Source organism: Massilia sp. S19_KUP03_FR1, from assembly GCF_036688685.1.
In the GTDB taxonomy this organism is placed as follows: domain Bacteria; phylum Pseudomonadota; class Gammaproteobacteria; order Burkholderiales; family Burkholderiaceae_D; genus JALYUM01.
Window position 1 is genome coordinate 56,723 of record NZ_JAQQPS010000007.1, and the last position, 177,078, is coordinate 233,800.

At 65.1% G+C, this 177,078-nt stretch carries 157 protein-coding genes, 3 tRNA genes and 2 pseudogenes (1 of these 162 running past the window's edge); 68 read left to right on the forward strand and 94 right to left on the reverse strand.

Annotated elements, in window-relative coordinates; translation table 11 throughout:
* Both V6M87_RS09480 and V6M87_RS09485 read left to right on the forward strand, forming a co-directional pair.
* A protein-coding gene (locus V6M87_RS09480; RefSeq protein WP_332876368.1) for a TonB-dependent siderophore receptor crosses the window boundary here: on the forward strand, positions 1-395 show its final stretch. The gene continues 1,678 nt to the left of window position 1, outside the view; only the last 395 of its 2,073 coding nucleotides appear in the window; its start codon lies beyond the left edge, outside the window; the stop codon is at positions 393-395.
* A gap of 10 nt (positions 396-405) precedes the next feature.
* Entirely contained in the window at positions 406-1,530 is a 1,125-nt protein-coding gene (locus tag V6M87_RS09485; protein ID WP_332876369.1) for a DUF1624 domain-containing protein, read from the forward strand.
* Between the two features lie 32 nt (positions 1,531-1,562).
* On the opposite strand, the gene V6M87_RS09490 is transcribed toward V6M87_RS09485, so the two are convergent.
* Entirely contained in the window at positions 1,563-2,336 is a 774-nt protein-coding gene (locus V6M87_RS09490) for a hypothetical protein (RefSeq protein WP_332876370.1), read from the reverse strand.
* 48 nt (positions 2,337-2,384) lie between these two features.
* Positions 2,385-2,705: a quaternary ammonium compound efflux SMR transporter SugE gene (gene sugE, locus V6M87_RS09495; protein ID WP_332876371.1), complete on the reverse strand. Its 321-nt coding sequence runs from the start codon at positions 2,703-2,705 to the stop codon at positions 2,385-2,387.
* Positions 2,706-2,859: 154 nt separating this feature from the next.
* Here sugE and V6M87_RS09500 point away from each other — a divergent pair, with 154 nt between their 5' ends.
* A complete protein-coding gene (locus tag V6M87_RS09500) occupies positions 2,860-3,918 on the forward strand; it encodes an alkene reductase (protein ID WP_332876372.1) in 1,059 nt (352 codons plus the stop codon).
* Positions 3,919-4,012: 94 nt separating this feature from the next.
* Positions 4,013-6,664, forward strand: coding sequence for an aminopeptidase N (gene pepN / locus V6M87_RS09505; RefSeq protein ID WP_332876373.1), 2,652 nt, complete (start codon positions 4,013-4,015; stop codon positions 6,662-6,664).
* A gap of 54 nt (positions 6,665-6,718) precedes the next feature.
* On the opposite strand, the gene V6M87_RS09510 is transcribed toward pepN, so the two are convergent.
* Positions 6,719-7,033, reverse strand: a complete 315-nt coding sequence (locus tag V6M87_RS09510; protein WP_332876374.1) for a hypothetical protein — start codon at positions 7,031-7,033, stop codon at positions 6,719-6,721.
* Between the two features lie 48 nt (positions 7,034-7,081).
* Here V6M87_RS09510 and V6M87_RS09515 point away from each other — a divergent pair, with 48 nt between their 5' ends.
* On the forward strand, positions 7,082-7,549 hold the full coding sequence (locus V6M87_RS09515) for an acyl-CoA thioesterase (RefSeq protein ID WP_332876375.1): 468 nt from the start codon (positions 7,082-7,084) through the stop codon (positions 7,547-7,549).
* On the opposite strand, the gene V6M87_RS09520 is transcribed toward V6M87_RS09515, so the two are convergent.
* Positions 7,491-7,910 carry a c-type cytochrome gene (locus V6M87_RS09520; RefSeq protein ID WP_332876376.1) on the reverse strand — a complete coding sequence of 140 codons (420 nt, stop codon included), beginning with the start codon at positions 7,908-7,910 and terminating at the stop codon, positions 7,491-7,493. The two genes, V6M87_RS09515 and V6M87_RS09520, sit on opposite strands and share 59 nt — an antisense overlap.
* A complete protein-coding gene (locus V6M87_RS09525; RefSeq protein WP_332876377.1) occupies positions 7,907-8,755 on the reverse strand; it encodes an aldo/keto reductase in 849 nt (282 codons plus the stop codon). The genes V6M87_RS09520 and V6M87_RS09525 overlap by 4 nt, the downstream gene beginning before the upstream one ends.
* A gap of 172 nt (positions 8,756-8,927) precedes the next feature.
* Between V6M87_RS09525 and V6M87_RS09530 the strand changes: the two genes are divergently transcribed.
* Positions 8,928-10,106: a DUF1565 domain-containing protein gene (locus V6M87_RS09530; protein WP_332876378.1), complete on the forward strand. Its 1,179-nt coding sequence runs from the start codon at positions 8,928-8,930 to the stop codon at positions 10,104-10,106.
* Positions 10,107-10,216: 110 nt separating this feature from the next.
* Entirely contained in the window at positions 10,217-10,855 is a 639-nt protein-coding gene (locus tag V6M87_RS09535) for a 1-acyl-sn-glycerol-3-phosphate acyltransferase (RefSeq protein WP_332876379.1), read from the forward strand.
* Here V6M87_RS09535 and V6M87_RS09540 read toward each other — a convergent pair whose 3' ends face one another.
* The 12 genes from V6M87_RS09540 to V6M87_RS09595 all read right to left on the reverse strand — a co-directional run bounded on the left by V6M87_RS09540 (position 10,856) and on the right by V6M87_RS09595 (position 21,803).
* Positions 10,856-11,044: a hypothetical protein gene (locus V6M87_RS09540; RefSeq protein ID WP_332876380.1), complete on the reverse strand. Its 189-nt coding sequence runs from the start codon at positions 11,042-11,044 to the stop codon at positions 10,856-10,858.
* A complete protein-coding gene (gene ureG / locus V6M87_RS09545; protein ID WP_332876381.1) occupies positions 11,041-11,658 on the reverse strand; it encodes an urease accessory protein UreG in 618 nt (205 codons plus the stop codon). Before ureG ends, V6M87_RS09540 begins: the two co-directional genes overlap by 4 nt.
* A gap of 16 nt (positions 11,659-11,674) precedes the next feature.
* Complete coding sequence (locus V6M87_RS09550) at positions 11,675-12,340, reverse strand: urease accessory protein UreF (protein WP_332876382.1); 666 nt, start codon at positions 12,338-12,340, stop codon at positions 11,675-11,677.
* Positions 12,337-12,840: an urease accessory protein UreE gene (gene ureE / locus V6M87_RS09555; RefSeq protein WP_332876383.1), complete on the reverse strand. Its 504-nt coding sequence runs from the start codon at positions 12,838-12,840 to the stop codon at positions 12,337-12,339. The genes V6M87_RS09550 and ureE overlap by 4 nt, the downstream gene beginning before the upstream one ends.
* Complete coding sequence (ureC, locus tag V6M87_RS09560; protein WP_332876384.1) at positions 12,841-14,541, reverse strand: urease subunit alpha; 1,701 nt, start codon at positions 14,539-14,541, stop codon at positions 12,841-12,843.
* A 1-nt stretch (position 14,542) separates the two neighbouring features.
* The gene (locus V6M87_RS09565; protein ID WP_332876385.1) at positions 14,543-14,869 is read right to left on the reverse strand and encodes an urease subunit beta; all 327 of its coding nucleotides are present in this window, start codon (positions 14,867-14,869) and stop codon (positions 14,543-14,545) included.
* 8 nt (positions 14,870-14,877) lie between these two features.
* On the reverse strand, positions 14,878-15,180 hold the full coding sequence (gene ureA, locus V6M87_RS09570; protein WP_332876386.1) for an urease subunit gamma: 303 nt from the start codon (positions 15,178-15,180) through the stop codon (positions 14,878-14,880).
* Between the two features lie 9 nt (positions 15,181-15,189).
* Complete coding sequence (locus V6M87_RS09575; RefSeq protein WP_332876387.1) at positions 15,190-16,026, reverse strand: urease accessory protein UreD; 837 nt, start codon at positions 16,024-16,026, stop codon at positions 15,190-15,192.
* A gap of 63 nt (positions 16,027-16,089) precedes the next feature.
* Complete coding sequence (locus V6M87_RS09580; RefSeq protein WP_332876388.1) at positions 16,090-16,785, reverse strand: NnrU family protein; 696 nt, start codon at positions 16,783-16,785, stop codon at positions 16,090-16,092.
* Positions 16,786-16,806: 21 nt separating this feature from the next.
* Positions 16,807-18,570 (reverse strand): DUF1302 domain-containing protein, encoded by a 1,764-nt coding sequence (locus V6M87_RS09585; protein WP_332876389.1) that lies wholly within the window; start codon positions 18,568-18,570, stop codon positions 16,807-16,809.
* A gap of 58 nt (positions 18,571-18,628) precedes the next feature.
* Positions 18,629-20,266: a SulP family inorganic anion transporter gene (locus V6M87_RS09590; protein WP_332876390.1), complete on the reverse strand. Its 1,638-nt coding sequence runs from the start codon at positions 20,264-20,266 to the stop codon at positions 18,629-18,631.
* Between the two features lie 34 nt (positions 20,267-20,300).
* Positions 20,301-21,803, reverse strand: coding sequence for a GGDEF domain-containing protein (locus tag V6M87_RS09595; RefSeq protein WP_332876391.1), 1,503 nt, complete (start codon positions 21,801-21,803; stop codon positions 20,301-20,303).
* A gap of 159 nt (positions 21,804-21,962) precedes the next feature.
* Here V6M87_RS09595 and V6M87_RS09600 point away from each other — a divergent pair, with 159 nt between their 5' ends.
* The 3 genes from V6M87_RS09600 to V6M87_RS09610 are packed head-to-tail and all read left to right on the forward strand — an operon-like array spanning position 21,963 to position 24,046.
* A complete protein-coding gene (locus tag V6M87_RS09600) occupies positions 21,963-22,898 on the forward strand; it encodes an SDR family oxidoreductase (RefSeq protein WP_332876392.1) in 936 nt (311 codons plus the stop codon).
* Positions 22,899-22,905: 7 nt separating this feature from the next.
* Entirely contained in the window at positions 22,906-23,811 is a 906-nt protein-coding gene (gene ku / locus V6M87_RS09605) for a non-homologous end joining protein Ku (RefSeq protein WP_332876393.1), read from the forward strand.
* A 1-nt stretch (position 23,812) separates the two neighbouring features.
* The gene (locus tag V6M87_RS09610; RefSeq protein ID WP_332876394.1) at positions 23,813-24,046 is read left to right on the forward strand and encodes a hypothetical protein; all 234 of its coding nucleotides are present in this window, start codon (positions 23,813-23,815) and stop codon (positions 24,044-24,046) included.
* On the opposite strand, the gene ligD is transcribed toward V6M87_RS09610, so the two are convergent.
* The gene (ligD, locus tag V6M87_RS09615; protein WP_332876395.1) at positions 24,043-26,532 is read right to left on the reverse strand and encodes a DNA ligase D; all 2,490 of its coding nucleotides are present in this window, start codon (positions 26,530-26,532) and stop codon (positions 24,043-24,045) included. The two genes, V6M87_RS09610 and ligD, sit on opposite strands and share 4 nt — an antisense overlap.
* 207 nt (positions 26,533-26,739) lie before the next feature.
* Between ligD and V6M87_RS09620 the strand changes: the two genes are divergently transcribed.
* On the forward strand, positions 26,740-27,042 hold the full coding sequence (locus V6M87_RS09620; RefSeq protein WP_332876396.1) for a hypothetical protein: 303 nt from the start codon (positions 26,740-26,742) through the stop codon (positions 27,040-27,042).
* A 56-nt stretch (positions 27,043-27,098) separates the two neighbouring features.
* Here V6M87_RS09620 and V6M87_RS09625 read toward each other — a convergent pair whose 3' ends face one another.
* Genes V6M87_RS09625 through V6M87_RS09635 form a run of 3 tightly spaced genes read right to left on the reverse strand, consistent with a single transcriptional unit; the run spans position 27,099 to position 33,131 of the window.
* Positions 27,099-28,043 carry a D-2-hydroxyacid dehydrogenase gene (locus V6M87_RS09625; RefSeq protein WP_332876397.1) on the reverse strand — a complete coding sequence of 315 codons (945 nt, stop codon included), beginning with the start codon at positions 28,041-28,043 and terminating at the stop codon, positions 27,099-27,101.
* A 10-nt stretch (positions 28,044-28,053) separates the two neighbouring features.
* A complete protein-coding gene (locus V6M87_RS09630) occupies positions 28,054-29,199 on the reverse strand; it encodes an alpha-hydroxy acid oxidase (RefSeq protein WP_332876398.1) in 1,146 nt (381 codons plus the stop codon).
* Between the two features lie 14 nt (positions 29,200-29,213).
* The gene (locus V6M87_RS09635) at positions 29,214-33,131 is read right to left on the reverse strand and encodes a sensor histidine kinase (protein ID WP_332876399.1); all 3,918 of its coding nucleotides are present in this window, start codon (positions 33,129-33,131) and stop codon (positions 29,214-29,216) included.
* Positions 33,132-33,469: 338 nt separating this feature from the next.
* Between V6M87_RS09635 and V6M87_RS09640 the strand changes: the two genes are divergently transcribed.
* The 5 genes from V6M87_RS09640 to V6M87_RS09660 all read left to right on the forward strand — a co-directional run bounded on the left by V6M87_RS09640 (position 33,470) and on the right by V6M87_RS09660 (position 36,350).
* Positions 33,470-33,546 (forward strand) — tRNA-Arg (locus V6M87_RS09640).
* A 156-nt stretch (positions 33,547-33,702) separates the two neighbouring features.
* Positions 33,703-33,779, forward strand: a tRNA-Arg gene (locus V6M87_RS09645).
* 570 nt (positions 33,780-34,349) lie between these two features.
* The gene (locus V6M87_RS09650; protein WP_332876400.1) at positions 34,350-34,985 is read left to right on the forward strand and encodes a PEP-CTERM sorting domain-containing protein; all 636 of its coding nucleotides are present in this window, start codon (positions 34,350-34,352) and stop codon (positions 34,983-34,985) included.
* A 407-nt stretch (positions 34,986-35,392) separates the two neighbouring features.
* Positions 35,393-35,469, forward strand: a tRNA-Arg gene (locus V6M87_RS09655).
* A 338-nt stretch (positions 35,470-35,807) separates the two neighbouring features.
* The gene (locus tag V6M87_RS09660) at positions 35,808-36,350 is read left to right on the forward strand and encodes an FxDxF family PEP-CTERM protein (RefSeq protein WP_332876401.1); all 543 of its coding nucleotides are present in this window, start codon (positions 35,808-35,810) and stop codon (positions 36,348-36,350) included.
* A gap of 80 nt (positions 36,351-36,430) precedes the next feature.
* Here the strand turns inward: V6M87_RS09660 and V6M87_RS09665 are convergent, their stop codons facing one another.
* Complete coding sequence (locus V6M87_RS09665; protein WP_332876402.1) at positions 36,431-38,329, reverse strand: hybrid sensor histidine kinase/response regulator; 1,899 nt, start codon at positions 38,327-38,329, stop codon at positions 36,431-36,433.
* Positions 38,326-39,015 (reverse strand): YfiR family protein, encoded by a 690-nt coding sequence (locus V6M87_RS09670; RefSeq protein ID WP_332876403.1) that lies wholly within the window; start codon positions 39,013-39,015, stop codon positions 38,326-38,328. The genes V6M87_RS09665 and V6M87_RS09670 overlap by 4 nt, the downstream gene beginning before the upstream one ends.
* Positions 39,016-39,533: 518 nt before the next feature.
* On the opposite strand from V6M87_RS09670, the gene V6M87_RS09675 reads away from it, so the two are divergent.
* From V6M87_RS09675 to V6M87_RS09685, 3 genes are all read left to right on the forward strand, one after another.
* Positions 39,534-40,358: a response regulator gene (locus V6M87_RS09675; protein ID WP_332876404.1), complete on the forward strand. Its 825-nt coding sequence runs from the start codon at positions 39,534-39,536 to the stop codon at positions 40,356-40,358.
* A 189-nt stretch (positions 40,359-40,547) separates the two neighbouring features.
* Positions 40,548-42,809 (forward strand): hybrid sensor histidine kinase/response regulator, encoded by a 2,262-nt coding sequence (locus V6M87_RS09680; protein ID WP_332876405.1) that lies wholly within the window; start codon positions 40,548-40,550, stop codon positions 42,807-42,809.
* Positions 42,810-43,005: 196 nt separating this feature from the next.
* Complete coding sequence (locus tag V6M87_RS09685; RefSeq protein WP_332876406.1) at positions 43,006-44,001, forward strand: GGDEF domain-containing response regulator; 996 nt, start codon at positions 43,006-43,008, stop codon at positions 43,999-44,001.
* Positions 44,002-44,085: 84 nt separating this feature from the next.
* On the opposite strand, the gene V6M87_RS09690 is transcribed toward V6M87_RS09685, so the two are convergent.
* Positions 44,086-44,538: a hypothetical protein gene (locus V6M87_RS09690; RefSeq protein ID WP_332876407.1), complete on the reverse strand. Its 453-nt coding sequence runs from the start codon at positions 44,536-44,538 to the stop codon at positions 44,086-44,088.
* A 235-nt stretch (positions 44,539-44,773) separates the two neighbouring features.
* Between V6M87_RS09690 and V6M87_RS09695 the strand changes: the two genes are divergently transcribed.
* Positions 44,774-46,396, forward strand: coding sequence for a response regulator (locus V6M87_RS09695; protein WP_332876408.1), 1,623 nt, complete (start codon positions 44,774-44,776; stop codon positions 46,394-46,396).
* Between the two features lie 37 nt (positions 46,397-46,433).
* Here the strand turns inward: V6M87_RS09695 and V6M87_RS09700 are convergent, their stop codons facing one another.
* Positions 46,434-46,898, reverse strand: coding sequence for a hemerythrin domain-containing protein (locus tag V6M87_RS09700; protein ID WP_332876409.1), 465 nt, complete (start codon positions 46,896-46,898; stop codon positions 46,434-46,436).
* A gap of 203 nt (positions 46,899-47,101) precedes the next feature.
* On the opposite strand from V6M87_RS09700, the gene V6M87_RS09705 reads away from it, so the two are divergent.
* Positions 47,102-47,809 (forward strand): sensor histidine kinase, encoded by a 708-nt coding sequence (locus V6M87_RS09705; protein ID WP_332876410.1) that lies wholly within the window; start codon positions 47,102-47,104, stop codon positions 47,807-47,809.
* Here the strand turns inward: V6M87_RS09705 and V6M87_RS09710 are convergent.
* Positions 47,806-49,125: an NAD(P)/FAD-dependent oxidoreductase gene (locus V6M87_RS09710; protein ID WP_332876411.1), complete on the reverse strand. Its 1,320-nt coding sequence runs from the start codon at positions 49,123-49,125 to the stop codon at positions 47,806-47,808. The two genes, V6M87_RS09705 and V6M87_RS09710, sit on opposite strands and share 4 nt — an antisense overlap.
* Positions 49,126-49,204: 79 nt before the next feature.
* Entirely contained in the window at positions 49,205-49,795 is a 591-nt protein-coding gene (locus V6M87_RS09715; protein ID WP_332876412.1) for a hypothetical protein, read from the reverse strand.
* A 266-nt stretch (positions 49,796-50,061) separates the two neighbouring features.
* On the opposite strand from V6M87_RS09715, the gene V6M87_RS09720 reads away from it, so the two are divergent.
* The 3 genes from V6M87_RS09720 to V6M87_RS09730 all read left to right on the forward strand — a co-directional run bounded on the left by V6M87_RS09720 (position 50,062) and on the right by V6M87_RS09730 (position 52,623).
* Positions 50,062-50,220 carry a hypothetical protein gene (locus V6M87_RS09720; protein WP_332876413.1) on the forward strand — a complete coding sequence of 53 codons (159 nt, stop codon included), beginning with the start codon at positions 50,062-50,064 and terminating at the stop codon, positions 50,218-50,220.
* 79 nt (positions 50,221-50,299) lie between these two features.
* Positions 50,300-51,544 carry a DEAD/DEAH box helicase gene (locus V6M87_RS09725; protein ID WP_332876414.1) on the forward strand — a complete coding sequence of 415 codons (1,245 nt, stop codon included), beginning with the start codon at positions 50,300-50,302 and terminating at the stop codon, positions 51,542-51,544.
* 80 nt (positions 51,545-51,624) lie between these two features.
* A complete protein-coding gene (locus V6M87_RS09730) occupies positions 51,625-52,623 on the forward strand; it encodes a cation diffusion facilitator family transporter (protein ID WP_332876415.1) in 999 nt (332 codons plus the stop codon).
* A 431-nt stretch (positions 52,624-53,054) separates the two neighbouring features.
* On the opposite strand, the gene V6M87_RS09735 is transcribed toward V6M87_RS09730, so the two are convergent.
* A complete protein-coding gene (locus V6M87_RS09735) occupies positions 53,055-55,469 on the reverse strand; it encodes a heavy metal translocating P-type ATPase (RefSeq protein ID WP_332876416.1) in 2,415 nt (804 codons plus the stop codon).
* A gap of 75 nt (positions 55,470-55,544) precedes the next feature.
* Complete coding sequence (locus tag V6M87_RS09740) at positions 55,545-56,516, reverse strand: DUF535 family protein (protein ID WP_332876417.1); 972 nt, start codon at positions 56,514-56,516, stop codon at positions 55,545-55,547.
* A 270-nt stretch (positions 56,517-56,786) separates the two neighbouring features.
* On the opposite strand from V6M87_RS09740, the gene V6M87_RS09745 reads away from it, so the two are divergent.
* The 4 genes from V6M87_RS09745 (at position 56,787) to V6M87_RS09760 (ending at position 60,855) form a co-directional block, all read left to right on the forward strand.
* Complete coding sequence (locus tag V6M87_RS09745) at positions 56,787-58,388, forward strand: ATP-binding protein (protein WP_332876418.1); 1,602 nt, start codon at positions 56,787-56,789, stop codon at positions 58,386-58,388.
* Positions 58,385-59,011, forward strand: coding sequence for a response regulator transcription factor (locus V6M87_RS09750; protein ID WP_332876419.1), 627 nt, complete (start codon positions 58,385-58,387; stop codon positions 59,009-59,011). Before V6M87_RS09745 ends, V6M87_RS09750 begins: the two co-directional genes overlap by 4 nt.
* A 65-nt stretch (positions 59,012-59,076) precedes the next feature.
* Positions 59,077-59,979 (forward strand): LysR family transcriptional regulator, encoded by a 903-nt coding sequence (locus V6M87_RS09755; protein ID WP_332876420.1) that lies wholly within the window; start codon positions 59,077-59,079, stop codon positions 59,977-59,979.
* A 3-nt stretch (positions 59,980-59,982) separates the two neighbouring features.
* Complete coding sequence (locus V6M87_RS09760; RefSeq protein WP_332876421.1) at positions 59,983-60,855, forward strand: LysR family transcriptional regulator; 873 nt, start codon at positions 59,983-59,985, stop codon at positions 60,853-60,855.
* Here the strand turns inward: V6M87_RS09760 and V6M87_RS09765 are convergent.
* Genes V6M87_RS09765 through V6M87_RS09795 form a run of 7 tightly spaced genes read right to left on the reverse strand, consistent with a single transcriptional unit; the run spans position 60,827 to position 68,017 of the window.
* Positions 60,827-61,546 (reverse strand): class I SAM-dependent methyltransferase, encoded by a 720-nt coding sequence (locus V6M87_RS09765; protein ID WP_332876422.1) that lies wholly within the window; start codon positions 61,544-61,546, stop codon positions 60,827-60,829. The two genes, V6M87_RS09760 and V6M87_RS09765, sit on opposite strands and share 29 nt — an antisense overlap.
* The gene (locus V6M87_RS09770; RefSeq protein ID WP_332876423.1) at positions 61,546-62,547 is read right to left on the reverse strand and encodes a TRAP transporter substrate-binding protein; all 1,002 of its coding nucleotides are present in this window, start codon (positions 62,545-62,547) and stop codon (positions 61,546-61,548) included. The genes V6M87_RS09765 and V6M87_RS09770 overlap by 1 nt, the downstream gene beginning before the upstream one ends.
* Before the next feature lie 40 nt (positions 62,548-62,587).
* On the reverse strand, positions 62,588-63,409 hold the full coding sequence (locus tag V6M87_RS09775; protein WP_332876424.1) for an HpcH/HpaI aldolase/citrate lyase family protein: 822 nt from the start codon (positions 63,407-63,409) through the stop codon (positions 62,588-62,590).
* An 8-nt stretch (positions 63,410-63,417) separates the two neighbouring features.
* A complete protein-coding gene (locus V6M87_RS09780; RefSeq protein ID WP_332876425.1) occupies positions 63,418-64,776 on the reverse strand; it encodes an MmgE/PrpD family protein in 1,359 nt (452 codons plus the stop codon).
* 10 nt (positions 64,777-64,786) lie between these two features.
* Entirely contained in the window at positions 64,787-65,965 is a 1,179-nt protein-coding gene (locus V6M87_RS09785) for a CaiB/BaiF CoA transferase family protein (RefSeq protein WP_332876525.1), read from the reverse strand.
* Positions 65,966-65,986: 21 nt separating this feature from the next.
* A complete protein-coding gene (locus V6M87_RS09790; protein WP_332876426.1) occupies positions 65,987-67,147 on the reverse strand; it encodes an acyl-CoA dehydrogenase family protein in 1,161 nt (386 codons plus the stop codon).
* Between the two features lie 21 nt (positions 67,148-67,168).
* The gene (locus V6M87_RS09795) at positions 67,169-68,017 is read right to left on the reverse strand and encodes an FAS1-like dehydratase domain-containing protein (RefSeq protein ID WP_332876427.1); all 849 of its coding nucleotides are present in this window, start codon (positions 68,015-68,017) and stop codon (positions 67,169-67,171) included.
* Between the two features lie 111 nt (positions 68,018-68,128).
* On the opposite strand from V6M87_RS09795, the gene V6M87_RS09800 reads away from it, so the two are divergent.
* On the forward strand, positions 68,129-69,070 hold the full coding sequence (locus V6M87_RS09800) for a LysR substrate-binding domain-containing protein (protein WP_332876428.1): 942 nt from the start codon (positions 68,129-68,131) through the stop codon (positions 69,068-69,070).
* Here the strand turns inward: V6M87_RS09800 and V6M87_RS09805 are convergent.
* From V6M87_RS09805 to V6M87_RS09820, 4 genes are all read right to left on the reverse strand, one after another.
* On the reverse strand, positions 69,042-69,731 hold the full coding sequence (locus V6M87_RS09805; RefSeq protein ID WP_332876429.1) for an alpha/beta fold hydrolase: 690 nt from the start codon (positions 69,729-69,731) through the stop codon (positions 69,042-69,044). The two genes, V6M87_RS09800 and V6M87_RS09805, sit on opposite strands and share 29 nt — an antisense overlap.
* The gene (locus V6M87_RS09810) at positions 69,728-70,822 is read right to left on the reverse strand and encodes a sensor histidine kinase (RefSeq protein WP_332876430.1); all 1,095 of its coding nucleotides are present in this window, start codon (positions 70,820-70,822) and stop codon (positions 69,728-69,730) included. The genes V6M87_RS09805 and V6M87_RS09810 overlap by 4 nt, the downstream gene beginning before the upstream one ends.
* A 126-nt stretch (positions 70,823-70,948) precedes the next feature.
* Complete coding sequence (locus V6M87_RS09815; RefSeq protein ID WP_332876431.1) at positions 70,949-72,733, reverse strand: putative bifunctional diguanylate cyclase/phosphodiesterase; 1,785 nt, start codon at positions 72,731-72,733, stop codon at positions 70,949-70,951.
* A gap of 195 nt (positions 72,734-72,928) precedes the next feature.
* Complete coding sequence (locus V6M87_RS09820) at positions 72,929-73,312, reverse strand: VOC family protein (RefSeq protein ID WP_332876432.1); 384 nt, start codon at positions 73,310-73,312, stop codon at positions 72,929-72,931.
* An 81-nt stretch (positions 73,313-73,393) separates the two neighbouring features.
* Here V6M87_RS09820 and V6M87_RS09825 point away from each other — a divergent pair, with 81 nt between their 5' ends.
* Both V6M87_RS09825 and V6M87_RS09830 read left to right on the forward strand, forming a co-directional pair.
* Entirely contained in the window at positions 73,394-75,112 is a 1,719-nt protein-coding gene (locus V6M87_RS09825; protein WP_332876433.1) for a feruloyl-CoA synthase, read from the forward strand.
* A gap of 241 nt (positions 75,113-75,353) precedes the next feature.
* Positions 75,354-75,806, forward strand: a complete 453-nt coding sequence (locus tag V6M87_RS09830; RefSeq protein ID WP_332876434.1) for a DUF6326 family protein — start codon at positions 75,354-75,356, stop codon at positions 75,804-75,806.
* A gap of 109 nt (positions 75,807-75,915) precedes the next feature.
* Here the strand turns inward: V6M87_RS09830 and V6M87_RS09835 are convergent, their stop codons facing one another.
* Positions 75,916-79,689, reverse strand: coding sequence for an ATP-binding protein (locus V6M87_RS09835; RefSeq protein ID WP_332876435.1), 3,774 nt, complete (start codon positions 79,687-79,689; stop codon positions 75,916-75,918).
* A 261-nt stretch (positions 79,690-79,950) separates the two neighbouring features.
* On the opposite strand from V6M87_RS09835, the gene V6M87_RS09840 reads away from it, so the two are divergent.
* Positions 79,951-81,801 (forward strand): sensor histidine kinase, encoded by a 1,851-nt coding sequence (locus V6M87_RS09840; protein WP_332876436.1) that lies wholly within the window; start codon positions 79,951-79,953, stop codon positions 81,799-81,801.
* 11 nt (positions 81,802-81,812) lie between these two features.
* Here V6M87_RS09840 and V6M87_RS09845 read toward each other — a convergent pair whose 3' ends face one another.
* Positions 81,813-82,607 (reverse strand): 3-hydroxybutyrate dehydrogenase, encoded by a 795-nt coding sequence (locus V6M87_RS09845; protein WP_332876437.1) that lies wholly within the window; start codon positions 82,605-82,607, stop codon positions 81,813-81,815.
* The gene (locus V6M87_RS09850; RefSeq protein WP_332876438.1) at positions 82,604-83,800 is read right to left on the reverse strand and encodes a patatin-like phospholipase family protein; all 1,197 of its coding nucleotides are present in this window, start codon (positions 83,798-83,800) and stop codon (positions 82,604-82,606) included. Before V6M87_RS09850 ends, V6M87_RS09845 begins: the two co-directional genes overlap by 4 nt.
* A 173-nt stretch (positions 83,801-83,973) precedes the next feature.
* Between V6M87_RS09850 and V6M87_RS09855 the strand changes: the two genes are divergently transcribed.
* From V6M87_RS09855 to V6M87_RS09865, 3 genes are all read left to right on the forward strand, one after another.
* The gene (locus V6M87_RS09855; protein WP_332876439.1) at positions 83,974-84,603 is read left to right on the forward strand and encodes a response regulator; all 630 of its coding nucleotides are present in this window, start codon (positions 83,974-83,976) and stop codon (positions 84,601-84,603) included.
* Between the two features lie 83 nt (positions 84,604-84,686).
* Positions 84,687-86,264 (forward strand): ATP-binding protein, encoded by a 1,578-nt coding sequence (locus V6M87_RS09860; protein ID WP_332876440.1) that lies wholly within the window; start codon positions 84,687-84,689, stop codon positions 86,262-86,264.
* Positions 86,257-86,622: a response regulator gene (locus V6M87_RS09865; protein WP_332876441.1), complete on the forward strand. Its 366-nt coding sequence runs from the start codon at positions 86,257-86,259 to the stop codon at positions 86,620-86,622. Before V6M87_RS09860 ends, V6M87_RS09865 begins: the two co-directional genes overlap by 8 nt.
* Positions 86,623-86,646: 24 nt before the next feature.
* Here V6M87_RS09865 and V6M87_RS09870 read toward each other — a convergent pair whose 3' ends face one another.
* On the reverse strand, positions 86,647-88,908 hold the full coding sequence (locus V6M87_RS09870) for an ATP-binding protein (protein ID WP_332876442.1): 2,262 nt from the start codon (positions 88,906-88,908) through the stop codon (positions 86,647-86,649).
* A gap of 174 nt (positions 88,909-89,082) precedes the next feature.
* Positions 89,083-89,835 (reverse strand): DeoR/GlpR family DNA-binding transcription regulator, encoded by a 753-nt coding sequence (locus V6M87_RS09875; protein ID WP_332876443.1) that lies wholly within the window; start codon positions 89,833-89,835, stop codon positions 89,083-89,085.
* 83 nt (positions 89,836-89,918) lie between these two features.
* On the opposite strand from V6M87_RS09875, the gene V6M87_RS09880 reads away from it, so the two are divergent.
* The 3 genes from V6M87_RS09880 to V6M87_RS09890 all read left to right on the forward strand — a co-directional run bounded on the left by V6M87_RS09880 (position 89,919) and on the right by V6M87_RS09890 (position 92,747).
* Positions 89,919-90,512 carry an NUDIX domain-containing protein gene (locus V6M87_RS09880; RefSeq protein WP_332876444.1) on the forward strand — a complete coding sequence of 198 codons (594 nt, stop codon included), beginning with the start codon at positions 89,919-89,921 and terminating at the stop codon, positions 90,510-90,512.
* Between the two features lie 99 nt (positions 90,513-90,611).
* On the forward strand, positions 90,612-92,393 hold the full coding sequence (locus V6M87_RS09885; protein ID WP_332876445.1) for a YbhB/YbcL family Raf kinase inhibitor-like protein: 1,782 nt from the start codon (positions 90,612-90,614) through the stop codon (positions 92,391-92,393).
* 54 nt (positions 92,394-92,447) lie between these two features.
* On the forward strand, positions 92,448-92,747 hold the full coding sequence (locus V6M87_RS09890) for an antibiotic biosynthesis monooxygenase family protein (protein WP_332876446.1): 300 nt from the start codon (positions 92,448-92,450) through the stop codon (positions 92,745-92,747).
* Between the two features lie 3 nt (positions 92,748-92,750).
* Here the strand turns inward: V6M87_RS09890 and V6M87_RS09895 are convergent, their stop codons facing one another.
* The 10 genes from V6M87_RS09895 to V6M87_RS09940 form a co-directional block, all read right to left on the reverse strand.
* The gene (locus V6M87_RS09895; RefSeq protein WP_332876447.1) at positions 92,751-93,533 is read right to left on the reverse strand and encodes an L-iditol 2-dehydrogenase; all 783 of its coding nucleotides are present in this window, start codon (positions 93,531-93,533) and stop codon (positions 92,751-92,753) included.
* The gene (locus V6M87_RS09900) at positions 93,530-94,486 is read right to left on the reverse strand and encodes a PfkB family carbohydrate kinase (protein WP_332876448.1); all 957 of its coding nucleotides are present in this window, start codon (positions 94,484-94,486) and stop codon (positions 93,530-93,532) included. Before V6M87_RS09900 ends, V6M87_RS09895 begins: the two co-directional genes overlap by 4 nt.
* Positions 94,487-94,507: 21 nt before the next feature.
* Positions 94,508-95,425, reverse strand: a complete 918-nt coding sequence (locus V6M87_RS09905; protein ID WP_332876449.1) for an AraC family transcriptional regulator — start codon at positions 95,423-95,425, stop codon at positions 94,508-94,510.
* A complete protein-coding gene (xylB, locus tag V6M87_RS09910; RefSeq protein WP_332876450.1) occupies positions 95,412-96,917 on the reverse strand; it encodes a xylulokinase in 1,506 nt (501 codons plus the stop codon). The genes V6M87_RS09905 and xylB overlap by 14 nt, the downstream gene beginning before the upstream one ends.
* 4 nt (positions 96,918-96,921) lie before the next feature.
* A complete protein-coding gene (locus V6M87_RS09915; RefSeq protein WP_332876451.1) occupies positions 96,922-98,400 on the reverse strand; it encodes a mannitol dehydrogenase family protein in 1,479 nt (492 codons plus the stop codon).
* Entirely contained in the window at positions 98,397-99,431 is a 1,035-nt protein-coding gene (locus V6M87_RS09920; RefSeq protein WP_332876452.1) for an ABC transporter ATP-binding protein, read from the reverse strand. Before V6M87_RS09920 ends, V6M87_RS09915 begins: the two co-directional genes overlap by 4 nt.
* Before the next feature lie 28 nt (positions 99,432-99,459).
* Complete coding sequence (locus tag V6M87_RS09925; RefSeq protein WP_332876453.1) at positions 99,460-100,278, reverse strand: carbohydrate ABC transporter permease; 819 nt, start codon at positions 100,276-100,278, stop codon at positions 99,460-99,462.
* 9 nt (positions 100,279-100,287) lie between these two features.
* Positions 100,288-101,160: a carbohydrate ABC transporter permease gene (locus V6M87_RS09930; protein WP_332876454.1), complete on the reverse strand. Its 873-nt coding sequence runs from the start codon at positions 101,158-101,160 to the stop codon at positions 100,288-100,290.
* A gap of 13 nt (positions 101,161-101,173) precedes the next feature.
* A complete protein-coding gene (locus V6M87_RS09935) occupies positions 101,174-102,484 on the reverse strand; it encodes an ABC transporter substrate-binding protein (RefSeq protein ID WP_442920567.1) in 1,311 nt (436 codons plus the stop codon).
* Between the two features lie 207 nt (positions 102,485-102,691).
* Positions 102,692-103,249, reverse strand: a complete 558-nt coding sequence (locus V6M87_RS09940; RefSeq protein ID WP_332876455.1) for a flavin reductase family protein — start codon at positions 103,247-103,249, stop codon at positions 102,692-102,694.
* Positions 103,250-103,459: 210 nt separating this feature from the next.
* Between V6M87_RS09940 and V6M87_RS09945 the strand changes: the two genes are divergently transcribed.
* From V6M87_RS09945 to V6M87_RS09980, 8 genes and pseudogenes are all read left to right on the forward strand, one after another.
* Positions 103,460-104,140, forward strand: a complete 681-nt coding sequence (locus tag V6M87_RS09945) for a thiol:disulfide interchange protein DsbA/DsbL (protein ID WP_332876456.1) — start codon at positions 103,460-103,462, stop codon at positions 104,138-104,140.
* A gap of 39 nt (positions 104,141-104,179) precedes the next feature.
* Entirely contained in the window at positions 104,180-104,908 is a 729-nt protein-coding gene (locus V6M87_RS09950; protein WP_332876457.1) for an alpha/beta hydrolase, read from the forward strand.
* 399 nt (positions 104,909-105,307) lie between these two features.
* Complete coding sequence (locus V6M87_RS09955) at positions 105,308-106,363, forward strand: sensor histidine kinase (RefSeq protein ID WP_332876458.1); 1,056 nt, start codon at positions 105,308-105,310, stop codon at positions 106,361-106,363.
* A complete protein-coding gene (locus tag V6M87_RS09960; protein ID WP_332876459.1) occupies positions 106,351-107,046 on the forward strand; it encodes a LytR/AlgR family response regulator transcription factor in 696 nt (231 codons plus the stop codon). Before V6M87_RS09955 ends, V6M87_RS09960 begins: the two co-directional genes overlap by 13 nt.
* Positions 107,047-107,159: 113 nt before the next feature.
* Complete coding sequence (locus V6M87_RS09965; RefSeq protein WP_332876460.1) at positions 107,160-108,377, forward strand: acyltransferase family protein; 1,218 nt, start codon at positions 107,160-107,162, stop codon at positions 108,375-108,377.
* Positions 108,378-108,426: 49 nt separating this feature from the next.
* Positions 108,427-108,732, forward strand: a pseudogene (locus V6M87_RS09970) (IS5/IS1182 family transposase); the annotation flags it as partial.
* A gap of 283 nt (positions 108,733-109,015) precedes the next feature.
* Positions 109,016-109,411 (forward strand): hypothetical protein, encoded by a 396-nt coding sequence (locus tag V6M87_RS09975; RefSeq protein ID WP_332876461.1) that lies wholly within the window; start codon positions 109,016-109,018, stop codon positions 109,409-109,411.
* Between the two features lie 651 nt (positions 109,412-110,062).
* Positions 110,063-110,791 (forward strand): hypothetical protein, encoded by a 729-nt coding sequence (locus tag V6M87_RS09980; protein WP_332876462.1) that lies wholly within the window; start codon positions 110,063-110,065, stop codon positions 110,789-110,791.
* A 41-nt stretch (positions 110,792-110,832) separates the two neighbouring features.
* Here the strand turns inward: V6M87_RS09980 and V6M87_RS09985 are convergent, their stop codons facing one another.
* Positions 110,833-112,425: a M56 family metallopeptidase gene (locus tag V6M87_RS09985; protein WP_332876463.1), complete on the reverse strand. Its 1,593-nt coding sequence runs from the start codon at positions 112,423-112,425 to the stop codon at positions 110,833-110,835.
* Positions 112,422-112,796 (reverse strand): BlaI/MecI/CopY family transcriptional regulator, encoded by a 375-nt coding sequence (locus tag V6M87_RS09990; RefSeq protein ID WP_332876464.1) that lies wholly within the window; start codon positions 112,794-112,796, stop codon positions 112,422-112,424. The genes V6M87_RS09985 and V6M87_RS09990 overlap by 4 nt, the downstream gene beginning before the upstream one ends.
* A gap of 144 nt (positions 112,797-112,940) precedes the next feature.
* Here V6M87_RS09990 and V6M87_RS09995 point away from each other — a divergent pair, with 144 nt between their 5' ends.
* Complete coding sequence (locus V6M87_RS09995; protein ID WP_332876465.1) at positions 112,941-113,282, forward strand: antibiotic biosynthesis monooxygenase family protein; 342 nt, start codon at positions 112,941-112,943, stop codon at positions 113,280-113,282.
* 61 nt (positions 113,283-113,343) lie between these two features.
* On the opposite strand, the gene V6M87_RS10000 is transcribed toward V6M87_RS09995, so the two are convergent.
* Positions 113,344-114,939 (reverse strand): sensor domain-containing diguanylate cyclase, encoded by a 1,596-nt coding sequence (locus V6M87_RS10000; RefSeq protein WP_332876466.1) that lies wholly within the window; start codon positions 114,937-114,939, stop codon positions 113,344-113,346.
* A 269-nt stretch (positions 114,940-115,208) separates the two neighbouring features.
* On the opposite strand from V6M87_RS10000, the gene V6M87_RS10005 reads away from it, so the two are divergent.
* The 5 genes from V6M87_RS10005 to V6M87_RS10025 are packed head-to-tail and all read left to right on the forward strand — an operon-like array spanning position 115,209 to position 120,296.
* Complete coding sequence (locus V6M87_RS10005) at positions 115,209-115,679, forward strand: MarR family winged helix-turn-helix transcriptional regulator (RefSeq protein WP_332876467.1); 471 nt, start codon at positions 115,209-115,211, stop codon at positions 115,677-115,679.
* Positions 115,676-117,706 (forward strand): FUSC family protein, encoded by a 2,031-nt coding sequence (locus V6M87_RS10010; protein ID WP_332876468.1) that lies wholly within the window; start codon positions 115,676-115,678, stop codon positions 117,704-117,706. Before V6M87_RS10005 ends, V6M87_RS10010 begins: the two co-directional genes overlap by 4 nt.
* The gene (locus tag V6M87_RS10015) at positions 117,703-117,909 is read left to right on the forward strand and encodes a DUF1656 domain-containing protein (protein ID WP_332876469.1); all 207 of its coding nucleotides are present in this window, start codon (positions 117,703-117,705) and stop codon (positions 117,907-117,909) included. The genes V6M87_RS10010 and V6M87_RS10015 overlap by 4 nt, the downstream gene beginning before the upstream one ends.
* 1 nt (position 117,910) lies before the next feature.
* Positions 117,911-118,828: an HlyD family secretion protein gene (locus V6M87_RS10020; protein ID WP_332876470.1), complete on the forward strand. Its 918-nt coding sequence runs from the start codon at positions 117,911-117,913 to the stop codon at positions 118,826-118,828.
* Between the two features lie 7 nt (positions 118,829-118,835).
* Entirely contained in the window at positions 118,836-120,296 is a 1,461-nt protein-coding gene (locus tag V6M87_RS10025; protein ID WP_332876471.1) for a TolC family protein, read from the forward strand.
* Positions 120,297-120,307: 11 nt separating this feature from the next.
* On the opposite strand, the gene V6M87_RS10030 is transcribed toward V6M87_RS10025, so the two are convergent.
* On the reverse strand, positions 120,308-121,300 hold the full coding sequence (locus V6M87_RS10030; protein WP_332876472.1) for a hypothetical protein: 993 nt from the start codon (positions 121,298-121,300) through the stop codon (positions 120,308-120,310).
* Between the two features lie 278 nt (positions 121,301-121,578).
* Between V6M87_RS10030 and V6M87_RS10035 the strand changes: the two genes are divergently transcribed.
* On the forward strand, positions 121,579-121,746 hold the full coding sequence (locus tag V6M87_RS10035; protein WP_332876473.1) for a glycoside hydrolase family 97 C-terminal domain-containing protein: 168 nt from the start codon (positions 121,579-121,581) through the stop codon (positions 121,744-121,746).
* A gap of 257 nt (positions 121,747-122,003) precedes the next feature.
* Here V6M87_RS10035 and V6M87_RS10040 read toward each other — a convergent pair whose 3' ends face one another.
* The 7 genes from V6M87_RS10040 to msrA all read right to left on the reverse strand — a co-directional run bounded on the left by V6M87_RS10040 (position 122,004) and on the right by msrA (position 128,750).
* Positions 122,004-122,354 (reverse strand): copper-binding protein, encoded by a 351-nt coding sequence (locus tag V6M87_RS10040; protein WP_332876474.1) that lies wholly within the window; start codon positions 122,352-122,354, stop codon positions 122,004-122,006.
* A gap of 28 nt (positions 122,355-122,382) precedes the next feature.
* Positions 122,383-123,750: a multicopper oxidase family protein gene (locus tag V6M87_RS10045; protein ID WP_332876475.1), complete on the reverse strand. Its 1,368-nt coding sequence runs from the start codon at positions 123,748-123,750 to the stop codon at positions 122,383-122,385.
* On the reverse strand, positions 123,747-125,126 hold the full coding sequence (locus tag V6M87_RS10050) for a TolC family protein (protein WP_332876476.1): 1,380 nt from the start codon (positions 125,124-125,126) through the stop codon (positions 123,747-123,749). The genes V6M87_RS10045 and V6M87_RS10050 overlap by 4 nt, the downstream gene beginning before the upstream one ends.
* A 106-nt stretch (positions 125,127-125,232) precedes the next feature.
* Positions 125,233-125,631: a hypothetical protein gene (locus tag V6M87_RS10055; RefSeq protein ID WP_332876477.1), complete on the reverse strand. Its 399-nt coding sequence runs from the start codon at positions 125,629-125,631 to the stop codon at positions 125,233-125,235.
* A 92-nt stretch (positions 125,632-125,723) separates the two neighbouring features.
* On the reverse strand, positions 125,724-127,169 hold the full coding sequence (locus V6M87_RS10060; protein WP_332876478.1) for an NAD-dependent succinate-semialdehyde dehydrogenase: 1,446 nt from the start codon (positions 127,167-127,169) through the stop codon (positions 125,724-125,726).
* A gap of 79 nt (positions 127,170-127,248) precedes the next feature.
* Entirely contained in the window at positions 127,249-128,103 is an 855-nt protein-coding gene (locus V6M87_RS10065; protein ID WP_332876479.1) for a YdcF family protein, read from the reverse strand.
* A gap of 134 nt (positions 128,104-128,237) precedes the next feature.
* A complete protein-coding gene (msrA, locus tag V6M87_RS10070) occupies positions 128,238-128,750 on the reverse strand; it encodes a peptide-methionine (S)-S-oxide reductase MsrA (RefSeq protein ID WP_332876480.1) in 513 nt (170 codons plus the stop codon).
* Positions 128,751-128,918: 168 nt separating this feature from the next.
* Here msrA and V6M87_RS10075 point away from each other — a divergent pair, with 168 nt between their 5' ends.
* The gene (locus V6M87_RS10075; protein WP_332876481.1) at positions 128,919-129,446 is read left to right on the forward strand and encodes a hypothetical protein; all 528 of its coding nucleotides are present in this window, start codon (positions 128,919-128,921) and stop codon (positions 129,444-129,446) included.
* Here the strand turns inward: V6M87_RS10075 and V6M87_RS10080 are convergent.
* From V6M87_RS10080 to V6M87_RS10110, 7 genes are all read right to left on the reverse strand, one after another.
* A complete protein-coding gene (locus V6M87_RS10080; protein WP_332876482.1) occupies positions 129,383-130,102 on the reverse strand; it encodes a TetR/AcrR family transcriptional regulator in 720 nt (239 codons plus the stop codon). The genes V6M87_RS10075 and V6M87_RS10080 overlap by 64 nt on opposite strands.
* 47 nt (positions 130,103-130,149) lie before the next feature.
* Positions 130,150-131,052 carry an alpha/beta fold hydrolase gene (locus tag V6M87_RS10085; protein WP_442920568.1) on the reverse strand — a complete coding sequence of 301 codons (903 nt, stop codon included), beginning with the start codon at positions 131,050-131,052 and terminating at the stop codon, positions 130,150-130,152.
* A 135-nt stretch (positions 131,053-131,187) separates the two neighbouring features.
* Positions 131,188-131,373 carry a hypothetical protein gene (locus tag V6M87_RS10090; protein WP_332876483.1) on the reverse strand — a complete coding sequence of 62 codons (186 nt, stop codon included), beginning with the start codon at positions 131,371-131,373 and terminating at the stop codon, positions 131,188-131,190.
* A gap of 109 nt (positions 131,374-131,482) precedes the next feature.
* A complete protein-coding gene (locus tag V6M87_RS10095) occupies positions 131,483-132,025 on the reverse strand; it encodes a cytochrome b (protein ID WP_332876484.1) in 543 nt (180 codons plus the stop codon).
* Positions 132,022-133,101 (reverse strand): catalase family peroxidase, encoded by a 1,080-nt coding sequence (locus V6M87_RS10100; RefSeq protein WP_332876485.1) that lies wholly within the window; start codon positions 133,099-133,101, stop codon positions 132,022-132,024. The genes V6M87_RS10095 and V6M87_RS10100 overlap by 4 nt, the downstream gene beginning before the upstream one ends.
* An 89-nt stretch (positions 133,102-133,190) precedes the next feature.
* On the reverse strand, positions 133,191-133,580 hold the full coding sequence (locus V6M87_RS10105; protein WP_332876486.1) for a GFA family protein: 390 nt from the start codon (positions 133,578-133,580) through the stop codon (positions 133,191-133,193).
* A 4-nt stretch (positions 133,581-133,584) separates the two neighbouring features.
* Positions 133,585-133,971, reverse strand: coding sequence for a GFA family protein (locus V6M87_RS10110; RefSeq protein ID WP_332876487.1), 387 nt, complete (start codon positions 133,969-133,971; stop codon positions 133,585-133,587).
* 129 nt (positions 133,972-134,100) lie between these two features.
* On the opposite strand from V6M87_RS10110, the pseudogene V6M87_RS10115 reads away from it, so the two are divergent.
* From V6M87_RS10115 to V6M87_RS10130, 4 genes and pseudogenes are all read left to right on the forward strand, one after another.
* Positions 134,101-134,229 (forward strand): annotated as a pseudogene (locus tag V6M87_RS10115) (GntR family transcriptional regulator); the annotation flags it as partial.
* Positions 134,230-134,460: 231 nt separating this feature from the next.
* Positions 134,461-135,375 carry a 5-dehydro-4-deoxyglucarate dehydratase gene (gene kdgD, locus V6M87_RS10120; RefSeq protein WP_332876488.1) on the forward strand — a complete coding sequence of 305 codons (915 nt, stop codon included), beginning with the start codon at positions 134,461-134,463 and terminating at the stop codon, positions 135,373-135,375.
* Positions 135,376-135,386: 11 nt separating this feature from the next.
* The gene (locus tag V6M87_RS10125) at positions 135,387-136,970 is read left to right on the forward strand and encodes an aldehyde dehydrogenase (NADP(+)) (protein WP_332876489.1); all 1,584 of its coding nucleotides are present in this window, start codon (positions 135,387-135,389) and stop codon (positions 136,968-136,970) included.
* Between the two features lie 53 nt (positions 136,971-137,023).
* Positions 137,024-138,100: a porin gene (locus tag V6M87_RS10130; protein ID WP_332876490.1), complete on the forward strand. Its 1,077-nt coding sequence runs from the start codon at positions 137,024-137,026 to the stop codon at positions 138,098-138,100.
* Between the two features lie 135 nt (positions 138,101-138,235).
* On the opposite strand, the gene V6M87_RS10135 is transcribed toward V6M87_RS10130, so the two are convergent.
* The 3 genes from V6M87_RS10135 to gudD all read right to left on the reverse strand — a co-directional run bounded on the left by V6M87_RS10135 (position 138,236) and on the right by gudD (position 142,327).
* Positions 138,236-139,498 carry an SAM-dependent methyltransferase gene (locus V6M87_RS10135; RefSeq protein WP_332876491.1) on the reverse strand — a complete coding sequence of 421 codons (1,263 nt, stop codon included), beginning with the start codon at positions 139,496-139,498 and terminating at the stop codon, positions 138,236-138,238.
* Between the two features lie 76 nt (positions 139,499-139,574).
* Positions 139,575-140,870 carry a glycerate kinase type-2 family protein gene (locus tag V6M87_RS10140; protein WP_332876492.1) on the reverse strand — a complete coding sequence of 432 codons (1,296 nt, stop codon included), beginning with the start codon at positions 140,868-140,870 and terminating at the stop codon, positions 139,575-139,577.
* 98 nt (positions 140,871-140,968) lie between these two features.
* Entirely contained in the window at positions 140,969-142,327 is a 1,359-nt protein-coding gene (gene gudD / locus V6M87_RS10145; protein ID WP_332876493.1) for a glucarate dehydratase, read from the reverse strand.
* 208 nt (positions 142,328-142,535) lie between these two features.
* Between gudD and V6M87_RS10150 the strand changes: the two genes are divergently transcribed.
* From V6M87_RS10150 to V6M87_RS10190, 9 genes are all read left to right on the forward strand, one after another.
* Entirely contained in the window at positions 142,536-143,456 is a 921-nt protein-coding gene (locus V6M87_RS10150; protein WP_332876494.1) for a cupin-like domain-containing protein, read from the forward strand.
* Positions 143,457-143,548: 92 nt separating this feature from the next.
* A complete protein-coding gene (locus V6M87_RS10155) occupies positions 143,549-144,319 on the forward strand; it encodes a hypothetical protein (protein ID WP_332876495.1) in 771 nt (256 codons plus the stop codon).
* Positions 144,320-144,327: 8 nt separating this feature from the next.
* A complete protein-coding gene (locus V6M87_RS10160; protein ID WP_332876496.1) occupies positions 144,328-145,206 on the forward strand; it encodes a Tll0287-like domain-containing protein in 879 nt (292 codons plus the stop codon).
* 10 nt (positions 145,207-145,216) lie between these two features.
* Positions 145,217-146,644 (forward strand): serine/threonine-protein kinase, encoded by a 1,428-nt coding sequence (locus tag V6M87_RS10165; RefSeq protein WP_332876497.1) that lies wholly within the window; start codon positions 145,217-145,219, stop codon positions 146,642-146,644.
* Complete coding sequence (locus tag V6M87_RS10170; protein ID WP_332876528.1) at positions 146,644-147,477, forward strand: PP2C family protein-serine/threonine phosphatase; 834 nt, start codon at positions 146,644-146,646, stop codon at positions 147,475-147,477. The genes V6M87_RS10165 and V6M87_RS10170 overlap by 1 nt, the downstream gene beginning before the upstream one ends.
* Positions 147,478-147,573: 96 nt before the next feature.
* Positions 147,574-148,371: a substrate-binding domain-containing protein gene (locus V6M87_RS10175; protein ID WP_332876498.1), complete on the forward strand. Its 798-nt coding sequence runs from the start codon at positions 147,574-147,576 to the stop codon at positions 148,369-148,371.
* A gap of 348 nt (positions 148,372-148,719) precedes the next feature.
* Entirely contained in the window at positions 148,720-150,360 is a 1,641-nt protein-coding gene (locus V6M87_RS10180; protein ID WP_332876499.1) for a methyl-accepting chemotaxis protein, read from the forward strand.
* Positions 150,361-150,398: 38 nt separating this feature from the next.
* Positions 150,399-151,424, forward strand: a complete 1,026-nt coding sequence (locus V6M87_RS10185) for an alpha/beta hydrolase (protein ID WP_332876500.1) — start codon at positions 150,399-150,401, stop codon at positions 151,422-151,424.
* A 46-nt stretch (positions 151,425-151,470) separates the two neighbouring features.
* Positions 151,471-152,685 carry a porin gene (locus tag V6M87_RS10190; RefSeq protein WP_332876501.1) on the forward strand — a complete coding sequence of 405 codons (1,215 nt, stop codon included), beginning with the start codon at positions 151,471-151,473 and terminating at the stop codon, positions 152,683-152,685.
* 2 nt (positions 152,686-152,687) lie between these two features.
* On the opposite strand, the gene tagF is transcribed toward V6M87_RS10190, so the two are convergent.
* The 18 genes from tagF to tssA form a co-directional block, all read right to left on the reverse strand.
* Positions 152,688-153,335, reverse strand: coding sequence for a type VI secretion system-associated protein TagF (tagF, locus tag V6M87_RS10195; protein WP_332876502.1), 648 nt, complete (start codon positions 153,333-153,335; stop codon positions 152,688-152,690).
* Position 153,336: 1 nt separating this feature from the next.
* Complete coding sequence (gene tssM / locus V6M87_RS10200) at positions 153,337-156,867, reverse strand: type VI secretion system membrane subunit TssM (RefSeq protein ID WP_332876503.1); 3,531 nt, start codon at positions 156,865-156,867, stop codon at positions 153,337-153,339.
* Positions 156,864-158,153 carry a type IVB secretion system protein IcmH/DotU gene (gene icmH / locus V6M87_RS10205; RefSeq protein ID WP_332876504.1) on the reverse strand — a complete coding sequence of 430 codons (1,290 nt, stop codon included), beginning with the start codon at positions 158,151-158,153 and terminating at the stop codon, positions 156,864-156,866. Before icmH ends, tssM begins: the two co-directional genes overlap by 4 nt.
* A gap of 6 nt (positions 158,154-158,159) precedes the next feature.
* Positions 158,160-159,500: a type VI secretion system baseplate subunit TssK gene (gene tssK, locus V6M87_RS10210; protein ID WP_332876505.1), complete on the reverse strand. Its 1,341-nt coding sequence runs from the start codon at positions 159,498-159,500 to the stop codon at positions 158,160-158,162.
* A gap of 11 nt (positions 159,501-159,511) precedes the next feature.
* On the reverse strand, positions 159,512-160,837 hold the full coding sequence (gene tagH / locus V6M87_RS10215; RefSeq protein WP_332876506.1) for a type VI secretion system-associated FHA domain protein TagH: 1,326 nt from the start codon (positions 160,835-160,837) through the stop codon (positions 159,512-159,514).
* 2 nt (positions 160,838-160,839) lie between these two features.
* The gene (locus V6M87_RS10220) at positions 160,840-162,741 is read right to left on the reverse strand and encodes a type VI secretion system Vgr family protein (protein WP_332876507.1); all 1,902 of its coding nucleotides are present in this window, start codon (positions 162,739-162,741) and stop codon (positions 160,840-160,842) included.
* 23 nt (positions 162,742-162,764) lie between these two features.
* On the reverse strand, positions 162,765-163,154 hold the full coding sequence (locus V6M87_RS10225; RefSeq protein WP_332876508.1) for a DUF4280 domain-containing protein: 390 nt from the start codon (positions 163,152-163,154) through the stop codon (positions 162,765-162,767).
* 79 nt (positions 163,155-163,233) lie between these two features.
* A complete protein-coding gene (locus tag V6M87_RS10230; protein WP_332876509.1) occupies positions 163,234-163,896 on the reverse strand; it encodes a hypothetical protein in 663 nt (220 codons plus the stop codon).
* A 123-nt stretch (positions 163,897-164,019) separates the two neighbouring features.
* Positions 164,020-164,925 (reverse strand): hypothetical protein, encoded by a 906-nt coding sequence (locus V6M87_RS10235; RefSeq protein ID WP_332876510.1) that lies wholly within the window; start codon positions 164,923-164,925, stop codon positions 164,020-164,022.
* A gap of 11 nt (positions 164,926-164,936) precedes the next feature.
* A complete protein-coding gene (gene tssH, locus V6M87_RS10240; protein ID WP_332876511.1) occupies positions 164,937-167,585 on the reverse strand; it encodes a type VI secretion system ATPase TssH in 2,649 nt (882 codons plus the stop codon).
* Between the two features lie 2 nt (positions 167,586-167,587).
* Positions 167,588-168,607, reverse strand: a complete 1,020-nt coding sequence (tssG, locus tag V6M87_RS10245; protein ID WP_332876512.1) for a type VI secretion system baseplate subunit TssG — start codon at positions 168,605-168,607, stop codon at positions 167,588-167,590.
* The gene (gene tssF, locus V6M87_RS10250; RefSeq protein WP_332876513.1) at positions 168,592-170,469 is read right to left on the reverse strand and encodes a type VI secretion system baseplate subunit TssF; all 1,878 of its coding nucleotides are present in this window, start codon (positions 170,467-170,469) and stop codon (positions 168,592-168,594) included. Before tssF ends, tssG begins: the two co-directional genes overlap by 16 nt.
* Positions 170,469-170,969 (reverse strand): type VI secretion system baseplate subunit TssE, encoded by a 501-nt coding sequence (gene tssE / locus V6M87_RS10255; RefSeq protein WP_332876514.1) that lies wholly within the window; start codon positions 170,967-170,969, stop codon positions 170,469-170,471. The genes tssF and tssE overlap by 1 nt, the downstream gene beginning before the upstream one ends.
* Positions 170,962-171,798: a type VI secretion system accessory protein TagJ gene (locus tag V6M87_RS10260; RefSeq protein WP_332876515.1), complete on the reverse strand. Its 837-nt coding sequence runs from the start codon at positions 171,796-171,798 to the stop codon at positions 170,962-170,964. Before V6M87_RS10260 ends, tssE begins: the two co-directional genes overlap by 8 nt.
* Before the next feature lie 66 nt (positions 171,799-171,864).
* Positions 171,865-172,344, reverse strand: coding sequence for an Hcp family type VI secretion system effector (locus V6M87_RS10265; protein WP_332876516.1), 480 nt, complete (start codon positions 172,342-172,344; stop codon positions 171,865-171,867).
* Between the two features lie 84 nt (positions 172,345-172,428).
* Positions 172,429-173,916, reverse strand: a complete 1,488-nt coding sequence (tssC, locus tag V6M87_RS10270; RefSeq protein ID WP_332876517.1) for a type VI secretion system contractile sheath large subunit — start codon at positions 173,914-173,916, stop codon at positions 172,429-172,431.
* A 30-nt stretch (positions 173,917-173,946) separates the two neighbouring features.
* Complete coding sequence (tssB, locus tag V6M87_RS10275) at positions 173,947-174,450, reverse strand: type VI secretion system contractile sheath small subunit (protein WP_332876518.1); 504 nt, start codon at positions 174,448-174,450, stop codon at positions 173,947-173,949.
* A 51-nt stretch (positions 174,451-174,501) separates the two neighbouring features.
* Positions 174,502-175,545 (reverse strand): type VI secretion system protein TssA, encoded by a 1,044-nt coding sequence (gene tssA / locus V6M87_RS10280; protein WP_332876519.1) that lies wholly within the window; start codon positions 175,543-175,545, stop codon positions 174,502-174,504.
* Positions 175,546-175,995: 450 nt separating this feature from the next.
* On the opposite strand from tssA, the gene V6M87_RS10285 reads away from it, so the two are divergent.
* Positions 175,996-177,078, forward strand: a 1,083-nt coding sequence (locus V6M87_RS10285; protein ID WP_332876520.1) for a serine/threonine protein kinase, incomplete at its 3' end; no start/stop codon positions are given.

A 177,078-nucleotide genomic window follows, 5' to 3' on the forward strand; every position in this document is an offset into this window, starting at 1 on the left:
GCAAAGGACTCAAGCTGTCGGCCGCGTACGCCTATACAGACGCGCGCGTGACGCATGGCGACAATACCATCCGCACCGGCAGCCGGTTTCCGAACGTGCCGCGCCACAGTGCCAACTTGCTGCTGGTGGCCAGCAGCGCCAATGCGTCCTTCGGCGGCGGTCTGGCGTACCTGGGCGCGCGTTTCGGCAATGTGGCCGCGTCAAGCGACTTCCGCCTGCCCGGCTACACCACGGCGCGCCTGCTGGCCAGCTATGCAGCAGGCCCGCACTGGCGGGTGTCCGCCCACATCGAGAACCTGTTCGACCGGCGCTACTATGCCAGCGCCTACAGCCCGCTGTGGGTGGCGCCCGGGACCACCCGCAGCATGAACGCAACCTTGTCCTACCGTTTTTAAGGCGCCATCGATGACAAACCAACGTATCGCCTCAATCGACGTCGCACGCGGCCTGGTCATGCTCCTGATGACGGTCGACCATGTACGCGAGACTTTTTTCATGCAGCACCAGGTGAGCGACCCGATGGACCTCGCCGCCACCAGCCCGGCGCTGTTTTTTACGCGCCTGAGCGCGCACTTCTGCGCACCGATGTTCGTGTTCCTGACCGGGCTGTCGGCCTGGCTGTACGCCAATCCGGCCAGCGGCCCGCGCGACCCGACCAGCTTCCTGGTCAAACGCGGCCTGCTGCTGGTCACCATGGAGATCGTGGTGGTCAACTTCGCCTGGAGCGGCAGCTTCACGCCCGCAATACTGTATCTGCAGGTGATCTGGGCGATCGGGCTGGCGATGCTGACGCTGGCACTGCTGCAGCGCCTGCGTCTGGCCGTGCTGGCGGCACTCGGCGTGCTCATCGTGGGCGGGCACAATGCGCTCGCCGGTGTCGCGTTTGAGCCGGGCAGCGTGGCGGCAAGCGTGTGGACCATCCTGGAACAGCGCGGCTACCTGCTGGAAACGCCGCTACGGGTGAAAGTCAGCTATCCGGTGCTGGCATGGATCGGTGTGATCCTGCTCGGCTATGCGTGCGGGCCGCTGTTCGCGCGCGCTGCGGCACCACTGCGGCGCCGGCGTTGTCTGATGCTGGGCGGGAGCTTGTGCCTGGCGCTGCTGGTGCTGCTGCGCACCGTCAACGCGTATGGCGAGCCGGTGCCGTGGACGGTGCAGGCCGATGCGCTGCATAAGGTGATGGCCTTCGTGAACTTCACCAAATATCCGCCGTCGCTGGACTTTTTGCTGCTGACCCTGGGCTGCGGGGTGCTGGTGCTGGCCTGGCTCGACGCGCGCGATACAGCCTTCACGCGCATCGCCGCCGTGTTTGGCGGGGCGCCGCTGTTTTACTACCTGCTGCATTTATACGTGCTGCTGGGGCTGGGACGGATGGCGGCGGCGGCAAGCGGGGTGAGCCGGGCCGACGTGACCGCGGTGTGGCAGATCTGGGCGATTGCGGCAGCGCTGGTGGCGGCGCTGTACTGGCCCACGCGCCGGTTTGGCCAGTACAAGCGCACCAGCCACAGGGCGTGGGTGAAGTACCTGTAGCGCCGGGCAGCCAGGCGCGCGAGGATCGGTGATCAGGAATCGCGCGCCATCTGGTGCTCAACCAGAGTACGCGTGATGGTGCCGCTGGCAGCAAGTTCACGCGCCGCCAGGTCGCGCAAGGCGTCATGTTGCAGCCCGTCGAGCAGCGCCGCACGCAATTGCCTGGCCTCGGCGGCTCGCCCAAGCCCCTCGAGTACCGCCATGCCAATCGCAACCTCGCCGACCAGTCCGCTCAGGCTGGCAGCCAGGCGCGGCGCTTCGTGCGCGCCGGGATACAGCGGCATCGTACGCGCATCGAAATTGATCGCGTCAAGGTAACGCAGCGGCGCGCCGCGATAACGGTCAGCCAGCGCAAACCTGCCGGTCGCCACCAGCGCCGGCAGGGCCGCACCGGCATAGGTTTCAGCCAGCGCGGGTTGGTCCGCGTCCAGGCGTTGAAACAAGGTGGCGGTTGAGGCAGGCTCGTCGATCATCCGGTTGATGTCGACGACAATCGCAAAACGCGTCGTTTGCCTCGTGCGGCCCTCGTCGAAAATGGGTTCGCCAGGCGGGCCGAAAAAAAGGTCGCCGGCAAGCAGTTGCCGGATCTGCGCCTCGCGCAAGGTCTGCAAGGCGGCGCGCGCAGGCGGGTAGGCCGCCACCAGCATTTGCCAGCCGAACATCGTGATGAACAGGCGCGAGCGACCAGAAACCGTGGCGCACGCCTCTTCCGCGAACAATTGCTTCAGCAGGGACAGCGCTTCGGCGAAACGGCCGTCCGCGTGGGCGGCCAGCGCGGCGGTGACGAGTGGATCGCGATCGGGCATGGGCATCCTCCGGTAAAGCGCAAGTGTAGATCGGGCCGCGCCGCGCGCTCAGTGCGGCGTCAGGATCTTCAGGCCGATAATGCCGACCACGATGAGTCCGATGGCGCCCAGTCGCAGGGCCCCGGCCGGTTCGCCCAGCATCAGCATGCCGGCGATCGCCACGCCGACCGTGCCGATGCCGGTCCAGACGGCATATGCCGTCCCCAGCGGCAGGTCGCGCAGGGCCAGCCCCAGCATCCCGACGCTGCCTAACATGGCCAGCAAGGTAAACAGCGACGGAATCAGGCGCGTAAAACCCGCGGTGTATTTCAGGCCCACGGCCCAGCCGACTTCCAGCAACCCCGCCAGAACCAGGTAAATCCAGCTCATGCAAACTCCGACAGAAAATGAATGATGCCCCAGTATAACATTAGTGTTTTTCAGCCTTTCAGCAGAGTTGGCGCAGATACCGTAGCATCGTGTGCAGCGGGCCAATGCCAGCGCCCGCATCCATCCAACCGCACCAGCCAAAGAACCAAACCACATGACGACATTATTTGACCCGATCCAGGTCGGCGACCTGACCCTGCCAAACCGCATCATCATGGCACCGCTCACGCGCGCCCACGCACCCGGCGCCGGCCGCGTGCCGAATGCCCTCATGGCCGAATACTACACGCAGCGCGCCAGTGCCGGCCTGATTCTGTCGGAAGCGACCTCCGTCACGCCGATGGGCGTGGGCTACGCCGACACGCCAGGCATCTGGTCCGACGAGCAGGTGGCCGGCTGGAAGCTGATCACCGACGCGGTGCACGCAGCCGGCGGTCGCATCATGCTGCAACTGTGGCACGTGGGCCGCATCTCGGACCCGGTATTCCTCGACGGCTCGGCGCCGGTGGCGCCGAGCGCAATCGCCGCCGTCGGCCACGTCAGCCTGCTGCGCCCGATGCGCGATTTCCCGGTCCCGCGCGCGCTCGACCTGGAAGAACTGCCGGGCATCGTCGCCGCCTTCCGCAAGGGCGCCGAGAACGCCAAACTGGCCGGTTTCGACGGCGTGGAAGTGCACGGCGCGAATGGTTACCTGCTCGACCAGTTCCTGCAGGACAGCACCAACCACCGCACCGACAACTACGGCGGCACCATCGAAAACCGCGCCCGCCTGTTGCTGGAAGTGACCGACGCCTGCATCGCTGTCTGGGGCGCCGGGCGCGTCGGCATGCACCTCTCGCCGCGCGGCGACATGCACACCATGGGCGACGCGGATCCGGCCGCCACCTTCGGTTACGTCGCACGCGCACTCAAGCAGCGCGCCATCGCGTTCATATTCGCGCGCGAATCAGTGGGCGCCGACAGCCTGGGCCCAATGCTCAAGGATGCCTTCGGCGGCGTGTATATCGCCAACGAAAAATTTACCAAAGAAAGCGCGACTGCCCTGATCAACGAAGGCAAGGCCGATGCCGTCGCCTTCGGACAGTGGTTCCTGGCCAACCCTGACTTGCCGCGCAGACTGGAACTGAATGCGCCGATCAACCAGCCGAACTACGAAACTATTTATCAGCCAGGCCCGGTCGGCTATACCGATTACCCCGCCCTGCCTGCGTAAACACGCCGGTCCGCAGTCACGGCGGCACTGTCATTCGGTAGTGCCGCCGTGTTATTCTTGGTGACGATTTTGTTCGCCTGACCAGGACCCTCACTTGAAATCATTTGCCGCATCCGCGCTGGCGCTCGCCATCGCAAGCTCAATTCCCGCGCTCGCCGCGCCAGCCGCCACCGCAGCGACCTCCCGCCCCGAGAATGCCTTTCTGGCGCAGGCTGACGCCGCCGCCCGCGCCGCGCGTGTGGCGAATGTCGATTACGTGCTCGATTTCAGCTTGACTGGCAAGGAAAGTTTTAACGCTACCACCACCGTGCAGTTCGACTTGCTGGACGCCAGCACGCCACTGACCCTCGACCTCGACAAGGCGAGCATCGCCATGCTGACCGTCAACGGCAAGCAGGTCACGCCGGTCTATAACAACTGGTTCATCACGCTCGCCCCCGCCGACCTGGTCAAGGGCCGCAACCTCGTCAGCGTGGTTTACCAGCGCCTGCACAGCACCAACGGCGAAGGCTTGCACCGTATGAAAGACCCGGTCGATGGCCTGGTCTACACCTACTCGCACTTCGAGCCGGCCGCGGCGCACCAGATGTTCGCCGTGTTCGACCAGCCCGACCTGAAAGCGACATACCAGCTGAGCGTGACGGCGCCGCGCGACTGGACTGTCATCTCGACCATGCGCGAAAGTGGCGTCGAGCCGGCCGCGGCCGAGAGCCGCCGCTGGACCTTCCCGCGCACCAAAAAACTCAGTCCCTACAATTTTTCCATGCATGCCGGCCCCTACAAGATGTGGGAAGACAACAGCGGCCCCTACCCGATGCGCCTGTTCGCCCGCCAGTCGGTGGCCAGCCAGATCAAGCCGGACGAGTGGTTCAAGTACACCAAACAGGGCTTGGCCTTCTTCGACAATTATTTCGGCGTCCCCTACCAGTTCGCCAAGTACGACCAGATCCTGGTGCCCGACTTTCTGTACGGCGCCATGGAAAACGCCGCCGCCATCACCTTCGGCGAAGCGGGCTTCCTGTACAAGGCGGACATGACCGCGGCAGAGCGCCAGAGCCTGGCCAGCGTGATCATGCACGAGATGGCGCACCAGTGGTTCGGCGACCTGGTCACCATGAAATGGTGGAACGGCTTGTGGCTGAACGAAAGTTTTGCGTCCTTCATGGGTACGCTCGCCACCGCCGAGGCGACCGAATTCAAGGATGCCTGGCGCGATTTTTATTCGGGCGGCAAACAGGGAGCCTATGCGCAGGACCAGACCGCCAGTACGCACCCGATCGAAGTGCCGGTGCCGTCCACGGCAAATGCCTTCGACAATATCGATGCGATCACCTATTCGAAAGGTGCCTCGACACTGATGCAGCTGCGCCACTTGCTGGGCGAAGAGGTGTTCCGCAAGGGCGTGCACAACTATCTCACCAAATTCGCCTACCAGAACGCGACGCTGGACGATTTTATCGGCACGCTGGGCGAGACGGCCGGACGCGACCTGAAGCCCTGGACCGCCGAATGGCTGTACCAGGCTGGCGTGAACACGCTCGTCGCCAACTACCAGTGCAAGGCCGGCCGCATCAGCAGTTTTAGCTTGCAACAAAGCGCCCCGAGCGCCGCCCTGCCAGCCCTGCGCGAGCAGCGCGTGCAAGTGGCCACATTCACACGCGCCGGCGACAAGCTGGCGCTCGGCAAGAACGTGGCCGTGACCTACCGCGGCGCGTCGACCAGCGTCCCTGGCCTGGTCGGCAGCGCCTGCCCCGACCTGGTGTACCCGAACTACCAGGATTGGGGCTTTGTGAAAATCGCCCTCGACGCGCGTTCGCAGGCCACAACGCGCGCCCATCTGGCCAAGGTCGACGACCCGCTGCTGCGCGCGATGCTGTGGCAAAGCCTGTGGGACGGCGTACGCGACGGCAAAACGTCGCTGCTCGACTTCATCGACACCGCCCTGCACAACGTCCCGACCGAGAAAGATTACACCTTGCTGGGCGACGTGCTGGGCAAGCTTGGGTCGGCCCGCCGCCTGCTCGATCGCATGCACGTCGATAGCCCGGCGACCCGCCGCGCCGGCGTCGCCCTCGAAGCGATGGCCTGGAACGGCGTGCTGGCCAATGCCGCCAACGGCGACTTCCAGCGCCGCTGGTTGCGCAGCTACCTCGACCAGGCCGGCAGCGTCGACGCGCAGCAGCGCCTCGCCGGCCTGCTCGACGGCACCGTGAAGGTCGACGGCCTGGTGGTCAACCAGGACGTGCGCTGGGACATCCTGCAACAGCTGAGCCGGCGCGACTACCCGGGCAGCGCCGCGCTGGTGAGCGCCGAAGCGGTGCGCGACAAGTCCGCAGCCGGCCAGGCCGCGGCCATTGCCGCCGAGGTGGTGCGCCCCGCGGCCGCCAACAAGGCACGCTGGCTGGCCACCATCCAGGACACCAAAACGGCGCTGCCATTTTCCCAAATCCGCGTCGCCATGTTCAGCCTCTATCCCGGCGAACAAGGTGCGTTCAGCGAAGCGACAGCGGACCAGCGCCTGGCACAACTGGCCGTGCTGGACCAGAGCGCCGGCCCGGTCTACATGCGCGCCTACGCCGGCGCCATGATCCCGTCCAACTGCACGCCAGCGAGCGTGGCGCGGCTGGCACAGGCGTCGCGCAGCATGACGACGCTGTCGGCGCTGACCCGGCGCGCGCTGCAGAACAGGCTGGAAGAAGACCAGCGTTGCGTGGCCATCAAGCGCACGATGACGGGCGCAAAGTAAACGCACCTCGAACCAGCGCAGGGCCGGGACCCTGCCGGGATCCGGAAACAAACCTCAGCGCCGCGTGCACAGCTGCGCCAGCCGGCGCCAGGTGCCCTCGCCCTGGCAGACCCCGGGTGGCCGCGTGTTCAGCAGCTGCCCGAGGTCGAGCGGCGCCGCCTCGCGCACGCGCACGTCGCGGGCGACCCTCATGCACACCACGTCCTGCCACGCCGCGCCGTAGCTGCCCGGCACCGGCACGGCCCCGCGTAGCGACAAGGCCGCCCGTTCGCATGCGCTGCGGTCGCGATAAGCGCCACGCAGACGCGCGCCGTCGAGTGTGACGTCGACGCCCTGTTGCAGGTACAGCAGCAAAACCATGGTGTACATGACAGTAGAATAGGCACACCCGCACAACCATGCTTGACAAGGATGCAGATGAACGACGGAACCAGCTGGGACTTTCCCGGTCCGCACACAATCGCGTGCACGCCAGCGGACACCGACATCGATGGCCTGAACCACACGAATAACGGCGTGTACGTGCGCTGGTGCCAGGATGCCGGCTGGTCGCATTCGGCAGCACTGGGCCTGACGCTGCGCGACTACCAGCAGCTCGATCGTGCCATGGCAATCCGGCGCGGCGAATACGATTATTTGCTGGCAACCTCGGTGGGCGAAGCGCTGACGCTGGCCACCTGGCTGGTCGCCACCGACGGCCTGATGACGATGGCGCGACGCTTCCAGCTGGTGCGCGACCGCGATGGCGCCACCGTGCTGCGCGGGCGCTGGGACCTGGTGTGCATCGAAATTTCCAGCGGCCGCCCAAGGCGCATGCCGCCGGCGTTCACTTCGGCTTATTTGCCGGCGCTGGTGGCGCTAAAGGCGCCACCAGCGCCGCCGTAAAAGTCTTCATGTAGCCGATCAGGTTGACGATCTGCTGCTGGTCGCTGATGCCCCAGAAGCGCATCTTGTTACCTGGAATGAATTCACTGGGCGCGCGCAGGAAGCCGGCCAGGTTCTGCTCGCTCCAGCTGAAGTTGGCATTTTTGAGGACCGCCGAATACGCGAAATCGGTCGTGCTGCCGGCGCGGCGCCCGACGATGCCGTTCAGCTGCGGCGCATAGCCACCGCGCGCATACGGTCCCACCGCATGACACGACGCGCACTTCTGAAACGCCGCCTTGCCCGCGACCAGGTCGGCCGGCGCGGCGTGCGCGCCCGCGCCGAGCACCAGCAGGAACAGGACCGAAACACGCGCCATCATCGCATCGCCAGTGGCGTGGCCCGGCGCGGCGGCGGAAACGCCGCGTCCAGCTCGGACAGGTCAGCACCAGAGAGCAACACGTTCAGTGCCGCCCGGTTCTGCTCGACATGCTCCAGCTGGACCGCTTTCGGAATCACCGCCACGTTCGGCCGGTGCAGCAGCCACGCTACGGCCAACTGGCCCGGCGTGATGCCGTGGCGCGCGGCCACAGAGACCAGCGTGGCGTTGCGCAGCAGGCTGGACGTTTCCGCCGGAGACGAATCCAGCGGCGAGTACGCCATCAGCGGCATGTGCTGCTGGTGCATCCATGGCAGCAAATCCCATTCAACGCCGCGCTTGGGCAGGTTGTACAGCACCTGGTTCGTCGCAATGGCTGCGCCACCCGGCAAGCCGGCCGCTTCCAGCATGTCGTCGCGGTCGAAATTGCTGACGCCAAACTCGAGGATCTTGCCCTCAAGCTGCAGCGCCAGCAAGCCGGCCAGCGTCTCTGCCAGCGGCATATCGCCACGCCAGTGCAGCAGGTACAGGTCGAGGCGGTCGGTGCCGAGTCGGCGCAGGCTGCGCTCGCACGCTGCGCGCACGCCTGCCCGGCTGGCATTGTGCGGATACACCTTGCTGACCAAAAACACCGCATCGCGCCGACCGGCAATGGCTGCGCCCACCACTTCCTCAGCCCCGCCCTCGCCATACATTTCGGCCGTGTCGATCAGGTTCATCCCCAGGTCCAGGCCCAGTTGCAAGGCCGCCACTTCGGCGCCGCGCGCCTGCCGGTCCTCCCCCATATTCCAGGTACCCTGCCCCAGCGCCGGCATGGTGCGGCCGGACGGCAATCTGACTGTGCGCATCTGTTCTCCTCGTGTAGGCGTCCACCATAGCGCAGCAAGCATTTTGCCGCCAGCACGCACGGATGGCTGCGCCTTGTTTTAAGGAAAATCAAAGACAACCTTGCGCAAACCGTCCGCATCGACGCTTGTGTCAGGTCAAACTTCCCCAATCATTTCACGCGAGGAATTGACCATGAAACGCAGCCCGACACTGTCCTTTGCCCTCCCCCTGGTAACGCTGTGCCTTCTGGCCGCCGCCTGCGGGGCGCGCGACAGCGCGCCCGGCGCGCCCGTCTACAACGTGCCCGTGATGATGGTGACGCATCTGTATGTGGCGCCGAACGGGCGCGACACCAATACCGGCAGCGAGACTTCGCCGTTCCTGACCATCGGCCGCGCCGCGCAGGCGGCCATGCCCGGCACCATCGTGCACGTGGCGCCCGGCGTCTACGAAGGCGGCTTCAAGACACAAACCTCCGGCAGCATCACGCCGGGCGGACGCATCACCTACCAGTCGACAGTGCGCTGGGGCGCCAGAATCGTACCGCCCAACGAGCCGGCCGAGGCCACCAGCGCCATCGCCTGGGATAACCGCGGCAACTACGTCGACATCGTCGGTTTCGAGATCGATGGCAGCCGCTACCAGGGTGGCATCAAGTGGACAACCGGGATCTACAGCGGCGGCTCCTACAACACGATTGCCCACAACCACGTGCACCACATCGCCACCAACGTGCCGTGCACCAGCGCCGGTGGCTCCGGCATCGGCGTCGACAGCTACTACCGCGGCATCAAGTCCGACGTCATCGGCAACAGCGTGCACGACATTGGCCCGGCCGGCTGTCGCTTCATCCAGGGCATTTATATCAACACCCCCGGCACGGTGCGCAACAACATCGTCTACCGCGTGGCGGAAGCCGGCATCCACCTGTGGCACGACGCCAACAATGTCATCATCGTCAACAACACGGTGGCGGCGTCGAACACGGGCATTGTCGTCGGCGGCGGCGACTATTACTACACCAAGGGCCCGAACGACCATACCTATGTCTTCAACAACATCGTGTTCGACAACAAGATGGGCATTTTCGAGCAGGGCGCGACCGGCAAAAACAATCGCTACCGCAACAACCTGGTGTTCCAGAACAAGAACGCCGACTGGAACCTGCTCAACGGCCTCGAACACGAGGGCACGGTGGCCGAAGCGCCCGGTTTCCTCGCCTACAGCCGCAGCGGCACGCCGGATTTTCGCCTGAGCGCTAATTCCCCGGCCATCGGCAAAGGGCTGGCCAGCCAGGCCGACCCGGTGGATTTTCTCGGCAAGCCGCGCAGCACGCAGACCGGCATCGACCTGGGCGCGTTGCAACATTGAGTATGCCAGTTGCATGGATGGCACTTGTCGCTACCCGCCCTTCGCTATAAAATCCTCCGTTTATTTCTATGACGCATCTATTGTGCGCACAGAAACGTTACGGAGATGTCATGAACGACGATCACTTGCTGCACCCGGCCAGCCTGCCAACCTGGGGCCAGCGCACTGCGCTGCGCGTGCTGCAGCTGCTCGGCTGGCGTATGCGCTTCCGCCCGCTGCCGGGGCCGCACGGCATCGCCGTGGTGTATCCGCACACCTCGAACCTGGATTTTTTCATCGGCCTGCTGTGCAAGTGGTCGATGGGCCTGCCGTTTCGCTGGCTGGCCAAGGCATCGCTGTTTCGCGGCCCGACCGGCGCCCTGATGCGCTACTGGGGCGGGCTGCCGGTGGAGCGGCGCGGCGCCCCGACCGGCGCCACCGAGCGCCTGGCGGCACGCATCCACAGCGCCGACTGGATGTGGATCGTCATCACGCCGGAAGGCTCGCGCGCGCGCCAGCCACACTGGAAGAGCGGCTTCTATCACCTGGCGCTGGCGGCCAAGGTGCCGCTGCTGCTGATCGCGCTCGATTTCAGCAAAAAAGAAATCCGCTTCGTCGACCATCTGCAGCTGACCGGCGACCAGGCCGTGGACATGGCGGCCATCGCCGCAGTCTATCAGGGCGCGACCGGGCTGTACCCGGACCAGGCCGGCCCAATTACGCTGGCGCCGCCGCGCGCCGCCGATGCACCGGAGCGGCGCCGGGCGTGATCAGCGCTTGCGGCCTTTTCTCTTGCTGTGCCAGCTCGCCAGCACCAGCACCAGGCCGCTGAAGATCACAAACAGCACCAGCGCCACCGGATGGTCGAGCGCCACGATGCCGTGCAAACCGTCGTGGCCGGGATGCGCCATGGCGGGCGCGCCAGTCAAGCCGGCGCCAATCGCGACAATTTTCTTCATGCTTCCTGCTCCATCAAGCCCTGCGTCCGGATAAAGGCGACCACGGCGGCGACACCCTCGCCGCTGCGCAGGTTGGTGAAAATGAACGGCCGCTCGCCGCGCTGGCGCTTGGCATCGGCCGCCATCACGGCCAGGTCGGCACCCACGTGCGGCGCCAGGTCGGTCTTGTTGATGATCAGGAGGTCCGAGCGCGTGATGCCGGGGCCGCCCTTCCTCGGGATTTTTTCGCCGCCGGCCACGTCGATCACGTACAGCGTCAGGTCGGACAGCTCAGGGCTGAAGGTGGCCGCCAGGTTGTCGCCGCCAGACTCCACCAGCACCATTTCCAGGTCCGGAAAATCGGCCTGCAGGCGCGCGATGGCTTCCAGGTTGATCGACGCATCTTCGCGAATGGCCGTGTGCGGGCAGCCGCCCGTTTCCACGCCCATCAGGCGCTCGGGCGCCAGCGCTTCGGCGCGCAGCAAAATTTCCATGTCTTCGCGCGTGTAGATGTCGTTGGTGATGACGGCCATGTCGACCGAGTCGCGCATGGCGCGGCACAGGTGTTCGCACAGGGCCGTTTTGCCGGAGCCGACCGGGCCGCCGATACCGACGCGCAGGGGATTACTGGTCATAAGGTTGCTCTCATTTCTAGGAACGATACAGGCGGCCGTGCTGCACTTCGTGCTGCATCGACAGCATCGACAGGCCGGGCGCCCAGTTGGACAAATCCTCGTCAGCGAGGCTGCGGGCAAGCGCTGCGGCCTGCTCCAGATCGGGGCACAGCGACAGCAGCAGGCGCTGGCCCGCCACCTGCCCCAGCGGGATCGATTTGACGCACACCAGCACCTGGTTTTCGGCCCAGCCGAACAGCCAGGCCAGCAAGGCGTCGGCCGGCGCGATGCCAAGGCCGGCGACGGCGCAGGCAAACGCGGTCGGCAGGGCCACTTCATCGCCCAGCATCGCGACGTCGGCGACGCCGAGTTCGGCAATCAGGCGCACCAGCGAATAACCCATCTGGATGCTTTCGGCGCGCAATTCGAAGGTGTCGCGCGAGGCGATGAAACGCTCGCTCCAGAGTGCCACCGCATCCTGGTCGGCGCATGAAAACGCTTCCATCAGGCGCCACAGCAGGGGTGCGTCCCAGGTCGCCATCACGTGCTGCAGGTAGTCGGCGATCCATGCGCGCGCGCTGGACGCGTCCGTGACCAGGCCTTGCTCGATGGCCGCTTCCAGCCCCTGCGAATAGCTGTAGCCGCCGATCGGCAGCGCCGGGCTGGCAAACTGCAACAGGTGCAGCAGCGCGGCCGCGTTCACGCCGGGTCGCCCGGACGGTGGATTTTCTGGCGCAGCGGCACCGGCGCCAGCAGCGAGCGTTCACCGTGATGGTGGCCGCCACCCGCATACGCGCCCTGCTCCGGCTCGAACGGGGCGTCTTCCTCGGTCACGCTGGCGCCCAGGCCTTCCACCATGTCGCGCAGGACCTTGTCGACCCGGATGCGCAGCAGGTCGACGCCAATGGCGACCGGGGTGTGCCGGTTGCCCAGGTGGTAGGCGCAGCGCACCAGCGTGAGCGCGTCCCGGCAGCGGATCGCGTAGGTCGGCTCGAGCGCGGCCACGACGCGCACCACCTTTTGTTCCGGGCCAGTCAACAGGTCGCCGTCGCGCAGCACGGTGCCGCGCACCATGAACAGCGCGGCTTCTGCGCCGGACGCGAGGCGCACGCGCAGGCGGCATTTTTCACGGCGATCGTAGTCGAGTACGAGGGTGTCGTCGACGGCCACTGCCTGTTCCAGCTTGGTATGAAGGGTCAGCATCTAGAATAAAAAGTAGCGTTGGGCGAGGGGCAGCACAGACGCCGCTTCGCAGACCAGCAACTGGCCGTCGGCGCGCACCTCATAGGTTTCAGGATCGACTTCCATGTGCGGCGTGGCGCCGTTGTGGACCATGTCGTGCTTGCGCAGCGTGCGCATATTGCGCACCGGGATCAGCGTTTTCGTCAGGCCGAGCTTGCGGCCAATATCCGCATCAAATGCAGCCTGCGAGACGAAGGTGAACGATTTTTTCAGGCCGCCGCCGAAGGCGCCGAACATCATCCGGTAGTGCACCGGCTGCGGCGTCGGGATCGATGCATTCGGGTCGCCCATCTGGGCCGCGGCGATCATGCCGCCCTTGACGATCATGGACGGTTTCACGCCGAAGAAGGCCGGCTTCCACAGCACGATGTCGGCGATTTTACCCACCTCGAGCGAGCCGACCACGTGCGCAATGCCGTGCGTGATGGCCGGGTTGATGGTGTACTTGGCAATGTAGCGCTTGACCCGAAAATTGTCGCTGCGTTCCGAGTCGGGCGCCAGCGGCCCGCGTTGCGCCTTCATCTTGTGCGCGGTCTGCCAGGTGCGCATGATGGTCTCGCCCACACGGCCCATGGCCTGCGAATCGGACGACATCATCGAGATCGCGCCCAGGTCATGCAGGATATCTTCGGCGGCGATGGTTTCGCGCCGGATGCGCGACTCGGCAAACGCCACGTCTTCGGCAATCGCCGCGTCGAGGTGGTGGCAGACCATCAGCATGTCGAGATGTTCGTCGAGCGTGTTGACGGTGAACGGGCGGGTCGGATTGGTCGACGACGGCAGTACGTTGCTTTGCCCGACTGCGGCGATGATGTCCGGCGCGTGGCCGCCGCCGGCGCCCTCGGTGTGAAACGTGTGAATGGTGCGGTCCTTGAAGGCGGCCAGCGTGCTCTCCAAAAAGCCGGCTTCGTTGAGCGTGTCCGAGTGCAGCGCGACCTGCACGTCCATCGCATCGGCGACCGCCAGGCAGTTGTCGATGGCGGCCGGCGTGCTGCCCCAGTCTTCATGCAGTTTCAGGCCGATGGCGCCGGCCAGCACCTGCTCTTCGAGCGGATGCGGCAGGCTGACGTTGCCCTTGCCGAAAAACCCCAGGTTCATCGGGAAGGCGTCGGCCGCGCCCAGCATCGAATGGATATGCCACGGGCCGGGGGTGCAGGTGGTGGCGGCGGTGCCGACTGCCGGTCCGGTGCCGCCGCCCAGCATGGTCGTCACGCCGCTCATCAAGGCTTCCTCAATTTGCTGCGGACAAATGAAATGGATGTGGGTATCGATGCCGCCGGCGGTCACGATCATGCCTTCGCCGGCGATGATCTCGGTGGCGCCGCCAATCGCCATCGTCACGCCCGGCTGGATGTCCGGGTTGCCGGCCTTGCCGATGCCGGCAATCAGGCCATTCTTGATGCCGATGTCGGCCTTGACGATGCCCCAGTGGTCGACGATGACGGCATTCGTGATGACCGTGTCCATCACGTCGGCGTGGGAACGCTGCGACTGGCCCATGCCGTCGCGGATGACTTTGCCGCCGCCGAATTTGACTTCCTCGCCGTAGATGGCGTAGTCCTTTTCGATCTCGATGACGAGGCCGGTGTCGGCCAGGCGGATGCGGTCGCCCGTGGTCGGGCCGTACATGTCCGCGTAGGCGCGGCGCGTGATGATGGCCATCTCAGGATTCCTTCACGGGAGGCAAGGCCCCCATTACCAGACTGTTAAAACCGAACACCTTGCGCTCGCCGCCGAGGGCGACCAGGGTCACCGTGCGCTGCTGGCCGGGTTCGAAGCGCACAGCAGTGCCGGCGGCGATATCGAGGCGCATGCCCAGCGCCAGTGCACGATCAAATATCAGCGCGGTGTTGACTTCGTAAAAATGGTAATGCGAGCCGACCTGCACCGGCCGGTCGCCGCTGTTGGCCACCACCACGGTGACGCTGGTGCGGCCGACGTTGATCTCGATATCGCCATCTTCCAACAGGTATTCGCCGGGAATGTGCATGGCAGCCTTTACGGAATCGGGTGGTGGACGGTGACCAGCTTGGTCCCGTCCGGGAAGGTCGCTTCGACCTGAATATCCGGAATCATCTCGGGCACGCCGTCCATGACGTCGGCGCGCGTCAGGATGGCCGCACCCTCGCTCATGAGTTCAGCGACGCTGCGGCCATCGCGCGCGCCTTCCATGATGGCGCAGGTGATCAGCGCCACGGCTTCGGGGTAATTCAGTTTCAGGCCGCGCGCGCGGCGCCGCTCGGCCAGCAGGCCGGCGGTAAAAATGAGCAGCTTGTCTTTTTCGCGCGGGGTCAGGTCCATCGTCCTCTTTCAGGTTTGCCAGATGCGCGGCATTGGCGCCGCACAGCCCAGCAGGTGGGGCCGCAGCTGCTGCCACACGCGCACCAGGGCGTGGCGCGCGGTTTCGCTGTCGTCGCCCAGGTAGCGTGCCACCAGCACCGATTTCATGTACGTGATGCCGAGCGCCGGGTCGAGCGCACGCAGGCTGGCCAGCAAGGCGGCCGGCAGCGGCGGGCCGACCGCGATCAAGGTCGCGCAGACGCTCCTGCCGTTCAGGCCGAAGCGGCTGGCAATGGCAGCAGGGGTGATCACGCCCTGCTCCCACCACACCAGCTTTGCTCCCCGCCGGATGCGGATGTGCTGGCGCACCGCGCCGCTGATAAAGCGCTCGTGCGCGGCGCGCCGCCCGAAGCACAGGATCTCGCTGCCGATGTAGCGCGCGCCTTCGGCCAGCGCCACCTCGTGGTGCAGGTCGACCCGGGCGGCATCGTAAAAAATACTTTCTTGCGGCATCCATTCGCAGGCGCCGCCCGCGCCCACGGCGATGGTCACGCGCTGGCTCGACACCTTGCCGTTGGCGCGGTACCACTTGGCGGCGCCGGGCGTGGTCAGGAAAGCGTGAGCGCCGTCGGCGGCATCGACGGCGATGGCCAGCTGGTCGCCACCGACCACGCCCCCAGGCGGGTGCAGCATGATCGCGTGGCAAATGCCCGGGCCTTCCGGATACAGCGGCTTCTGCACGCGCAGCGGTCCACGGTGGGTCCGTTCGACCAGGCGGGTGGTGTCGCCATCGCGCGCAAAACCCAGCCGCAGCGACGCTTGCCAGGGCGCGGCGGCGGTTGGATGGGCATGTGAGCAATCAGGCATGCTTTCTGTAGAGCAGGATGCGTGCCAGCCCAATCTGGCCAGGTATGCACCGCATTGGTGCGCTTAAATGTGCAGCCAGCGCCAGATGCCGGCTGGCCAGCCCGCCAGCGGAAGATGCGCCCAGGTCGCCAGCAACCACACCACCACCCCGCCGCCAAGCGCATGGGCGCCAAACTTGCCGACCTTGGCGCGGCCCTGCGCGATTGCCGCGAACGGCCAGTAACTGGTGCGCGCTTCCCATGCCGGCCAGCCTTGCGGATCGAGGCCTTCCTTCTTGCGGTCCTGCATGGCCGCGCCCACCAGCGCCAGCACGATGATCGCCACCGCCACCACGATATTTTTCGGCACCGGATAGACCAGGATGTGGCACACGCCCCAGATCGCAAACGCCCACATCATGGGATGGCGCGTGATCGCGAAGACGCCCTGCGCCTGGGCGGTGGCAGCGCTGGCGGCCGCGCCGGGCAGCGCCGGGTTGCGCACCAGCGAGCCAATCAGCAGGATCGACGCCACCAGCATGGCCACCGTCGCGATGCCCCAGATCACGTCACCCACCGGCCACAGGGCGGTGCTGGCCGGGGCCCGGGTATAGCTCCAGCTGATCGACCAGAGCGTGACAGCCGCCACCAGCGAGTACAGGCCCAGGAAGCCGGTTTCGCCGAGGACGCCCACCAGCGGTTTTCGCAAAGGATGCGACAGCAGGAAATGGGTGCCGACAAATGCGCCGGCGGCAGCTGCCACTGTGAGTGTATCGATCATCCGGGTGTCTCCAGGTTCGTTTCAAAATTTGATGCCGGCGGCCAGCGCCAGCGTATCGCGGTCGCTCAGGGGATTGTAGTCGCCACCCCACACCGGCAGCCAGGCAATCTCGAACAGATAGCGCTGGCGGTACTCCAGCCGCACGCCCAGGTTGAGTGTCTTGCGTCCCTGGTTGAGCAGGAAATCGTTCGACCAGCCTCTGACGTCGTGCACGAAGGCGGCGCTGGCGGAAGCGGCCAGGCCGGGCATCAAGTCGGGTGCAACTGCGGGCCAGCGCGCCTCCACGCGCAGGCGGTAGCCCCAGGCATCGCTGCTGACATACCCGGCCTGGGTGCACTGCCGGGCCGGGTTGGCGGTGGTGACGGTGCACACGCCGAACACCGGCCCCACGCCGAACAGGTCGGCGCGGCCATAGCGGCGCAGCGCGGGGTCGGGCAAGCCGATCGCATGCTTGGCCACCACCTCGAGCGTCGCGGACAGCGGCGTGGCGCCGACTTTTCCGTCCTGCTGCACGCCAATTTGCAGCTGCGCGCTCGGGTGCAGGTCGTAGCCATGAAAGATGCCACCGGGCGCCACGGCATCGGCCGCCACCCGCAGCAGCGCGGGCGCGCTGGGGCTGAGGAACGGCGGCAGCGCATCGCCGGGCGCCAGCATGAACGGCGCGCGCGGGCGGTACGACAGCTCACCGAACACCGTGGTGTCGCCCTGCTTGCGGGCTACGGTGAGCGCCGAGAGCGCGATGTTGTCGGGGTATTCGGTGAGGAAGGCCATGTTCTTGCCGTCCGGGTCGCCCGGCACGATGGGCGGACCAATGCGGCTGCTGCGGCGCAGGCCCGGCATTGGCGTGCGCCAGGTGTAACGCGCCTGGTACAGGCCAACATCCAGGCCGAAGGCCTTGAACAGCAGCGCGAGGCCGGCGTCATGCGCGCCGCTGTCCGGCGTCGGCAGGCGTTTCAGCAAGGCGCCGGTGGCCACGCGCGCGCGGTCGTTCAACACGGGCAGTCCGGACATGACGACATTGCAGCCCGGCGCCAGGTAATCGCTGACGGCCCAGAACGTGCCGCACAGGTCGAGCGTGGTGGGCTGGAAGCGCCCGCCGACAAACCCTTCCAGCGCCAGCGCCGGCGTCAACTCGAGGCGGGCAAACGCCATCGGTGACGCCACGCGCGTTTCCTGCGCCACTGCGCTGGCGCGGCGCTGCGCCGGCAAGTCGCGCGCACTGAGGGCATCGAGCCCGCCACCGACTGCGGAGCGCTCGCCCCACGCGAGGCTTTGGCGGCCGATCCGTCCCAACAGGCGCGCGCTCCCCAGGGCCACGCTCTGCTGCACCCAGGCGTCGAGCAAGGCCACGCCGCTGAACCTGGCCAGGCGCGCGGCCCCGGCGTCACCCAGGGGGACATCCGCCGTATAGCCATTCAGGCTGTTGCCCCACGGCCGGGTGCCGCGCGCGAGCGCGCCATCGTGCCAGGCCTTGACACGCACCAGCGCGCTGAAGTCGCCCTCGCGCGCGGACAGGTCGAGGTAGCCCTTGATTGCGGTCGATACCGCATCGTGGCGGCGAAAATTCAGGTTGGCGTCGTCGGCATTGCTGCCGCTGGCGCGGCCCGCCAGGCCCACCAGCGGCGCGTTCAGCGCCGTCAGCAAGTCCGGGTCGGGCGATTCGAGCCGGACCACGCTGCCGAAGGTGATGCGGCCGCTGACGCCGGTCTCGAGCGCATGCGCCTCGAGACCGGCGCCCAGTGCGCCACCCGCCAGCCAGGCGATCACCCGCCGTGTCCGCTGCATCGCCACCCCCACATGCATCAAGGACTTTGATTTATCGTAATCTTATAAGAAAAGCAGGTCAATGCGCAGCGGATAATGCTTGCGCCGCCATGGCGGTGCTGAGAAATACCTGGCCATTGAGCGTGTCGAGCAAGCTGCTGTGTTTCAGGCGATCCATCACCGGCCCCTTCACTTCGGCCAGGTGCAGCCCGATCTTGCGTGCCTTGAGACTGGTGTTCAATTCGACCAGCCCGAACAGCGCCGAGGTGTCGATCGCATTCACCGCCGACAACACCAGCACCAGATTGCGCGTGGCCGGGTGCGCGGCCAGTTCTTCGTCGATGCGTTCGCGCACCGGCTCGACGTTGGCGAAAAACAGGCCGGCGTCGATCCGCAGCAGCAGCAGTTCCGGCGTGGTGTCGGCCGCGTAGCGGGTGATATTGCGGAAGTGTTCGGTGCCCGCGATACGCCCCAGCACGGCGATGTGCGGCCGGCTGGCGCGCCAGATGATCGCGCCCATCGACAGCATCAGGCCGATGATCACCCCCGCCTCCACGCCCAGCCCCAGCACGCCGGCGGCCGTGGCCAGCAACGCCAGCGCGTCGGCGCGGTCGTAGCGCCAAGCGGTGCGCAAGGTGTCCAGGTCGAGCATGCCCAGCACGGCGACGATGATGGTGGCGGCCAGCACCGGCAGCGGCAGCAGCGCCAGCCAGCCGGTCGGCGCCACCAGCGCCAGCGCCAGCAGCGCGGCGGTGATCAGGCTGGCCAGCTGGGTGTTGGCGCCGGCAGCGAAATTCACGGCCGAGCGCGACAGGCTGCCGGTGACAGGAAAGCCGCCGGTCAGGGCCGCACCGATATTGGCCGCGCCCAGGCCGATCAGTTCCTGGTTGCTGTGCAGCTTTTCCGAGCGCTTCAAGGCCAGCGTTTGCGCACCCGACATGCTGATCAGGAACACCATGAAGCCGATCAGCAGGGCCGGCTGCACCAGCGCGCGCCAGTGGCTGGCCGAGGTGGCCAGGTTCAGGCCCGGCAGGCCGGACGGCACCGCGCCAGTGGTGTGCACGCCGAGTGCGCCGAAATCGAACAGCCAGGACAGGATGGTCGCGCCGATCACCAGCACCATCGGCGCCAGGCGCGCGCCCACGTCGGCGGCCGCAGCCGGCAAACCAGCCAGGCGCAGGCCGCGCGCGAGGAACTGGCGCGCCAGCAGCAGCAAGACCACAGCCCCCACCCCGAGGATGGCGCTGAGGGGATGCACCTGCGGGAACACGGCGCCCAGCAGCGCATCGCCCTGGCCAAGCGCGATCACGATCGACGAGCCGAGCGTAAAACCGTTCATCACGGGCCGTGAAAAGAAGTTGGCCAGAAAACCGATACGCAGCAAGCCGCAGACCAGCAGTACGACGCCGGACAGCAGCGCCAGTTGCGCCGCCAGCACCATATATAAGCCGCTGCCGGGTGCGGCCAGCGGTGCGAGCAGCGACGCCGTCATCAGCGACGTGATCGCCATCGGCCCGATCGACTGCGTCATGCTTGAACCGAACAGCGCGTACAACAGCGGCGGCACAATGCTGGCGTACAGGCCGGCCACCGGGGGCAGGCCCGCCACCATCGCGTAGGCCATGCCTTGTGGGATCATCATCATGGCGACCACGATGCCGGCGCTGATATCGCCCGGCAGCTGGGCGCGTCGGTACTGCCTCAACCATGCGAGCATGCGGTGTTCTCTTGTGCGTGAGGCCGCAACTGTATCAGGTCATCGCCAGCTCGACGCAATTTCTGCCGGCCCGCTTGGCGCGCCCTACTGCCGCGTTCACGCGCACGGTGAGCGCATCGGCACTTTCCTGCTCGCCCAGCTGGGCCACGCCGAGGCTGACGGTAAGCCGGTCGCAGCCCGGAATGGGCGTGGCGGCAATCGCCAGGCGGATCTTCTCGGCCATTTTGAGGCCATCGATGGCGCAGGTGTGGGTGGCGATAATCTGAAATTCCTCGCCGCCCGAGCGCACCAGCGTATCGGTGCCGCGCAATACCGCGTGGGTGGCGGCGGCGACGGTGCGCAGGGCCATGTCGCCGCACGGGTGGCCGTAGCGGTCGTTGATGTCCTTGAAACGGTCGATGTCAAAGCTGATCAGCGCCAGCGGCAGCGCATAACGGCGCGCGCGCCGGATTTCCTTTTCCAGCAGCGCTTCGCCATGACGCCGGTTGGCCACGCCGGTGAGCGCGTCGATGGTGCTGGCAAGCGTCACCTGCCCCATCAACTGTTCGGTTTCGCGGTTCGCCTCCGCCAGGCGCAGGCCCAGCCAGGCGCCTTGCGCGATGTCGTGGATGGCCAGCAGCGCGTCGCCCGCCAAGGGGGCGCTGCTGGCGAACATCAGCGACAAGGCGCCCAGCGGCTGGCCCGGACCGATGGCCGGAATCGGCGCCCCGACGATGGTGCCGACGCTGTGGCCGGCATTGTCGAGGTGGCCGGCTTGCAGGACCGCGTCGGCCAGCACCAGCTCGCCGCTGCGGGCGGCGGCCAGCGCCGGAAACCGCGAACGGCGCCCGAGCAGGTTGCCTTCGCTCTGCGCCAGCGCAGGGGCCAGCGTAACGGCCAAGTCAATGGCGCCAGGGCCAGCCTGCGCCGCGAGGCGCAACTGGCCCTGCGTGTCGACGGTGAACACGGCTGCGTGCACCAGGCCGGGCCAGGTCGCCAGCACGGCGCACAGGCCGGCCGCCATCTGCCCGGTTTCGTCGCTGCCGGCCAGCACGCTGAGCGCGCGGCTGCGCAGGCCCGGCAAGCCGCGCAGACTGACGTCGCATTCAGCGTGGCCGGCCGCTTCCAGCATGGCCGCAATCTGGCCATACAAGGCTTCCAGGGTGATCGGCGCCAGCGCATAGTCGCACGGACCGTGCGCCATCAGGGTGGTCAGCCAGCTGGCCCGCTCGCTCGGGCACACCAGCAAGGTGGGGCCGCCGGCGCGCAGCGCCACCAGCTGCACCATGGCGGCGCCGTCGCTGTCGCGTACGAAATCTTCCAGGTCGATGACCAGCACATGCGGCTGGCGCGCGGCGACCACGTCGATGGCTTGCAGCGGACCGTCGGCCAGCTGCACAGTATCGATCAGGTCGGCGCAGGCGGCCGCCATGGCGGCGCGGCGGCCGCTGTCGCGGCTGACAAACAAGCCGATGCGGCCCGGACGCAACGCCGGCCGGAGTTCCGAGGGAAGTTCTGTGCGGAAGTCTCCGTCCATTGCACTGGCCAGTTGGGGCATCGTTTTCTCCTGAATCTTCGTCATATACCGAGGGCAAGTTTGCCATAAATGCCCGGGGCAGGTCGAGTCGATTAACCGGATGTGTGTGGAAGCGCACCGTCGCTCCCGGCGCGCGGTGTAACCATTTGCCTATTCATTAACTCTTCAATAAGGCCCAATATGTCGATCCAGGACGATGCAGCAGACAAAGCGCGGGCCATCCAGCGCCAGCAGGACAGCAAGGACGCGGCAGTACAAACCGGCGTCGACCAGCCGGCGCCGCCGATGTCCGACCAGCACCTGGCCAAGCCCGGTATCGAAGCGGACATGCAACAACGTCCCCGCTTCATGGCCGACGCGTATCAGGGTAGCGGCAAGCTGCAGGACCAGGTGGCGATCGTGACCGGCGGTGACTCCGGCATCGGGCGCGCCGTGGCAGTGCTGTTCGCGCGCGAGGGGGCCGACGTGGCCATCATCTACCTGAACGAACACGTCGACGCCGCAGAGACAAAACGCTGCATCGAAGCCGAAGGCCGGCGCTGCATCACCATCCCGGGCGACGTCAAGGATGCCGACTTCTGCAAGCAGGCGGTGGATGGCGTGGTCGAGCGCTGGGGCAAGCTCGACGTGCTGGTCAACAATGCGGCATTCCAGGAGCATGCCTTGTCCTTGCTGGACCTCAGCGAAGAACGCTTCGATGAAACCATGCGCACGAATATCTATGGCTACTTCCACATGGCCAAGGCAGCCTTGCCGCACCTGAAACGGGGTGCGGCCATCGTCAATACCGGTTCCGTGACGGGGCTGAAAGGTTCCAAACACCTGCTCGATTATTCGTCAACCAAGGGCGCCATCCACGCCTTCACGATGTCGCTCGCCTCGAACCTGATCGACCAGGGCATCCGCGTCAACGCCGTGGCGCCGGGTCCGGTGTGGACGCCGCTTAATCCAGCCGACCAGACGCCGGAGAAGATCGCGCAATTTGGCGCCGACACCGACATGAAGCGCCCGGCCCAGCCGGAAGAATTGTCGCCGGCGTACGTGTTTCTGGCTTCGTCGGTGTGCTCGGGCTACATCACCGGCATCGTGTTGCCGGTGACCGGCTCGGTCGGTTGATCGATGAATGAAAGGGACCACGATGGTACGCAGCATGTGGAAAGGCGCCATCAGCTTCGGGCTGGTGCATATTCCGGTGGAGATGTACACCGCCGTGAGTGACAAGGCGCTCGACTTGACGATGCTGGACCGGCGCGATTTTTCGCCGGTTGGCTTCAAGCGCTACAACAAGGGCAACGACAAGGAAGTGTCGTGGGAAGACATCGTCAAAGGTTACGAATACGCCGATGGTGAATACGTCGTGCTGTCGGAAGAAGATCTGCGCCGCGCCAATCCGGAGGCCACCGGCACCATCGACATTCTCGCCTTTGTCGATGCCGGGGATGTTCCATTGATCTACTACGAGCAGCCCTACTACCTGGCGCCCGGCAAGGGCGGCGACAAGGTGTATGCGCTATTGCGCGAAACGCTCAAGAAGGCCGGCAAGATCGGCATCGCGAATGTCGTCATCCGGGTCAAGCAGCACCTGGCCGCGCTGGTGTGCGTCGACGACGCCATCACGCTGCACACGCTGCGTTATGCCGATGAAATCCGTCCCACCGACGAGCTGAAAATTCCCGGAAAAAGCAGCAAGGCCGCGACCATCACCGCCAAGGAGCTGGCGATGGCCATGGCGCTGGTCGAGGGCATGGCCGACGCATGGAAACCTGATCAGTATCGCGACACCTACCGCGAAGATATCCTGGCCCTGGTCGACAAAAAGGTCAAGGCGAAGCAGACCAGGACCATCACCATGCCGGACAAGGACAGTCCCAAGCCGGCGGCGTCGAATGTGGTCGACCTGGTGGCGCTGCTGCAGGCCAGTATCGGCAAGAAGCCGGGCACGAAGGCAGAAGTGGCACCAGCGCCGAAGCCAAAACGGGCCAGGAAGCCGGCCGCCAAGGCGGCCACAGCGCGCAAGAAAGCGGCCTGACATGGGAGACTGGATCGATTTGCTGCAATGGCCGGCCATGGCGATCACCCTGCTGGCCGGTTTTATGGTGGGCTCCAAAAAAAGCCCGAAACGCATCCTCGGGTTCTGGCTGTTCATCCTCAGTAATGCACTGTGGATTGCCTGGGGCCTGCACGATGAAGCGTGGGCGTTGATTACCCTCCAGGCAGGCTTGTTTGCAATGAATGTGCGCGGGATCGTCAAGAATGACGCTTAGGGCTTGAACCCGAGCTGCTTCATCGCCGCCGTCAGGGTTTTGGCGGCGCTGGTATAACCCGCCCACGGCGCATTGCCCTGGTCGAGGCGGGTCTGCACGTTCCTGATCGTCCACTGGTCGCCCGCCTTCAAGCCCGCCAGTTCGTCCCACGCCACCGGTACCGAAATGCCCAGGCCAGGCCGGCTACGGGCCGACCATGCACATGCGGTGGTCGACCCGCGGCCATTGCGCAGATAATCGATGTAAATTTTACCGATCCGGTTCTTCGGCCCGCTCTTGACCGAGAAGCGGTCGGGCAAGGTGATGGCCATGTGCTGCACCAGCGCCTGCGAAAAATCTTTCACGGCATCCCAGCCGAGCGTGCCCTTGATCGGCACCACGACGTGCAGCCCTTTGCCGCCACTGGTTTTCAGGAAGGCCGCGAGCCCGAGTTCATCGAGGAACGCATGCATCAGCTCGGCCGCCTGCTGGATCGTTTTCCAGTCCACGCCTTCACCCGGATCGAGGTCGAACACCATGCGGTTCGGCTTTTCGTAAGCGCGACCGGTCGCATTCTGGGTATGGAATTCGATCACATTCCACTGCGCCGCCGACAAGATCCCCTGCACGCTGGCCACTTCCAGCATGGGCGGATGGTCGGGATCGAGTGCCGCCTTCATTTGCTTGATGCCGGGCAGCTTTCCGATCTCGGCGTGCTTTTGAAAGAACAGTTCGCCGCCCACGCCCGCGGGCGCGCGTACCAGCGACACTGGCCTCCCCTTTAGATGCTCCATCGTCAGCTCGCCCACCAGCGCGTAGTAGCGAATCAGGTCGAGCTTGGTGGCGCCGCTGTCGGCATCGATGACGCGCTCGCCGTGCGTCACCTTGACATTGGACGGCAGTTTACCCGCTGGTGCGCCTGGTTCCACGGCATCCTCCACATGTTGCGGCACGTCGCGCGTGATGCCCTTGGCCAATTTGTCGAGGCGCAGGCCCTGGAACACCGGATGCCGCACTGACCCGGCGCTGGTCCATTCGGCAAAACTGACCTCGGCCACCAGCACCGGTTTCACCCAATGGTGCTTCCGGCCCGCCACTGCGCGCGGCGGAAACGGGCTGACGTCGGTTTCGAGCGGGGTCAGCTGTTCTTTCAGGTCATGCAGGGTGGCATGATTGAAACCGCTGCCCACGTTGCCGGCATATTGCAGCACGCCGTCCTTGTCATACGTGCCCAGCAGCAGCGCGCCAATGCCGCTGCGGGCGCCTTGCGGATCGGTGTAGCCCGCAATGACGAATTCCTGGCGCTGCCCGCATTTGAGTTTGATCCATTCGCGCGAGCGGCGCGACACGTAACGCGCAGCGCGCTTTTTGCCGATCACGCCTTCCAGGCCGAGCTTGCATGCCGCCACCATCAGCTCGGCCGGGTCGTGGCCGAATTCGGCGGAAAAGCGCACCTGGTCGTTGCCGGCTTTCTTGAGCACCTGCTCCAGCATCGCGCGCCGCGTTTCGAGCGGCACGTCGCGCAAATCCATGCCGTCCAAATACGGCGCATCAAACAGGAAATACACGATGTCGGCCGTATTCGCACCATCGAATGCCTGCTGCAATAAGCCGAAATCGGGCTTGCCGTGTTTGTCGTGCACGACGATTTCGCCGTCATACCAGCCGTCCGGCAATGTCATGTTCACCAGCGCAGCGTGCAATGGCGCCAGTTTATGCGTCCAGTCGTTGTCGTTGCGGGTGATTAATTTGACGGCGCCGGCTTCGACCCGCGCCAGCATCCGGTAACCGTCGAATTTCAGTTCAAAAATCCAGTCGGCCGGATTGGCGGGGGGCGCATCGACCAGCGTGGCCAACTCGGGAGAAAACGTCGCGGGCAGTGTCGCTTTCACGGCGCCGGCCGGCAGCGCGCCTTTTTTTTTCGGTTTGGCCGGCGCTGGCGCTTGATTCGCTTTGGGCAGCTGCAAATCCTTGACGCTGTCCGGCATCTCGTCGACCACCGAGAATTCGGTGGCGGGCCGCACATAATTGTCCTTCTCCTTGATCAGCAGCCACGGCGCCTGCTTCTCTCCTTTGCCCTTCATCCGCACCAGCACCCAGTTGCCGCGCATTTTATGGCCGTACAGCGTGAATTTCAGGTTGCCCGCTGCGTACGCCTTGGCGGGATCGTCCAGCGGCTCCCACGTGCCCTTATCCCAGATGATGACCTTGCCCGCGCCGTACTGTTTTTCGGGAATCGTGCCTTCAAAACTGTTATAGGCAAGCGGATGGTCTTCGACCTGGACCGCCATGCGCTTGTCGTGCGGGTCGTAACTGGGGCCTTTCGGCACCGCCCAGCTTTTCATGGTGCCGTCGAGTTCGAGCCGGAAATCGTAATGCAGGCGGCTGGCCCAGTGTTTCTGGATGACGAAGGCGCGCGCCTCGGGTGACGGCGTGCCGCCCTCGGCCGGTTCGGCGGTGATGGCGAAATTGCGTTTGGAACGGTAGGCCTTGAGCGCATCGGACATGGCGGCACCAGTTAATTATCGATCAATTAACTTTATGCGCCGAATAAGTATTCCACCGTTCGCCAATTAACCTTCGTGCCGGGGCGCGGGATGTAAGCGGATGTAATAGCCGAAAAATCGCGTCAACCGGTGCAACATGGGCCGCGTTAATGGCTCAGTACCAAGGGGATAACCCCACTTTTATCAACCACTGAAGGAATCAATACCATGAGCAAAATCATCGCTACCCTGATCGCCGGCCTGTTCGCTACTTCGGTGTTTGCTGCGCAGACCCCGGCCACCACGAGCGCTGACGCAAAAGCCAGCAAAGAAATGAGCAAGGCCGACGCGAAAGAAACCAAAGCCGTCGTCAAGGCCGACGCCAAAGCGGAAAAGAAAACCGCTGAAGCCAAAGCTGATGTCGCCGTCGCCAAAGCAGACGCTGACAAAACCAAAGCCAAAGCCCACAAAAAATCCACCAAAGAAAAAGTGGACGCCAAAGCCGACGCCGCCACTGCCGCCGCCAAGTAATTGCGCACTGTTGCGATTTGAAACGCCGTCCGGTTTGCACCGGGCGGCGTTTTTGCTTATGTCAGCTGATTGATTGGCGTCCCCGCGACAAACGCCTCGATATTATCGATGAGCATGTCCGCCAGAATTTGCTGCGCACCCGAACTGGCCCAGGCCGTATGCGGCGTGAGAATAAAATTCGGCAAGCGCAGGCGCAACAGCGGATTGTCCGGCAGCGGCGGTTCCTGGCTGAGCACATCGAAGCCGGCGCTGATTGCCCCCGTTGCCAGCACCGCGGCCAGCGCCGCCTCATCGACCAGCCCGCCGCGCGCGGTATTGATCAGTACCGCTCCCGGTTTCATCGCCGCCAGTTGCGCGGCGCCGATCATGTGGCGCGTACTGCCCGACAGCGGCAGGTGCAAGGAGATCACATCGCAACTGCGCAGCAGTGCGTCCAAGGGCAGTTGTGTCACATCGGCATCGTCGAGCTGCGAACGCGCCGTGACGCAAATATCCATGCCGAACGCGCGCCCCAGCGCTGCCACCTTGCGCCCCAGCGCACCGTAACCGACGATGCCCAGTTTGCTGCCGGCGAGGTCCATGATCGGGTGATCCAGCAGGCAAAAACGGCTCGACGCCTGCCACAGCCCGGCTTCGACATCGGCCCGGTACGCCACCAGGTTGCGCCGCAACGCCAGCATCAGGGTAAAGCAATGTTCCGGCACCGACACCAGCGAGTAGTCGCGGATGTTCGACACAACAATGCCGCGCGCGCGGCAGGCGGCCAGGTCGATATTGTCGCTGCCGGTGGCGGCCACCGCGATCATTTTCAGGTCGGGCAAGCGGGCGACGGCGTCGGCGCGCAGCGGCACTTTATTGGTGATGGCAATGCTGGCGCCCTGCAGGCGTGCCACCACGTCGGCGCCATCGGTGGCGCCATGGGTCTGCCAGTCGTGTGCAAAGGCGGGCGCGCGCACCTTGGCCAGCAGGCTGTCGCGGTCGAGAAAGACGATTTTTTCCATGGCTGCCTCGTTAGTAAGTTCCGGGCAGCAGGATATTGCTATCCACGTGGTTCACATCGCGCAGGCCGCAGAATGCCATCGTCAGGTCGAGCTCGTTACGGATGATCTCGAGACATTTGGTGACGCCCTGCTCGCCCATAGCGCCCAGGCCATATAAAAACGGCCGGCCGATGTAGACGCCTTTTGCGCCCAGCGCCAGCGCGCGGATCACGTCCTGGCCGGAGCGCACGCCGCCATCCATGTGCACTTCGATCTGCTTGCCGACCGCGTCCACGATGGCCGGCAGCGCACCGATCGACGATTGCGCGCCGTCGAGCTGGCGCCCGCCGTGGTTCGAGACGATCAGCGCGTCGGCGCCGGAATCGGCCGCCAGGTGCGCATCGAGCGGGTCCATGATGCCCTTGATGATCAGCTTGCCGCCCCATCTGCGCTTGATCCATTCCACGTCGGCCCAGGACAGGGCAGGGTCGAATTGCTGCGAGGTCCACGCTGACAGCGAACTCATGTCGGACACATCGGTCGCATGGCCAACGATGTTGCCGAACCCGCGCCGCGGCGTGCGCAAAATGTTGTAAACCCAGCGCGGTTTGGTGGCCAGGTTGAGGATGTTGGCAAGCGTGAGCTTGGGCGGCGCCGACATGCCATTACGCAGGTCCTTGTGGCGCTGACCCAGTACCTGCAAGTCGAGCGTGAGCACCAGCGCGGAACAATTCGCCGCCTTGGCGCGGTCGATCAGGCGCTCGATGAAATCGCGGTCCTTCATGACGTATAGCTGGAACCAGAATGGTTTCGTGGTATGCGCCGCCACGTCCTCGATCGAGCAGATGCTCATCGTCGACAGGGTGAACGGCACGCCGAATCGTTCGGCGGCGCGCGCGGCCAGGATTTCGCCGTCCGCGTGCTGCATGCCGGTCAGCCCGGTCGGCGCCAGCGCCACCGGCATCGCTACCTGCTGGCCGACCATCGTGCTGTGCAAGCTGCGGTCGAGCAGATTGACCGCCACACGCTGGCGAAATTTGATTTTGCCGAAGTCGGCTTCGTTGGCGCGGTAGGTCGACTCGGTCCAGGAACCGGCGTCGGCGTAATCGTAAAACATGCGCGGCACGCGTTTTTTGGCCAGCGCGCGCAGATCTTCGACGGTGGTGATGATGGTCATGCGTCTCCTTTATTTTAATTTGTTCGCTTGTGCGTCACTTCAGTGCTCAGGCGCAGCGGGACATCGAGCGTGAAGCGGGTGCCCGCGCCGGGCGTGCTGTCGACCCGGATCGCGCCGTTCAGCAAAGACGTCACAATGTTATACGCAATGTGCAAACCGAGGCCGGAGCCGCCCTGCCCCATCCGCGTGGTGAAGAACGGGTCGAAGATGCGCGCCTGGTGCTCGGGCGCGATGCCGACGCCGTTATCGCTGAACACGATCAGCACGCGGCCCGGCTCGGGCGTGCTGGCCGACAGGCGCATCGCGCCGCCCGGTGCGCTGAAACCATGCAGCAGCGCATTGCTGATGAAATTGATCAGCACTTGTCCCAGCGGCCCCGGGTAGCTGTCCATGCTGATGCCAGCCGGTATCGTCAGCACCAGGCTGTGCCCGGCCAGGCGAACCTGGTTCATCATCGTGGCGGCAATTTCGAGGCTGGCCTGGGCCAGGTCGAACGGGCGCCGCTGGGCGCTGGCCTGATCGACCGCCACCTGCTTGAAACTGTTCACCAGGTCGGCCGCCTGGTGCAGGCTGCGCATGATCAGTTGCGCGCCGTCGCGGGCAGCATCGATAAACGTCACCAGTTCCGAGCGGCGCAAGGTGCCGGCGCCAAAGCCGGCGGCGACCCGGTCGGTCTGGTGCTGCATGGTGGACGCGAGCAGCAGGCTGTTGCCGATCGGCGTGTTCAGTTCGTGCGCGACCCCGGCCACCAGCGAGCCGAGCGACGCCAGCTTTTCGTGCGCGGCCAGCTGGGTCTGGGTCTCGGTCAGGCGGCGGTAGGCGTCGGCATTGTCGAAGGCGACGCCGACGTACGCGGCCAGCGTACGCAACATGTCCAGATGGATACGCTGATAGGCGTTGGTGACGTAACTGTGCACGGTGATCACGCCCAGCACCCGCTCGCCGGCCATGATCGGCACGTACATCAGCGAGTGCGCGGTGGCGGGCAGCGTGCCGTCTTCCAGGCGCCCGATCCGGCCGCGCCCGTCGGTCAGGTCGAGGTTGTCGATGAAGTCGCCGTATTGCTGCTGCAGGTCGTTGATGAAGACCTCGCGCCGGTGTTCGATGCACCAGACCCCGAGCTGGTTCGGCTCGGACATTTTGCGTACATAAGGCCGGTAGCGCACGCCGCGCTCCATCGCGAACGGCATGTCGATCTCGCCCTTTTCCGGGCGGTACACGCCGATCCCGAAGACACTCGCATCCATCAGCTCGTTGACATGGTTGTACAGCGTGGCCATGATGGTTTCGCTGTGCAGATTGGTGGTCAGGTCGCGCCCGATTTCGGACAACAGCGAAATGTTCCGGTGCGCCACCTCGACCACTTCCTTTTGCTGTTCGACTTCGCGCTTTCTCGCCTCGGCCGATTCCTTCTGCTTGACCAGCTCGCCCGTGCGGGCGTTTACCTCGCGCTCGAGGTGGGTCTTTTGCTGCACCAGGGCGCGGATGCGCAGGTGGTAGGCCAGCAGCCCCAGCGTGATCAGCAACAACGCGGCCAGCGTACGCAGCCACCAGGTTTTCCAGATTGGCGGGGTGACCGTGACGGCCAGCGTGGCCGGCTGCGCGCTCCAGACCCCATCCTTGTTGGCGGCCTTCACCTCGAACACGTAACTGCCCGGATCGAGGTTGGTATAGCTGGCGAAACGACGCGAGGCGTCGGTCCGGACCCAGTCCGGGTCGAAGCCGCGCAGGCGGTAGGCGTAGCTGTTGCTGCTGGGGTCGGCGTAATGAAGGGCGGCAAACTCGATCGAGAACACGCTGTCGCGCGGCGCCAGCGTGACCTGCGGCGGCCCGTTGCCGGGGTCGAGCGCGCGCGGCCGGTTGGCCACCGAAAAGTCGGTGAGCACCACTTTGGGGGGGAAAGGATTGTCGCGAATGTCGAGGGGCGTGAACGACGTCATGCCGTTCACGCCGCCGAAGTACAAGGTGCCATCGTCAGCGCGCCAGGCCGATCCGACGAAGTAGGAACCGTCGATCAAACCGTCGCGCGCACTGTAATTCTTGAAGCTGCCGGTGGCCGGGTCGAGCCGGGTCAGGCCGACGGTGGTAGCGAGCCAGAGTATGCCGCGCGCGTCTTCCAGGATGGCCCCCACAGGTCCCGGCGCGTTGCCGGCCGTGATAGGAAAGGTACGAAAACGCACCGCCCCGTCCGGCGCGACATCGATCCGGCTCAGGCCGCCTGCGGTGCCGGCCCAGACCGCGCCATCGGCCGTCTGGTACAGGTCGTACACGCGGCTGTGCGCCAGGCTGCCCGGATCGCGCGGATCGTGGCGAAAATGGGTGAACGCACCACTGGCGCGGTCGAAGCGGTCCAGTCCGTTGTCGGTGCCGACCCACAGCATGCCGGCGCGGTCTTCCAGCAAGGTGAAGCCGTAGTTTTCGGCCAGGCTGTCGGGATCGTGCGGATCGTGGCGCCAGGTGCGCCGCGCCTTGCGATCCGGCGCCAGTGCGTGCAAGCCGCCGCGCGTGACGATCCACAGCGTTTTGTCGCGCCCGAGAATCATCTCCTGCACGTGGTTGCTGTTCGCATCGGGGCCCAGTGACATCGGGTGGAACACGCCGCTGTCGCCATCGCTCCAGGACACGCCGGTGGGACTGCCGACCCACAGGCGCGCGCCATCGCGCACCAGGCCCGCGACACTGTCTTCGGGCAAGGAGCCTGGCCGCTTGTCGTCGCGCCGGAACGACGCGCCGCGCCCGCTGCGCGGATCGATGTGCGACAGGCCGCCCCCCGTGGTGCCGATCCACAGCTTGCCGGCGCCGTCGCCGGTGATCACGCGTATCTTGTCCGACTGCAGGCCATCCTTCACGTCAGGATTCTGATTCAGACGATTGAAGCCGCCACTGGCAAGGTCGCTGCGGTTGACGCCGCCCCACACGGTGCCGACCCATAAGGTGCCGGTGCGGTCAACCAGGACGGAGGTGACCTGGGAGTCGGACAGGCTGTGGCGATCGAGCGCCTGGCGCGCGTAGGTGACGAACTGCCCGCTGGACGGGTCGCGCCATTTCAGGCCCTCGGTGTCGGTGCCGACCCACAGGTTGTCCCCGCTGTCGTGGTACAGCGCGCGGATACGCCCCGCGCCGATGCCCTCGGCGGCAGTCAGGCGATGCCGCTCCGGCGCCCCGCCGCCGAGGCGCCAGTGTTCCAGCCCGGCGTCCGTGCCGATCCAGAGGGTGGCGCGCGGCCCCATCGACAAGGCGACGACATGATTGCGCTTGCGCTCGGCCGCCAGCACGCCGATACGGTAATGGGTGAAATTGCGCGCGCCGGGCGCCAATTGGTCGAGCCCGTCCGCGGTGCCGACCCACAAGTTGCCTTGCGGGTCGAGCGCCAGGGCATTCACCCGGTCGTCGGCGAGGCTGAAGGGGTCGTCGGGGTCGTGCCGCCAGTTGCGGTAGCGGCCGGTGAGCGGGTCGAAGTGTTTCAGGCCATCGGCCGTGCCCAGCCAGAGGCCGCCACTGCGGTCACCCACGATCGCCAGCACCAGCTGGTTGGTTTGCAGCGCCGTGGTGGGTGCCGGGTAGCGCAGGAAGGTTTGGGTCGCGCTGTCGAAGCGGGTCAGGCCGCCCTTGGTGCCGAACCACATGCGCCCCTGGTCATCCTCGTACGAGGCCATCACGAAGTTGTCGACCAGGCTGGACGGATCGGCCGGATCGTTGCGGAAGACCTTGACCTTGTAGCCGTCGTATCGGTTCAGGCCGGCCTGGCTGCCGATCCAGATATACCCGTCCCGGTCCTGCCGGACCGTATGGACCGACTCTTGCGACAAACCCTGCTCGACGCCCAGGCGTTCAAAGCGCAGGCTGCGCGGCGCGGCGGCCGCATGCAGGCTCCAGGCTGCTATTCCCAGCAACAGCACCGCATGGGCTACACCAAGCAGCCACGACTTCATGAAACCCTGCATACACAACCGTTTCTCCGACCCAGATTGCTTAATTTACCAGATGGCGCAGAGCCGGTGGCAGCTGATCGGCCGCGCGGTTTGAAAGCGCGGCCACGGAATCCAAAAAGCGACTAATCGGCAAACCATTTTGCGGCGCGCGCAGATCAGACTGGACAAAGTGCCATGCCCCCTCTACAATGCTGCTTCTTCGGGGGGCAAGCCCTCGAGTCAGGGGAAACACAGGCAGTATCGTGCAGAATCTGACGAAGAACAAAAGCGTAGTGAATCGACAAGGCAAGTAACATGGCCTTCCAGAAACATGACGATGATGTTACAATCTTTGCTTCGCGGCTGTAGCTCAGTTGGATAGAGTACTTGGCTACGAACCAAGGGGTCGTGGGTTCAATTCCTGCCAGCCGCACCAGAATATGAGGGGTCAGATAAAAATATCTGATCCCTTTTTGGTTTTCGCACGCGCTTTTTCGGCGCGCGCCGGCGCCCTTGCAATGCCAGCGCCACAGAACAGAATCAACGTCATTTTTATCCAGAAGCAAGCCAATGATGCTATAATCGTTGCTTCGCGGCTGTAGCTCAGTTGGATAGAGTACTTGGCTACGAACCAAGGGGTCGTGGGTTCAATTCCTGCCAGCCGCACCAAAATTCGTGTTTGAAATTGAGGACTTAAGTAGCTTATGCTGCTTAAGTCCTTTTTCGTTGTTGTTGCCTTCGCTATCGGGGCACCCGCGCGACCATGCCCTGTGCGCATTGCAGACAATCTCATCCCGGCCCCTGTATCGATAATCAACAAGACCCTCTTTGCAAGGTGATCATTGACGCAGCCTGAAGGAGTGCTCGGCCGCCTTGTACCCATCGAGATCGCCCTGCTCGCCCGGCGGCGAGCCTTGGCGCACAAATAACCGAAAATCGACTGTTGATGGCGCCTTGCTAACGCGCCGCGAAAAAACCGGACATGACGTCGGCGATGTGTTGCGGCGCGCCGGCCAGAACCGTGCGTCACTGGCGCATCAGCGCGTCGCCCATCCGGGAGGAGTGCGATCGATGGCTGCATTTACAACAGCGCAATTTTTGTTTCTTGTCGAAAAATCTTACATTGCCGCAACGGGAAACGACACAGCAAGATATAAGTCTATGGTTTAAAACGAAATCATATTTCAGGCATGAACATTGCTTTGTGATATCCGTAAGAACATCAACTTTGGAGTCCTCATGAATCGCTTTCGTCAAATCGCCGCTTGCCTGACCCTTGCCCTGTTGTCGTTCGCGTCCTACGCCGACCCCATCCATACCCTCGATGACCAAGCGCCAGTGGGCTTCAATACGAATAACAACTTCTATCAAAACGCACGGGGCTGGGAATTCACTGCCGGTACGAACAATCTGTACGTATCGCAACTGGGTATTGCGGCCTTCACCAGCGGCAGCTTTACGCTCAGCCTGTGGGATGTCGCCACCGCGTCTGTGCTGGCGCAAACGACCATCAAAGGCGCTACCGGCGGCCAATGGAATTGGGCCAGCCTGGGTTCGTCGGTGGCGCTCACGTCCGGCGCCCATTATTTGGTAATGGGAATCGGCAACGACGCGGACGCCGCTTACTACTTTGGTTACGACCTCGCATCATCATGGTATCCAGCGGGCGACATCAACTATCTCACCACGAAGTTTTGCAACAACTGCACCGCCAACACCTTCCCTACCAACTCCCTGGATCGTTTCCAGTATGGCCTGGTCGATATTGGCTACACGGTCGGTCGCGACAGCGAAGTGCCCGAACCGGCGCCGCTGGCCCTGCTGGCCATCGGCCTGCTAGCCAGCAGCGCCGTGTCGCGCAAGAAGTCGCTGTAAGCGCAAGGTCGCCCGTCCCGAACCCGCTGGCGCTGCGGGTTTTTTTTCGCCTGGAAGGCGCCGATTGCAGCGCAACGCAACCCTAACGGATTCCTGAGCGGCATAACCTCCGCCACGCGCAACAATGCCGTCCGGGCATGACATCCCGGCATCCCAGCGGCCTGCCGGTACGCATTCGCCCTCGCATGTCGCGCAGCAGGATCTGCTAACGACAAGCGATCGCGGTGCTGCGATCGGATCGGGGCGCACCGGACCAGCCGGGCTCAGGTAGTAGTGGCTGAATGCGCTTCTCATGCCAGCCCTATCCGTCCCAGGTGGGCCAACTGCACGAATCTGCCATGGTTTCCGGCTTGCGTTCAGATTGCCGCTTTGCCATTTCCGCCAAAGCTGATATAATTTTCTTCGTCGCGGCTGTAGCTCAGTTGGATAGAGTACTTGGCTACGAACCAAGGGGTCGTGGGTTCAATTCCTGCCAGCCGCACCAGTATGTTGAAGAATGGTCCAGAAAGAAATTTCTGGGCCATTTTTCTTTTCTGCGCCGTTTTATGAAAGCGGCCACGTCGAAATCGAATATCGCCACATCCTGTCAGCGCCCTCCTACATCGCGTGAAATGTTCAACAAGACTTTTCCGCTCATCAAATAAAACCCTGACTTCTCCTATGAAGCGCCCTCTCTGGCGCTCAAAGTTTCTCGCTGACACGAACGTTGTCGGGAGCGTACTCGTCTGGGCTCATGGATGCGCGATCGCAGCCATTCAGCTAGCATAATCTCTCGAAAGCCAGAACTGAAAACGAAGCCTGTCTTTTTTTTGGAGGTACACCATGAAACGTTCCACCTCGCTGCTGGCCGCCTGTGTACTGGCCGTGGCAGCCATCAGTCCAGCCAGTGCTGCCGATATTTCGGCGCCCCCGCAAGCCCTGTCGCTGACGTCCGGTAGCGCCGGCTTCTTCGGCGACAGCTTCGGCATCGACAATAACGGCAACACGTTTGCCGACCGCTTCACGTTCACGGTAGGCGACTATTCCTTCGACGTTGACGCAATCGTCGCATCGATTAGCCGCACCACCACCACGGGCCTGGATATCTCGGCATTCAATTTGTACAGCGCCGCCAACGACCTGGTCGCCAGCGGTTTCCCGCTGGCCAGCGGCGCGCTCGACGTGTGGCAACTGTCCGGCGACGCGATCGCCCCCGGCAGCTACTACCTGCAAGTCGATGGCACCGTGGTATCGGATGGCGCCGCCAGCTACGGCGGCGCGGTGCTGCTCACCCCGGTGCCTGAGCCGGCCATGCTGGGCATGCTGGCCGGCGGGCTGGGGTTGCTTGGGGTGGCGGCGCGGCGGCGGGCACGCAAGCTGGCCTGAAGGCGCCGCGAACAAGCATTGCCGACGGTCGCCATACTGGCTGCGCGGCGCGGCAGCTTGTTCGAGGTGCTCATTGCTAGCTAGGTGCGCATCTTCTTGATGATGCTGCGGTTGCTGAGAATCTCTTCGATCTGCTCGAAGCGCACCGGCTTGACCATGTGGTGGTCGAACCCGGCCTCGAAGGCAAGCTGGCGGTCTTTTTCCTGGCCCCAGCCCGTCACGGCAATCATCACCGTCAGCTTGCCGCAGGCAATCTGACGGATGCCGCGCGCCAGGTCGTAGCCGGACATGAGGGGCAAACCGATGTCGAGGAAGGCGTAGTCGGGGCAAAAGCGCGCTGCGGCGGTGAGCGCGTCGGGTCCGTTGTGGGTGATCACAACGCTGTGCCCCATGGCCGACAGCAGCGCACCGATGCTGTTGACAAAGTCGACGTTGTCGTCGGCCAGCAGGATCCGGAAGGTTTCCGACGACATGAAGGCGGCCGGCGTGGTCTTGGTGGGCAGCTCTGGCTCGACCACAATCGGCAGGCGCACCGAGAATTCACTGCCACGCGTGAGGCCGGCGCTGCGCGCTTCGATGGTGCCGCCGTGGAGTTCGACCAGGCGGCGCGCCAGCGACAGGCCGACTCCGAGTCCCGCGTTGGTCCGCTCCAGCGTGGAATCGACCTGCACGAACATGTCGAAGACCGAGTTCAGCATGTCCGGGGCAATGCCGATGCCATTGTCGGAGACGACCAGCACCAGGGTCTTGTCCTCGACCCGGGCCGCGAGGTTGACCCGGCCGCCGCGGTTGGTGTATTTCGCGGCATTGTTGAGCAGGTTCGACAGGATTTGCGCCAGGCGCGTGGCGTCGCCGTGCAAGAATACCGGACGGTCCGGCAAATCGATGTGCAGCTCGTGGCCATGCAGTTCGATGTATGAGCGCACCACTTCGAGGGCATCGTTGACGACCGCTTTCAGCTCGACCCGTCCCATCTTGATGGCGAATTTCCCGGTGTTAATGCGTGACACATCCAGCAAATCGTCGACCAGGCGCACCATCTGGCGCAACTGGCGCTCCATGATGTCGGTCGCACGCTGGGTCGCCTGGGCGTCGCCGCTGCGCAGGCGCAGGATATCGAGTCCGGTGCGGATCGGCGCCAGCGGGTTGCGCAGCTCGTGCGCCAGTGTGGCCAGGAACTCGTCCTTGCGGCGGTCAGCCACAAGCAAGGCTTCTTCCGCGCGGTGGCGCACCTGCATTTCGTGTTCGAGCGTCAGGTTGGCTTCCTGCAGCGCGTGCGAGCGGCGGCCAATTTCGGCCAGCATGTCGTTGAATGAATCGACCAGAACGCCGATCTCGCCGCTGTTATTACCAGGCACGCGCAAGGTGAAATCGCGCCGCTGCATGACCTGGCGCGCCACATTCGTGACCGCCTGCAGGGGCCGCGTGATGGCGGCCTGCAGGCGCGAGGCGACCAGCGCGGCGATCAACAGGGCGCCCAGCATCACGCCGCCAAGGATGGCACCGTAGCTGAGCAGGCGATCGACCATGCCGTAGCGGCTGCGGATGTAGATCGTGCCGATCAGTTCGCCGTTTTCGACGATGTCGTGATACACCACCAGTGCGCCCTGCTCGATACGGTGGCCGGGCCGCTCGGGCTTGTCCGGAAATACCGCTTCGCCGGCGTCGCGGTTCGCATAGGTCGCGAAGCGGGTGCCGCTGGCGTTATAGATAGCGGCACCCAGGATTTGCGGGCGCACGCGCAATACGGACAAGCTCTGCTGCGCGGCGCGGGCGTCGTTGAAGGCCAGTGCCGGCGCGGTGACGGTGGCCATAATGTCGGCCTGGGTGCTCAAATCGTCGATCCAGTAACGCTGAAACATGCGCATGTCTACCAACAGCATGGCGACCGATGCTGCCAGCAAGGCCGCCAGCGTGGTGGCGACCGCCATCAAGATCATTTTGCTGCGGACCGAGCCGGTGTCTTGGGCGCGCATCATATGTTGCCTTTCTGCACGTGGCTGGCCACGCTGAGGAGTCGCGAACTGAGCCGGACGTTATTCTTTTCCGCTGCGTCGAGCGACACATCGAACCGTACATGTTCATCGACCATCTTGAAATTGATCACGCTACCCTGCTGCAAACCACCCTCGCATTCAGTCACCATCAACAGCGCTCCCGGCGCGCCGCGCAATACGCGTGCGACCCGCAGCGGATCACTGCCGGCGACGAACAGCAGGTGGAGCGGACCGGGATTGTCACCTTCACGGACCGCTTTCAGCGTGATCGGCCTGCCATTGAGTGTACGACCGGCCACCGTGCGTGCCAATTCAGTCAGCATGTCGTCCGATCCGGACACGCCAATCAGCACGGGGCTGGCCGGGTCACCAAAGGCGGTTGACGGAAACTCAGTATAGCCGAGGAATTTGTACAGGAAGGCTGCCTTGACCCGCCGTTCGTCGCCGGGCTGCGCTTCGGGGGCCGGCTGGGGCGCCACCAGCGCTGGCCCCGGTGCCGGCACTGGTAGCGGCGCTTGCGCGGGCGCGGGCGCCGCAGCGGGTGCCTGCGCAAGGCCCTCGGCGCTCCCCGCCACACCCGCCGCGCCGGCCAATGCAACGGCCGCCAGCGCGCGCAGCATGCGGCACAGAGATGCAAGGGCGGCGCGCGTAAAAAATGGATCAGGCATGGGCACGCGCCCGGCTACCGGAGCGCCGGGCGCCTTGCAGGGCGCGTCTGAGCAATCCAGGACGCAACTTGTGCAAGCAGCGCGCTGGGGCGCCAACGTAAACGATCAGTCTTGGCATAGATTGCTATCGTAGAACACTTTCCGTGATGCACCAAGGGGCCATGGGCTGGCGCGCACGCATCTTGTATGAAGAGAACAACATCGGCGCCAGCAACAGGCGCCCCATGCACAGTATAAATGGCGTTATGCATCAAACCAATGACTGTCATTATGAAATTTAATTGGCATCTTCTGCTGCGGTGCAGCATCATGCAGTTGTCTCCTCTATATCCCTCCAAGGAAATAGACTTCAGCCCGCTCTCTGAGCGGGCTTTTTTTTGCTTTTTTTTGCCTGCTACGCCCCCGTGAACCCACACGGGACGCCCGCCCAGGGTACGCATTGCACACCCGGCCGGCGCCATTTGGTGTACGATTCAGCCACGTTTTCGTTTCTACAACAGTTTTTTGCACAGGTGCGTATGTCTTTCCCCGGTCTGTCCCCACGATCCACCACCAGCTACGACTGGTCCGCCAGCGACCTGGGCAGTCCTTCCACCTGGCCGTTGGCACTGCGCCTGAGTGCCGACGTACTGTTCAACGCGCCATCGCCAAGCCTGCTGGTATGGGGCCCCGCATCGCGCGTGTTCTATAACGAAGCCTATGCGGCACTGGCGGGCGCGGGTCAGGCCCAGGTGCCGGGTGGCGACGTGCCGTCCCTGTGGCCGGCGCCGCTGGCCGCCGCGCGCGATGCGCTGGCACAGGCCCGCGCCGGCGAACCGGCCGTGGCGCTGGCGCAGATGCTCGGCGTTGGCGAAGCGCAGCCGTATGATCTCGCCTTCACGCCCCTGCGCCAGGAAGATGGCAGCGTCGGCGGTGTGCTGTGCACGCTGGTGCCGGTGGCTGCGGCGCCCCTGTTCGACCTGCCCCAGGATGCGGCCGGCCTGCGCATCCTGGTGGTGGAAGACAACCTCGATTCGCAGTACCTGGTGTGCGAAATGTTGCGCGCCTTCGGCCACGAAGCCGACGGTGTGGCGCATCCCGACGACGCCCTGGCCCACCTGGCGCGCCAGCACTACGACCTGCTGTTTTCCGATGTCAGCCTGCCCGGCATGTCCGGCGTCGATCTGGCCCGCCAGGCGCTGCAGGATGCGCCCGCGCTGCGCGTCATCTTTGCGTCCGGCTATGGTGACACCATGTTGCGCCATTTGGATTTCCCGTATTTATCCCTGCAAAAGCCATATGAATTAGACCAGCTGCAAGATGCGCTGGCAACAGTGGAACAGCAGCTACGTCCGCGCGCCTGAAGGTGGGCAACCGTGTGGGGCAAAGCGCGTGTGCTGGGCTAAAATTCGCCAACAGCTTGTCAAGCCAGCAAGGCGTGCGCCTGCGCGCCACGCGCGCGTCGACCAGCCGGCCAGCCGATGTCCAACCATGCCCACGATGATTCCCGATTTCCTTCTCCCCTGCCTCGCGCGCGCGCGCCGGAGGCCCGCATGAGCGGCCAGGACGATACCGCCCTGCGGGCCGAGCTCGAGGTGGCACGCGCCGCGCTCAAGCAGGCCCATGCACGCATCGCCTTGCTCGAGAATAGCCAGGCGAGCAACGGCGTCGCCGGCATGCCCCAAAGCGAAGATGTCTTGCGCGCCCTCGCCAATTCCTTTCCGCAGCCCGCGTGGATGGCCAGCGCCGATGGCAAAACCGTCTGGTACAACCAGCGCTGGTACGAATACACCGGCCTCACCGAGCAGGACATGCCCAATGACGGCTGGCACAAGATCGTCGATCCAGCCGTGCTGCCAGCGGTGCTGCTGCACTGGGAAACGGCGCTCAGCAGTGGCACGCCGTTTGAAATGGAGTTTCCCGTGCGCGGCGCGGACGGCCGCTACCGCTGGTTCCTCACGCGCGCCAGCGCGGTGCGCGATGCCGCCGGCGCCGTGGTGCGCTGGTTTGGCACAAATACCGATGTCGACCAGGTCAAGCGCGTCGAACAGGCGCTGCGCGACGAATCGCACGTGCTCGAGTTACTCAACAACACGGGCAGCGCCCTGGCATCGCAACGCGACCTGCGCTCGCTGTTGCAAACGGCGACCGACGCCGCCACCGGCATCGCCGGCGCGCGCTTCGGCGCCTTTTTCTATCACAGCAAGGATCCGAGCAGGAGCCTGTACACGCTGTTCACCTTGTCCGGCGCGGTCTCGCCGGATGCCGAAAGTTTTGCCGACGCCAGCCCCACCGCCCTGTTCGGCCCCAGCCTGCGCGGCAGCGGTGTGATCCGCTCGAATGACGTCGGTACCGACCCCCGCTTTGGCGCCGAACCGGGCCAGTGGCATGTGCCAGCCGGCCACCCTGCCGTGCGCAGTTACCTGTCGATGCCGGTGGTGGCGCGCTCCGGCGAAGCGCTCGGCACCATGTTCTTCGGCCACCCGGAAGCGGGCGTGTTCACCGAGCGCACGGAACGCATCGTCGGCGGCATCGCGGCCCAGGCCGCCGTGGCCATCGACAATGCCCGCCTGTACGAAGCGGCCCAGCATTCGGCCGAAGAACGCAAGGTGTTGCTCGAGAGCGAGCGACTGGCGCGCGCCGAAGCGGAGCGCACCAGCCAGATGAAGGATGAATTCCTGGCCACCCTGTCGCACGAACTGCGCACGCCGCTGTCGGCCATCCTGGGCTGGGCCCAGGTGCTACGGCGCGGCAGCCGCGATCCGGCCGACCTGCAGCGCGGTTTGCAGACCATCGAACGCAATGCGCGCGCGCAGGCGCAACTCATCGAAGACTTGCTCGACATGAGCCGCATCACCTCCGGCAAGGTGCTGCTCGACATGCAGACGGTTGCCCCCGCGCCCTTCATCGACGCCGCCATCGACACGGTGCGCCCGGCCGCCGACGCCAAGAATATCCGCATCGAAAAATCGTATGCCGCAGATGTCGGCACCATCGCCGGCGACCCGGCCCGCTTGCAGCAAGTCATCTGGAACCTGCTGTCAAACGCCATCAAATTCACACCCGGCGGGGGTACGGTCAACATCGAACTGGCGCAACAGGCCGGCCAGGTGCAGATTACCGTGCGCGACACCGGCGTTGGCATCCGCCCCGAATTCATCACCCACGTCTTCGAGCGCTTCCGCCAGGCCGACGCGTCCACCACCCGCCGCCATGGCGGCCTGGGGCTGGGCCTGTCGATCGTCAAGCACCTGATTGAGCAACACGGCGGCACGGTGCGCGCGGAAAGCGAAGGCGAAGGCCTGGGTGCCAGCTTCACCATCGAACTGCCGGCGGCCACCCCGTCGTCCAGCCCGGCCCGCAGCGCGCGCGCGATGATGATTCGCACGCCGGCGCCGAGCAGCGGCGAATTCACGTTGCGCGACCTGCACGGCGTGAACGTGCTGGTGGTCGACGACGACCGCGACGCGCGCGAACTGATTTTCCGCATCCTGTCCGATTGTCAGGCCAACGTGCGCATTGCCGGCAGCGCGCGCGAAGCAGTCGACGCGATGCGCGCCTCGCCCCCCGACTTGTTGATCAGCGACCTGGGCATGCCTGAAGTCGACGGTTTCGAATTGCTGGCCTGGGTGCGCCAACTCGGGCGCGACCATGGCGGCGAAGTGCCGGCGGTCGCGTTGACCGCGTTCGCGCGTTCCGAAGACCGCCTGCGGGCACTCGAGGCCGGGTTTTCCGCGCACATTTCGAAGCCGGTTGAACCAAGCGAATTGATCGCAGTGGTCGCATCACTGGTAGGATCGAACAAGCTCAATTAAACCCTGAAAAGAGCGCTCGCCACGGGCGTCAGCAGCACCCGCGCCGTGCCGGAGAAGCCTCATTAAGCTCCTACCGGACGACGCGGCGATGTCCTACAAGAAATTTATTAGCATTTGATATGCTTGCAAACTACGGTGTCATGCCGGAACGGGGTGAAACTGCCCGTTCTGCCCACCAGCCAAGACGAGAAACAGTATGCCGAGCCGACTAGACATTTTGAATGCAAAGATTTTGGTGGTTGACGATTCGCCAGACAATATCGATCTCATGGAAGAGATATTGCGCGAAGAAGGCTATACCGACGTCAGCTCGACCATGCTGCCCGAACAAGTCTGCCCGCTGCACCGTCAACATAATTACGACCTGATCCTGCTCGACCTGCAAATGCCCGGTCTGAACGGCTTCCAGGTCATGAAGGGGCTGAAGGAGATCGAGCAAGGCGGCTATCTGCCCGTCCTCGCCCTCACCGCCCAGCCAAGTTTCAAGATTGCCGCCCTCGAGGCAGGTGCTCGCGATTTCATCAGCAAGCCCTTCGATTTGCTGGAGGTGCACAAGCGCATCCATAACATGCTGGAAGTGCGCCTGCTGTACCGCGAGCTGGCACAGTACAGCCGCGCCCAGCAGGAACTGGCTTTGCACGACGCCCTCACCGGCCTGCCCAATCGTCGCCTGCTGGAAGACCGCATCGAAACGGCGCTGCAGCACGCCAACCGCCACCATCACAAGGCCGCGGTTATGTATCTCGACCTGGACGGCTTTAAGGCCATCAACGACACCTACGGACACGGCTACGGCGACGAAGTCCTGAAAATCGTCGCGCAGCGCCTGATCGACTGCTCGCGCAAGGAAGACACGGTCGCGCGTCTGGGCGGCGACGAATTCATGGTCGTGCTGGGCGACGTGATGACGCTGGCCGATGCGCAAGGGCCGGCCGCGAAGCTGGTCGAAGCCATTTGCGAGCCGATGTTCATTAACGACCTCAGCTTGCACCTGTCGACCAGTATCGGCATCAGCATTTACCCGGACGACGCCGAGACGGTCGACACCCTGATCAGCATTGCCGACTACGCGCTGTATGAAGCCAAGCGCGCGGGCAAGAACCGGTTTGCATCGGGCAGCGCCAAGGCGGCGACCATGAAGCAGGCCGGCCAGACCACGCCGGCCACGCCGGAGCTGGCACCGCACCGCTAACGATCCTGCAATACGATGCAAAACGGCGCCAGCACCGCACGGTACTGGCGCCGTTTTCACGTGCCTGGTGCAACTAGTGACGCATCAAACCTTGCGCGCTTCTTCACGCCGTCCGGCACTGGTGCCGATGGCGTCGTGGCCGACCGCTTCCTTGTTCGCCTCGGTAATTTTCGCGTGGTGCTGATGATCGGCCGCGGCCGCCACCATTTCGGGCGCGACTTCAATGCGGGTGATGCCGGCATCGACCGAAATCGGGTCGCTGGCCGGGAACGTCATCTCAACGGCATCGTCAAGCAAGGTTTCCTTAGCAACTTGTTGTTTCGAATCACACTCGGCGGTCGCGAGCGTTTTGATGGCAACGGCCCACTTGACGGCTGCAAGCTCGGCAAACTGACCAATGGTGCTGACGCCGAAAGCCTGCTTGAGCGCGGCCCCATCGGCGGCACTCACACCGCAGAGTGCAGAAATGGGTGCATCAATCAATTCGCGGAAATCCTTGCCGTGGTAAGCGCTATCTACAATATTATCAATATTCATGTCGTGTCCTCTGAATTGTTCTATGGCGCCGGTCTTCCACCGAAATGGATACACTGGACTCGTAGCAACTATGTCACAACCGCCTGGCCGGGTATGTGCGTCACCGTACCCATTCCACCGGAGATGACATAACGACTCACTGGTCCGCTCGCGTTGTGCCAAGTAGTCACATTCTGGTATTCTCCCCGGCTGGCTTGAATTAGAACAATTGACCCAAAGCAGGATTGATTCGCCCGTGCATAAAATCGACAAACCGAAAATTCTCGTCGTTAATGACGATGCGGGCAGCCTGCTTGCACTGACCAGTCTGCTGGACCAATGGGCCGAGGCCAGCAACTACACCGTGCTGACGGCGCGCTCCGGCCATGAAGCGCTGCGCCAGGTGTTGCTGCACGATTTTGCCGTGATCCTGCTGGACGTGAACATGCCCGGCATGGACGGCTTCGAAACCGCCGAAGCCATCCATCAGCGCGCTCGTTCGGCCGACATTCCGATCATCTTCGTGACGGCCTTCCTGGCCGATGAACTCGACCGGCTCAAGGCTTACCAGCGCGGCGCCGCCGATTTCCTGTTCACGCCGGTGATTCCGCAAATCCTGCTGGCCAAGGTGTCGGTGTTCGTCACCCTGGCCACCAAGAACGAGCAACTCAGGCGCCAGGCCGCCAAGCTCTCCGAGCGCACGCTGGAGCTGACCGCCACCAACCGGCGCCTCACGCGCGAGATGGAAGAGCGCCGCGATGCCGAACGCAAGAGCCACGCCAAGGATGAATTCCTGGCCATGCTCGGGCATGAATTGCGCAATCCGCTGTCGGCCATCTCCAGCGCCAGTTCGCTGATCGGCCTGGCGAAGGCGCCGCCAGATACGGTCGCGCGCGCCAAGCAGATCATCCAGCGCCAGACCCAGCACCTGACGCGCATCGTCGACGACCTGCTCGACCTGTCGCGCGCGATGTCCGGGAAAATTTTACTGGCGCGCACGCCGCTCGACCTGTCCAGCCTGGTGGGCGCCTGTCTCGAGACCTTCCGCGCCACCGGCCGCACCAATGGCTATACCGTCACCTGCGACCTGCAGCCCGGCTGGGTCCATGGCGACCCGACCCGCCTCGAGCAGATCGCGACCAATCTGATCGACAACGCGGTGAAGTACACGCCCCTGGGCGGCGCCATCCACATCGCCATCGCACGCGCCGGTGACCAGGTGGAAATGCAGGTCACCGATTCTGGCGTCGGCATTCCCGCCGACCTGTTGCCGCACGTTTTCGAGGTGTTCGTCCAGGGCACGATTTCGCTGGACCGTTCGCAAGGTGGCCTGGGCATCGGACTGTCGCTGGTGCGCCGCCTGGTCGAGCTGCACGGCGGCAGCGTGGAAGCGCGCAGCGACGGCACCAGCAGCGGCAGTACCTTCACGCTGCGCCTGCCCGCGGCGCCGCACCAGGTCGTCCGCGAGTCCGTGCCGACGCCGCTGGCCACCGCCACGGCGCGGCCGCTGGTCCTGCTGATCGAAGACAACGACGATGGCCGCGAGATGATGGCCACCATGCTCGAAGCCTGGGACTACACGGTGCTCCAGGCCGCCGACGGCCTGGCCGGCGTCGACCTGGCGCAGGCGCATGCGCCGCAGGTGGCCCTGATCGATATCGGCCTGCCCGGCATCGACGGCTACGAAGTCGCGCGCCGGCTGCGCCAGATCGACGCCACCAGTACCATCAAGATGATTGCACTGACCGGGTACGGGCTGGCCGAAGACCAGAAACGGGTCCTCGAGGCAGGCTTCGATCTGCACCTGGTGAAACCGGTGGATATGGGGGCCTTGCTCGATGTGCTGGGCGCGTGCCCGGGGCAGTTGACGCTCAAATGATGCCAGGCCGGCGGGCGCGGGCCTGGCTGTCTGCGGCTTATGCGGCTGCGGCCAGTTCTTCGCGCCGCATCGCCATTTCCTCGCCCAAGGCGACCAGGTCGAGCTTGAGCTTGCGTGCCTTCGGGAACATCTCGTCCTCTTCTTCTTCGACGTGGTGGTCGATCAGTTCGCCCAGCACTTTCACCTTGGCGTCGTACAGGTCGTCTTCCGGATCCATCTCTTCGAGCTGTGCAATCAGGTCCTTGGCCGACGCGTGTTCCACCACCGCCTCGTCGACCATGTCGTCCTCGGCGTCCTTGCCCGCCGCACGCACGGCCGGATAGAAAATCTCTTCTTCGAGCTGGGTGTGGATGGTCAGTGCCTGGCAAATTTGCGCAACCAGTTTGAACTTGCTCTTGTTGGCGCGGTCACCCAATCCTTCGTATTCTTCGAACCATGCGTGCACTTCTGCGTGGTCGGCCTTGAGCATGGCGATGGCGTCTTGTGGCTTGGTGGTAGTCATGAACAACTCCTGGAATATTGGTTTAAATGCAATTGTTTGAGCACTCAGATTGCCGCTGATTGCGGCGCAGGTATGTGCGCCACTTCACCGAGCATTGCAACCGACAGTTTGAATAAGCCAAACCGGGCGCGGCCGGCCCGATCGGCGCGCCGCCCCCTTCCCGACTACTGTATTATCTTGGAAACATTTACAAGGCCGTCAACATGACAGAAACGCCAGCAGCACCACTCTCTCCCCCCGGCAACGACGATCTGGCCGAATTGCTCGGCCACATGACGTCGCGCTGGGATGACGAGCGGCGCCAGCTGGCCCGGCAGTTACACGACAGCCTGGGTTCGTCGATGACGGCCCTGTCGATGCACCTTGGTTTACTGGCGAAAAAGCTCCCGGACGACCAGGCCCTGCAGGACCGCAGCGCCCAAATGAAGCAGCTGTTGATGAACATCATCAACACCAATCGCGACATGCAACTGGCGCTGTGGAACGACAAGCTCGAGTTTTTGGGCATCAAAGCGGCACTCGACGAGGCGGTCTCCGAATTCGGCAAGGCCCATCCTGGCCTGGCCGCGCAGGTCAGCCTGCCGGACGACGAAGCGGCCTACTCGCGCGAGCAGAACGTCACCTTGCTGCGCTGCGCCGAAGAAGGGATGCAGAATGTCGCCCGTCACGCGCACGCGAGCCGGGTCGATGTCATCCTCGACGACGATGGCGAGCAGATCATGCTGACGATAATCGACGATGGTGTCGGCCCGGGCGATGCCGATCTGGGCATGCTGGACCACCACGGCCTGCGCATGCTGCAGGCCCGCGCCCGTCACCTGGGTGGGGCGGTGGCGTTCGGCCCCGCACCCGAGGGCGGCGCCATGTTGCGCATGACGCTGCCGCTGGCAGCGCCCAAGCAAGCTGCTTAGTGAAGCTTGACCAGCGGCGTGCTGCGCCGGATCAGGTAGCGCGCCACTGCCAGTACGCCCGTCCTTAACGAACCGAGCACAGCCTGGTGGTGCATCAGGTGCAAGCTCTTGTACATCGTGCGTGCGACAAACCCTTCCACGAACCAGCTCAGGCCCTTCAGGGAACCCATCAGGCTGCCGACGGTCGTGGCGGTGCCGATCGATACCAGCGAACCGTAATCGCGGTAGCGGTACGGCGCCGTGGGTGCGACCTTGCCTGCGGCCTCGGCCACAAAACGCTTTAACAAGTGCTCGGCTTGCTGGTGGGCCGCCTGGGCGCGCGGTGGCACCGGGCGGCCATCGCCGTCGATGCATGCGGCGCAATCGCCCAGCGCGTACACATTCGGCACGCCCTTGACGGCCAGTTGTGCATCGACTTCGATCTGGCCGCTGCGGTTGACCGGCAAGCCCAGTGCGGACAGGAATTCCGGCGCCCGGATGCCGGCCGCCCAGACGCACAGGTTGCTGCGATAGTGATTACCCTGGGCATCCTCGATGTGGTCGGCTTCGATGCGGGTCACGCGGCAACCGGTGACGACGCGGATGGCGCGCTTGCCGAGCAGGCGCAAGGCGGCGCCGGAGACACGCTCCGGCAGCGGCGCCAGGATTCGATCGGCGCCTTCGAGCAGGGTGATGCGCACATCGCGCCGTGCATCGAGCTGGTGGAAGCCGTACGAGGTGTAGATGCCGGATGCTTCACGCAATTCCGCCGCCAGCTCGACCCCGGTAGCGCCGCCGCCGATGATGACGATGTCGATACCGGGATGAGACTCGCTGGACGTCTCCTTGCTGGTTTCGTACATTTCCTGTTCGACGCGCGCCATCAGGCGCAGCAGCGTCAGGCGGAAGCGCTCGGCGTCTTCGGTGGCATTGAGCGAGATGGTGTTTTCACGTGCGCCAGGGACGCCGAAATAGTTCGACGTACTGCCTACCGAGATCACCAGCGAACGGTAGTCGAGCACCCGTTCCGGCAGCACTTCCGCACTGGCCGCGTCCAGCACGGGACCGATGACGATGCGCTGCGCCGCGCTGTCGAGGCCGGTCATGGCGCCGTACACGAAGGTAAAACCGTTGTCGTGCGCCAGCATCTGGTAGGACAAGCCTTCCTGGTGGATATCGAGCGTACCGGCTGCCACTTCGTGCAGCGATGGCTTCCAGATGTGATACAGGCGGCTGTCAACCAGCGTCACCCTGCGCGCGCCCAATTTACGACCCAGTTTGCAGGCTAACTCGAGCCCGCCTGCGCCGCCCCCCACGATGACATAATCGCTTTGCACACTACTCTCCTAATGATGCGTCCGACAGCGGACTGATGGACGCATCTTACTATGTTGCGATGCAACATGTTTATCCAGCTTAACGGCCGGGACCGCGATCGCCGCCGCCATGGCCTCGATCAGGTCCGCCGTGACCGCGATCCTGGCCGCCGTGGCCACGATCCGGGCCGCCGTGGCCACGATCCGGGCCGCCGTGGCCACGATCCGGGCCGCCGTGGCCACGATCCGGGCCACCGTGACCACGATCCGGGCCGCGGCCAGGACCGTCATCGCGGCCGCGGCCGTGGCCACGATTGTCATGAAAATCGGGACGGCCGTGCTCGCGCCAGCCCGGGCCGCCGCGGCCGTGGTATTCACGGTAGCGCGGCGCATAGTTGTTGACGTACCAGTCGTCGCGCACGAACAGCACGCGCTGGCCGCAGGCGCCATAGCGGTTGCAATAGCGCGACCAGTTGCGCCGGTGATTCAAGGGCGCGCGCAGGTACACCGGTGCGCCATTGTAATAACCGCCGGAAGCGAGCACCGGCGGTCCGTAGACCACTGGCGCCGGGGCATAACTACCCAGGTCGACACGGCCATAGAACCCCGGCTGGCCGATGGTGATGCTCACCTGGGCGGTGGCGCCAAGGGACGCGACCGCCAGGGTCGCGCCAATTAATAATTTCTTCATGCTGACTTCTCCTGTACTTGCGGGCATTTCCTGCAAGTTTCGATATTCCGGACCCAGCTTACAGTACCCGGCGTGCATGTCGGTGCGGTGTAGCACCTCAGCAGGCGACAAGCGTTGGCGCCGATGTTGCAAAAATCCAACATTCTCATGGCGATCACGGTCGCCTGCACGATGCTGGCCAACGATATCGCGAAGGCACAGTCACAACGGGCCGACGATCGTGCTGACATGCAGTCGTGCGCCCCGACCCCGGCGCGCGGTTCAAGATGGGCGATACCGACCGGGAGACCATCATGCACCGCCACCTGCTTCGTGTTGCCATCCTTGCCATCGCCACGCCGCTGCTACTCGGTGCGTGCCGTGACAACACCGATCCTGTGAAACCCAGGGTGAGCCTGCCTGCGGCGGCCCAGTCCGCCGCCTGAAGCGCTGGCCCGGAGGTTTTTGTGCCGCCCGGCGCGCGGCAGGATAAACTGTCGCCTGCTCAATCTCTTCAGGCCTTCCATGTCGTTTGCTTCCCTCGGTCTGATCGACCCGCTCGTCCGCACCCTGGCCGAACTGCAGTACACCGAACCAACGCCGATCCAGGCCCAGGCCATTCCCTTGGTGCTGGCCGGACGCGATGTCATGGCAGCGGCCCAGACCGGTACCGGCAAGACCGCCGGCTTCGCCCTGCCCCTGCTGCAACTGTTGACCATGGCCGGCAGCACGGCGCCGAACAGCACGCGCGTGCTGGTGCTGGTGCCGACGCGCGAACTGGCCGAACAGGTGCACCAGAGCGTCTGCAGTTATGGCGCCAGCTTGCCGCTGCGCACCATGGTCGCGTATGGCGGCGTCAGCATCAATCCGCAGATGATGAAACTGCGCAAAGGCGTCGACATCCTGGTCGCCACGCCCGGGCGCCTGCTCGACCTGTACCGCCAGAACGCGGTCAAGTTCGACCTGCTGCAAACCCTGGTGCTCGATGAAGCGGACCGCATGCTCGACCTGGGCTTTGCGCGCGAGCTCGACGCCGTGTTTGCCGCGCTGCCAACACAGCGCCAGACGCTGCTGTTTTCGGCGACGTTTTCCGACCCGATCCGGGCGCTGGCGGCCAAGCTGCTACGCGATCCGGCCAGCCTGGAAGTCAGTCCCCGCAACACGACCGTGAAAGCAATCCGCCAATGGATCGTTCCGGTCGACAAGAAGCGCAAGCCGGAACTATTCCTCTACCTGCTCAAGAAACACCGTTGGACGCAGGTGCTGGCATTCGTCAAAACGCGCAAGGGCGTCGACGCGCTGGTCGAACTGCTGCAGGCTGCGCAGATCCCGTCCGACGCGATCCACGGCGACAAGCCGCAGCCGGCGCGCCAGCGGGCACTCGACCGGTTCAAGGCCGGCGAGGTGCGCATCCTGGTCGCGACCGACGTGGCGGCGCGCGGGCTCGATATCGATGCGCTGCCGGTGGTGGTCAACTTCGACTTGCCGATCGTGGCCGAGGATTACGTGCACCGCACCGGGCGCACCGGGCGCGCCGGCGCATCCGGCGAAGCCGTGTCGCTGGTTTGTGCCGACGAGGTAACGCAACTGGCGGCGCTGGAACTGCTGACCGGCCAGACGCTGGAGCGTATTGAAGAGCCCGGCTTTGCACCCGAGCATCGGGTCCCGGTGACCAACACGGCAGGGGAAGTCGTCAAAAAGCCGAAAAAACCCAAGAAGCCCAAAGGTGATGTCGCGGTGGTGTCGGAAGACGTGCGCTTCCGGCGCTGATTCCTGTCGGGCATTTTTCGTGCCGTGCCGCACGAAATTGCCAAATTGGCTACACTGCGCCGTTGAATTGAGGAAGCACCATGGAACAGCAAACGCCACCGTCAACCGATGCCAGGCCGGCACAACAGGGGTCGACCAAGGTCATCTTCGCAGCCATCGTGGCCAATCTCGGCATCGCCGTGGCCAAATTCGTGGTCGCCGGCATCACCGGCAGTGCTGCGATGATGGCCGAGGGCATCCACTCGGCGGTCGATACCGGCAACGAGTTGCTGCTGCTGGTCGGCGAGCACAATGCGGCGAAAAAACCCGACGCGCGCCACCCCTTCGGTTACGGCAAAGTGGTGTATTTCTGGGCCTTGATCGTGGCGCTGTCGGTGTTCACGCTGGGCGGCGGCTTGTCGATCTACCACGGTGTCCATGCCATCGTACATCCGGAGTCACTGGGCGATCCGCTCTGGAACTATATTGTGCTGGGCGTGGCGGCCTTGTTCGAGGGTTATAGCTGGAATGTATCGCGTCTGGAACTGAACAAAGTCAAGAAACCGGGTTCGAATTTGTGGCAGGCATTCAGGGCAAGCAAGGATGCGTCCGTCTTCACGGTGTTCATCGAAGACAGTGCGGCCTTGCTGGGAATTATCGTCGCAGTCGCCGGCATCGGCCTGGGGCAGTGGACCGGCAACCGCTACTTCGATCCGGCCGCGTCGATCGTCATCGGCCTGATCCTGGTCGGTGCCGCCTACATGCTGGCGCGCGAAACGGGGGCCTTGCTGGTCGGTGAAGCCATGGGTGACGACCAAACCACGCGTCTGCGCGCGATCTTCGATGCCGATCCACAAATCGACAAGGTCGGAAAATTGCTCAGCATGCAAATGGGGCCCGACCAGGTATTGCTGACCGCATCCGTCCAGTTCAAGCGTGGCATGCAAATCGATGCGGTCGAAATTGCGATTGCCCGCCTGGAACAGCGCGTCAACGCCGAATTCCCCGAAATCAAGCAGATCTACTTCGAATCCGGCGCCCTGCGTTCCAGCTGGCGCCGTGCGGACGCCTCCCAGCCAGCCAACCCAAGCGTCGATTGACAAGCCGCAAACGAGGGTCAGAGTCGAATTAATCAGCAACTTCCAACAATTGCCCATTTAATCGACACTGACCCTCATTCATTGAATACGAGCTCAACATAAAAACCAAGTAGGGTCAGTGTCGAATTGTTTTGCAACTTTGAACAATTGCTCATTAAATCGACTCTGACCCTAATTAATTACATGCGAGCTCGGCATTAATACCAATGAGGGTCAGAGTCGAATTGTTTTGCAACTTTGAAAATTGCTCACTTAATTGACTCTGACCCTAATTGTTGAGTAATTGTTTTTGGGTCAGAATTATCGCAGGGCGCGGAAGGCGGGAATTGGGCGTGAAACTTGCAAACGACGCCGCGCAGGAAGGCGTCGCTGCGCGCCTTGCGGTGGCGCGCTTTTGAATCCGGGTGCAGGCGCGGGCCTGCATCAGCGCATTACGAACGCGCCAGCACCGGGTAGCCTGCTGCGTCGATGGCGTCGGCCAGCACGTCCACACTGGCACTGCTGTCGATGGTGACGCGCCTGGTAGCCAGGTCGATATCGACCGTGGCGCCCTGGTCGATCGCCTGCACTGCTTTGGTAACACGGCCCGTACAGTGAGCGCAGCTCATGCCGTCGACGGTAAGTTGGTACATCGATGATTCTCCTTGAGTCATTTCAGATTTGGTGGGCGCTAGCTGCGCCTGCCAGCGCCGTAACAGCAGCGCGTTGCCAACCACGCATACCGAACTGAGCGCCATCGCAGCGCCAGCCAGTACCGGGTTTAGCCAGCCACAGGCGGCCAGCGGAATGCCGACCACATTGTAGGCGAATGCCCAGCCCAGGTTCTGGCGGATCGTGCGATAGGTGCGGCGCGACAGGTCGATGGCGTCGGCAACCAGAACCGGATCGGCGCGCATCAGCACAATGCCGGCACTGTGCATGGCGACATCGGTGCCGCTGGCCAGCGCGATCCCGACATCGGCCGCCGCCAGCGCGGGGGCGTCGTTGATGCCGTCGCCGACCATGGCCACTTTGCCTTGCGCCCGGTACGCTGCCAGCACGCGCGCTTTATCGCCCGGCAGCAAATTTGCATCAAAGCGCGTGATACCGGTGGCCGCAGCCACCGCCTGCGCGCTGCCGGCATTGTCACCTGTGAGCATCACGCTGCGCACGCCCATCGCCGCCAGGCGCGCCACGGCGGCGCGGCTGCCCGGCTTGACGCGGTCGCCAAACACCAGCAGTCCCAGCACGGCATCCTCGCGCACCAGCCACGACACCGTGCGCCCGCGCGCGGCATGTGCGTCGGCCAGCGCGGCAAACGGCCCCGCGTCGACCGTCAATTCGTCGACCAGGCGCCGGTTACCCAGCCAGACCATGGCCCCCTCCACGCGTCCGCTCACGCCGCGGCCCGGCAACGCCTGCGCATCGGTCACGCCAGCTTGCGCCACGCCCTGCGCGCGCGCCGCCTGCGCAACCGCCAGCGCCAGCGGATGGTTGCTGGACTGCTGTAACGCCGTCGCCAGCCCCAGCACCCGGGCCCGCTCTCCTTCCACCGCCAGCAGGACCGGCTTGCCCTCGGTGAGCGTCCCGGTCTTGTCAAAGGCAACCGTGGTGACCTGGTGCGCGCTTTCCAGCGCCAGCGCATCGCGGATCAGTATGCCGTGGCGCGCCGCCGTGCCGGTGCCCACCATGATGGCGGCCGGCGTGGCCAGCCCGAGCGCGCACGGACACGCAATGACCTGCACTGCCACCGCGTTGATCAGCGCCGTCTGCCAATCGCCCGTGAGCCAGCCCCAGGCCAGCAGCGTGCACCCGGAAATGAGCAGCACCACCGGCACGAACACGGCGCTGACCCGGTCAACCAGGCGCTGGATCGGCGCCTTCACCGCCTGCGCGTCTTCGACCAGGCGGATGATATTGGCCAACATCGTGTCAGCGCCAACGGCAGTCACCCGCACCAGCAGCAAGCCGTCGCCATTGACGGCGCCACCGGTAACACGCGCCCCCGGCCCTTTCGGCACCGGCATGCTCTCGCCGGTGAGCAGCGACTCGTCGACGTCGCTGCGGCCCCCGACAACGGCGCCGTCGGCCGGCACGCGCGCGCCCGGGCGCACCACCAGCAAGTCGCCCACCGCCAGCGCCGCCAGCGCCACCCGCAGCTCGGCCCCGCCACGCCGCACCAGCGCCTCAAGCGGCACCAGGCTGCCGAGCGCGCCCAACGCCGCCACGGTCTGGCCCTTGGCGCGCGCCTCCAGCCACTTGCCGAGCAAAACCAGCGTGATGACCACCGCCGACGATTCGAAATACAGATGCGGCATCGGCGCGCCATCCGCGCGCAGCAGCAGCCAGGTCGACAGGCCCCAGGCCGCGCTGGTGCCAAGCGCAACCAGCAGATCCATATTGCCGCTGCCAGCGCGCAGCGCATGCCAGCCGGCGCGGTAAAAGCGCGCACCAAAGATGAATTGCACCGGCGTGGCCAGCGCAAACTGCCACCAGCCGGGCAGCATGGCATGCGATCCGGCCAGGCCAACGAGCATCGGCGCCAGCAGCGGCAGGCTGAGCAGCGCCGCACCCACCAGGGCCCACGGCATCGCGCGCGGGGCAGGCCCGGGCGGCGACGCAGCGCCCGCCAGTTCGCGGCCACTGAAGCCGGCTTGCACAATCGCGCCGATCAGCGCGCGCGCATCGAGCGGCCGGTTGCCGCGCACCGTGACTTTTTCGGTGGCGAGGTTGACGCTGGCATCGAGCACGCCGGGCGCAGCCAGCAGCGCTTTTTCGACGCGCCCGGAACAGGAGGCGCATGTCATCCCCCCTACCTGCAGGGTCAGGGTGAACGGTGTTTCCGTGGTTGTGGCAATCGCTTCCAATGACGCTCCTTGAAGAAGCATCAGGATAGACGTTTCCGCCAGCGCCTGCTGGCGCGCAGCGGGTTTGACGGGTACTTAGGCCGCCAGCAGCGCCAGTGCCGGCCGCCCGCGCCCGGTGAACTGGTCGATGACGTCATCGCTCACGTCCTGCAGCATCTGATGGCGCTTGCGCGCTTCCGAACGCCGTTTTTGCGCCACCAGTTCCAGGGCCAGCGGCGCCAGCGGCGCGCAGGGCAAGCTGAAATCGCCGTCGGCGCGGGGACAGGCGCCCAGCTCCTGCCACAGCTGCTCGTAGTTGGCGCGCACGTGGCCGCGACCGATGGCGCGTCCGGCGGTGCGGTTGCCATTGCCCACCAGGCGCAGTTCGGTGCAGCCGAGCGCATACCCCAACTGCTGGACCAGGCCGACCAGCAGGGCTTTCGCACGTAGGCCATGCAGCTCGCGGGTGGCTTGCTTGATGGCGCCCATGGCGTCGTCACCGCGCGGCCCCTGCAGGCAGCCGATCGTCACGCGGGCCACGCCGTCAGCGGCTTCAAACGTGAACGCGGTCGAATACACCACGGCGCCGGCACAGTGCAACTGCAGCACCAATTCGCCTTCGCGTTCGCAGGTGCCGGCCGCGCGCAGCTGCACCTCGTAGGCAATGCCGGTCTTGCCGGGGATGCGCGCCAGCAGGAAGCCGCTGCGGCTGGCCTGGGCCAGCAGCGCCGCCAGGCCCCGGCTGAACATGAAGCCATAATGCGCGGCCAGCACGGCCAGGCGCTGTTCGACGTTCAAGGTCGCGGTCAGGTAGGGCCGGTAGATCTTGTTGACGATGCTGGGGCGCTGCCGGACCAATTCGGAAAACACCGGATGCGAATTGAGCAGCGTCAGCCAGCGCCGGGTCGCAGCGCGGTGTGGCAACGCGCGCAGATGGAGTTTCAGCAGTTCGCGCGCACGCGCAATGCCCGTCACCTCTGGTGCGACCCCGGAAGCGAGCGTGACCGGCGGCGTGGCGCGACGGCTAACAGTGGCATCGATCCAGTGCAGGTGATCGGACAAATTCATGGCAACTCCGCGTGCAAATTAACAACTAAAATTTGGTAAAAAAATATAGCCTTGAAACCAACAGCTGATGTTACGGAAGCAAGTGTAACAAGCTGTAACCCAGCAGTAAATACGGGCGCCACCCTATGGGAAACGCTTAGTTGTAAATACGTCAAATTGGCGCGCCCAGCGCTGCGACGCCCCTGGCCAGGCGACGGCCCGCTGCTTGTAAGGGAAGCCCTTACGTAATTTATTGATGCACCAGGCCAATCCCGAATGCATAATGGTGCGATGCCACGCAAGTTCACCCCCACCCGCCCTGTCGAATGGCTGCTCGCTGCAGTTTTGATCGCCGTCTACGTGGTGCTGGACTGGGCCAGTTTCATGGATCCGCTGTTCGGCCTGAATATCACGCCATGGAATCCGGACCCCGCGATCGGCCTGGTGCTGTGGGTGCGCTTCGGCCGCCGCGTCGCCCTGCCCTGGTTCATCGCGCTGGTATTGGCCGAAATCATCGTGCGCCATATGCCGGCCGGTCCGGTCCTGACGGCGCTGCTCGCCGCCCAGCTGACCGTGGGATACGGCATCACCGGCGAAGTGCTGCGCCGGGTATTTTCCAAATCCACGCTGGTGAACAGCCACGAACGCCTGTTCAGGTGGCTGACCATCGTGTTTGCCGGCCTGGCACTCAACGGCGCGCTCTACGTCGGCCTGCTGGCGCTGGCGGGCCTGGTGCCGCCGGGCGCTTTCGTCACGGCGTCGGTGCGCTACATCATTGGCGACATCGTCGGCGTGGTGATGTCGATGCCGCTGCTCTGGATGCTGGTGGTGACCAGCTCGCGCGTGCGCCTGGGCGCCACCGTGCGCAGCTGGGAGAGCGCCTCTTACCTGTTGCTGGCGGCCTTCCTGGTCTGGGGCGTATTCCAGGGCAAAATCGGCACCGAGCAGTACAAGCACCTGTATTTCCTGTTCATGCCGATCGTCTGGGCCGCTGCGCGCCACGGCCTGGCCGGCACCGGCCTGGTGGCGTTCACGCTCCAGGCCAGCATCATCATGGTGGTGCGCTTCGGCGGCGCCGACGGCATCCCGTTCGCCGAACTGCAGCTGCTGGGGGCGGCCTTGTCGCTGGTCGGCTTTTTCATCGGCGTCATCGTCGACGAGCAGCGCCAGGCCACCGAAAGCCTGAAACAATCGCTGCGTCTGGCCGCCGCCGGGGAGATGGCCGCGGCCCTGGCGCATGAATTGAACCAGCCGATGGCGGCCCTGTCGGCCTATGGCAAGGCGTGCGAGCACCTCATCGCGCGCGGCGACGACAGTGCCCTGCTGGCCGACAGCATCGGCAAGATGGTGCGCGAAGCGAACCGCGCCTCGCAGGTTGTGCGCCGGGTGCGCGAATTTTTTCGCAGCGGCGCCATGCACCTCGAAGCGGGCAACGCCCACGAGATTATCGCCAGCGTCAGCGCCCAGTTCGGCGACAAATGCCGTGCCATGAACATCGCGCTGACCATCGCGGCGCCGGCGCACCTGGTGCTGCGCGTGGACCGTCTGCAGATCGAACTGGTGTTGCGCAACCTGATCGCCAACGCGGTCGATGCCGTGGCCGAGACCGCGCCGGCCGGGCGCCGCATCCACCTCAGCGCCGTGCAACGCAATGGCCAGCTGGAAGTGGCGGTGCAGGACAGCGGCAAGGGCGTCTCGCGCACCATGGCCGGCCGCCTGTTCCAGCCATTCGCCTCGGGCAAATCGAGCGGGCTGGGACTGGGCCTGGTGCTGTCGCGCCAGATCGTGGAAGCCCATGGGGGCAGCCTGTGGGCCGAAGCGGGAGGTCAGGGACTTTTCAAATTTTTGCTGCCAATGCCGAGTGAAGAACAAGACCAGATGGAACAAACATGAGTAGTCAGCACCACAATCCCGAACTGACCGTCTTCCTGGTCGACGACGACGCCGCGGTACGCGACGCCCTTGGCCTGCTGCTGGGTATCCAGGGTTACCGCATCGCCCTGTTCGCCAACGCCGAAGATTTCATCAAGGCCTGGCGCCCGGCCTGGCTCGGGTGCCTGCTGATCGATATCCGCATGCCCGGCATGGGCGGCCTGGAACTGCAGCAACGACTGAAACAGGACGGCTGCGACCTGCCGGTCATCATCATCACCGGGCATGGCGACGTCGACCTGGCGCGCCAGGCATTTCGCGCCGACGCCCACGATTTCCTCGAAAAGCCGCTCGACGAAGACAAACTGATCGGCGCCATCGACGAAGCCTTCGTCGCCGTGCGCGCACTGGCCACGGCCAGCGCGCGCCGCGCCAGCGCCCAGGCCCTGTTCCCGGCCCTGACGCCACGCGAGCGCGAGGTCATGGAACTGGTTGTGGCCGGGCGCCACAACCGCGATATCGCTGTCGTGCTCGACATCAGCGCGCGCACGGTCGAAGTCCACAAGGCGCGCCTGATGGACAAGCTTGGCGTCGACAATATTGCCGACCTGGTGCGCATGCGCCTGCTGGCCGATCCCGAGTAAGTGATACAGTCGTCCACTTTCTGAATCGCACGGCGTTGATGAACAGCGCTCACCATTCATCGCCCATGCTAAAAAACCTGAACGACCTGCAGGCACTGGTCACGGTTGCCCGAGAAGGCAGCTTTACCAAAGCGGCGGCCCGACTCGGCCTGTCCCAGTCGGCCCTGAGCCACACCGTCAGCGGCCTCGAAGCACGCCTCGGTGTGCGCCTGCTCACGCGCACCACGCGCAAAGTGGCCCTCACCGAGGCCGGCCAGCGGCTGTTCGATACGGTGGCGCCGCGCTTCGAGGAAATCGCCGGCGAAGTGGCGGCCTTGTCCGATTTGCGCGAGCGGCCGGCCGGTCGGGTGCGCATCTCGGCCGCCGAACATGCCAGCAGCACCGTATTGTGGCCTGCGCTGCTGGCGTTCCTGCCCGCCTTTCCCGACGTGCATGTCGAGATCGTCGTCGAATACGGCATGATCGACATCGTCGCCGGCCGCTTCGACGCCGGCGTGCGCCTGGGCGACCAGGTGGCCAAGGATATGGTCGCGGTGCGCATCGCCCCCGACCTGGTGATGGCGGTGGTGGGCGCGCCAGACTACCTGGCCACGCGCGCGGCCCCGCTCACCCCGCACGAACTGACCAGCCACACCTGCATCAACCTGCGCCTGTCCACGCACGGCAGCCTGTACGCGTGGGAGTTCGAGAAGGATGGCCACAAGCTCAATGTCAAAGTCGACGGCCAGCTGACCTTCAACGGCAGCAACGCCACGCTGCGCGCGGCCCTGGCCGGGTTTGGCCTGGCCTGCGTGCCTCTCGACGCCGCCCTGCCGCATATTCGGGCGGGCAAGCTGGTGCAGGTGCTGGCCGACTGGGCGCCCAGCTTCCCCGGTTATCACATTTATTATCCGAGCCGGCATGCGTCACCGGCGCTGGCGGCGCTGGTGGCGGCCCTGCGCTATGCACCTGTCCGCATTCAGGGTTGAGCCATGGCGCGCGAAAATTTCAATGAATTGCTGGCCTTCGTCACGGTGGCACGGGCCGGCAGCTTTACCCGCGCCGCCGCTGAACTGCAGGTGTCGCAGTCAGCGCTGTCACACACCATCCGCGCGCTCGAAACACGCATCGACCTGCGCCTGCTGACCCGCACCACGCGCAGCGTCGCGCCCACCGAAGCAGGCACGCGCCTGCTCGCAACACTGGCGCCGCGCTTCCAGGAAATCGAAGCCGCCCTGCTGGCCGTTACCCACCTGCGCGAGCACCCGGCCGGTTCGCTGCGGATCGGCGCGCCCACTCACGCGGCCGCAACGATCCTGCTGCCGGTGCTGGCGCGCCTGCTGCCGCGCTACCCGGATATCAGGGTGGCGATCGTGGCGCCCGACGCGCCATGCGATGCCACGATCCGCCTTGGCGAACACCTCGCGCGCGACACGGTGGCCCTGCCGATCGGGCGCGATCTGCGCATGGCGGTGGTCGGCGCGCCGGGCTACTTCGCCCGTGTGCCTGCACCCGCGCTGCCGCAACAGCTGACCAGCCATAGCTGCATCGCCCTGCGCACCGGTGCGGCCTGGACCTTCGCGCGCGACGGCTATCCGGTCAACGTGCGCGTCGACGCGCAGCTCGTTTGCGAAAATGCGGCGCAGGCGCGGCTGGCGGCATTGGCCGGCCTGGGGCTGGCGTGGGTGCTGGAGGACGTGGTGCAGGAAGATATGGCACGCGGGACCCTGGTGCGGGTGCTGGAAGACTGGTGCGCGCCGTTTGCGGGCTACCACCTGTATTACCCGCAGCGGCGCCCGCATGACGCGGCGTTCGCGCTGCTGCTCGATGCCCTGGCTAACGACGCTGCAACAGATCGACCCTGAACGGTGCCTCGAAATACACGCCCTGGTCGGTCATGTGCGCCATGAAGCGCGCGCGCACCTCGGCCAGCAATGCGGGCGCCAGCCGGTGCTGGGTGTGCGTCACGCCGATCACCGCGCGCTCGAACGCCGGCCAGTCGCGATAGCGCACGGGCGCGAGAAAAAAAGTTTGCGACAGCAGCGTGAACTGGCCGCTGGCCACGGCGCGCACGGTGGCGTCGAACGCCGCCTGGCGCACCGCCTGCTCGTTGTGAAACAGCGCCAGCAGCGCGTTGTATGCGCCCTGAAAAATCGGCTCGGAGATATACACCAGGCCCGCCGGCGCCAGCACCCGGTGCATCTCGGCGAAGGCCTCATCGAGACGATTGAGGGGCACGTGATGCAGCGACTTGAACAGGAATACGGCGTCGCAACTGGCCGCAGAACAGCCGGTGTCTTCGGCGCCGCCGAGGCCAAACCTCACGCCAGGCAGGTCGCTGATCTCGAGGTTGCGACCATGCTGCAACTGGTCCGCTTCCAGCGCGAGAATCGCACCGAACTTGCCCGTTTCGACCAGCGCGCGGGTCTGGCGCGCGGTTCCGCAGCCCAGTTCCAGAGCACGCGCGCCGGCCAGCGGCAGGGCCGCCAGCAAGCTGCGTTCATCGAGAAGCGGGCCGGGATCGGCCGCCGCGATCTGCATGGCGGCGGCGTGCATTACTTGACGGCCTGGTCGATCGCAGCGAGTGTGTCCTTGCCGACCCGGCTTTCCATTTCTTTGCGCACCGGCAGCATGGCGGTGCGCCACTGCGCTTTTTCGGCCGGGGTCAGCGTGTAGATGGTGGTCTTGCCCCATTTGCGGATACCGGCCACGGCCTGGTCGTTTTCCACCTGCGCGATGGCGTTGGCGTAGGTGGTCGATTCGGCCATGGCCTGATCGAGCTTGCTGCGAATATCGGCCGGCAGGCTGTCCCAGAACTTCTTGTTGACGATGACGGCGTAGCCGATATACCCGTGGTCGGAGATGGTCATGAACTTCTGCACTTCATGCATTTTCTGCGTGTAGATGTTCGACGGGGTATTCTCTGTCCCATCGACCACGCCGGTCTGCAGCGCCTGGTACACCTCGGAGAAGGCCATCACCTGCGGGTTCGCACCGACCGATCGGAACTGGGCGTCGAGCACCTTGGACGACTGGATGCGCATCTTCATGCCCTTGAAGTCGGCCGGCACATGCAACTGCTTGTTGGAGGTCATCTGCTTGAAGCCGTTGTTCCAGAACGCCAGGCCCTTGATACCCTTCGGTTCCAGCTTGGCCAGCATCATCTTGCCAACCGGGCCTTGCGTGGCGCGCGTCAGTGCGGCCTGGTCGACGAACAGGAACGGCAAGTCGAACACTTCGAATTCCTTCACACCCAGCGGGCCGAACTTGGCCAGCGACGGGGCCAGCATCTGCACGGCGCCCAGCTGCAAAGCTTCCATTTCTTCCTTGTCCTTGTACAGCGAGCTGTTCGCGTACAGCTCGACCTTGACGCGGCCACCGGTCAGCTTTTCGGCCAGCTCCTTGAAGCGCACGGCACCCTTGCCCTTCGGCGTATCGGTCGCCACCACGTGGCTGAACTTGATCACGATGGGCGCTGCGGCGGGGGCCTGGGCAAATGCGGTCGTACTGGCAAAGGTGGCGGCGAGGGTCAGTGCAATGAGTGTACGGCGGTTCATCTTGTCTCCAGGTGGTGATGTTGTTGTGTGTCTCTTTGTATCATGTTTCGATCGCGCCGCGACGTGTGGATTCTACTAATAGCCGCTCCGCCAGCAACAGGACAGGACGGTCGACCATCTTGCCGTCGACCGCCACCGCGGCGCCTCCGGCTTGCCGGAATGCGGCCCGCACCCGGCCCGCCCACGCCAGTTCCTCGGGCGTGGGCAAGAAGGCGGCATTCACCGCGCCGACCTGTTTCGGGTGGATGCACAGCTTGGCGCCAAAACCCAGGCCGCGCGCGTGCAGCGTGTCGCTGCGCACCAGGTCGGGGTCGTCGACTGCCACGGTGACGCCGTCGACCGGTGCGGCGATCCCGGCCACGCGCGCGGCCAGCACCAGCTGCGAGCGTGCATGCAGCAGGCTTTCGCGGCTTTCACGCAAGTCCAGGTCGGCCGCAAAATCGATCGTCCCGAACACCAGCCGCTCCACTTGCGGCGCCAGGCACAGGTCGAACGCGTTCCACACGCCGAGCGCGCTTTCTACCAGCGGCAGGATCCTGCGCGCGCCGGCAGCCGCGACCGACTTCAGGTCGGCCACCTGCTCCGCCTTCGGCAGCACGATGCCCGCCACGCCCGGATGTGCGCACAGTGCCAGGTCGGCGTCGAACCACGCGCTGCCGGCGGCGTTGATGCGCACGTAGACCGGCTGTGCGTGGCGCTCTGCATGCAGCCACGCCAGCAGGTGCTGGCGCGCGCTCGCCTTGTCGGCCGCGCCCACAGCGTCTTCCAGGTCGACGATGACGGCGTCGGCGCCGGCGGCAACGGCCTTGTCGAAACGCTCCGGCCGATCGCCGGGCACGAACAGGTAGCTACGCGCTGGCATGGTAACGGTCATGGCAACAGTTTGCCGATGACCGGCGCATCGGCCAGCGCCCAGACGCGCTGGCACAGCGCGTGCATCTCGGCGTCGGAGGCGGCGGCGCCGAAGCGCGCCAGGCGCATGGCCTTGTCCTCCAGTTCCGCGCGCGACAGGGTATTGCCCGGGTCGCCCTTCGGTTCGTCGACGCGGCCCGCGAAGGTGCGCCCGTCGACCGTCTGCACGGTCACCTTGCCGATCCAGCGCGCCGGGTAGGCGCCATCGACCTCGGCGTCGCACAGCATGCTGACCTTGTTGCGGAAGGCCACCACGCGCGCGCTGGCATACGACTGTTCGAACTCGGTCAGGCCGGCGCTGCCGAATTCGGCGATCAAGCCCAGCACGGTCCCCATCGAAAATTTCGCCTGGTGCACCGTCTGCGGATCGAGCACGGGGCCGAGCACGTCGATCGCGCCCTGGTGCACGTGGGTGGTGACGCTGGCAATATCGTCCGCCCTCAAACCGTGTGCGTCCATCACCTGCTTGAGCGCGTCGGCGGCGGGATGGGTGTGGCGGCACGATGCGTGGAATTTGAAGGACGTCTCGGCCAGGGTCCAGCGGCTGTGCAAGCGGTCGGTCAGCCTGGCCGGATCGGCATCGGTCGACATTCCGGCAGCCATGCCCTGCGGGCCTTCGAGGATATGGCGCGCGCCCGTAAAACCGTCGCGCGCCAGCATGGCCGCCGTCAGGCCAGCGGCGGCGGCGTTGGCCGTATGCAGCTGCTTGGAATCGGCTGCGTCGCGCAGGAACTCCCACAGCCCGGCAGCCGTGGTGCCGGCCGAGCCGAAGGCGTGCAGCATTTGCTCCGGCGTCAGTTTCAACAGGTGCCCGGCCGCCGCGGCAGCCGCAATCGTGCCGGCCGTGCCGGTGGTGTGGAAAATTTTATAGTGGCTGCGGCCCAGGAATTCGCCGACGCGGATGCCAACCTCGTAGCCGGCCACCACCGCGGTGAGCAGCGCGCGCCCGCTCGCACCAAGCGACTGGGCCAGCGCCAGCGCCACCGGAAACACCACCGCCCCCGGGTGGAACACCGACCCATTGTGCACATCGTCCTGCTCGGCGAAGTGGGACGACGCCGCGTTGACCATGGCGGCGAACAGCGCGCTGGTGCTGCGGCGGTTGATCAATACTTCGCAGGCACCGGTGTCGGGTCCCATCTGCTGCGCAAAAGCGGCGATGGCCTGCACCGGGCGGCCCGTTTTGCCGGCCAAAGCAGATCCTGTCCAGTCGAGCAGCAGGTCTTCGGCGCGGCTGATCACGGTGTACGGAATATCCTCGAAACGCAGGGTGGCGGCGAACGTGGCCAGCGTGCGGCTTGGGTGGGTGTCAGTCATGGACGGATCCTTAAACCGCGCCGTGCGCGCGCAAATCGGCGATGGCGCCGCTGTTGTAGCCAATTTCGGCGAGGATGGCGTCGGTATGCTGGCCCAGGGCCGGCACGCCATCCATCCGTGCTTCATACGTGTTCGGCACGCCCGGTGGCAGCAGCGCCGGCATCGGGCCGGCCGGCGTGTCGACACTGACCCAGCGGCCACGGGCCTTGAGTTGCGGGTGCGCCCACAGGTCGTGCATGTCGTTCATGTGGGCGTTGGCGATCTGGGCGTCGTCCAGGCGGGCGATGACCTGCTCGGCCGTCAGGTCGGCGAATTCAGTCCGGATGATGGCGCGCAATTCGGCCCGCGCCGCCGTGCGCGCCGCGTTCGAACTGAAACGCGGATCGCTGGCCAGCGCCGGCTGGCGCAGCACCTTGCTGCAAAATGCACCCCACTCGCGCTCGTTCTGCAGACCCAGCATGACGGTCTTGCCGTCGCCGGCCGGGAATGGACCGTAGGGATAAATGGTGGCGTGGGCGGCGCCGGCACGCGCGGGCGGCGCGGCGCCATCCATCGCGTAGTACAGCGGATAACCCATCCATTCGACCATGCTCTCCAACATCGACACATCGAGGTGGCAGCCTTCGCCGGTGCGGCCGCGGTTGATCAGCGCGGCAAGGATGTTCGAATAGGCGTACATGCCGGCGGCGATGTCGGAGATGGAGCAGCCCGCCTTGGCCGGTTCGTCGGGCGAGCCGGTGATCGACAAAAAGCCCGCTTCGCTCTGGATCAGCAAGTCGTAGGCTTTCTTGTCGCGGTAGGGGCCATCGGCGCCATAGCCGGAGATGTCGCACACGATCAGGCGCGGAAAGCGCAGCTTCAATGCCTCGTACGACAGGCCCAGGCGCGCGGCGGCGCCGGGCGCGAGGTTTTGCACCAGGACGTCGGCCGTCTCCAGCAGTTTTTCCAGGATGGCGTCGGCTTCGTCGTGCTTGACGTCCAGCGTCAGGCTTTCCTTGGACCGGTTGGTCCAGACAAAGTGCGAGGCCAGGCCGCGCGCGCGCGCATCGTAGGCGCGCGCAAAGTCGCCCACGCCGGGACGCTCGACCTTGATGACGCGCGCGCCCAGGTCAGCCAGCTGGCGCGTGCAGAACGGCGCGGCGATCGCGTGTTCAAGGGTGACGACGGTGATGCCGTCGAGTGGTCGCATGCTCATGTTCAGGCCCTCCCCTCAATACGAGCGCGGCATGCCGAGCACGTGCTCGGCCACATACGACAGGATCATGTTGGTCGAAATCGGCGCCACCTGGTACAGGCGCGTTTCGCGGAATTTGCGCTCGACGTCGTATTCAGACGCAAAGCCAAAGCCGCCGTGGAATTGCAGGCAGGCGTTGGCCGCTTCCCACGATGCGTCGGCGGCCAGCATCTTGGCCATGTTTGCCTGCGTGCCGCACGGCTGGCGCGCGTCGAACAGGGCGCAGGCCTGGTAGCGCATCAGGTTGGCCGCTTCGATGTTCACGAACGCTTTCGCAATCGGGAACTGCACGCCCTGGTTGATGCCGATCGGGCGGCCGAACACCACGCGCTCGTTGACATATTTTGTGACCTTGTCGATGAACCAGTAGCCGTCGCCGATGCATTCGGCGGCAATCAGCGCGCGCTCGGCATTGAGCCCGTCGAGGATGTAACGAAAACCCTGGCCCTCTTCGCCGATCAGGTTTTCGGCCGGGATTTCCAGGTTCTCGAAGAACAATTCATTGGTTTCGTGGTTGACCATGTTCAGGATTGGCCGCACCGTCAGACCACGGCCGATAGCGTCGCGCAGATTGACCACGAAAATCGACATGCCTTCCGATTTGCGCTTCACCTCGGCCAGCGGCGTGGTGCGCGCCAGCAGGATCATCAGGTCCGAATGCTGGACGCGCGAAATCCACACCTTCTGGCCGTTGACGACGTAGCGGTCACCCTTCCTGACCGCCGTCGTCGTGATCTTGGTGGTGTCGGTGCCGGTGGTAGGCTCCGTCACGGCCATCGATTGCAGGCGCAAGGCGCCGCTGGCGATCTGCGGCAGGTACAGGTCCTTCTGCGCTTTCGAGCCATGGCGCAGCAGGGTGCCCATGTTGTACATCTGGCCGTGGCAGGCGCCGGAATTGCCGCCGGAACGGTTGATTTCTTCCATGATCACCGACGCTTCGGTCAGCGACAGGCCGGAGCCGCCGTATTCTTCCGGGATCAGCGCGGCCAGCCAGCCGGCCTTGGTGAGGGCATTGACGAATTCTTCGGGATAGCCGCGCTTTTCATCGACGGCGCGAAAGTACGAGGCGGGAAACTCGGAACACAGGGCGCGCACGGCGTCGCGGATCTCTTCGTGGGCGTTTTGCTGCATGATCATGGGTGCATCGCTTTATAAAATTCAGATGGAGGCGGTCGCTTGCATCGCCAGCACGCCGTGGGCGTTGGCCGCCCACAGGTGGACGTGGATGCCGTCCGCGTCGAGGCGGCCATTCACGGTGAACGGTTCGGTGTCGAACAGGGGCCCGACCGCGCGGAAATCGAAGCTGCGCATGGTGGCCCCGGGCAGATGGCGGCGCACCAGGTCGGCCAGCAAGGTCGCGATCAGCGGTCCGTGCACGACCAGGCCGCGGTAGCCTTCCACGTCCGTGACGTAGGCGCGGTCGTAATGGATGCGGTGGCCGTTGAAGGTCAGTGCGGAATAGCGAAACAGCAGCACCGGGTCAGGCGTGATCGTGCGCGACCAGGTGGCGTCCTGTGGCGCCAGTTTCGGCGCCGGCGGCAGCGCGCCCGGCACGGGCGCGGCGCGATATACGATATCGTGTTCTTCGCTGATGCACAGCGTGCCGTCGACCGAGACCTCGTGCGCCACGGTCACGAACGCCAGCGCGCCGCTGGCGCCCTTCTTGACGTCGACCTGTTTTACGGTAGAGGTGCGGCTTGCGTCGATATCGATCGGCAGCGCCACGTGAAAGGCCAGCCGGCCGCCGGCCCACATGCGGCGCGGCAGCGGCACCGGCGGCAAAAAACCACCCCGTTCCGCGTGGCCGTCGGCCCCGAGCTGCGCTTGCGGCGCGGCGCTCCAGAAATACAGCCAGTGCCACAGCGGCGGCAGCGTATCCGGCAAATCGGCGCGGTCGAGCGTGGCCGCCATGGCCCGGGCCGTGCCGGCGGCGATCGGCGCGTGCGCGGTCTCGGTCTTGCCGACCCATTGCTGCAACAGGGCCAGGTCGAGTGCATCAGAAATCATGGGGCAGTCTCCTCGTTATGCAAGCAGTGTCTGCGGATAACAGGTCGTCAACAATCGGCATTTTTGGAAGGGGGGGTATGATTCTCCTGAAGTCACCCTATCAGGAACCCCATGCTGTTCGATTTGACCGACCTGCGCCTGTTCATTTTTATCGCCGAACTGAAAAGCCTGACCCGCGCCGCCGAGCGCATGCACCTGTCGCTGCCGGCCGCCAGCAACCGCGTCAAGGAGCTCGAAGCGCGCTTCGGCACACGCCTGCTGTACCGCGAAAGCAAGGGGGTGCAACTGTCTCCTGCCGGCGCGACCCTGCTGGCGCACGCCCAACAACTGATGCAGCAGGTCGAGCGCCTGCGCGCCGATATGCAGCAGTACAACAACGGCATCAAGGGGCACATCCGCATCTTCGCCAACACCACCGCGGTGACCGAATTCATGCCGCAGGTACTGGGCACGTTTCTCGCATCGCACCCGCACGTCAACGTGGCGCTGGAAGAACGCCTGAACCACGACATCGTGCGCGGGGTGCAGGACGGAACCGCCGACATCGGTGTCGCGGCCGGCCCGGTCCAGGGCCAGGGGCTGGAGATCCTCAATTTCTCCACCGACCGCCTGGTGCTGGCCACATCACGCGACCATCCGCTGGCCGGCGCTGGCACGATTCGCTTTGCCGAGACGCTCGACCACGCGCACATCGGCCTGCACGAAGGCAGCACCTTGCAGCACTTTCTCAACCAGGTGGTGCTGGACTGCGGCGAGAAACTCACCCTGCGCATCCAGGTGCGCGGCTTCGATGCGATGTGCCGCATGGTCGAGGCGAATGTCGGCATCGGCATCCTGCCGCAGTCGGCCGCCAGCCGCCACAGCCAGTCGATGCGCCTGGCGCTGGTCGAGTTGAGCGACCCGTGGGCGGTGCGCGAACGCAGCGTGGTGGTGCAAAAGCTGGACAACCTGCCGGCCTACGCGCAGGAGCTGGTGCGGCTGATTCGCGCGTCCGGCGCCGTCAACCAGGCGCTGGCAGGCGTGGTCAGCGCCGGGCCAGCCAGCTTGACATGATCGCGCCCAGCGCGGCGGGGGCTTCCAGCGGAAGCATGTGGCCGGCGCCTTCGATGAGCGCGAAATCGGCGCCGGGAATGGCGTCGGCCAGTTCGCGGCCTTCCGCCACGCTGCGCAGCTGGTCGCCGGCGCCCGTAATGACCAGCGTCGGGCAGGCGATGTCAGCGAGCGTGCCGACGTCGCCGGCGCGCACCACCGCGCTCTGCTGCTGGAACACGCCAGCGCCCAGGCGCGCACCCATGGCGCGCACGCGCTCGATCATGGCCGTGTCGTCAGCGCGCCCGGCGTGCAGCGAGGCGCGGATGGCTGCGCGCGAGAGGCCGTGGAACGCCGCCACGCTGGCCTGGCGCGCCGCGGCGATGCGCTGGCCTACGAGCTCGGGCTGGTCGGGACGCGCCGACGTCGCCACCAGGATCAGGCCCGTCACGCGCGCGGGTGCCAGGTGTGCGATCGCGCGCGCGACGTAGCCGCCCATCGAAAAACCGACCAGCGTGCATTGCGCTGGCGCGCCGGCCAGCACGGCACGCGCCATGGCCTCGATGGTGCTGCCGGTATTCAGGTGGGCATACTGGACCGGTGCGCAGGCCGGTAAATATGGCAGCAGATCGTCCCACAGCGTCTGGTCGGCCATGAAGCCGGGTACGAGCAGAAGCGGCTTCAATGCAGCGTGGCCGCCAGCGCGATCGGCAGCACGATTTCAAACCGGCTGCCGTGACCCGGACCGTTTGAGAACGCCTGCACGGTGCCGCCATGGCTGCGCGCCAGGTCCAGCGCCAGCGACAGGCCGATGCCCATGCCGCCCTTGCGCGCGAGGTCGCCCTGGTCGACCTGGGAATACAGTTTGAATATGTCGGCCAGGCGCGATGCGTCGATGCCGATACCGTTGTCGGTCACCTCGATCGTGACCTCACGGCCGGCCACGCGCACCGCGACCGCAATGGCGCCCTGCTCCTGCGTGTACTTGCTGGCGTTGACCAGGATGTTGCCGATCAGTTGGGCCACGCGCACGTCGTCGCATTCGACCAGCAGGCCGGGCGCGACCGGCGTGACGCTCAGCGCCTGGCGGCGCGCCTCGACCGACGGGCGTACCACGTCGAGCGCCACTTGCAGCACGCGCTCGAACGGCAACTGCACCTTGTGCAGCGGCAGTTCGCCGCGCGTGATGCGCGAGGCGTCGAACAGGTCGTTGACCAGCCGCCCCAGCATGCGCGCCTGGCGCGTGATGACCCCGGCCATGCGTTTCATGGTGGCGGGATTGTCGGTGCTGTCGATCAGCTGGGCCGCCGACATGATCGGCGAGAGCGGGCTGCGCAACTCGTGCGCGACGGTCGAGATGAAGGCGTCCTTGCGGCGGTCGTTCTGGCGCAGCAGGTCTTCGGCACGGCGGCGGTCGGTGATATCGACGACGACATTCACAGCCCCGGTGATATCGCCGCCGACATTCCGAATCAGGCGCGGGTGGGCCAGCACGTAGCGCCGCTCGCCGTCAGGGCGCTCGATCATGGCTTCCACGCGCCCGACTTCGCGCCTTTCGCGAATCGCAATGGCCATCGGGCATGCGTCGTGCGCCAGTTGCTCGCCATCGATGGTGTACATCGCCTTCGAGCCGCACCAGTATTCCGCGCCCAGGCGCGGCGCACGGCCCCACAGGGTGACGGCAGCCAGATTGAAATCGACCACCCGGCCGTCCAGGTCGCAGCTGTAGACGGCTTCGGGCAGATAATCGGCGAGTTGGTGTTGGCGCTTTTCCATATGCAGTAAAAGTAGGAGACAGACTAAGGCTTGGTAGGACTCGGCCTACAACCACGACTATACTCCATGACGCTCTACCGTGGGCACGTCGTTGCGGGAATGGTTGCCGGCGCGCCGGTCAAGCCATCACCCCGCCGCGCACACCAGCCGGGGCCTGGCCGGTCGCGCGTAGCGGGTGCACCATGCCGCGAAGGCCGCGGGATCCATCGGCCGGGCGAACAGGTAACCCTGGGCCTGGTCGCATGCCACGCTGCGCAGCCAGGTGGCCACCGCTTCGGTCTCGACGCCTTCGGCCACCACCGTGTGGCCGAGGTTTTGCGACAGCTTGATCATGGCGGCCACCAGCGCGCGCCGTTTCGGGTCGACGGACAGGTCGCGCATGAAGCTCTGGTCGATTTTGACCACGTTCACGGGCAGGCGCTGCAGGTAGGACAGGCTGCTGTAGCCGGTGCCGAAGTCATCGATCGCGAGGTGGATCCCGGTGGCATTGAGGCGTTCGAGGGTCGCCAGCGCCGCCTTCGGGTTCGACATCAAGGCGCTTTCCGTGATTTCCAGCGACAGGTTCGCCGCCGGCAAGCCATGGCGCGCGAGGCCGGCCGCCACGCGCGCGGCAAAATCCGGCTCCAGCAAATTGGCGGGGCTGACGTTCACCGCCAGCTGCAGAACCAGGCCGGCTGCCTGCCACGCCGCCAGCTGCGTCATGGCCGCTTCCAGCACCCAGGCGGTAGCCGCGCGCGCCATCGCGGTGCGCTCGACGATGGGGATGAATTCGGCCGGCGACACCTCACCCAGCACCGGGTGTGCCCAGCGCAGCAGCGCTTCGGCGCCGATGCACGCGCCGCTGGCCAGGTCGACCTTGGGCTGGAACACCAGGCGCAACTGGCCGGGCTGCTCCAGCGCGGCGCCGAAATCGTTGGCCAGCGCGAAGCGGCGCCGGTACACGGCATCCTGCGCCGCCGAAAAGATGCCGACGCGGCTCTCGCTGTCCTGGGCGTCGTGCGCGGCGCTGTGCATATTGCGCATCAGGTCGAGAGCGCTGCAGGCGCCGACCTGGAACGGCGCGATGCCGACGGTGGCGGTCGTCACGTAGCGCGAATTGACGGAGTGGTTGCGTTCATCGAGCCACGCTGCCAACATTTCAGCAAACGCCGTCAGAGCGGCGTCGGGCGGCGCGATAAACGCAAACTGGGTCGTCGTCAGGTGGTACACGGTGCTGTCGCTGCCCACGCTGGCGCGCAGCATGCGCACGCCTTCGCCGACGATGTCGTCCAGGCAGGATGAGCTCATGGCGTGCATGGCGTCCGCCAGCTGTGCCGGGGTGGCCAGGTTCACCAGCACGCCCAGGCGCGCTTCACCGGGCGCACGATCCATTGCCAGGTCACGCAGGTCGTCGATGAACTGCTGGCGGTTGGGCAGGCCGCTGAGCGGGTCGATGCGTCCCAGCGCGTGTTGCAATTCGATCTGCGCCATCACCATTGCGGCCAGGTCGCGCAAGGCGCGCTCCTCTTGCACGGTAACGACGCGCGCTGCGTGGCCCAGCACGCACAAGGCACCCAGCGTGAAACCGTCGCGGGTGGTCAGCGGCGCGCCCGCATAGAAACGCACGCCCTCCTGCACCAGGTAGCTGTGTTTGTGCACCGCGTCGGCGCGCAGGTCGGGCACCACCAGCATCCCGCCCGTCTCGGTGACCGTCGCGCATGGCGCACCGACGCGGGCGCGCTGGCAATGCTGCACCCCGACGCGCGACTTGAACCACTGGCGGTCCGTATCGGTCAGCGAGATGGCTGCCATCGGCACGTTGAACAATTGCGCCGCCATGCGGGTAATGCGGTCAAAGGCGTCGCAGGAGGCCGCGTCGAGCAGGTCCAGGCGGCGCAGCGCATCGAGACGCGCCGCTTCCGGGGGAAACATGGAATTCGCTTGATTCATCGGTCAATATGCCTGGCCGACACATTCGGCCCTGGATGGATTGACCAGCTTGATCAATCCGTGCATTTTCCGAAATTAGTTGGCAATAGTCAATTTAGATTTCCATAAAACATCAATAGTGACACACTATTTGGCTGCGACTGCAGGTCAACTCTGTGGCAACAGCGCCAGGAACGGTCAGGCAGCGGCGCGCTCCGCAATCTCGATCAGGTTGCCGTCCGGGTCGCGCACGTAGACCGAGCGGATCGGCCAGTTGGCGCCGGTGCGGGCGACCGGGCCCTGCTCGATGGGAATCTGGTGCCCTGCCAGCGACGCAATGGCCGCGTCGAGTGTGGTGGTGGCGATAAAGCACAGGTCGAGCGAACCGGGCGTGGGCAGGGTCGCCTTGGGCAGGAATTCGTGGCCGTATTCATGCACGTTGATTTTCTGCGTCCCGAATTTGAAAGCAATCCGCCCGCTCCCGAACGTTTCCAGGGACATGCCCAGGACGACGGTATAAAAATGGATGCAGGCTCCCTTGTCGCGCGTGGTCAGGACCAGGTGGTCGAGGTTGGCTATCATGCTGTCGCTTTCAAGTGAGTGGCTGATGCGCGAGCATAGCGCAGGTAAAATGGCCGCGCATTCTCCTACCGAAAGTCCACCATGCCCTTGCCCCCGCCGCCCACCGTTATCGCACATCGTCAGAGCGATGGCGCGTGGCTGGTCGAGTCGACCACGCCGCTCGCCCACTATCCGGTGCGCCTCACCGACTGCCTGGTGGCGGGAGCGCGGCGCCACCCCGCGCGCACCCTCGTCGCCGAGCGCGGCAGCGATGGTAATTGGGTGCGCCTGACGTATGCGCAGGCCTTGCAGAGCGCGCGCTGCATCGGCCAGGCGCTGCTGGCGCAGGGACTGTCAAGCGCGCGCCCGCTGGCGATTGTCGCCCCGAACAACCTGCGTCATTTTCAACTGGCCATGGGCGCCATGTACGCCGGCGTGGCGTATGCGCCGCTGGCCGGCGACGCGGGCCGGCTGCGCCAGATGCTGGACCTGCTCACGCCCGGCGCGGTGTATGCCGAGGACGACGGGCCCGCCAGCGCGCGCCTGTTCGCCGCCTGGCTGGCCACCGAGCCAGACAATATCGATGCCGTCAACGCGCAGGTCGATGGCGACACCGTCGCCAAGTTCCTGTTCACGTCCGGCTCGACCGGCGTCATGACCGGTCCGAAAGCCGTGATCACCACCCAGCGCATGTTGTGCAGCAACCAGCAGATGCTGCTGCAAACCTATCCCTGCCTCGGCGCCACGGCGCCGGTACTGGTCGACTGGCTGCCGTGGAGCCACACCTTCGGCGGCAGCCACAATCTCGGCATCGCCTTGTACAACGGCGGCACGCTCTACATCGATGGCGGCAAGCCGGCGCCGGGTGCGTTCGAGACCACCTTGCGCAACCTGCGCGAGATCGCGCCGACCGTGCACTTCAATGTGCCGCGCGGCTGGGATTTATTGACCACCGCGCTGGAGCAGGACGCCGACTTGCGGCGCACCTTCCTGGCGCGCTCCGAACTGCTGTTTTGCGCGGGTGCGGCGCTGGCGCCCGCAGTGGCGCAACGCCTGAACCGGCTGGCCGCGCCGCTGCACGTCGTGTCCGGCCTGGGCATGACGGAAACCGCGCCCGGCTGCCTGTTCAGTACCGGCCAGCTGGACGACCCCGGCTACGTCGGCCTGCCGGCGCCCGGCGTGCGCGTCAAGCTGGTGCCGCGCCAGGGCAAATACGAAGCCTGCTTCGCCGGCCCGCACGTCACGCCGGGCTACTGGCGGGCACCGGCGCGCACCGGCGCAGCATTCGATGACGACGGCTATTACGTCACCGGCGACGCGCTGCGCTTTGCCGATCCGCAGCAACCAGGGCTGGGCCTGGTGTTCGACGGCCGCCTGGCGGACGACTTCAAGCTCGACAGCGGTACCTGGGTCGGTACCGCTGCCTTGCGCGCGCGCGTGCTGGAGCACGGCGCACCGTACGTGCTCGATGCGGTCATCGCCGGCAGCGGACGGGCGGACGTCGCCGTGCTGGTTTTCGCGCGCATGGACGCCTGCCGCGCGCTGGCGCCCGGCGTCATTGATGCCGCCGTGCTGGCCAGCGCACCGGTGACCGCCCACTTCGCCGCCATGCTGGCGCACGTGAACGATGGCGCGCGCGGCTCGGCCGCGCGGGTGGCGCGCCTGCTGGTGCTGGCCGATGCGCCCGATGCCACGCGCGGCGAAGTGACGGCCAAGGGGTCGATCAACCACGCGGCGGTGCTGGCCAATCGCGCGGCGCTGGTCGATGCGCTGTATGACGGCAGCGCGCCTGGCCTGGTGCGCTGGGGACCGTGCGCATAGCGACGCAATCCGGCAAGGCCGAATAAACAATACATCGGCTATCTGCCTCGGGACATGGTGCCTCCCGGTCGGTAGCGGTTAGCGTGAAAGTCGAACGTCGTCGCTGTCACAATGTCTGCTTGCCAGCTAAAAACGGCCGTTGCTATGTACGCTAATTTGCCATGCAAGCGTTACGCTAGTACGCTTTGGTGAATTTTGTCAGGAAACAAATAAACCCATCGCGCCACTTACGAGGAGGCTCATGAGTACACCTTCCGGTCCCAATTGGACTCTCGAGAACACGAAAGTCGACGTCAAGATCAAACTCTCAGCGCTGTGGATTGCAACCATGCTTTGCTACATCTACGGCGACTATTTCGAGCTTTACGTGCCCGGTAAACTCCACAGCATGATTGATGGAAAAATGCTGCCTCTTGGTCCAGTAACCCAAGGAATGTTGATTGGAACGTCGACGATGATGGCAACGCAGGCCCTGATGGCTTTTTTCTCGCTGGTCGCACCGCCGGCTCTCAACAGGTGGCTGAACGTGGTGTTTGGTCTTGTATCTGGGCTCATTGTGGCAATGGTCATCACCCAAGGCGGCTGGATGTTTTACAAGTTACTCGGCGTGGTCGAAATCGCTTTGCTCATGACGCTTGTTCGGCTTGCCTGGACCTGGCCCCGTTGCTCGCTATCGCTGGAAACATCTCGATAGAACGGCCCCCTGAGCTGCCGCGCCGCTCACCACCCACGCAATATCTGGCCTGGGTCGATTCCAGCGGATACACATTGGCGTCATCACCGCCAGCCATCGTGCTTGCGAATCAGCCGCGCGCCTGCACCTCGCGCAACAGCGCATCGACACTGTCGAACTGCGCCGGCTTGGTCAGGTGCAGATCGAAGCCCGCGCGCAGCGTGCGCGCGCGGTCTTCCTGCGTGCCCCAGCCGGTCAGCGCCACCAGCGTCGCGCCCGCCATGCCATCGATCTTGCGCAGCGCCACCGCCACATCCAGGCCGCTCATGTCGGGCAGGCCAATGTCGAGGAACACCACCGCCGGCAGGTGCAGCGCGGCGTTGGCCAGCGCCGCGGCGCCGTCATGCGCCAGCACCACCCGGTGACCACTGGCCTGCAGCAGTTCGCCCAGCATGTCGGCCGCGTCGAGATTGTCATCAACCACCAGTACCGCCAGGCCAGCGAAAGTCGGTGGCGCGAGCGCAGCGGCCGCTTCGCCTGGTGCCACGCCGCCTCCGGCGGCCAGCGGCAACCAGACGGTGAAGCAGCTGCCCTGCCCGGAACCGGTGCTGGCAGCAGCCACCACGCCGCCATGCAAGTGCACCAGGCGCTGCACCAGGTGCAGGCCGACGCCCAGGCCGCCCTGCGCCATCGCCGCGCTGTCGTGCACCTGCGTGTACATCTCGAATACCTGCGCCAGCACAGCCGGCGCGATGCCGATCCCGTTATCGACCACGCTGAGCACCACGCCGGCGCTATCCTGGCCCGCCAGCAGGCGCGTTTCCAGCGCAGCGCTGACGGCGATTTGGCCGCACCTGGGCGTGTACTTCGCCGCATTGTTGACCAGGTTACTGAGCACCTGCGCGATGCGGTGGCGGTCGGCGTCGAGCAGCACCGCGTGGTCCGGCAAGCTCACCGTCAACGCATGCGCGCCGGCCTCCACCTGCGGCATGCTGATCTCGAGCGCATCGTGCACCACGTCGGCCAACAGCACCGGCGCGCGTTGCAGCGTGACCTTGCCCTCGGTCAGGCGCGCCACGTCGAGCAGGTCGTCGACCAGGTGTGCCATGTGGCTCACCTGGCGCTGCATCATGGCGTGGATGGTGCGGTTATCCGCCCCGTCCGGGCGCATGCGCATCAGTTCCAGACCGGTGCGAATTGGTGCGAGCGGATTGCGCAATTCATGCGCCAGCGTGATCAAAAACTCGCTTTGCAGGCGGTTCTTTTCCAGCAGCGCGCGCGCCACCTGTTCGAACCGGTCCTGCAGCAAGGCCCGTTCGTGCACGTCGATGACAGTGCCAACATAACCGTCCGGCATGCCTTGCGCGTCCGTGTGCGGGTGGCCGGCATCGATCACCCAGCGGTACGCGCCATCGCGCCCGCGCAGCCGGTAGTCGAGGGAAAACGGGCGGCGCGCCGTGTACGCGGCCTGGAACTGCGCGCCGGTCTGTTCGAGGTCGTCCGGGTGGATGTTGTCCAGCCAGCCCAGGCCAAGGTCCTGCTCCGGCGTGCGCCCGGTGTAGTCGTACCAGCGCGCGCTCACGTAGGTGGTCATGCCGCTCTGGTCGGCCCGCCACAGCATCACTGGCGCAGCGTCGACCAGCGCACGGAAGGTGCTCTCGCGCTGGCGCGCGCCGGCGCGCGCGACCTGGTGCCTGACCCGCGCCAGCAGTTCGGCGGCGGCAAACGGTTTCACCAGGTAATCGTCGGCGCCCGCCTGCAAGCCTTCGATGCGCGCTTCTTCGCCGGCCCGTGCCGACAGCAGGATCACCGGCAGGTCGTGCAGCGCGGGATTGGCGCGCACTTTGGCCAGCAGGCCGAAGCCATCCAGGCGCGGCATCATGACGTCCGACAGCAGCAGGTCGGGCGGGTCGGCCAGTGCCATGGCGAATGCCGCTTCGCCGTCGGCGCAGCCCTGCACCGTGTAGTGCGCAGACAGCAAGGCCTGCACGTACGCGCGCATGTCGTTGTTGTCGTCGGCTACCAGGATGCGGGCCCGCGCCGGTGCCAGCACGTCCGGCTGCGCCACAGGCACCGGTGCATCGGGCAGCCAGCGCAGCGCTTCTTCGACAAACGCAGCGCCGGTGCGCTGCTCCGCATCGGGCAGCGCCTGCGCGCCGATCCGGTCCGGCGCCAGGTGTGCGTGGCCAAACGGCAGCTCGACCACGAAGCAGCTGCCCTCGCCCAGCGTGCTGGTTACGGCAATGCGGCCGCCATGGAGTTGCGCCAGTTCCTGGATCAGGGCCAGGCCGATACCGGTGCCTTCATAGGTGCGGCCCGGCGCACCTTCGATGCGGTGGAAGCGCTCGAACACCCGTCCCAGTTCCGCTTCCGGGATGCCGGCACCGGTGTCGATCACCGACAGGCGCACGCCTTGCCCATGGCGGCGCAGGCGCAGCGTGACGCTGCCTTCGAGCGTGAATTTGAAGGCGTTCGAGAGCAGATTGAAAACGATTTTTTCCCACATGTCGCGGTCGACATACACCGGCTGGCCGGGGTCGTCGATCTCCACGCGGTACGTCAGTCCGCCCTTGACCATGGCCGATTCGAACACGCTGGCCAGCTCGCCGGTGAGCGCCGCCAGGTCGAGCGGGACGTAGCGCGCCTGCACCCGACCGGCCTCGATGCGCGAAAAATCGAGCAGCGAATTGACCAGTTTCAGCAGGCGCAGCGCGTTGCGCCGGGTCAGTTCCAGGCGCTGGCGCTGGACCGCCGGCAGGTCGGCGCTCGCATCGGCCAGGGCATCTTCGAGCGGACCGAGGATCAGCGTCAGCGGCGTGCGAAATTCATGCGAGACGTTCGAAAAGAACGCGGTCTTGGCGCGGTCGATCTTTTCCAGCGCGGCGGCGCGGCGCTGTTCCTGCTCCCACGCCAGCACATTGCCCACCGCCGTATCGACGACCGCATTGAGGCGTTCGTAAAAGCCGCGATAGTCATGGTCGAGCGGCCGATGCGAACTCACGCCGGCCACGACGAAACCGAATACAGCCTGCTGGCCCGGCAGTGAAACCGGCAGCACCATGGCGCTGTCGGGCGAGATCTCGTACGGGCCGCATGGCGCGCCAGCGAACCACGGCGCGATGCCGTCGATCTGCTGCATGGTGCGCAGGCGCGCCGCTTGCGCGAAGGGCCAGGGCGACGCCGCCAGCGTGGTACGCGCCGGCGCCAGCGCGGGGTGGGCGGACAAGCCCGCACTGCCGAGCAGGCCCAGCTCGTCGCTTTCTTCGAGCTGGTAGAACAGCAAAAACGGCAGGTCGGGCGCGAGCTGCGCCGACTGCGCGGCAATCTGGGCGCCGATCGCGGCGGTGCTGCGCGCGCCGACCAGGCTGCTGGTCAGGTCGCGCAGGCTTTGCGTGCGGCGTGCGCCCAACACCTGCGCGGTCGACTCGGTGATGGGGTGGAAAATCCCGCCCACGCCACCCGACTCGTCGCGGATCGGCGAGAACGAGAACGTCATGAACGCTTCTTCGAGGTAGCCGTATCGGTCCAGGATCATGCGCTGGTTGTGGATGTAGGCGCCCTGCCCGCGGCTGGCCGAGTCGAACGCATCGCCGACCACCGGCAGCGCCGTGGCCCAGCACACCTTGAATGGCTCGCCCATCGACGATGGGTGCTTGGCGCCGCAAATCGGCCGGTAGGCATCGTTGTAGAGCTGGATGTGCTCGGGCCCCCACGCCACCAGAATCGGGAACGTCGACGACAGGCACAGGCTGACCGATGTACGCAGGCTTTGTGGCCACAGCGCCAGCGGGCCCAACGGCGTGGCCGACCAGTCCATCGCCCGGATCAGCGCGCCCATCTCGCCGCCGCCATCCAGCCAGCTGAGGTCGTCGAGGTTCGGCTGCGGGAGGGTGGACAGGGACATGGTCACGGAAGACTGGGGGAATCCCCGTATTGTAACATTCGTGGCAACGGTAAATCCGCTCGCCATATGGACCGTCAGTGCGGTTTCCACGCAACAAATATTTAACAAATCGAGAAGAAAGCAGGCGTCCTGACGACATTACGTTCAATTGCACAGCGGAATTAGACGTTTTTTTTTCGCTTCTCTATATACTTCGTTTAGCACGACAGCAAACGTTTGCACGAGCGGCAACCGACATTGAACATCCTGGATGGACTGCGCATGGCGCCAACGATTTCATCGCAAACCGACGCAACCGACGCAACCGACACCCTGCCGCTGACAGCGCTGGCGGGGGCGCTCGACACGTCGGAAGCGGCGATCGCCATCCTGGCCATGCCACAACGCCAGTTCGTGTTTGCCAATGCCGCTTACCATGCGCTTGGCGCGGGCGCCGTGTTCAGCTGCGCCGCGATCGACGCGGCGGTGGCCGAATCGCTGCATTCCGGCCGCACCGCCCGGATCGGCCGTTTCGGCGCGGCGCTGACCGGCGACCCGGAGGCAATCTGGGAAGGCGAAGTTTCCCGGGCCGGGATGGATGCGGGCGGCCGCGCCTTGCTGTTGCTGTGCATCCGGAATGTGTCGCACACGGTGCGCGCGGAACGGGCGCTTGCCCTGTCCGAAGAATCGCTGCGCCGCACCAACAGCAAACTGCGCGATACGCTCGACAGCATCACCGATGGCGTGCTCGTCATGGACCACGACTGGCGCTACACCTTTGTCAGCGCGCGTGCCGCCGCCATCATGGGCATCCCGGCCGAAAAACTCATCGGCGGCATCGTCTGGGAGCTGTTTCCGGCAGCCGCCGGCAGCCAGTTATTCCACGGCTACCACCAGGCCGTCGCGACCGACATGCCGGTGCATTTCGAGGAACACTACCCGGCGCCGCTGAACATGTGGCTCGCGTGCGACTGCTACCCCACCCTGGACGGCCTGACGGTGTACTTCCGCAATGTGTCGGCGCGGCGCGCGGCGGAACAGGCCTTGCGCGAACACATGGCCATTTTGCGCGCCATCAGCGACACCTCCGACGACGTCATGTTCGCCAAGGACCGCCAGGGCCGGCTGCGCTTTGCCAACCCGGCCACGCTGGCTCTGATCGGGCGCCCCCTGGCTGACGTGATCGGCAAGACCGATGCCGAATTGCTGAGCGACCCGGCAGTGGCCGCCGCGGTGATGCAGAACGACCGCGCCGTCATGGAAGCCGGCCAGTCGGCCGAATACGAGGAGCGCGTGCCGATGCCGGATGGCACCCACAAAGTCTGGCTATCGCGCAAAATCCCCTACCTCGACGAACAGGGCGCCGTGATCGGCCTGCTGGGTGTGGCGCGCGAAATTACCGAGCGGGCGCAGAAAGAGCAGGAGCTGGAAACGGCCAGCACCCGCAAGGACGAATTTCTGGCGATGCTGGCGCACGAATTGCGCAACCCGCTCTCGCCCATCATGAACGGCGCCCATATGCTCGACAAGGTCGCCGGCGACGAAGCGAAGGTGCGCAACATCAGCCGCATCATCACGCGCCAGGCCGGCCACATGGTCGCGCTGGTCGACGACTTGCTGGACGTATCGCGCCTGCAGCGCGGCCTGGTCACCCTGCACAAGGCCAGCGTCGACATCAACGCCGTGCTGGGTGAGGCGCTCGAACAGGTGCGCGCCCTGATCGACGCGCGCCACCACACGCTGCTGCTGCAAGCGGCGCCGCAGCCGGCGCTGGTATTCGGCGACCGTACCCGGCTGATCCAGGCAGTGGCCAATCTGCTTGGCAATGCCGCCAGGTTCACCCCCGAGGGCGGACAGCTGGTTGTGCGCGCCAGCTTCGCCGGCGCCGGCATGCTGCAAGTGGAGGTGCAGGACAATGGCGTGGGCATCGACGCCGCCCTGCTGCCGCAAGTGTTCGGCCTGTTCACCCAGGGCGAGCGCGGTCTCGACCGCACCATCGGCGGGCTGGGACTCGGCCTGCCGCTGGTGAAATCGATCGTCACCCTGCACGGCGGCAGTGTCAGCGCGCGCAGTGCCGGCAGCGGCCAGGGCAGCACGTTCACGGTGCTGCTGCCGCTCGAAGAACCAAGCTGAACGGACCTTAGTTATTGCATGAACCAGCCGTGGCTGACGACGATCGACTGCCCGGTCAGCGCATTGGTCGGGAAGCTGGCCAAAAACAGGGCGGTCTGGGCGACATCGTTGACCGTGGTGAATTCGCCGTCCACCGTGTCCTTGAGCATGACCTTGCTGACCACGTCGGCCTCGCTGATGCCGAGCGCGGCCGACTGTTCGGGAATCTGCTTTTCCACCAGCGCGGTGCGCACGAAGCCGGGGCAAATCACATTCGCCCGCACGCCGTGCGCTGCGCCCTCTTTCGCCACCACCTTGCACAGGCCGATCAGGCCGTGCTTCGCCGCCACGTACGGGGCCTTGAGCTTCGACGCTTCCTTCGAATGCACCGAGCCCATGTAGATGACGCTGCCGCCGCGCTGTTGCGCATACATGAGTTTCAGGCAAGCGCGGGTGGTGAGGAAGGCGCCGTCGAGGTGAATGGCGAGCATTTTTTTCCAGTCGCTAAAACTGAAATCGTCGACCGGGCCGACGATCTGGATGCCCGCGTTCGACACCAGCACGTCGATGCCGCCCATGCGCGCGGCTGCCGCGGCGATGCCGGCATCGACCTGCTCTTCGCTGGTCACGTCCATGGCGACGGCGAGCGCGCGCGCGCCGGTCGGATCAAATTCGCTGGCCACCGCCTGAGCTGCCGCCAGGTTCAGGTCGGCGATCACGACCCTGGCGCCATTGTCGAAGAATACTTTGGCGATTTCCTTGCCGATGCCGTTGGCCGCACCGGTTACCAGTGCCACTTTGTCTTGCATGCCGTTCGCTACATTCATGATGGTCTCTTATGCGTTTTGTGAGTGAAATCGTAGACCGCCGGACTGTCGGCCAGCGGTGGCGGGGTCAGCACTTCCGGATGCGCCAGCGTGACGCCCGCATCGCGGTAGCCGGCACGCCAGTGGTCCTCCATGGTGCGCCGTGAAAATTCGTAATCCTTCGATTGCCCTTCGTACGTGGGCGAGTGGTACACCAGCTGCACGATATTGTAGACCGCCTGGTCGGATGCCTGCGCCAGCATGCGCGCCTGCGGCGACGCGGCCAGTTCGCGCGGCATCTGGGCCAGCAATTCATTGAACGCCGTGCGCAACTTTTCCGTGCGCCGGAAATTGTCGGTCGCGGCACGCGTGCGGCTGGAATACTGCACTTCCTTCATGCGCACGGCCACCGCCGCCAGGTCGGCCGGCAGCACGCCATCGGCGGCCCACAGGTCCACCTGCAGCACCAGTGTATCAAGGCCCGAGCGGCTCGACAGGACCCAGTCGAGCGGCGTGTTCGACACCATGCCACCGTCCCAGTACGCTTCACCGTCGATCTCGACCGCATTGAACGCCGGCGGCAGCGCACCGCTGGCCAGGATGTGTTCAAGCCGGATGGTGTCGGTGGCGTTGTCGAAGTAGGCAAAATTACCCGTGCGCACATTCACGGCGCCGACCGAAAAGCGCATCTGTTTCCGGTTGATCAGGTCGAAGTCGACCAGCCGCGCGAGCGTAGCGCGCAGCGGTGCGGTATCGTAATAGCTTGGCGCGCTGCTGTGAATGCCCGGCAGCCAGACCGGCGGCATGCGCGGGGTAAAAAACCCCGGTACCCCGTTGGCCAGCACGGCGCTGGCGTGGGCCTGGTTGACGAAGGTGCGCGCCTGGTCCGGCAAGGGCACCTGGTCCCACCATGCGCTGATGCCGAAGTCGCTGGTCTGGCTGACGCCTTCCCAGAAGCTGCGCAGCCGCTCCACTCGCCGTTCCGGTGGATTGCCGGCAATGAGCGCGCAGTTGATGGCGCCGATCGAAATCCCGCTCACCCAGGTCGGTTCGATACCGGCCTCGTGCAGCCGCGCATAGACGCCGGCCTGGTAGGCGCCGAGCGCGCCGCCCCCTTGCAGCAGCAGCGCGATCGATTCGAACTGTGTGGCGCACGGCCGCGCGCTTTCGGGCGCCGCCCGGGCGCGCCGACCTGCACTGCCAGAGTCGTCCATGGCGCGTTCTTTCACTGTTATTTGGTCAACTCATTCAATCCACATCAACTTAAATGATGCTGAAGTGTGCAGGGAATGTTCAAAAATTGTGTCGTTCACAAAATATATTCAGTAAATTCAGTAAATTCGGCACTTATTTTCACGGAGCAACCAAACAGGGCTATAATCGATCCATGGAAAACGTCACGCCAACTGTCCCCGACGCCGGTTACGATGCCGCGCAATTCTGCTCCACTAAGGAGGCAGCACGTTTGCTAGGCGTGTCGCACCGAACCGTGCAGCTATGGGTCGAAAACGGCAGCCTGCAGGCATGGAAAACCGCCGGTGGGCACCGCCGCATCACGATGGAGTCGATCAACAAGCGCGTTGGCGCGCGCCAGAAGGCCATCAGCCCGCCGCAGGCATCGGTGGCGCTGCAACCGGCGCCGAAAAAGCTGCTGATGGTCGACGATGACCGCACCCTGCTGCGCCTGTACGAACTCGAGATGGCCGGCTGGGACACGCCGCTGACGGTCATGAAAGCCTACGACGGCTTCGAGGCGCTGATCCGCATCGGCGAGCAGCGCCCCGACGTCCTGATTAGCGACTTGAGCATGCCGGGCATGGACGGGTTCCGCATGATCCGCACGCTGCGTGAAAACCCCCATTATGCCGGCATGGCGATCATCGTCATCAGCGGCCTCGAAAAATCCACCATGCAGGCGATGGGCCTGCCGGGCGATATTCCCGTGTTTCCCAAGCCAGTACCGTTTGCCCAGTTGCGCTCGGCTGTCGAACAGGCCCTGGCCGTCGAGGCCGGGTAATATCAGGCAAGCCTGGCTGGTCAGGCGCTTCGAGCCGGCTCGCGCAATGTTCCGGCGTTTTTCAAACCTGTACGGACCGTGTCATGCTTGAAGCCTCCCTGCCTCCGGATGAAGAACAGCGGCTCGCCGTGCTGTTCAACCTGAATATCCTCGACACGCCGCCGGAACAGCGGTTCGACCGCATCACCCGCATGGCTGCGCGCCTGTTCAATGTGCCGATCGCCCTGGTCACCCTGATCGACGGCGAACGCCAGTGGTTCAAATCGCGCGTCGGGATGGCGTTGTCCGAAACGCCGCGCCGGATTGCCTTTTGTGCGCATACCCTGCTGCAGGACGGTGTGATGGTCGTCGAAGACGCCGCGGACGATGCGCGCTTCAGCGACAATCCGCTGGTGCAGGAGCAACCGAACGTGCGCTTTTACGCCGGCCACGCCTTCGCCGCGCCGGACGGCAGCAAGCTCGGTACGCTGTGCCTGATCGACCGCGCGCCGCGCGATTTCAGCGACGACGAACGCACCACCCTGCGCGACCTGGCCTGCATGGTGGCCCACGAAGTGGCCGCTTCCGAGCTGCAACGCCATTTGCGCGAGCAGCGCGCCAACGAAGCCTGGCTGCGCAGCCTGCTGGACAATGCGCCGGACGGCGTCATGATGCTTGACCAGGACGGGGTGATCCTGTCGCTCAATCCGGCCGCCGAAGCACTGTTTGGCGCCACCAGCGCGCAGTTGCAGGGGCGCCGCGCGCGCAGCCTGCTGGTTGAAACCATCGACGGTATCCGCGACGCCCTCGCCGCCGGCCAGACGGTGACCATCGAAAGCACTGGCCGCGCCCCGGACGGTTCCACCTTCCCGATCGAGTTCTCGGTGCGCGCGATGCGTCTCGACGGCAAGCTGCGCTACGCCGCCATTGTGCGCGACGTCGGGCAGCGGCGCGCCGCGGAAGACGCCTTGCGCGCGCGCGAGGCGCGCCGCAACCAATACCTGGCCACGGCAACCCACGAGCTGCGCACGCCGATGGCCAGCGTCCTCGGCTTTTCCGAATTGCTGATGAAGCGCGAATTCGACCAGGCCACCGGGCAGGAACTGATCGGCATCATCCACGACCAGGCCAGCGTGCTGATCGCGGTCACCAACCAGCTGCTCGACCTGGCCCGCATCGAATCGGGCGGCAAGGCCGGGCTGCGCATCGGAATCCACCAGGTCGCCGCCCTGGTCGGGCAAGTGCTGGACCTGCCGGCCCTGCAGGGCAACCGCGCGCGCGTAACGGTCGACATCGACAGCAGCGTGCCACCACTGGCGGTCGACCCGCAGCGCTTCCAGCTGGCACTGGCCAACCTGCTGAGCAACGCGCTCGCCTATTCGGATGCCGGCACCCAAGTCGTCGTCAACGCCGTCCCGGTCATCTACCGCGGCATGCCTGGCGTGCAGATCCGCGTGAGCGACCAGGGCATCGGCATGAGCACGGAACAGCTGGTGCGCATGTACGACCCGTTTTATCGCGCCAAGGCCAAGCCGGAGGTGGTGGGCAGCGGCCTGGGCATGGCGATTTTCCGCGAGATCGCCGAGCTGCACAACGCTGCGGTCGAAGTCGACAGTGCCCCCGGCTGCGGGACGGTCATCACGATGACGCTGCCGGCCGCACAGGAGGTTGGCGATGCGTGAGTCGATTCTGGTGGTCGACGACCAGCGCGAGCTGCGCCTGCTGGTGCGTATCACCTTGCAGCCGCTGGGGAACATCGCCACGGCCGAGACGGCAGAACAGGCGCTGGCACACATCCGCGAGGTGCCGACGCGGCTGGTGGTGCTCGATGTGTGGCTCGGCGCCGGTCAGAGCGGCCTGGAATTTTGCCGTGCGCTGAAAAACGATCCGGCGACCGCCAACATCAAGGTGATCCTGCTGTCGGCCAACGGCAACGACCACGACATCGATGCCGGCATGGCGGCCGGCGCCGATGCGTACATCGTCAAACCGTACAGCCCGCGCGATTTACTGGTGAAGGCGACGCAGCTGCTGGATTGATCCGGCGCGCTTTGCCTGTTGGCATTAAATGGTGGTCAGCGTAATTTTGAACACGCTGCCCCCGCCGGGCGCATCGAAAATTGCCAGTTCGCCGCCGTGTTCCTCCACGATCCGCTTGCTGATGGACAGGCCCAGCCCGGTACCATGGCGCTGCGCCCGGCCCTGGCTATTGGTCAACTGCATGAACGGTTCGAATACATGTTCGCGCTGGGCGACGGGAATACCGGGCCCCTGGTCGCTGACACACATGCCCACTTTACCGTTTTCCGGCGCCAGTTTCAGCGTGACCACGCCATTCGCCGGTGAAAACTTAATGGCATTCGACAGCAGATTGGTCATGACCTGCATCATGCGGTCGTAGTCGACGTTCGCGGCCAATGCCGGATCGCGGCCCGCATCGACCACGATCTGCGCGCGGCCCGCGGTGGCCGCGCCGCGCATGCTGCGCGCCGCTTCTTCCAGCAGCGGCAGCAGCGGCTGCAGCACAGGCCGGATGTGCATCATGCCAGCGTCCATTTTTTGCAGGTCGAGCACATCGTTCACCAGGCGCGTCAGGCGCCGACAGTTGCTGCTGGAAATGGCCACCAACTCATGCATATCGGGAGGCAATTCTCCCAGCACGCCCTCCTCCAGCAATTCCAGCGAGGCATGCATCGACGTCAGCGGCGTGCGCAGTTCGTGCGAGACGATACTGACGAAGTCGCTCCTGAGCTGTTCCACTTTTTTGCGTTCGGTAATATCGCGCAGGAAGATGGAGAAGCACATATCGCCGTCGGTACCCGTGACGCAGGTGGTCATTTCGACGGCGATCAGGTTGCCGTTGCGGTCAGCCACAACGCGCTCGCGATGGCGCTCCAGCGCGCCCTGGTAGCCTGCGGCGACGAAGTCGCTGACCACGTCGGCCGACGCGGGCCGGAACTGTTCGGCCAGGAACAGCTCGCCCAGCGTGCGCCCCAGCGCCTGCGCGCGCGTCCAGCCCAGCAAGGCTTCGGCCTGCGAATTCCAGTCCATGATGCGCCCGTCCGGGCCGACGCCGATGAACGCATCCTGCGACGCTTCGATAATGGCGCGGATCCGTGCTTCGCTGGCCTGCACGGCGCCGAACGCCTCGGTCAGCTCGTGCGTGCGGCCCGCCACGCGTTGTTCCAGCGTGCCGTTCAGGTGTTCCAGCTGCTGGCGCCGGCCGGCGAGGTTGGCGACCAGGACGTTGAGGGTATCGGACAAGGTCAGGATTTCGCTGTAGCTGGTGCGCTCCAGCGCAATCTCCAGCAGGTCGCCGTCCTGCATCTTCGCAGCCGACGCCGCCAGATCCTTAAGCGGGCGGGTAATCGCACGCGCCACGACCCAGCCAAACAGTGAAAACAGCGCGCCGAGGACCAGGCCGCTGCCGATGATGTAGTGGCGCAGTGCGGTCACGGGGGCATAGGCCTGGTCGACCCGCTGGCGCACCAGCACGATCCAGCCCAGCCCGGGATAATCCTTGATCAGCACACCGGTCTGACTGAACCCCACCACGTATTGCACGCCATCCGGCCAGGTTTCCAGGGCATAGCCCGTGCGTTCCCGCCCGGCCCGTTGAAAACTGCCGGTGGACAAGGTTTTGCGGGCCAGCGCCGGCGGCCCGAGGAAGACTTCGCCGGCGGCGCTGAGAATCACCGTTTCCAGCGACGGCAGGCTGCTGGAACCGACCACCGAGCGCTCGACGTCGGCGGCCCAGCGCCACGACAGATGCGCAGCCAGCACGCCTTGCACCTTGCCGTCCGCATTCGCGTATGGGAAGGCAACATCAACGAACCGGCGCAACTCGCCCGGCTGGCCCGGCAACAGTTTGGTCAGCAGCAACGCTTCATGGACATCGCCGACGTAGCCGCCGCGCATCCCCTGCCTGAACCAGGGACGCGCCGACACGTCTGCGCCTTCGAGCAAGCCGGAACCGGACACCAGGACTTTGCCATCCAGGTCGGTCATCCCGATCCAGTCGTAGAATCGGTAACTGTTCTGGACGCGCGCCAGCAGCCTGGCGTGCGCCGCATTGCCCATCGCTGCACCGGCGTACGCGATCTGGCTGGAAATGAGCGCCACCTCGCGGTAGCGTTCAAACATACCGCGGTCGAGTTTGTCGGAAGTTTGCAACGCCAGGCTGGCCAGATCATTGCCGATTTCGCGCTTCACTTGCCCGATCACCTTCTCTTCGATGATCAATACCAGCACCCCCGTCAGCAAGACGGAGGTCAGGGTAAAGGCCAGCGCAAGATAAGCACCAAGTGGGCGGGCGTGAAATTTCATGTGGAAGTTCGCTAGAGTATTACAGCCCGAATATTGCAAAAGATAGCATAGAGAACTGTACAAAAGCGAAATAAATATGTGAATTACCCGAACAGCATAATGTCAAGCATATATTATCAAAAACACCACACTTCGCGCGCTTTCAGGCCCGTGCCAATCGAAACGGAAACGGTTTCATGCCAAATAAATGGTGATGCCCCGTTCTCGATAAGGGGCCAGCAAGGCAGGGTCGGCGCTGGCAGGCGCGACGATGCCGTCGATCTGGTCCAGGCCCACCACCTGGAACGGTGCGGCCGTGGCCAGCTTTTCGGACGAGGCCAGCACGATGGTTTCGGCGGCCGCCTGGCACAGGGCCCGCTTGACGCAGGCTTCCTCGAAATCGCCGGTGGACAAGCCGGACGGGTGCAAGCTGCAGACACCCATGAAATACAGGTCGGCGCGCAGGCGCCCGATCGCCTCCACGGTGGCCGCGCCGAGCGCCACCATCGAGTGGCGCATCAGCCGCCCACCCAGCAGAATCACGTCGATGTGTTCGAATGGCAACAGCTCGCAGGCGATCACCGGGCTGTGCGTGACAATGGTCGCACGCAAGGCAGGGTCGAACTGGCGCACCAGTTGCACGGCCGTGGTGCCGCCATCGACAAACACCACTTGTCCCGGCTGAACCAGGCGGGCGGCGGCGCGGCCGATGGCGTGCTTGTCGTCTTGCGCGATGGCGCCGCGGGCGGCCAGGTTGGCGCTCGCCGGCGAGGCCGGCAGCGCGCCGCCGTGCACCCGCTGCAACAAGCCTTCGCGCGCCATGTCGCGCAAATCGCGCCGGATCGTGTCTTCCGACACGTCCAGTTCGCGCGACAAGGGTCTGGCCAGAAGGCGCCCTTCTGCGCGCAGTTTATCGATGAGAAAACGGCGCCGTTGCGCTGTAAGCATGCTGTGTACCCTCCAAGAATAGTGCTTGACCTTGCACGATCATGCACGATATTGTCGATTTATTCAAATAATAGGGAGATATCATGCAATATGGCGCAGTGACAATCGTTGACGAACACCTGTTATCGGATAACTGGTATGTCCTGAAAAAGATCACGTTCGCACGCACCCGGCGCGACGGCAGTCAGGAGCGCCAGACACGCGAAGTGTATGACCGCGGCAATGGCGCCACGATCCTGCTCTACAACGATGCCCGCCAGACCGTGGTGCTGACCCGTCAATTCCGCCTCCCGGCGTTCATGAACGGCCACAGCGGTTACCTGATCGAGACGGCCGCCGGCCTGCTTGACGGCGCCGCTCCGGAACAACGCATCCGCCTCGAAGCGGAAGAAGAAACGGGCTACCGCATCGGCGCCGTCGAGCCAGTCTTCGAGGCGTTCATGAGCCCGGGATCGGTCACCGAACGCCTGCACTTCTTTATCGCGCCGTATGCCGCGCCGGACCGCGTCGGCGCGGGCGGCGGCCTGGCCGAGGAAGGAGAAGACATCGAAGTGCTGGAGTTGGGCTACGACGAAGCATTTGCCATGGTCGCCAGCGGCGCCATCGCCGACGGCAAGACCATCATGCTGCTGCAGCACCTGCAACTGCGCAGCCTGCGCACAGAACGGCGCGTCTGACAAACAGACAGTGTTTGCAGCACTCGGTTCGTTGCCTCACAGAGGAAGCCATGACGTCCTGCCAACATGATACCAACTATCACTTTGACTGGAACCACCATGAACCACTGTCTCGCCGCCAGCCTGCTCTGTATCGCCAGCGCCGCCGCCCATGCCCAGCAGGGCGACGGCACCCAAGTTTCGATGAGCACCAATATCTTCAAGCCGGCCAAGGTCGACGCCACCGCGGCGCGCATCGCGGCCATCAAGGCGCCGGCGGGCTTTTCCGTCACTGCCTTTGCCACCGGCCTGAAAAACGCCCGCATCCTGGCGGTCGCCCCGAACGGTGACGTCTACCTGAGCCGGCGCGACCAGGGCGATGTGCTGCTGCTGCGCGACAGCAACGGCGACGGCCGCGCCGACGGCGCCCCGATCACGGTGGCCAGCCGCGCCGGGGCCCATGGTCTGGCCATCCGCGACAACAAGCTGTACCTGGTCACCGTCAAGGAACTGTTCGTCGCCGACATCCAGTCCGACGGCCGCCTGGGCGAACTGAGCATGCTGATCGGTGACCTGCCCGACTCCGGCCAGCATCCGAACCGTACCATTGCGTTCGGCCCGGACGGCATGCTGTACCTGAGCGTGGGCAGCACCTGTAACGTATGCAACGAGAGCAATCCGGAAAACGCCACCATCCTGCGCATCACGCCGGACGGCAAGGAGCGCACGATTTTTGCCAGCGGCCTGCGCAACACGATCGGCTTCGGCTGGCAGCCGCAGACGGGCGAACTGTGGGGCTTTGACCACGGCATCGACTTCCTCGGCGACACCCAGCAGCAGGAAGAGATCAACAAGATCGAACTGGGCAACATGTATGGCTGGCCGCACGTCTACGGGGCCGGCGAGATTTACCCGCAAAGTACGCCGGTGGGCGAGATCACCAAGGCGCAGTGGAAGGCGCGCAGCACGCCGATGGTGGTGGGATGGAACGCCCACGCGGCACCGATGCAGATGGTCTTTTATACAGGCAGCGGCTTTCCTGCCGAATACCGGGGCGACGCCTTCGTCACCATGCGCGGCTCGTGGAACCGGGTCAAGCCGTCCGGCTACGAAATCGTTCGGGTGCGCTTCACGAATGGCCAGGCGACGGCGGTCGAGCCGTTTGTCACAGGCTTTCTGACCGATGGCGGCAAGACCCACATCGCCCGTCCGGTTGGCCTGGCGCTGGCCAGGGATGGCGCCCTCTTGATGGCGGACGATGCCAACGGCGTGATCTACCGGGTCGCCTACAACGGCTCTGCAGCCAGGCCGGCGCAGGCGATGCCCGCGGCACCGGCCGGGCCCATGGAACAGCAGGCGGCGCGCGGCACGCGCGTGCCGCTGGCCATGGCACGGCCTGAAACGCAAGCCCAGGGCAAACTCGCGGTCACGTCATCGGCCTTCAGCAACAACGGCAACCTGGCAGCGAAATTTTCCGAATATGCCGACGGTGTCTCGCCGCCGCTAGCATGGGCAGCGGTGCCGAACGCGAAATCGTACGCGCTGATAATGGAAGATCCCGACGCCAAACCGGCGCTGCCGTTCGTGCACTGGGTCGCGTGGAATATCCCGCCCGAGGTCACGCGCCTGCCGGAGGGGGTGCAGGAACAACCACGCCTGACCGAACCCGAGGGCGTCCTGCAAGGCCGCAACACGCGCGGCTCGACCGGCTGGTATGGCCCGCGTCCGCCGGTGGGTGAAGCGGCGCACCGCTACCACTTCCAGGTGTTCGCACTCGACACCAAACTGGACCTGCCGTTCGGCGCCGATCGTGACCAGGTGCTGGCGGCGATGCAGGGCCACGTGCTGGCCAAGGGTGAAATCGTCGGCAAATACATGCAGGCGCAGAAGCCGCCGAAGTGACGCGCGCGGCGCGGCGGTGCTAAGCTTGAGGCCCATTTAAAACAAGGACGCCTCATGGTCACCGAACTCGCCGCCATCCAGATCAAACCCGGCTCCGATGCAGCATTTCTCGCCGCCGTCCAGCAAGCCGTGCCGCTGTTCCAGCGCGCGCACGGCTGCAGCGCGATGCGCCTCGAAAAGAGTGTTGAGGACGCCGACAGCTATCTGCTGATCGTCGACTGGGCCACGCTGGACGACCATAACATCACGTTTCGGGAAAGCTCCGACTTCCAGACCTGGCGCGCGCTGGTGGGCGGCTTCTTTGCCGAAGCGCCGACCGTGCGGCACATCGCACCGGCGCTCACCGGGTTTTAACGCTTAGCTCATCACGCTGCCGCCATCGACATTCAGGGTCTGGGCCGTGATGTAGCGCGCCTCGTCGCTGGCCAGAAATACCGCAGCGCCAGTCAGGTCCGCGGGCAGGCCCATCCTGCCGAGCGGCACGGCCAGCCCGACTGCGCGTTTCTTTTCCCCGGGCTGCAAGTTTTCGTAGCGGGCGAACAGGGCATCGACGTGCGCCCACATGGGCGTGTCGACGACCCCCGGCGCAATCGCGTTGACACGGATGCCGTGCGGCGCCATGGCCAGCGCGGCCGACTGGGTGTAGCTGATCACGGCGGCCTTGCTGGCGCAGTAGTGCGACACCAGCGCTTCGCCGCGGCGACCGGCCTGCGACGCGAGGTTGATGATGGCGCCGCTGCGGCCAGCATCGACCATGCTTTGCAGGACTTGCTGCATCACCAGGAACATGCCCTTCACGTTGACATCGAAAATACGCTGGTACATCTCGAGGGTCGATTCGAGCAGCGGCGCCATGTCGAACACGGCGGCGTTGTTAAACAGGATGTCGATCGGGCCGAAGCGGCGCTGCGCTGCCGCCAGCAGCTCGCGCACCGAGGCCGCATCGGTGACGTCGGCGCGCACATACTGCAACTGCACCGGATGGCGCGCCATCAGCGCGGCCACCGGCGCCGGCGGCTGCGGCGCCAGGTCGGCCACGGTGCAGGCAGCGCCCTCTTCCAGATAGGCTGCGGCCACAGCCAGACCAATGCCGCCGCCGGTGCCGGTCAGCAAGGCGTGGCGCGACGTCAGACGGTTCATGCGGCTGCTCCGGTGGTCGTCAAAAAATCTTCCACTTCTTCGCGCAGGGGCGGGTTGCAGCCCTTGCGCATGACGTCGATGCTGGCCGTGGCAAGCGCGTAGCGCAGCGCCCTTGTCAGGGTGCCGGGGTCGAGCCCGGGCAGCGCATCGAGCGTCAGCGCGCCGGCCTGGTGCAGGCTGGCTACCAGGCCCGCCTGAAAACAGTCGCCCGCCCCGACCGTGTCGACCACGCTGACGCCCGGCGGCACCGGCAGCGCCACCTGGCCGCTGCGCGCCAGCAGCACGGCGCCCTGCCCGCCCAGCGTCAGCGCCACCAGCTGCGCTGCGCTGCCATCGAACAGGGTACGCGCGGCCACCACCGGATCGGCATCCTGCAAGCCCAGGTACAGCAAATCTTCCTCGCTGACCTTGATCAGGTGCGCCAGCGCCAGCGCGCGCCGCACGCCGGCGGCGTACAGCGCCAGGTCCGGCACCGCCAGCGGCCGTAAATTGGCATCGATCGAGATCAGCGCGCCGGCCGCGGCCGCGGCGGCGGCGACACCGAGCGTGACATCGAGGTCGGCCGGCACCAGGGCCAGCCCGCCCGTATGAAACAGGGTGATGGCCGGCGGCAGCGTCGCCACCGCTTGCGCCAGCGTGATATCGCGGTCGGCCACGAGGGCGCGGTGAAAGGCATACGACGGCACCCCGTGCGCGTCGAGCGTCACCACCGCCAGCGCCGTGGGCAGAAGACTGCGCTGCGGCGCGGCCAGCACCACACCGGCCGCGCCCAGCTGGTCCACGAAGCGCGCGCCGAAGCTGTCGTTCGAGAGCGGATTGAGGTAGGCCGCAGGCAGTCCCTGGCGCGCGACGGCCAGCGTGAAATTGCAAACTGAACCGCCCAGGATGGCCGCAAAGCTGCCGTCAAGCTGCTCGATCAGGTCCACCAGGGCCTCGCCGTAAGTCACTACCATACTCGTTTCTCCTGTCCTGCCTCAGGCGCCGAACCGGCCCGATGCCTGCTGGCGGAACTGCTTTGGCGTCATGCCCTTGAAGGCAAGGAAGCGCCGGTTGAAATTGGCGACGTTGTTGAACCCGGCGTCGTAACAGATATTGGTGACATAGCGCTCGGTCTCCATCAGCAGCTGGCAGGCGCGGTTGATACGCAGCCGGTTGACGAAATCGGTGAAGCTGTTGCCGGTGGCGCTGCGAAAGAAGCGCGTGAACATGCGCTCGGACATGCCCAGGTGGTGCGCCAGGTCCTGCATCGAAAACTGGCTACTCAGGTTTTGCACAATAAAATCGACGGCGTCGTTGATGCGCGCCAGCGCGGCATCGTCGTCGGAGGCCTGCATCGGCACGGTCGAGAGCAGCTGGTAGTCGCCGCTGGCGGCCAATTCTCCCATCAGGGACAGGAATTCGATGAAGCGCGGCAGGCCGGCGCTGTCGCGGATGCGCGCGAAGCGCTCGCGCGCCGCGTCGCTGAAATTGAAAAACTCGATGCCGTAGCGGGCCCGTGCCAGCAGCGGCATGACAGCCTTCATTTCGGGTATGGCCGCGGCCATTTGCTCGAGCGGCGCGTGGTTGAACTGAATTACCATGTCGCGCAGCTTGATGCCGTCCGGCGGCGTATCGAGCGAGACCCAGTTGTGCGGCACGCGCGGCCCGGTCAGCACCAGGTGGCCGGGGCCGAACTGGCCGATGTAGTCGCCCACGAACACCTTGCCGCTGCTCGCGCAAATGAGGTGCAGCTCGTATTCGGCGTGGTAGTGCCAGCGCACCAGCGCGCTGGGCACGCCATGCTCGAGGTAGCGGATGAAGCCATAACGCCCGTCCGGCTCGAAGCCGTGGCGCGGGTCGCGCAGACAGGCGTGTTCCATTTCCAGCCCGCGCAGTTGCTTATTGATCGGCATGGTGTGCGTCCTCCTCGAACAAGGGTTGCAATTGTCGATACAGCGCGCGAAAGCGCGCGTGCCGGGGCAACAGCGCGGCGCGCCAGGCCGCCTCGGGCGCAATGCGCTGTAGGGCCGCCGGCACCACGCACACCTGCGCCACCGTCAGGGCCGGATTGGCCGCCAGCAGCGCCAGCCGCGCCGCCCCCAGTGCGGCGCCCACGTGGGCGCTGCCGCTGATGGTGAGCGGCAGGCCGAGTACGCTGGCCAGCAGCCGCGCCCAGTAAGCGCTCTGGCTGCCGCCCCCGACCAGCGCCGCGCTGTCGACCCGGCCGCCCGCCGCCTGCAAGGCCAGCAGGCAGTCGAGCAGGCCGAAGGCCACGCCTTCGAGCACCGCGTAGCCCAACAAGGCACGGTCGGTATCGTGGCGCAGGCCGAACCATACGCCGCTGGCGTGCGGGTCGTTGTGCGGCGTGCGTTCGCCCGACAGATAGGGCAGGAACAGCGGCGCCGTCGCGCGCGCGGCCGGGTCCAGGCGCGCGACTTCGTCCAGCAGCGCCGCCTCGTCGGCCGCGCCGGTCACCTGCGCTGCCCAGCGCAGGCAACTGGCGGCTGACAGCATCACGCCCATCTGGTGCCACTGGCCCGGCAGCGCATGGCAAAACGTGTGCACGCCCTGGGCCGGATTGGGCTGGTACGCGGCGCTGGCCGCGAACAGCACGCCCGACGTGCCCAGCGACAGGAAGGCCGACCCCGGCGTCACCACGCCCATGCCCACCGCGCTGGCGGCATTGTCGCCGGCGCCGCCGGCCACCAGCACCGGTCGCGTGATGCCCCATGCGCGCGCCAGTTCCGGGCGCAGCATGCCGCCCGGCTGCGTGCCCTCGACCAGGCGCGGCACCTGGTCGCGCGTGATGCCGCAGGCGCTCAGCATGACGTCAGACCAGTCGCGTCGCGCGACGTCGAGCCACAGCGTGCCGGATGCGTCGGACATGTCGGTAATGAAGTCGCCGGTGAGCAGGTAGCGCAGGTAATCCTTGGGCAGCAGCACCATCGCCGTGCGCCGGAACAGCGCGGGTTCATGCTGCGCCACCCACAGCAGTTTGGGCGCGGTGAAACCGGGCATGGCCAGGTTGCCCGTGATCTCGCGCAGCTGCGGCACGCGCCGTTCCAGCTCGACGCATTCGGCGCCGGCGCGGGTATCGTTCCACAGAATGGCCGGGCGCAGCACGCCGCCGCCGGCGTCCAGCAAGGTCAAACCATGCATCTGGCCGGACAGGCCGATGCCGTGCAAGGCCGCCAGCGCCTGCGGGTGCGCGCGCGCAAGGGTGTCCATGCAGGCGCGCGTGGCCTGCCACCAGGCTGCCGGATCCTGCTCGGACCAGTGTTCGTGCGGGCGACTCACGACCAGCGGCGCATGCGCCGTGGCCACGACCTGCTGCGCTGCATCCATCAACAGCAACTTCACTTCCGAGGTGCCGAGGTCGATGCCGAGATAGGTGGCGGCGTCCATCCCGCTACGCCGCACCGGCCAGCACGTGCGCAAGCGCGGCGCGCGCACCATCGCGGTAGAGCCGTGCCAGGTGATCGGCCACCACCGCCACGAAACGCGGCTGGTCCGGCAGTTCGCCGAAGAATTCGCGCAAGGACAGCAGTTCGGCGGGGTCGGCGCCGCCGCGCAGCGCATGCTCGCGCAGCCGGTCCGCGTACGGGTCGTTGAGCGGCATGGCCGCGCCATCGTCGGCGCGCCCTTCCAGGTAGCGCAACCAGCAGGCCACCGTAAACCCCAGCATGGCGATCGGGCCGTTGGCATCGAGCTGTTCGCGGATCGACGGCAGCACAAACTTGGGGATGCGCGCCGAGCCTTCGGTGCCGATGCGCGCCAGCTGGTCGCGGATGGCCGGATTGGCAAAGCGTTCGACCAGGGTTTGTTTATAGACGTCCAGGTCGATCCCTGCCACGCTTGGCAACAGCGGGGTCACCTCGACGTCCATCATGCTGATGAACAGCTGGCGGATCGCCGCATCCTGCATGGCTTCATGGGCGTACTGGTAACCGAGCAGCATGCCCAGGTAGCAGATCGCCTGGTGGCCGGCGTTGAGCAGGCGCAGCTTCATTTTTTCGTAGGGCAGCACGTCGCCGGTGATCTGCGCGCCGACCTGCTCCCAGGCCGGCCGGCCGAGCGGAAAATGGTCCTCGATCACCCACTGCATGAACGGCTCCGTCACCACCGGCCAGGCATCCTGCAAGCCGAACTGATCGCGCAACAAGGCCCGGTGGGCATCGGTGGTGGCCGGCGTGATGCGGTCGACCATATTGTTCGGGAAGGCGCCGTGCCGGGCCAGCCAGGCCGCGAGTAGCGGGTCGCGCAGCTGCAGGAACGCCAGCAGCATCGCGCGCGCGACGTCGCCATTGTGCTGCAGGTTGTCGCACGAGAGCACCGTGAACGGCGCCAGCCCACGCGCGTGCCGCCGCGCCAGCGCTTCGGCCAGGTAGCCAAACGCGCCGCGCGGTGCGTGCGGGTGGGCCAGGTCGTACACGATGTCGGGGTGGGCTGCGTCGAATTCGCCGCTGCCCTGGTTGACGTAATAGCCGCCTTCGGTGATGGTCAGCGAGACGATGCGCGTGCCTGGGTCGGCCATCCGTTCCAGCACCGCCTCGGGGTCATCGGGCGCGAACAGGAAGGCCAGTACGGACCCGATCACCCGCGGCGCGTCGCCCTGGGCGCTGCGTTCGATGACGGTGTACAGGCAATCCTGGGACTGCATCGCGTCGCGCATCGCCGCGTCCAACGGCAGCAGGCCCACGCCGACGTAGCCCCACGCCTCGTTACCGCTCTGGTGCAGCAGCCGGTCGAGGTAGACCGCCTGGTGGGCGCGAAAAAAACCGCCCACGCCGATGTGCACGATGCTGTGCGCCACCTTGGCGCGCTCGTAGGCCGGACCGGGGACGCCCGCTGGCAGGCTGGCCAATGCCGCCTGGTTCAGGGCGATCATGCTGATGCTCCCGCTGCTTCGGCATTGCCGGCCTGGTCGAAATGGTGCACCGAGTCCGGGTCGAACGTCACCCAGGTGCGGTCACCCGGATGCAGCTGGGTGCGTTCGCTGCCGCGCGAGACGATCTGTACATCGTTTTCCAGGCGTGCGTAAATCAGGGTTTCGACGCCGAGCGACTCGACCATGTCGACCGTGGCCGGCAGGCCCGCCTGCGCGTGGCCGTTCAGGTGCACGTGTTCGGGGCGGATGCCGACAAAGCCGGCATCGCCCGAACCATTGGCCAGGGCCGGCAGCGCCTTGGCCGCCACCACGTTCATGCTGGGCGTGCCGATGAACTGCGCAACAAACCGGTTGGCCGGGTGATCATACAGCTCGAGGGGCGTGCCGTGCTGTTCGACGCGGCCGTCGCGCAGCACCACCACGCGGTCGGCCAGTGTCATCGCCTCGACCTGATCGTGGGTGACGTAGATGGTGGTGGCGCCCAGCTCGCGGTGCAGGCGGGCGATCTCGATGCGGGTCTGCACGCGCAGCGCGGCGTCCAGGTTCGACAGCGGTTCATCGAACAGGAATACCTTGGGTGCGCGCACGATGGCGCGCCCGATCGCCACGCGCTGGCGCTGCCCGCCCGACAACTCGCGCGGCGTGCGCGCCAGGTACGGCCCCAGGTCGAGGATAGCCGCGGCCTTCTCGACCTTGGCGCGGATGGTGGCATGCTCGACGCCGGCCAGTTTCAGGGCGAACGACATGTTCTCGAACACCGTCATGTGCGGGTACAGCGCATACGACTGGAACACCATGGCCAGGTCGCGCTGGGACGACGCCAGGTGCGTGATGTCGCGCCCATCTAACTGCAGGCTGCCCTTGTCGATGGTTTCCAGGCCCGCGATCAGGCGCAGCAGGGTCGATTTGCCGCAGCCGGACGGGCCGACGAAGACGACGAACTCGCCCTTCTCGATGGCCAGGTCGATGCCTTTGATGGCATGGTGATCGCCAAAATATTTTTCGATATTGCTCAGTTGAAGATAAGCCATGCGGACATCCTGTTATTTAACTATTTCTTTATTTGACTGCACCGAACGTCATGCCCTGCACCAGTTGCTTCTGGCAGAACCAGCCAAGCGCCATGATCGGCGCGATGGCCATCAATGACGCGGCCGACAGCTTGGCCCAGAACAGGCCTTCGGGACTGGAATAGGAGGCGATCAGCCAGGCCAGCGTGCCGGCATTGGATGCACCCAGGTTGAGCGACCAGAACGATTCGTTCCAGGCCCACACCATGCTCACCAGCGCCGTCGAGGCGATGCCGCCCACGGCCAGCGGCAGCACGATGTAGCGAAACTCGTGCGCCGTGGTGGCGCCATCCATGCGCGCCGCTTCGAGAATCTCGCGCGGCAGCTCGCGCAGGCTGGTGTAGAGCAACCAGATCATGATGGGCAGGTTCATCAGCATGAACATCAGCGTCAGCCCGATCCGGCTGTCGAGCAGGCCGAAGTACTGGTAGCAGATGTAGATGGGCATGAGCGCGCCCACACCCGGCATGTAGCGCGAGCTGAGAATGAATTTCAGCAGGCCGACCGTCCCGCGCGCTGGAAAGAAGGCCATCGAGTAGGCGGCCGGCAAGGCGATGGCCAGCCCGATCGCCGTCGACAGCACGCTGGTGAGCAGCGAATTGAGCGCATAGCCGGTGTAATGGTCACGCGCCATGACCTCGCGAAAGCTTTGCAGCGTTGGCGAAAAGAAAAACAGCGGCGGCGTGGAAATGGCCTGCGCCTCGGTTTTAAACGCCATCAAACCGAGCCAGAAGATCGGGAAGAACAGCAGCAGCGCGAAGAACCAGGCGCTGGCGGTACGGACGTGCAGGACAGTGCTTTTTTGCATGAAGGTCACCTATTTCACGAGATTCTTGCCGATGAAGCGCATCAGGAAGAATGCGGCGATATTGGCGATCAGTACGGCAAACAGCGCCCCGGCCGAGGCCGCGCCGATGTCGTAAGCCTGCAGCGCCTGCTGGTAAATCATGAACGTGATGGTGGTCGTCTCGAAGCCCGGCCCGCCGCCGGTGGTGGTGAAGATCTCGGCGAAGATCGACAACAGGAAAATCATTTCGATCATCAGGACCACGGCCACCGCACGCCACAGGTGCGGGATGTACAGGTAGCGCAGCTTTTGCAGGTAATTCGCGCCATCCATGCCGGCCGCCTCGAGCTGCTCCTGGTCCATCGACTGCAGCGCCGTCATGAAGATCAGGCAGGCGAACGGCAGCCACTGCCAGGACACCATCATGATGATCGAGAACAGCGGGAACTGCGAGAGCCAGTCGACCGGGGTCAGGCCCAGCCACCGGCTGACCTGGGCGAACATGCCGTAGATCGGGTTGAGCAGCATGTTCTTCCACATCAGCGCGTTCACGGCCGGCATCACCAGGAAGGGCGAGACCAGCAGCACCCGCACCACGGTGCGCCCGGGAAAGGCGTCGTTGATCAGCAAGGCCAGGGCCGCGCCGCACACCACCGTGATCAGCATCACTGAAAACATCAGCACGAAGGTATTCTGCAGCGCCGGCAGAAACGCGCCGTCGGTGAAGAAGAAGTGAAAATTCGCCGGCCCGTGAAACGGGTGGTCACCCGGGTCCATCAGGCTGAATTTGACGAAGGCGTAGTACAGCGTGATCAGCAGCGGGACGACGGAGATCACGGCGATCGACAGCACCGCAGGGCTCAGCAGCATGCGGGGCATGGCGCGGTTGATGGCGCGGTTCATGGCGGCTCCCCGGCTATTTGTAGTAGCCAGCCTTGCGCATCTCGCGGTCGGCCGCCTGCTGGGCCTGGGCGAGTGCCTGGTCCACCGTCACCTTGCCCAGCAATGCCGCGGTCATCTGCTGCCCGGCAGCGATGCCGATCGTCTGGAATTCGGGAATCGACGCGTACTGCACCCCGATGTACGGCGACTGCGGCAAGGTGTTCTGCTTCAAGTTGGCGGTGGCCAGCGCCGCGCTTTCGGCCGCCGCAAATTTGGCCGCCTTCACGAATTGCGCATTGGCGTAAGTCGACTTGCGGGTGCCGGTCGGGACGTTGGCCCAGCCAGCCTCCTTGCCGACCAGCTCGATGTATGCCTTCGAGGTGGACCAGTTGATGAATTTCTGGGCGGCGTCGGCATGCTTCGAGCTTTTCGGAATGGCCAGCGACCAGGCCCACAGCCAGTTGGCGCCCCGCTCGGTGGTGCCGACCGGCGACTGGGCGAAGGCCACCTTGTCGGCCACCTTGCTCTGTTTCGGGTCGGTGATGAAGGACGCGGCGATGGTGGCGTCGATCCAGATCCCGCATTTGCCTTCGTTGAACATGGCCAGCACTTCGTTGAAACTGTTCGACGAGGAACCAGGCGGCCCGTATTTTTTCATCAGGTCGACGTACATGGTGACCGCGTCCTTCCACGGCTTGCTGGTGAACTGGGGCTGCCATTTCATGTCGAACAGCTGGCCGCCGTAGGAGTTGGCCATGGTGGTGATGAGCGCCATGTTGTCGCCCCAGCCCGGTTTGCCGCGCAGGCAGATGCCGTACACACCGTTGGCAGGATCATGGATCTTCGCGGCCACGTCACGCAGGTGGTTCCAGGTGGGACGGTCGGCCAGCGTCATGCCGGCTTTCTGCACCAGGTCGCTGCGGTACATGATCATCGAGCTCTCGCCGTAGAACGGGGCCGCGTACAGCTGGCCGTTCTGCGACAGGCCTTCGCGGATGGTTGGGAGCAAGTCGTCGACGTCGTAGGCGGCGTCTGGCTTGATCGGCAGCAGCCAGCCGCGCTTGGCCCAGATCGGGGCTTCATAGATACCAATCGTCATCAGGTCGAACTGGCCGCCCTTGGTCGCAATGTCGGTGGTCATGCGCTGGCGCAGCACGCCCTCCTCCAGCGTGACCCATTTCAGCTTGATGTCGGGATTGGCCTGCTCGAAGAATTTTCCCAGCTTTTGCATCTCGATCATGTGGCCGTTGTTGACGGTGGCGATGACGAGGTCGGTGGCGGCCAGGACGGCATTGCTGGCGCAGCCAAGCACAACGCACAAGGCGCTGACGGCGATACGTTTCATGGTGTTGTCTCCAGATATTATGTGTTTTTTTATGTGCGGCGCACGCTGACGCCACCCCTGCAATGTATCACTGGAGTGTGAACTTTTCGATACTGAGAGTGCGAGTCTCGATACTTTTTGTCGCTTTTTGTGCGCCATCGGCGCCGCGCGGCGCATCACAGTACCGACAAGGCGCCGTGCATGCCGGCAGCCGCCTCGATGCGCTCGCTACGACACCTTGGTGAACAAGGCGCGCCGGCTGATGGTTTTGCCGGACACCATGAAGACGCCATCGCCCGTGTAGTGCAGCGTTTCCGGATGCGCCGGCCGGGTTGCCACCTGCGCATCGACCACTTCAAAGATGAAGTAGTCGTATTTGTCGATCATTGCGTCGTCGTAAAGGCGGCACTCGAAGTTGGCGTAACACTCGGCAATCAACGGCGCCTGCACCTTGTTGGCCGGCAGCCTGGTCAAGCCGAATGCGGCGAACTTGTCGATGTCGGCGCCGGACACATTGCCGATTTTCGCCACTTGATCGACCAGCTCTGTGGTCGGCAGGTTGATGACGCATTCGCCGCTGTCACGAATCATCCGGTGGCTGTGGTTAGCGGATGCGATGACGCAGCCGATCAGCGACGGACTGAACGCCAGGATGGTATGCCAACCCATGCTCATGATGTTGCTGCGCCCATGCGCCTGGGAGGACACCAGCACCACTGGCCCGGGTTCCAGGTAATGCCGCACCTGCCCGACTGGATACGGCACTTTTTTCGCAAAATCGGCCATCGCCGCACCCCGCTTCGCATGACTCAAGAGACGGCATTGTCGCAGCGCTTCTCCCTGCGGCCCGTTCAATTGCCCACTGTAGCGAGCGTTGCGGCACACGCGACTTGTCCTTAAAGCAACAACGCCGTACACTATCGGCCACCAGGCGGGGGGCCAGTTGACGTCATGACGTCGCGTTGTTTCGCCAAATCATTTCCAACCAGGGGTCTTATGCTGTTTCTGCGTTTCGCCATTCTCGCCGCCAGCCTTGTACTAACGACCGCATCTGCAGCGCCGACCGATCCCAGGGAGGGTGCCGAGTACACAGTGCTGTCGGTAGCGCAGCCGAGCCAGACTGCCGGCCGAAAGGTCGAAGTCATCGAGTTCTTCATGTACCACTGCCCGTTTTGCCACGCGCTTGAGCCTACCCTGGCGCAGTGGGTGAAAAAGCAGGGCGACAATATCATCTTCAAGCGCATCCACATTCCATACCAGGGTGCCAGCGATCCCGAATCGCATCTGTTCCTGACGCTGCAAGCCATGGGCAAGAGTGAAGTCTACCAAGCCGCAGTACTGGACGCGGTGGGCGAAATCGTCAGGCGCAAGCGCTCAGAAACGCTGACCGAACAGGAGATCCTCGATGTTGCCCACAAGTTGCCCGGCATCGACCAGGCAGCCTTCACGGACACCTGGAACTCGTTCGGCGTGAAGACCTTGCTGAACCGACTGCCCGGCGTGGTCAGCAACGGATACAAGGTGAATTCCACGCCGACCGTCGTGGTCGACGGCAAGTATGTGACCTCGCCAGGCCAGGTCAGCGAGACGACACACACCCGAGATCAGCGCCAGTTGTTCCAGGAGACCATGCAGGTTCTGGACGCATTGATTACCAAGGTACAGCGCTCGAAATGAGCACTTCTCCCTGACGCGGGACGACCAAGAAAGGATCCCATGCTTCGCCTGTTCGCCCTGCTACCCTTGCTATTTACCATGCCTCTTTGCGTGGCCGCCACCCCAGTAGCGATTCACGCGCCGCTCAACCTTCAGGCGTGTACTCAGGCGAAACCATGCCCGGTCGCGATCCTGAGTCCGGGATACGGACTTTCTGGATCGGACTATTCATTCGTCACCCACCGTCTTAACGAGATGGGTTACCTGGTTGTCGCGCTCCAGGACAGTTCTGGCGGCGCCATATTGGACCGGAATGCCGCAGTGTCGCCGCAAGTACACACAATGGCTCGGGCAGCGTCGAGATCGATCTCCACCGTCATCGACCAGACCGCAGTACGCTATCCTCAGTTCGATTGGCGACACTTGCTCCTGGTCGGGCACTCACTTGGTGGCGACAGTTCGGCGCAGTTTGCCGCTGACAACCCGCAGCGCGTTGCCGGTCTGATCAGCCTCGACAGCCGGCGCGTCGCGTTGCCGCGCGCAGCCCATATTCACGTCCTGACAATTCGTGCCAGCGATACCACTGCTGACCCCGACGTCCTGCCGAATGCGGAAGAACGACGCCGCTACGGTACATGCGTGGTCCACATCGAAGGCGCGCGCCACAACGATATGCAAGATGCCGGCAGTGAACCATTAAAAGTGAGGATTGCATCGGCCATCGATACGTTCCTTGCTCCAGCCCCGCACCCGAAATACGCTTGCGACCATGACTCAAGACTGGAATGACGCTTGCGCAGTGCCGCCGCATGACATGCGTCGGCTTGATTCGGGATGCAATTTTTTGTCATGCAAAGTCCGCTTCGGGTCGTTGCCGCGCTGTAGCCGAGGCCGCTGGATTTTTAACTCGGCCATCTGCTATGCTGGGCCAGCAGCGGACCGTGACGCCATTTAACGATCGAAGGACGCACTTCCCATGAGTCACGCCCTCACGATTTCCGTTCCCCGCTTTCACACAGATCGGCTTATGCTTCGGGAATATCGTGTTGAAGACTTCGACTTATTTGCAGATCATTTGTCGCATGCCGAAAGCGCAGCACATTCAGGCTCAGCAGCCCGTCAGACCACTTCGCACATTTGCAACTCACATGCGGGAATGCCAATGGCAAGCCCTGCGCCGCTGCCAGCATGAGCCGCCAACGCCTGCGCGTCGTCCTGCTCGCCGCCTGGCTGCTGTTCTGGCTGCTGCTGATCATCACGGCAGTCCAGGACAATGCGCGCAACGGTGGCACCGAGCACTGGAAGCCGGTCCTGTGGCAGACCTCGTCGGGCATCGCGGCGAGCTGTCTGATGTGGGTGCAGTGGCGCTGCAGCGGCGATCCGCGCCGCGACCTGGCGTCGCCCTGGCGCTGGTTCGGGCGCCAGGTCATGTGGCTGCCGATGTACTGGATCTGCTTCGTGCCGATCGCATTCGGGCTGCGCCACGCTGTCTACACGCTGATGCACGACACTTATCCCCATGCGCCATGGGGTGAAACCTACCTCTACGAAGACATCAAGCTGCTCGGCTACTTCTTTCTCTTCAACGTGGTGCTGTTCGGGATTTTCACGTACCAGGCCATGCTGGCGGAAAGCGCCCGGGCCGCGCAAGGCGTCGCCCTGCTGCGCCAGGCGCGCCTGCAGCAAATGACCGCGCAAATGCAGCCGCACTTTCTATTCAACGCCCTCAATACCATTTCGTCGCTGATGCACGAAGACGTCGCCCGCGCCGACGCTGCGCTGATGCGCCTCGCCGAGCTGCTCCGCACCAGTCTCGACGTCGGTGAGCAGGACGTAACAACGTTCGCCACCGAGCTGCGGCTTGTGCGCGCCTACGCGCACCTGATGGAAGAACGCTTCATCGACCGGGTGTCGCTGCGCTGGCACATCGATGACCGTCTACTGCCATGCCCGGTGCCGGTCATGAGCCTGCAGCCTTTGCTGGAAAATGTATTCAAGCATACGGTGGAACGGCGCCGCGAGCACACCACCATCACCATCTCTGCGCAGCGCGACGGCGACGTCGCCGTATTCCATATCGATGACGACGCCGGCCAGCTGCAAGCTGAAGGAGATGCCGGCCTGGGCCTGTCCAACCTGCGCCGCCGGCTCGCCATGCTGCATGGCGACGCGGCCGCGCTGAGATTGACCCAGCTGACACCCGCCGGCGTGCGCGCCGAAATGAGGCTGCCATGCGCGTACTGATTGTCGACGACGAGCGGCCCGCACGCGACAAGCTGCGCCGCCTGTTGGCATTCGAAAGCGATATCGAGGCCATCGACGAAGCCTGCGACGGTGTCGAAGCCCTGGCAAGGATGGCGCAATGCGCGCCGGATGCGGTGTTCCTGGATATCCAGATGCCCGAGATGAACGGTTTCGACGTCGCCGCGTGCCTGCCAGTACCGCAGCCGCTGCTGGTATTCGTGACTGCGTATGATGAACATGCCGTGCGCGCATTCGATGCGAATGCCATCGACTACCTGCTCAAACCCTATGACCAGGCGCGGCTGCAACGGGCGCTGCAGCGTGTCCGCGCGCGGCTGGCAGCAGCACCTCCCAAACACCACCTTCAGCACGTGCTCGTGAACCAGCGCGGCGTGACCCGGCTGGTCAAGGTGGACGACATCGAATGGCTCGAGACGGCCGACAACTATGTGGTGCTGCACACGGCGCAGGGATCGCCGATGCTGCGTCAGACCCTGGCCGGTCTGCTCAATCGCCTCGGTCCCGCGTTCCAGCGCAGCCACCGGCGCGCCGCCGTGCGCCTCAGCGGGATCGAAGGCTTCCACGCGGATGCCAAGGGCGATGGCGCGGTGCTGCTGCGCGGCGGCGTGCGGGCGCCCATGAGCCGCCAATATCACGCTGGCCTCATCGCGCTTCTGCGTTAAGCGGCACGTATCCGCCTCGCCCCAGCGGGCTCCGTTTCGCCCCATTGCGCGTGACGCGACCCAATCCGCGTCTTAATCTGGCGTCACCCTTTTAATCCGACCCGCACATCGCCATGCACAACACCTCAGCGCCGCCGCAGCGCCAGTATTTTCTCGACTGGATCCGCATTCTCGCCTTCTTTTTCCTGATCCTCTATCACGTGGGCATGTATTACGTGAGCTGGGACTGGCACGTCAAAAGCCCGCATGCCAGCACGGCCATCGAGCCGTTCATGATGCTGTCCTCCCCATGGCGCCTGGGATTGTTGTTCATGGTGTCCGGCGTGGCGACGGCCACACTCTTCGAAAAAATGCGCGTCGCGGCCTTCCTGCGACGCCGCAGCGCGCGCCTGTTGGTGCCGCTGCTGTTCGGGATGTTCGTGGTCGTGCCGCCGCAGGCCTACCTGGAAGTCGTGGAAAAAGTCGCCTACCAAGGCAGCTATCTCGCGTTCATGCGCCTGTACCTGACCGGCTACCACGGGTTCTGCCGCCTCGACGACTGCCTGCGCATGCCGACCTGGAACCACCTGTGGTTTGTGCCTTACCTGTGGTCATACACGGTGGCCTATGCGGCGCTGGCCTGCCTGCCGGGCCGACCACTGGCACGCCTGTCGGCGCTGTTGGGACGCAGCCTCACCGGCTGGCGCGTACTGGTGCTGCCGCTGGTGGTTCTGGCGCTGGCCCGCATCCTGTTGCTGAGCCATTTTCCCGCCACACATGACCTGGTCAACGACTGGTACAACCACGCCAACTATTTCACGCTGTTCGTGATCGGCGCCCTGCTCGCCGGCCAGCCCGCCGTGTGGCGCGCGTTCGACGCGCAGCGCTTCACTGCACTGGGGCTGGCACTTACCTGCTGGGCCGTGGTGGTGATGTATGTCGCGCTGCCCGAGAATGTTTTGCCCGGATCGATCGATGCATGGCGCAACGCCCAGCGCGTCGTCTACGCCCTGTGCCAGTGGGGCGCCATCGTGGCCATCTGCGGCTTTGGCCATCGCCACCTGCAATTCGACAGCCCCGCGCGGCGCTACCTGACACAGGCCGTATTCCCCCTGTACATCGTGCACCAGACGCTGATCGTGGTGTTCGCGCACAGTCTGAAAGTGGTGGGCATGCCCCCTGTTATCGAAGGCATCGTGCTGGTGGTGCTGACCTTCGCCGCGAGCTTCGGCATCTTCGCGCTCGTGCGCCGGGTTCCCCTGCTGCGCGCATGCTTCGGCATTCAGGGGCCGCTGCGCGAGACGCAGGCAATATCAAGCCAGCACGGCGCCTTTGCCAGCATGGCGCGCTAGCGGCACGAATGCGCTGGCGCATGCGGCACCACCGGCAGGATCCTGCGCCGCAAAACCGAAACGCGTGCCGCTGAAAGAGAACATTGCGGCCCTGAAATTTCAGATGGCCGCGCTCAAGGAAATTCAAGCGAAGCTTATAGAGACTGGCGAAACGCAGATTTCGCTGACCGATCCCGATGCCCGATCCATGACGCCACGCGGCAGCGGCATCGTCGGCTACAACGTGCAAACCGCCGTCGATGCAAAGCACCATTTGGTCATCGGGAATGAGGTGACCAACAGCGGCAGCGACCGTGATCAATTATCCGCAATGGCCAGGAAAGCACGCATCGCAATTGGCACCACAACGCTGACGGGCGATTCGACAAGGCCGACTGCACCATCAAAGCCTGGATGGGGCGACGCATTTCCCGAGCAACGGTTTGGAGCGCGTGAAGACGGAGATGAGCCTGCATGTCCTCGCCTATTGCCTCAAACGACTGATCGCTATCCTCGGCCTTGCGCATATGATGGATGCAATCAAGGCTTTTATCCATTTGTGGGCCTTGAAAGCGGCGCGTCTGGCGATTGGCGTGGCGTGTCGAAGGGGAAGTCCAATAAAGCGATATAGCGCGGTAAACGCGTTTGAGAGGAATGACGTGTTTTTTAAGAAAAGCAAAAATGTAGAACCGTTGGATGGCACTGCTGCTGCAGTATTCTGGGGCGCAAGCGACCGGATGATCTGTTGCACGGGGATTGGAGGAGAGACGGTCGAGTTCAACACGAGTAGTCATCCAAAGTTGGCACAGCAAGGATATGTAGCCACGTTAGAAATTCAAAATTCTCAGGGTGAACCTGCTCTTCTGCTCCACGCATTTTACTCAGGACATTGGTCGTTTGCTGTCAGTCCCGGTAGCGAAGATACCGATGAACTACCGAACTGGAAAATGACGCGCGAATGGGGTTCGGTGAACCAGCACTCGGAAACGCTGACAATATTTTGCCCTAATGGGTGCAAGGTTTCGGCGGTAGACAGAATCGCCGATCACTATTGATGGGCGAACGTCTGCTTTGGCTCGTTTCCGGCATGTCGTGGCGGCCGCTGAATTTTCACGCTGGCATGCTGGTACGCAGATCCGACCGGCCTGATTCGCCCAGAAGCGGACATCAAGCCGCAAGGAAAGGAAGTTCCGCAATGGAAAAATTGGATACCGTATTGGCCTACAAGGCAATGTTCCGTTTTTTGGAGAATTACTATGAGCGAGGCGGACGTAATGACGATGACATAGCTGCTCTTCTGGGCAGTATGAGTATGGAGATATTTCAGGGGGGGGCCGCTGATCCTGCTAGTCGTGGCTGTGCAGGCACCTCAATCTGATCAATAAAACGAAAGGCAAGTACGGCATAGGTCCGCTTCGGGCGGATGCGGCGTGTTGCAAGAAAAAATGAGGGAATCAAGCGTGAAAAATGGTGTCGGCATCTTGCTACTGTCGCTTGGGCATCTTCTCAATATTCTCGTTCTGCTCGCGGCGCTTGTGTACGCATTCGGCTTGGTCATCTGGATGCACGCACCGATCATTGGCGTTCTGCAAATGATTGCCATGGCGGCCCTGGTGCCGTTGGCGATAGCGTGGGGATGCCGGGCGGCCGGGCGGCGTATGCTGTCCAGCATGCCGTTAGCGCCACTCTCGCCTCTGAAAAGAAGCATGCGTGCTGGCGTCAGTGTCGTCGCCATCGTGGCTGGCATCGTGCTGGCCTGGAATGCCTACACGGAGTATCAATGCGCCAGCGACCCAACCCGCGCCACCCCGGCGGCCAAGGCTGAAGCCATCAAGAATGGCTTCAGGCGCGTCTGCAAAAGCGATGTGCGCCGTTACGATATCGCGTTCGGCTCGCTCGACCGGGCGATCCGGAAACTGGCGTTTACCCCGGTTGACCTGACGCACACGCCGTTCGCCGCGTTCAGGAGCCTCGGCGGCAGCGTCGAATCGATCACGGATGTACCGGCGCGCCTGTATCGCGGCTTTCAAATGCCTGACGGGCATCGATTGACGCTGTCCGAACACGACATGTCCGCCGACGGCGTGCGCATCTACCGCCATCCCAAAGAAGAGCCCGAGCGGATCAACGGCTTGCGCGCCAGGTTGAACGTGATGGAAGTCAAGCCGGGACAGGCGGTTTCACACCTTTCCTGGGTCGAAGGCAGGCGCAGCTACGAACTGTGGATCGACGCCAACGTCGCCAGGGAGCCCTTGCGCGCCCAGCTCTTTGCCCTGGCCGCATCGCTGCCGGCGTCCGTGCCGGCCTGCGCCAATGAACCGCCCGAGCCGGGCGGTGACACGCCATGGCAGCGTTCTACTGCACCGTCGCCGACGATGCAGGCCAACATGGAAGGCGCGCAAATGACGAACAGGAGCCCGCGGCCATGCCGATGACTCGTCAGCAATTCACCCGAACTCACGCGCGCGCGTGCAGGCTAGCGTAATGCGGCAACCGGCGTCGCGGCCGCCAGCTTGCCGTCCGTATCGAGCCAGATCGCCCACCTCACCGTGCGGGTTGCGTAGCGCACCTGGTAGCAGTCCCAGCCCGCGCGATTGACGCCGTCAAACGTCACCGCTAGCACCCGGCCGTTGGCCTCGTTGAAGGCACGCTGCTGCGCCATCGACACGACCGCCTGGCGCAGAAATCCCGGCGTAAAATCCGCGGCATGCAGCTCGCCGACGGTGCGTGCGCCGATATTGCGACGCACGATGGCTTCGCCTGCGGGCAGCGGCTGCTGGCTGGCCACGCGCGCTGCCACCCAGGCATCGGCGCGTTCGACCGCCGTTGCGTCCACCCGCGACGCCGGCTGCGTAGCGACGCCGAGACCACTGAGCGTCAAGGTACCGGCAGTGCGGTCGAAGCGCGCGCGCAGGCCGGTGGCAGGCACGAAATAGCGGTCTTCGGCTTCCGGCAGCAGGCGCCAGCGCGACTCGGCGTTGATCGCTAGTTCCAGGCCGTCGGCGGCAACTGTGACGATGCCGATGCGGTGCGCATCGAGCTGGTAATAGCCTGCCAGTGCTTGCCGCGACGGCAGCGCTACCTTGGCGACCTGCGCTGCGCTGGCGCCCTGCGGCGGCGCGATGCGGGCGGCGACCACGCCGATGTCGAGCGCCGCCAACAACAGGACAGGCGCGAGCACGCGGTGCCAGCGCGCCGGCCGACGCGTCATCAGGCGCAGGCGTTGTTCGAGAAAACCGGCCGATTCGGTCAGCGCCGGGGTGATCACTGCCAGGCGCGGCGTAGGGGTACGCGCCGCATGGCTGCCGACATCGATCAGCGCGGCGCCGTAGTCCGCCAGCCGGTGACCCCGGGCCAGCACGCGCGCATCGCAATCGACTTCGATGGACAGGCGCAGCCGGCGCAACTGGTACCACAGCGCCAGGTTCCACGGCATGGCCACCAGCAGCAGCGCGACCAGCGCCAGCAGGCGCTGATCGCCCGCATCGATATGCGCTTGTTCGTGGGCCAGGACCAGGGTCTGTTGGCGGGGGTCCGCGTGCAACAGCCAGCCTGGCACGACGATCTGCGCACGCAACAAGCCGATCACTGCGGGGCCGGCGTCAACGCTGACCAGCACCGGCGTGCCGGCGATCATGCCCCGGCGCCAGCAGCGTTGGCGCCGGCGCAACGCCAGGCTGCTTGCAAGCAGCAGTGCAGCCGCCAGCAGCGAACCGAGCAGCGCGACCCGTCGCGCCACCTTGTCGATGTCGACCTGCACGCCGCCCGCCGGCGCGGTCCGCTCTGGTAGCCAGGCACGCGCGACCAGCGCTGGCGTGGCAGGAAAACCGGACAGCGCCAGCGTGGGAAGCAGCGCCGCGCGGGCCGGCCCGGCGCCGCGCTCGAGCAGCGCCGGCGGGTCACCGGCGCCGGTCGTGAGCAACGGCAGGACGACGCTCGCCACCATCGCCAGCGCCCAGATCCAGCGCCCCGCACGGCGCGCCAGCCGCGTGCCCTGCTCGGCCAACAGTGCCGCAAGCGTGACGACCATGCCCACTGCAACGGCGTACACCATCCACTGCGCGCTCATGGCTGCTCGCCCTTGTCGTGCGCGGCCAGCAAAGCGCGCAGCCGCTCGGCCTGCTCCGCCGTCAATTTCTGGTCAGTGACGAGGTGCGTCATCAACAAGTCGGACGATCCCTTGAACAGCTTGTCGGTCAGGTGACGCAGCGCGCTTTTGCGGGCTTGCTGCGGTTCGATCAGCGCGTGATAGCGATGCCCGCGTCCGGCCGCTTCATGGCCGACGTACTGCTTGGTTTCCAGGGTGCGCAGGACCGTGAGCACGGTGGTATAGGCCAGCTGGTCGGTCAAATGCGCCTGCACCTCGGCGACCAGGCAAGCGCCGCGGTCCCACAAGACTTGCATGACATCGGCTTCCCGATCGGTAAAGATAATCTCCATGGCGCCCTTTCAACTAAATGTTTAGTTGATCGTAGTCGCGGGTAGTGACGATGTCAACTATAATTCTAGTTGATAGTGTTTTCAGGGATACCAAAAGCGCAATGCGCCCATCGGCAGGATGGGGCAACAACCCGACAGGATGTTATGCATGCAATTTACTTTAAATGGAAAGTCGCCCCTGGTCGTGAGCGAGACTTCGAGCACGCCTGGCTGGAACTCACCGAACTTATCCGCGATGAGCGAGGTGGCCTGGGGTCGCGCCTGCACCGGTGCGCCGACGGCCACTATTTTGCGTATGCCCAATGGCCGTCCGAACGCGTCTGGGCGACCCAACCCGAGCCGAGTGCACGCATGGTCGCGCTGCGAAACCAGATGCGTGCCGTCGCTGAACTTGTCGATGGCCCACTGCGGGGTGACGTCGTTGCCGACCTGCTGATATCAGTCGCTCCCGACCGGGTGGAACAGGCTGGCGCTAGCACTGACTGACACTGGTGACAGGTGTGGGTCGTTATCCCATCATTTACCGGCGCGTACTTCGTGCACGAGCTTAGCGCACCAGCTGCAGGTTGGCCGGCGCGGCGCCGCCAGGCGCATCCTGGCGTGCCACGAAACGGTCGCGCCCGGCCGCCTTGGCCTGATACAGCAAGTCATCGGCCTTTTGCACCCAGTGCGCCGGCGCGTCGTCCTGTGCGCTGGCGTAACCCGTGTAGACGCCCAGGCTGATGGTCACGTGGCCAAACGGGCTGTCGGCATGCGCCAGCGCCACCGCGGCGATTTTCGCGCGGATGTTGCGCGCCACGGCGCAGGCGCCTTCCAGGTCGGTCTCGGGCAGGATCACGATGAATTCTTCGCCGCCGTAGCGCGCGGCCAGGTCGGCCGGTCGGCGCAGCCCGGCGGCAATCGCCGCGGCCACCTGGCGCAGGCATGCGTCGCCGGCCACGTGGCCATAGTGGTCGTTGTATTTCTTGAAAAGGTCGACGTCGCCAAGGATCACCGAACACGGCTTGCCATTGCGGCGCGCACGATCCTGCTCGGTGGTCAGCGTCTTTTCGAAATGGCGCCGGTTGGCCAGGCCGGTCAGGCTATCGGTATTGGCCAGCGCCTGCAGCGCCACGTTGTTCGATTCGGTTACGTCACGGGCGCGTCGCAACTCGTTCTCCAGCGCTTCGCGCACCCGCATCTGGCCTATCATACGGCGCGCGCCCCAGCCCAGCACGGCGATGGAGAACAGCACGATGCCACTCGTCTCGCCCATCGACACCCACCATTCGGCCAGGATCTCGGGCTTGGCCTGCGCGATGGCGACGATCAGCGGAAACCCCTCCAGGTGGCGATAGCTGTAGAGGCGTTCGATGCCGTCGATTTTCGACACCAGCATGACGGTGCCGACGGCCCCCTGCTCCTTGAACACCGTCGCCAGTGCACCGCCGGTCACCTTTGCGCCCAACATGGCCGGATTGTACGGGCGCCGGTACAGCAGTGTCCCGTCGTCGATCGCCAGGACGATGGTGCCGGTCTTGCCGACGTCGATGCTGTCGTAAAACTTGCGGAAAAATTGCAGGCTGAGCGAGGCCATCGCGACGCCGCCGAAACTGCCGTCGGGCCGGTCGATGCGGCGCGTCAGCGGAATGATCAGCACGCCGCTCGCGCGGCTGCGGATCGGACTGCCGACATGGGTGCCGCGATCCTTGTGGGTCATGTGGTAGCGGAAAAAATCGTGTTCGGCGTCGCGCCCGTCCAGCAGGGTCGGCAGCGACGTGACCAGGCGCGCGCCGTCGGGTGCATACAAAAACAGTTCCTGGATTTCCGGGGTGGCCGCGGCGATGTTGCGCAGGCGACCTTGCAGATGCGCGCGCGCCTCCGGCACCGCTTGCACGCGCTCGGCGCGTTCGACCATTTCGCCAAGGATCGCATCGCCCACCTTCAGCGAGCGCTCCGCATGCGAGGCCAGCGCGCGCGCCATGTTGCCGGTACGGATAGCAGTGTCTTGCAGCTGGCCGCGGTAAGTGGCCACCAGCCCCCACACGTTCAGTCCGACCAGCACGAAGCAAAAGCAGCCGATCAAAATGATCGTGCGCTTGATCATGGGCCGGCGGAGCTGGTCGAGTTGATCGATGGCGGACTGCGATTGCGTGTGCGTCATGCGAGTTAGTTGCAGTGGGTAAAGTAATTACAGTATGGCACGGCGGAGGCAAAAAAATCCGGCCATGCCATGAATTGTTGCAAATGATCACTTCTCACGCCCGAGAAACGACACAAGCGTGACAATCGTGTGCTTGTCACCATTCCTGACCAGCGCCCTGCGCCCGCACCGGTGCTGGCAGCACCGGTGCGGGCATTTCGAGGCTTGATCCGCAAGAAACTACTTTGGATGCTAAACTTATGCATTCCAATTTTACGCACCCGCATCAGATGACACCACCAACACTGCCAGATGACACCTACAAGCGCCTTGCCACGGCCTTGACGCAGGCGGCGCGCGCCTACCGCGCCGGCGCCGACAAGGTCGCGGCCGATTACGGTTTATCGGAAGCGACCGGCCTGCCGGTGATGCTGATCGGCCGCTTCGGCGGCAGCGGCGTGCGTCCCGGCGTACTGGCCGACGCGCTCGGGCTGGAGCCGTCGTCGCTGGTGCGCGTGGTCGACCAGTTGATCGAAACCGGCCTGGTGCTGCGTCACGACGACCCGGTCGACCGGCGCGCCAAAATCCTCAGCCTGACCGAGGCAGGCAAGAACACCGCCAGCCTGATGGAAAGCGCGCTGATCCCGTTCCGCCAGAACGTGTTCGGCGCGTTTTCACCCGCCGATGTGGAAACCTGCCTGCGCGTGCTGGCCGGCCTGCCCGAAGCGATCACCCACAGCAACGACGACACGGCAGCATGAGCCTGGTGTCACGGTCGGAGCTGCTGTTCTCCGTCAAATCTTTCGCGGCGGCGATGCTGGCCGTCTACCTGTCGATGCGCATCGGCCTGCCGCGCCCGTTCTGGGCCATGATGACGGCCTACATCGTGGCCGCACCCTTCGCCGGCCCCACCCGCTCAAAAGGGGTATATCGCGCCGGCGGCACGCTGCTGGGGGCGATTTTCGTCACGTTCGCCGTGCCGCGCCTGGTCAACGCGCCCGAATTGCTGTCGCTGGTGATCGCCCTGTGGATCGGCGGCTGTTTGTATGTCTCGCTGCTGGACCGCACGCCGCGCTCCTATATGTTGATGCTGGCCGGCTACAGCGCCGGCTTGATCGCCTTCCCGGCGGTGAACGATCCGGGCGCCGTGTTCGACATCGGCCTGGCCCGCGTCGAAGAAATCACGCTGGGCATGCTGTGCGCGACGCTGGTGCACAGCCTGGTATTGCCGCAGCCGTTCGGCCCCGTCATCCTGCGGCGCCTCGATGGCGCAATCGGCGATGCGCGCCACTGGATCGCCGATGCGCTGCATGCCAGCGGCGTACGCAATACCGACTTTGACCGGCGCAAACTGGCCGGCGACATCACCGAGCTGCGTTTGATGAGTACCCACCTGCCCTTCGACACCTCGCACCTGCGCTGGACCGCCAACGCCGTGCACGCGCTGCAGGAACGGCTGGCGCAATTCGTCTCCATCGTGTCGGGTGTCGAGGACCGTCTGCAAACACTGCGCGCGCTCGATGCGCAGGCCGTGGCGGCACGCTGGCAGGTGCTGCTCGATGCGATCGTCGCCATGACCGACGCACCCTACAGCGAGGTAGCGGCCACCAGCGCCGCACTGTACCAGCGCATCGACGCCCTGCCTGCGCCCGGCGCCGAGATCGACTGGATCGGCCTGCTGGAACTGAACCTGGCAGCGCGCCTGCGCCGCCTGGTCGACGCCTGGGTCGAAACCAGCGTCCTGCGCCAGCACATCGACGCCGGCGTGCACGGCAAATTGCCTGCCGCCGCGCGCCACCAGCCGGGCGTCACCACGGGCGGCCTGCACCTGGACCACGGGATGGCCGCGCTGTCGGCGTGCGCGACGATCGTCGCCGTGTTGATCTGCTGCGCGTTCTGGATCCTGACCGGCTGGCCCGCCGGCGCCACCGCGCCGATGATGGCGGCGGTGCTGTGCTGCTTCTTTTCGACCCAGGACGATCCGGTCCCGTTCATCAAGAGTTTTCTTGCATGGACCGTGTATTCGGTCCCCGCGTCCGCGCTGTATTTACTGGTGCTGCTGCCGGCGGTGCACAGTTTCGAGATGTTCGTGCTGATCTGCGCACCAGCCTTCCTTGCGATTGGCGTCCTGCTGGCGCGCCCGTCCACCTTTGGCCGCGCCATGCCGTTCCTGTTCGGAATTTGCGGCACGCTGGCGATGATCGACACCCACAGTGCCGACATGGTCACCTTCGTGAACGTCACGCTGGCGCAGCTGTTCGGCGTCGCGGTGGCGGCGGCCACCACCGGCCTGTTGCGCCGCGTCGGCGCCGACTGGACCGCGCGGCGCTTGTTGAAAGCCGGCTGGCGCGAACTGGCGCGCCTGGGCGGCGGCGAAAAGATCACGCTGGCGGCTTTCTCGGCGCGCATGGTCGACCGCATCGCGCTGCTGACGCCGCGCCTGGCGCAGGCCGGCGTCAGCCAGGCCAGCGGCGCCTTCAACGATTTACGCATCGGCCTGAACATGACGGTGCTGCAGAACGCGCGCGCCGACCTGGGCCCTGACGCTGCCGCGCTGGCGCCCGTGATGCGCCAGCTGGCGACCCGCTTCGCGCTGCTGCCCGCGCGCGACGACGCCAGCGAACGCCAGTTGCTCGCTGCGCTCGACCATGCCCTGCGCGCGATCAGCGCCGCTGCGCGCGATGCGGCGCGCGCGCGCGCGCTGGCCTCTCTCACCAGCGTGCGGCGCGACCTGTTCCCGTCCGTGCCCCCCTATCAACCCATGCCAACCGAAGGGAGCGTCGCATGATCGGCGAAGTGAGCCTGTATGGGCTGTTCCTTCCACCTTTATTGTTGCTGGCGCTGGCGGCGCTGCTCGTCACGCGCCTCCTGAAGCTGGTGCTGGCGCGCACGGCGTTCTACCGCGTGGTGTGGCACCCGGCGCTGTTCGACTTTTCCCTGTTCATTCTGGTGCTGGGCGCACTGACATACTTCACACGTAACTGGTCCTGACATGGCAACGAAAAAAATACTGGCGGCGACGAGCCGCATTCTGGTCACCCTGATAGCGAGCGCCGGCGCCATCTACGTCGGGGTGCAGCTCTGGCAGCACTACGAAGTGGAACCCTGGACCCGCGATGGGCGCCTGAAAGCCTACGTGGTGCAAGTGGCGCCCGACGTCACCGGCCAGGTCACCAAGGTGTACGTACACGACAACCAGCATGTAACAGCGGGCGACCCGCTGTTCGACCTGGACCGGGCCCGCTTCGAGCTGGCCCTGCGCCAGAGCGAGGCACAAGTGACGGCCGCCCAGGCCGCGCTGGGCCAGACCGCGCGCGAAAACAAGCGCAACACCGAGCTCGATGACCTGGTGTCGGCCGAGTCGCGCGAGCAGGGCCAGACCCGCGCCGACCAGGCCAGGGCGGCGCTGGCGCAGGCCATCGTCAACCGCGACACGGCCAGACTCAACCTCGAGCGCACACGCATTACCGCCGCCGTCGACGGCACGGTCACCAACCTCGACCTGCGCGCAGGCTCCTACGCCACCGCCACGCGGCCCGTGATGGCCCTGGTCGACAGCAGCTCGTTCTACGTCGAAGGTTATTTCGAAGAGACCAAGCTGCCCGGCATTGCGCTGGGCGACCGCGTCGACATCACGCTGATGGGCACCAGGACGCCCATTCACGGCCACGTCGAGAGTTTCGCGAGCGGCATCGCCGACCGCGAGCGCTCGATGGGCGCCAACATGCTGCCCAACGTGAACCCGACTTTTAATTGGGTGCGCCTGGCCCAGCGCATCCCGGTGCGCATCGCGCTCGATCCGGTGCCGGCCAGCGTGCGCCTGGTGGCCGGACTGACCGCGACCGTCAAGGTCCTCGGCGCCGCTCCAGCAGCCGCTTCAACAACAAAAATCGCTGCCACCACCAAGTGAGAGTCACATGAACCGCGCTACCCAAACTGTCACCATGACGCTGCTGGCAGCCGCGCTGGCCGCCTGCACCACCGTCGGCCCGAACTACAAGGTGCCGCAGGACGCCATCCTCAACCGCCCGGCCGCGAATGCGCCGTTCCTGGGTGCGTCCGGAACACCGTTCCAGTCCGCGCCCTTGCCACCCGCGTGGTGGCGCCTGTACCAGGACCCGGTACTGGAGCGGCTGATTGTGCAAGCGTTTGCCGCGAATACCGACCTGCGCATGGCCGCGGCGAACCTGCAGCGCGCGCACGCGATCGTCGAGCAAGTCGAAGAAAAGAAAACGCCTGATGTTGACGCTAAAATTGCGCCGCAATACGGTCGCGTTGCCGGGTCCTCGCTCGGCATTCCCGAGGTCTTGCCGCGCACCGGCCTGTACGAAGGCGATATCCGCGTGTCGTACCAGGTCGACATGTGGGGCCGCATCAAGCGCGCCATCGAAGCGGTGGAAGCCGACGCCGATGCCGCGCAGGCGGCCAGCGACCTGGCCCACGTGACAGTGGCCGCAGACACCACGCGGGCCTACGCCGAGGCTTGCTCGGCAGGTTACCAGCTGAAGGTGGCGCAGGCTACACTCGACCTGCAGCAGCGTTTTATCCAACTGACCGGGGAGCGCATCCGGCGCGGGCGCGGCACGGCACTGGAAACCAGTCGCGCCCAGGCCCAGTTCGAACAGCTGCGCGCGAATCTGCCGCCACTGGAAGCACGGCGCCGGGTCGCTCTGTATCGCCTGGCCGTGCTCACCGGCGCAGTGCCGGGCCAGTTCCCGGTCGACGTCGCGCAATGCGCCACGCCGCCGCGCGTGGCCGCCGCCATTCCCGTCGGCGATGGCGCGGCGCTGCTGCGCCGCCGTCCCGACGTGCGCCAGGCCGAGCGCCAGCTGGCCGGCGCCACGGCGCGCATCGGCGTGGCCACGGCCGAGCTGTATCCAAACATCAGCCTGGGCGCGTCGTTCGGCGGCGTCGGCATGAACAGCCAGTTCAATGACGCCAACACGTGGAAGTGGTCGCTGGGCCCGCTCATCTCATGGAATATTCCATCGCCGCGTTCCGCACGCACCCGCATCGCCGTCGCGAGCGCCGCCACCAGCGCCGCGCTCGCGCGTTTCGATGGTGTGGTCCTGAACGCACTGCGCGAAACGGAAAGCGCGCTGACCATCTATGCCCGCGAACTGGACCGCAACGCCGCCCTGCGCGCGGCGCGCGACCAGAGCGCACTGGCGGCGCGCCAGTCGGCCAGGTTATATCAGTTCGGCCGTACCGATTTCCTGTCGCAGCTCGACGCCGACCGCACCCTGGCGGCATCGGAATCGGCGCTGGCCGGGTCGGATGCGCAGCTGGCGCTGGACCAGGTGCAGCTGTTCCTGGCACTGGGCGGCGGCTGGGAAACGACGCGGGCGGTCGCCGCCGCGGTGGCTGTCAAGTCATGAGTGCATAGCGCTCATTTGCCAAAGAACGCATCGCCGATGCGTGTTCCGTCAAGTGGAATCGGCTCCCAGCGCTGTTCACGCTGGATATAGCGATAAATGCCGCGCCAGGTCGCCGCATACAGCAAGCCGGCGCTATTTTGGCGTATCACAAACACGACATCGAGCGGAGCGATGTTACGTGCTTTCAGGGGATCTGGCAGACCAGCCTGGAACGATTCCCAGCGCTGGCCGCCATCCACGCTGCGCACCAAGCCCGCAAAGGAACTGGCGTACATGATATCGTCGATCATGGCGATCAAGCTGGGCTGGAAGTCGGTTTCGCTATACCAGCCGGCATCAGGATTGTCCCCGCGCGAACGTGGCGCGCCAAAGTCGATCTTTCTCCAGCCACGTTCAGGATCATATCGATAGGCGACACTGCTTGACCCGTCAAGCGAGATGGCGCTGGCGTAGACGCCGTGCGTCAGCCCCGAGAACAAGCGCACATTCTGGATAAAAGGCAGACCGGCCAGGCGCGTCCAGTGCATGCCGAGATCGTCGCTCAGATACAACGCGTCCCGGGTTACCGCATACAGGTTGGCGCCGAAATAGACGATGGACCGGCACCAGTCCGTGCCAGGCAAACTGCCCAGCGCAGTCCGGACCGCGTTCGCACGTTTAAAAACGCCCGCGCCATCACAGCCATATTCGGACTGCCCCACGATGATCGGGTTCACGTCGTCGAAACGCGCATCGAGCACCGGCCATGCTTCCGGCGTCGTGGGATCCCATACGCTGCCGGTCGGACTGCCACGAAAATAGCGTTGATAGCTGGTCGACACGAGCAAGCCGTCACCAGGCCCGATATGGAACCGCGTGATCGAATTCGGCCGCGGCGGCGGCATTGCATGCGCCATCGAACAAAACATGAGCAGCGCGATACACGTCCACCTGCTTCTCCGGAACAGCCGTACCATCGGGTCGGCACCGCGTGTCGCGACAAGCTGCGCAATCGTTGTCATCATTTTTTCAACAGTACCGGTAAATGACCCCAGGTCGGGCAGATGATTTTAACCGCTCCGCACCCATCGCAGCCTCGGGGAAACGCCATCATATCGACACTGCGCTTCGAGTCGCCGGCGACGCGGCCGGGCTGGAACCGCGGCTGGGAAAGCGACTGGGGCACCTGTCCGAACTGGATTTCGCGCGAAGGCGCGCGGCGTCGACCACGAAGCCAAGCTGGTGTTCACCCGCATGCTGAGCGGCCCGATGGATGACACGCCGGGCACCCTGAGCCTGGCCGGTGGCCTTCCTCGATGCGGGCCAGCGCTACAGCGCCGAAATCTACCGCGACGGCGACCAGGCCGACTACCGCACAGCGCGCCACTTCGAACTGGTCACCGAAACGAAGACCGTGACGGCGCAGGACGTGCTGCAAGTACGCCGGGCGGCGGCCTGGCGATACACCTGACGCCGCAGCTTTGATGATCTAAGTAGCGGCCAGAGATTTACCGTGAATCGGCCACCCAATGTATGCGTTATCGTTGCATTTAAGACCGCAGTGCGAGGCAGAGCCGCAAGACACGGGACGTTTGCGGCTCTGCCGCGCATACTTTGACGTGCTGCAGATGGGTTATGGGTCCCGGCCTGCGCCGGGATGACGGTTTTTGGTAGGTTGGTGCAGGCAAGTTTTGCTTCATCACCACACATGAAATTTCTGATGCTTACTCAGTTCGCGCTTTGCAGCGCCGTGATGGTCAACCCGCCACCCGCCTTATCGGCCACGAACTGCACCTTGTCGCCCGGCTTGACCTGGTCGAGCATGGCCGGCTCCGCCACCCTGAACGCCATGGTCATCCCCTGCATGTTCAGGTTTACCAGCGGCCCGTGGCGCAAGGTGATCTTGCCCCCTTCCCTGTCGACTTTGACCACTTCGCCGTCGCTCATGGGCCCCGGCACGGTCTCTACAGGCGCGTCGTGATGCTGGTGCGCGGCCTCTTGCGCCTGTACGGCTGGCACGGCCAGCAGGCCAGCGACAAGGACGAAAAACAATTGCGTGCAAATGGTAAAAGGTTTCATGGTCGCCTCCTGAAGGATGGGATGGAATTCAGTGTTCATGGTGCCCCGCCGGCTTCTTGACAGTGACGACGGTGTCGCCTGGGTTCGCCGACGCTGACGGCGCGCTGGTGGCGGCCGGCAGCGCGCCGGTCCACTCGTGCGCGACGCTGCCTGTCGGATGCCGGTACCAGCCCGGGTCCTTGTAGTCGCCGCGCGCCTGCCCTGCCCGCACTTTCAAGGTCGTGAACATGCCGCCCATTTCGATGCCGCCGAACGGGCCTTCGCCGGTCATCATCGGCAGCGTGTTCTCCGGCAGCGGCATCTCCATGCCGCCCATCGAGCCGCCCTTGTCGCCCATCACCATGTAGTCGGGCAGCAGCGCATTGATCCGCTCGGCCACGCCGCTGTGGTCGACCCCGATCATGGTCGGCACCTGGTGCCCCATGGCGTTCATGGTGTGGTGCGCTTTGTGGCAGTGGAAGGCCCAGTCGCCCGGATTGTCGGCCACGAATTCGATCGCGCGCATCTGGCCCACCGCAATATCGGTGGTCACTTCCGGCCAGCGCGCCGTGGGCGGCACCCAGCCGCCGTCGGTGCCAGTCACTTCGAAGCGATGCCCGTGCAAATGGATCGGGTGGTTGGTCATGGTCAGGTTGCCGACGCGGATACGCACCTTGTCGTTCAGGCGCACCACCATCGGGTCGATGCCGGGAAAGGCGCGGCTGTTGAAGGTCCACAGATTAAAGTCGAGCATGGTGTTGACCTTCGGCGTGTAGGCGCCCGGCTCGATGTCGTAGGCGTTCAGCAGGAACACGAAATCGCGGTCGACTGCGTGCAGCGCCGGGTTTTTCGGGTGGGTGATCCAGAAGCCCATCATCCCCATGGCCATCTGCGCCATCTCGTCGGCGTGCGGGTGGTACATGAAGGTGCCCGCGTGTTTCGCGACGAACTCGTAGACGAAGGTTTTGCCGGGCCCGATGCCCGGTTGCGTGAGGCCGGTCACGCCGTCCATCCCGCACGGCAGGATCTGGCCATGCCAGTGCACGCTGGTGTGTTCCGGCAGTTTATTCGTCACGAATATGCGCACCCGGTCGCCCTCCACCACTTCGATGGTCGGGCCCGGACTCTGGCCGTTGTAGCCCCATAAATTGGCCTTCATGCCGGGTGCGATCTCGCGCACGACCGGTTCGGCCACCAGGTGAAATTCCTTGACGTTGTCCTGCATGCGCCACGGCAGCGTCCAGCCGTTGAGGGTGACGACCGGGTTGTAGGGGCGGCCATTGGGCGGCGACAAAGGCGCCATGGTCGCACTCGAGGCTTGGGTGACGGCTTCCGGCAGCGTGGCCGCGCCGGCGCGGGTGACCGCAGCGGCGCCGACCAAGGCAGTGCCGGTCAAAAACGATCGACGCGACGTCATGGTTGACCTTTCAAAGGGGTAGCGAATGCGGGCGGCAGGCGCCCGCCAAGGGCCGCCTCCAGCCTGGTTTGGGCGAGCCAGAAATCGCGCAAGGCGTCGATGTAGCCGTTCACGGCTGCGGCCTGCGCGCGCGAATCGGCCAGCAGTTCGAATACACTCATCAGCATGCCGTTGTAGCGCAGCATGGTTTCATCGGCTATCTTCTTGCGAAAGGGAATGACCTGGTCGCGGTAGTGGTGCGCCAGCTGGTACGCGCTGCGGTAATCCAGGTAAGCCTGGCGTGCTTCGCTGCGCGCATCAATCGCCGCCTGCGCGACCGTGTTCACCTGCTGCATGTACAGCGCTTCGGCTTTCGCCACGCGCGCCGTGCCCCAGTCGAACAGGGGCAGTTCCAGCTTGATCGCATAGCCGGGCGCCGTGGTCTCGCCGCTTTTGCTATTGCGCACGTAGTCCAGGTCGAGCACATTGATGAAGCGCGTCGTGCGCGTCAAGCCGAGCGCGGCAGCCGTCTGGGTGGCGCGCAGTTGCGCGGCCTGGATATCGAGCCGTTCACGCAGCGCAATGGCTTCGACGTCCGGCAGATCGAGCGGCATGGTGGGCAAATCCGGCAAGCGCTCGGGCAAACGGAAGGCCGAGTTGTTTCCCCACAAGCCCATCAGGCGCGTCAGGGCTTCGCGGGTGGACACGGCATGTTGTTGCGCGCGCACCAGGGCAGCGGCGGCGTCGGCCTGGAAGGCCTGTTCGCGCGCCAGGTCGAGCTGGCTGCTGTTGCCCACCTGCGCCATGCGCCCGGTCAGCGCGCTGCTCAGTTGAAACGCTTCATCGACCTGTTTGGCGTAGGCGACGCCCTGCGCTGCCGCCACCGCTTCCACCCAGGCCCGCCTGGTGGCCGCAGCGTGTTGCAACATCTGGCCGGCGACCAGCAGTTTGACCTGCTCGAAGCGGCGTGCCTCGATGCGACGGGCCAGCGGCGCCGTCAGCACCGTCAGGAAATTGAGGCCGACGGAACGGTCGATCTCGATAGCGCCGCCGGCGCGGGTGCGCTGGAACGAGAACGATGGATTCTGCAGGCGGCCGGCCTGCACCAGGTCGGCCTGGGCAATGCCGACGTCCCAATAGCTTGCCTGCAGCGCGCGATTGTTCAGCAGCGCGATTTGCACTGCGTCGTCGATGTGCAGCGGAGCCTGCAATTTGGCGCTCACCAGGCTGTCGAGCGCGCGCTGGTCGGCGTCATTGCGCACGATGCGCGCGTCCTTGCCGAGTCGGTCGCCAGCAACTTGCGCCACGCCGTTGAAGCCGCCGTCCGGGGTCACGGACGCGCAAGCGGTGGCCAGCACGGCAGCCAGCAAGCCGGTCAATCGAGTTGGATAGCTCATGAGTATTTCGCTGAAAGTAGGCGGCACTACCTGTTGGACAAGCGAACAGGCACAGCCATTGAGCAGGGCACGCAGCACCCCAAGGGGTTGCGCGGGCGCGTTCTGGTCAGGTCAGCGAGTTTTTGGGAGGTCGTTCCGGGAGATCGAGGTCAACTGTGGGCACATGGATGCCCTGAAAGACGAAGTCGGCCAGGGCGCAGGTTTCGCCCGGCACGCGCACCAGCGCGCTGACCGGCGCCATGACGGCGCCGAAACAGCAGCTGGCGCAGGTGTTGCACTTGCCGCCAGTGTGGTGTTGGGAAAAAGTCTGATCGGTGGCGTCAGCGCCCGCCGCCGCAGCGTGGTGCGGGGCTGTCTTCATCGAATCGCAATGTCCGGCCGGCATCGCCGCAGGCGCCGAGGCCTGCATCGGCGCGCACGTGAGCATGCTCGCCGCGGCAAACCCCTGGAACGGGATGGCGACGAACATCAGCCAGACGATGAGCGACTTGAACAGGTTTTTCACGGCTCGATTCTAGCACTCATGGTCGTGCCGGTACAGCCAGCGCGTCAGACCAAGGCCGTGAACACCCTGTCGGTGTTACCGTCGTGCGGCCATTACACACCCACGATCGACACCGACTTTGTATTCAAGTACGACTCCAGCGCCTCCGGGCCGCCTTCGGTGCCGTAGCCCGAATCCTTGATGCCGCCGAACGGCATCTCGGCGCTTGGCGCGGCGGGTTGGTTGATCCATACCATGCCCACTTCCATGCGGTTCATCAGCAGTTGGGCGTTCTTGATCGAACGGGTAAACGCGTAGCCGGCCAGGCCATACGGCAGGCGATTCGCTTCGGCAATGGCATCTTCCAGTTTGTCGAAGCCGCGAATGCCGGCGATCGGGCCGAACGGCTCATCGTTGAAAATACTGGCGTCGAGCGGGACATCGGAAAACACCGTCGGCGCAAAGAAATTGCCACTGTCGCCGACGCGCACGCCACCGGTGGCAAGCGTCGCACCTTTGGCCTGCGCATCCTCGACCACTTTCGCCATGGCGCTCAGACGGCGCGCGTTGGCCAGCGGACCCAGCGTGGTACCTTCGAGCAGGCCATCGCCCAGTTTCAGGCTCTCGGCATGCTGCACCAGCGCGCGCGTAAATTCTTCCTTGACGGCATTGTGGACGAGAAAACGGGTCGGCGAGATGCACACCTGGCCGGCATTGCGGAACTTGGCGCCGCCGGCGGCTTTCACGGCCAGCGCAACGTCCGCGTCTTCGGCGATGATCACCGGGGCATGGCCGCCGAGTTCCATCGTCACGCGCTTCATGTGCAAGCCGGCTAGCGCCGCCAGCTGCTTGCCGACCGGGGTGGAGCCGGTGAAGGTCACCTTGCGGATGATCGGGTGCGGAATCAGGTAACTGGAAATTTCGTGCGGGTCGCCAAACACCAGACCCAGCACGCCGGGCGGCAGGCCCGCGTCGACGAAACACTGCAGCAGCGCCGCGGGCGAGGCCGGCGTTTCTTCCGGCGCCTTGACCAGGAAGGAGCAACCGGTGGCCAGCGCCGCAGACAGCTTGCGCACGATCTGGTTGATCGGGAAGTTCCACGGCGTAAAAGCCGCGACCGGGCCGACCGGCTCCTTCAGCACCAGTTGCTGTGCGGCCGGATTGCGCGACGGGACGATGCGGCCGTACACGCGCATGCCTTCGGCGGCGAACCAGTCGATGATTTCCGCACCGGCCAGCACTTCGCCCTTCGCTTCGGCCAGCGGCTTGCCCTCCTCCTGCGTCAACAGGCGCGCGATGTCGGCGGCGCGCTCGCGCAGCAGCGTCGCCGCGCGGCGCATGATGGCGCCGCGCTCCACCGCAGGCAGCGCCCGCCACGTCTCGAAGCCGGTCTGGGCGGCCGCAAGCGCGCGGTCCAGGTCGGCGATGCTGGCGTGGGCCACGCTGCCGATCGTCTGGCCGGTGGCGGGGTTAAGCACGGGGATGGTTTTGCCGCCGAGGGCGTCAACCCATTCGTTGGCAATGAGCAGGCGGGTGTCGGGGTAGCTGGACGTCGTCATGGGGTGGGACTCCTGTAGGAAAGGCAACAATCTTACCGCGTCCGCCGGCTCTTTGCCGGCGATGCCGCTCATCGCCATATCAAACCTTCGCTGCACGACTTGCCGACGGCGCGCGCCCGGCGCTGGCCGCGGCCGTGCTGCCGGCGCGCGCGTTGTACCAGGCGATGCCGATCAGCTCATAGACTGCATACCAGGACCGGCGCATGCCCTCGGCACTGGGCACCCACGCGCTGAGGCCCTTCGCCTGGTCGCGGAAAAACATCGTCGGCGCCTCGACCACCTCGATGCCGGCGCGCTGGAACGCGACGCGGGCGCGCGGCATGTGCATCGCGTCGGTCACGAGCAGGATGCGCTTGATGCCATCGGCACGCAGCATCCTGACACTGAAGGCGGCGTTTTCGGCGGTATCGCGCGAGCCTGGCTCGATCCAGCGCACCGGCACGCCAAAGTCTTGTTGCAGCGCCACTGCCATGGCGTCGGCCTTGGCATATTCGCGTTTGGCCGGGTCCGGATCGACATTGCTGGCGCCATTGCCACCGCTGACCAGGACCGGCAATCCGGTCAGCCGGTACAGGTGCGCACCATAACGCAGGCGTGCCAGCGCGGTGACGTCGGGAATCGCGCGGTTGCCGTACTCGGGTGCATTTTCCAGCTGCCCGGCTGCCAGCACCACGATGGCCTGTGCGCCGGCGCGTGCGGGCGCCGGCAACGGCGCCGTCATGTCTTCGAGTGGCGTCACGAAAAAACTGGCGCCCGCGTTGCTGGACAGGATACACAGCACGGCGAACCCGGTTCCGGCGAGCGCGCGCCCGAAGCGCGGCCAGTGCGTCCAGAGCAACAGGCCCAGCACGATCAGCAGGAACAGGTTCGCGGGCGGCAGGATCAGCTCGCGCGGAATTCTGTTGAGCAGGTCGAATGCGGGGTCAAGGGTCATGGTGGAAAGAAGATCGGCAGAAGCCGCGAGTAGACCGCAGGCCGGACCTGGTCGTCAAGGGCAGATTATGCTCAGTGGCAATAATGTTGTCCGGCCATGAAAAAAGCCCTGACTTGCAGGGCTTTCGTGGGCAGTTATGCCGCCTTATCGCTGCGCTTGGGCAACACCCAATCCTTGCGCACGAAATGGCAGGTGTAGCCATTTGGATGCTTTTCCAGGTAATCCTGGTGCTCGGGCTCTGCTTCCCAGAAGTCGCCGGCAGGCTTGACTTCGGTGACGACTTTTGCCGGCCACAGGCCCGATGCGTCGACATCGGCGATGGTGTCGAGCGCCACCGCCTTCTGCGCATCGCTGGTGTAATAGATGCCCGAGCGGTAACCGGTGCCGCGATCGTTGCCCTGGCGGTCAGGCGTCGACGGGTCATGCACCTGGAAGAAGAATTCGAGCAGTTTACGGAACGACATGGTGTCCGGATCGAAATTGATTTCGATCGCTTCAGCGTGGGTGCCGTGGTTGCGGTACGTGGCGTTTTGCACGTCGCCGCCCGAATAACCCACGCGGGTCGACTGCACGCCCGGCAGTTTGCGGATCAGATCCTGCATGCCCCAAAAACAGCCGCCAGCCAGGATTGCTTTTTCTGTACTCATTCGCGTCCTCTCTATCTTGCAAAATAAAACAGGTCGGCGCCACTGCGCGCTTTCCAGCCATAATTGCCATATGCAGGCCGCTGGCGCGAATTTCAAGGCGCGCAAGGATGCGCCAGGTTCGCGACAATTAGAATACTATTGAGTCTTTTAATTAACTGCGCGACAACAATGCCTTCTCTTTCTACTTGTCTCGACGCGGCACCAGCAGTCCAGTCCTATATCGGCAAAGGCGCTGCGCTAAGCGCGCAGGCGCCGCCCGGGCATGCCAGCCTGGCCAGCGACCCACAAGGTGCGTTCTCCCTGCGCTATACCTTCGAGCGCGACATGGCAGTCGGCGACAAGCTTGCCTTGCGCTGCTGGATGGATGCCGAGAGCGTCGCACGTGGCCACTTCACGGTCACGCTGGGCAAGCGTGAGGCGCCAGGCCGGCAACGCTACGGCGAAGGCGATCAGCCCTTACCCTGCATTACCAGCTATTGCCGCGCCGCGCCCGGCCCCTGCAGCGGCAAGCTTCCGGTGCGCTTCGCGCTGGTCACGGCGCCGACCACCTTCCTGGCCGGCGACCGCCTGGTCGTCACGATTACCCTGGCCTGTGAAAAAGGATGCGAGAACATCATGCGCGGCCAGCTGTACTACGGCGCGGATCTGCCCAGCGGCCTGGCGTTCGACGCCACGCCCTTGCCTGGCAGCGCATAACAGCGCACGAATATATCCAGGGTCGCGGCCACGATGGCGTCGATCGCTTCGTCGTCCAGCACTGGCGCAACACCGAGCGCCGCACCGCGCAGCGGCTGGGCAATGAGCACGGCCGATACCAGTTTAAGGGCAGCCTCCGTGTCGTCGATGGCAAACACCCGGCCCACGGCCGGCTTGGCCAGCCAGGCGCGCAGCACGCCCACGGCATGCGACATTCCCAGCCCGTCATAGCTGCGCGCAATCGCCGGGGAGGTTTCGCGATGGGCGACCGCCATCAGGTAGATTCCCAGCCCCACCGGCCCCAGCGCCAGGCGCGCCCACATCGTCAGGTAGGCGCGCAGCTCGCCCAGCACGCCCTCCTCGGTGGCCACATCGCCGTGCAGCAAGGCATCGAGCTTCGCGCCCTCGCGCTGGATCAGGCCATGCATCAGCTCTTCCTTGCTGGCGACCAGGGTGTACACGGTCTTGCGGGCCATCCCGGCGCTGCGGGCGACCGCTTCGATCGTGAACGCGCCATAGTCGCCAGCATGCAGCAAGGCATACGCGCCGTCGTACAGCATCGCCAGGCGGGTGGCGCGGCTCTCGACCGGCGGCCGGCCGCGGCCGCGTTCCGGGAGATGCGATGGCGGCGTGGCGGATCTTGCGGCTGAGGACATGGCGCCAAGGATAAACGGGAGGAGCAGGAATTCTAACTGCTGACGGCTCATTGCGTCAGGAAGTCGACCAGTTTCGGGATGACGATCCCGGGCGCCTCCTCCATCAGCCAATGCCCGGAACCTTTGACCACCACGCCTTCGACGCTGGTGGCCACCAGCCGGCCCTGGGTGATGAGGAATTCGCCGCCCGCCTTTTCGCCGGACAGCACCAGCATCGGCATCGGCAATGGCGTGCTGGCAAAGAGCGCGAACTGTTGCGCGTCCTGCTCGAAGTTGCGGAAATATTCCATGCCGGCTTTCATGTGGCCCGGCCTGGCATACGCTTTTGCGTAGAAGCGGCGGTCCGCTTCGGACAGCGAACGCGTCTTGTCGGCGGCGAAATCGTTCCAGAAATGTTCTAAATATATGCGCTCGCGGCCGCTCACCAGCGCCAGCGGGGTCGGTCCGTAAAAGTGGAAGTGCCACAGGTCGCGCAGCAGCCAGACGTGGGTCCAGTCGCCCACGCCGGGCAAGAACGCATCCATCAGTGCGATGCGCCTGACGTCCGCCGGAAACTGGGCCGCATAGGCATACGCCACCATCAGGCCGATGTCGTGGCCCGCCACTGCCGCCGGCCCGAGTTTCAACGCGCCTGCCAGCGCGTGAATATCCCTGGCCATGTCGGCCTTGGCGTAGCCGGTTTCGGGTGCATCGGAGGCGCCGGCCCCGCGCAGATCGGGCGCGATCACCAGGTTGGTTTTGGCCAGTTGCTTGATCAAGGGGCGCCACATGTGCGACGTTTCCGCGTAGCCATGCAAGAGGATGACGGGCGCGCCCTTGCCGGCCACGAGGTAGTGCAGGCGCACGCCATTCGCCTCGGCATATTTACTGGCAATGTCCTGGGCGCCAGCGGCGCCGCAAAACAGCATGCAAACCGCGACGCGGCGCATGAACAGCGTTATGGAAAGCATGATGGTTCCCTGGAAGAATGGACGCTTAAACGGATCGGCCTGGCGACGCCAGGAACAATCTCGGTTCGACCCATCTTCTTGCAGGAGATTCCGGCGACGATTGCGGCGCTTGATGTGCCGCTAATATGCGTCGGTTCAGCGCTGGCGCGCTGGCGGCGCGTAGTCCGGCTTCGCGGCCAGCACCAGCGGGATGGCGAATGGACCCAGCAGGGACAGCAACATGGTTGAACGGGTCGACGTGCGGACGTGGCGACGCTTGGCGATGGCCAGGCACACAACGCCGGAAATGAGCCAGATCGAAGCAAATAAGTATGTCGTCATGCAGTACTCCTGATGATGGAAACCCTGGTTGATCGTGCCGCGGCTGGCAGATGCCGATCGACACCGGCCAGCCGTGAAGACCCACCATACCACCAAACCGCGGCGCGGTTTATTTCGTTGCCGCCCCACCCTTGGCCATCTGGCCGAACACGCCGTCGCGACGCACCCAGGCGTGGTACAGCGCAGCACCGAGGTGTGCCAGAATCGTCAGGAACAGCAGGTAAGCCAGCACGCCATGGAGCGGACGCAGAAAGCCGTAGATCACCGGGCTGTGCGGCAAAATGGCGGGCAGGTGCACGCCCGCGAACATTGGAATTGGATAGCCGCCGGCCGACAACATCGCCCAGCCGATCACCGGCATTGCCAGCATCAGGCCATATAACATCCAGTGCGAGGCCGTCGCGGCCCACACTTGCAGGCGCGGCAGGTCGGCCGGCAGCGCCGGCGGCCGGTTGCGCAGGCGATTGACCAGGCGCACGATGGCCAGCAGCAAGATCGCGATGCCGAGCGGGCGGTGCAGGTCGAGCAGTTGCTCGCGATGTTGCAGGGAAATAACCATGCCAGCGCCAATGAACAGCATGGCGAAGATGGCGGCCGCCATCGACCAGTGCAGCAGGCGGGCCAGCGGATTGAAGTGGCGTGGATCGCTCATTTTGGACTCCCGACGGCAGGTGCTTTGCCGGCGCTGATTTCGCGTTCGCGGCGATTGAAGGAGACAGAATACGCTGCCGAGCGGGCGTGCAGGACTGGATCATTGGTGCTCTTGATGCCTGTCGGCAGCATCAAAGGATCGAAGTTCAGGTCGCGGCATGGGCCGGTTTCCTGGGCTTCGGCGCGCACCATGGTGAGTGTCCCAATCGTTGTTTCCGGGCGGCTGTCGGGCCAGGCGATCGAGGGATTGTCGATGGCGTCGCCGGGCGCGGCGAATTGCATGACCATGTCCCAGACCAGGGGGCCGGCGGCCAGGCGCCGATCGAGGTCGGTGGCCAGAAAAGTGGGCTCGGCCATTTTCAGTTGTTCGGGCGTCATCGATGTGAACGGGGCGCGCGGGCGCATCGACCAGCGCACCGCGCGTTCGACGCCCTTGGCATCAACCAGGCGGAAGGCGTTGACGCCGTTGTAGCGGGTGTTGGCGAGGCTGTCGGACTTGGGCGACGTTTTGGCCCATTGCTGGAAGGCGAGAATTTCCGGATTGCTGGCCAGCACCGCTTGCATCCTGGCCGGATCGGGCTTGCCGGTGGCCGGGTCGGGGCGCCCGGCCAGATTCATGGCCTGAAAGGCTTCCGGTGTCGCGGTCGCAAAGAACGGAAAGCTGTTCATCGCGATGCGCCAGTCCTGGCCATCGTCGGTTTTGAATTGCACGGCCATGCCGCGCACCGGCGCGGTGTTGTCCGGCGCATACGGGTTGTTGCCCGGCGTGGAAAAGCGGCCCACGATCGCAATCGAGGGTTGCGCGAACGCGCGCGCGGTGGACAGCGCGGCCGCTGCGGGCGTGGGCGCGAAGGTACCCGCAAAACAGATGCCGCGGCTGTGCGCGCGGCGAAAGCCCGGTTGCGGCTTGCCGGACGATTCGGCCGTATCCATCATCTTTTGTGGCGTCAGCCCGTGCTGGCCAAACCAGCCGCCGGTAAAGGCGAACAGCGCGGCAATCGCTGCGACGATCAGGGCAATGGGCAACAGGAACAGCAGGGAACCGCGGGGCGGCGTGGGCGTGGGCATCGGATACATACTTTCAATAAAGATAACAGAATGAAACGGATTGTCGCATCGAATCTGTTAACTCGCCGTTCGTCTGCGCGCCAGCGCCGTAGCTTGCCTCAGCCGGGCGGCAGCCAGGCCGGCTTTTGCTGCGCAAACAATTCGTGCTCGACGCTGCCAGTCCAGGCTGGCTGCAGCGTACCCAGCGCGACGGCGACGCGTTCCGGCGTTGCTGCCCCACGCCAGTACAGCATCGAGCCGCACACGCTGCAAAAGCCGCAGCGACCCGCGCTGGACTTGGCAAATTCCGTGATCAGGCCGGCGCCCAGTTCGAGGCAAAAGCCGGCGGCATGAACATTGCCGTAGGAACCGGCGATGCCGTGCTGGCGCTGGCACTGGCTGCAGTAACAGTGGCTGGTGCAAAACAGCGGGCCCTTGGCGCGGTAGGCAACGGCGCCGCACAGGCAGGCGCCGCGCAGCACATCGGAAGGAAGATCGAACAGCGGCATGGCGCTAGCGCCGCGGCAGCCAGGTCGGCTTGCTCTCAACGTACAGTTCGCGCGTGACGGCGCCGGTCCAGGCCGGCTGCAAGGCGCCGAGCGACAGGGCAATCACCTCCGGCGTCGCGGGGCTGCGCCAGTACAGGGACGAACCGCAGGTCCGGCAAAACCCGCGCCGCGCCTGCCCTGACGACGCGTAGTCGACAATCAGGTCGGCGCCCTGTTCGACCACGTAGCCGCTGCTTGCGACATTGACGTAGGAACCGGCCGCGGCGCCGTGGAATTTCTGGCACATGGTGCAATAACAGTGGCTGGCACCGAGCGCCGGCAAGGCAGCATGGAACACGATGCCGCCGCACAGGCAACTGCCGTGCAACAAGTTGTCCTTGGTCGTCATCATGGCGCCGGCTTCCGTCGAAGGTGTCAAGCTTCGACAGTAGCACAGCCTTGCGCGTGCGGGCGCAGGGTACGCTGCGCAATCTCGGGGCCGGGCGCGTCAATCCAGCCGCCCTGCGTGATGGCGCCGATCGAAGATATCTTCAATGCGAGCGCGCGCCAGGACGCGCAATCGGCGCGGGCGGCGATGCGGATTCATTTAAGTAACAGCAAGGAGCGCTTGCGCAAGGCGCAGGAGCAGCGCGAGGGCGGCGTGGCCTGATCGCGGCGCGGCCTGATCGCGGCGCGGCCTGATCGCGGCGCGGCCTGATCGCGGCGCGGCCCTGACGCTTTTTTCAAGCGCGCCACACCACGCGCCGCGCCAAGCCGTTTTTTACATTGCGCCGCTTGTCCTCTGATTTTATATGTTGTACGATGTCTGATAACATACCGCGTTCGCTCGCCGGCCGCCCTGAACCACCTCACTCGCTCAACCATGATTGGAGACATCAACATGTTTACCCCACAAGACCTCAAACAAATCCTGTCGTCCGGCCTGCTTTCCTTCCCGATCACCGACTTCGACGCCCAGGGCGATTTCGTCGCCAGCACCTACGCCGACCGCCTCGAATGGCTGGCCCCGTATGGCGCCACGGCCCTGTTCGTCGCCGGCGGCACCGGTGAATTCTTTTCGCTCACGCCCGAGGACTACACGCAAGTGGTCAAAGTGGCCGTGGAAACCTGCCGCGGCAAGGTGCCGATCCTGGCCGGCGCCGGTGGCCCGACCCGCATGGCCATCAAGTATGCCCAGGAAGCCGAACGCCTCGGCGCCCACGGCATCCTGTTGATGCCGCACTACCTCACGGAAGCGAGCCAGGACGGCCTGGTCGAGCACGTCGCTGCCGTGTGCGCCTCCGTCAAATTCGGCGTGGTCATCTACAACCGCAACGTCTGCAAACTGAACGCCGCCTCCCTGCTCGAACTGGCCGACCGTTGCCCCAACCTGATCGGTTTTAAAGACGGCGTGGGCGAGATCGAAACCATGGTCACCATCCGCCGCAAACTGGGCGACCGTTTTACCTATCTGGGCGGCCTGCCGACCGCAGAAGTGTATGCTTGCGCTTACAAGGCGCTGGGCGTGCCGGTGTATTCGTCGGCCGTGTTCAACTTCATTCCGAAAACTGCCATCGAATTCTATGAAGCCGTGCGGACCGACGACTTCGCCACCACCGAACGCCTGATCGACAGCTTCTTCCTGCCTTACCTGGACATCCGCAACAAAAAGGCGGGCTATGCCGTCAGTATCGTGAAAGCCGGCGCCACGCTGGTCGGCCACACGGCCGGTCCGGTGCGCACGCCGCTGATCGACCTGAATATGCAAGAATGCGAACAGCTCGATGCACTGATCAAATCGCTCGGCCCGCAATAAAGGAGATCCCCATGCCCCCTGCCCTGAACGGCCAGCTGCTCATTGGCGCTGCCAGCAGCGCCGGCAGTGCGGCGCCGCTGCGCGCCGTCAACCCGGCCACCGGCGCACAGATCGACCCGGCATTTAGCACCGCAACCGTGGCCGACGTCGCCCGTGCCTGCACCCTGGCCAGCCAGGCCTTCGACACCTATCGCGCCACGGCCCCGGAAGCGCGCGCCGCCTTCCTCGAACAGATCGCCCAGAACATCGTCGATATCGGCCCGGCCCTGATCGAGCGCGCCATGCTCGAATCCGGTTTGCCGCAGGCCCGCCTCGAAGGCGAGCGCGGCCGAACTGTGAACCAGTTGCGGCTGTTTGCCAAAGTCGTGCGTGATGGTCACTTCCTCGGCGCCGCGCTCGATGCCGCGCTGCCGGAACGGGTACCGGCCCGCCCCGACCTGCGCCTGCGCAAGATCGCCCTGGGCCCGGTCGCCGTGTTTGGCGCGAGTAATTTCCCGCTGGCTTACTCGGTGGCTGGCGGCGATACCGCGTCGGCGCTGGCGGCCGGCTGCCCGGTGGTGGTCAAGGCCCACGGCGCCCATCCGGGCACGTCCGAGCTGGTCGGCCGTGCAATCCAGGCCGCCGTGGCCGCATGCGGCTTGCCGGAAGGCGTGTTTTCGATGTTGCATGGGGATGGCCGCACCATCGGCCAGGCGCTGGTGAGCAATCCGGCCATCAAGGCTGTTGGCTTCACCGGCTCGCGCCAGGGCGGACTGGCACTGGTGCGCGCGGCTGCGCAGCGCGAGGAACCGATTCCGGTGTACGCCGAAATGAGCAGCGTGAACCCGATGTTCCTGTTGCCGGCGGCACTAGAACAGGGCGCCGCCAAGATCGGCGCCGGCTTCGTCGATTCGCTCACCCTCGGCGCCGGCCAGTTCTGCACCAACCCGGGCCTGGTGATTGCCCTGGCTGGCCCGGCGCTGGACAGCTTTATTGAAGCGGCCTCGACAGCATTGCACGAGAAGGTCGGCAGCACCATGCTGACGCCCGCGATTCACGCCGCGTTCAATGAAGGCGTGGCCAGGCTGGCGGCCGAGCCAGGTGTTTCGCCAGTTGCGCGCGGCCAGGCGGGCAGCACCGTGCACGCCGGCCAGGCTGCCCTGTTCGTCACCGGCGCGGCCAATTTCATCGCCAACCCGACACTGGAAGACGAGATCTTCGGCGCCGCCGCACTGATCGTGCGCTGCGACGACATCAGCCAGTTCTACCAGCTTGCCGAACACGTCGACGGCCAGCTGACCGCCAGCCTGTTCCTGGTCGAAGCCGACAAGGCGCTGGCGCGAGCCCTGTTGCCAGCCCTCGAGCGCAAGGCCGGGCGCGTGCTGGTGAACGGTTTCCCGACCGGCGTCGAGGTGTCGCATGCGATGGTGCATGGCGGCCCGTTCCCGGCCACGTCCGACAGCCGCAGCACCTCGGTGGGCGCCGCTGCCATCGACCGTTTCCTGCGCCCGGTCAGCTACCAGGACTTCCCGGCGTGGCTGTTGCCGCCTGCATTACAAGACGACAACCCACTCAAATTGTGGAGACTACGCAACGGGGAATTAGGCCAATCCTAGTTGATCGGTTAAACTGCGGCCATTACCCTTGGACAACTATAACGGAGCACCAATTGAATAAGAACATCATCCTTACCGCCATCTTGCTTGGCACCACCGGCATCGCTGCCGCCCAATCGTCGTCGGTCACCATCTACGGTATCGTCGATGCCGGTTTTGTCGCTGAACGCGGTGGCGCAACCACGAATAACAAAATCACCAGCGGCGCCGCATCGGCTTCCCGCCTTGGCTTCAAAGGTTCGGAAGATCTGGGCGGCGGCACGTCGGCCATCTTCACCCTGGAATCGGGCGTGAAGATCGACACCGGCGAACTGGACGCGACCAACACGCTGTTCAATCGCCAGGCATTCGTCGGCCTGAAAACCGTCAACGGCACCGTGACGCTGGGTCGCCAGTACACGCCATACCACAACGCGCTGGCGCAAGTCGGCGATCCGTTCGGTACGGGTTACGCTGGCGGTTCGAAGAACCTGTTCCCGGATTCGGGCACCAACGTTCGTACCAGCAACACCGTGCTGTACACCTCGCCAACCATTTCGGGCTTCTCGGCTGACGTGGCTTACGCGTTCGGCGAGCAGGCTGGCAACAACGACGCCGGTCGCCAGTTCGGCGGTTCGGTCGGCTATGCCAACGGTCCATTGAATGTGCGCGTTGTGTACAACAACAAGAACACGGATGTCGTCGCCGTCGGCACCACCGCCGCCATCAGCCGCAACATCGCCCACAACACCCTGATCGTTGCGAACTACGATTTCGGCGTGTTGCGCGCTTACGTGTCGGCTGGTTTCGACAAAGGCACCAGCAGCGCCCCACTGGGCAACGCAACCGCCTACGGTCGCACTGCAGTCGCTTCGCTGGACGGCAATGAATTCCTGTTCGGCCTGTCGGCACCAGTCATGTCCGGCACCCTGCTCGCTTCGGTACAGCACAAGAACGACAAGGGCAACCTGAACCAGGATGCAACCGGTTGGGGCCTGGGTTACCTGTACCCACTGTCGAAGCGTACCAACCTGTACGGCGCGTACGGTTCGATCAACAACAAGAACGGCGCTGGCTACACGGTGGCGAATAACACCGAAACAGGTAGCGGCGACAAAGCCTTCAATCTGGGCGTGCGTCACTCGTTCTAATCCCGCTCCCCGCGCAGGCGGGGACACATACCACCTTCGTGTAGTGTGACCACGAATCGAAGGTGCGATAAAAAAGCGCCAACCAGAGCAATCTGGCTGGCGCTTTTTACATGGCGCTGTTCGGGTTAAGCGGCTTCATACGGTTGCCCGGATCATGCGGAACACATCGCTTAAACGCAGGCCGTCGCTGCGGCCGGTTAAATAGCGTTCGCTCAGCGACTGCGGTGAGAAATGCGCAATTTGGCGGAAGCCGAACTGGCGCAAGAGGTGTTCAAAGATCTCGGGATCGAAATAGCTTTGGAGGGGTTCGCCCTGCGCTGCCAAGCCCGCCGCCATCATCTCCAGGCCGGTGCGTTCGCTCAGTGTGAGCCGCTCAGGTTGCATCAGGTAGTCAAACACGATGCCGCTGCCCGGTGCGCAGGAGGCGATATAACGCAGGGTATGCAGAACGACCTGCGTCGTCAGGTACATGCTCACGCCCAGCCAGCAAAAAGTGACCGGCAGATCCGCATTCAAGCCAGATGCAAGCAACCCTTGCTCCAACGTGGTTTCCGCGAAATCAATCGCAACATAGCGCAGCCTGGCTGGTTCGGCGATGCCCGCCGTCCTCAGGCACGCGCGTTTCCAACGCTGCATGGCTGGCAGGTCGACCTCGAACAGATCGGCATCGGGATGCGCGCCGGTGCGGTAGGCGAACGTATCGAGGCCGGCGCCCAGGATGACGTACTGGCGCACGCCTTCACGCTGCGCTTGTAACCAGCTGTCCTCAGCGAGCCGGCTGCGCACCGCCATCGTGGCACGCATCACGTTGGAAACCGGGTTGCTGTAACGACCGGGGTCGGCACGCATCTCGGCCTCCTGTGTCGGCCCCAGGATCGTCAATGCCAGCGGGTCATCCAGAATGCGCGGGATGTCGAGCAACTGGTGCGCGGCGCGCAGCGTGGCGGTCATGCGCGCGCTCGGTTTCGGGCTGTCGTCGCGGATTGCATCCTGGTTGGCGGGCGGCCGGTGCAGATGCATCAAGGCGCGCTGCATGAAGACCGTTAATCCCATATCGATATTTGCCGACAATCCGGGTTCGCGCGCGAACGCACTGCGGACTTTTCCGTCCAGCGCGGCGTCATCGCCGGCGTAGGTGGCGCGAAACAGCGCGGCCCAGCGAAGCGCCAAGTCCTGCACTGCAGCGTCATGCGGCGCCGCGCCGGCGCTCATCTGCTGCGTGGCCTGCCCGATCAGCACTGTCCAGTCGCCGGCATGGTCCAGCATGCGCTGACGGACCTCGAATAATTCGCTTGGCGACAGGTAGCTGGCGAACAGGTCGGCGCGCTGTGCGATGGCGACGCCGTCCACCACGTCTGGATGATCGCTGGCCGATTGGGCGGATTGATGGCTTTGCATGTGTGATCCTTTCAAGGAAACTGTCATGCAAGGCACTCTAAAGCCTCACCTTGGGTCAGGCTCAAGCAAAAAATAATCAATCGGCGCGCCAAGGATGCGACAAATGCAGGTCGCCCGAAATGTAGATCGCCCTGAAATCGTTCACATTCGTCAGGGTCGGCCCGCACACCACCGAGTCACCCAGCGTCTGAAAAAAACCGTGCCCGTCGTTGTTCGACAAACTGGCACGCGGCTTGATCCCCAGCGCCCACGCGCGCGCAAGCGTGTCGGGCGACATGATGGCGCCCGCAATCTCTTCCTGCCCGTCGACGCCGTCGGTATCGCACGCAATCGCATACGTACCGGCCTGGCCGTTCAGGGCCACCGCCAGCGACAACAGAAATTCCACGTTGCGCCCGCCGCGCCCATCGCCGCGCACGGTGACGGTGGTTTCGCCACCCGACAGCAGTATGCACGGCGTGATAAACGGCTGGCCGTGCAGCGCCACGTTGCGGGCGATACCGGCCATGACAATACCGACGTCGCGCGCTTCGCCTTCGATGCTGTCGCCCAGAATATGCACCGGCACGCCGGCGCCACGCGCCACCTCGGCGGCAGCTTCCAGCGAGCGCAGGGGCGTCGCAATCATGCGCGTTTCGATACCGGCCAGGCGCCCATCGCCCGGCTTGACCGACTCACCCTGTCCGCTTTCCAGCAAGGCGCGCACGGCGCCTGGTAGCGCGATCTGGTAGCGCTGCAGTATCGCCAGCGCGTCCAGGCACGTGCTGCGGTCGGCGCTGGTCGGACCGCTGGCAATGTCGGCCGGATCGTCCCCCGGCACGTCTGAAATGAGCAGGGTCACCACGCGCGCCGGATGGCAGGCCGCGGCCAGGCGCCCACCCTTGATGGCGGAGAGATGCCGGCGCACGCAGTTCATCTCGCCGATCGTCGCGCCGCTTTTGAGCAGCGCGCGGTTGATTTCCTGCTTGTCCTGCAGGCTCAAGCCGTCAGCCGGCAACACCATCAGCGAGGAACCGCCGCCGGAAATCAGGCAGATCACAAGATCATCTTGCGTCAGGCCAGACACCAGCTCCAAAATGCGCTGCGCGGCCAGCACACTGGCGTCGTCCGGCACCGGATGCGACGCCTCCATGATGGTGATCCGTTCGCACGGCACCGCATATCCGTAGCGCGTGACCACCAGGCCTGCCAGTTCGCCCGGCCAGTGCTGCTCGAGGACGCGTGCCATTTCCGCCGACGCCTTGCCGGCACCGATGACGATGGTCCGGCCACGCGGCGGCGCCGGCAAGTGTGGCGGCAGGCAATGCGAAGATTGCGCCGCTTCCACTGCCGCATCGAACATCTGGCGCAACAGCGCGCGCGGATCGGTCATCTGCTTCTCCTGCTGATTTTGTTAAGTGCAATTATGCGTCAGCCGGCAGCACAGCGCCAATCTCGTCATTTGGCTTCTGGCGCACGCACCAGGCACGATCAACGATCGAAACTCGGGCGCTTGTTATCGAACTTCCAGCCCGGGAAAAAGTACTGCATCGCGATGGCGTCGTTGCGCACGCCCAGGCCCTTGGCCAGGTAGAGCTGGTGCGCCGCTTCCAGTGCATCCAGGTCGATGTCGACGCCCAGACCCGGTTTCGCGGGCACGGCAATCTTCCCGTCCACGATCTGCAACGGCTCTTTGGTCAGGCGCTGGCCGTCCTGCCAGATCCAGTGGGTGTCGAGCGCCGTGATCTTGCCCGGTGCGGCGGCGCCCACCTGGGTAAACATGGCCAGCGAAATATCGAAGTGGTTGTTCGAATGGGAGCCCCAGGTGAGGCCCCATTCGTGGCACATCTGCGCCACCCGCACGGAGCCCTGCATGGTCCAGAAGTGCGGGTCGGCCAGCGGGATGTCGACCGAATGCAGCTGGATCGCATGGCCCATTTCGCGCCAGTCGGTGGCGATCATATTGGTGGCCGTCGGCAGCCCGGTGGCGCGGCGGAACTCGGCCATCACCTCGCGGCCGCTGTAGCCATTCTCGGCGCCGCAGGGATCTTCCGCATAGGCCAGCACGTGACCCTGGTCGCGGCACAGGCGAATCGCTTCGGTCAAAGACCAGGCTCCGTTTGGGTCGAGCGTGACACGGGCGTCGGGAAAGCGCTCGGCCAGTGCCGTCACGGCGTCGATCTCTTCGTCGCCGCGCAGTACGCCGCCCTTCAGTTTGAAATCCTTGAAGCCGTAGCGCTGATACGCCGCTTCGGCCAGGCGCACGATCGATTCCGGCGTCATCGCCTTTTCGTGGCGCAGGCGCAACCACGCGTCGGGGTTGTCCGGGTCGCTGTCGTAGTCGAGGTCGGTGGCCGCGCGGTCACCCACATAGAACAGGTAGCCGAGCATCTCGACCTGCTCGCGCTGCTGCCCCTCGCCCAGCAGGGCGCAGACCGGCACGCCGAGGAATTTACCCAGCAGGTCGAGCAGCGCCGATTCGATGGCGGTGACGGCGTGGATGGTGACGCGCAGGTCGAAGGTCTGCAGGCCGCGCCCGCCGGCGTCGCGCTCGCGGAAGGTGGTGCGGACCTGGTTCATCACGCGTTGGTAATTGCCAAGCGACTGGCCGAGCACCAGTTCGCGCGCGTCCTCCAGCGTTTGCCGGATCGGCTCGCCACCGGGGACTTCGCCGACGCCGGTATTGCCCGCACTATCAGTCAGAATCACGATGTTGCGCGTGAAATACGGGCCATGCGCGCCGCTGAGGTTGAGCAGCATGCTGTCGCGCCCGGCGACCGGCACCACGCGCATGGCGGTGATGGTCGGTGCGTTGGTCGCGTGTTGTTCAATAGGGGATGTTGGCTGCATGAAGGTCTCCTCGATGGTATAGTTATCAGTCATCATACAACAAACTCGAGTATAGATTCCATACCAAACATGAACAGCATCGATCCCGCCCTGCTGGTCGAGCGTATCGTTCACAACTGACCAATGTCATCGTACAAATCGGCCGTCGCTACGGGCCGCAGCGAACATTCTCGTATTCGATTGCTCCCTGTGATGTAAGCTGCGGCCCATGCAAGATATATCCAGACACGCCCCACCCCCGCTGGCCGCATCGCGCCCCGATACACCTGAGGCGCTGGCCGTGGCCATGCGGGCGCGCACCGAACGCGATGCACAGGTGCGTGGCGTCGCATCGATTGCCGCCATGCGCGATGCAATTCGTGCGGCGGCGCGCGCCCTGCCCACCATCACCGACATCGCGCGCATCGAGCGGCCCGACGCGGCGGCGTTTCGCGCGCGCGCCGCGCTCGGCCTGCCCTTCCTGATTACCGGGATCGCCAGGCGCTGGCCGCTGTGCGACCTGACCCGCGCCGACTTGCGCAAGCAGTTCGGCCACCTGCCCGTGCGCGCGCGCGTGGGCGACTACGTTGACACCGCATTCGCGCCCGACCGCGCCATGCAGGACATGACCCTGGCGGCCTATCTCGAGCTGGTCGACAACACGCCGAGCCGCTTGCCGCCCTACCTTGGCAACCTCGAACTGCGCGCGCTGAACCGCCTGTGCCACTGGCCGACCTGGTTCGACAAAATGGGGCCGCCGCGCTTCTGGCTCGGCCCCGCCGGCACCGTCACGCCGCTGCACTGCGATTACGATGACAACCTGTTCGCCCAGCTCTGGGGCAGCAAGCGCATTTTCCTCGCGCCGCCACACCACGACGCTTACCTGTACCCGAAGGAGGCCAACGCGATCCTGTCCGGCTCCCCGTTCGACCCCGAAGCGCCCGACTTCGAGCGTTATCCGCTGGCGCGCCAGGCCAGCCTGGTCGCATGCACCGTGGCAGCTGGCGAGATGCTGTACGTGCCGGCTGGCTGGTACCACCAGGTGCTCGCGCTGACGTTTTCGCTGTCGTCGAACCGCTGGGCGCGCGCCATGCCCGCCGCCCTGGATGCCGCCACGGCGCGCCAGCTGGGCAGCACAAGCAGACCGTAATTTTTTGTTGCGCCGGGCGCGACGAGCGGTTTTTTTGCCCCGACCTTCCTGTAAAATCGACGCACAATCCGCCGCGTTTACCGGGAGTTGAAGTGCATAGATATGTCCTTGGACTGTCGCTGTCGCTCTTGTTGACTGGCCTGCTCACGCCCCTGTGCGCCGGTGCCGCCGCCGCCAGCCCCGTCGTCATCACCTTCGCCGAGGCGCCGGTGTACCTGTGGCGCGATACCGGCCGGCTCATTGCCGGCCGCGGCACGCCCCTGCAAGCGAACGACCTGGTCGACGCAAGCGAACGCACCATCCAGCTGGTCGCCGCCGGCTCGACCATCGCGCTCGGTCCCGACTCGCGGCTGTTCGTCAAAAGTGCCGCCGAACTGGTGCTGCTCAAGGGATGGCTGAAAGTACGCGGCGCCCCTGCGCAAGGCGTAAAACTGCGCACGTCGCTGCTGCAGTTCGACAGCAGCGGCGCCACTGTCACGCTGCATGCCGCGCCCGGGAGCGCCGAGCTGTTCGTCGAATCGGGCGAGGTGCCCGTGACCGAACTGGTCGCCGGCAAAGCGCAGCGCAGCACGCGCCTGCCGCGTGAACAGTTCGCCGTCAAAAGCGCTGCGCTGCCGCTGACGCTGGCAAGTCACCCGCCCAAGGCATTTCTGGCAGCCATGCCGCGCGCCTTGTTCGATGCGCTCGTCAGCGTGGCCGCCAGCGGCCCCGCGAATACGCCCAGGCGCGAGCGCGCTGCCACCTTCGACGAGCTGGCGCCGCTGCTGGCCGAGCATCCCGCCCTGCTCCAGCAAGTGCAACGCCGCTTCCAGGGGGCGCCGGCGCGCGGCCCGCGGCCCCGGCTTTCCAACGCTTTGTTCTGAGGACACCCATGAAGCTGTCGATCGCCGCAAAATTCAACATCGTTTTTTTGACCGTATTCGGCATCGGCTTCGGCGCCGCCTGCGCTGTCACCGACTATCTGCTGCGCGAGAACGCACGCACCGAGACGCTGCAAAGCGCGCGCGTGCTGATGCAGTCGGCCATGGCGGCGCGCGGCTACACGGCCTCGCACATCGTCCCGCTGCTCGAAACGCGCCTGAAATACGAATTCCTGCCGCAGTCGATTCCGTCGTTTGCCGCCACCGAGCAGCTCGGCCAGCTGCTGAAACAGTATCCCGATTTCAGCTACAAGGAAGCCACGCTGAACCCCACCAACCTGCGCGACCGCGCGGCCGACTGGGAGGCAGACCTGATCAATACCCTGCGTGCCAGGCCCGCCTTGCTGGAGCTGGTCGGCCAGCGCAATACCGCCATCGGCCCCGCGCTGTACGTGGCGCGCCCGCTGCAAATCAAGGATGCGGCCTGCCTGCGCTGCCACAGCGTGCCGGACAACGCGCCCAGGACGATGCTCGATATTTATGGCCGCAACAACGGTTTCGGCTGGAAGCACATGGAAATCGTCGGTGCCCAGGTGGTGTCGGTCCCAATGGATGTCCCGCTGAAACGCGCCAGCGCCATGCTGCGCACCTACATGCTGTCGATGCTGGTCATCTTCGTCTTCCTGCTCGTTGCGCTGAACGTCATGGTGCATTATTTCGTCACGCGCCGCATCTCTGCCATGTCGCGCCTGGCCGACCAGGTCAGCCTGGGCCAGTTCAACGACGAAGCGTTCGACGTCAAGGGCCACGATGAACTGTCGGCGCTGGCGCAGTCGTTCGCGCGCATGCGCGCGAGCCTGGCGTCGGCCATGAAAATGCTGGAAGAATGAGCTGGCCGGCATGATCCGCAACCTGGGCAAATACCGCATCGACAGCGTGCTGGGGAAAGGCGCCATGGGGGTCGTCTACAAGGCGTTCGACCCGTGGATCGAGCGCGTGGTGGCGCTCAAGACCATCCGCAAGGAACTGTTCGCCGACGGCCAGCAGCAGGAACTGATCAACCGTTTCAAGAACGAAGCGCAGGCTGCCGGCCGCTTGCAGCATCCGAACATCGTGATGGTGTTCGACTACGGCGAAGACGCCGAGTCAGCCTATATCGCCATGGAATTCGTCGACGGCACCCCGCTCGACGCCCTGCTGCAGCCCGGCCAGCCAAGCGCGCCTGCGCGCGTGGCCGCATGGATGGGCGACCTGCTGCAGGGGCTCGAGTATGCCCACGCGCGTGGTGTGGTGCACCGCGACATCAAGCCGGCCAACCTGCTCATCACCTCCGGCGCCCAGCTCAAGATCAGCGACTTCGGCATCGCCCGCATCGAGTCGTCGACGCTCACGCAAGCGGGCGCGCTGGTCGGCACGCCCAGCTACATGTCGCCCGAACAGTTCCGCGCCGAGCCGGTCGACGGCCGCGCCGACATTTTTTCGGCCGGGATCGTCCTGTACCAGCTGCTCACCGGCGCGCGGCCCTTCGCCGGCACCGCCGCCACCGTCATGCAGCAGATCATGAACGAGCAGCCCGCCGCGCCGTCGCACGTGCTGCCCGTGCTGGGGACGCGCTTCGACCGGGTCGTCGCCACCGCAATGGCCAAGGCGCCGGCGCAGCGCTACGCGTCGGCGCGCGCGTTCCATGCGGCGCTGCAGGAAGCGCTCGATGGCAACCCCGATCCAGACGCCACCGCGCTGGTCGACAGCGAGCGCACCATGCTCGGCGCCGGCTTGCCCGCGCCAGCGCCGCTTGCGCGCGCGCTTGACACCGGCAGTGCCACCCTGACGCCATGGAAACTGGAAGCGTTTCCCGACGTCGAGGCGATCCTGGCACGCCAGATTGGCCCGATGGCCCGGTTCCTGCTCAAAAAGGTCGCCGCCCGTGCCGACGGGCTGGACCAACTGGGCGAGCTGCTGTTGCCGCACATTCCGTCCGAGGTCGGCAGGGTGCAGTTTCAGCAAGCGCTGGCGGGCGTCAAGAACAAGCTGCTGGCCAGCGGCACCGGCGCTGGTATCGCCGCGCCAGCAACGCTGTCCGGCGCCATGCGCACACCGTTGCCGACCGAGCGCGCCGGCAGCACGGCCCCGACCCTGTTCGACACTGCATGGGCCGACGCCACCACCGTCAAGCTGATCGCACTGATCGGCCCGATCGGGCGCATCGTCGCGAAACGCGCCATGAAGGAGACGGGCGACAGGGCCGCCTTCCTGGCGCTGCTGGCCGGCCACATCGACAACCTCGACCAGCGCGCGCGCTTCCTGGCCGACGCCGGCGATCCATCGTGATGCCAATTCCGCTGTCGCCCTCGCGTCTGGTGCGCTTGCCGATCGGGGTCGCGTACGGCGCCACCGACATCGGGCCGGTGCGCCAGGGGAACGAAGACAATTTCCTGATTGACGAAGCACTCGGTCTGGCCATGGTCGCCGACGGCATGGGCGGTCATGCAGCCGGCGAAGTGGCCAGCGCCGGCGCGCTGACCGAACTGCGCGCTTACCTGGCCCGGCATGCGGCCGGGCTGACGCGCGCGCCGGCACCAGCGGCGCCGCCCGATCCGGACACCACCTGGTCCGATCCGGCGGCCGGCGCGGTGCGCCTGCTGCATGCCGCAATCGAACACACCAACGCCAGCCTGTATGCCCAAAATTGCGCGCGCGGCCGGCTCGATGGCGGTGGCATGGGCGCCACCCTCACCGGCTTCTGGCGCGCGCCCGGCGCGAACGCCCCCCTGGTCGCCTTTCACGTCGGCGACAGCCGCCTGTACCGCTGGCGCGCCGGTCTGCTGGAACAGCTCACGCGCGACCAGACCTTGTACCAGCAAGCGCTGGAGGCGGGCATGCTCGACCACCTCCCGGCGCGCAACCTGCTGCTGCAGGCGATGGGGCCGTCGGCATCGGTCACGCCGGAAGTGCGCGCGCACCGCGTGGAACCGGGCGATGTCCTGATGCTATGCAGCGATGGCCTGCACGGCAGCGTGCCGCATGGGGAAATCGAAGCGCTGCTGGCGGGCGCGCACGGCGGCAACCTCGATGCTGTGTGTGCCAGGCTGATCGAGATGGCGACCGCATATGGCGGGCGCGACAACATCACGGTGCTGGCCGCACTTTGCGTGCATAGTTGACAAGGTTGTCAGAACCGCCCCGGTGCTGCATGATGGCGGCGCGCGAACCGTAGTCGCGCGTCCCGCAGGGGCAATCAACTTCAGGAACAAGACATCATGCATCGATTGTTGGCAACCGTGTTCGTGCTTGCGCTGGCAGCAGCCGCACCGGCGCGGGCCGAGAGACTGACCCTGTACGCGGCCGCCGGGGTGAAAGCGCCGGTCGAGCAGCTGGCCAGAGATTTTACGGACGCAACCGGAACCACGCTGCACCTGGTGTTCGACACCGCAGGCGCGGCCGAACGCCGCTTCCTGGCCGACCCCGACGCGACCTTCCTGGTCACCACCCGCGACCGGATCGATGCGGCGCAGCGCAAGGGCCTGCTGAACGACGGCGTCAGCGCCAGCGTGGGCGACACGGTCGGGGGTTTTGCCATCGCGCCCGGTGCGCCGAAACCGGACCTGTCCAGCACCGACAAACTGCGCGCCGCCCTGCTTGCGGCCCCGACTATCGCCTTTTCCGATCCGGCCCGCGGCGCCACGATCGGGGCCCACTTCATGCGCGTCATCGACACGCTCGGCATCAAGGGCGAGATTCTGAAGAAGGCCACGCTGGCCGCTGATGGCGTGCAGACCATGGAACTGGTGCGCCAGGGCCGGGTCGCGCTGGGCGTGACGCAGGTCAGTGAAATCATGCAGTCCGACCCGGCCCTGCTGGCCGGGCCGTTTCCGCCGCAATTCGACCTGGCCACCCGCTACACACTGTGGCACAAGCGCGACGCGTCACCCTCGGCCGCAGCTTTTGCGCGCTTGCTGGCCAGTCCGGCCGAGCACGCAAAACTGGCGCAATACGGCTTGCGCGCGCCCGCAGCATGCAACACCGGCGCCACATCCGGCGTAAATACAACCTGCTAGTCAGTCACATGGCGCACTGAACCTTCCGTTCGGTGCGCCCCGCTCTCAATGGCAACGCCAACAGCAACCCTCCTCACCATCCTCGCGCCATCGCGCCGCTACCCATATAGCATTATCCGCTTTGATACTGCAAGTTAAAAATATTTTTATAACATAAGTTTCCTGTAGTAAATTTATCGTATGATGCGGGCACGTCGCCAATGCGACAGCGCAGCCGTACGGCCGCGCCAGATGCACAGCCCTGCGGCAGTATCTGCATGCCTTACCGTCACGGAGCGGCGTGCCATACCGTTGCTCGCCTGTCGCCACGGCTCCATGCAATCCACAATCATCGTTAGAGAAATTTTCATGAGACTTAATAATCTGCGTGTCGGCACGCGGCTGGGCGGAGGCTTTGCGGTCATCCTGTTGTTGCTTGCTGCGCTCCTGGGCGGCAGCATCTGGAGCCTGCGCCAGGCCACCTCGGCCACGCGCGAAATGATGACCACGTCGCTGGCCAAGGAACGCCTCGCCGAGGAATGGTTCCGTAGCGTCACGGCTGGCGTGACGCGCGCCACGGCGCTGGCCAAGACCGACGACCCGGCCCTCGTAGAAATGTTCGCCAACGACGCGAAGGTCTATACGAACCGCGGCAACGCGAATATCGCCAAGGACCTGCAAGCGCTGCCGATGGATCCACCCGAGCAACTGCTGCTCGACGCAATCAGCAACAACCGGCTGCGTTACACCAGTGTGCGCGATGCGGTCATGAAAGCCAAGAAAAACGGTGACGCCGACGAGGCCGCACGCCTGTTCGCGACCGAGTTTTCGGTGGTGCCGCCGCAGTACGTGGCCAGCATCAAGGCTTTTCTCGATTACCAGCGCAAGGACATCGACGACATCGGACACGAGATCGAGGACCAGACCAGTCTGAGCACCCAGCTGCTGACCTGGATCGGCATGGCCACCTTGCTGCTTGGCGCCGGGTTCGCCTGGGGTCTGACGCGCTCGATCATCCTGCCCTTGCGCCAGGCAGTGGAAGTGGCAAAGACGGTGGCCAGCGGTGACCTGAGCCGCCGCATCGATGTCCAGGGCCGCGATGAAACCGGCCAGCTGCTGCAGGCCCTGCAGGACATGAACGACAGCCTCGTGCAGATCGTCGAAGAAGTGCGCGAGAGTACCGACACGATCGGCACCGCGTCGAGCGAAATCGCGGCGGGCAACCTCGACCTGTCGAGCCGCACTGAAGAACAGGCCAGCGCGCTGGAGCAGACCGCCGCGTCGATGGAAGAATTGACCTCGACCGTCAAGCACAACGCCGAGAATGCGCGCCAGGCTAACCAGATGGCCGCTGCCGCCGCGACCATCGCGCTGCAGGGTGGCGCCGCCATGGAACAGGTGGTAGTGACCATGGACGCCATCCATGTCTCGTCGCGCAAAATTGCCGAGATTATCGGCGTGATTGACAGCATTGCTTTCCAGACCAATATCCTGGCGCTGAACGCCGCCGTCGAGGCGGCGCGTGCAGGCGAACAGGGGCGCGGATTCGCCGTGGTTGCCGCCGAAGTGCGCAACCTCGCGCAGCGCTCGGCCACCGCGGGCCGCGAAATCAAGGTGCTGATCGACGCATCGGTGATCCAGGTCAGTGACGGCGGCAAGCAGGTGGCCGCAGCCGGCCAGACCATGGAACAGATCGTCGGCAGCGTGGCGCGCGTGACAGACATCATCGCTGAAATCATGACCGCCAGCGTCGAACAAAGTTCGGGTATCGAGCAGATCAATGCCGCCATTGCGCAGATGGACAGCGTGACCCAGCAAAACGCGGCCCTGGTCGAAGAAGCCACCGCCGCTGCCGCATCGATGCATGAACAGGCCGCCGGCCTGTCTGCGGTGGTCAGCGTGTTCCAGCTGAGCGCGGCCGCGCCGGCCGGCAAGGCAGCCTATCCGGTGCCCACAGCGCGTCGCCAGGCCCTGGGTGCGCCGGTCGTCGACCAGTGGGAATCGATCTAATTTCGCCCGTCATTTTTTGCGTCAGGCAGGAGTTCACCATGCAACACGCTTTCCCGGGACGCGTCCGGCGCGCGCTCCTCGTTTCAGTTAGCGCTGCGGCAACCCTGCTGCTCCCGGCCGCCACAGCGGCGGCCGCCGCCAGCCCGGTAGCGCCCGCAGTACGCGCCGAGGAATACTGGACCGCCAAACAGGGCATCAAGCTCTGGATCTACCGCAAGCAACTGGCCGCGCCAGGCACCGCGCGTCCGGTCCTGTTCCTCGTGCACGGCTCGTCCTATTCGGCCAAGACCATGTTCGACCTGCAGGTGCCGGACCGCGAAAACTATTCGATGATGGATTATTTCGCGCGGCTCGGCTTCGACGTCTGGACCATGGACCACGAAGGCTATGGCCATTCGGACCGCAGCGCCGGCCTGTCCGGTATCGCCAGCGGCGTCGACGACCTGGCGCTGGCGATGGCCGTGGTCAAGCGCGTCACTGGCCAGACCAAGGCGGCGTTCTTCGGTCAATCGTCCGGGTCGCTGCGCGCCGGCGCCTTCGCCAACGCCTTTCCCGACCAGGTCACCAGCCTGGTGCTCGATGCCTTCGTCTGGACCGGCGAAGGGTCGCCGACGCTGGAAAAACGCAAGCTGCAATTGCCGGCGCTGCGCAAGAGCAATGTGCGCAAGGTCGACGCCGCGTTTTATAGCGGCGTCTTCACCCGCGACGAAGCGGGCGCCGCCGAGCCGATGATCAGCGCGCTGGTCACCGACGCCGAACGCAAGTACGGCAACACGGTCCCGAACGGCACCTACATCGACATGACCACGCAATTGCCGCTGGTCGACCCGCTCAAGCTGCACTGCCCGGTCCTGATCCTGCGCGGCCAGCACGACGGCATTGCGACCGACGCCGACATCATCGCCTTCTACAGCCGCTTGCCGCATCCGGACAAGCAGCTCGTCAAGATCGGCGGCATGGCGCACACGGCGATGCTCGGGGTGAACCGCGGCCGTTTCCTGGCTGCCATGCAGGCATTTTTAACCATGCCGCCGGCGATCGATATCGGCGCCAGGGCAAAGTAGTACGGACCTGTCCGGTCTGTTTTTATTCATGTAGTTGGAGAATCGTATGTTTGCAGTCAACAAAACCACCCTCGCCATCGGCGCCGCCCTGTTGTGCAGCCTGGCCGCACCGGCCCAGGCGCAGACCAGCGTCCAGTTTTACGGCAAGCTGTATGCGCAAGTGACGCAGTACAGCTTGAGCGAAGGCACCAGCCCGGGCACGGCCGTCAGCACCCTGGTCAAACCGGTCACCGCCCGGGCAGTATCGATGTCCGGCACCGGCATGGAATCGCCCAACTCGTATATTGGTTTCCGTGGCGCGGAGTCGCTTGGCGGCGGTTTGTCGGCGATTTTCCAGCTTGAAGGCGCCTTCGGCCTCGACGATGGCAGCTTGCCGAAAGGCGTGCTGTTCAACCGTGACACCTTCGTCGGTCTGAAGGGTGGTTTCGGTACCATCAAGCTGGGCGGCCGCATGGACACCGTGTACAAAACCCTGGCCGACCAGATCGGCTTTTTCGGCGTATCGAGCGGCAACACCGTCTTGGCCAGCAACATCCTGGCCCAGGGTGGTTTCGGCACCAGCGCCAGTGAGCGTTTCCACGAACGGCCGGGCAATACCGTACTGTACGCCTCGCCCGACATGGCCGGTTTCCAGGCCCTGTTCGGCTACTCTCTGGGCGAAGTTGCCAACAGCAACAAGCTGGGCAATATCTATTCGGTGGGCGGCAAATACGACCGCGGCGCAGTCTATCTGGCCCTGGCCTATGAGCAGCACGTCGGCCTGTTCGGCGGTTCCAACAACCTGGCCACCGGCCTGTCCAACCTGAACACGGCCGGCGCCGAATCAAAAGACGGTTCAGTGCGCGCCACCGCCCGCTACGCCTTCAACACCGGCACCCAGATCGAACTCGACGTCGCGCGCACGCGCCTGGGCGAATCGGGCGGTACCAAGGGTCACTTCCAGAGCTACCAGCATACGTCCATGCTGGTCAGTGCCGAACAGAAACTCGGCGCCTGGACCATCGCCGGCGCGCTCGGCCACTCCCAGGCCGGTTCCTGCACCCTGGTGGGCAATGGTTTCTGCAACACCGCCGGCCTCGACGCGACGATGAGCAACCTGGGTGTGGCCTATTCGCTGTCGAAGCGCACCCGCCTGTACGCGCTGTACTCGAACATGCACAACGGCCGCTCGGCCAATTTCAGCAATGCCGGCACGGCGCCTGCGCCAGGCGTCGGCCAGTCGCTGCGCCAGACCTCGGCCGGCCTGCTGCACTCGTTCTAAGCTTACGGCGCCACCGGCTGCCAGCCGTGCTCTTGCCAGCGCCCGTCCAGAAAGGCGGTCACGCTGGCGGGGGCCGGCAAGCCGGGGCAGATCGCCAGGGACGGCGCGACCAGCGCCGAACCTTCAGTCCACCACGCACTGCATCCCCGCGCAACGCCCTCGGCCAGCGAGGGCAGCGCCACGCCGTGCGGCACGAACACCGTGCAAGCCATGGCCAGCCCGCGCGTCGCACCTGACGCACCCTCCAGCGCGCACAGCGCCGCATCGAACCTAGAAAACGAAAATCCATCCTCGAGCGCGCCAAGCGCCAACGCTTCCAGCCGCGCGAACCAGGCAGGGTCAGGCATGCGCGCATCCGGCGCCGCCTGCAGCCGCGCGGCCAGGATCAGCGGAAAACAGCGCCCGACCCGGTCGGCACTGGGCATCATCACGCCAGCCCACGCTTGCGCACCACACAGGTCGCGCGCCAGCACGAAACGCCATAGCGGGCTGTTCAGCCAGGTGGGCAACCAGTTGGCACCGAGATCAAGCTTGCTCTGGACCAGCGCCGCCTGTATCCACGCGTCCAACTGCAACAGCATCTCGTGCGGCAGCCGGCGCGAGATAAAATCGCCCAGCCCGGGCACCTTGCCGAAAAAGCCGACTGTCACGTCACCAGCCAGCCGGGCAGCGGAACTGCTCGAGCGCGTCGCGCCGGAACGGGTTGATCACGCTGCTGGCGCTGAGCTGGTAGACCATCTTGTGGCTATCCAGGTCGAACGTCAGCGTAAAGCGCTCGCCCTGCGCGCTGGACTGGAGCGTCCCCTTGTCGATCATGCGGAACCACGCCCACGGTCCGTCCGTGCGCAGATCGGCGCGCAGCGCCGGTGTCGCTTCCAGGTGGACCAGACCGCCGCCCTTGCCCGACGGGAGCGTGATTGGCACTGCGCGCGCCTGCGCGCCGGCGCTGTACGCCACCGGCTGGCCGTCAATGTCGAGCACCACCTTCGCCAGCGCCGCGTCGCCCGTTTGGGGCAGCAGCTCGAAGCGCAACGAAGGCTGGCGTCCGCCGGCGCCAAAGAACATCTCGCGCAGGCGCGCCGCGCGCTGGAACTGGTTCAGCACATCCTGGCCGATGCCGACCGGCGCATCGCCGCTGCTGCGCCACTTCCACTGCACGCCCGCCATGTCGACCTGCGCTGCCAGATGCTTGCTGAAGAAGTCGTCCATCGTGCCGCCGGGGCCGAAGAATTTGCCGAAGTCGTCCAGCGTGGTGTCCTTCGCCGCGCTGCGCACCATGGGATAGCGGCCGGCGATGGCGTCGCGGCAGAACGCGGCCGCGTCTTGCGCCCACAGGGCCGCGATGCGCGCGCGTTCGCTGCCCAGCGTCAGGCTACTCCCGGCATTATCGACATTGGCCAGCATGTCGCCCAGCGGCGCCGGCGTGCCTTCGGCGGCGCGCTTGATTTTTTGCAGCGCGTCGCCCGACGGCGCCGGCGTGCCGGCGCGGCGCGCCTTATCGGCCGCATCGAAAAATTGCGAGGCATCCTTCAACAGCGCCAGCTGCGCGTCCAGCGGGCCAGGTGCGGCAGCCGTGCCGACCAGCTTGTGCAGGGGCTCGAAATGCTGGTCGACCGGCGTGTCGGGCCTGGGTGCCGCCACCGGCAGATCGTCGTCACCCAGCGCCGCTTCCACCTTTTTGCGCGCCGCCGACAGGGTTGCGCGCACCTTCTTGTCGAGTGCGACGGCGGCCTTGCCGGTGGCGCCGTCGAGCGTGGTTTCACGCGCCGCGCCGGCAATAAAACCTTTCAGCGGCGAGTCGGCGCCGGCCAGCGCATTGGTGATGCGCGCGCCCTGGTCGAGGCTGGCGAACGGCGCGATGCGCACGTCGGCCAACAGGCCATCCCAGGCGCGGATATAGTCGGCGTAGTACAGCTGCAGCACGGCCGCCTGCATCTGGTCGCTGGTCAAGGCGCCGAGCGCGCCCTCGGCTTCGCGCCGGTCGAGTACCCAGCTGTCGTTCGCGATGTCGACCAGCGCGCCGGGCGCCAGCTTCACCAGTTCACGGTAGCCGGCCACGGTGTACAGGCCGGCAATCCCGCGTGTGAGCGGCTCGCCGCTTTTACGCGCCAGGATCGCCGAGACGTCGCGCCCGACCGCGCGGTTGACCGAAAATTCGGGCAGCTTCGCTTGCGCCACCTGGCGTTTCAGGCGGCTGTAGACGCGCTCGGGCAGCGGCATCAGGGCCAGCAGGGAGCGCACCTGCGCGACCAGCGCCGCGTCAAGCGGCGCCGGGTCGGCGGCGCTGCCGCCGTCCAGCAGTGCCGCAATGTGGGCGTCGAGCCGGTCGCGCTGGTCGGCGCTGGCATCGGGCAAGCTGGTGCGCCAGTCGCGCGCCAGCCAGGCTTGCACCGATTCGGCGTCGAGGTGCACTGGCTGGCCCAGCATCAGGTAGACGCGCAGGGCGTCGTAGAGCTTGTCCTGGCTGTTGGCGTCGCCGCGGCGCAGGACCTCCTCCAGGCGCGCCATCACGCGCGGCTGCAGGCTCGAACGCAGCAGCCGCTGGTACGCCAGCCCGGCGCCGGAACCGAGTTTGTCGCGCTGGTTCAGGCCGAAGCGGTTCAGCAACGGCACCCCAAGCTCGCGCTCCCCGTAACCGCCCGGCAGCGCGCGGGCGGCGTCCAGCATGGGCAGCACACCGAGCGCCGCGCCGCCGGCGGGCGCTGCCCGCACCAACTGCTCGAGCGCCGCGCTGCGCTGCGCAACTTCGCGCACCAGCTGGTCATTGCGCGCATAGCTCGTGGCCAGGCCGGCGCCAAGTAGCACAAACAGGACCACGGCGGCGCCGGCGCCCAGCCAGCGCAACAGGCGCCGGCGTTTTTCAAAGGCGTCGTCGATACCCGCCAGCCCCGCCTCCCTGAAGATGAGCGCGCGCAGCAAGTCGGTGATGAAGTAGCTGCGCCCGCTCACGGCGTTGGGCGCGAGCACCTTGCGCTCGAACCCGAAGGTCGCGGCCAGCGCGCCCAGCACCCGGTCGATCGGGCTGCCTTCCTGAGTGCCGCTGGTGAAATACACGCCGCGCAGCTGCGCCGCCGGTTCGTACCGGGTCGGCTCGAACACGGCGCCGAGAAAGCCGCCGAGCAGATCGCCCAGGCCCGCGAACTGCTGCGGAAAGCCGAACAGCCGCGCGCGCCGCTGCAGGTCGCGCTCTTGCTGCATGCGCGTGAGCACGCGCGCTTGCAGCTGCTGTTCCAGTTCCAGGAAGCGCGCCGGGAACGCCTGCAGCGCCGTGCCCTCGCCGGTCAGGGGAAAGGTCATGCCCCAGACCTGCGCCCGTTCTTCGCGGCCGAGCGTGTCGAAGAATTCCATGAAGCCGGCCAGCAGGTCGCACTTGGTGACGGTGACGTAGATGGGAAAGCGGCTGCCCAGTTTTTCGTGCAGCTCCTTGATGCGCGCGCGAATCGCTGCAGCCTGGGCCTGGCGCGCGGCCGGGCCTTGCTGCAGCAGGTCGGACACCGACAGGGCGACAATGATGCCGTTGATTGGCCTGCGTGGCCGGTGTTTTTTCAGCAGTCCGAGAAAGCTGTGCCAGCCGGCCTGGTCGGCCTGGGCATCGCTGTCCTGGGTAGTGTAGCGCCCGGCCGTGTCGAGCAGCACCGCCTCGTCGGTGAACCACCAGTCGCAGTTGCGCGTGCCGCCGACGCCGCCGATCGCGCCCGGCCCCATGGCGTCGGCCAGCGGAAAGCGCAGCCCGGAATGCAGCAAGGTCGTGGTCTTGCCGCTGCCAGGGGCGCCGACGAACATATACCAGGGCAGTTGGTACAGATACTGGCTACCCCACCTGCGCTTGCCCGGCGCTGCGCGGCGCAGCACCGCCAGCGCCTGGCCCATGCGCGCCTTGAGTGCCGCCTGTTCCTGTACTGCGGCGGGGTACACGCCGGCCGGCGGCGGCGCTTCGGCCATGCTGGCCATCAGGCGCCGGTTGGCCAGCATGGCGGACAGTGCCTTCCAGCCGAACCAGCCGGCCCACAGCGCAAACATCAGGAAGATCAAGAACCAGCGCACGCCGCTGCCGGCGAACGGTTCCTTGCCGTCGAATGCGAGCAGCGGCGCCTCGAACCAGAACACCAGCGCCAGCAGCAGCACGCCAAAGAAGGCGAGCACCACCCGCTTGAACAGCCAGGCAACGAGACGTTTCATCATGGTGCTCCCGCTGGCGTCAGCACCACCAGCTCGACGCGTCGGTTGCGCGCGCGCCCCGCAGGGCTGGCATTGTCGGCCACTGCCGGGTAGTCGCCCCGCCCTTCGACGCTGTAACGCGAAGCCGGACCCGCGCGCGAAGCCAGCGCTGCCTGCACCGCGGCTGCGCGCGCGCTCGATAACTCGTAGTTTGACGGGTAGCGCGCCGACAGGCCCGGCCTGCTGCTGTCAGTGTATCCAATCACGCGCACCTTGCCCGGCAGGGTCTGCAATGCGTCGCCAATGCGCTCCAACAGGCCCATCACATTCTGGTTCACTTCCGCGCTGCCGGAACCGAACATGCCGTCGCCGCGCACGACGATGGTGGTGCTGCTTGCTGTCTCCTGCACAGTGACCAGGCCGGCCGCCACCTCCGGCGCGAGAAAGGCGGCGACCCGCGCTGGCACCGGCACGGGCGCTGCCACTGGGGGCGCATTTGCCTGGCGCAGCGCCGACAGCCTGGCATACACCGGGTCCGATGCCCTGGCCAGCAACTGGGATGCCACCAGATGCGCACTCAGCAACAGCACGCACGCGACTGCCGCCATCACCCAGACCGGGGTGCTGCGCAGCGGCGACACGGCGCTGGCCGCTTCCCCGCGCCAGTGCGGCGACAGATCGGACTCCAGCGGCCCGCGCTGCTGGCCAATCAGGGCAGCGAGGCGTTCGCGCAACAGCGTCAATTGCGCCGGGCCGTCCGGCGCCAGCCGGAAGCGCCCTTCCAGGCCCAGCGCCAGGCACAGGTACATCAACTCCAGCAAATCGATGTGTTTGGCCGGTTCCTGGCAAAGGCGCTGCAGCACGAGGAAAAATTTTTCACCGCCCGAGGCTTCATTGTGAAAGGCGACCAGCAGGCTGCGCGCGCCCCACACCCCGCTACCCCAGGCCGTGCCGGCGATGGTTTCATCGAGCAGCGTGCACAGGGCGTAGCGTGCGGCGGCGACCGTTTCGGCCGGCGCGCCGGCGGCCTGGGCATCGTTCTCGAACGTGCGGATCGCCAGCGCCAGGCGTTCGCGCAACTGGGCCAGGTCGGGCGGCTGCACGGTGTGGCGCAGCGGCACCACCAGGTCGAGCAGCGGATTGGCCGCCTGCACCAGGCGATTCAGGCCGCTGCCGGCCACCGGCACGTGCACTGGCGCCGCACTTGCCGGCGCCGGCGCCGGAGATGCCGGCCGACGCCCGCCGGGGTTCAGTACCAGCATGGTGGCGTCCGGATCCTGCGCTGGCTTGATCGGGTCGTCGGTGGGCATCGCGGCTTACCTCCTGATGGCCCAGAACTGCATCTGCAATCCCGGAAAATCGCCGGCGACATGCATCGCGAAGCCGGCCGATTGGTGCAAATGCTGAAAGTACTCGCTGCCGCTGTCGAGCTCAAAGTAGGTATGGCCGGCGTAGAACGGCAACTGGCGCGGCGCCACCGGCAAGGCGCGCAGGCCGATGCCGGGCAGCTGCAGGTTGACCAGGTCGCGGATTTTTTCGATCGAACCGATCTTCACCTGCGCCGGGAAGGCGGCGCGCAGCCCTTCCGGCGGCATCTGCGCCTGCACCGCCAGGACGAAGGTGGCAGAGCGCAGCAGTTCGCGGTCCGGCACCAGTGCAACGCGGATGCCGAACTGGCGCTCGTCGAGCACAATGGACACGGCCTGGGTGTCCATCACGGTCGACAGCGCACGGCGCAAGTCGGCCAACACCGGGGCGAAGGTTTCGGACAGCGCATCGTGGCGATACGTCGGATAGCTGGCGGCGCGCTTGCCGCTTTCCGTGAACGTGGCCAGCTCGCCGGCCAGCGCCACCAGCGCCTGGTACAGCGACTCCGGGTGCACGCCGGTGGCGCTGGCGAGATGCCCGACCAGCGGTTCGGCGCGGTTGAGCAGCTGCAGCAGCAGGAAGTCGGCGATTTCGGCGGCGCCGGCGGCGCCCGGCTGCGACAGGCGCGCGGCCAGCACATCGGCGCGCTGGTGCAGTAAACCCACCAGTTCATCGGCAAAGGCGGCCAGGCGCGGCGCAGCCCGGAAATCCAGGCAGGGCACGCTGTAGTCGGGGTCGAGTACGACGCGGTTGTCAGCCTGCCGCTCGATGATGCGCGCCACGCCGATGGTGGCGTAGGCATTGGCGACGTCGGGCGCCAGCGCCAGGCGCAGGCGCAGCTTGCCGACCTGCAGCAGCGCGCTGTTGTCGAGACCATTGCTGTCCCAGGCTTCATAATCGTCGATCCGGTGGCGCGCGAAATTCTCCGGCGCATGCTCGCCAGCTGCGTCCCCCACTTCCGCAACGCCGTGCCGGCGCAGTGGCAGCGCCAGCACCACCAGCATGTTGCGCGCGTCAAGCGGGATATCGAGCGGCAGCGGCAGCTCGTCGTCGGCAGGCAGCGTGAACGGGGTACCGTCCGGCAGCACGGCGCTGCAGGACTCGAGCGCGAGTTTGCCCAGCGCCAGCTGGTGCTGGTCGATTTTCAAGGCCGCGAAGCCCCAGCTGTACGGGCGCAAGGCCGCCACCCGGTTTTCCATCTGGCTTTGCCAATAGCGGTCATGCTGCTGCAGGTGCTGCGGCTGCAGCAGCATGCCTTCGGACCAGACCACCTTGTTCTTCCACGCCATACCGCTCCTTTTCAGTGTTTTGCCTGGCGCAGGCGCGCCACCTGCTCTTCATATGCCTGGGAGAACTTTTCGCCGAACAGGCGCTGCAGATCGTCGTCGGCTTCCTGCGCGATTTCGCCGTACAGGGCCACCAGCCGATCCCACAGCTTGGCTTTCCGGTGCGACGCGACCATCTTGTCCATCACGGTCGGCACGGCCAGGCGCGCCTCCACCTGGACCGGGTCGAACCGGTGCAGCACCGCGGCGAGCGCCGCGCGCATCCCGGCGATGACCGCCAGTTCGTGCGCGCGCAAGTCGTCGAAGGCGCCGGCCATGGCCTCGACCGGGTCCAGGTAGCCGGCCATCGCGCCGGTCAGCATCTGCGTCAATGCGCCATCGGCAGTCGGGAAGAATTTCAAGGGATTGTTGGCGCGCACCGCCAGCATGGTCATGTCGATGCGGCTTTCCTTCTTGGTCAGCGCGCGCGCCATCAGCACATCCATCGTGCCGGCGGTCGCTTCGCGCAGCAGCGCGCCGGCCAGTTCGGCAGCTGCCGCAGGATGATCCAGTTTCAGGCCTGGCAAACCGAGGCCGCGCAGCAGCGCTTGCAGGACGTCGCCATCGGCTACCGGTGCGATCGGCGGCGGCGCCACCACTTCTGGCGGCGCCGTTACCTTTGGCGCGAAAAAGTCGGCCAGCGGATCGTAGTCGTGCGGGATGGCAAAGCCGCCAGCGGCAGGTGCCGGTGCCGGGGCGGTGAACGCCGCCAGTTCGGGCGACACGTGGTCGCTTTCGGCGGCGCGCTGCGGCGCAACGGGCGCGTTGCCGAACAGGTTCAGGCCGAGCGGGTCGTCCAGCTGCTGGCCTGGTGCGATATCGAGAATGCTGGCGCTGGCCAGGGGATCGAAGAAAGCTTCTACCGGCGGCGGCGGCGCCGCGACCTCCAGGGGCGGCAATGGCTTCGGCGCAGGGGGCGCCGGCGGCTCGAACAAGGGCAGCGCGGGATTGTTCACGGGCGCGGCCGCCAGCGGCGCACTGGCGGCTGGTGCGTCGACCAGCACCTGCAGCTGGTAGTCGCCGATGGCCAGCCGGTCGCCATGGGCCAGCAGCACGTCGCTGCCCTTGCCCAGCGGCCGGTCGTTGACCACGCTGGCGTTACTGCCCAGGTCTTCCAGTGCGAAGGCGTCGCCGCGGGCCAGCACACGCGCATGCACGCGCGAGATGTATTTGCTGGGATCGTCGAGCACCAGTGCGTTCTCCGGCGCGCGGCCGATGGTGCCGCCGTCGGCACCAAAGCGCACTGGCGGCGCCGGCGGCACCGGCTGGTTGCGGTAGCTGAGAATGCGCAGGGTCAGCATGGTCAGTTAATCTGCACCAGCGCGCCGCCGATGGTCATGATGGCGCCCGATTTTATTTCCATCATCGCCCCGGCCTTGACCTTCGCGTTGGCGTCGGCGGCAATCTCGATTTCCGGCGCCTTGATGGTGATCTTGCCGGCCTCGATCTTGATGCTGCTGCCGCCCACCTTCAGCTCGATCGAGGTGCCCGCTTCGATGACAATGGTGGTGCCGGCCTTGATCGCCTGGGCGGCGCCGACATCGACCGTCTGGTTGTTCTTGATATCGATGGTCTGGTCGCCCGCATCGGCTTTTTCGAAGCCGACTTTGAGCGTGTCGTTGTTCTTGACGATGCGCCTGTAATCCTTCTCGGCTTGCACGAATACCTCTTCGCTGCCCTTCTTGTCCTCGAAACGCAGCTCGTTGAAACCGCCGCCCCCTTTGGACGAATTGGTCTTGAACGTGGACTGGGTAGCATCGTCCGGCAGGCTCACCGGCGGCATGTTCTGCGCGTTGTAGACGGCGCCCGTGACCAGCGGCTGGTCCGGGTCGCCTTCCAGGAAGCTGACCACCACTTCCTGGCCGATGCGCGGAATGAGCAGCTGGCCGAAACGCTTGCCTGCCCATGCCTGCGCCACGCGCACCCAGCACGAACAGGCATCGGCATCGCTGTCGCCGTCGCCGATGCGGTCCCAATGGAACTTGATGCGCACGCGCCCGTATTTGTCGGTCCAGATCTCTTCGCCGGACTTGCCCACTACGATTGCTGTCTGCGGGCCGTGCATGATGGGCGCGCCGGTAGCGCGCGCGGCGCGGTAGGTCGCCGCTTTCGCCACCGCCCGGAATTGGCAATCGAACGGCAGGATGATGGCGTCCTTGTCGACGGGTCCCAGGCCTGGCTCGGCTTCGAAGCGGTCCGAATAGATCTGGTAGCTGGCCGACACCACCAGCATGTCGACGTTCTGGTCGCTGCGCGGATGGTCAAGCAGTTCGAAGGTGCTGCCTGGCGCCAGCGCCGCCGCGGTGGCCGCGCCCGTCACGTCATGCTGTCCAGCTCCGGCGGATTCAACCCGCGTTTTCGCTTCCGCTTCGCCGGCGCCGCGCACCAGATACGCGCCCGGATAGTCGTAGAGTTCGAGCTCGCGCGCGTTGCCGTCGTAGCCGCGCGCCTGAGTCGATTTGGCGGTCAGGTCGACGGCCGGCGTCTCGAAATTGAAGGCCTGCAGCGTGACCGCGTCGGCCAGGATTTCACCGCCGGCCTGCCACTGGTAGACGGTTTCGCGCGAGCGCGCGCGCGGGTCGCCGTCGCTGGCGAAGTGCAGGCCGGCGCTGCCGGAAATCGGGCTGTGCGCGGCGGCCGAATCGGCCAGTACCAGCGTATGCCGCCCGCCCGCATGGCGGAAATACCAGTAGATGCCGAAGCGCTCCATCAGGCGGCTGACGAACGCAAAATCGCTCTCGCGATACTGCACGCAGTATGGCAGCACCGGCGGCGTGCTTGATAACTGGCCCAGGTCGTAATCGGCCAGCGCATATTTTTCAAAGATCGTTTTGATAATCGCGACCGCATCCTGATCCTGGAAAATGCGGCAATCGCGGCTTTGCGTGAGGAGCCACAGCCACGGCCGCACCGTCGCCTGGTAGCTGGTGTAGCGGCCTGCGCGCCCTGCCCGCCCCCGCACGACGAAGCGCGTGACGATGCCGTTCAATTCGCGCACCACGCCTGGGGCCACGTCGAGCATGAGCGACAGCGCCTGGCCCAGCACGGCGTCGATGGCCAGGTCGGCCTGTTCGCTGAGCAGATCGAGCTGGTACGCGCCCAATTCGGACAGGCCGTCGCGGCCCGCCATCCGGTGCAGCAGCAAGGTGTCTGCCCCGAGCGCGCTCTTGACACGGATATTGCGGTTGTCCTGGGTCGCTGCCATGCACTCGCTTTCGTCGCTGAAAATTACGGGATCATCGTTTTGACGGTGGCCGGGTTGACGATGCCGATTACCCCGCCCCAGTTGCACATGCATTTCGATACATTGTCCAGCGCCGGCATCTGCGCAATCAGCACCGTCGGCGCGCCCGGCACCCACGGCGCGCTGGTGGCCGGGATGCACGGCATGGGCGTGAGCACGCCCAGCGCGGCAGCCGTCGCCGCGGCCACCATCGGGTTGGCCGGCGAATTGCACATCCCGAACGGCAGGATGTTTACCATGGGCTTGTGGTCCATGATGTTGGCGGCAGGCGGTCCTTCGGCCATGACCTTGTTGGCCGGCAGGACCACCAGCGTGGAGGGGGCGAGGCCGAAGGTGCATTGCAACATGGCGCCCATCGAGACCTGGCTAGGCATGAACCATCCGATCCCCCTGCAAAAAAAAATAAACCACCGTTTCACCATCCACGCGGTTCGCGTCGCATTGTGAACCGCGTTACCCGACACGCACGGAAACAAATTTCGACCAGCTGCCATCTTTTCTCGATCCACCTTTTTGGTACGTCAACATTTTGAAATGCCACACATTGTTATTCTTGTACCCAAACATCAGCACGCGCTCCGTTTGCAGATCGTACGATGCTGAAGGAAAAATATTCGTGCCTTCCTCGCTGAGCGTTGCCTCCAGTGGGCTGGTGCCTGGAGTAATGGAGAGCCTGCGCATGTTTTTTGGTATCTTTTGCATATTGTCTGCCTGCGCTTCATCACGCATGTCCTGGCTGCCACACCAGCGATCCTGCGGACGCCCCGCACTCCAGGAAACGTGTGATACACCAGTACCCGTGACGACGAATCGACAGCCGGACAGTTTGGAAGTAAGAAAATAGTCATAATTAGCAAGCTCCGAGAATCGGACCTCGGTGATTTCATCCTGATCGTATGCCAACACGAATACCCGCTTGCTCTCGATCACGCGGTACCTGCCATCCAGTTTCCTATCCGTCAGCACATATCCGTTTGGATTGGTGCATGCATAGGTATAGAGCTTCACCCCGTCGACGCGTCCGCCCAGCGTCACTGCCTTGGCAAAGTTTCCCCTAAAAAAAACTGCGAAATGGGTAGGCCCGTTGCAACTTCTTAAAGCGTTCCAAAAGCTCATGTTCGCACTCCTCATGGTGATTCCGACATTTCCCGACTGTCGGGTAGCGCGGATGGAAAATCTTCATGCTGTTCCCAGGTCAGGCATGGCGCCTGTCGACCGCATACGGTTGAACGGCCAACGTCACCAACACATCAGGTCGCGATACGTCGCGATCGATCCGGCGGCCTCGACCGCGTCCGGCCGCTTTTCGTACATGAAGCTGATACCGGCGCCCCACGGATCATTGCGCGTGAAGAAGGCGTTCAAGTCGGCGAGTGGATGATGCGGTATGCCTTTGAAGCGCTCGTTCGCTTTGAACGTGGCACACCGCGCACCCATCGCTTCCGAATCGGCGGCATCTGCGGCGTACTGCTCCGGCAACCCCAGGCGCGGGCCGACTTCGCAAAAATAACTGACCATGCAGGCCGACATGCTCGTCTCCTTGACGATTGATGCGACGCTTACGCCGCCGGGGTAGTACACCTCCGCGATGATCGGCACGTTGCAGCGCGCGAGCCAGCCGTTGGCGCCTTTGCCAAGAAGGTGTCCCTGGCTGGCGGACGAATCGGCAGTAATATCGAACAGCGCTTCATAACCACCGCCCAGCGCGAAGCGCACGTCGGGCCGCGATCCCTTCGACGCACCCCGTCCCTTGAAAGAGTGGGGAAACCCGGACCCCGCATCGGCCAATTGCAACTCGGTGGCGAAATTGAAATCGTCCCATTTCGTGTAATCTTCGACCCAGAGTGCGTCGTTCGCATCGAGGAGCTGATACGCCCGCTCCTCGATGGCGGCGCCGGACGCCGCCTTGAAGATCCGGATGGCGGCCTTGTACTCCCTCGTGCGCGTCCCCCTGCTGAAGCCTTCCATCCCGCGCATGAACTGCGCGGCCTTGGCGTCGTTGCCATCGAGCCGCAAGGATTCCGCCTCCTTGTATGCCTTCGTGACACAGTCGTCGAGCAGACGCAGGAAACCCCAGGTCAGCTGCATCTGGGCCTCGGTATGGCGGTCTGCGCTCCACAGGTCCTTGAACAGGCGATACGTCATGACGGACCCCCTCACTGGAACGCGTAGGAAAATTCATGGCAGGCGACCGCGACATGGACCTTGCCGATCGGCTCCCCGGCCAGCAGGCGGCGCAGGAATTCACCGCTGATCGTCGGCAGCACCGAGTTGGTCAGAATGGCATCGATCATCCGGCCGCCGCTTTCAAATTCGGTGCAGCGGCTGGCAATGAGCGCCACCACGGCATCGTCGTACGTGAATGGAATCTTGTGGCTGTCCTGCACGCGGCGGGCGATCCGCCCCAGCTGCAGCCTGATAATGGCCCCCAGCATCGCGTCGTTGAGCGGGTAATAGGGAATGACGACCACGCGCCCCAGCAAGGCCGGCGGAAACACTTTCAATAACGGCTCGCGCAGCGCCTTTGCAATCGCGTCCGGTTCCGGCATCAGTTCCGGATCCTTGCACAGCTGCGTAATCATCTCGGTGCCGGCATTGGTCGTCAGCAGGATGATCGTGTTTTTAAAATCGATCACCCGCCCTTCCCCGTCCTCCATCCAGCCCTTGTCGAACACCTGGAAGAAAATCTCGTGCACGTCCGGGTGCGCCTTCTCCACCTCGTCGAGCAGCACCACGCTGTACGGCCTTCTGCGCACCGCCTCGGTCAACACGCCCCCTTCGCCATAACCGACATACCCAGGCGGCGCGCCCTTCAGCGTCGATACGGTGTGCGCCTCCTGATACTCGCTCATGTTGATGGTGATGATGTTCTGCTCGCCGCCATACAGCGACTCGGCCAGCGCCAGTGCGGTCTCGGTCTTGCCGACGCCTGACGTCCCGGCCAGCATGAACACGCCTATCGGTTTGCCCGGATTGTCCAGCCCCGCGCGCGACGTCTGAATCCGTTTGGCGATCATGTCGAGCGCGTGGCGCTGGCCGATGATGCGTTTTTCCAGCGTGTCGGCCAGCTTCAGCACGTTCTCGATTTCGTTTTTCACCATGCGCCCGACCGGGATCCCGGTCCAGTCCTGCACCACCGCCGCCACCGCCTGCTGGTCGACGGTCGGCAGGATCAGCGGCGTTTCGCCCTGGTGGTTAGCCAGTTCCGCCTGCAGGCGTTTCAGGTCGGTCAAATCGTCGTTGCCCTCGACCATCCCGGTCGCGGCGCGCAGCCGCGCGCGCAAGGCCAGGATCTGCTCGACCAGCCCCTTCTCCACCTGCCAGCGCGCATCGAGGTCAACCAGGCGCGCTCGCTCGGCATCGAGTTTTTCCTGCGCCAGCGTGGCACGCGCACCGGTCTCGATGCCAACCGCGCGCTCGCGTTCGATGATCGCCAGCTCCACCTCAAGCGCCGTGATGCGCTTGCGGCTGTCGTCCACCGCCGGCGGGGTCGCATGCTGGCTGACGGCCACGCGCGCGCACGCCGTGTCGAGCAGGCTGACCGCCTTGTCGGGCAACTGGCGCGCCGGGATGTAGCGGTGCGACAGCTTCACCGCCGCCTCCAGTGCCTCGTCAAGCACCTGCACCTTGTGGTGCTGCTCCATCGTCGAGGCCAGCCCGCGCATCATCAGCACCGCCTTGACTTCATCCGGCTCGGCCACCTGCACCACCTGGAAGCGGCGCGTCAGGGCCGGATCCTTTTCGATGTGCTTTTTATACTCGGCCCAGGTGGTGGCGGCCACGGTGCGCAGCGTGCCGCGCGCCAGCGCCGGTTTCAGCAAATTGGCCGCGTCGCCGGTGCCTGCCGCGCCACCCGCGCCGACCAGCGTATGGGCTTCGTCGATGAACAGAATCACCGGCTTTTCGGAGGCCTGCACTTCGTCGATCACCTGGCGCAAACGGTTTTCGAATTCACCCTTCATGCTGGCGCCGGCCTGCAGCAAGCCCACGTCGAGCGTGCGCAAGGTCACCTCGCGCAAGCTGGGTGGCACGTCGCCGGCGACGATGCGTTGGGCGAAGCCCTCCACCACGGCAGTTTTGCCGACGCCGGCTTCGCCGGTCAGGATCGGGTTGTTCTGGCGCCGCCGCATCAGGATGTCGATCACCTGGCGGATTTCATCGTCACGCCCGACGATGGGATCGAGCTTGCCGCTCCTGGCCTGCTCGGTCAGGTCGACCGTGTAGCGCTTCAACGCTTCCTGCTTGCCCATGGCGGCGGGCGCAATCGCGCCGCTGGCTTCACCCGGTGCGGCATTCGCCTGGAAGCCGTCGCTGGCCGCCATCGATGCCTCCGGCGAATCCTTCAGCAGCGCTGCAAACTGCTCGGTCAGCGCATCCGGTTTGATCTTCTCGAACTGGCGCGAGATACCCAGGAGGCTATTGCGCAGCGACGAGGTTTTCAGCATCCCCACCAGCAGGTGGCCGCTGCGCACCTGCGATTCGCCGAACATCAGGGTGCCGAACACCCAGGCCCGCTCGACGGTTTCTTCCACTTGCGAGGACAGGTCGGTCACCGCGGTGGCGCCGCGCGGCAGCCGGTCCAGCGCCGCGGTCAGGTCGCGCGCCAGCACCGCCTGGTCGAGCTCGAAATGCTTCAGCAGGCGCAGCAAGTCAGAGTCTTGCAGTTGCAGGATCTGGTGCAACCAGTGCACCACTTCGACATACGGATTGCCGCGCAGTTTGCAAAACACGGTGCTGCTTTCGATCGCGCGGTAGCACAGGGCATTCAATTTCCCAAACAACGCGACGCGGCTGATCTCGGCCATGGTTACATCCTCTCATTTGGTTGAACGGCGTGATGGGGGTGAAACACGGCCTGGCACGCATCCGCCCGTGGCGCGGCGCTGTGCAGCCAGCTGGTCCAGCCGGTGCGCGCCTGGCCCAGTTTCAAGGGCGGCACCGCCGCGCGCTTGAGCTGCAGCTTGATGTCCCATTCGTACGCCATGCCAGCGTAGTTGCGCACCCAGTCGCGCAGGCGCGCGAACGATGCGCCGCCCGGCAGCAGGCGCTGGTAATCAAGCAGGTCGAGCGGGCCGATCACCACGCGGAATTTATGCTGGCAGTTCCAGACCCGCCTGCCAATCACGGTGGACGCCCCCAGCACCGCCATGCCGCCCGTGCGCAGCCGGCATGCCGCGTCGTCGGGCATGTGCATCCAGTGGCCGACAAACTGTTCGATCGCCACCGGCACCTTGAAATAATCGGACAGCAGCTGCGCCAGAGCGTCGGCATTGCGGTTGTGCGACGCGAGCAAACCGGCGTAATGCAGCTTGGCGGTATCCGGCAGAGCGTCGCGCGCGCGCAGCGCGGGCGTGCCCAGTCCAATCACCGAGGCCAGGTAGTCGGCGAAGCGGTCGCCATGCACACGGTCAAGGCTGACGGTCGGCTGGGCACTGGCCCAGGCGCGGTAGAACAGCGCAATCATCCGGTGGTGGAACATGTCGAAGAAGCGCGCCAGCGTCGCGTCGCCCGCATTGCGCTCGCGATCGCGCACGTAATCGGTCAGGTGCTGCGGCAAGGGGCCGTTGGCGCCCATCAGGCCAAAGAAATTGACGTCCAGGTGATACGGCCTGCCGTGCGTGCCGGGGTGCATGCGGGCCAGCATGGCCGGCGTGAACGCGAGCGACGGCACCTGACCAAAGCGCACCGCCTCGTCGCGCGGGCGCAGCGACTGGCCGATGCGGGGGTGCTGCGGATGCGCGCACTCCAGCAGGCGCAGCGCGGCAAAAAAGTCGAAGGCGCCGGCATCCTGCTCCAGGGCGTCGAGCCGACTCACAGGATCTTGCATGCGCCTCCCCGTGGCGGCCATTGCATCACCACGCCGCGCCGTGGCGTGCGCAGCCGCGTCTCCGTAAAACTGTTAATGGACACATATTTGGCAAAGAACTGTTCCAGCACGGCGCCCAGCACGAACACGCCGATGCCTTCGAACGGCGCGTCGTCGATGTCGAGCGTGATCTGCAGGCCGCGCCCGAAGCAGATCGGCCCTGGCGAGGGCAGACGGCGCGCGACCGCGCTGCTGGCGACGGCGCGCAGCGCGTCGATCTGGCGCTGTCCGGCGGCGTCGCCGGACACGCAGTACAGGCGCAGCAGATCTTTCAGTGCCGCCGCGCCGTGCTGGCGGTCGTCGTCCAGCAGCGACAGGTAATTGAGCGACAGGTGGCTGACCAGGCGCCAGGCCGTCTCCCCTTCCGCATGCGACGGCGCCGGCACGCTGGGCCCGTCGATGCAGCGCACCGCTTTCACCGGCGCGTTCGATTCGAGCGTGAAGTCGGTGCGCGAGCCGCCCAGCGGCATGGCCAGCGGCAGGTCGCGATTGGTGCACAGGGTGTCCACGCCGAGCTGGCGCAGCGACGATGCAAACGGCGCCTCGTGTGCATCGACCAGTGCGATGAACGCTTCGCTGCCGATGTAGCTCGAGCGCGGTCCTTCACGACGCTGGCGTTCGGACAGCACGCGCTGGGCGCGGCGCAGCTGGTAGTAGGCCCGCTCTGGCGCGACGCCGTGCAGGTCGTTGGCGCTGTGGAACGGCGCGAACGGCTGGCCCGCGTCGTTGCCGGCGCCGTAGCCGGTGACCATGCCGACCTGGTACACCTCGAAGTCCATCGGGCGAGTGCGGTCCGGTACCACGTGGTATTCGTGCTGGCGGTCGGACAGATGGATGCGGTCGGCGCGCTTCGGGAACAGGTTGATGGCGGGCGTGCAGAACAAGCCGAAATTGTCCGCGCCCAGCGTCTGTTCGAGCACTGCGTCGAAGCGGTCGAACAGCACGACAATATCGACTTCCTGGTCCGGGCAGCGCCGCAGTCCCGCGCCCAGGCCGTGCAGGTCGACGAACAGGTAGCGCTGCGGGAAGGCGAAATACTCTTGCAGCAGGCGGTAGCCGCGAAACGCCCGCGAAACGCCGGGCAGCAGCGCGTCGTCGTCGTCGAAGCCGCGCGCGCAGATGCTGCCGGGCGGCGCGGCGCTGTGCCAGCCGGCGCTCTCCTGCAGCGGCATCACGACGGTGCCCACTGCACTGGACAGCAACTGCTCCAGGATGCGCGCCGGCAGCGCATCGCCGCCGCGCAGGTGCAGCTGCAAGGCGTCCAGCGCCAGGTCGCGCATGGCCAGGCCTGCGCCCACGCGCAGGCGCAGGCGTAAGGCCGCCTTGACCGCGCCGAAGCGGCTCAACTCCAGCTTGCCCAGCTTGCCGGCGCAGGGGAAGTAGCGCGCCTCTGTCAGTTCGATCGGCCACAGCGTGACGGCATGCGCGCTGCGGTATTCGCAGGTGGTTTGATCGCCCTTGCCCAGCAGGCTACGCAGGCTGCTCTGGCGCGCCACCGTGAAGCCAGCCGCCAGGCTGCCCTCGGACAGGTCCGGCTGCAGCTGCACGATCGCCATCGACGGCGTCGGCGCCAGGTAATGCGGATACACCTGCTCGAGCAAATGATTGGTAAAACGCGGGAATTCGGCGTCGATCTTCAGCTGCACCCGCGCGGCCAGGAAGCTGAAGCCTTCCAGCAGGCGCTCGACGTAGGGGTCGGCGCAGGCATAGCTCTCCAGCCCCAGGCGCCCGGCGACCTTGGGAAAGTCGCGCGCAAATTCGCCGCCCATCTCGCGCAGGTGCTGCAGTTCGCGCTCGTAATAGCGCAGCAAGGTGCTGTCCATCAGGCGCCCCGCGCGTCTTCGTCGTACACGCGGATCTCGCCCAGTTCCAGGTCGAGCTCGGTCTTCAGGTACAGGCGCTCGGGCAAGGGCTGGCCCCACAACTGGCCGTGCACTTCAAACACCAGTTGGTTGCCATGGCCGGCCGTGACCAGCACCTGCACCGTATCGCGCAGCACGCGCGGTTCGAAGTCCCAGATGGCCTGGCGCAGGCGGCGCGCGATGGCATCGGCGTCCAGCCCTGACGCCGTTTGTCCGGACAAATCTGCAAAGCCGAAATTGAGCACCGAGTGGGCAGTGAGCGGATAGTCGTCCAGGTCCTGCAGGGCCGCGAGCCCGGTGGCGTTGAACAGCCAGCCGAGGTCGCGCAGCACCGCGCGGCGCAGGCCTCGCATGCCGAGTACACGTTTGTCGCGCGGCTCCTGCAGACTGGCCGCGTCGTCGTCGGTCAGCCGGTCCAGCAACGATGGCTGGAGCCGCTCGCGGGCGCTCAGTTCAGCCATGTCCGGCCCCGGCGTCCACGCTCGCGCTCGCGGCCAATGCGTGCGCAAAAGCGAGCGTACGCGTATCCATCAAGGCGAAATCGGCCCTGTCGGTCGCGAACAGGCGCTGGCCGAGGCCGTATTGCGCCAAGCCGTAGTGATCCGCCCAGTCGGTGCGGCGCCCCAGCAGCAAGGCATCGTCATGGCTGTGCAACGTGCCCGGATAACGGGTGGGTATGAAGCCCACCATGTCGCCGCCGTTGGTGAGCAGCAGCGTGGCTGGCATCCAGACCTGATCGCGCAGGTCAGCGGGCGCAGCGCATTCCAGCTGCGCGATATGCTGCATCGGCAGCCAGTAGTAATTGCCGTTGCTGATCCATTCGAGCATGGGGCCGAGGCGCGGGTCGGCGTCCATCAGCCAGTCAAACGGATTGCCGTCAATGCTGCCGGTCAGCGCCGGCGCATCCGCCAGCGCGGCTTCGCGCAGCTGCGCCGCGCCCGCCGTGTCGCCGGCCGCGTCCAAACGCAGGGCCGACATGAACTGCGCCATCCAGGGCGCCGGTGTGCCGAACAGTAGCGGTGCGCGCAGGCCCGCGAACGCGTCCTCGCGCCAGCGCTCGCAGCGTATCGTTGCGCGATAGGCGTGCACCATTTGCAGCGCGCCGGCGTCGAGGGTTGCCAGCACGTCGAGTTGCGCCAGCGCGCGGTCCCACTGTCCCAGCACTGCCAGCAACTGGAACAGGAACACGCGCTGGCGGGCGTCTCCCGGGGCCTGGCGCACGGCCTGCTGCAGTAACTGCAGGCTGGCAGCCAGGTCGCCGGCCTTCAGCGTAGAGAGTAGCTCGGACATGGTTGTCAATAAAGAAGGCGCTGCAAGGAAAAAGAACAAGCGCCGGCACGCGGCCGGCGCTGCTGCTTAAAACGTGGCGTTTTTGGTCAAGTCCCATTTCTTCGCGGTGCCGGTGACGATGTTGTCGCCACTGAACGCGTCGTACTGGTAGCTGATCTGCGTGAAGTTCAGCGAGAACGATTCGCTGGGGCGGTCGCCGCCGCTGCTGGCCGAGTAGGAGCTGACGATGGCGTCGGTTAATTCGATCTTCAGGTAGACCTGCTGCTTCTTGTCCGAGCCGCCGGTTTGCAGGAAGTGGATCTCGGCCTTGCCCAGGCTCTTGCCACACACGGCCTGCATGAACAGGTCGGCCGAGGCGATGTCGGTCGACTTGGTCAGCGTGATTTCGGAAAACGAGGGGTTGGACGTTTCGCGGTCGGCACCACCGCCGCTCACGGAAATGGCGCGGCCGACGCCAATCTGCAGCGACGAAATGGTGATCCATTTTTCGTGGCTGTCGACGACCGAGTCGCCATTGATCGCGACGGCAAATTTAAGCAGTATCATGTTGTTCCTCTATTGGTTGAGTAGGTTGGCCCGACAATGGATGCGCCCGGGGGACAGGCCCGCCGTCCCGAACGACGTTCACGCTCACGCTTTCGCCGACGGCAGTTTCGAGACCAGGCGCAGGGACACGGTCAGGCCTTCGAGCTGGTAATGCGGCCGCAAGAAAAATTTGGACGTGTAGTAACCGGGATTGCCTTCGACTTCTTCCACGATCACTTCGGCGCCGGCCAGCGGTTTGCGCGCCTTGTCGGCTTCGCTCGCGGTGGCCGGGTTGTTTTCGACGTAGCGCCCGACCCAGTTGTTCAGCCAGGTTTGCATGTCGGCGCGCTCCTTGAACGAACCGATCTTGTCGCGCACGATACATTTCAGATAGTGAGCGAAGCGGCAGGTGGCGAACAGGTAGGGCAAGCGCGCGGCCAGGTTGGCATTCGCCGTGGCATCGGGGTCGTCGTATTCGGCCGGCTTGTGCAGCGACTGGGCGCCGATGAAGGCGGCAAAGTCGGTGTTCTTCTTGTGCACCAGCGGCATGAAGCCATTTGCCGCCAGCTCCGCTTCGCGCCGGTCGGAAATCGCGATCTCGGTCGGGCAGGTCATGTCGACGCCGCCGTCGTCGGTCGGGAAGGTGTACACCGGCAGGCCCTCGACCGCGCCGCCCGACTCGATGCCGCGGATGCGCGAACACCAGCCGTATTCCTTGAACGAGCGGTTGATGTTCACGGCCATGGCGTACGCCGCATTCGACCAGGTGAACTTGGTGGCGCCGGCGCCGCTGGTGTCTTCCTCGAAGTCGAAGGCTTCGACCGGATCGGTTTTCGCGCCATACGGCTGGCGCGCCAGGAAGCGCGGCATGGCAAGGCCGACGTAGCGCGAATCTTCCGATTCGCGGAAGGAACGCCAGGCGGCATGCTCCGGCGTCTGGAAGATTTTTGTCAGGTCGCGCGGATTGGCCAGCTCCTGCCACGATTCCATCAGCATCACCGACGGCGCGGCGGCGGCAATGAAGGGCGCGTGCGCCGCGGCGGCCACCTTCGCCATGCTCGAGAGCAGCTCGACGTCCGGTGCACTGTTATCGAAATAGTAGTCGGCCACGATGGCGCCGAACGGCTCGCCGCCGAACTGGCCGAATTCTTCTTCATACATTTTCTTGAAGATCGGGCTCTGGTCCCAGGCCGTGCCCTTGAATTTTTTCAGCGATTTCCCCAGCTCGTTTTTGGAGATGTTCATCACGCGGATTTTCAGCGACTCGTCGGTCTCGGTGTTGTTGACCAGGTGGTGCAGGCCGCGCCATGCGCCCTCCAGGGCCTGGAACTCGGGCGCGTGCAGAATCAGGTTGACCTGCTCGCTGAGCTTCCTGTCGAGCGCGGCGATCAGGCTTTCGATGGTGCCGAGCACGTCGCCCGAAATGACGTTGGCGCCGACCAGCGCCTGTTCGGCCAGCGTGCGCACCGCGCTCTCGACGGCCTCCCTGGCCTTGTCCGACTGCGGTTTGAATTCTTTCTGGAGCAGGCTGCCGAAATCGCTCATCTCGAGCGTGGCGCCGGTTGCGTCAAGTTGTTCCTGTAGTTCAGCCATGTTGGTTCTCCACGGGGTTCATCGAGGTGATCACGATTCTTGCGGCTTCGGCGCCGCGGTCAACGCCTGCATCAGCGCCGGTTCGGCCAGCAGCCGGGCGATCAGGTCTTCGGCGCCGGTCTTGCCGTCCATGTAGGTCATCAGGTTCGACAACTGGCCGCGCGCTTCGAGCAGTTTGGCCAGCGGCGCGACCTTGCGTGCAATCGCCGCCGGCGTGAAATCGTCCATGTTCTCGAACGTCATCTCGACCGACAGATTGCCTTCTCCGCTGAGGGTGTTGGGCACCTGCACGGCCACGCGCGGTTTCATCGCTTTCAGGCGCTCGTCGAAATTGTCGACGTCGATTTCCAGGAATTTGCGCTCCGCCACTGGCGCCAGCGGATCGGCGCTCTGGCCGGTCAGGTCGGCCATCACGCCCATCACGAACGGCAGCTGGATTTTCTTTTCCGCGCCATACACTTCGACGTCGTATTCGATCTGCACACGCGGCGCCCGGTTGCGCGCGATGAACTTCTGGCTACTCTCTTTACCCACGATTGCATCCCCCATGAATGAACAAAACAAACCTCTTCTATGTCGTATTGCTTATTTCGCCGCCTGGGTCGCATCCGGTCCGCGGATCGCCGCCAGCTGGGCGACGCCGTCGGGCGCCAGGTCCTGCATGATTTCCAGGAAGTTCATCGGCACCAGGCGCCGGGCGCGCGCCAGCAGGATCGGAATCGGGCTCGATGGCTCGTGCCGACCGTAGTACTGGACCAGCTTGTCGAGCATGCGCAGCACGTCCTCGCGCCCGGCGATGTCGCCTTCGATGCGGGCCGCGCGCACTGCGCTCTCCTGGCCGGACACGGGCGCAAGCTCGGGCACTTCTTCCGGCTCGGGCGCCGCGCTGGCTTGATGCTGGCGCGCCAGAAAATCGTGCGCGCGGCGCAAGGGGCGCGTCAGTGGATCGAGGTTCAGGGCCTGCGCGCTGCCCACGTGGCGCACCAGCGCCAGTTCGATATTCACGGTGCTGGCCAGCGCGCGCGCCAGCAAGGCAGTGCTGGCGGCCAGCTGGTCCGGGGCGACGTCGGCAATCGCGCTTTCGATCGAGCTGGTTGCCACCTTGGCCTGGCCCGTGAGCGGTGCCACGTCACCGCTGGCGATCTCCAGCAGCTTGATGTTCAGGGGTCCAAGCCCCGGCAGCACCAGCAGCGTGGCGTCTTTCAGGTCGCGCAGCAGGCCGCCGGTGTCGGACAGGATGGCGAGTGAATTAATGCGCAACGTGGGATCGAGGCTGTCGTCCGGGTCGAGTGCGGGATGGACGCTGTCCCAGCGCTGTTCCAGCAGTCTCTCGATCAGTGCCAGGCAATCGACCAGGCCTTCGATGCCGAACAGCGCCAGGTCGGCGCGCAGCAGGTGCACCACCAGGCGCAGGTCGCGGCTGCGCTCGAGCAGGCCAGCGGCCATCTGGCGTACCTGCTTCCAGTCCGGCGGCACGGCCGGAGTGATGGTGGCGCCGTACTGGACTTCGGGTTTGCCGAGTGCTTCCTGCTCGAGTGCGATGAACGCCGGATCGTATTCGAGGTTCGGGCCACATGGCGCGTCCGTATCGATTTCCGCCAACCACGCATCCACGTCGATTGTGCTCATTCATACTCCGGAAGGCTGCAACACATGCTATCTAAAAAATAACAGGCAAAGGCGCATTACGTGTACCTCCGAGCACTTCCGATTGCCATGCGCGCAGCACCGAATGCAAGCGTCGACCGTCGTGCCAGGAAACTGAAATACAGCGAACTGGACGCAACTATACTTCACAAAAGCAAAAAAAAGCACGCCGCTTTTTGGTTTTTTTTGCAGAAATTTCTTTCTGATTCGATTGTAAAATCGACCCGCAAGGTTGTTGACAAGGCCACAGAATGACAAGTCATCACTTTCTTTAAAGGCAAGGTAATTTTTAGAAAACCAGCACTGCGTCATGCGCGCAACATGCCAGAAAAAATTCTTTTTTTGGTATACAAATGGATCTTTTTATATTATTTATATTGTTACGAGCGAACCGGGCGTGGACGTTCCTAATGGTCGAGCACAAATCTTTCAATGAGTCTTTCCGACGACGATGAACGCACCTTACTGGTGACCGGCCGCGCAACAACGGGTCCGGCGCCGCCGCGCGCGCCCGGCGGAAATGCCCTGCCGGCAGGCGCGCGGCTGGGCGAGTTCGAGATCACCGGACTGCTCGGCGAAGGCGGCTTCGGCATCGTCTACCTGGCCTGGGACCGTTCGCTTGAGCGCCAGGTGGCGCTCAAGGAGTACATGCCCTCGTCGTTCGCGTCGCGCTCGAGCACCATGCAGGTGGCCGTGACGTCCGAGCGCGACGCTGACACCTTCGACGCCGGGCTGCGCAGCTTCGTCAACGAAGCGCGCATCCTGGCGCGGTTCGACCACCCTGCCCTGATCAAGGTCTACCGTTTCTGGGAGGCGAATGGCACCGCCTACATGGTGATGCCATATTACGAAGGCGTGACACTCAAGCAGGCGCTGCTTGCGCGCACCGAGCCGGTCGACCAGGCGTGGCTGACCTCCCTGCTGGCGCCGCTGCTCGATACGCTCACGCTGATCCACGCGCACCAGTGTTTTCACCGCGATATCGCGCCGGACAACATCATGATGCTGAGCGCAAGCCGGCCGTTGCTGCTCGACTTCGGCGCCGCCCGACGCGCCATCGGCGGCATGCAGCAGGACTTCACCGTCATCTTCAAGCAAAACTACGCACCGATCGAACAGTACGCCGAGATGCCGGGCATGCGCCAGGGGCCGTGGACCGACCTGTACGCACTGGCGTCGGTGGTGCACTTTGCCATTGCCGGCGCCGCACCGCCGCCCGCCGTGAGCCGCCTGGTGCAGGACCCGTACGTGCCGCTGGCCAGCCGTTATGCCGACCGTTTCAGCGCGCGCTTCCTCGGCGCGATCGATCAGGCGCTGGCAGTGCGGCCCGAACAGCGCCCGCAAAGCGCCGCGGCGCTGCGCACCCTGCTGGGCCTGGAGGACGGCGGCACGCAGGCGCTGGCGCTGGCGGCATCGTCGCCGGCGCCGCCCGTGACGGTGGCGGCAAGCGCGCCCCCGCCACGCAGGGTCGCCCTGTTTGCGGCCGGCGCCGTGACGCTGCTGGCGGGCGCGGGC

Bases quoted from the DNA above. Each gene is read 5' to 3' on its own strand.
- V6M87_RS09485 (WP_332876369.1), top strand. From the start codon at position 406: ATGACAAACCAACGTATCGCCTCAATCGACGTCGCACGCGGCCTGGTC.
- V6M87_RS09490 (WP_332876370.1), bottom strand. From the start codon at position 2,336: ATGCCCGATCGCGATCCACTCGTCACCGCCGCGCTGGCCGCCCACGCG.
- sugE (WP_332876371.1), bottom strand. From the start codon at position 2,705: ATGAGCTGGATTTACCTGGTTCTGGCGGGGTTGCTGGAAGTCGGCTGG.
- V6M87_RS09500 (WP_332876372.1), top strand. From the start codon at position 2,860: ATGACGACATTATTTGACCCGATCCAGGTCGGCGACCTGACCCTGCCA.
- V6M87_RS09510 (WP_332876374.1), bottom strand. From the start codon at position 7,033: ATGTACACCATGGTTTTGCTGCTGTACCTGCAACAGGGCGTCGACGTC.
- V6M87_RS09515 (WP_332876375.1), top strand. From the start codon at position 7,082: ATGAACGACGGAACCAGCTGGGACTTTCCCGGTCCGCACACAATCGCG.
- V6M87_RS09520 (WP_332876376.1), bottom strand. From the start codon at position 7,910: ATGATGGCGCGTGTTTCGGTCCTGTTCCTGCTGGTGCTCGGCGCGGGC.
- V6M87_RS09525 (WP_332876377.1), bottom strand. From the start codon at position 8,755: ATGCGCACAGTCAGATTGCCGTCCGGCCGCACCATGCCGGCGCTGGGG.
- V6M87_RS09530 (WP_332876378.1), top strand. From the start codon at position 8,928: ATGAAACGCAGCCCGACACTGTCCTTTGCCCTCCCCCTGGTAACGCTG.
- V6M87_RS09535 (WP_332876379.1), top strand. From the start codon at position 10,217: ATGAACGACGATCACTTGCTGCACCCGGCCAGCCTGCCAACCTGGGGC.
- V6M87_RS09540 (WP_332876380.1), bottom strand. From the start codon at position 11,044: ATGAAGAAAATTGTCGCGATTGGCGCCGGCTTGACTGGCGCGCCCGCC.
- ureG (WP_332876381.1), bottom strand. From the start codon at position 11,658: ATGACCAGTAATCCCCTGCGCGTCGGTATCGGCGGCCCGGTCGGCTCC.
- ureE (WP_332876383.1), bottom strand. From the start codon at position 12,840: ATGCTGACCCTTCATACCAAGCTGGAACAGGCAGTGGCCGTCGACGAC.
- ureC (WP_332876384.1), bottom strand. From the start codon at position 14,541: ATGGCCATCATCACGCGCCGCGCCTACGCGGACATGTACGGCCCGACC.
- V6M87_RS09565 (WP_332876385.1), bottom strand. From the start codon at position 14,869: ATGCACATTCCCGGCGAATACCTGTTGGAAGATGGCGATATCGAGATC.
- ureA (WP_332876386.1), bottom strand. From the start codon at position 15,180: ATGGACCTGACCCCGCGCGAAAAAGACAAGCTGCTCATTTTTACCGCC.
- V6M87_RS09575 (WP_332876387.1), bottom strand. From the start codon at position 16,026: ATGCCTGATTGCTCACATGCCCATCCAACCGCCGCCGCGCCCTGGCAA.
- V6M87_RS09580 (WP_332876388.1), bottom strand. From the start codon at position 16,785: ATGATCGATACACTCACAGTGGCAGCTGCCGCCGGCGCATTTGTCGGC.
- V6M87_RS09585 (WP_332876389.1), bottom strand. From the start codon at position 18,570: ATGCAGCGGACACGGCGGGTGATCGCCTGGCTGGCGGGTGGCGCACTG.
- V6M87_RS09590 (WP_332876390.1), bottom strand. From the start codon at position 20,266: ATGCTCGCATGGTTGAGGCAGTACCGACGCGCCCAGCTGCCGGGCGAT.
- V6M87_RS09595 (WP_332876391.1), bottom strand. From the start codon at position 21,803: ATGCCCCAACTGGCCAGTGCAATGGACGGAGACTTCCGCACAGAACTT.
- V6M87_RS09600 (WP_332876392.1), top strand. From the start codon at position 21,963: ATGTCGATCCAGGACGATGCAGCAGACAAAGCGCGGGCCATCCAGCGC.
- ku (WP_332876393.1), top strand. From the start codon at position 22,906: ATGAAAGGGACCACGATGGTACGCAGCATGTGGAAAGGCGCCATCAGC.
- V6M87_RS09610 (WP_332876394.1), top strand. From the start codon at position 23,813: ATGGGAGACTGGATCGATTTGCTGCAATGGCCGGCCATGGCGATCACC.
- ligD (WP_332876395.1), bottom strand. From the start codon at position 26,532: ATGTCCGATGCGCTCAAGGCCTACCGTTCCAAACGCAATTTCGCCATC.
- V6M87_RS09620 (WP_332876396.1), top strand. From the start codon at position 26,740: ATGAGCAAAATCATCGCTACCCTGATCGCCGGCCTGTTCGCTACTTCG.
- V6M87_RS09625 (WP_332876397.1), bottom strand. From the start codon at position 28,043: ATGGAAAAAATCGTCTTTCTCGACCGCGACAGCCTGCTGGCCAAGGTG.
- V6M87_RS09630 (WP_332876398.1), bottom strand. From the start codon at position 29,199: ATGACCATCATCACCACCGTCGAAGATCTGCGCGCGCTGGCCAAAAAA.
- V6M87_RS09635 (WP_332876399.1), bottom strand. From the start codon at position 33,131: ATGAAGTCGTGGCTGCTTGGTGTAGCCCATGCGGTGCTGTTGCTGGGA.
- V6M87_RS09650 (WP_332876400.1), top strand. From the start codon at position 34,350: ATGAATCGCTTTCGTCAAATCGCCGCTTGCCTGACCCTTGCCCTGTTG.
- V6M87_RS09660 (WP_332876401.1), top strand. From the start codon at position 35,808: ATGAAACGTTCCACCTCGCTGCTGGCCGCCTGTGTACTGGCCGTGGCA.
- V6M87_RS09665 (WP_332876402.1), bottom strand. From the start codon at position 38,329: ATGATGCGCGCCCAAGACACCGGCTCGGTCCGCAGCAAAATGATCTTG.
- V6M87_RS09670 (WP_332876403.1), bottom strand. From the start codon at position 39,015: ATGCCTGATCCATTTTTTACGCGCGCCGCCCTTGCATCTCTGTGCCGC.
- V6M87_RS09675 (WP_332876404.1), top strand. From the start codon at position 39,534: ATGTCTTTCCCCGGTCTGTCCCCACGATCCACCACCAGCTACGACTGG.
- V6M87_RS09680 (WP_332876405.1), top strand. From the start codon at position 40,548: ATGAGCGGCCAGGACGATACCGCCCTGCGGGCCGAGCTCGAGGTGGCA.
- V6M87_RS09685 (WP_332876406.1), top strand. From the start codon at position 43,006: ATGCCGAGCCGACTAGACATTTTGAATGCAAAGATTTTGGTGGTTGAC.
- V6M87_RS09690 (WP_332876407.1), bottom strand. From the start codon at position 44,538: ATGAATATTGATAATATTGTAGATAGCGCTTACCACGGCAAGGATTTC.
- V6M87_RS09700 (WP_332876409.1), bottom strand. From the start codon at position 46,898: ATGACTACCACCAAGCCACAAGACGCCATCGCCATGCTCAAGGCCGAC.
- V6M87_RS09705 (WP_332876410.1), top strand. From the start codon at position 47,102: ATGACAGAAACGCCAGCAGCACCACTCTCTCCCCCCGGCAACGACGAT.
- V6M87_RS09715 (WP_332876412.1), bottom strand. From the start codon at position 49,795: ATGAAGAAATTATTAATTGGCGCGACCCTGGCGGTCGCGTCCCTTGGC.
- V6M87_RS09720 (WP_332876413.1), top strand. From the start codon at position 50,062: ATGGGCGATACCGACCGGGAGACCATCATGCACCGCCACCTGCTTCGT.
- V6M87_RS09725 (WP_332876414.1), top strand. From the start codon at position 50,300: ATGTCGTTTGCTTCCCTCGGTCTGATCGACCCGCTCGTCCGCACCCTG.
- V6M87_RS09730 (WP_332876415.1), top strand. From the start codon at position 51,625: ATGGAACAGCAAACGCCACCGTCAACCGATGCCAGGCCGGCACAACAG.
- V6M87_RS09740 (WP_332876417.1), bottom strand. From the start codon at position 56,516: ATGAATTTGTCCGATCACCTGCACTGGATCGATGCCACTGTTAGCCGT.
- V6M87_RS09745 (WP_332876418.1), top strand. From the start codon at position 56,787: ATGCCACGCAAGTTCACCCCCACCCGCCCTGTCGAATGGCTGCTCGCT.
- V6M87_RS09750 (WP_332876419.1), top strand. From the start codon at position 58,385: ATGAGTAGTCAGCACCACAATCCCGAACTGACCGTCTTCCTGGTCGAC.
- V6M87_RS09755 (WP_332876420.1), top strand. From the start codon at position 59,077: ATGCTAAAAAACCTGAACGACCTGCAGGCACTGGTCACGGTTGCCCGA.
- V6M87_RS09760 (WP_332876421.1), top strand. From the start codon at position 59,983: ATGGCGCGCGAAAATTTCAATGAATTGCTGGCCTTCGTCACGGTGGCA.
- V6M87_RS09765 (WP_332876422.1), bottom strand. From the start codon at position 61,546: ATGCACGCCGCCGCCATGCAGATCGCGGCGGCCGATCCCGGCCCGCTT.
- V6M87_RS09770 (WP_332876423.1), bottom strand. From the start codon at position 62,547: ATGAACCGCCGTACACTCATTGCACTGACCCTCGCCGCCACCTTTGCC.
- V6M87_RS09775 (WP_332876424.1), bottom strand. From the start codon at position 63,409: ATGCCAGCGCGTAGCTACCTGTTCGTGCCCGGCGATCGGCCGGAGCGT.
- V6M87_RS09780 (WP_332876425.1), bottom strand. From the start codon at position 64,776: ATGACTGACACCCACCCAAGCCGCACGCTGGCCACGTTCGCCGCCACC.
- V6M87_RS09785 (WP_332876525.1), bottom strand. From the start codon at position 65,965: ATGCGACCACTCGACGGCATCACCGTCGTCACCCTTGAACACGCGATC.
- V6M87_RS09790 (WP_332876426.1), bottom strand. From the start codon at position 67,147: ATGATCATGCAGCAAAACGCCCACGAAGAGATCCGCGACGCCGTGCGC.
- V6M87_RS09795 (WP_332876427.1), bottom strand. From the start codon at position 68,017: ATGATTTCTGATGCACTCGACCTGGCCCTGTTGCAGCAATGGGTCGGC.
- V6M87_RS09800 (WP_332876428.1), top strand. From the start codon at position 68,129: ATGCTGTTCGATTTGACCGACCTGCGCCTGTTCATTTTTATCGCCGAA.
- V6M87_RS09810 (WP_332876430.1), bottom strand. From the start codon at position 70,822: ATGGAAAAGCGCCAACACCAACTCGCCGATTATCTGCCCGAAGCCGTC.
- V6M87_RS09815 (WP_332876431.1), bottom strand. From the start codon at position 72,733: ATGTTTCCCCCGGAAGCGGCGCGTCTCGATGCGCTGCGCCGCCTGGAC.
- V6M87_RS09820 (WP_332876432.1), bottom strand. From the start codon at position 73,312: ATGATAGCCAACCTCGACCACCTGGTCCTGACCACGCGCGACAAGGGA.
- V6M87_RS09825 (WP_332876433.1), top strand. From the start codon at position 73,394: ATGCCCTTGCCCCCGCCGCCCACCGTTATCGCACATCGTCAGAGCGAT.
- V6M87_RS09830 (WP_332876434.1), top strand. From the start codon at position 75,354: ATGAGTACACCTTCCGGTCCCAATTGGACTCTCGAGAACACGAAAGTC.
- V6M87_RS09835 (WP_332876435.1), bottom strand. From the start codon at position 79,689: ATGTCCCTGTCCACCCTCCCGCAGCCGAACCTCGACGACCTCAGCTGG.
- V6M87_RS09840 (WP_332876436.1), top strand. From the start codon at position 79,951: ATGGCGCCAACGATTTCATCGCAAACCGACGCAACCGACGCAACCGAC.
- V6M87_RS09845 (WP_332876437.1), bottom strand. From the start codon at position 82,607: ATGAATGTAGCGAACGGCATGCAAGACAAAGTGGCACTGGTAACCGGT.
- V6M87_RS09850 (WP_332876438.1), bottom strand. From the start codon at position 83,800: ATGGACGACTCTGGCAGTGCAGGTCGGCGCGCCCGGGCGGCGCCCGAA.
- V6M87_RS09855 (WP_332876439.1), top strand. From the start codon at position 83,974: ATGGAAAACGTCACGCCAACTGTCCCCGACGCCGGTTACGATGCCGCG.
- V6M87_RS09860 (WP_332876440.1), top strand. From the start codon at position 84,687: ATGCTTGAAGCCTCCCTGCCTCCGGATGAAGAACAGCGGCTCGCCGTG.
- V6M87_RS09865 (WP_332876441.1), top strand. From the start codon at position 86,257: ATGCGTGAGTCGATTCTGGTGGTCGACGACCAGCGCGAGCTGCGCCTG.
- V6M87_RS09870 (WP_332876442.1), bottom strand. From the start codon at position 88,908: ATGAAATTTCACGCCCGCCCACTTGGTGCTTATCTTGCGCTGGCCTTT.
- V6M87_RS09875 (WP_332876443.1), bottom strand. From the start codon at position 89,835: ATGCTTACAGCGCAACGGCGCCGTTTTCTCATCGATAAACTGCGCGCA.
- V6M87_RS09880 (WP_332876444.1), top strand. From the start codon at position 89,919: ATGCAATATGGCGCAGTGACAATCGTTGACGAACACCTGTTATCGGAT.
- V6M87_RS09885 (WP_332876445.1), top strand. From the start codon at position 90,612: ATGAACCACTGTCTCGCCGCCAGCCTGCTCTGTATCGCCAGCGCCGCC.
- V6M87_RS09890 (WP_332876446.1), top strand. From the start codon at position 92,448: ATGGTCACCGAACTCGCCGCCATCCAGATCAAACCCGGCTCCGATGCA.
- V6M87_RS09895 (WP_332876447.1), bottom strand. From the start codon at position 93,533: ATGAACCGTCTGACGTCGCGCCACGCCTTGCTGACCGGCACCGGCGGC.
- V6M87_RS09900 (WP_332876448.1), bottom strand. From the start codon at position 94,486: ATGGTAGTGACTTACGGCGAGGCCCTGGTGGACCTGATCGAGCAGCTT.
- V6M87_RS09905 (WP_332876449.1), bottom strand. From the start codon at position 95,425: ATGCCGATCAATAAGCAACTGCGCGGGCTGGAAATGGAACACGCCTGT.
- xylB (WP_332876450.1), bottom strand. From the start codon at position 96,917: ATGGACGCCGCCACCTATCTCGGCATCGACCTCGGCACCTCGGAAGTG.
- V6M87_RS09915 (WP_332876451.1), bottom strand. From the start codon at position 98,400: ATGATCGCCCTGAACCAGGCGGCATTGGCCAGCCTGCCAGCGGGCGTC.
- V6M87_RS09920 (WP_332876452.1), bottom strand. From the start codon at position 99,431: ATGGCTTATCTTCAACTGAGCAATATCGAAAAATATTTTGGCGATCAC.
- V6M87_RS09925 (WP_332876453.1), bottom strand. From the start codon at position 100,278: ATGCAAAAAAGCACTGTCCTGCACGTCCGTACCGCCAGCGCCTGGTTC.
- V6M87_RS09930 (WP_332876454.1), bottom strand. From the start codon at position 101,160: ATGAACCGCGCCATCAACCGCGCCATGCCCCGCATGCTGCTGAGCCCT.
- V6M87_RS09935 (WP_442920567.1), bottom strand. From the start codon at position 102,484: ATGAAACGTATCGCCGTCAGCGCCTTGTGCGTTGTGCTTGGCTGCGCC.
- V6M87_RS09940 (WP_332876455.1), bottom strand. From the start codon at position 103,249: ATGGCCGATTTTGCGAAAAAAGTGCCGTATCCAGTCGGGCAGGTGCGG.
- V6M87_RS09945 (WP_332876456.1), top strand. From the start codon at position 103,460: ATGCTGTTTCTGCGTTTCGCCATTCTCGCCGCCAGCCTTGTACTAACG.
- V6M87_RS09950 (WP_332876457.1), top strand. From the start codon at position 104,180: ATGCTTCGCCTGTTCGCCCTGCTACCCTTGCTATTTACCATGCCTCTT.
- V6M87_RS09955 (WP_332876458.1), top strand. From the start codon at position 105,308: ATGAGCCGCCAACGCCTGCGCGTCGTCCTGCTCGCCGCCTGGCTGCTG.
- V6M87_RS09960 (WP_332876459.1), top strand. From the start codon at position 106,351: ATGCGCGTACTGATTGTCGACGACGAGCGGCCCGCACGCGACAAGCTG.
- V6M87_RS09965 (WP_332876460.1), top strand. From the start codon at position 107,160: ATGCACAACACCTCAGCGCCGCCGCAGCGCCAGTATTTTCTCGACTGG.
- V6M87_RS09980 (WP_332876462.1), top strand. From the start codon at position 110,063: ATGCGTGCTGGCGTCAGTGTCGTCGCCATCGTGGCTGGCATCGTGCTG.
- V6M87_RS09985 (WP_332876463.1), bottom strand. From the start codon at position 112,425: ATGAGCGCGCAGTGGATGGTGTACGCCGTTGCAGTGGGCATGGTCGTC.
- V6M87_RS09990 (WP_332876464.1), bottom strand. From the start codon at position 112,796: ATGGAGATTATCTTTACCGATCGGGAAGCCGATGTCATGCAAGTCTTG.
- V6M87_RS09995 (WP_332876465.1), top strand. From the start codon at position 112,941: ATGCATGCAATTTACTTTAAATGGAAAGTCGCCCCTGGTCGTGAGCGA.
- V6M87_RS10000 (WP_332876466.1), bottom strand. From the start codon at position 114,939: ATGACGCACACGCAATCGCAGTCCGCCATCGATCAACTCGACCAGCTC.
- V6M87_RS10005 (WP_332876467.1), top strand. From the start codon at position 115,209: ATGACACCACCAACACTGCCAGATGACACCTACAAGCGCCTTGCCACG.
- V6M87_RS10010 (WP_332876468.1), top strand. From the start codon at position 115,676: ATGAGCCTGGTGTCACGGTCGGAGCTGCTGTTCTCCGTCAAATCTTTC.
- V6M87_RS10015 (WP_332876469.1), top strand. From the start codon at position 117,703: ATGATCGGCGAAGTGAGCCTGTATGGGCTGTTCCTTCCACCTTTATTG.
- V6M87_RS10020 (WP_332876470.1), top strand. From the start codon at position 117,911: ATGGCAACGAAAAAAATACTGGCGGCGACGAGCCGCATTCTGGTCACC.
- V6M87_RS10025 (WP_332876471.1), top strand. From the start codon at position 118,836: ATGAACCGCGCTACCCAAACTGTCACCATGACGCTGCTGGCAGCCGCG.
- V6M87_RS10030 (WP_332876472.1), bottom strand. From the start codon at position 121,300: ATGATGACAACGATTGCGCAGCTTGTCGCGACACGCGGTGCCGACCCG.
- V6M87_RS10040 (WP_332876474.1), bottom strand. From the start codon at position 122,354: ATGAAACCTTTTACCATTTGCACGCAATTGTTTTTCGTCCTTGTCGCT.
- V6M87_RS10045 (WP_332876475.1), bottom strand. From the start codon at position 123,750: ATGACGTCGCGTCGATCGTTTTTGACCGGCACTGCCTTGGTCGGCGCC.
- V6M87_RS10050 (WP_332876476.1), bottom strand. From the start codon at position 125,126: ATGAGCTATCCAACTCGATTGACCGGCTTGCTGGCTGCCGTGCTGGCC.
- V6M87_RS10060 (WP_332876478.1), bottom strand. From the start codon at position 127,169: ATGACGACGTCCAGCTACCCCGACACCCGCCTGCTCATTGCCAACGAA.
- V6M87_RS10065 (WP_332876479.1), bottom strand. From the start codon at position 128,103: ATGACCCTTGACCCCGCATTCGACCTGCTCAACAGAATTCCGCGCGAG.
- msrA (WP_332876480.1), bottom strand. From the start codon at position 128,750: ATGAGTACAGAAAAAGCAATCCTGGCTGGCGGCTGTTTTTGGGGCATG.
- V6M87_RS10075 (WP_332876481.1), top strand. From the start codon at position 128,919: ATGCCTTCTCTTTCTACTTGTCTCGACGCGGCACCAGCAGTCCAGTCC.
- V6M87_RS10080 (WP_332876482.1), bottom strand. From the start codon at position 130,102: ATGTCCTCAGCCGCAAGATCCGCCACGCCGCCATCGCATCTCCCGGAA.
- V6M87_RS10085 (WP_442920568.1), bottom strand. From the start codon at position 131,052: ATGCTTTCCATAACGCTGTTCATGCGCCGCGTCGCGGTTTGCATGCTG.
- V6M87_RS10090 (WP_332876483.1), bottom strand. From the start codon at position 131,373: ATGACGACATACTTATTTGCTTCGATCTGGCTCATTTCCGGCGTTGTG.
- V6M87_RS10095 (WP_332876484.1), bottom strand. From the start codon at position 132,025: ATGAGCGATCCACGCCACTTCAATCCGCTGGCCCGCCTGCTGCACTGG.
- V6M87_RS10100 (WP_332876485.1), bottom strand. From the start codon at position 133,101: ATGTATCCGATGCCCACGCCCACGCCGCCCCGCGGTTCCCTGCTGTTC.
- V6M87_RS10105 (WP_332876486.1), bottom strand. From the start codon at position 133,580: ATGCCGCTGTTCGATCTTCCTTCCGATGTGCTGCGCGGCGCCTGCCTG.
- V6M87_RS10110 (WP_332876487.1), bottom strand. From the start codon at position 133,971: ATGATGACGACCAAGGACAACTTGTTGCACGGCAGTTGCCTGTGCGGC.
- kdgD (WP_332876488.1), top strand. From the start codon at position 134,461: ATGTTTACCCCACAAGACCTCAAACAAATCCTGTCGTCCGGCCTGCTT.
- V6M87_RS10125 (WP_332876489.1), top strand. From the start codon at position 135,387: ATGCCCCCTGCCCTGAACGGCCAGCTGCTCATTGGCGCTGCCAGCAGC.
- V6M87_RS10135 (WP_332876491.1), bottom strand. From the start codon at position 139,498: ATGCAAAGCCATCAATCCGCCCAATCGGCCAGCGATCATCCAGACGTG.
- V6M87_RS10140 (WP_332876492.1), bottom strand. From the start codon at position 140,870: ATGACCGATCCGCGCGCGCTGTTGCGCCAGATGTTCGATGCGGCAGTG.
- gudD (WP_332876493.1), bottom strand. From the start codon at position 142,327: ATGCAGCCAACATCCCCTATTGAACAACACGCGACCAACGCACCGACC.
- V6M87_RS10150 (WP_332876494.1), top strand. From the start codon at position 142,536: ATGCAAGATATATCCAGACACGCCCCACCCCCGCTGGCCGCATCGCGC.
- V6M87_RS10160 (WP_332876496.1), top strand. From the start codon at position 144,328: ATGAAGCTGTCGATCGCCGCAAAATTCAACATCGTTTTTTTGACCGTA.
- V6M87_RS10165 (WP_332876497.1), top strand. From the start codon at position 145,217: ATGATCCGCAACCTGGGCAAATACCGCATCGACAGCGTGCTGGGGAAA.
- V6M87_RS10170 (WP_332876528.1), top strand. From the start codon at position 146,644: ATGCCAATTCCGCTGTCGCCCTCGCGTCTGGTGCGCTTGCCGATCGGG.
- V6M87_RS10175 (WP_332876498.1), top strand. From the start codon at position 147,574: ATGCATCGATTGTTGGCAACCGTGTTCGTGCTTGCGCTGGCAGCAGCC.
- V6M87_RS10180 (WP_332876499.1), top strand. From the start codon at position 148,720: ATGAGACTTAATAATCTGCGTGTCGGCACGCGGCTGGGCGGAGGCTTT.
- V6M87_RS10185 (WP_332876500.1), top strand. From the start codon at position 150,399: ATGCAACACGCTTTCCCGGGACGCGTCCGGCGCGCGCTCCTCGTTTCA.
- V6M87_RS10190 (WP_332876501.1), top strand. From the start codon at position 151,471: ATGTTTGCAGTCAACAAAACCACCCTCGCCATCGGCGCCGCCCTGTTG.
- tssM (WP_332876503.1), bottom strand. From the start codon at position 156,867: ATGATGAAACGTCTCGTTGCCTGGCTGTTCAAGCGGGTGGTGCTCGCC.
- icmH (WP_332876504.1), bottom strand. From the start codon at position 158,153: ATGCCCACCGACGACCCGATCAAGCCAGCGCAGGATCCGGACGCCACC.
- tssK (WP_332876505.1), bottom strand. From the start codon at position 159,500: ATGGCGTGGAAGAACAAGGTGGTCTGGTCCGAAGGCATGCTGCTGCAG.
- tagH (WP_332876506.1), bottom strand. From the start codon at position 160,837: ATGCTGACCCTGCGCATTCTCAGCTACCGCAACCAGCCGGTGCCGCCG.
- V6M87_RS10220 (WP_332876507.1), bottom strand. From the start codon at position 162,741: ATGGCAGCGACCCAGGACAACCGCAATATCCGTGTCAAGAGCGCGCTC.
- V6M87_RS10225 (WP_332876508.1), bottom strand. From the start codon at position 163,154: ATGCCTAGCCAGGTCTCGATGGGCGCCATGTTGCAATGCACCTTCGGC.
- V6M87_RS10230 (WP_332876509.1), bottom strand. From the start codon at position 163,896: ATGAGCTTTTGGAACGCTTTAAGAAGTTGCAACGGGCCTACCCATTTC.
- V6M87_RS10235 (WP_332876510.1), bottom strand. From the start codon at position 164,925: ATGACGTATCGCCTGTTCAAGGACCTGTGGAGCGCAGACCGCCATACC.
- tssH (WP_332876511.1), bottom strand. From the start codon at position 167,585: ATGGCCGAGATCAGCCGCGTCGCGTTGTTTGGGAAATTGAATGCCCTG.
- tssG (WP_332876512.1), bottom strand. From the start codon at position 168,607: ATGCAAGATCCTGTGAGTCGGCTCGACGCCCTGGAGCAGGATGCCGGC.
- tssF (WP_332876513.1), bottom strand. From the start codon at position 170,469: ATGGACAGCACCTTGCTGCGCTATTACGAGCGCGAACTGCAGCACCTG.
- tssE (WP_332876514.1), bottom strand. From the start codon at position 170,969: ATGGCTGAACTGAGCGCCCGCGAGCGGCTCCAGCCATCGTTGCTGGAC.
- V6M87_RS10260 (WP_332876515.1), bottom strand. From the start codon at position 171,798: ATGTCCGAGCTACTCTCTACGCTGAAGGCCGGCGACCTGGCTGCCAGC.
- V6M87_RS10265 (WP_332876516.1), bottom strand. From the start codon at position 172,344: ATGATACTGCTTAAATTTGCCGTCGCGATCAATGGCGACTCGGTCGTC.
- tssC (WP_332876517.1), bottom strand. From the start codon at position 173,916: ATGGCTGAACTACAGGAACAACTTGACGCAACCGGCGCCACGCTCGAG.
- tssA (WP_332876519.1), bottom strand. From the start codon at position 175,545: ATGAGCACAATCGACGTGGATGCGTGGTTGGCGGAAATCGATACGGAC.